General features: G+C 63.1%; 237 protein-coding genes, 1 tRNA gene, 1 other RNA gene and 2 pseudogenes (2 of these 241 cut by a window edge). 83 read left to right on the forward strand and 158 right to left on the reverse strand.

The window, feature by feature from the left end:
- From rpsB to mqnC, 10 genes are all read left to right on the forward strand, one after another.
- Positions 1-57: the 3' end of a 30S ribosomal protein S2 gene (gene rpsB / locus MRUB_RS09025; protein ID WP_013014042.1), read on the forward strand. It extends 675 nt beyond the left edge of the window; only the last 57 of its 732 coding nucleotides appear in the window; the start codon falls outside the window, past its left edge; it ends in the stop codon at positions 55-57.
- Positions 58-84: 27 nt separating this feature from the next.
- Complete coding sequence (gene tsf / locus MRUB_RS09030; RefSeq protein ID WP_013014043.1) at positions 85-675, forward strand: translation elongation factor Ts; 591 nt, start codon at positions 85-87, stop codon at positions 673-675.
- An 88-nt stretch (positions 676-763) separates the two neighbouring features.
- Positions 764-1,468: a UMP kinase gene (gene pyrH, locus MRUB_RS09035; RefSeq protein ID WP_013014044.1), complete on the forward strand. Its 705-nt coding sequence runs from the start codon at positions 764-766 to the stop codon at positions 1,466-1,468.
- 135 nt (positions 1,469-1,603) lie between these two features.
- Positions 1,604-2,161, forward strand: coding sequence for a ribosome recycling factor (frr, locus tag MRUB_RS09040; RefSeq protein WP_013014045.1), 558 nt, complete (start codon positions 1,604-1,606; stop codon positions 2,159-2,161).
- A 100-nt stretch (positions 2,162-2,261) separates the two neighbouring features.
- Positions 2,262-3,122 (forward strand): phosphatidate cytidylyltransferase, encoded by an 861-nt coding sequence (locus MRUB_RS09045; RefSeq protein ID WP_013014046.1) that lies wholly within the window; start codon positions 2,262-2,264, stop codon positions 3,120-3,122.
- Positions 3,123-3,173: 51 nt separating this feature from the next.
- The gene (gene dxr / locus MRUB_RS09050; RefSeq protein ID WP_013014047.1) at positions 3,174-4,301 is read left to right on the forward strand and encodes a 1-deoxy-D-xylulose-5-phosphate reductoisomerase; all 1,128 of its coding nucleotides are present in this window, start codon (positions 3,174-3,176) and stop codon (positions 4,299-4,301) included.
- Between the two features lie 20 nt (positions 4,302-4,321).
- Entirely contained in the window at positions 4,322-5,335 is a 1,014-nt protein-coding gene (locus MRUB_RS09055; RefSeq protein ID WP_013014048.1) for a M50 family metallopeptidase, read from the forward strand.
- Between the two features lie 46 nt (positions 5,336-5,381).
- Positions 5,382-6,014, forward strand: a complete 633-nt coding sequence (locus tag MRUB_RS09060) for a glycosyltransferase family 2 protein (protein ID WP_013014049.1) — start codon at positions 5,382-5,384, stop codon at positions 6,012-6,014.
- Positions 6,015-6,062: 48 nt separating this feature from the next.
- The gene (locus tag MRUB_RS09065) at positions 6,063-6,278 is read left to right on the forward strand and encodes a hypothetical protein (protein WP_013014050.1); all 216 of its coding nucleotides are present in this window, start codon (positions 6,063-6,065) and stop codon (positions 6,276-6,278) included.
- 151 nt (positions 6,279-6,429) lie between these two features.
- Positions 6,430-7,563 carry a cyclic dehypoxanthinyl futalosine synthase gene (gene mqnC, locus MRUB_RS09070; protein ID WP_013014051.1) on the forward strand — a complete coding sequence of 378 codons (1,134 nt, stop codon included), beginning with the start codon at positions 6,430-6,432 and terminating at the stop codon, positions 7,561-7,563.
- On the opposite strand, the gene MRUB_RS09075 is transcribed toward mqnC, so the two are convergent.
- From MRUB_RS09075 to MRUB_RS09090, 4 genes are read right to left on the reverse strand one after another with little or no spacing between them, the layout of a single operon-like run.
- Positions 7,560-8,747 carry an ABC transporter permease gene (locus MRUB_RS09075; protein ID WP_013014052.1) on the reverse strand — a complete coding sequence of 396 codons (1,188 nt, stop codon included), beginning with the start codon at positions 8,745-8,747 and terminating at the stop codon, positions 7,560-7,562. The genes mqnC and MRUB_RS09075 overlap by 4 nt on opposite strands.
- Before the next feature lie 14 nt (positions 8,748-8,761).
- Positions 8,762-9,484: an ABC transporter ATP-binding protein gene (locus MRUB_RS09080; RefSeq protein WP_013014053.1), complete on the reverse strand. Its 723-nt coding sequence runs from the start codon at positions 9,482-9,484 to the stop codon at positions 8,762-8,764.
- 16 nt (positions 9,485-9,500) lie between these two features.
- Positions 9,501-10,328, reverse strand: coding sequence for an ABC transporter permease (locus tag MRUB_RS09085; RefSeq protein WP_013014054.1), 828 nt, complete (start codon positions 10,326-10,328; stop codon positions 9,501-9,503).
- Between the two features lie 29 nt (positions 10,329-10,357).
- Positions 10,358-11,170, reverse strand: a complete 813-nt coding sequence (locus tag MRUB_RS09090) for an ABC transporter ATP-binding protein (protein ID WP_013014055.1) — start codon at positions 11,168-11,170, stop codon at positions 10,358-10,360.
- 359 nt (positions 11,171-11,529) lie between these two features.
- On the opposite strand from MRUB_RS09090, the gene MRUB_RS09095 reads away from it, so the two are divergent.
- Genes MRUB_RS09095 through ruvA form a run of 4 tightly spaced genes read left to right on the forward strand, consistent with a single transcriptional unit; the run spans position 11,530 to position 14,017 of the window.
- Positions 11,530-11,862 carry a cupin domain-containing protein gene (locus MRUB_RS09095; protein WP_013014056.1) on the forward strand — a complete coding sequence of 111 codons (333 nt, stop codon included), beginning with the start codon at positions 11,530-11,532 and terminating at the stop codon, positions 11,860-11,862.
- Between the two features lie 16 nt (positions 11,863-11,878).
- The gene (locus tag MRUB_RS09100; RefSeq protein ID WP_013014057.1) at positions 11,879-12,649 is read left to right on the forward strand and encodes an enoyl-CoA hydratase-related protein; all 771 of its coding nucleotides are present in this window, start codon (positions 11,879-11,881) and stop codon (positions 12,647-12,649) included.
- A 9-nt stretch (positions 12,650-12,658) separates the two neighbouring features.
- Entirely contained in the window at positions 12,659-13,426 is a 768-nt protein-coding gene (locus MRUB_RS09105) for an enoyl-CoA hydratase-related protein (protein WP_013014058.1), read from the forward strand.
- A gap of 9 nt (positions 13,427-13,435) precedes the next feature.
- Positions 13,436-14,017, forward strand: a complete 582-nt coding sequence (gene ruvA, locus MRUB_RS09110) for a Holliday junction branch migration protein RuvA (RefSeq protein ID WP_013014059.1) — start codon at positions 13,436-13,438, stop codon at positions 14,015-14,017.
- On the opposite strand, the gene MRUB_RS09115 is transcribed toward ruvA, so the two are convergent.
- The 5 genes from MRUB_RS09115 to MRUB_RS09135 all read right to left on the reverse strand — a co-directional run bounded on the left by MRUB_RS09115 (position 14,014) and on the right by MRUB_RS09135 (position 20,995).
- Positions 14,014-14,253: a hypothetical protein gene (locus MRUB_RS09115; protein ID WP_013014060.1), complete on the reverse strand. Its 240-nt coding sequence runs from the start codon at positions 14,251-14,253 to the stop codon at positions 14,014-14,016. The two genes, ruvA and MRUB_RS09115, sit on opposite strands and share 4 nt — an antisense overlap.
- A 134-nt stretch (positions 14,254-14,387) precedes the next feature.
- Positions 14,388-15,167 (reverse strand): HAD family hydrolase, encoded by a 780-nt coding sequence (locus tag MRUB_RS09120; protein ID WP_013014061.1) that lies wholly within the window; start codon positions 15,165-15,167, stop codon positions 14,388-14,390.
- A 38-nt stretch (positions 15,168-15,205) separates the two neighbouring features.
- Positions 15,206-15,757 (reverse strand): protoglobin domain-containing protein, encoded by a 552-nt coding sequence (locus tag MRUB_RS09125; RefSeq protein WP_013014062.1) that lies wholly within the window; start codon positions 15,755-15,757, stop codon positions 15,206-15,208.
- Positions 15,758-15,804: 47 nt separating this feature from the next.
- Entirely contained in the window at positions 15,805-16,362 is a 558-nt protein-coding gene (locus MRUB_RS09130) for a protoglobin domain-containing protein (RefSeq protein ID WP_013014063.1), read from the reverse strand.
- A gap of 136 nt (positions 16,363-16,498) precedes the next feature.
- The gene (locus tag MRUB_RS09135) at positions 16,499-20,995 is read right to left on the reverse strand and encodes a glutamate synthase-related protein (RefSeq protein ID WP_013014064.1); all 4,497 of its coding nucleotides are present in this window, start codon (positions 20,993-20,995) and stop codon (positions 16,499-16,501) included.
- A 393-nt stretch (positions 20,996-21,388) separates the two neighbouring features.
- Between MRUB_RS09135 and MRUB_RS09140 the strand changes: the two genes are divergently transcribed.
- Both MRUB_RS09140 and MRUB_RS09145 read left to right on the forward strand, forming a co-directional pair.
- Positions 21,389-21,661, forward strand: a complete 273-nt coding sequence (locus MRUB_RS09140) for a stage V sporulation protein S (protein WP_013014065.1) — start codon at positions 21,389-21,391, stop codon at positions 21,659-21,661.
- 129 nt (positions 21,662-21,790) lie between these two features.
- Positions 21,791-22,465, forward strand: coding sequence for a zinc metallopeptidase (locus MRUB_RS09145; protein WP_013014066.1), 675 nt, complete (start codon positions 21,791-21,793; stop codon positions 22,463-22,465).
- Between the two features lie 45 nt (positions 22,466-22,510).
- Here the strand turns inward: MRUB_RS09145 and cysS are convergent, their stop codons facing one another.
- Both cysS and MRUB_RS09155 read right to left on the reverse strand, forming a co-directional pair.
- Positions 22,511-23,956, reverse strand: a complete 1,446-nt coding sequence (gene cysS / locus MRUB_RS09150) for a cysteine--tRNA ligase (RefSeq protein ID WP_013014067.1) — start codon at positions 23,954-23,956, stop codon at positions 22,511-22,513.
- 138 nt (positions 23,957-24,094) lie between these two features.
- Positions 24,095-24,532, reverse strand: a complete 438-nt coding sequence (locus tag MRUB_RS09155) for a type II toxin-antitoxin system RatA family toxin (protein WP_013014068.1) — start codon at positions 24,530-24,532, stop codon at positions 24,095-24,097.
- Positions 24,533-24,580: 48 nt separating this feature from the next.
- Here MRUB_RS09155 and MRUB_RS15800 point away from each other — a divergent pair.
- Positions 24,581-25,422, forward strand: a protein-coding gene (locus MRUB_RS15800) for an IS5 family transposase (protein ID WP_425276999.1) whose coding sequence is annotated in 2 segments (ribosomal slippage) — positions 24,581-24,938 and positions 24,938-25,422 — 843 coding nt in all. Because the reading frame shifts where the segments join, the coding sequence is not laid out codon by codon here.
- A gap of 58 nt (positions 25,423-25,480) precedes the next feature.
- Here MRUB_RS15800 and MRUB_RS09170 read toward each other — a convergent pair.
- Together MRUB_RS09170 and MRUB_RS09175 are read right to left on the reverse strand one after the other, a co-directional pair.
- Positions 25,481-26,041, reverse strand: a complete 561-nt coding sequence (locus MRUB_RS09170; protein ID WP_013013302.1) for an IS630 family transposase — start codon at positions 26,039-26,041, stop codon at positions 25,481-25,483.
- On the reverse strand, positions 26,041-26,553 hold the full coding sequence (locus MRUB_RS09175) for a winged helix-turn-helix domain-containing protein (protein ID WP_013013301.1): 513 nt from the start codon (positions 26,551-26,553) through the stop codon (positions 26,041-26,043). Before MRUB_RS09175 ends, MRUB_RS09170 begins: the two co-directional genes overlap by 1 nt.
- Before the next feature lie 91 nt (positions 26,554-26,644).
- On the opposite strand from MRUB_RS09175, the gene MRUB_RS09180 reads away from it, so the two are divergent.
- A complete protein-coding gene (locus MRUB_RS09180; RefSeq protein ID WP_015586471.1) occupies positions 26,645-27,754 on the forward strand; it encodes a hypothetical protein in 1,110 nt (369 codons plus the stop codon).
- A 126-nt stretch (positions 27,755-27,880) separates the two neighbouring features.
- Here the strand turns inward: MRUB_RS09180 and MRUB_RS15585 are convergent.
- From MRUB_RS15585 to MRUB_RS09215, 8 genes and pseudogenes are all read right to left on the reverse strand, one after another.
- Positions 27,881-28,634: pseudogene (locus MRUB_RS15585) on the reverse strand (transposase).
- A 127-nt stretch (positions 28,635-28,761) separates the two neighbouring features.
- Positions 28,762-30,138: a hemolysin family protein gene (locus tag MRUB_RS09190; protein WP_013014069.1), complete on the reverse strand. Its 1,377-nt coding sequence runs from the start codon at positions 30,136-30,138 to the stop codon at positions 28,762-28,764.
- A gap of 106 nt (positions 30,139-30,244) precedes the next feature.
- A complete protein-coding gene (locus MRUB_RS09195; RefSeq protein ID WP_013014070.1) occupies positions 30,245-30,649 on the reverse strand; it encodes a diacylglycerol kinase in 405 nt (134 codons plus the stop codon).
- Between the two features lie 3 nt (positions 30,650-30,652).
- Positions 30,653-31,075 (reverse strand): rRNA maturation RNase YbeY, encoded by a 423-nt coding sequence (gene ybeY, locus MRUB_RS09200; RefSeq protein WP_013014071.1) that lies wholly within the window; start codon positions 31,073-31,075, stop codon positions 30,653-30,655.
- Between the two features lie 2 nt (positions 31,076-31,077).
- Positions 31,078-32,049 carry a PhoH family protein gene (locus tag MRUB_RS09205; RefSeq protein WP_013014072.1) on the reverse strand — a complete coding sequence of 324 codons (972 nt, stop codon included), beginning with the start codon at positions 32,047-32,049 and terminating at the stop codon, positions 31,078-31,080.
- Positions 32,019-32,525, reverse strand: coding sequence for a hypothetical protein (locus tag MRUB_RS15590; RefSeq protein ID WP_013014073.1), 507 nt, complete (start codon positions 32,523-32,525; stop codon positions 32,019-32,021). The genes MRUB_RS09205 and MRUB_RS15590 overlap by 31 nt, the downstream gene beginning before the upstream one ends.
- 42 nt (positions 32,526-32,567) lie before the next feature.
- On the reverse strand, positions 32,568-33,557 hold the full coding sequence (floA, locus tag MRUB_RS09210; RefSeq protein WP_013014074.1) for a flotillin-like protein FloA: 990 nt from the start codon (positions 33,555-33,557) through the stop codon (positions 32,568-32,570).
- A gap of 165 nt (positions 33,558-33,722) precedes the next feature.
- On the reverse strand, positions 33,723-34,997 hold the full coding sequence (locus MRUB_RS09215) for an NfeD family protein (RefSeq protein WP_013014075.1): 1,275 nt from the start codon (positions 34,995-34,997) through the stop codon (positions 33,723-33,725).
- A gap of 119 nt (positions 34,998-35,116) precedes the next feature.
- Between MRUB_RS09215 and MRUB_RS09220 the strand changes: the two genes are divergently transcribed.
- Entirely contained in the window at positions 35,117-35,932 is an 816-nt protein-coding gene (locus MRUB_RS09220) for a shikimate dehydrogenase (protein WP_013014076.1), read from the forward strand.
- Positions 35,929-36,525: an IMPACT family protein gene (locus MRUB_RS09225; RefSeq protein ID WP_013014077.1), complete on the forward strand. Its 597-nt coding sequence runs from the start codon at positions 35,929-35,931 to the stop codon at positions 36,523-36,525. The genes MRUB_RS09220 and MRUB_RS09225 overlap by 4 nt, the downstream gene beginning before the upstream one ends.
- Before the next feature lie 29 nt (positions 36,526-36,554).
- On the opposite strand, the gene MRUB_RS09230 is transcribed toward MRUB_RS09225, so the two are convergent.
- The 7 genes from MRUB_RS09230 to MRUB_RS09260 all read right to left on the reverse strand — a co-directional run bounded on the left by MRUB_RS09230 (position 36,555) and on the right by MRUB_RS09260 (position 44,776).
- The gene (locus tag MRUB_RS09230) at positions 36,555-38,285 is read right to left on the reverse strand and encodes a ribonuclease J (protein ID WP_013014078.1); all 1,731 of its coding nucleotides are present in this window, start codon (positions 38,283-38,285) and stop codon (positions 36,555-36,557) included.
- Between the two features lie 80 nt (positions 38,286-38,365).
- On the reverse strand, positions 38,366-40,510 hold the full coding sequence (gene pnp / locus MRUB_RS09235; RefSeq protein WP_013014079.1) for a polyribonucleotide nucleotidyltransferase: 2,145 nt from the start codon (positions 40,508-40,510) through the stop codon (positions 38,366-38,368).
- Between the two features lie 391 nt (positions 40,511-40,901).
- Positions 40,902-41,171: a 30S ribosomal protein S15 gene (gene rpsO, locus MRUB_RS09240; RefSeq protein WP_013014080.1), complete on the reverse strand. Its 270-nt coding sequence runs from the start codon at positions 41,169-41,171 to the stop codon at positions 40,902-40,904.
- Between the two features lie 70 nt (positions 41,172-41,241).
- A complete protein-coding gene (locus MRUB_RS09245) occupies positions 41,242-42,399 on the reverse strand; it encodes an MFS transporter (protein WP_013014081.1) in 1,158 nt (385 codons plus the stop codon).
- 82 nt (positions 42,400-42,481) lie between these two features.
- On the reverse strand, positions 42,482-44,164 hold the full coding sequence (locus tag MRUB_RS09250) for a cbb3-type cytochrome c oxidase subunit I (RefSeq protein ID WP_013014082.1): 1,683 nt from the start codon (positions 44,162-44,164) through the stop codon (positions 42,482-42,484).
- A 12-nt stretch (positions 44,165-44,176) separates the two neighbouring features.
- Positions 44,177-44,659 (reverse strand): cytochrome c oxidase subunit II, encoded by a 483-nt coding sequence (locus MRUB_RS09255; protein ID WP_013014083.1) that lies wholly within the window; start codon positions 44,657-44,659, stop codon positions 44,177-44,179.
- Positions 44,660-44,662: 3 nt separating this feature from the next.
- Positions 44,663-44,776 carry a cytochrome c oxidase subunit 2A gene (locus MRUB_RS09260; RefSeq protein WP_013014084.1) on the reverse strand — a complete coding sequence of 38 codons (114 nt, stop codon included), beginning with the start codon at positions 44,774-44,776 and terminating at the stop codon, positions 44,663-44,665.
- Between the two features lie 212 nt (positions 44,777-44,988).
- Between MRUB_RS09260 and tkt the strand changes: the two genes are divergently transcribed.
- From tkt to MRUB_RS09275, 3 genes are read left to right on the forward strand one after another with little or no spacing between them, the layout of a single operon-like run.
- Entirely contained in the window at positions 44,989-46,950 is a 1,962-nt protein-coding gene (gene tkt, locus MRUB_RS09265; RefSeq protein ID WP_013014085.1) for a transketolase, read from the forward strand.
- Positions 46,951-47,142: a hypothetical protein gene (locus tag MRUB_RS09270; protein WP_013014086.1), complete on the forward strand. Its 192-nt coding sequence runs from the start codon at positions 46,951-46,953 to the stop codon at positions 47,140-47,142.
- A 41-nt stretch (positions 47,143-47,183) separates the two neighbouring features.
- Positions 47,184-48,098 (forward strand): hypothetical protein, encoded by a 915-nt coding sequence (locus MRUB_RS09275; protein ID WP_013014087.1) that lies wholly within the window; start codon positions 47,184-47,186, stop codon positions 48,096-48,098.
- Here the strand turns inward: MRUB_RS09275 and MRUB_RS09280 are convergent.
- The 4 genes from MRUB_RS09280 to MRUB_RS15995 form a co-directional block, all read right to left on the reverse strand.
- The gene (locus MRUB_RS09280; RefSeq protein WP_013014088.1) at positions 48,078-51,839 is read right to left on the reverse strand and encodes an alpha-amylase family glycosyl hydrolase; all 3,762 of its coding nucleotides are present in this window, start codon (positions 51,837-51,839) and stop codon (positions 48,078-48,080) included. The genes MRUB_RS09275 and MRUB_RS09280 overlap by 21 nt on opposite strands.
- Before the next feature lie 46 nt (positions 51,840-51,885).
- Positions 51,886-53,121, reverse strand: coding sequence for an aminopeptidase (locus MRUB_RS09285; protein ID WP_013014089.1), 1,236 nt, complete (start codon positions 53,119-53,121; stop codon positions 51,886-51,888).
- A 189-nt stretch (positions 53,122-53,310) separates the two neighbouring features.
- Entirely contained in the window at positions 53,311-53,751 is a 441-nt protein-coding gene (locus MRUB_RS15990; protein WP_336470130.1) for a transposase, read from the reverse strand.
- Positions 53,745-54,122 carry an IS5 family transposase gene (locus tag MRUB_RS15995; protein WP_015586853.1) on the reverse strand — a complete coding sequence of 126 codons (378 nt, stop codon included), beginning with the start codon at positions 54,120-54,122 and terminating at the stop codon, positions 53,745-53,747. Before MRUB_RS15995 ends, MRUB_RS15990 begins: the two co-directional genes overlap by 7 nt.
- An 83-nt stretch (positions 54,123-54,205) precedes the next feature.
- Between MRUB_RS15995 and cdd the strand changes: the two genes are divergently transcribed.
- Complete coding sequence (cdd, locus tag MRUB_RS09300) at positions 54,206-54,619, forward strand: cytidine deaminase (RefSeq protein WP_013014091.1); 414 nt, start codon at positions 54,206-54,208, stop codon at positions 54,617-54,619.
- Between the two features lies 1 nt (position 54,620).
- Here the strand turns inward: cdd and MRUB_RS09305 are convergent, their stop codons facing one another.
- The 5 genes from MRUB_RS09305 to MRUB_RS09325 form a co-directional block, all read right to left on the reverse strand.
- Complete coding sequence (locus MRUB_RS09305; RefSeq protein ID WP_013014092.1) at positions 54,621-55,316, reverse strand: endo alpha-1,4 polygalactosaminidase; 696 nt, start codon at positions 55,314-55,316, stop codon at positions 54,621-54,623.
- A gap of 8 nt (positions 55,317-55,324) precedes the next feature.
- A complete protein-coding gene (locus tag MRUB_RS09310) occupies positions 55,325-56,755 on the reverse strand; it encodes a hypothetical protein (protein ID WP_013014093.1) in 1,431 nt (476 codons plus the stop codon).
- A gap of 192 nt (positions 56,756-56,947) precedes the next feature.
- A complete protein-coding gene (gene pelF / locus MRUB_RS09315; protein WP_013014094.1) occupies positions 56,948-58,450 on the reverse strand; it encodes a GT4 family glycosyltransferase PelF in 1,503 nt (500 codons plus the stop codon).
- Positions 58,451-58,471: 21 nt separating this feature from the next.
- Positions 58,472-60,643 (reverse strand): Agd3-related carbohydrate-binding protein, encoded by a 2,172-nt coding sequence (locus tag MRUB_RS09320; RefSeq protein ID WP_013014095.1) that lies wholly within the window; start codon positions 60,641-60,643, stop codon positions 58,472-58,474.
- 459 nt (positions 60,644-61,102) lie between these two features.
- Complete coding sequence (locus MRUB_RS09325; RefSeq protein ID WP_152024890.1) at positions 61,103-61,924, reverse strand: endo alpha-1,4 polygalactosaminidase; 822 nt, start codon at positions 61,922-61,924, stop codon at positions 61,103-61,105.
- 153 nt (positions 61,925-62,077) lie between these two features.
- Between MRUB_RS09325 and MRUB_RS09330 the strand changes: the two genes are divergently transcribed.
- On the forward strand, positions 62,078-64,468 hold the full coding sequence (locus MRUB_RS09330) for a COG1470 family protein (protein ID WP_013014097.1): 2,391 nt from the start codon (positions 62,078-62,080) through the stop codon (positions 64,466-64,468).
- Positions 64,469-64,470: 2 nt separating this feature from the next.
- On the opposite strand, the gene MRUB_RS09335 is transcribed toward MRUB_RS09330, so the two are convergent.
- From MRUB_RS09335 to leuC, 9 genes are all read right to left on the reverse strand, one after another.
- Entirely contained in the window at positions 64,471-66,060 is a 1,590-nt protein-coding gene (locus MRUB_RS09335) for a sensor histidine kinase (protein ID WP_013014098.1), read from the reverse strand.
- A gap of 48 nt (positions 66,061-66,108) precedes the next feature.
- The gene (locus MRUB_RS09340; protein WP_013014099.1) at positions 66,109-66,882 is read right to left on the reverse strand and encodes an RNA methyltransferase; all 774 of its coding nucleotides are present in this window, start codon (positions 66,880-66,882) and stop codon (positions 66,109-66,111) included.
- A gap of 65 nt (positions 66,883-66,947) precedes the next feature.
- Entirely contained in the window at positions 66,948-68,612 is a 1,665-nt protein-coding gene (gene ilvD, locus MRUB_RS09345) for a dihydroxy-acid dehydratase (protein WP_013014100.1), read from the reverse strand.
- A gap of 42 nt (positions 68,613-68,654) precedes the next feature.
- Entirely contained in the window at positions 68,655-69,404 is a 750-nt protein-coding gene (locus MRUB_RS09350) for an SDR family NAD(P)-dependent oxidoreductase (RefSeq protein WP_013014101.1), read from the reverse strand.
- 90 nt (positions 69,405-69,494) lie between these two features.
- Complete coding sequence (leuB, locus tag MRUB_RS09355; protein ID WP_013014102.1) at positions 69,495-70,547, reverse strand: 3-isopropylmalate dehydrogenase; 1,053 nt, start codon at positions 70,545-70,547, stop codon at positions 69,495-69,497.
- A 13-nt stretch (positions 70,548-70,560) separates the two neighbouring features.
- The gene (leuD, locus tag MRUB_RS09360) at positions 70,561-71,166 is read right to left on the reverse strand and encodes a 3-isopropylmalate dehydratase small subunit (protein WP_013014103.1); all 606 of its coding nucleotides are present in this window, start codon (positions 71,164-71,166) and stop codon (positions 70,561-70,563) included.
- Positions 71,167-71,379, reverse strand: coding sequence for a hypothetical protein (locus MRUB_RS09365; protein WP_013014104.1), 213 nt, complete (start codon positions 71,377-71,379; stop codon positions 71,167-71,169). It abuts the gene before it with no gap.
- A gap of 15 nt (positions 71,380-71,394) precedes the next feature.
- Positions 71,395-71,961, reverse strand: coding sequence for a Uma2 family endonuclease (locus MRUB_RS09370; RefSeq protein ID WP_013014105.1), 567 nt, complete (start codon positions 71,959-71,961; stop codon positions 71,395-71,397).
- Between the two features lie 50 nt (positions 71,962-72,011).
- Positions 72,012-73,436 carry a 3-isopropylmalate dehydratase large subunit gene (gene leuC / locus MRUB_RS09375; RefSeq protein WP_013014106.1) on the reverse strand — a complete coding sequence of 475 codons (1,425 nt, stop codon included), beginning with the start codon at positions 73,434-73,436 and terminating at the stop codon, positions 72,012-72,014.
- Between the two features lie 208 nt (positions 73,437-73,644).
- Between leuC and MRUB_RS09380 the strand changes: the two genes are divergently transcribed.
- The 5 genes from MRUB_RS09380 (at position 73,645) to MRUB_RS09400 (ending at position 78,088) form a co-directional block, all read left to right on the forward strand.
- Positions 73,645-74,448 carry a phosphotransferase family protein gene (locus MRUB_RS09380; RefSeq protein WP_013014107.1) on the forward strand — a complete coding sequence of 268 codons (804 nt, stop codon included), beginning with the start codon at positions 73,645-73,647 and terminating at the stop codon, positions 74,446-74,448.
- A gap of 105 nt (positions 74,449-74,553) precedes the next feature.
- Complete coding sequence (miaB, locus tag MRUB_RS09385; protein ID WP_013014108.1) at positions 74,554-75,876, forward strand: tRNA (N6-isopentenyl adenosine(37)-C2)-methylthiotransferase MiaB; 1,323 nt, start codon at positions 74,554-74,556, stop codon at positions 75,874-75,876.
- Positions 75,873-76,763, forward strand: a complete 891-nt coding sequence (locus MRUB_RS09390) for an FAD-dependent oxidoreductase (protein ID WP_013014109.1) — start codon at positions 75,873-75,875, stop codon at positions 76,761-76,763. The genes miaB and MRUB_RS09390 overlap by 4 nt, the downstream gene beginning before the upstream one ends.
- 13 nt (positions 76,764-76,776) lie before the next feature.
- Positions 76,777-77,571, forward strand: coding sequence for a thymidylate synthase (locus MRUB_RS09395; RefSeq protein WP_013014110.1), 795 nt, complete (start codon positions 76,777-76,779; stop codon positions 77,569-77,571).
- A 1-nt stretch (position 77,572) separates the two neighbouring features.
- A complete protein-coding gene (locus MRUB_RS09400) occupies positions 77,573-78,088 on the forward strand; it encodes a dihydrofolate reductase (RefSeq protein WP_013014111.1) in 516 nt (171 codons plus the stop codon).
- On the opposite strand, the gene MRUB_RS09405 is transcribed toward MRUB_RS09400, so the two are convergent.
- The 5 genes from MRUB_RS09405 to MRUB_RS09425 form a co-directional block, all read right to left on the reverse strand.
- Positions 78,030-78,830, reverse strand: coding sequence for a GPP34 family phosphoprotein (locus MRUB_RS09405; protein ID WP_235438203.1), 801 nt, complete (start codon positions 78,828-78,830; stop codon positions 78,030-78,032). The two genes, MRUB_RS09400 and MRUB_RS09405, sit on opposite strands and share 59 nt — an antisense overlap.
- 81 nt (positions 78,831-78,911) lie before the next feature.
- On the reverse strand, positions 78,912-81,122 hold the full coding sequence (locus tag MRUB_RS09410; protein ID WP_013014113.1) for an ATP-dependent Clp protease ATP-binding subunit: 2,211 nt from the start codon (positions 81,120-81,122) through the stop codon (positions 78,912-78,914).
- 167 nt (positions 81,123-81,289) lie between these two features.
- A complete protein-coding gene (locus MRUB_RS09415; RefSeq protein WP_013014114.1) occupies positions 81,290-81,880 on the reverse strand; it encodes a MarR family winged helix-turn-helix transcriptional regulator in 591 nt (196 codons plus the stop codon).
- Between the two features lie 35 nt (positions 81,881-81,915).
- Positions 81,916-82,320: a cytochrome P460 family protein gene (locus MRUB_RS09420; RefSeq protein ID WP_015586849.1), complete on the reverse strand. Its 405-nt coding sequence runs from the start codon at positions 82,318-82,320 to the stop codon at positions 81,916-81,918.
- A 232-nt stretch (positions 82,321-82,552) separates the two neighbouring features.
- Complete coding sequence (locus MRUB_RS09425; protein WP_013014116.1) at positions 82,553-83,107, reverse strand: Uma2 family endonuclease; 555 nt, start codon at positions 83,105-83,107, stop codon at positions 82,553-82,555.
- 328 nt (positions 83,108-83,435) lie between these two features.
- Here MRUB_RS09425 and MRUB_RS09430 point away from each other — a divergent pair, with 328 nt between their 5' ends.
- From MRUB_RS09430 to MRUB_RS09440, 3 genes are all read left to right on the forward strand, one after another.
- A complete protein-coding gene (locus MRUB_RS09430) occupies positions 83,436-84,962 on the forward strand; it encodes a glycine--tRNA ligase (RefSeq protein ID WP_013014117.1) in 1,527 nt (508 codons plus the stop codon).
- Complete coding sequence (locus MRUB_RS09435) at positions 84,962-85,225, forward strand: hypothetical protein (protein ID WP_013014118.1); 264 nt, start codon at positions 84,962-84,964, stop codon at positions 85,223-85,225. Before MRUB_RS09430 ends, MRUB_RS09435 begins: the two co-directional genes overlap by 1 nt.
- A gap of 89 nt (positions 85,226-85,314) precedes the next feature.
- Positions 85,315-87,096, forward strand: a complete 1,782-nt coding sequence (locus MRUB_RS09440) for an RCC1 domain-containing protein (RefSeq protein ID WP_013014119.1) — start codon at positions 85,315-85,317, stop codon at positions 87,094-87,096.
- Between the two features lie 176 nt (positions 87,097-87,272).
- Here the strand turns inward: MRUB_RS09440 and MRUB_RS09445 are convergent, their stop codons facing one another.
- The 27 genes from MRUB_RS09445 to MRUB_RS09570 form a co-directional block, all read right to left on the reverse strand.
- Positions 87,273-89,516, reverse strand: a complete 2,244-nt coding sequence (locus tag MRUB_RS09445; RefSeq protein ID WP_013014120.1) for a proton-conducting transporter transmembrane domain-containing protein — start codon at positions 89,514-89,516, stop codon at positions 87,273-87,275.
- 52 nt (positions 89,517-89,568) lie between these two features.
- On the reverse strand, positions 89,569-90,990 hold the full coding sequence (locus MRUB_RS09450; RefSeq protein ID WP_013014121.1) for a complex I subunit 4 family protein: 1,422 nt from the start codon (positions 90,988-90,990) through the stop codon (positions 89,569-89,571).
- The gene (nuoL, locus tag MRUB_RS09455; RefSeq protein WP_013014122.1) at positions 90,987-92,819 is read right to left on the reverse strand and encodes an NADH-quinone oxidoreductase subunit L; all 1,833 of its coding nucleotides are present in this window, start codon (positions 92,817-92,819) and stop codon (positions 90,987-90,989) included. The genes MRUB_RS09450 and nuoL overlap by 4 nt, the downstream gene beginning before the upstream one ends.
- A 3-nt stretch (positions 92,820-92,822) precedes the next feature.
- Positions 92,823-93,113 (reverse strand): NADH-quinone oxidoreductase subunit NuoK, encoded by a 291-nt coding sequence (gene nuoK / locus MRUB_RS09460; RefSeq protein WP_013014123.1) that lies wholly within the window; start codon positions 93,111-93,113, stop codon positions 92,823-92,825.
- Complete coding sequence (locus MRUB_RS09465; protein WP_013014124.1) at positions 93,110-93,709, reverse strand: NADH-quinone oxidoreductase subunit J family protein; 600 nt, start codon at positions 93,707-93,709, stop codon at positions 93,110-93,112. Before MRUB_RS09465 ends, nuoK begins: the two co-directional genes overlap by 4 nt.
- Positions 93,710-93,833: 124 nt before the next feature.
- Complete coding sequence (nuoI, locus tag MRUB_RS09470) at positions 93,834-94,367, reverse strand: NADH-quinone oxidoreductase subunit NuoI (protein ID WP_013014125.1); 534 nt, start codon at positions 94,365-94,367, stop codon at positions 93,834-93,836.
- Between the two features lie 23 nt (positions 94,368-94,390).
- Positions 94,391-95,503: an NADH-quinone oxidoreductase subunit NuoH gene (gene nuoH / locus MRUB_RS09475; protein ID WP_036198637.1), complete on the reverse strand. Its 1,113-nt coding sequence runs from the start codon at positions 95,501-95,503 to the stop codon at positions 94,391-94,393.
- A 137-nt stretch (positions 95,504-95,640) separates the two neighbouring features.
- On the reverse strand, positions 95,641-98,007 hold the full coding sequence (locus MRUB_RS09480; RefSeq protein ID WP_013014127.1) for a molybdopterin-dependent oxidoreductase: 2,367 nt from the start codon (positions 98,005-98,007) through the stop codon (positions 95,641-95,643).
- An 8-nt stretch (positions 98,008-98,015) separates the two neighbouring features.
- Positions 98,016-99,332, reverse strand: coding sequence for an NADH-quinone oxidoreductase subunit NuoF (gene nuoF, locus MRUB_RS09485; RefSeq protein WP_013014128.1), 1,317 nt, complete (start codon positions 99,330-99,332; stop codon positions 98,016-98,018).
- Positions 99,329-99,880, reverse strand: a complete 552-nt coding sequence (locus MRUB_RS09490; RefSeq protein ID WP_015586847.1) for an NADH-quinone oxidoreductase subunit NuoE family protein — start codon at positions 99,878-99,880, stop codon at positions 99,329-99,331. Before MRUB_RS09490 ends, nuoF begins: the two co-directional genes overlap by 4 nt.
- A gap of 50 nt (positions 99,881-99,930) precedes the next feature.
- Entirely contained in the window at positions 99,931-101,178 is a 1,248-nt protein-coding gene (gene nuoD / locus MRUB_RS09495; RefSeq protein ID WP_013014130.1) for an NADH dehydrogenase (quinone) subunit D, read from the reverse strand.
- Entirely contained in the window at positions 101,178-101,801 is a 624-nt protein-coding gene (locus MRUB_RS09500) for an NADH-quinone oxidoreductase subunit C (RefSeq protein WP_013014131.1), read from the reverse strand. Before MRUB_RS09500 ends, nuoD begins: the two co-directional genes overlap by 1 nt.
- Before the next feature lie 16 nt (positions 101,802-101,817).
- The gene (locus MRUB_RS09505; protein WP_013014132.1) at positions 101,818-102,357 is read right to left on the reverse strand and encodes a NuoB/complex I 20 kDa subunit family protein; all 540 of its coding nucleotides are present in this window, start codon (positions 102,355-102,357) and stop codon (positions 101,818-101,820) included.
- A 32-nt stretch (positions 102,358-102,389) separates the two neighbouring features.
- Positions 102,390-102,749 carry an NADH-quinone oxidoreductase subunit A gene (locus MRUB_RS09510; RefSeq protein ID WP_013014133.1) on the reverse strand — a complete coding sequence of 120 codons (360 nt, stop codon included), beginning with the start codon at positions 102,747-102,749 and terminating at the stop codon, positions 102,390-102,392.
- Positions 102,750-103,002: 253 nt separating this feature from the next.
- On the reverse strand, positions 103,003-104,142 hold the full coding sequence (locus MRUB_RS09515) for a phenylacetate--CoA ligase family protein (RefSeq protein WP_013014134.1): 1,140 nt from the start codon (positions 104,140-104,142) through the stop codon (positions 103,003-103,005).
- Between the two features lie 81 nt (positions 104,143-104,223).
- Positions 104,224-104,529: a TFIIB-type zinc ribbon-containing protein gene (locus tag MRUB_RS09520; protein WP_013014135.1), complete on the reverse strand. Its 306-nt coding sequence runs from the start codon at positions 104,527-104,529 to the stop codon at positions 104,224-104,226.
- A 131-nt stretch (positions 104,530-104,660) separates the two neighbouring features.
- Positions 104,661-105,368, reverse strand: coding sequence for a PucR family transcriptional regulator (locus MRUB_RS09525; protein ID WP_013014136.1), 708 nt, complete (start codon positions 105,366-105,368; stop codon positions 104,661-104,663).
- Between the two features lie 3 nt (positions 105,369-105,371).
- On the reverse strand, positions 105,372-106,610 hold the full coding sequence (locus MRUB_RS09530; RefSeq protein ID WP_013014137.1) for a Zn-dependent hydrolase: 1,239 nt from the start codon (positions 106,608-106,610) through the stop codon (positions 105,372-105,374).
- Positions 106,611-106,712: 102 nt separating this feature from the next.
- Positions 106,713-107,798 (reverse strand): ABC transporter substrate-binding protein, encoded by a 1,086-nt coding sequence (locus MRUB_RS09535; protein WP_013014138.1) that lies wholly within the window; start codon positions 107,796-107,798, stop codon positions 106,713-106,715.
- Between the two features lie 134 nt (positions 107,799-107,932).
- Positions 107,933-108,901 (reverse strand): ABC transporter permease, encoded by a 969-nt coding sequence (locus MRUB_RS09540; protein WP_013014139.1) that lies wholly within the window; start codon positions 108,899-108,901, stop codon positions 107,933-107,935.
- 2 nt (positions 108,902-108,903) lie between these two features.
- Positions 108,904-109,827 carry an ABC transporter permease gene (locus MRUB_RS09545; protein ID WP_013014140.1) on the reverse strand — a complete coding sequence of 308 codons (924 nt, stop codon included), beginning with the start codon at positions 109,825-109,827 and terminating at the stop codon, positions 108,904-108,906.
- The gene (locus MRUB_RS09550; RefSeq protein ID WP_241476970.1) at positions 109,827-110,591 is read right to left on the reverse strand and encodes an ABC transporter ATP-binding protein; all 765 of its coding nucleotides are present in this window, start codon (positions 110,589-110,591) and stop codon (positions 109,827-109,829) included. The genes MRUB_RS09545 and MRUB_RS09550 overlap by 1 nt, the downstream gene beginning before the upstream one ends.
- Positions 110,592-110,659: 68 nt before the next feature.
- Positions 110,660-111,304, reverse strand: a complete 645-nt coding sequence (locus tag MRUB_RS09555) for a LysE family translocator (protein ID WP_013014142.1) — start codon at positions 111,302-111,304, stop codon at positions 110,660-110,662.
- Positions 111,305-111,362: 58 nt separating this feature from the next.
- Positions 111,363-111,515 (reverse strand): hypothetical protein, encoded by a 153-nt coding sequence (locus MRUB_RS15935; protein WP_013014143.1) that lies wholly within the window; start codon positions 111,513-111,515, stop codon positions 111,363-111,365.
- Complete coding sequence (hydA, locus tag MRUB_RS09560; RefSeq protein WP_013014144.1) at positions 111,516-112,895, reverse strand: dihydropyrimidinase; 1,380 nt, start codon at positions 112,893-112,895, stop codon at positions 111,516-111,518.
- Positions 112,896-113,031: 136 nt separating this feature from the next.
- Positions 113,032-114,417 (reverse strand): NAD-dependent dihydropyrimidine dehydrogenase subunit PreA, encoded by a 1,386-nt coding sequence (gene preA / locus MRUB_RS09565; protein WP_013014145.1) that lies wholly within the window; start codon positions 114,415-114,417, stop codon positions 113,032-113,034.
- 17 nt (positions 114,418-114,434) lie between these two features.
- Complete coding sequence (locus MRUB_RS09570; RefSeq protein ID WP_013014146.1) at positions 114,435-115,757, reverse strand: NAD(P)-dependent oxidoreductase; 1,323 nt, start codon at positions 115,755-115,757, stop codon at positions 114,435-114,437.
- A gap of 284 nt (positions 115,758-116,041) precedes the next feature.
- Between MRUB_RS09570 and MRUB_RS16230 the strand changes: the two genes are divergently transcribed.
- The 3 genes from MRUB_RS16230 (at position 116,042) to lon (ending at position 118,978) form a co-directional block, all read left to right on the forward strand.
- Positions 116,042-116,164 (forward strand): hypothetical protein, encoded by a 123-nt coding sequence (locus tag MRUB_RS16230; RefSeq protein WP_024050280.1) that lies wholly within the window; start codon positions 116,042-116,044, stop codon positions 116,162-116,164.
- Between the two features lie 29 nt (positions 116,165-116,193).
- Complete coding sequence (locus MRUB_RS09575) at positions 116,194-116,409, forward strand: hypothetical protein (RefSeq protein ID WP_013014147.1); 216 nt, start codon at positions 116,194-116,196, stop codon at positions 116,407-116,409.
- A gap of 187 nt (positions 116,410-116,596) precedes the next feature.
- Complete coding sequence (gene lon / locus MRUB_RS09580) at positions 116,597-118,978, forward strand: endopeptidase La (protein WP_013014148.1); 2,382 nt, start codon at positions 116,597-116,599, stop codon at positions 118,976-118,978.
- 101 nt (positions 118,979-119,079) lie between these two features.
- On the opposite strand, the gene MRUB_RS09585 is transcribed toward lon, so the two are convergent.
- The 4 genes from MRUB_RS09585 to MRUB_RS09600 are packed head-to-tail and all read right to left on the reverse strand — an operon-like array spanning position 119,080 to position 122,190.
- Positions 119,080-119,346: a hypothetical protein gene (locus tag MRUB_RS09585; RefSeq protein WP_013014149.1), complete on the reverse strand. Its 267-nt coding sequence runs from the start codon at positions 119,344-119,346 to the stop codon at positions 119,080-119,082.
- Between the two features lie 10 nt (positions 119,347-119,356).
- Positions 119,357-120,715 carry an NAD(P)(+) transhydrogenase (Re/Si-specific) subunit beta gene (locus tag MRUB_RS09590; RefSeq protein ID WP_013014150.1) on the reverse strand — a complete coding sequence of 453 codons (1,359 nt, stop codon included), beginning with the start codon at positions 120,713-120,715 and terminating at the stop codon, positions 119,357-119,359.
- Between the two features lie 54 nt (positions 120,716-120,769).
- Positions 120,770-121,063 carry an NAD(P) transhydrogenase subunit alpha part 2 gene (locus MRUB_RS09595; RefSeq protein WP_013014151.1) on the reverse strand — a complete coding sequence of 98 codons (294 nt, stop codon included), beginning with the start codon at positions 121,061-121,063 and terminating at the stop codon, positions 120,770-120,772.
- Entirely contained in the window at positions 121,063-122,190 is a 1,128-nt protein-coding gene (locus MRUB_RS09600) for a Re/Si-specific NAD(P)(+) transhydrogenase subunit alpha (protein ID WP_013014152.1), read from the reverse strand. The genes MRUB_RS09595 and MRUB_RS09600 overlap by 1 nt, the downstream gene beginning before the upstream one ends.
- Positions 122,191-122,330: 140 nt before the next feature.
- Here MRUB_RS09600 and MRUB_RS09605 point away from each other — a divergent pair, with 140 nt between their 5' ends.
- The 8 genes from MRUB_RS09605 (at position 122,331) to MRUB_RS09640 (ending at position 129,044) form a co-directional block, all read left to right on the forward strand.
- The gene (locus MRUB_RS09605) at positions 122,331-123,074 is read left to right on the forward strand and encodes an SDR family NAD(P)-dependent oxidoreductase (protein ID WP_013014153.1); all 744 of its coding nucleotides are present in this window, start codon (positions 122,331-122,333) and stop codon (positions 123,072-123,074) included.
- 32 nt (positions 123,075-123,106) lie between these two features.
- Positions 123,107-124,105, forward strand: coding sequence for an aldo/keto reductase (locus MRUB_RS09610; RefSeq protein ID WP_013014154.1), 999 nt, complete (start codon positions 123,107-123,109; stop codon positions 124,103-124,105).
- Between the two features lie 40 nt (positions 124,106-124,145).
- Positions 124,146-125,567 carry a phosphohexomutase domain-containing protein gene (locus MRUB_RS09615; protein ID WP_013014155.1) on the forward strand — a complete coding sequence of 474 codons (1,422 nt, stop codon included), beginning with the start codon at positions 124,146-124,148 and terminating at the stop codon, positions 125,565-125,567.
- Positions 125,568-125,738: 171 nt separating this feature from the next.
- Positions 125,739-126,314, forward strand: a complete 576-nt coding sequence (locus MRUB_RS09620) for a hypothetical protein (RefSeq protein ID WP_013014156.1) — start codon at positions 125,739-125,741, stop codon at positions 126,312-126,314.
- Between the two features lie 57 nt (positions 126,315-126,371).
- On the forward strand, positions 126,372-126,653 hold the full coding sequence (locus MRUB_RS09625; RefSeq protein WP_013014157.1) for a hypothetical protein: 282 nt from the start codon (positions 126,372-126,374) through the stop codon (positions 126,651-126,653).
- A 1-nt stretch (position 126,654) separates the two neighbouring features.
- Entirely contained in the window at positions 126,655-127,440 is a 786-nt protein-coding gene (locus MRUB_RS09630; RefSeq protein WP_013014158.1) for a nitroreductase family protein, read from the forward strand.
- Positions 127,441-127,443: 3 nt separating this feature from the next.
- Positions 127,444-128,496 carry a type III polyketide synthase gene (locus tag MRUB_RS09635; protein WP_013014159.1) on the forward strand — a complete coding sequence of 351 codons (1,053 nt, stop codon included), beginning with the start codon at positions 127,444-127,446 and terminating at the stop codon, positions 128,494-128,496.
- Positions 128,490-129,044, forward strand: a complete 555-nt coding sequence (locus tag MRUB_RS09640; protein ID WP_013014160.1) for an isoprenylcysteine carboxyl methyltransferase family protein — start codon at positions 128,490-128,492, stop codon at positions 129,042-129,044. The genes MRUB_RS09635 and MRUB_RS09640 overlap by 7 nt, the downstream gene beginning before the upstream one ends.
- Here the strand turns inward: MRUB_RS09640 and cimA are convergent.
- The 6 genes from cimA to MRUB_RS09670 form a co-directional block, all read right to left on the reverse strand.
- Positions 129,041-130,627, reverse strand: coding sequence for a citramalate synthase (gene cimA, locus MRUB_RS09645; RefSeq protein ID WP_013014161.1), 1,587 nt, complete (start codon positions 130,625-130,627; stop codon positions 129,041-129,043). The two genes, MRUB_RS09640 and cimA, sit on opposite strands and share 4 nt — an antisense overlap.
- Positions 130,628-130,629: 2 nt before the next feature.
- Positions 130,630-132,189: a 2-isopropylmalate synthase gene (locus MRUB_RS09650; protein ID WP_013014162.1), complete on the reverse strand. Its 1,560-nt coding sequence runs from the start codon at positions 132,187-132,189 to the stop codon at positions 130,630-130,632.
- Between the two features lie 26 nt (positions 132,190-132,215).
- A complete protein-coding gene (gene ilvC, locus MRUB_RS09655) occupies positions 132,216-133,235 on the reverse strand; it encodes a ketol-acid reductoisomerase (RefSeq protein ID WP_013014163.1) in 1,020 nt (339 codons plus the stop codon).
- 78 nt (positions 133,236-133,313) lie between these two features.
- A complete protein-coding gene (gene ilvN, locus MRUB_RS09660; RefSeq protein ID WP_013014164.1) occupies positions 133,314-133,823 on the reverse strand; it encodes an acetolactate synthase small subunit in 510 nt (169 codons plus the stop codon).
- Positions 133,824-133,843: 20 nt separating this feature from the next.
- Positions 133,844-135,529, reverse strand: a complete 1,686-nt coding sequence (gene ilvB / locus MRUB_RS09665; RefSeq protein ID WP_013014165.1) for a biosynthetic-type acetolactate synthase large subunit — start codon at positions 135,527-135,529, stop codon at positions 133,844-133,846.
- A 186-nt stretch (positions 135,530-135,715) separates the two neighbouring features.
- Entirely contained in the window at positions 135,716-136,705 is a 990-nt protein-coding gene (locus MRUB_RS09670; protein WP_013014166.1) for a YpdA family putative bacillithiol disulfide reductase, read from the reverse strand.
- Positions 136,706-136,820: 115 nt separating this feature from the next.
- On the opposite strand from MRUB_RS09670, the gene MRUB_RS09675 reads away from it, so the two are divergent.
- The 5 genes from MRUB_RS09675 to MRUB_RS09695 are packed head-to-tail and all read left to right on the forward strand — an operon-like array spanning position 136,821 to position 142,059.
- On the forward strand, positions 136,821-137,885 hold the full coding sequence (locus MRUB_RS09675) for an alpha/beta hydrolase (RefSeq protein WP_013014167.1): 1,065 nt from the start codon (positions 136,821-136,823) through the stop codon (positions 137,883-137,885).
- Positions 137,886-137,925: 40 nt separating this feature from the next.
- Positions 137,926-138,609, forward strand: a complete 684-nt coding sequence (locus MRUB_RS09680) for a GNAT family N-acetyltransferase (RefSeq protein ID WP_013014168.1) — start codon at positions 137,926-137,928, stop codon at positions 138,607-138,609.
- A gap of 22 nt (positions 138,610-138,631) precedes the next feature.
- Positions 138,632-140,896: an FdhF/YdeP family oxidoreductase gene (locus MRUB_RS09685; RefSeq protein WP_013014169.1), complete on the forward strand. Its 2,265-nt coding sequence runs from the start codon at positions 138,632-138,634 to the stop codon at positions 140,894-140,896.
- Entirely contained in the window at positions 140,832-141,689 is an 858-nt protein-coding gene (gene fdhD / locus MRUB_RS09690) for a formate dehydrogenase accessory sulfurtransferase FdhD (RefSeq protein ID WP_013014170.1), read from the forward strand. Before MRUB_RS09685 ends, fdhD begins: the two co-directional genes overlap by 65 nt.
- A gap of 43 nt (positions 141,690-141,732) precedes the next feature.
- Complete coding sequence (locus MRUB_RS09695) at positions 141,733-142,059, forward strand: DUF503 domain-containing protein (protein WP_013014171.1); 327 nt, start codon at positions 141,733-141,735, stop codon at positions 142,057-142,059.
- An 89-nt stretch (positions 142,060-142,148) separates the two neighbouring features.
- On the opposite strand, the pseudogene MRUB_RS09700 reads toward MRUB_RS09695, so the two are convergent.
- Both MRUB_RS09700 and MRUB_RS09705 read right to left on the reverse strand, forming a co-directional pair.
- Positions 142,149-142,349 (reverse strand): annotated as a pseudogene (locus MRUB_RS09700) (DUF4342 domain-containing protein); the annotation flags it as partial.
- 124 nt (positions 142,350-142,473) lie between these two features.
- Positions 142,474-143,667 carry a thiolase family protein gene (locus MRUB_RS09705; protein ID WP_013014173.1) on the reverse strand — a complete coding sequence of 398 codons (1,194 nt, stop codon included), beginning with the start codon at positions 143,665-143,667 and terminating at the stop codon, positions 142,474-142,476.
- A 332-nt stretch (positions 143,668-143,999) separates the two neighbouring features.
- Between MRUB_RS09705 and rodA the strand changes: the two genes are divergently transcribed.
- Both rodA and MRUB_RS09715 read left to right on the forward strand, forming a co-directional pair.
- Complete coding sequence (gene rodA, locus MRUB_RS09710) at positions 144,000-145,082, forward strand: rod shape-determining protein RodA (protein ID WP_013014175.1); 1,083 nt, start codon at positions 144,000-144,002, stop codon at positions 145,080-145,082.
- 83 nt (positions 145,083-145,165) lie between these two features.
- Positions 145,166-145,345, forward strand: a complete 180-nt coding sequence (locus MRUB_RS09715; protein WP_013014176.1) for a twin-arginine translocase TatA/TatE family subunit — start codon at positions 145,166-145,168, stop codon at positions 145,343-145,345.
- Here MRUB_RS09715 and MRUB_RS09720 read toward each other — a convergent pair.
- The 10 genes from MRUB_RS09720 to MRUB_RS09765 all read right to left on the reverse strand — a co-directional run bounded on the left by MRUB_RS09720 (position 145,342) and on the right by MRUB_RS09765 (position 153,356).
- Positions 145,342-146,349, reverse strand: coding sequence for an ABC transporter ATP-binding protein (locus tag MRUB_RS09720; RefSeq protein WP_013014177.1), 1,008 nt, complete (start codon positions 146,347-146,349; stop codon positions 145,342-145,344). The two genes, MRUB_RS09715 and MRUB_RS09720, sit on opposite strands and share 4 nt — an antisense overlap.
- The gene (gene modB, locus MRUB_RS09725) at positions 146,316-146,996 is read right to left on the reverse strand and encodes a molybdate ABC transporter permease subunit (protein WP_013014178.1); all 681 of its coding nucleotides are present in this window, start codon (positions 146,994-146,996) and stop codon (positions 146,316-146,318) included. Before modB ends, MRUB_RS09720 begins: the two co-directional genes overlap by 34 nt.
- Positions 146,993-147,847 (reverse strand): molybdate ABC transporter substrate-binding protein, encoded by an 855-nt coding sequence (gene modA, locus MRUB_RS09730; protein WP_013014179.1) that lies wholly within the window; start codon positions 147,845-147,847, stop codon positions 146,993-146,995. Before modA ends, modB begins: the two co-directional genes overlap by 4 nt.
- A gap of 44 nt (positions 147,848-147,891) precedes the next feature.
- Positions 147,892-148,440 carry a PadR family transcriptional regulator gene (locus MRUB_RS09735; RefSeq protein WP_013014180.1) on the reverse strand — a complete coding sequence of 183 codons (549 nt, stop codon included), beginning with the start codon at positions 148,438-148,440 and terminating at the stop codon, positions 147,892-147,894.
- 68 nt (positions 148,441-148,508) lie between these two features.
- Complete coding sequence (locus MRUB_RS09740; RefSeq protein WP_013014181.1) at positions 148,509-148,949, reverse strand: c-type cytochrome; 441 nt, start codon at positions 148,947-148,949, stop codon at positions 148,509-148,511.
- Between the two features lie 33 nt (positions 148,950-148,982).
- Positions 148,983-149,435, reverse strand: a complete 453-nt coding sequence (locus tag MRUB_RS09745; RefSeq protein WP_013014182.1) for a c-type cytochrome — start codon at positions 149,433-149,435, stop codon at positions 148,983-148,985.
- A 101-nt stretch (positions 149,436-149,536) separates the two neighbouring features.
- Positions 149,537-150,562 carry a polyamine ABC transporter substrate-binding protein gene (locus MRUB_RS09750; RefSeq protein ID WP_013014183.1) on the reverse strand — a complete coding sequence of 342 codons (1,026 nt, stop codon included), beginning with the start codon at positions 150,560-150,562 and terminating at the stop codon, positions 149,537-149,539.
- 19 nt (positions 150,563-150,581) lie between these two features.
- Entirely contained in the window at positions 150,582-151,361 is a 780-nt protein-coding gene (locus MRUB_RS09755) for an ABC transporter permease (protein ID WP_013014184.1), read from the reverse strand.
- A complete protein-coding gene (locus MRUB_RS09760) occupies positions 151,358-152,221 on the reverse strand; it encodes an ABC transporter permease (RefSeq protein WP_013014185.1) in 864 nt (287 codons plus the stop codon). The genes MRUB_RS09755 and MRUB_RS09760 overlap by 4 nt, the downstream gene beginning before the upstream one ends.
- Positions 152,214-153,356, reverse strand: coding sequence for an ABC transporter ATP-binding protein (locus tag MRUB_RS09765; RefSeq protein WP_013014186.1), 1,143 nt, complete (start codon positions 153,354-153,356; stop codon positions 152,214-152,216). Before MRUB_RS09765 ends, MRUB_RS09760 begins: the two co-directional genes overlap by 8 nt.
- A 95-nt stretch (positions 153,357-153,451) precedes the next feature.
- Here MRUB_RS09765 and MRUB_RS09770 point away from each other — a divergent pair.
- The 7 genes from MRUB_RS09770 to secD all read left to right on the forward strand — a co-directional run bounded on the left by MRUB_RS09770 (position 153,452) and on the right by secD (position 160,312).
- A tRNA-Leu gene (locus MRUB_RS09770) sits at positions 153,452-153,538 on the forward strand.
- Between the two features lie 197 nt (positions 153,539-153,735).
- Complete coding sequence (gene rimP, locus MRUB_RS09775) at positions 153,736-154,215, forward strand: ribosome maturation factor RimP (protein ID WP_013014187.1); 480 nt, start codon at positions 153,736-153,738, stop codon at positions 154,213-154,215.
- Positions 154,216-154,254: 39 nt separating this feature from the next.
- Complete coding sequence (gene nusA / locus MRUB_RS09780; protein WP_013014188.1) at positions 154,255-155,433, forward strand: transcription termination factor NusA; 1,179 nt, start codon at positions 154,255-154,257, stop codon at positions 155,431-155,433.
- A gap of 24 nt (positions 155,434-155,457) precedes the next feature.
- A complete protein-coding gene (locus MRUB_RS15595) occupies positions 155,458-155,751 on the forward strand; it encodes a YlxR family protein (RefSeq protein ID WP_024050290.1) in 294 nt (97 codons plus the stop codon).
- A gap of 28 nt (positions 155,752-155,779) precedes the next feature.
- On the forward strand, positions 155,780-157,495 hold the full coding sequence (infB, locus tag MRUB_RS09785; protein ID WP_013014189.1) for a translation initiation factor IF-2: 1,716 nt from the start codon (positions 155,780-155,782) through the stop codon (positions 157,493-157,495).
- An 89-nt stretch (positions 157,496-157,584) separates the two neighbouring features.
- The gene (locus MRUB_RS09790) at positions 157,585-157,905 is read left to right on the forward strand and encodes a hypothetical protein (RefSeq protein WP_013014190.1); all 321 of its coding nucleotides are present in this window, start codon (positions 157,585-157,587) and stop codon (positions 157,903-157,905) included.
- Between the two features lie 127 nt (positions 157,906-158,032).
- Positions 158,033-160,312 (forward strand): protein translocase subunit SecD, encoded by a 2,280-nt coding sequence (gene secD / locus MRUB_RS09795; protein ID WP_013014191.1) that lies wholly within the window; start codon positions 158,033-158,035, stop codon positions 160,310-160,312.
- Positions 160,313-160,394: 82 nt separating this feature from the next.
- Here secD and guaA read toward each other — a convergent pair whose 3' ends face one another.
- Together guaA and MRUB_RS09805 are read right to left on the reverse strand one after the other, a co-directional pair.
- A complete protein-coding gene (gene guaA / locus MRUB_RS09800) occupies positions 160,395-161,921 on the reverse strand; it encodes a glutamine-hydrolyzing GMP synthase (RefSeq protein ID WP_013014192.1) in 1,527 nt (508 codons plus the stop codon).
- A gap of 59 nt (positions 161,922-161,980) precedes the next feature.
- Positions 161,981-163,393: a hypothetical protein gene (locus MRUB_RS09805; RefSeq protein ID WP_013014193.1), complete on the reverse strand. Its 1,413-nt coding sequence runs from the start codon at positions 163,391-163,393 to the stop codon at positions 161,981-161,983.
- Positions 163,394-163,588: 195 nt separating this feature from the next.
- Here MRUB_RS09805 and MRUB_RS09810 point away from each other — a divergent pair, with 195 nt between their 5' ends.
- The 3 genes from MRUB_RS09810 (at position 163,589) to MRUB_RS09820 (ending at position 165,572) form a co-directional block, all read left to right on the forward strand.
- Positions 163,589-163,957, forward strand: coding sequence for a hypothetical protein (locus MRUB_RS09810; protein WP_013014194.1), 369 nt, complete (start codon positions 163,589-163,591; stop codon positions 163,955-163,957).
- 67 nt (positions 163,958-164,024) lie between these two features.
- Positions 164,025-164,642: a uracil-DNA glycosylase gene (locus tag MRUB_RS09815; RefSeq protein WP_013014195.1), complete on the forward strand. Its 618-nt coding sequence runs from the start codon at positions 164,025-164,027 to the stop codon at positions 164,640-164,642.
- A gap of 30 nt (positions 164,643-164,672) precedes the next feature.
- A complete protein-coding gene (locus MRUB_RS09820; RefSeq protein WP_013014196.1) occupies positions 164,673-165,572 on the forward strand; it encodes an EamA family transporter in 900 nt (299 codons plus the stop codon).
- 187 nt (positions 165,573-165,759) lie between these two features.
- Here the strand turns inward: MRUB_RS09820 and purH are convergent, their stop codons facing one another.
- Positions 165,760-167,265 carry a bifunctional phosphoribosylaminoimidazolecarboxamide formyltransferase/IMP cyclohydrolase gene (purH, locus tag MRUB_RS09825; protein ID WP_013014197.1) on the reverse strand — a complete coding sequence of 502 codons (1,506 nt, stop codon included), beginning with the start codon at positions 167,263-167,265 and terminating at the stop codon, positions 165,760-165,762.
- A 101-nt stretch (positions 167,266-167,366) separates the two neighbouring features.
- On the opposite strand from purH, the gene MRUB_RS09830 reads away from it, so the two are divergent.
- Positions 167,367-167,765, forward strand: coding sequence for a GatB/YqeY domain-containing protein (locus MRUB_RS09830; protein WP_013014198.1), 399 nt, complete (start codon positions 167,367-167,369; stop codon positions 167,763-167,765).
- A 25-nt stretch (positions 167,766-167,790) separates the two neighbouring features.
- An RNA gene (rnpB, locus tag MRUB_RS15435) (RNase P RNA component class A) lies at positions 167,791-168,161 on the forward strand.
- Between the two features lie 335 nt (positions 168,162-168,496).
- Here the strand turns inward: rnpB and MRUB_RS09835 are convergent.
- From MRUB_RS09835 to MRUB_RS15600, 50 genes are all read right to left on the reverse strand, one after another.
- The gene (locus MRUB_RS09835; RefSeq protein ID WP_013014199.1) at positions 168,497-168,862 is read right to left on the reverse strand and encodes a hypothetical protein; all 366 of its coding nucleotides are present in this window, start codon (positions 168,860-168,862) and stop codon (positions 168,497-168,499) included.
- Between the two features lie 11 nt (positions 168,863-168,873).
- Positions 168,874-170,241, reverse strand: coding sequence for a hypothetical protein (locus MRUB_RS09840; protein WP_013014200.1), 1,368 nt, complete (start codon positions 170,239-170,241; stop codon positions 168,874-168,876).
- A gap of 9 nt (positions 170,242-170,250) precedes the next feature.
- A complete protein-coding gene (locus MRUB_RS09845) occupies positions 170,251-170,865 on the reverse strand; it encodes a phage tail protein (RefSeq protein ID WP_013014201.1) in 615 nt (204 codons plus the stop codon).
- Complete coding sequence (locus MRUB_RS09850; protein WP_013014202.1) at positions 170,866-171,948, reverse strand: baseplate J/gp47 family protein; 1,083 nt, start codon at positions 171,946-171,948, stop codon at positions 170,866-170,868. It lies immediately after the preceding gene.
- Positions 171,941-172,315, reverse strand: coding sequence for a GPW/gp25 family protein (locus tag MRUB_RS09855; protein WP_013014203.1), 375 nt, complete (start codon positions 172,313-172,315; stop codon positions 171,941-171,943). Before MRUB_RS09855 ends, MRUB_RS09850 begins: the two co-directional genes overlap by 8 nt.
- Positions 172,315-172,791, reverse strand: coding sequence for a hypothetical protein (locus MRUB_RS09860; protein ID WP_013014204.1), 477 nt, complete (start codon positions 172,789-172,791; stop codon positions 172,315-172,317). The genes MRUB_RS09855 and MRUB_RS09860 overlap by 1 nt, the downstream gene beginning before the upstream one ends.
- Positions 172,792-173,457, reverse strand: a complete 666-nt coding sequence (locus tag MRUB_RS09865) for a hypothetical protein (protein WP_013014205.1) — start codon at positions 173,455-173,457, stop codon at positions 172,792-172,794. It abuts the gene before it with no gap.
- Positions 173,454-174,035 (reverse strand): hypothetical protein, encoded by a 582-nt coding sequence (locus MRUB_RS09870; RefSeq protein WP_013014206.1) that lies wholly within the window; start codon positions 174,033-174,035, stop codon positions 173,454-173,456. Before MRUB_RS09870 ends, MRUB_RS09865 begins: the two co-directional genes overlap by 4 nt.
- On the reverse strand, positions 174,035-176,128 hold the full coding sequence (locus tag MRUB_RS09875) for a phage tail tape measure protein (RefSeq protein ID WP_013014207.1): 2,094 nt from the start codon (positions 176,126-176,128) through the stop codon (positions 174,035-174,037). The genes MRUB_RS09870 and MRUB_RS09875 overlap by 1 nt, the downstream gene beginning before the upstream one ends.
- The gene (locus MRUB_RS09880; RefSeq protein ID WP_013014208.1) at positions 176,125-176,655 is read right to left on the reverse strand and encodes a hypothetical protein; all 531 of its coding nucleotides are present in this window, start codon (positions 176,653-176,655) and stop codon (positions 176,125-176,127) included. The genes MRUB_RS09875 and MRUB_RS09880 overlap by 4 nt, the downstream gene beginning before the upstream one ends.
- Positions 176,656-176,711: 56 nt before the next feature.
- Complete coding sequence (locus tag MRUB_RS09885) at positions 176,712-177,143, reverse strand: hypothetical protein (RefSeq protein ID WP_013014209.1); 432 nt, start codon at positions 177,141-177,143, stop codon at positions 176,712-176,714.
- A gap of 10 nt (positions 177,144-177,153) precedes the next feature.
- Positions 177,154-178,581 (reverse strand): DUF2586 family protein, encoded by a 1,428-nt coding sequence (locus tag MRUB_RS09890; RefSeq protein ID WP_013014210.1) that lies wholly within the window; start codon positions 178,579-178,581, stop codon positions 177,154-177,156.
- Complete coding sequence (locus MRUB_RS09895) at positions 178,578-178,784, reverse strand: hypothetical protein (protein WP_013014211.1); 207 nt, start codon at positions 178,782-178,784, stop codon at positions 178,578-178,580. Before MRUB_RS09895 ends, MRUB_RS09890 begins: the two co-directional genes overlap by 4 nt.
- A gap of 10 nt (positions 178,785-178,794) precedes the next feature.
- Entirely contained in the window at positions 178,795-179,292 is a 498-nt protein-coding gene (locus tag MRUB_RS09900; RefSeq protein WP_013014212.1) for a hypothetical protein, read from the reverse strand.
- Positions 179,289-179,792 (reverse strand): phage virion morphogenesis family protein, encoded by a 504-nt coding sequence (locus MRUB_RS09905; protein ID WP_013014213.1) that lies wholly within the window; start codon positions 179,790-179,792, stop codon positions 179,289-179,291. Before MRUB_RS09905 ends, MRUB_RS09900 begins: the two co-directional genes overlap by 4 nt.
- Positions 179,792-180,334: a hypothetical protein gene (locus MRUB_RS09910; protein ID WP_013014214.1), complete on the reverse strand. Its 543-nt coding sequence runs from the start codon at positions 180,332-180,334 to the stop codon at positions 179,792-179,794. Before MRUB_RS09910 ends, MRUB_RS09905 begins: the two co-directional genes overlap by 1 nt.
- Positions 180,335-180,461: 127 nt before the next feature.
- A complete protein-coding gene (locus MRUB_RS09915; RefSeq protein ID WP_013014215.1) occupies positions 180,462-180,929 on the reverse strand; it encodes a DUF1320 domain-containing protein in 468 nt (155 codons plus the stop codon).
- Positions 180,929-181,138 carry a hypothetical protein gene (locus MRUB_RS09920; RefSeq protein WP_013014216.1) on the reverse strand — a complete coding sequence of 70 codons (210 nt, stop codon included), beginning with the start codon at positions 181,136-181,138 and terminating at the stop codon, positions 180,929-180,931. Before MRUB_RS09920 ends, MRUB_RS09915 begins: the two co-directional genes overlap by 1 nt.
- 13 nt (positions 181,139-181,151) lie before the next feature.
- Positions 181,152-182,051 carry a Mu-like prophage major head subunit gpT family protein gene (locus MRUB_RS09925; RefSeq protein ID WP_013014217.1) on the reverse strand — a complete coding sequence of 300 codons (900 nt, stop codon included), beginning with the start codon at positions 182,049-182,051 and terminating at the stop codon, positions 181,152-181,154.
- A 9-nt stretch (positions 182,052-182,060) separates the two neighbouring features.
- The gene (locus tag MRUB_RS09930; RefSeq protein WP_013014218.1) at positions 182,061-182,471 is read right to left on the reverse strand and encodes a hypothetical protein; all 411 of its coding nucleotides are present in this window, start codon (positions 182,469-182,471) and stop codon (positions 182,061-182,063) included.
- Positions 182,464-183,468: a phage protease gene (locus tag MRUB_RS09935; protein ID WP_013014219.1), complete on the reverse strand. Its 1,005-nt coding sequence runs from the start codon at positions 183,466-183,468 to the stop codon at positions 182,464-182,466. Before MRUB_RS09935 ends, MRUB_RS09930 begins: the two co-directional genes overlap by 8 nt.
- Before the next feature lie 33 nt (positions 183,469-183,501).
- Positions 183,502-183,804, reverse strand: coding sequence for a hypothetical protein (locus MRUB_RS09940; protein ID WP_013014220.1), 303 nt, complete (start codon positions 183,802-183,804; stop codon positions 183,502-183,504).
- Between the two features lie 434 nt (positions 183,805-184,238).
- Positions 184,239-185,465, reverse strand: a complete 1,227-nt coding sequence (locus MRUB_RS09950) for a phage head morphogenesis protein (protein WP_244403971.1) — start codon at positions 185,463-185,465, stop codon at positions 184,239-184,241.
- Positions 185,437-187,008 carry a DUF935 domain-containing protein gene (locus MRUB_RS09955; RefSeq protein WP_013014223.1) on the reverse strand — a complete coding sequence of 524 codons (1,572 nt, stop codon included), beginning with the start codon at positions 187,006-187,008 and terminating at the stop codon, positions 185,437-185,439. The genes MRUB_RS09950 and MRUB_RS09955 overlap by 29 nt, the downstream gene beginning before the upstream one ends.
- On the reverse strand, positions 187,008-188,288 hold the full coding sequence (locus tag MRUB_RS09960) for a terminase large subunit domain-containing protein (protein WP_013014224.1): 1,281 nt from the start codon (positions 188,286-188,288) through the stop codon (positions 187,008-187,010). Before MRUB_RS09960 ends, MRUB_RS09955 begins: the two co-directional genes overlap by 1 nt.
- Positions 188,275-188,811 (reverse strand): DUF3486 family protein, encoded by a 537-nt coding sequence (locus MRUB_RS09965; RefSeq protein WP_013014225.1) that lies wholly within the window; start codon positions 188,809-188,811, stop codon positions 188,275-188,277. The genes MRUB_RS09960 and MRUB_RS09965 overlap by 14 nt, the downstream gene beginning before the upstream one ends.
- Entirely contained in the window at positions 188,747-189,064 is a 318-nt protein-coding gene (locus tag MRUB_RS09970; protein WP_015586831.1) for a hypothetical protein, read from the reverse strand. Before MRUB_RS09970 ends, MRUB_RS09965 begins: the two co-directional genes overlap by 65 nt.
- Entirely contained in the window at positions 189,064-189,408 is a 345-nt protein-coding gene (locus MRUB_RS09975; RefSeq protein ID WP_013014226.1) for a hypothetical protein, read from the reverse strand. Before MRUB_RS09975 ends, MRUB_RS09970 begins: the two co-directional genes overlap by 1 nt.
- Before the next feature lie 9 nt (positions 189,409-189,417).
- On the reverse strand, positions 189,418-189,657 hold the full coding sequence (locus MRUB_RS09980) for a hypothetical protein (protein WP_013014227.1): 240 nt from the start codon (positions 189,655-189,657) through the stop codon (positions 189,418-189,420).
- 71 nt (positions 189,658-189,728) lie between these two features.
- The gene (locus MRUB_RS09985) at positions 189,729-190,148 is read right to left on the reverse strand and encodes a hypothetical protein (protein WP_013014228.1); all 420 of its coding nucleotides are present in this window, start codon (positions 190,146-190,148) and stop codon (positions 189,729-189,731) included.
- On the reverse strand, positions 190,141-191,019 hold the full coding sequence (locus MRUB_RS09990) for a helix-turn-helix domain-containing protein (protein WP_013014229.1): 879 nt from the start codon (positions 191,017-191,019) through the stop codon (positions 190,141-190,143). Before MRUB_RS09990 ends, MRUB_RS09985 begins: the two co-directional genes overlap by 8 nt.
- Positions 191,016-191,360 carry a hypothetical protein gene (locus tag MRUB_RS09995; protein WP_013014230.1) on the reverse strand — a complete coding sequence of 115 codons (345 nt, stop codon included), beginning with the start codon at positions 191,358-191,360 and terminating at the stop codon, positions 191,016-191,018. Before MRUB_RS09995 ends, MRUB_RS09990 begins: the two co-directional genes overlap by 4 nt.
- A complete protein-coding gene (locus tag MRUB_RS10000) occupies positions 191,360-191,686 on the reverse strand; it encodes a hypothetical protein (protein WP_013014231.1) in 327 nt (108 codons plus the stop codon). The genes MRUB_RS09995 and MRUB_RS10000 overlap by 1 nt, the downstream gene beginning before the upstream one ends.
- Positions 191,674-192,081, reverse strand: coding sequence for a hypothetical protein (locus MRUB_RS10005; protein ID WP_013014232.1), 408 nt, complete (start codon positions 192,079-192,081; stop codon positions 191,674-191,676). Before MRUB_RS10005 ends, MRUB_RS10000 begins: the two co-directional genes overlap by 13 nt.
- A complete protein-coding gene (locus tag MRUB_RS10010; protein WP_013014233.1) occupies positions 192,074-192,313 on the reverse strand; it encodes a hypothetical protein in 240 nt (79 codons plus the stop codon). Before MRUB_RS10010 ends, MRUB_RS10005 begins: the two co-directional genes overlap by 8 nt.
- On the reverse strand, positions 192,306-192,605 hold the full coding sequence (locus MRUB_RS10015) for a hypothetical protein (RefSeq protein ID WP_013014234.1): 300 nt from the start codon (positions 192,603-192,605) through the stop codon (positions 192,306-192,308). The genes MRUB_RS10010 and MRUB_RS10015 overlap by 8 nt, the downstream gene beginning before the upstream one ends.
- On the reverse strand, positions 192,598-192,882 hold the full coding sequence (locus MRUB_RS10020) for a hypothetical protein (protein WP_013014235.1): 285 nt from the start codon (positions 192,880-192,882) through the stop codon (positions 192,598-192,600). Before MRUB_RS10020 ends, MRUB_RS10015 begins: the two co-directional genes overlap by 8 nt.
- Positions 192,869-193,177 (reverse strand): hypothetical protein, encoded by a 309-nt coding sequence (locus tag MRUB_RS10025; RefSeq protein WP_244403972.1) that lies wholly within the window; start codon positions 193,175-193,177, stop codon positions 192,869-192,871. The genes MRUB_RS10020 and MRUB_RS10025 overlap by 14 nt, the downstream gene beginning before the upstream one ends.
- Complete coding sequence (locus tag MRUB_RS10030) at positions 193,167-193,406, reverse strand: hypothetical protein (RefSeq protein WP_013014237.1); 240 nt, start codon at positions 193,404-193,406, stop codon at positions 193,167-193,169. The genes MRUB_RS10025 and MRUB_RS10030 overlap by 11 nt, the downstream gene beginning before the upstream one ends.
- Positions 193,393-193,518 carry a hypothetical protein gene (locus MRUB_RS16235; protein WP_013014238.1) on the reverse strand — a complete coding sequence of 42 codons (126 nt, stop codon included), beginning with the start codon at positions 193,516-193,518 and terminating at the stop codon, positions 193,393-193,395. Before MRUB_RS16235 ends, MRUB_RS10030 begins: the two co-directional genes overlap by 14 nt.
- Positions 193,515-193,688 carry a hypothetical protein gene (locus MRUB_RS16000; protein ID WP_013014239.1) on the reverse strand — a complete coding sequence of 58 codons (174 nt, stop codon included), beginning with the start codon at positions 193,686-193,688 and terminating at the stop codon, positions 193,515-193,517. Before MRUB_RS16000 ends, MRUB_RS16235 begins: the two co-directional genes overlap by 4 nt.
- Entirely contained in the window at positions 193,685-194,005 is a 321-nt protein-coding gene (locus tag MRUB_RS10035; protein WP_013014240.1) for a hypothetical protein, read from the reverse strand. Before MRUB_RS10035 ends, MRUB_RS16000 begins: the two co-directional genes overlap by 4 nt.
- Positions 194,006-194,120: 115 nt before the next feature.
- A complete protein-coding gene (locus MRUB_RS10040) occupies positions 194,121-194,354 on the reverse strand; it encodes a hypothetical protein (protein ID WP_013014241.1) in 234 nt (77 codons plus the stop codon).
- 13 nt (positions 194,355-194,367) lie between these two features.
- Positions 194,368-194,802: a hypothetical protein gene (locus MRUB_RS10045; protein WP_013014242.1), complete on the reverse strand. Its 435-nt coding sequence runs from the start codon at positions 194,800-194,802 to the stop codon at positions 194,368-194,370.
- Positions 194,795-195,100 (reverse strand): hypothetical protein, encoded by a 306-nt coding sequence (locus MRUB_RS10050; protein WP_244403973.1) that lies wholly within the window; start codon positions 195,098-195,100, stop codon positions 194,795-194,797. Before MRUB_RS10050 ends, MRUB_RS10045 begins: the two co-directional genes overlap by 8 nt.
- A 184-nt stretch (positions 195,101-195,284) precedes the next feature.
- Complete coding sequence (locus MRUB_RS10055; RefSeq protein ID WP_013014244.1) at positions 195,285-196,091, reverse strand: AAA family ATPase; 807 nt, start codon at positions 196,089-196,091, stop codon at positions 195,285-195,287.
- Positions 196,092-196,121: 30 nt separating this feature from the next.
- Positions 196,122-197,567, reverse strand: a complete 1,446-nt coding sequence (locus MRUB_RS10060; protein ID WP_013014245.1) for an integrase catalytic domain-containing protein — start codon at positions 197,565-197,567, stop codon at positions 196,122-196,124.
- Positions 197,568-198,395: an IS982 family transposase gene (locus MRUB_RS10065; RefSeq protein WP_013012997.1), complete on the reverse strand. Its 828-nt coding sequence runs from the start codon at positions 198,393-198,395 to the stop codon at positions 197,568-197,570.
- Between the two features lie 23 nt (positions 198,396-198,418).
- The gene (locus tag MRUB_RS10070; RefSeq protein WP_244403974.1) at positions 198,419-199,015 is read right to left on the reverse strand and encodes a hypothetical protein; all 597 of its coding nucleotides are present in this window, start codon (positions 199,013-199,015) and stop codon (positions 198,419-198,421) included.
- A 64-nt stretch (positions 199,016-199,079) separates the two neighbouring features.
- On the reverse strand, positions 199,080-199,340 hold the full coding sequence (locus MRUB_RS15600) for a helix-turn-helix domain-containing protein (RefSeq protein ID WP_081439956.1): 261 nt from the start codon (positions 199,338-199,340) through the stop codon (positions 199,080-199,082).
- 21 nt (positions 199,341-199,361) lie between these two features.
- Between MRUB_RS15600 and MRUB_RS15605 the strand changes: the two genes are divergently transcribed.
- Positions 199,362-200,087 carry a S24 family peptidase gene (locus tag MRUB_RS15605; RefSeq protein ID WP_013014247.1) on the forward strand — a complete coding sequence of 242 codons (726 nt, stop codon included), beginning with the start codon at positions 199,362-199,364 and terminating at the stop codon, positions 200,085-200,087.
- Positions 200,088-200,432: 345 nt separating this feature from the next.
- On the opposite strand, the gene MRUB_RS10080 is transcribed toward MRUB_RS15605, so the two are convergent.
- Positions 200,433-200,810, reverse strand: coding sequence for a transposase (locus tag MRUB_RS10080; protein WP_157413597.1), 378 nt, complete (start codon positions 200,808-200,810; stop codon positions 200,433-200,435).
- Positions 200,811-201,542: 732 nt separating this feature from the next.
- Here MRUB_RS10080 and mraZ point away from each other — a divergent pair.
- The 18 genes from mraZ to MRUB_RS10170 all read left to right on the forward strand — a co-directional run bounded on the left by mraZ (position 201,543) and on the right by MRUB_RS10170 (position 218,944).
- Entirely contained in the window at positions 201,543-201,977 is a 435-nt protein-coding gene (gene mraZ / locus MRUB_RS10085) for a division/cell wall cluster transcriptional repressor MraZ (protein WP_013014250.1), read from the forward strand.
- A gap of 66 nt (positions 201,978-202,043) precedes the next feature.
- On the forward strand, positions 202,044-202,895 hold the full coding sequence (gene rsmH, locus MRUB_RS10090) for a 16S rRNA (cytosine(1402)-N(4))-methyltransferase RsmH (protein ID WP_013014251.1): 852 nt from the start codon (positions 202,044-202,046) through the stop codon (positions 202,893-202,895).
- Positions 202,892-203,155 (forward strand): hypothetical protein, encoded by a 264-nt coding sequence (locus MRUB_RS10095; protein ID WP_013014252.1) that lies wholly within the window; start codon positions 202,892-202,894, stop codon positions 203,153-203,155. The genes rsmH and MRUB_RS10095 overlap by 4 nt, the downstream gene beginning before the upstream one ends.
- Positions 203,152-204,567, forward strand: a complete 1,416-nt coding sequence (locus MRUB_RS10100) for a peptidoglycan D,D-transpeptidase FtsI family protein (RefSeq protein WP_013014253.1) — start codon at positions 203,152-203,154, stop codon at positions 204,565-204,567. The genes MRUB_RS10095 and MRUB_RS10100 overlap by 4 nt, the downstream gene beginning before the upstream one ends.
- A 42-nt stretch (positions 204,568-204,609) precedes the next feature.
- Positions 204,610-205,929, forward strand: a complete 1,320-nt coding sequence (locus tag MRUB_RS10105; protein ID WP_013014254.1) for a UDP-N-acetylmuramoyl-tripeptide--D-alanyl-D-alanine ligase — start codon at positions 204,610-204,612, stop codon at positions 205,927-205,929.
- Positions 205,926-206,723: a hypothetical protein gene (locus tag MRUB_RS10110; RefSeq protein WP_013014255.1), complete on the forward strand. Its 798-nt coding sequence runs from the start codon at positions 205,926-205,928 to the stop codon at positions 206,721-206,723. The genes MRUB_RS10105 and MRUB_RS10110 overlap by 4 nt, the downstream gene beginning before the upstream one ends.
- On the forward strand, positions 206,720-207,589 hold the full coding sequence (locus tag MRUB_RS10115; protein ID WP_013014256.1) for a phospho-N-acetylmuramoyl-pentapeptide-transferase: 870 nt from the start codon (positions 206,720-206,722) through the stop codon (positions 207,587-207,589). The genes MRUB_RS10110 and MRUB_RS10115 overlap by 4 nt, the downstream gene beginning before the upstream one ends.
- Positions 207,586-208,860, forward strand: coding sequence for a UDP-N-acetylmuramoyl-L-alanine--D-glutamate ligase (gene murD, locus MRUB_RS10120; RefSeq protein WP_013014257.1), 1,275 nt, complete (start codon positions 207,586-207,588; stop codon positions 208,858-208,860). The genes MRUB_RS10115 and murD overlap by 4 nt, the downstream gene beginning before the upstream one ends.
- Positions 208,853-209,965, forward strand: coding sequence for an FtsW/RodA/SpoVE family cell cycle protein (locus tag MRUB_RS10125; RefSeq protein ID WP_013014258.1), 1,113 nt, complete (start codon positions 208,853-208,855; stop codon positions 209,963-209,965). Before murD ends, MRUB_RS10125 begins: the two co-directional genes overlap by 8 nt.
- A 40-nt stretch (positions 209,966-210,005) precedes the next feature.
- On the forward strand, positions 210,006-211,040 hold the full coding sequence (locus MRUB_RS10130) for a UDP-N-acetylglucosamine--N-acetylmuramyl-(pentapeptide) pyrophosphoryl-undecaprenol N-acetylglucosamine transferase (protein WP_013014259.1): 1,035 nt from the start codon (positions 210,006-210,008) through the stop codon (positions 211,038-211,040).
- A complete protein-coding gene (gene murC / locus MRUB_RS10135; protein WP_013014260.1) occupies positions 211,037-212,410 on the forward strand; it encodes a UDP-N-acetylmuramate--L-alanine ligase in 1,374 nt (457 codons plus the stop codon). Before MRUB_RS10130 ends, murC begins: the two co-directional genes overlap by 4 nt.
- A 37-nt stretch (positions 212,411-212,447) precedes the next feature.
- Positions 212,448-213,284, forward strand: coding sequence for a UDP-N-acetylmuramate dehydrogenase (locus tag MRUB_RS10140; RefSeq protein ID WP_013014261.1), 837 nt, complete (start codon positions 212,448-212,450; stop codon positions 213,282-213,284).
- Between the two features lie 121 nt (positions 213,285-213,405).
- On the forward strand, positions 213,406-214,035 hold the full coding sequence (locus tag MRUB_RS10145) for an FtsQ-type POTRA domain-containing protein (RefSeq protein WP_013014262.1): 630 nt from the start codon (positions 213,406-213,408) through the stop codon (positions 214,033-214,035).
- A complete protein-coding gene (gene ftsA / locus MRUB_RS10150; RefSeq protein WP_013014263.1) occupies positions 214,032-215,309 on the forward strand; it encodes a cell division protein FtsA in 1,278 nt (425 codons plus the stop codon). The genes MRUB_RS10145 and ftsA overlap by 4 nt, the downstream gene beginning before the upstream one ends.
- 49 nt (positions 215,310-215,358) lie before the next feature.
- Positions 215,359-216,423, forward strand: coding sequence for a cell division protein FtsZ (gene ftsZ / locus MRUB_RS10155; protein WP_013014264.1), 1,065 nt, complete (start codon positions 215,359-215,361; stop codon positions 216,421-216,423).
- 33 nt (positions 216,424-216,456) lie between these two features.
- Positions 216,457-216,951, forward strand: coding sequence for a crossover junction endodeoxyribonuclease RuvC (gene ruvC, locus MRUB_RS10160; protein WP_013014265.1), 495 nt, complete (start codon positions 216,457-216,459; stop codon positions 216,949-216,951).
- Positions 216,952-217,004: 53 nt separating this feature from the next.
- Positions 217,005-218,384, forward strand: a complete 1,380-nt coding sequence (locus tag MRUB_RS10165; RefSeq protein WP_157413595.1) for a TetR family transcriptional regulator — start codon at positions 217,005-217,007, stop codon at positions 218,382-218,384.
- Between the two features lie 8 nt (positions 218,385-218,392).
- Complete coding sequence (locus tag MRUB_RS10170; RefSeq protein WP_013014267.1) at positions 218,393-218,944, forward strand: hypothetical protein; 552 nt, start codon at positions 218,393-218,395, stop codon at positions 218,942-218,944.
- Positions 218,945-219,012: 68 nt separating this feature from the next.
- Here MRUB_RS10170 and MRUB_RS10175 read toward each other — a convergent pair whose 3' ends face one another.
- Entirely contained in the window at positions 219,013-219,429 is a 417-nt protein-coding gene (locus tag MRUB_RS10175) for a YbaN family protein (RefSeq protein WP_013014268.1), read from the reverse strand.
- Positions 219,430-219,548: 119 nt separating this feature from the next.
- Positions 219,549-220,535 (reverse strand): iron ABC transporter substrate-binding protein, encoded by a 987-nt coding sequence (locus tag MRUB_RS10180; protein ID WP_013014269.1) that lies wholly within the window; start codon positions 220,533-220,535, stop codon positions 219,549-219,551.
- 171 nt (positions 220,536-220,706) lie between these two features.
- Between MRUB_RS10180 and MRUB_RS10185 the strand changes: the two genes are divergently transcribed.
- On the forward strand, positions 220,707-221,150 hold the full coding sequence (locus MRUB_RS10185) for a hypothetical protein (RefSeq protein WP_013014270.1): 444 nt from the start codon (positions 220,707-220,709) through the stop codon (positions 221,148-221,150).
- A 3-nt stretch (positions 221,151-221,153) separates the two neighbouring features.
- On the opposite strand, the gene MRUB_RS10190 is transcribed toward MRUB_RS10185, so the two are convergent.
- Both MRUB_RS10190 and MRUB_RS16345 read right to left on the reverse strand, forming a co-directional pair.
- A complete protein-coding gene (locus MRUB_RS10190; protein WP_015586822.1) occupies positions 221,154-221,984 on the reverse strand; it encodes a lipopolysaccharide biosynthesis protein in 831 nt (276 codons plus the stop codon).
- A 104-nt stretch (positions 221,985-222,088) separates the two neighbouring features.
- Positions 222,089-222,223 carry the end of an O-antigen ligase family protein gene (locus tag MRUB_RS16345; protein WP_277188396.1) on the reverse strand. Its footprint extends 447 nt past the window's final position, so only the last 135 of its 582 coding nucleotides appear in the window; its start codon lies beyond the right edge, outside the window — the gene reads right to left on this strand; the stop codon is at positions 222,089-222,091.

Here is a 222,223-nt window from a genome sequence, read left to right on the forward strand (position 1 = left end):
GGCGGCGGGCGTGAAGTGCCTGCTCAGGCCGTCGAAGCCGAAGTAGCAGAGGCATAAGCGGGAGCCCGCCTCGAGGTGAAAACAATGACCCAACTTGAGCAGATCAAAAAACTACGCGAGCAAACCGGCGCCGGCATGAGCGACGTTAAAAAAGCGCTGGAAGACGCCGGCTGGGATATGGAAAAAGCCACCACCCTGCTGCGCGAGCGGGGGGCCCTCAAGGCCGCCAAGAAAGCCGACCGCGAGGCCCGCGAGGGCATTATCGGCTCGTACATCCATCACAACCTGCGGGTGGGGGTGCTGGTGGAGCTGAACTCCGAAACCGACTTTGTGGCCCGCAACGAGGAGTTCCAGCGCCTGGCCAAGGACATCGCCATGCACATCGCCATGGCCAACCCCCGGTACGTGAGCGTTGAGGAGGTCTCGCCGGAAGACCTCGAAAAAGAAAAAGCCATCTACATTCAGCAGCTTCTGAACGAAGGCAAGCCGCAAAACATTGCCGAGAAAGCCGCCGAAGGCCGCCTCAAGAAGTTCTATGAGGAGATGGTGCTCCTGGAGCAGCCTTTTGTGAAGGATGAAAAGGTCAAGGTCGGCGATCTGATCAAGGCCGCCATTGCCAAGATTGGCGAGAACATCCAGGTCAAGCGCTTCTGCCGATTTGAAGTAGGGGCGTAAGCGATGCGCAGTCAGGGTCGAGAGTCGAGAGGCTTTCGACCCTTTCCTTTTTGGGGCGAGGAAATTTAAGAGCAGTAAAGGGGGCTAGATGAAATACAAACGGGTTCTGCTCAAACTGTCGGGTGAATTCATGAGCGGCAATGGGTTTGGTATCCAGCCTGAGGCCACCAAAGCCCTGGCCCAGGAGGTGGCCAAGGCTCACCAGCTAGGGGTGCAGGTCGCAATTGTGGTAGGGGGCGGCAACTTCTGGCGTGGGGCTCGACAGGGGGTGGGTATGGATCGGGCCAGTGCGGATTACATCGGTATGCTGGCCACCATCATGAACGCCCTGGCGCTGCAGGATGCCCTCGAGTTCATCGGGGTACCAACCCGCGTTCAAACAGCCCTCACCATCCAGCAAGTAGCCGAACCCTACATCCGCCGCCGGGCCATACGACACCTAGAAAAAGGGCGGGTGGTCATTTTTGGCGGGGGCACCGGCAACCCGTTTGTGACCACCGATACCGCCGCGGCTTTGCGCGGGCTGGAAATGAACGTGGATGCGGTTTTGATGGCTAAAAACAAGGTGGATGGGGTTTACAACGACGATCCGCGCAAAAACCCAGAGGCCAAGAAGTTCGACATCCTCACCTACCACCAGGCCCTCGTCCAGGGCTTGCAGGTGATGGATGCCACCGCCATGGCCCTGTGCCAGGAACAAAACATGCCCATCGTAGTCTTCGACATGTTTACCGAAGGCAACCTGGAAAAAATCATAAAAGGCGAACGGGTAGGCACCCTGGTACACAGCTAGTTGGGGTGCTGGGAGCTATCTGGCCCAATCAGAAACAGTCTGTTTTTGAATCCTAGAGGGCTCTCTTCTGTAGAGTTAGAGAGCGCTCAACTCATCCAAATCTGGTATAAGCTATCACAAATATAGGAGGGAACTATGCTCAAAGAGCTCTACAACGAGACCAGACAGCACATGCAAAAATCCCTGGAGGCCCTCGAGCACCACCTCACCACCATGCGCACTGGAAGGGCCAACCCTGCCATCCTCAACAACATCAAGGTTGAATACTACGGTTCAACCATGCCGCTCAACCAAGTGGGGACGGTCTCCTCTCCCGACCCCCGCACGCTGGTGGTACAGTCGTGGGATCCCAACATGCTCAAGGAGATCGAGAAGGCCATCCGCGACTCCGACCTGGGCCTGAACCCCACCAACAAGGGCGATGCGCTGTACATCAGCATTCCCCCGCTTACCGAAGAACGCCGCCGCGACCTGGTCAAATCGGTGAAGCAGTACGCGGAAGAGGCCCGCATTGCGGTGCGAAACATCCGACGTGAAGCTTTGGACAAGGCCAAAAAACTAGAAAAAGAAAAGCACCTCTCCGAAGACGATATCAAGCGCGCCGAGGCCGAAATTCAGAAGATTACCGACGAGTTTGTGCACAAAATAGACGAGGCCCTGCACAAAAAGGAGCAGGAAATCCTGAAGGGCTAAGGATTTCAAGCACCCCCACCCATAAGCCGCCCAGCCGGTGGGCTGCTGGTTTGAGCCTCGCTGCCGGGCGGCTTTTTATGCCCGCTGCTATGCTTTAATCGTGATACCCAACGCCCGACCCGACCCTTCATTGCCGACCCGCATCATCTCTTCGCTGATCGGGGTGCTGGTCTTATTCGTGGTGCTGTGGGAAGGCCGCATCTTCATGCTGCTGGCCCTGATGTTGATTCTGGTGGTGGGCTCCTTTGAGCTGCGCTACATGCTGCGCAACAAAGGCATCGAGCTGAACATGGCCTTTTTGATTGGGGGAGGGCTGGTGATGCTTTTGTTCAGCCTACCCCAGCTCCACGACGTTTACCCAGGCGTGCCCTGGCGGGAAATTGCCCTGGGGTTGGTGCTTATTGGCGCGTTCAGTTCGGAGCTAATCGTGGGCGCCAACATCCAGCGGTTTGCCTATAGCCTGATGGCCTTTTTGTACCTGCCCTGGACGCTGGGGTTCTTTCTGCTGCTGCGCCACTCACCCGACGGCAACGTGGGGCTCTGGATCCTGGCACTGCCGCTCATCACCAGCTTTGCTAACGACATCGGGGGCTATTTTGTGGGGCGCTACTTTGGAAAACACAAGCTGGCCCCCACCATCAGCCCCGGCAAGACCGTGGAGGGCTCGATTGGTGGGATTGCCACCAGCTTACTGCTGCTTTTTCTTTTTACTACCATCGTGCGCTCGGCCTATCCCGAGAGCCCTTTTGCCCTATTCAGGCCGGTGGAGCTGTTTGTGGTCAACCTGGTGCTCTCGTTTGCTGCCCAGCTCGGCGACCTGACCGAGTCCATGCTCAAGCGCTACTGCGGGGTCAAAGACTCGGGCTACTTCCTACCCGGCCACGGGGGGCTCCTGGATCGGCTGGACTCGCACCTGTTCACGGTTCCACTTACGTACTACCTGCTCACCATCTTTATCTGAGGCCGCAGGATAGCCAGACTGACCTGCACAAACCAGTACACTAGCAGGAAGATGAACGATAATCCCAAACGCGTTGTGGTGCTGGGCTCAACCGGTTCTATTGGCACCCAGACCCTGGATGTCTGCCGCTGGCGGGGCTACCGGGTGGTGGGGTTGGTGGCCGGTAAGAACCTGGAGCTTTTGACCCAGCAGATTGCTGAGTTTCGACCCGAGGTAGTGGCCGCCGACCCTTCCATCCTCCCCGAACTCGAGTCCCGCTTTCCCGGTTTGCGCACCGCCGACGCCCTCGAGGTGGCCGCCTGGCCGGCCGAGGTGGTGGTGGGAGCCATACCGGGCCTGGCGGGCCTGCCGGGGGTGCGGGCAGCCGTACAGCAAGGCCGCCGCCTGGCCCTCGCCAACAAAGAGAGCATGGTGGCCGCCGGGCCGCTGCTGTGGCAGGAGGCCGAGCAGAGCGGGGCCGAAATTATCCCGGTGGACTCAGAGCACTCGGCCCTGTTCCAGAGTCTTTTGGGCGAGCCGTTGGACGACGTAGCCGAGCTGATTCTCACAGCTTCTGGCGGGCCTTTTTTGCGGGAACCGGCCGACCTTTCCAGCGTTACCCCCCAGATGGCCCTCCAGCACCCCCGCTGGAAGATGGGGCCCAAGGTGACCATTGACTCTTCGACGCTTTTCAACAAGGGCCTCGAGGTGCTGGAAGCCGTGCAGTTGTTCAAAGTGCCCATCGAGAAGGTCAAGGTGCAGATTCACCCCCAATCGTATGTGCACTCCATGGTGCGCTTCCAGGACGGCAACCTCAAGGCCCAGCTCGGCCCCACCGATATGCGGCTGGCTATCCAGTACGCCCTCACCCACCCCCAGAGGCCCCCTTCCCCGCTGCGCGAGGCCCCCATCCCCGAGCGGCTGGAGTTTTACCCACCGGATACCAGGCGCTTCCCAGCCCTGGCCCTGGCCTATGAGGCCGGACGGATGGGGGGGCTGGCCCCGGTGGTGCTCAACGCTGCCGACGAAATCGCGGTGGAGGCCTTTTTACAAGGGCAGATTGGTTACCTGGAAATCCCAAGGGTGCTGGAAAAAGTGTTACAGCAGACTCCTGCAGGCGCACTAACCTGGGACAATATCGCTTATGCCGACCTCGAGGCCCGCCGGTGGGCCCGTGAGTACCTGAAGGTAAAGGTCTGAGCATAATTGCGGAGCAAAGCATGAGCATCCTCTGGTTTCTACTGATTATCTCCATCAGCATCTTCGTACACGAGCTGGGCCACTACCTGGCCGCCCGTGTGCAGGGAGTGGGGGTCAAGAACTTTGGGGTGGGTTTTGGCCCTACCCTGCTCAAGTTTGAGCGCTGGGGCACCACCTGGCGGCTCAATGCCATCCCGCTGGGCGGCTACGCCGAGATCGAGGGCATGATGCCCGGCGACACCCACGGCTACGCGCGGCTCTCGAGCTGGGGCAAATTTCTGATTCTGGTGGCCGGCGTGGTCATGAACCTGCTCCTGGCCTGGGGGGTGCTGGCCGCCCTCGCCTCTATTCAGGGCATCCCTCAGACCCGCGCCGAGGTCACCGAGGTGCTGCCCGGCAGTCTGGCCGAGCAGGCGGGTTTTAGGGTGGGCGACCGCATCCTCAGTTTGAATGGGGAGAAGCTCACCGCCTACGACCAGGTCACCCGCTTCCGCCAGAGCACGGGCGAGAAGGTGTTCGTGGTGCTGCGCGATGGCGCCGAGGTGACCCTACGTTTCAACTGGGACAACACCCAGGCCCGGCTGGGCATCGTCTACCGGCCCGAGCTGGTGGGCTACACCCGCATCAACTTCTTCCAGGGGTTCGCTCGAGCCATCGGCGAGACGGTGGTGGCGGTTCCGCGCTTCGTGCAGGAGTTCGCGGGCAGCATCGCCCGCATCCTCTCAGGGCAGCAGGCCCAGGGGGTGGCGGGGCCAGTGGGCATCGTTAACATCACCGGGCAGGCTGCCGAGCAGGGGCTGGGCACGCTGGTAGGACTGCTGGCGGCCATCAACCTCTCGCTGGCCGTGTTCAACCTCCTGCCCATCCCTGGGCTGGATGGGGGGCGCATCCTGGTGCTCGTAGCCAACGTAATTAGCGGCGGCCGCATCAAGCCCGAGACCGAGGCCCGGCTCTCGTACGGAGGGTTCATCTTTTTGATTCTCCTGATTGTGCTGGTGACCATCAACGATATTCGCAACCTGGTGGGCGGCTAGCATCGGGCGCTACCTTGCAGGCAAAACCGCGATAGAATAGCCGCCAATGGACGCCACGGTGCTCATTCCGGCCTACAACGAAGCAGCCCATATCGGGGCGGTGGTGGCGGCTGCACGGGAGGCCGGTTTTCCGGTGCTGGTGGTGGACGACGGTTCAAGCGACGCAACCGCCCAGGCCGCCGAAGCCGCCGGGGCCAGGGTGCTGCGCTTGCCTGAGAACCGCGGTAAAAGCGAGGCCCTGGCCTTCGGACTGGCCCACGTGCAAACCCCCTATGTGCTGCTCTTGGACGCCGATCTGGTGGGGCTAAAATCCCAGCACCTGCTGAACCTGCTCGAGCCGGTGCGAAGCGGCCAGCTGGACATGGCCATTGGGGTCTTCAAGTCCGGGGGCCTGATGACCGACTTCGGCAACCGCGCCACCCCGTTTCTCTCGGGGCAGCGGGCCTGCACCACCCAGTGGCTCCGCAGCGTGCCCAACCTGACCGAGCGGCGCTGGCCCGAGCCCGCCATCACCGACCACCTGGCCCGCACCCAGGCCCGCTGGGCCTACGTTGAACTCCACGGGGCCGGCCAGGTCATGAAAGAGCAAAAACGCGGTTTCTGGAAGGGGCTGAGCATGCGCCTCAAGATGTACGCCGAGCTGCTCAAGTACCGCTTTGGGCGAAAGACTCGAGCTTGAATTTCCCTGACCATAGAAGCATAGCTTTGAGGCCACATGGAGGTGGCTATGCGAATCGAAGTGGCGGTGGTGATGCAGGTGCGCGTTCCCGAAGACACCGACCTCGAGGATCTGAGCCTGGAGATTGACGAGGAGGGCCTGCGCTTCGTGAGCAAGGGTCAGGTGGTGGCCGGGGCCAGCCAGATCGAGGACTACTACATCGACGGCATCGGGTCGGAAGAAGACGACAAGGACAACTGGGAAGAGGAAGAAGACGAGCAGTGAGCCTTCAAACACCTGCCATCGCATTTTCCTCATCCAGGGGCCCCGGGGGAAATTGGCTTTGTCAGACACAGAGCTGTTCGCGGGGTTCACAACGATAGGCAGGGGTTATTTGTCCTACTTTTTCCAAAAAGCCAGTGGGTAGAATAAGCGCATGGACGTTTTGAGCCGTGCAGCGGCGGGCGAACGACTTTCGGCCAGTGAAATACTCGAGCTCTACCAGCTTCCCCTCCCGGAAGTAGCGGCCGTAGCCCACGAACTGCGGCTCCGCCGTAGCAACCCCCAGGTGGTCACCTACCTGATCGACCGCAACATCAACTACACCAACATCTGCAACGTGGCCTGCAACTTCTGCGCCTTCTACCGCACCCGGCGCCAGAGCGACGCCTACGTGCTCTCCTTTGAGGAGATCGGGCACAAGATTGAAGAACTCATGCAGATCGGCGGGCGGCGCATCCTGATGCAAGGCGGGGTCAACCCCGACCTGCCCTTCGAGTGGTACCTCGAGCTTTTGCGCTACCTGAAGAGGCACTACCCCGAGGTGCGCATTGATGCCTTCAGCCCCGAGGAAATTCTGGGCCTGGAAAAGATCACCGGGCGCGACTGCCGCGAGCTGCTGGTAGCGCTCAAGGAAGCCGGCCTCGATGGTCTACCGGGCGCAGGCGGCGAGATTCTGGTGGACGAAGTGCGGGCCAAAGCGGCCCCGGCCCGCATCAAAAGCGGCGACTGGTTCCGCATCCTGGATACCGCCCAGAGCCTGGGGCTATACACCATCGCCACCATGGTGATTGGCTTTGGCGAGACCTACGAGCAGCGCGTGGCCCACCTGCTCCAGATTCGCGAACAGCAAGATAAAGCCCTGCGCGCCTATGGACAGGGCTTTGCGGCTTTCGCCATGTGGACGCTGCAAACCGAGCACACCCGCCTGAAGGGCAAGGCCCCGGGGGCCACCGCGCACGAGTACCTGCAGCAGCTTGCCATCGCCCGCATTGCCCTGGACAACCTCCCCAACCTGCAGGCCAGCTGGCCCAGCATGGGCTTCAAGGTGGCCCAGGCCGCCCTCTACTACGGCGCCAACGACTTTGGCTCCACCATGCTGGAAGAAAACGTGGTCAGCGTGGCTGCTGGGCACAACCGCACCCACGCCACCGTGCGACAGATTGTGCGCCATATTGCCGACGCGGGCTTTATCCCCGCCGAGCGCGACCCCTACTACAACATCAAGCAGTACCCCGACGTGCAGGCCATTTTGAACGAGAAGCCCCCGGTGGCCCTGCCGCTGGCCTAGTTTCTGAAAACCACGTCTTCCCGCTGGAAATTGCGATAGGCCAGGTGCAGGGCCAGCGCGCCATAGGCCAGGGTAGAGGCCCAGGTAATAAGTAGTTGGGTGGCAGTGGCCGCACCTTTGACAATCGCGTCCAGCGCCAGCATTACGTTTACAAGGGGCAGGGCGAAATACCAGTCTTGCAGCTTTAGAAAATCGGAGAACTGCAGGAAGAGCAAAGGGATAAGCATCACCAGCGATAAGGGGCTCAAATAACTCTGGGCCTCCTTGAAACTGCGGGCGTAAAGGCCCAGGGAAATCATGATGGCAATGATGAGCAGGGCAAACAATACTGCCGTTACCAAGATGGCCAGGTAGCCCAGCGGGTCGAGGGCCAGGGCACCCCCTAACTGGGCCTGATTCTCTCCGTTCTGCACGGCTTGAAGCTGGGCGGCAAAAAGGTTGCGGAACACCCCGCCGCCCAGCAAGAGCCCGGCCACGGCCGCAAAGGTCGAGAGCAGCGACATCACAAACACCGCCAGCCCTTTGCCCAGCAGAACCTGGATGAGCGGGACGGGGGCGGCCAGAAGGGCCTCGAGCGTCCCCTTTTCTTTCTCCCCTGCCGTGGCGTCTACCGCAACCGGCATACCGCCCGCCTGAATGAACGAAACCAAAAAGAAAGGGATCAGGAAGGCAAAGAGGCCGGCGGCCCGCTCCTGCTCGCGCGAGGCGTCCTGGGTCTCGACGCTGAAGGGCTCCAGAATATCGGTTCCAATCCCCCGGGCTCGCAGTTGCTCGGCCACCACCTGGTCTTTGTAAGCGCGCAGCGCAGCCTGCACCTTCTCCACCACCAGCGCACTCTGGGTGGCCCCGCTCGAGAGCCGGCCATAGATAATGTAGCGCCCATTCTCGAAGACCAGGGCCGCCTGCACCTCGCGGTTCTGCACGGCCTCCTGGGGGTTGGCTACCTCGATGGGCTCGACCCTGGCTTTGCGGAGTTCCTCCAGTACCACCGTCGGAACCCCCACCACCCCCACCTTCTGCACCGACTCCTGGGTCTGGCGGGCGGCGTTGCCGAAGAGCAGGATGGGCCCGAACATCAATAGCGGCATGATCAGGATGGGCAGCACCAGGGTGGTAAAGAGCACCCGGCGCTCGCGCACCACGCTAAGCAGCTCTTTTCGGGCGATGATCAGGATTTCGTTCATGGGGCACCCAACCTTTAGGCGGCCTCTTCCAGGCGACGGATAAAGGCCCGCTCGAGGTTGCCCGAGCCAAGCTCGAGGGCCTCCTGCAAGCTGCCCTCAAAAACCAGCAAGCCATGGTCAATAAAGCCCACCCGGTCGCAGACCTCCTCGGCCTCGCTCATCACGTGGGTGGAGTAGACAAGGGTCTTGCCCAGCCCGGCGTACTGCTTGACGAAATCCAGCAAAGCCCGGCGGGCGAACACATCCAGACCGGCGGTGGCCTCGTCCAGCAGCAAGACCTGGGGCTGGTGCAGGATGGCCCGCGCGATGACGATTTTCTGCTGCATACCGGTGGACATCTGCCTGACCTGCTTGGAGAGCACAGACGGCTCGATGTGCAAAAGTTCGGCGGCCCAGGCGATGCGTTCCTTGAGTTTGGGCCCCCACAGGTCGTAGAAGCTCCCGAAGAAGTCCAGCACCTCGTAGCCGGTGAGCTTGTCGTAGACCTTCATCCCACCGTTGACGATGCCCAGGTTGCGGCGCACCTCGAGGGGTTGCCTTAGCACATCAAAACCTGCCACTTTAGCGCTGCCCCCGGTGGGCTTGAGCAGGGTGGCCAGCATCCGCAGGGTGGTGGTTTTGCCGGCCCCATTGGGGCCCAAAAGGCCATACACCTCACCCGGCTGCACCCTGAAGGAGATGCCCCTGACCGCTTGCGTCTTCTGGTAGCTTTTTTGTAGGTTGATAGCTTCGATCATGTAACCTCCGGCAGTGCTAGCCCGTCCGCTTGAGCTTGCCGGTGCGCTTGGCCCACATCTCGGCGGTGTGGAAAACCCACAGGCCCAGCGGTATCAGCACCACCCCCATCAGCAACAGGATACCCAGTTCCGGCAGCACCGAGGAAAGCGGGGCCCCCACCAGCCGCTCCGGGGTGGAGTCGGGGTGGTTGATGCCCATCAGCTTGCGGCAGGCCTCGAGGGCATAGGTGGCCGGGCTCAGGTAGGCCAGGGGCTGCACCCAGCTCGGCAGCACGCTAACTGGATAGTAGATGCCCGAGACCAGAAGCAGAATGCCCTGGAAGATGTTGGTGGCCTGGGCCCCGTTCTCCGGCGACATCACCGGCAGAATGGCGGCCATCAGGCCCAGCCCCATGAAGGCCAGGCTGGCTACCAGCAACACCACCAAGACCCCCAGCAGGTTGGCCCCGTTCACCGAGACCTGGATAAAAAGCACCAGGCCCACCAGGATCACGATGGTGCGGATCACGCTGAACATGACCGCAAAGAGCGAGACCCCCGAGAGGTGGATGAGCCTCGAGACCGGAGCCATAAAGGTGTACTCTAGCGTCCCTTCCCAGCGCTCGTAGGAGATGGAGTTGGCGATCTCGTTGTACATGGCCGATAAAAAAGACCACAAGAGCACGCCCAGCAACAGCGTCAGGGTCAGGCGGAAGTCGTCCTGGGCCTTGCCAATCAGGGCAATGGTGGCCGAGTTGACGATGGCGTAAAACACGAACACCACCACCCAGCTCATGTAGCGCCGGGTCAGGTGCCAGTCGCGGAAGACAAAAGCCCACATGGGGCGGATGTAGCGTTCAAACATAGGGTTCCCTTAGGTTCTGCGAACAACAATTATCTTTCGAGCTCTTCCTCATCGAAGGCCTCGCCGGTGAGGGCGATGAAGGCCTCCTCGAGGCTCTCGGTTCCGGCTTTTTGCTTGAGTTCGTTGGCGGTGCCCTCGGCCACCAGGCGGCCATGGGCCAGGAAGCCGATGCGGTGCGAGAGGCGCTCGGCCTCGGCCATGTCGTGGGTGGTGAGCAGGATGGTGGTGCCCTCGCGGGCCCGCAGATCTTCCAGGAAGGCCTGCACGTCGCGGCGGCTTTTGGGGTCGAGGCCGGTGGTGGGCTCGTCCAGTAGCAGGAGGGGCGGGTTGATGAGGAGGGCCCGGGCAATGGCAATCTTCTGCTGCATGCCGCGGCTCATCTCCTCGATGGGGTCGCCGAAGCGGCGCGACTCCAGGCCGAGTTGCTCCAGAATCTGCATGGCCCGCTTTTCGGCTGTGCGGGGCTCGAGGCCATAAAGCTGCGCGGCGTAGAGCAGGTTCTCGCGCGGCGAAAGCTTCTTGTAAAAGGCCGCGTCCACGCTCACCCGGCCCATCTTGCGCCGCAGCTCGCGCTCACCCTCGGGCAGGGTATGGCCCAGCATCCGCACCGTGCCGCCATCGGGGGTGAGCAGGGTGGATAAAATGCGGATCAGGGTGGACTTGCCCGAGCCGTTGGGGCCCAGTAGGCCGTAGGTCTCCCCTTCCCGCACCTGGAAAGACACCCCCTTGAGGGCCCATTCCTCCCTGAGGGGCGCGCGCAGTCCGTCGCGCTTGCGGAAGACCTTTTTAAGGTTGGAGACCTCGATGGCGAGTTGGGTTTTGGTGGGCTCGAGGGTCAGCATAACAGGCTCTGCCTTTCAAAAAAGTTGAGGGTTAGGGCTGTGGGGACGTTCACGCTTGGTAAAAGCATCTCTGGTTCTCCAAACAAACCGGCGGCCCGAAGGCCGCCGAGGAACGCAAAAAGCGCGACAAATGCGGTTCGGGAGAGGTTTGGGTTCAGGCGCAAGGCCTGGCCATACGAATGATCGCGCGGCTGCTCATGGCTCACCTACCAGGCCTAAGTGTACGCTCTGGTCAGCCCAGCGCGCAAGCCTGCGAACGGTCGGTGCGGCGCTTCAAAAGCGGGCTGCGTGGGTCTGCGAACGGAGCATCGGTTCTCAACCCGAGTCCAACACGTTAAGCTACTACATGAGGTCAAAGCATGGACGTCTTCCCCGCTTGGTTCAAGGCCTTCAAACAGGTGGAAATCTGGCCCGGCATGGATATGGCGGTGCTCTCCGGCCACAAGGGGCAGGTAGGGTTTGCCCAGGTTGCCGAAGAAACCTTTGTACCCGAACACGCCCACGACGGCCAGTGGGGGGTGGTGCTGGAAGGCCAGGTCGAGTTCGTAATCGGCGGCGAGACCCGGGTCTTCCGCAAGGGCGACTACTACCACATTCCCGCCGGCGTTCCGCACAGCGCCCGGCTGGCAGCGGGCACCGCCTTTATTGACGTCTGGGAAAACGAGCGCTTCCCAGCCGACCGCCTTAAATAGGGCTCGAGGGGGTTTTATGTACGAGAACATTCTGGTGGAGACCCAGGGGGCAGTCGGGCTGGTGCGGCTCAACCGCCCCAAACAACTCAACGCCCTCAACAGCGCCACCCTGCGCGAGCTGGCTACCGCCATTGCTGCGTTTGAGCAGGATGCCGCCATCGGGGCCATGGTCATTACCGGCAACGAGCGGGCCTTTGCCGCCGGGGCCGATATCGCCGAGTTCCAGCAAACCAGCCTGGCCGAGCTGATGAAGGGCCTGCGGGCCGACCAGTACGAGACGCTGCGCAAGGTGCGCAAGCCGCTGGTGGCCGCGGTCTCGGGCTTTGCCTACGGGGGTGGCTGTGAGCTGGCCATGCTCTGCGACCTGATTGTGGCTTCCGATACCGCCAAGTTCGCCCAGCCGGAAATCAACCTGGGCATCATCCCCGGCGGCGGGGGCACCCAGCGCCTCACCCGGCAGGTGGGCAAGTACCTGGCCATGGAGGTGATTCTGGCCGGGCGGGTGCTCTCGGCCTGGGAAGCCTTGCAGCACGGCCTGGTGAACCGCGTGGTGCCGGTGGAGCTGTATCTGGAAGAGGCCCTCGAGCTCGCCCAGACCCTCGCCGAAAGGGCCCCCCTGGCCGCGCGGCTGGCCAAGGATGCCGTCAACCGGGCCCAGGATATGAGCCTGGAGCACGGGCTGGGCCTCGAGCGCAGCAATTTTCTGATTGCCTTTGGCAGCGAGGACAAGCAAGAAGGCACCACCGCCTTTTTGGAAAAACGCAAGCCCCAGTGGAAAGGGCGCTAGGGAGGAAGCATGGAGGTACTTCTACGCGAACAAAGCAATGGCATTCTAACCCTCACCCTGAACCGGCCCGAGGCCATCAACGCCCTTACCACCGAGATGCTGCGGGAGCTTAGCCAAGCCCTCAAAGAGGCCGCCGCCCCGGAGGTGCGGGTGGTGGTGCTGCGAGGAGCAGGGCGCGGATTTTGCTCGGGTCAGGATCTGCGCGAGTTTGCGGGGCAGCGCATCTCGTACAAAAACCACCTGCGCAACTACCGCGCGGTGGTGGAGGGTCTGGCCGGTCTGGAAAAGCCGGTAATCGCCGCCATTCACGGGGCCGCCGCCGGGGCCGGCCTGTCGCTGGCCCTAGCCTGCGACCTGCGTATTGCTTCTTCCGATGCGGTGCTGACCACCGGCTTCAGCAGGATTGGCCTGATTCCCGATGCCGGCATGAACTACCACCTGCCGCGCATGGTGGGCTACGCCAAGGCCTTCGAGCTCGAGGTGCTCTCGGAGCGCCTCAAGGCCGAGGAGGCCCTGGCCCTGGGCCTGGTGAACCGGGTGGTGCCCGCCGAAAGCTTTGCCGAGGAGGTGGCCCGGCTGGCGGGTGAGCTGGCCCAGGGGCCCACCAAAACCTACGGCCTGATTAAGCGGGCCCTGCGGCGCAGCGCGGGGGCCAGCCTCGAGGAGATGCTCGAGTACGAGGCCCTGCTGCAGGAGGTGGCGGGCCGCACCGAGGACCACCAGGAGGGCGTGCAGGCTTTTTATGAGAAGCGCCCCCCGCGCTTCCAGGGCAGGTAGACTAGCGGCGTGGTTCGCTACCTCAAGGGAACGGTACTGAAGAAAAGCCCCAGCAGTGTGGTCTTGCTGGTGGGGGGGGTGGGCCTCGAGGCGAGCTGTCCGGCCTCGACGCTGGCCCAGCTCAGCGAGGGCCAGGAAGCCGCTTTGCACACCAAGCTGGTGGTGCGCGAGGACGACCTGTCGCTTTTTGGCTTTGCCGATGAGAGAAGCCTCGAGCTATTCGAACTGTTGCTCTCGGTCTCGGGGGTGGGGCCCAAAGTGGCCCTGAACCTGCTTTCCTCTCAGACCCCCGCCCTGCTGGCGCGGGCCCTGGCCGAAGGCGACCTGCGCCTGCTCACAGCGGCCCAGGGGGTGGGTAAGAAGCTGGCCGAACGCATCGCGCTCGAGCTGCGCGGCAAGGTGCCGGCCCACCTGATGGGCGAAGGGGGCCGCCTGGTGCACAGCAGCCAGACCGAGGAGGCCGAGTTGGCCCTCATCACCCTGGGTTTCCGCGAGGGCCAGGTGCGCAGCATCGTGGCCGAGATCGCCCAGAAGAACCCCGGGGCCGGCACCCAGGAGCTCATCAAGCTGGCCCTGAAAGCCCTGCGCTAGAAATAGCGCTCGCGCATCTGGCCCAAAAAATCCTCGGTGATCTGGGCGCCCGAGGCCGAGCCCAGCACCGCATCGAGGCCACAGTAAGGGCAGAGGGCGGTCTGGCCCTCGTCTATCCACTCTTCAATCCCGCTTGGTGGGAAGATGCGCAGATAGTAAAAGCAGCCGCACTGCTCGCTTTGCAGTATCTCGGCGCGGTGGCGGCTGGCGTGCTGGTGGGCCTCGTGGTAGGTCATACCCTTTTCGCTTGAATCCTTCACCGTTGGACGCAGTCAGAGGTGAAGGATTCAAGCCGACCGAAGGGAGTAGAAAAGCATTTCGGTAGTATCGTTTAGGCTTGCCGAAGTGAACGATACTGCCGAAATGCGTATCATAACGCCTCCAGCCAGGGGAGCATCTGGAGCAGGTTGGTGACCTCGAGGTCGGCGGGGTACCGGGGGTCTTTGGCTTTGAAACCGCGCTCGACCCAGACCGCTTTCATCCCGGCGGCCGCGGCCCCCGCCACATCGCGTTCGGGGTTGTCGCCCACCATCACGCAGGCCGAGGGTTCGACTTCCAGGGTTTTGCAGATGTGGTCGAAGATGCCCCGCTCGGGCTTGCCAATATCGAGCTCGCCCGAGATCACCACAGCCTGGAAGCGATCCAGCAGGCAGGAGCCTTCGAGCTTCTCCCGCTGCAAGTCGGGCACCCCATTGGTGACGATACCCAGCTTATAGCCCGCGAGGGCCCCCAGCAGTTCGTCAATCTCCGGATAGCGCGGATACAGCCGCCGCTCGCCCGGGTAGCGGTGGGCCAGGGCCTCGCTGAGGGCGTCGTCGTGAATGTTTTGCCGGGCCAGGGCCTCGTCCCACACGGCCACACGAAAGGAAGGAGCCCAGTCGTGCAGAATTTGCAGGGCCGGGTGGGTCTGCACCGTGTAGCGCGCCCACAACCCCTCCCCGGCGCTGTGGCCGATGCGCTGGGTGTAGTCAAACACCGGCGAGGCCTTCCACAGCCGCACCGCGGCTTCCTCGGCATCCTGAATGAGCCGTGGGATGTCCAGGCTGTACCAGGAGGCCGCATAAAAGGCGCAGCTTCGCAGGGCGTGCAGCGAGACCGGGTGATCCAGAATCAAGGTTTCGTCAAGGTCGAAGAGGATCGCTTGAATCACCCTACAATCTTACGGGAAGTTCGGCTCTGGTACTGGCTTCAGCGGGCTTTCTCCAGCAGCACCCGCGCCCCTTCCACCAGGGCCGCCCGCTCGTCGCGGGTGTACTTGAGCCCCTCCGTCAAAGCATTCAGATAGCTTTCTTGCATGAGGGCAATCTCGATGGCCATGATCTTCTCAAAGGCGGTCATGGCCGCCAGAATCTCGGGCCCCCGCAGGGCGTTGCGCAGGTGCTCGAGGGTCAGTTCCTGCACGATGCCCACCGCTGGAATGTAGTGGCTGGGACGCACCCCCACCCGGGCGTGCACCAGTCCGATGTGCATCCGCCGCTCGGCGTAGCGTTCGTCGTACTGCCCCGAAAAAAGCTCGCGGTACCAGGCTGCAAACGACCGGTACAGCCGCTCCACCCGGCCCGGCACGCTCCAGAGAATTTCGTGCATCTCGGGGTCGCGGCCCAGGTAGTCGTAGAAGGCCAGGGCCACCTCGGGCGCCAGTGGGCTGGCGATGGGCTCGAGGCTCCGCAGAGCTTGCTGGTACGGCTCGCTCAGGCCCGTGCGGCGCATCAGAACTTGCAGCAGCTCACCGGCTTTCACTCAAGTGATTGTACTGTAGACAACCAAGGCCGGCCAAACCACCGGGTTCAGTTGGCTTTTTCCAGAATGGCCCGCGCCCCCACCACCAGGGCCTGTTCTTGGTCGGCGGCTGCGCCCAGGCGGTAGCCGCAGGCCATGGCCTGCATGTAGCTGTCCTGCATGATGGCGGCCTCAATGGCCATGATTTTTTCGAAGGCTTCCACCGCGCTTAATACCTCCGGCGAACGCAGGGTGTTGCGCAGGTGCTCGAGCGAGAGCTCTTGCACGATGCCAAAAGCCGGCATGATAAAACTAGGCTTAACCCCCACCGCCGCGTGCACCAGGCCAATGCGGGCGCGCTTTTCTGCATATTCTGCGTCGTATCGCCCACAAAAAAGGCCCCGGTACCAGTCGGCAAAACTTTGATACAGACGCTCGACCCTTCCCGGAACCTCCCACAAAATGGCCCGCATCTCCTCATCCCGGCCCAGGTAATCGTAAAAAGCCAGGGCAATTTCCGAAGCCATGGGGGCCATCAGGGGCTCGAGCTTGCGCAGTGTTTGGATATGCAGCTCGAGCAGGCCGGTACGGCGTAGCAATTTGTCCAACAACACCCCTGCTTCCATGAGGGGCCATTGTACCCCAGCGTTCAGGCATCCCAGCCCCAAAGGGGGTGTGCTAGCCGAAAAACCTCGTCGCGAAGCTCATATCTACCAGCAAAAAAACGGGTGGCGCTTAAGCCACCCGTGCTGGAAAGCGCCGTTACTCGGTGCTGACCTCCTGGGCCACCTGCTGGTTGACGGGCAGCACCATGCGGAAGTGGGCCGCGGGGTCGGCCAAGAGCCGGAGCAGCCGCTCAGCTTTGTCCTCCCGCTCCGCCGCCCGCAAAGCGTCGAGGTAGGCGCTCATCAGTTCGCGCACATCGGCAATACCCCGCTCATCCAGCTTCTGGATGACCACCCTGGCCCCTTTGGCCAGCCGGCGTTGCATGGCCTCTTCGTTCAGGCCCATCTCAGGCCAGTAGCGCAGGTAGACCCGCCCGCCGGTCATACCCGAGCAGATCCAGGGGCCGGGGTCGCCCAGCACCACCGCCCGACCGCGGGTCATGTACTCGAAGGCGAAACCCTTGGCCTGGGCCCGGGCCGCGATATTACCCAGCTCGTCCTGCACCGGACGGTCGGGCTCGCCGGCCAGCACCACATCGGCCCCGGAAAGGCGGATGCAGAAGCGGCTGTCGGCCTGCCCTTCCACAATCAGCAGGCCGCCGATGGCCCCATAGGCAAAGGATTTGCCCACCGAGCCGTCCACGTACTGCCCAAAGGGGTTGCGGCCCTTCAGGATGGCCACCTTGCCGCCGTAGGCGTTCTTGGCGATGCCGTCCTGGGCGCCCCCTTCCACCACAATCTCGATCCCCTCCACATTGAACGCGGCCACCCCGTTGCCGGCCACACTACCAGCATCGAAGCGAATCTCCACCTTGGCGTCCCAGCCCTTGCCATACAGGCGGCGGCGGGCAATTTCCCCGGCCAGGTGGGTGCCCAGGGCCCGGTCGGTGGAGCCCACCGGCCCTTCCTGGAACAACAGCTCACGCCCACCCTCGGCATAGGCCTGGGTGATCACCTCGGTAATCGAGCGGGTGAGCTGGTTCAGGGGCTTGCGCAGCACATGGGCCGAACGCTCGCCCAGCCACTCCGGGGCCGAGACCGGCTCAAAGAAGTAGCCCAGGTCGAGTTCGTCAGTATGGCTTTCCTGCAAAAGCAGGTCGCTGCGACCCACCAGCTCGCGCAGGCTGCCGGCCCCCAGGGCTGCCACCAGCCGCCGCAGCTCCTGGCCCTTGGCCCCAAAAAAGGTGGTGAGCTGCTCCACGGCCCGCTCGAGCTCTTGCGGCACAAAGCGCTTGAGCCCGTGGGCCTGGGCCTGTTCCACGGTTTCAATCTGGGTGGCGATGCCCACGTGGCAGGTGTCCATCTGGCACTGGCGGCAGATGGTACAGCCAATCGCCACCATGGCCATGGTCGCCATGCCCACCCGGTCGGCGCCCAGCAGCACCATGCGGAGGGTGTCGTAGGCGGTTTTGAGGCCGCCATCGGCCCAGATTTCGACCCGGTCGCGCATACCCGCCCGCACCAGCGCCCGATGGGCCCGGCGCACCCCAATCTCCACCGGCAGACCGGCGTACTTGAGGGCGTGCCAGCGGGCCGCCCCGGTGCCCCCTTCGAAGCCCGACAAGGCGATGACATCGGCCCCGGCCTTGGCGATACCCACCGCAATGGTACCGATACCCGGGATCACCGGCACCTTGACCGAGACCTTGGCCTTGGGGTTGACGGTTTTGAGCTCCTCGATGAGCTGGGCCAGGTCTTCGATGGAGTAGAGGTCGTGGTTGTTGGAGGGTGAGATGAGGTCTACGCCCGGTACCGCGTTGCGGGCTGCGGCCACCTTAGCGGTAACTTTTTTGCCGGGCAGGTGGCCCCCTTCACCGGGCTTAGCCCCCTGGCCGATCTTGATCTCGATGAAGCCCGCCGAGTTGAGCATGTAGGCGTGCGCCCCAAAACGGCCCGAGGCCACCTGCTGGCCGCGCCAGTGGGTGTACTTGCCCAGCATATCGGGGATTTCGCCACCCTCGCCGTTGATGCAGACCATATTGAGCTTTTTGGCGGCCTCGATGTAGGCCCGGAAGCTGGCCTCACCCTGGGAGCCGAAGCTCATGGCGGTGATCACAAAGGGCAGCGAGTGTCCACCCACGCTCAGGTCTACTTCTTCGGGGTTGACCCCAGACTTGCCCGGGAACTTAATCCCCAGCAGCTGCCGGGCCGCCACCGGTGATTCGCGCTCGAGCCCCCGTACTTTTTCCTGGAAGTGCTCGTAGGGCGACTGGCCCGAGGAGACATCCATGGCCGCCTTGAAGATGCGGGAGTTGAAGCGGAAGTCCTTGGCCGGAACTACTTTCTCGGCGTTGAGCAGGTTGAGCCGCTCCAGCAGGGTGCGCTCGAGCTCCAGCAGGCCATAGCCCGCCCGCTCGGAACCCAAAAAGTTGCGGATGCCAAAGTACTCGGCCAGCTCGGGCTTGAGACCAATGGCGCTGAAGATGCGCCCATAGCCCCGCACCTCGTGGATGCCCATGGTGGAGATCACCTTCTCCAGGCCCTTCTTGAGGCCCTCGAGCAGGTTCTGCAAACCCAGCGTACCCTTGGACGCCTGGGCTTTGTGCTGCATCAGCCAGGGGGCCACCGCATCAGCCCCCAGCCCCAGACAGACCGCCAGGTCGTGCAGGTTGCGCACCCCGCCCGAGTGCACCAGCACCGAGGTGCGCCGGCGCAATGAGATTCCTTCCTCGTCGCGGGTCTCCTCCAGGGCCCGGCCCACCGCTGCTAAAGCCAGGTACACGTCCAGCCAGACGCCCCCTTCAAAAGCCCCCCGATCCGAGAGCACCAGGAGCTCCGCACCGCCGCGAACCGCTTCAATCGCTGCCTCCTGGAGGCGCTTAAGCCCGGCGGCGATTCCTTCCTCTACCGAAAACTGCAACGGCAAAACAGCGTGCTGGAAGCGGCGCAGGGCCTCCTCGTAGGTCAGGGTACCGTGCTTCTGGGCGATGGCCCCCAGCGAGGGCGCGGTCTCCTCGAGCAGCAGCGGCACCACCAGCTCTTCCACGTGGCCCGCCCCGCGCCCATCGGGCAACGGGCGGCGGCCCAGGATGCTGCGGGTGGAGAAGTGCTCGATCTCGCGCTCGCGGTCAATGGCCGGGTTGGTCACCACCGCCACGGTTTCCTTGAAGAACTCCGAGAGGTTGGGTTTCTCGGGGTTCAAGGCGGCGATGGGGCCGTCGTAGCCCAGCGAGCCGATGGGCTCGTTGCCGTTTTCGGCCAGGGCCTCGAGGTAGCCCGCATCCCAGCGATCCCAGCCGTAGGCCCGCTCGAGGTTCAGCGAGGGCGGGGCAGGCCTGTCCTCCACCTGGGCCTCGCCACCCCCTGCCAGCGGGGGCACCGCGGTGTAGCGGGGCCCGGCCAGGTGGGCGGCGTAACCCTCGAGGTGGTGGGACTTGGTCAGGATGCGCTCGAGCACCAGCCGCTGGTGGCGGTCGAAGGGGAAGAGCCGGGCCCCGTCGGGGGTCAGGCGCAGGTACATCTTCTCGCCAGGAGCAAAAGGGCGCGGCTCCGAGACAAACTCCTCTACGGTAAACACCCCCCGCTCCGAACTAAAAACGTACTCCGACTCGGTCTCAACAAACCACAAAGGACGCAACCCCATGGCATCGGTGGCAAACACCGCCTCCTCGCGGTGGCGGGTCACCAGGGCCGCGGGGCCCTGGGCCAGCGGACCAAAACGCTGGCGCAGGTTCATGTACAGATCCTGCAAGGCCGGGGAGTAGTTCTTAATCTCACCCAGGATGGGAGGGAAAGCCACATCCATGGCTTCCGGCAAGGAAAGGCCAAAGCGGTAAAGCAAGCCCTCCAGAATCCGGTTCAGATCCTGCGAGTCGGAGCCGCCGGTGAGCGGGATGCCCAGAAAGCGCCCCTCGCGCCGCAGACGCTCGATGGTGTTGATCTCGCCGTTGTGGCCCAGGAGGCCAAAGGGCTGCACCGCCTCGAAGGTGGACATGGTGTTGGTGGAGTAGCGGTTGTGGCCCAGGGTGATGGTGGACTTGTACTCGGCCCGGGAGAGCTCCGGAAAGTAGCGCTTGAGAATCTCGGCCGAGCCGCGCACCTTGTAAACCACGGTGGCGGTGGAGAGGGAGACCACGTGCACCGGGAAGCGCTGCTCGAGCAAGAGGCCCAGCTCCCACAGGGGGCCGTCACCGTCGGTGGAGAGGCCTGCCACCTGGTAGAAAAGCGGCTCGGTGCGCCTGCCCACCGGCCCCAGCACCCGGCTGTTGGTCTCCCCTTTGCGCTCCAGAAGGAGCTTGATGCCCCGCTTGGAGCCCTCTACCCGGAACAGGTCGAACAGCTCCTGAATGCGCGCCCCCTCGGACTTGGGGATAAACAGGTGTCCCACAAAAAAGCGGGGGTTCTGCGCCAGGTTGCTGTCCAGACCCGCCTCATAGAGGTAGCCGGCCCAGAGCTCACGCGGTAGGTCGGTCTGGATACCTGTGCCATCGCCTTCCCCCCGAATCAAACCGGCCCGGTGCGCCATCCTGTAGAGGCTTTCGATGGTGCGTTGCACGTTGGCGTGACTTGGACGTGCACTTTTCTCGACGATGGCGATAATTCCGCAAGCGTCGTGACCATTTGGTATACCAGGGTATGCCTCACTAAATCTCATCCAACAGACCTCCGGGTTCGCACATGATGTAGGGGGAAGTCTTCGCAAACTTATGCGAAGATTTGAAGCAGTATACGAATCCCTCTTGCTTGCGTCAATACAATAGGCGCTGCGGAAATCTACAATATAGAGGTTCAAAAACCCAGACGTCGACAGCCTGGTACATAGGCCCTGGCGGGCTGCAGCAAACCCCTCAACAATCCCAACAAGGACGCATTTTCTTGACACTGCCTTACCTTTACTTCTACAATGCAAGCAGGCCGATAGCGCCCGTGGTGTAGTCGAACCCCCTTGGGGTAAAAGTGGGGCCGAGCATGGAACACAGCCAGCAGCTTTCGTATATTTGAGTAAAGGTTCCTACCCGAATCCGTGGACGGTGTACTAGGAGGTTTTGTGGAAACGCTGCGTGTATCCGGCAAGTCACGTCCCAACTCAGTGGCCGGCGCGATCGCTGCGCTATTGCGCTCCCAGAGTGAGGTTGAGGTGCAGGCCATCGGCCCCGAGGCGGTTAACCAGGCGGTCAAGGCCATCGCAATTGCCAGGGGTTACATCGCCCCTGACAACCTCGATTTGATAGTAAAACCGGCTTTTGTTAAGCTAGAGCTCGAGAGCGAAGAGCGCACTGCACTTCGCTTCACCGTACGCAGTCAACCCTTGCAACCGTAGCCCTCAACTCGATGAACCCAGCCTTCCAACCGATGCTTGGGTGGGTTGCGGTAGCAGACCGTTAGCAAGTAACCCAAGTCTCAGAGAGCCCATAGGGAATCTGATACCTTGTACGTATAGGAGGGAGGAATGACCATAACGTTCGTACTGATGATTGCGGTTTTTGTAGCCACGCTGTTCATACAGTTCTGGCTCCAGCGCACCTATGCCCGTTATAGCCGGGTCGCCAACAGCCGGGGGGTGACGGGAGAACAGGTTGCCCGCGCCATCCTGGATGCTTACGGCTTGCATAACGTTCGGGTCGAGATGGTACCAGGGGCCCTGACCGACCACTACGACCCCATCGCCAAGGCTGTGCGTCTGTCGGAGCCTAACTTTCACTCGCCTTCAGCGGCGGCGCTGGCCGTGGCCGCCCACGAGGTGGGGCATGCTATCCAGGACGCCAAAAGCTACGCCTGGTTGCGGGTGCGGCACAGCATCCTGCCGGTTGCCAATATCGGCAGCATGTTTGGCCCCTGGATTTTCATTCTGGGTATGTTCATGGGCGCAACTGGGCTGATGAACATTGGTATCTGGCTCTTTGCAGCGGCCGCGCTGTTCCAGCTCGTAACCCTGCCGGTGGAGTTCGACGCCTCCAACCGGGCCCTGAACATCCTCAAAAAGATGAACTTCCTCGACAAAAGCGAGATGGATGGCGCCCGGGCCGTTCTGACGGCGGCGGCCATGACCTACGTGGCGGCTCTAGCCAACTCGCTGGCTACCATTTTGCACTATGTAGCGATCATGACCTCGCAGCGCGAGTAGGCTGCTCCAGGCGAAAAGGCCCCGCGTACGCGGGGCCTTTTCGCTTTAGGTTCCCACTTTCCACTTGGGGCCTTCGCGGGTATCCTCGACCACTACCCCCAGTTCGATCAGGCGCTCACGAATGCGATCTGAAAGGGCAAAATTGCGGTTCCGGCGGGCCTCTTCACGTATCTCGAGCAGCAGGTTGACCAGTCCATCCAGCAAGGCACCGCCCAGTTGATGCTCCAACACCCGCGCAGGAAACAGCCCCAGCACCCCCTCGCCCAATTCGGCAAAGACCTGTTCCGCTGCCTGCAGGCTCTCCCGGCCTGGCCGCTCGGTTAGGGCTTTATTAAGCTCGGTGACGAAGTTGAAGAAAGCGGCAATGGCCTGGGCGGTGTTCAGGTCGTCGTTCAGGGCGTTGGCAAAGTCTTTACGAAGATTCTCGATGGCCCGATCCAGCCCCGCGTGCCGGCCTGCAGGGGCGTTGTGCAGCAAGCGGCGCACCTCGCGGTAGGCGTTCAGCAGGCGCAGGTAGCCGTTCTTGGCGGCCTCGAGGCCCTCGTCGGTAAAATCCAGCACGCTGCGGTAGTGGCTATTCAGCAGGTAAAAGCGGATGTACATGGGCTCGTAGCGGGCCCGGAGCTCGGCCAGGGTAATCAGATTGCCGGTGCTCTTGGCCATTTTCTGCCCGTTCAAGAGCACGTGGTAGTGGTGCATCCAGTAGCGGGCAAAAGGATGCCCGGCGGCCTCGGCCTGGGCAATTTCGGCCTCGTGGTGGGGGAACTGCAAGTCCACGCCGCCGGCGTGAATATCGAAGCCGTCGCCCAGGTACTTGAGGCTCATGGCCGAGCATTCGATGTGCCAGCCCGGAAAGCCCTCCCCCCAGGGCGAGTTCCAGCGCATGATGTGCTCGGGCTCGGCCCGCTTCCACAGGGCAAAGTCGCGGGGGTCTTCCTTCTCTTCGCGCACCTCGACCCGCGCCCCGGCCTCCTGTTCTTCGATATCGCGGTTGGAGAGTTTGCCGAAGGCGGGCCAGCTTTTCACCCGAAAGTAGACCGAGCCGTTGACCACATAGGCGTGCCCCCGCTCGAGCAGGGCCTCGGTCAGCTCGATTTGCTCGGGGATGTGCCCGGCCGCCCGGGGGGTGATGTCGGGGCGGAGTACGTTCAGGGCCTGCATCTCGTCGAAGTAGCTCCACATGTATTTTTCAGCCACTTCCATGGGCTCGAGGCGCTCGAGCTTGGCGCGCCGCAGGATTTTGTCTTCGCCCTGGTCGGCGTCGTCGGTCAGGTGGCCCACATCGGTGATGTTGGAGACGAAGCGCACCTTATAGCCCTGGTAGCGCAACCAGCGGCGCAGCACGTCGTAGACGATGGGGCCGCGGGCGTGCCCCAGGTGCGGGTCGGAGTAGACTGTGGGGCCGCAGACATAAATGCCCACGTAGCCCGGCGTGGCGGGCACAAAGGGCTCTTTTTGGCGTTTGAGGGTGTTGTAGATTTGCAAGGGCATCCGGATCTCCTAAGCGACAAACAGCTTGCAGGCAGCAGGCCTAAGAAAAACGCCGGGCTGGTGGCACACGGCACACCATGACCCCGGCGGGATCGTCTGCTTAACATCGGAGAGCAAACATAGCTGGAGTATAGCACCTCAAGCCGCGGTGCAGCGCTCCTTGAGGCCGCGCAGTAGATCGTCGACGTTTTCTTGCATGAGCTTTTTGACCAGTTTTTGCAGCAAGCCGCCAAAGATGGGGATGTTGAGTTCGTACTCGAGCTTCAGCACCGCCCGGGTGCCCTCCCCCTCGGGCAGGAAGGTCCAGGAGCCCCGGTAGACATCAAAGTCGCCCTCTTTGCTGTCGAACTCGTTGCGCAGCTCGGCGTCGAACCAGCGCTCCTCCTCGATCCAGTGCACCTTTTTGCCCATCGCCACGGCCACGAAGCGGGTGCGCGAGGTGCTGCCGTGGTCTTCCAGCACCTCGAGGGTCTCCACGTCCTTGAGGTAGGGCTTAAGGCCGGCCAGGTCGCGCGCGGCGGCATAGACTTCCTTGGGAGGTTTGGGGATGTAGAGTTCGGAGATCACTTCTGGCATAGCGCTAGTTTAGAAACTGTTGTAAAAGTCCGCAATACTGGAAGGGTGATGCCTACACGTAGATTTTACCCCAGCGACCTCTCGGACGCAGAGTGGGCCTTGCTGGAACCCTTGATCCCCGCCCCCAAGCCCGGCGGCCGACCCGCCAAGGTGCCCAGAAGGGAAATAGTGAACGCCATACTCTACGTCCTGGAAAACGGCATCAAGTGGCGGGCTATGCCCCATGACCTGCCCCACTGGTCTACGGTCTACCACTACTTCCGCAAGTGGCAGAAGGAGGGGGTATGGGAGAGAGCCGTCCAAACCCTGGCCCGCCGGGACCGGGAACGAGAAGGGAGGTATGCTTCCCCCAGCGCCTTGGTCCTAGACAGCCAGTCCGTCAAGACCACGGAAAAAGGGGGCCCCGGGGAAACGACGGGGCAAAGAAAGTAAAAGGGAGGAAACGGCAGATTCTGACGGACACCGGGGGGCGTCTTTTGAAGGCCTTTGTCCATCCGGCTAACGAGCACGACAAGAGGGGTGGGCAGGCCTTGCTTTTGGGGATGGACCTTTCCTTGTGGCCCCGGGTGCGCAAGCTTTTCGTGGACTGGGGGTACCGGGGTCTTGCGGGACTGGCTTCCTCCCTGGGGTTGGAGATGGAGGTGGTGGCTCGTCCCTACGCGGGGGTGCGAGGGGTCTGGGTGCGGGAAGGAGAGGAGACGCCGGAGATTCCGCGGGAGAGTGGGTTCAAGCCTTTGCCCAAGCGGTGGGTGGTGGAGCGGACCTTTGCCTGGCTGGGGCGGAACCGACGGTTGGGGAAGGATTACGAGTACCATCCTGAGGCAACGGAGGCCTGGATGTACTTGGGCATGATACGCTTACTGGTGAAGCGGCTGGCCAGGGCCGCGTAGCCTCTCGTGGAGGGCTTTTACGACAGCCTCTTATATGAAATCCTTTTGATTCATTCCCCTAACATCCCCCCGGCCACCAGTGAAATAGGGTGTAGCTCTGGATAAGCGCGGGCTGGGTTTGTAGGTAAGCGCACCGGGCTTCCACCTTGGCCCACAGCTCCTCTTCATCCTGCACCTGCCCATTGGCCACGACCGCGTCGATGAGCCCCCAGACTCGTTCTACCGGCTGCAACTCGGGCGAGTAGGATGGCAGATAACACAGCCCCAAGCCCCTGGCTGGCTCCACCCGCCCCGAGGTGTGCCAGCCAGCCTGATCCAGCACCACCAGTACCAGCTTGCCCGCCCCCGCCCCCCGTAGCCGGGCAAAGGCCTCCAACACCAACTGGAACCCCTCCACCGAGACCGAGGGCAGCAGCCAGTACTCGCTTTCCCCCGTACCCGGCCTTATGAAGGCGTACACATACAGCCAGCGATAGCGGGGCCGCTCCTGCGCTAGCGGCGTCCTCCCTCGCAAGGCCCATACCCGTCGGCGGATGGGCTTCAGCCCTATTCGGTGCTCATCAAAGCCCCACACCTCCAACTCCAGTTCAGGAAAGAGCAGCCTGAACAGGAAAACCATCAGAAAGAGCTTTTTTTGAAAGCCTCCTGCCGCTTCGCATCCGCCTCCCGGTGGCGCGGCCGGGGGCGCAGCGGGGCCAGGCCCAGGCGACGCATCCAGTACCAGGCCCGCCGCCCATCCACCGGACGTCCCAGCCTTTCAGCCAGCCACTCCGCCGCGTGGCGTATGCTCCAAAGCCCGTCCCTGGGATGGGGCTGGAGGAGGGCCTGGCGGAAGGGTTCCTGGAGTTCGGGCGGTACGAGGGGGGCCCGGCCTTTGTTCTCGTGCCGCAGATTCTTCATAGGCAGGCCCTGATTGTAGCGGTGGATCACCTGACGCACCCAGCGATCGGTATAGCCCAGATTCCTGGCTACCTCGGGGATGCTCTGACCCCTGGCCAGCAGCCAGAGAGCGTGCCAGCGGGCGCGTTCGGTCTGGTCTTGGGACTCCCGGTAGAGGGCGTGGAGGTGATCCGGATGGTGTCGCAGTTGGAGTTCCAACCGGGGGCGGCGCTGATGTTGGGCCAGTTGCATGGCTCCATTTTAGTAGAAAGAGTCTTGGAGATTTCTTATGAGTTCTCATTGATGAGGAACGGGCGGTATGCGGGAGGCTACAATAAAGCTGATGAAACGATTGCTGCTTCTCACCATGGCCGCTTTACTGCTCGGTACCAGCTGCAACAACCGCCCCGCTGCCCCGCCGCCCCCGCCGGTGATCGATCCGCCCACGGACGGGCCGCTGGTCTTCAAGTACGACGCGGCGGAGGGGTATCTGGACTACTGGTATAAGGACAATGCGTTCGGCATTGGGCTCCATACCTACGTGGAGGGCCTGGATGGCAGCTGGCGGGTCATGACCCTGCCCACCCTGCCTTACGATAACAAGGTCGCCCCCGCCTTCTACCGCGTGCAGGGCCTGGTCACCACCGAGGGCTACCTGGTGCACTACGGGCTGGACCAGACGCTCAACAAGATCTACGGCGGGCGCAAGTTCCGCTGGAAGTACCGCTTCAAGCTGCACACCCAGGAGAACCCCTGGCGCTTCGAGGCCCCCATCGGGCCGGTGGAGTTCGAGGTGCTGGAGCGGTTTCCGTGGGAGCCGGGGGTGCAGGCCGCTATCATTGATACCAGAAACCTTTTTCTTCACAACGCGATCGCCACCTCCCCCATCGGCGCGCCCCCCTTCATCGGCTGCTTGCAGGAGGACGTACCCGGCATCTTCAACGCTAAGAAGGGCATCTACATCGCTTCCTGGCACCGGGGGGTGATCCAGTGGCGGGACGAGGATGTGGACGTGACCTGGCCGGGGCCGGGGAATCCGCCGTGGAGCTATACCCGCAACTGGTACTGGATTGACGGGGAGTACGAGGCCTACGTGGCCACCAGCAACTCCAATCCGATATACATCACCAACGGCATCCAGTACAACCCCCGCTTCCCCTCCCTCTCCAACCGCACCCACGAGGTGATCCTGCTCTCCTACGCCGACGGGGTGGGGCCCTACCCCAAGTCCTGGGAGAAGCGCTACTTCCGCCTGGCCGGGCGGGGGGCGGGGGCCTTCCTGAACCCCGACGGGAGCGTGCGCTGCGAGTTCGGGGAGTGGCGGCTGGACGAGATCACCGACCCGGCGGCCATCGCCTGGTTTGATGCCTTCCGCACCAGCAGGCGCGAGCAGCCCCCCGACGGCCCCATGACCCCGCAGCAACGGGCCTGGCTCTGGCCGGCGGGGTGGTAGGAGGGGGGTTCTGAGCCCGGGCGCGGCCCGGGCTTTTGCCGGGGCGGTTCTTGCCCCCCTGTGTTCTAGGCGCCCCCTCCTTTCGCTGCGCGCCAGGGGGCTTCTTAGAGACTGTCTTAATACTTTCTAGGAGGCCAATCTTCTGACCATAAGCCGGATCATTGCCGTGTAGATGAAGGTCTCTGAGCTCTCGGGTAGAAGCTCATAGTCCCGGTTCAGCCGGCGGCTGAAACTGAGCCAGGCAGGGCCAAGCAGACGTGCCTCCGTGTGCGGAGGCACGCTTGTCTGCGTAAGGTGCGCTCCACCACCCATCTGCGGGGAATCACCACAAACCCCCGATGCCCCCGCGTCCACTTCCGAGGCTGGTCTTGAAGTTGGCATCCGGCCTGCGCACCACCTCCACCGTCCAGCCCAAGGTGCGCCGAACCCATTCCTCGAACCTGCGCTTGTAGCCCCCATCCACAAACAGACGCGATAACCGCTTCGACAGCCCCTGGGTATCCACCAGCAGATGCCGTTTGCGCCCCTTTACCTTCTTGCCCGCGTCATACCCCTGACCCCCCTTTTCCCAAGGTCTTCACGCGCTGGCTGTCCAGAATCCCCGCACTGGGTTCAGGCAGGCGTCCTGCTTTACGGCGGGTTTTCTCGCGCAGGGTGGTGTGTATCTGTTGCAGGAAACCAGATTTGCGCCACCAACGGAAGGGGCAGGTCGCAGGGCATCATGCGCCAGGCGCAACCGGCGCGGGTGATGTAGAAGAGGCCGTTCAGGATTTCCCGCCAGGGATGCCCCCGGGGGCGATGGGGGGCGGCATCAGGGGTGCCAGGATGGCCATTCCTGGTCGGTCAGATCGCTGGGGTAGCGGCTTTGTCTGAGTTCCATGCGCGACTATAGCATGAGGGAGGGTATTAAGACAGTCTCTTACTTATCGTGGTTCTCTCTATTTTGTGCCGCCAGGACTGTAACAACAAACCAACCCGTTGCGCTTTTTTGATTTTTGCGAAGCGCCCTAGGCTTCTTCCGAGGTGACCGACTCGCTGGGGGTCTCGTCGTCGAGGGGCTCTGGGATTTTGTTCTGGGCCCGCACCCGCTCGATGCCCCGGGGGTCGGCGGTTTCGACGATAAACTCATAACCACCGTACTCGAGCTTTTCCCCTACCTCGGGGATGTGCCCAAACTCGTTCATCAGAAAGCCCGAGAGGGTATCGTACTCGCCTTCGGGCAGCTCGATGCCCAGCTTTTTAGAGGCCTCCTCGAGCGGAACCGAGGCATCCAGCAGATACACCCCCTCGGCGATTTGCTGCACCGGGGCCACCTCTTCTTCGTCCGACTCGTCGTAGATTTCGCCGATGATCTCCTCGATGATGTCCTCGAGGGTGACCAGACCCGCAGTGCCCTTGAACTCGTCCACCACGATGGCCATATGGGTTTTGCGCCGGCGCATCTCGCGCAGCAGCTCCCGGGCCCCCATGGTTTCGGGGACAAAATAAGCCGGGTGGCAGATGCTACCCACCTTGATGCTATCTAACTCCGGGCCGCTGTACTCCAGCAGGTCTTTGATATAGGCCACCCCGATGATGTTGTCGATGGTCTCCTGGTACACCGGCACCCGGGAGTAGCGGTGCTCGCGGGCCATCGCCCAAAAATCGCGCAGGCTGGCCTCGGCGGATATGGTAACCATTTCTACCCTTGGCACCATAATCGAGCGCACCAGGGTTTCCTCGAGGTCGAGGATCTGGCTGATGATCTCCCCCTCGCTCTCGTCCAAGACCCCTTCTTTGGATGAAGCCTCCACGATCAACTTGAGCTCCTCGGCGCTGCCGACCATGGAGTGCGAGGGCGCTTCTTTGAGGCCCATCAGCCGGAGGAAAAAATTACCGCTTCGGTTGAACAGCCAGACCAGCGGTGTGGTGAGCCGCTGGAAAATGTTGAGCGGCAGAATGGTGAAGACCGCGACCTGCTCGGTGCGCTGGAGGGCGATGCCTTTGGGAATAAGCTCGCCAAAGAGCACCGTAACGAAGGTGATGAAAACCACCGAAAGCACAAAGCCCGCGCTGGAAAGCAGGCTGCTTTCAGTAGCAGCGGCGGCCTCGGGCTGGCCGAACAACACCCCGATGCCCGTCACAATCAGCCGGGTGACGTACGGTTCTCCAAAAGCCCCCAGAACCAGGTTGGTGGCGGTGATGCCAAGCTGGGTGGTGGCAATGTAGGCGTCAAGCCGGGCCATGGCATCTTTGAGCAGCCGGCCCTGCCAGGCCCCGCTTTCCGCCAGGTGCTCGACCCGGCTGCGCCGGATGGCTACCAGAGAAAATTCAGCGGTAACAAAAAAAGCGTTGATCAGGATGAGCAAAGCGATGATACCAAGACTACCAGGGATGCTTTCCATAAGGTTCGCGTCAGGCCCAACCAAAAGCTAACTCGCCCCGGAGCGTCCCAGGGCAAGGCCAGGGCCAGGTTTTGGGTGGGGAGTCCATACGCTACTAGCCGAGAGTTTACCACAGCCCCAGCCGGCTCACAAGCGGCGGAAAAAACAGCAAAAAGCCGATCAGGGCTGCAATTGTGCTCACTATCAGTACGCTGGCCGCGGCGATGTCTTTGGCGGCTTTGGCCAGCGGGTGGTAGTTGGGGGAGACCAGATCCACCACGGCCTCGAGGGCGGTGTTGATGAGCTCGAGGCCCAGCACCAGGGCTACCAACAGGAGCACCGGTACCGGGTTGACCTTCAGCCACCAGGCCAGGCCCAGGGCCAGGGCGGCCACATAGACCTCGAGGCGGAAATTGCGCTGGCTTTTCCAGGCATAACGAACCCCGGCCCAGGCATAGCCAAACGAAGCCCGCAGGCCTCGCAGGGGCAGGGGATCGGTTCCGGGTTTGGGTGGTGGGGGACGGGTTGGCATGGTTCAGAGCTCGAGGATGCGGGCCTGCACGCGCCTAAACCCTTCCCATTCGGTCTCGGAGCGGTGGTCGTGTCCCAGCAGGTGCCAAAGCGAATGGGCGGCCAGTACCTTAACCTCGTGCTGAAGACTGTGCCCAAGCTGCTCGGCCTGGCGGCGGGCGGTATCCAGGCTGATCACGATATCGCCCAGGTGCGGCGGGATAAAGGGGTCGCCCGGTTCGTAGGTGGGAAACGATAAAACATCGGTAGGGGCATCCTCGCCCCAGTGCTGCTGCTTGAGGGCCCGTATCTCGTTATCGTTGGTAAGGATCAGGGTTAGAGACTTGTCCCCGTGCCCAAGCTCCGCCAGTAGAAGCCCAAGCGCCCTGCGCACCGCAGGGCCCAGACCTCGAGGTACTCGAGTGTGCGCAACCAGATCTACCCCCATGGCTAGCTCTCGTGCTCATGGGCCTCGTAGGCCTTGATGATGCGCGCTACCAGCGGGTGGCGTACCACATCGGACTCCAAAAAGCGCTGCTGGGCAATGCCCTGGATGCCCTTTAGAATGCGCAGGGCCTCTACCAGGCCGCTTTTTTGGGCCTTGGGTAGGTCGATCTGGGTAATGTCGCCGGTGATCACCACCCGGCTATTGAAGCCCATGCGGGTCAGGAACATCTTCATCTGCTCGGGGGTGGTGTTCTGGGCTTCATCCAAGATGATAAAGGCGTCGTTCAGGGTACGGCCCCGCATGAAGGCCAGCGGGGCCACCTCGATCACCCCCGACTGGATGTACTGTTCGAAGCGCTCGGCATCGATCATGTCGAACAGGGCATCGTAGAGCGGGCGCAGATAGGGGTCGATTTTGGCCTGGAGGTCACCCGGCAAAAAGCCCAGGCGCTCCCCAGCCTCCACCGCCGGGCGGGTCAGGATGATGCGCTTAATTTTCTTGGCCTTGAGAAAAGCCACCGCCATGGCGACGGCCAGGTAGGTTTTGCCAGTGCCGGCCGGGCCGATGCCAAAGGTGATGTCGTGGGTGCTGATGGCCTCCACATACTTTCGCTGGCCGGGGGTTTTGGGCTTCAAGCGGCCGGGCAGGGTAATCTCGCCGCCGAGGGCGGGTGTGGTGGTTTCGACCGGCAGCGACTGACCATTTTCCGCCACCAGGATGACCTGCTCGAGGGTGCCCGAGTCAATTTCCGCGCCCTGGCGTACCAGGGTGACCAGGTCGCGGATGACCCGTTCGGCCAACCACACCGCGTCCGGGTCGCCCGAGATTTGAACCTCCTGCCCCCGCACCACAAGCTGGGCCGGCAAAAGCTTGCGAAGGGTTTTTAGATGTTTATCCCCGTGGCCCAGCAAGGACAGGGCTTCCTGGGGCGAACGCAGGGGAACTACCGCTTTGCTTTGCGTACTCTTCTCCAATATTGGCTCCTGGGTTCGGCCAGTATCTGGTGCCAAACCACACCGTTCAGAATAGCACGGGTTGAGGTTGAAAACGCCCACTGATCGGTGGTTTTCTTGCTTTTGGGTTGCGGCTTGCTGGAGGCTTTTTGAGGGGGTTCTGAGGAGGGGCGCGGGCTGGGGCGGCTTTGACGCTCACGCTCGACCTCCTCGAGGCTCCGGGGTCGTCTGGGCGGTGTTTTGGGTTTTGGGGATGGGGCCGGCTGGCTTACCACAGGCCGGGCGGGGGGGCTTGGGGGAGGGCTGCTGGGGGTTGGGGTGCTCGAGCGGGTGGGCGGGGCGCTCGAGGCCGGGCGACGCTCCTCACCGGGTAAGAGGATCTCGTCGGGTTCGAAGTCGGGGGGAACTTGCTGGCCCCGCCGCAGCAGCCCTTGCAGGGCCGGCAGCACGATAAAGAAGAACAGGAACAGCAGACCTAAAAGATCGTCTAAGCCCATGGGGCCCTCCAGATGGGGGCGAGCGCCGCGCCCCCAGAGCGCTTAGCGTTGCGAACCATCATCGGAAGTGCTGCCGCCGCTGGCTTTGCTGATGGAATCGCGCATCTCGGTGTCGGCCTCAATGTTTTTAAGCTGATAGTAGTCCATAACGCCTATGCGACCGTTGCGCAGGGCCTCGGCCAGGGCCAAAGGTACGGCCGCTTGGGCCTCCACCAGCTTGGCCCGCATGGCCTCTACCAGGGCCGCGTTTTCTTGCTCCAGGGCCACCGCCATCGCGCGGCGCTCCTCGGCCTTGGCCTGGGCAATTTTCTTGTCGGCCTCGGCTTGGTCGGTGCGAAGCTGGGCCCCGATGTTTTTACCCACGTCCACCTCGGCGATATCCACCGATAGGATTTCAAAAGCCGTGCCGGCGTCCAGGCCTTTGGCTAGCACGGTTTTGGAGATACGGTCAGGCTGCTCGAGCACCTGCTTGTGATCCTCCGACTGGCCGATGGAGGCCACGATGCCCTCGCCCACCCGGGCCACGATGGTTTCTTCGCCGGCCCCACCCACCAGGCGGTCAATGTTGGCCCGCACGGTGATGCGGGCGGTTGCCAGCAGCTGGATGCCGTCCTTGGCCATACCCGCTACCATCGGGCTGGTAATTACCTTGGGATTCACCGAGAGCCGCACGGCCTCGAGCACATCCCGCCCCGCCAGGTCAATGGCGGCGGCGCGGTCGAAGTTCAGCTTGATGCCGGCCTTGTCGGCGGCAATCAGGGCATCCACCACCCGGTCTACGTTGCCCCCGGCCAGGTACTGGGCCTCGAGCTTGGCGGTCTCGACCGGAATGCCTGCTTTAAAGGCCTTAATCATGGGATTCACAATTTTGGCCGGGGGGATTCGTCGGAAACGCATGCCGACCAGGGAGGTTAGCGGTACGTTAACCCCCGAAAACAACGCGGTAATCCATAGGGGCACCGGTACCAGGTAAAAGAATAAGAAAACGGCCAGTAAAACGATGCCAGCGATGATTAACACTCCAAACTCCATGCGATCCTCCTCAAAGATCAAACCGCCTTGTTTTTTACAGGCGCCAACTGCTTTCTAGCGTAGATGCAGATGCCGGGCTGGGCCGGGTGCTCCCTAAGGGTACACCATGGGCCAAAAGGTGTGGGCTTTCCCAGCTTTCTTTGTAGGCAAAAGCGCATAGCCAGACTAACTGTCCACCTTCCGAACCACCACCCGAGGGCCTTCCACCTGGATCACCCGGACGGTCTGCCCCCGGTCGATGAACTCGCCCAGGGTGACCACATCCACCCGTCGGTCGCCGAACTGGGCCGTGCCCGCGGGGCGCAGGTCGGTGATGGCTTTGCCGATGGCTCCCAGCAGCGATTCCAGCTCGTTTTTGGGCGGTGCCACCTCTTCAACTGCGCTGCTCAGTACGAAAGGACGGGCCACCCGCCCCTTTGGTAGGTAGCGGAATATAAAGAACAGCCCCAAGGCCAGCCCGATAATGGCGAAGGAGCCGACCTGCAGGGCCTCGTCCCCAAAGGTGAAGTAGATTGAAGCCCCGATCAGACCCAGGCCAACCAGACCGGGGATGCCAAAACCGGGGGTCACAAACAGCTCGAACACCACCAGCAACAAGCCCCCGAAGAGCAGGATGATAGACAGGGCGCTGGAAAGGCCCGCCAGGTAGCCCCCCAGGAAGAACAGGCCCAGCGAGGTCAGGCCGATGATGGCGGGGATAAAGGTGCCTGGGGTGAAAAATTCCAAGATGAGCCCCAGCACCCCCACCGCCAGCAGAATGGCCGCGATGGTGGGGTCGGTCAGAAAACGGGCCACCCGCACCTGGGGGCCCGGCTGCAGTTCCTGGGTGTCGGTGTTAAAGCCGGCTTTCTCGAGGGCGGCGCGCAGGCTGGCGACCTCGGCATCGGCCACCTTGAGCTCCACGGCCCGCCTGGCCGAGAGGGTCAGGGGTTCCCCTCGGGTGGTGATGCCGCGCACCTCGACCTCGGGATCCACCATGGCTTCTGCGATGTTGGCAGGGCGGTTGCGGGCCTCGGCGACCGCCCGGAACTTGCCTTTCAGGGCCGATATGACCTTGCGGTCGGCGGCATTGGTGTTGCCCACGATGGGGGTGATGGTAACCGGCAGGGCCGCTCCGATGTTGGAGCCGGGCAGCATCATGATCTGCTGAGCCGCCAGTGAGATGAGGGCCCCGGCCGAGAAGGCGTTTTCCACCACGGCCAGCGTGGGTACGGTGGAGGACAGGATGCGGTCGGTGATGCGGATGGCCGCATCCACCCGGCCCCCGGGGGTGTTGACCCGGAACACCACCCCGCTGGCCCCCTCGCGTTCGGCCTGGTCGAGGGACTGTTCAACGAAGGTGGCTAGAGGCCCATCGATGGTTCCTTCAATGGGGATGATGTAGGTTCGGGCCTGCGCAAAAGAGGCAACCAGCAGTAAAATAACCAGTAGCTTTCTCACCAAGATTATCTTAGCAAGCCAGGCTAGCGGGAGTGTAATGCCGAGGGCTCGAGCTGTTTGTGGGTTGGGTTTTCGCTTCGACCATCGCAAACCGCCGCGCAAAAGCGTAAAATCCAGGCGTGCAACTGGGTCTGATAGGATTTCCGGTCGGACACTCGCTTTCCCCGGCCATGCACCAGGCGGCGCTGAGGGCGGCGGGGCTCGAGGGCTCATATCGGGCCCTGGAGACCCCGCCTTCGTTTTTACGGGCCCGGCTGCAAGAAGTCCGGCGGGCGTTCACAGGGGTTAACGTGACCATCCCTCACAAAGAAAGCGTGCTGGCATACCTGGACGAACTAAGTCCCGAAGCGGCGGCCATCGGCGCGGTTAACACCATTGTGTGCGAGCAGGGTCGGCTGATTGGCTACAACACCGACGCCATGGGTTTTATCGCGGGGCTGGATGAGGCCGGCATCGCTTACCGCAACAAGAAAGCCCTGCTGCTGGGGGCAGGGGGGGCTGCCCGGGCCGTTGCGTACGCCCTGAAGGAAGAGGGCGCGCATGTGGCGGTGTATAACCGCACCACCGAGCGGGCCAGGGCCCTGTGCGCGGCCATGGGGCTGCACCTGGTGACGGAGCCGCTGCTGGAGGCGGCGGTGCGAAGCTGTGACCTGCTGGTCAACACCACCAGTGTGGGGCTCAACGACCCTACCCGCTCACCCCTGCCGCCGGGGTTGCTGCCTCGAGCGGGGGTGGTGGTGGATATCATCTATCATCCCCAGACCACCCGTCTGCTGCTCGAGGCCCAGCAGGCTGGGCTGGTCACCCTGGGCGGGCTTCCCATGCTGGTCTGGCAAGGAGCGCTGGCTTTCGAGCTCTGGACGGGTGTAAAGCCGGATGTGCGGGTGATGTATGCAGCGGCCCAGGCTGGGCTTGGTCACACTCCTTCTGCATGAACTCTTTTACCCTGCAAGCATCCCATCGCTACGAGCTCGAGGTCAAACGCTCGCGCTTTGTTGCCCATGCGGTGCCGCTGCCCAGCCCCGAGGCCGCACCCGTCCTTTTGCAGACCCTTCAGGACTTGCAGGCCGCCCACAACTGCTGGGCCTATAAGGTGGGCGCGCAGTACCGTTTTTCTGACGACGGCGAGCCTGCTGGCACGGCGGGCCGCCCCATCTTAAGTGCCATTGAAGCGCAGCACCTGGATAGGGTGATGGTGGTGGTAACCCGCTACTTTGGCGGGATAAAGCTGGGCGTGGGAGGTCTGGTGCGGGCCTACGGGGGGGTGGCTGCGGAATGCCTGCGGCAAGCCCCCAGGCGAGCAATTGCGCCCCGGGTGCGTTGCGAACTCCAGGCCCCGTTCGAGTTTGGCAACGCTTTATATCGCTTGCTGGAAGGCCTCGAGCGCGAAAGCGAAACCTACCACGCAGCCGGGGTGTGCTGGGTGCTCAGCCTGGAGGAAGCGCGGCTGCCCCAGTTTCAAGAACGGGTGCGCGACCTGACTCGAGGTCGCGCCAGCTTGCAAGTTCTAGAACGCTTCGAGGCCTAGGGTTCCAGGCCTGAACACGCTTGCGCGCGTCAACCTTCGATTACGATGGGCAGGATGACCGGATTGCGCCCCGTGTTCTTAGCGATGAACTTCTTGACAGGGTAGTAGATGTCGTCACGGATCTCTTCGAGGCGCTTCTTCTCGCGCACACCCCTATACAGCGCGTCCATGGCCATTTTACGCACCTCGCCCAACAGGCGCTCGCCGGCCTTGACAAAGCCTTTGGAGATCACCTCCACCAGCGGGTCGCGGCTGACCAGGGCGGTGATGATCACCACCCCCTCGGCGGCCATGTGGTGGCGGTCTTCCAGAATCTCATCGGTGATGTCGCCCACCCCCAAACCATCCACATAAAGCTGGCCGTGGGGTACGGTTCCGTTGAACTCAATGTTGTTGGCGGTAAGCCGGATCAGGCGCCCGTTCTCGGGAATCAGGATTTTTTCCGGCGGGTGCGGGATGCTCTGGGCCAGCCACTTAAAGTTGACCTGATGGCGAATCTCGCCGTGCCAGGGCATCAGGAATTTGGGGCGGGCCAGGTTGAGCACGGTTTTGAGCTCCTCGTGGCTGGCGTGGCCGGAGGCGTGCACGCGGTAGCGGGGCGGATAGAACACATAGGCCCCCAGGGCGTATAGCTGGTTGATGACGGTGTTGACGGCCTCTTCGTTGCCGGGAATGGGGCTGCTGCTCAGGATGACGGTATCGCCCTCCTTGATGGCCATTTTGCTGTGAGCGCCAGCAGCCAGGCGCGCCAGAACCGCCTCAGGCTGGCCCTGCGAACCGGTGGTAATTACCAGCACCTGCTCATCGGGCAGGTCTTTGATCTCGTCCAGGGTGTAGAAGCGGTCTTTTTGCTTGAAGTAGCCGAGCTCGAGGGCGATACGGGCATACTTGAGCATGGAGCGCCCTTCCACAGCGATTTTTCGCCCGTACTTTTCGCCCGCCGTGACCACCGACTGGATGCGGTGAATGTGCGAGGCGAAGGTGGTTACAAAGATGCGCCCCTTGGCCGCACCGATGACTTTGTCGAGCTCTTCGGCCACCTCGCTTTCGCTGGGCGTGACCCCGGGGCGCTCGCCGTTGGTGGAATCGGCGATCAGGCAAAGCACCCCCTCGGCCCCGGCCTGGGCGATTTTTTCCAGGTGGGAGGTCTGGCCGTCAATGGGTCGCTCGTCGAGCTTGAAGTCGCCGGTGTGCACGATCCTGCCGATGGGCGTGTGAATAATCATTCCGAAGTTGTCGGGAATGGAATGGGTCATGCGGAAGAGGTCGAGCTGGAAGTAGCGCCCGATGGAGATGCGGTCATCGGGGGAGACCTCTTTGAAGTTGTAATCCCCCACGGGAAGCCCGAACTCCTCGAGCTTGCCCTTGACCAGCCCCAGGGTCAGCTTGGCCCCGTACACCGGAACCCGCGGTAGTTGTGGGAAAAGGTAGGGCAGGGCCCCGATGTGATCCTCGTGGCCGTGGGTCAGCACCCAGCCCCGGATGAGGTCTTTGTTCTGAACCAGATAATCGATGCGTGGAATCACGATGTCCACGCCGAGCATCCTGGCGTCCGGGAAAGCCAGGCCACCGTCGATGATGAACATCTCGTCTTCATAGCGGACGGCGGTGATGTTCTTGCCAATTTCGCCGGTTCCGCCCAGAAACACAATTTCGACGGCGCCGTCGGGCTTGCCCAGCAGGATGGGCCCCCTGGGTTTGGGACGTTCCTGCCGTCGCCGGGGGGCCCTGGGACGGCTAAATGGTGGGTTGTTGTTCATGTTCACTCCAAAAGCAGCACCCTAGGATGGGGAAAAGGGCCTGGCTTTACCCCTGAGCCCATGTCCTACACAGCCGCGATTTATCGTCGAACAGGGGGTTTGCGTGGGGCGATCAGGCCCTCGAGCTCCGGACGAATCAGATCCACCCGCCCCTGCTCGTCGATGCTGTTGACCTTGACCTTAATCTTCTGGCCCAGCGAAAGCACATCCTCGACCTTTTGCACCCGCCCTTGAGCCAGTTGGCTGATGTGCAGCAGACCGTCCTTACCCGGCAAAATTTCAATGAAAGCCCCGAAATTGGTAATCCGGGTGACGGTGCCCTCGTAGATCTCACCCACCTTGGCCTCGGCGGTCTGGCCCAGGATGCGGGCTTTGGCCTCTTCGGCTGCGGCTGCGCTGGCACTGTAGAGCCGGATGGTGCCGTCCTGCTCGATGTCGATTTCCACCCCCAGCTCCTCGAGCTGGCGAATGTTTTTGCCACCAGGCCCGATAATCCCCCCAATTTTATCGGGGTTGACCTTGAGGGTGAGGATGCGGGGCACATGGGGCTTCATCTCGGCGCGGTGGGTGGGCACGGCGCGTTCCATCAGGCTCAGGATGTGCAAACGGGCCTCGCGGGCCTGGTACAGCGCTGCCCGCATGATCTCGGGGGTCAGGCCCTTGATCTTGATGTCCATCTGGAGCGCGGTCACGCCGTCGCGGGTGCCCGTGACCTTGAAGTCCATGTCGCCCAGGGCGTCCTCCAGGCCCAGGATATCGGTGAGCACCACCGCCTGCTCACCTTCCTTGACCAGGCCCATGGCCACCCCCGCCACGTGCTTCTTGAGGGGAACCCCAGCATCCAGCAAGGCCAGACAACCGGCGCACACCGTGGCCATACTGGAAGAGCCGTTGGACTCCAGCACGTCGCCCACCACCCGGATGGTGTAAGGAAACTCCTCCCTGGAGGGCAGCACGGCCCGCAAGCCGCGCTTGGCCAGGTTGCCGTGACCCACCTCGCGGCGGCTCACCCCGCGCAGGCGCCTGACCTCGCCGGTGGAGTAGGGCGGGAAGTTGTAGTGCACCAGGAAGGGGTCTTCGGTCTCGATGCCGAGGTCGTCCACAAGCTGGGCATCGCGCCCGGTGCCCAGCGTGACCACGCCCAGCACCTGGGTCTCGCCCCGGCTGAAGATGGCCGAGCCGTGCGTTTTAGGCAGCACGTTGCTTTCAATCCAGATGGGGCGCACCTGCGTTGGGGTGCGACCATCGGCCCGCTTGTTTTCTTGTAGGATCAGCCGGCGCAGCTCCTGTTTGACCACCTCATCAAAACCCTCGGCCACCAGTTTGCGCCGCTCCTGGTCTACCGAGCCATCCTCGGCGGGGGGAACCAGCTCTTCCAGCAAGGTCTGCCGGAAGGCCTCGAGGGCCGCCGAACGCTCACCCTTGGAGGCGGTTTGCAGCACGCTGGAAAGCCCTTTTTCCACGGCCCTTTGGTACAGGGTGGCCTGGGTATCGGCGTCCAGTTTGGCCGGGGGCTCGTAAGCAAACTTGGGCTTGCCCAGCTCGGCCCGCATCTGCTCTTGCAGCTCCAGGATGGGCTGCATAGCCCGGTGGGCGAACTCGAGGGCCTCCACCAGGCGGTCTTCCGAGACCTCTTGCGCGCCAGCCTCCACCATGATGATGGCCTCTTTGGAGCCGGCCACCACCAAATCGAGCTGGCTATCCTCCTGGGCCACCGGGTTCAAAACCAGACGCCCATTCTGCAGGCCTACCCGCACCGAGGCGATGGGGCCCTCCCAGGGGATGTCCGATAGCATCAGGGCCGCGCTGGCTGCGATGGGCCCCAGGATGTCCGGGGTGTTTTCCTGGTCGGCGGAAAGCACCGTCAGCAGCACCTGCACCTCGTGCCGGAAGCCCTTGGGGAAGAGGGGCCGGATGGGTCGGTCGGTCAGGCGGGCTGAGAGAATGGCTTTTTCACCTGGCCGCCCCTCCCGCCGCATAAAGCTACCCGGAATGCGCCCGACGGCGTAGTGCCGCTCTTCAAACTCCACCGTCAGAGGTAAAAAATCGGCCTGAATGGGCGCGTCGGAGGCCTGGGCGGTCGCCATCACCACGGTTTCGCCATAGGTTACCCAGACCGAGCCGGACACGTGCTTGGCGTATTTGCCGGTCTCGATGGTGAGTGTGCGCCCCCCGACGTCCACGCTGTAGCGTCGTGCCTGGGGTATTGGATTTTCCTCGTTCATATCTACTCCTAAGAACCCAGTTATAGCGCTGGGTGCGCTCAAAGACAGTTTCAACTCGCGCCGCTAGGGCCTGCTAAAAATGCCAGGGGCCGCTGGCGGCTGCGTGCGGGTTTGCACTCAATGCACCCTGCAAAGGCCGTTACCACATTGAAAACCGCTCCCATGACCGGAGCACACTGCCGCAAGAAAGGGGTGGGGCACCGCATGGTTTGGGGATGGCGTCGGCAGGGTGCGGGTTGGGACATATACGAAACACTGGGCTGGTAATTACGCCTGAACACAAAACAAAGCGTGTTTTAAGGTTTTGGCGGAGCCAAACCCCCGGCCCCGCCTACCGAGTCACACCTATTGTACACGATAGAGAACGTCCGGGGTTGCCCCCGGAAGTTTTTTACTTGCGCAGCCCAAGCTTTTCGATCAGTGCTTTGTAGCGGGCCTTGTCTTTACTTTCCAGATAGCTCAAGAGCCGCTTGCGCTGACCTACCAAGCCCAGCAGACCCCGCTTGGCCGCCATGTCCTTCTTATTGACTGTGAGATGGGCCGACAGGCGGTTGATACGTTCGGTGAGCAGGGCTACCTGCACCTCGGTCGAACCGGTATCGCCAGGCTTGTGGGCGTGTTTTTCGATAACGCTAGCTTTTTCTTCTCTGGTAAATGGCATCTGTATCTCCTCGTCGGGTGAGCCGCAGTCTGCTGACCGGGGCTTCCTCATGGCCCATGAGAGGGGCCAGCTAAGAAGTATAGCGGCGCCTGGACGTAGGGTCAAGCCAAAATAGCACCAGGGCGGCGGCGGAGAGGGTGGCCGCGGTAAAAAAAGCCACACTGGAACCGAAATGCTGCCACAGCGCACCAAACAGGGCGCTGGCCGGCAGCAGGAGCAGGCCTACCAGGGTATGGTAAAGCCCAATGGCGCTGGCTTTTTCGGCTGCGGGGATGATCTGGGCCAGATAGGCCCGGCTGCTCCCTTCGAAAGCCGCGCTGTACAGCGCGTACAGCAGGAACAGGAGGACGCCCTGCCAGGTGGTGTTGCTGAGTCCAAATCCCAGGTAGACCAGGGCATAGGTCATAAAGCCCAGCATTACCAGGGCTTTAGCCCCCACCCGGTCGGCCAGCGAACCCAAGGGATAGGCCATAAGGGCATAGAGCAGGTTATAGGCGGTGTAGACCAGGGTGGTCTGGCTTGCGCTTAACCCCAGGTCATTCAGGCGTAGAATCAGAAACGCATTGGAAGAAAGCCCCAGTGTGGCCACCCCAGTAACCAGCAAAAACCAGCGATATTGAAGGGAGAAAGCCGATAGCTGAAGGGGTGGCAGGGGCCTGGCCTGGCTTCTCTTCTCTCGTAAAAAAAGCACAATGACCAGGGTGGCTAAAAGAGCCGGTATGGCCGAAACCCAGAACACCCCCCGAAAGCCCAACAGGGGTAGCAGTAAAAAAGCCAGCAGCGGCCCGATGGTTGCGCCCAGGCTGTCCATGGCGCGGTGAAACCCGTAGGCCCGCCCGTAGCTATCCTGGCTGGCTGCCTCGGCAATCAGGGCGTCCCTGGGTGCGGTGCGCAACCCTTTTCCTACCCGATCCAAAAAGCGGTAGGCCAGCACCTGCCAGGGGGCCATTGCCAGGGCCAGCAGGGGCCGCAGCAGGGCTGGGAAGCCGTAGCCCAGCAGAATAAGCGGCTTCCTGGCGGCCATGCGATCGGAGATGCGCCCCCCAACCACCTTGAACAGGCTGGCGGTGGCCTCAGCAACGCCCTCTACCAGCCCCACCACCGTAGTAGAAGCCCCCAGCACCCCGGTTAGAAACAGCGGGAGCAGCGGATAGACCATCTCGGAGGCGATGTCCGTAAAAAAACTGACAGCACCCAGAACATATACTGCGGGGGGTAGTTTATTCACCAGCTCCACTCTATGCCCAACTTGTGGATAACTGAAGAATGCCCCTGGGTTTATCCAGGGACATTCTTCTGAGAGGGGGAAGCTACCAGAGCCGCTGACCCGGAACGGGGTTCATGTTGGTGAACATCTGGAAGAGCACCGGGCCATAGGCCAGCACCACCAGCACCACCGCAAGGCCAAACCAGAACCAGACCCGTTCGGTGAGCTGCACCAGCCCGCTGCCCTCGGGCTTGGACATTACCTCGGTGAAGGGCACCTCGGGGAGTACCCGGCTGGGTTCCCGGCGGTTTTGCAGGGCTGTGGCGAAAATCACGTAGAAGAACAGCAGGGCCGCGATGAACAGGATAACCCCTGAGACGATGTTCAGCGCCATCCAGGCCGCGCTTTCTTTGTAGGCCTCCATGGCGATGGGGCTGCCGGAAATGTGCGCGCGGCGGGGAATGGCATAGAGGAAGCCCATCCAGTGCAGGGCGAAGGTCATAATGAACATGCCCAGGAACCACAGCCACTGTGAGGCCACCGCCATTCCGCGGGCGACGAGGGGTTTGCCGGTGAGGTGGGGAATCAGCCAGAAGGCCGTGCCCATGGCGGCCATGGTCACCAGGGTGCCCACTTGCAGGTGGAAGTGGCCTGGAATCCAGACGGTGTTGTGCACGTTCTGGTTGAGGTTGAAGCTGGCATTGACCATACCACCGGCCCCGCCCGGAATGAAGGCCAGGAAGCCCAGCAAGAAGGCCAGCACGGTGGGGTTGTTCCAGGGTAGGGCTCCAATCCAGCCCAGCAGGCCCTTACCGCCGTTGGCCCGGCCTGCGACCTCGAGCGAAGCCGCGATGGTAAAGGCGGTAATCAGGCTGGGCACCGCCACCAGCATGGTCAAGACGGTGTGGATCATCTTCCAGTAGGGGGCGATGCCGGGGTCGGCGAACTGGTGGTGGAAGCCCACCGGCACCGAGAACAGCAGGAAGAGGATAAAAACCAATCTCGCTAAAGGGTCGGAGACCAGCTTGCCCCCGGCCAGCCTGGGCAGGGTTACGTAGGCCAGGGTGTAGGCCGGCAGCAGCCAGAAATAGACGATGGGGTGGCCGGTGTACCAGAACAGGGTGCGCATCAAGAGCGGGTCTACCCCCGCTACCAGCCCAAACGACCAGGCAATCAGAAACAGCGCCTCCACTACCAGCCCCAGGCTGGCCAGGAACCACATCAGCCAGAAGGTAACCGCCATGAAGGTGGCCAGGGGGGTGATTTTGCCCGGGTTGGCCTTGCGCCAGCGAGCCCACATATCCAGCACCAGGTAGATGCTCAGGTAGCTCGAGAGCACAAAGATGGCCGCGCCCAGGTAGAAGGCCCAGTGCGCCTGGAGGGGCGCATAAAAGGTATAAAGCACCGAGGCTTCGTTGAGCAGCAAGGGCACAGCGGCCAGGAGCAGCCCGCCCAGCGCCATCCAGAACGAGACCCAGGCCAGGGTCATGTTGGGCCGCAGGCCCAGTTCCCGCGCTGGCAGATAGACCATGATGGTCTGGGCGAAAAGCTGGGTGAACACGATGGCATTGAGCACCCCGTGGAGGGTCAGCCCCTGGTAGTAGCTCTGAAACACCGGTTTGAGCAGCGGATACAGATCGAGGCCACCGTAGTTCATGGCCTGGAGGGGGCCAAAAAACGTGCCCAAGGCCAGGGCCGCAAAGCCCAGCATCATCATGTACAGGGCGTACTTCTTTTCGGGTGCAGATGCGTAGGCATCGTAGTTGAACAGGGTTTTGACCGCCATTGAGCACTCCTTTTACGGTTCCACAATGAGTTTGCTGATCATGTTGGCGTGGCCGATGCCGCAGTATTCGTTGCAGATGATGGGATACTCACCGGGTTTGCTGAAGGTGTAGCTGACCTTGGCAATTTCCCCCGGTATCACCTGTACGTTGATGTTGGTGTTGTGTACGTGGAAGCTGTGCTGCACATCGGGTGAGGTGATATAGAAGGTTACCTTCCTGCCCACCTTGAACCGCATCTCCGCTGGCAGGTAGCCAAAGGCAAAGGCCTGCACATAGGCCACGTACTCGTTGCCGACCTGCTCAACCCGTGGGTTGGCAAAGTCTCCCTCGGTGCGCACCTTGGTGGCGTCGATGCGGCCTGCCCCCACCGGGTTGGTGTTGCCCATGGTGAGCATCAGATAGCCCACCAGGATGATGAAAACTGCAATCATGGCCAGGCCGAAGAAGATCCAGGCCCGTTCGTAGCGCTCGATGATGTGCTCCTGGTGTTCCATGCCCTACCCCCTTGCAAGATGCATAAAGAAGTGGAAAAACCAAAAGGCCAGGATAAAAACCGTGACCACGCCAACTACCAGCAAGGCGCCAATGGGTCGTTGTTCTTTTTCTTCCATGGCATGCTTCCCCCTTGGGGGGGAGTCTAAGAACTTGGTTAGAGGACATGTGTCCCAGGGAAAAATGTCCCCCTGACCGGATTCAAAAAGACCAAGAGGTTGTCCTTTTTGAAACGTCTTTCGACGGGTTGTTTCGCTCGAATCAACGTGTGGCAGCAAACGTCCCGCGCATACTTCGGTAAAAAGACCTCAAAACGGTATGATTGCGGGGTATGACCCAGATACCCCCCATTGCAAAAGCTTCCATTGATGCCATCCGCATGCTGGCCCTGGACGCGGTTGAGCAGGCCAAGTCCGGCCACCCTGGGATGCCGATGGGCATGGCCCCAGCGGCGTATGTGCTGTGGACGGAGTTTCTGAAGCACAACCCCAAAGACCCCCACTGGCCGGCTCGAGACCGCTTTGTGCTCTCGGCGGGGCATGGTTCGATGCTGCTCTATGCCCTGCTGCACCTGACCGGCTACGACCTGTCCTTAGAGGAGCTCAAGCGCTTCCGCCAATGGGGTTCCAAGACCCCCGGGCATCCCGAGTACGGCCACACCCCCGGCGTCGAGGTGACCACCGGGCCCCTGGGGCAGGGTATTTCGACTGCCGTCGGGATGGCCATTGCCGAGCGCAAGCTGGTGGCTGAGTTTGGCGAAATTGCCGAACACTACACCTACGTCATCGCCTCGGACGGCGACCTGATGGAGGGGGTGAGCGCCGAGGCCTCCTCGCTGGCCGGGCACCTGCGGCTGGGCAAGCTGATTGTGCTCTACGACGACAACGAGATCTCCATTGACGGCAGCACCGCGCTGGCTTTCACCGAAGACCGCCTGAAGCGCTACGAGGCCTACGGCTGGCACGTGGTGCCGGGGGTGCACGGGGAAGACCTCGAGGCCATCCGGGCCGCCCTGCGCGAAGCCCAGGCCGACCCCCGCCCCAGCCTGATCTCGGTGCGCTCGATCATCGGCTTTGGCTCGCCCCTGGCCGGCCACCACAAAGCCCACTCCGACGCCATGGGGCCCGAGAAGGTGGCGGCCACCCGGCAGGCCCTGGGCTGGCCGTATGCGCCTTTTGAAATCCCGGAGGAGGTGTACGCCCACTACCGGCAGGCCATCGCGCGGGGCCAGCAAGCCCAGGCCGAGTGGCAGAGGAAATTTGAGGCTTTTGCCAAGTCCCACCCCGAAAAAGCCGCCGAGTTCCAGCGCCGCCTGGGCCGTGCGCTCCCCCTGGGCTGGGAAAGCCACCTCCCCCGCTTTAGCGCCGGGGAGAAGCTAGCCACCCGCGCGGCCTCGGGTAAGGTGCTGGAAAAGCTGGTTCCGGTGCTGCCCGAGTTGATGGGCGGTTCCGCCGACCTCACCCCCTCCAACAACACCCGCACCCCCGATATGACCGATTTTGGCCCCGAAAACCCCGGCGGGCGGTACATCCGCTACGGGGTGCGGGAGCATGCCATGGGCGCGGCCATGAACGGCATCGCCCTGAGCGGCGCGCTGCGCCCGTATGGGGGTACTTTTCTGGTCTTTTCGGACTACATGCGCCCGGCCATCCGTATGGCGGCCCTGATGGGCACCCCCACGGTTTTTGTCTTCACCCACGACTCGATAGCGGTTGGGGAGGACGGCCCCACCCACCAGCCCATCGAGCACCTCATGAGCCTGCGGGCCATCCCCAACCTGTGGGTGGTACGCCCCGCCGACGCCAACGAGACCGCGGCGGCCTGGAAGCTGGCCCTGGCGCGCACCGACGGCCCCACCGCCCTGATCCTGACCCGCCAGGCGTTGCCGGTGCTGGCGGGGGTGCGCCTCGAGGGGGTGGAGCGCGGGGGTTACATCCTCTCCGAGGTGCCAAACCCCCAGGCGGCCATTGTGGCGACCGGCTCGGAAGTGGCCCTGGCGCTGGAAGCCCAGCAACTGCTGGCCGAAGAGGGGGTTGCGGTGCGGGTGGTCTCGCTGCCCTGCTGGGAGGCCTTCGAGGCCCAGCCCGAGGACTACCGCCAGGCCATCCTGCCCAAAAGCCTGCCCACCCTGGCCCTCGAGGCCGGTACGACGCTGGGCTGGGAACGCTACGCCCACAAAGCGGTGGGGCTCGATCGCTTTGGCGCCAGCGCTCCTTATGCTGATGTGTACAGCAAGCTGGGCTTCACCAAAGAGCGGGTGGCCGCCGAGGTGAAGTCCCTGTTGGGGGTTTGAATGGTTCAGACGGTTCTTTCGAACCTGCCCGCGCTGCTTTTTACCCTGGCCCTGGGGGCCGCGCTGCTGGGTTTGCTGGTCTGGGCGCTGGCCGCCCAGGGCGCGGCCAGCAAGCGTACAGCGCAGGTTTTATGGGCCCTGGCGGCGGGCTTGGGGCTGGTAGGCCTGATTCGGCTGGTGGTTGCACCATGAACAGCGGATGCGTTTTGAACTGTAATAGTAGGGTGTGAGCCATGCCCAAGCACGTGGTCAGTGTTTCGATAGGTTCCTCCAGGCGCAACTCCAAAGCCGAGGTGTATGTGGAGAGCCTGGGGGAGACCTTTGTACTCGAGCGCATCGGCACCGATGGGAGCTGGGAGAAGGCCATCGAGCTGGTAAAGGAACTGGATGGAAAGGTAGACGCCTTTGGGCTGGGCGGGGCCGACCTCTACGTGTACGCGGGTAACCGCCGCTATACCTTCCGCGACGCCGCGCGCATGGCCCGGGCCGCCCGGAAGACCCCCATGCTGGACGGCTCGGGGCTGAAGCACACCCTCGAGCGCAACGCCATCCGGCTGCTCGAGCCGCAGATTGGCTGGAAAGACAAAAAGGTGCTGGTGCCCAGCGCGGTAGACCGCTTTGGGCTGGCCGAAGCACTGGATGCCGCGGGGGCCCGGACGCTCTTTGGCGACCTGATTTTTGGCCTGGGGGTGCCCATCCCGCTTTACCGCCTCTCGCTGCTGCAAAAAATCGCCTACATTTTGCTGCCCATCATCACCCAGCTTCCCTTCCAGTGGCTCTATCCCACCGGTGAAAAACAGGAAAAAGAGGTGCAAGACTGGCGCCAGCGCTACTTCGAATGGGCCGATGTGGTGGCCGGGGACTGGCACTTTATGCGCCGCTTCATGCCGCCCAACATGCAGGGCAAGGTCATCCTGACCAACACCACCACCCCGGAGGACTTGGAGTTCATGCGCGCGCGGGGCATTGCCCGGCTGATCACCACCACCCCCCGCCTGGCGGGTCGCAGCTTCGGCACCAACGTGATGGAGGCGTTCATTGTGGCGGTGGCCGGCAAATATCCCCTGAGTGAAGCCGATTACCTCGAGTACATCGAAAAGCTCAACCTGCGGCCCGAGGTCACCGAATTACAGCCCACGCTTGGATGACCGTTGGCGCCGCAGGTAGTTGGCCAGACCCTGCTCATCACCCTTGGCCAGGTAGGATGCCTGTTTGGCCCAGGTGCCCAGGCTGGGGGCCAGCCTTATGCCGGCCTGGGCCAGCACCGCGCGAAGGGTGCTTTCTCTGGCTTTGGCAAGCTGGGCGTAGGTGGAGATGCCTGCAGCCTGTAGTGCTGCTGCGATTTTGGGGCCGATGCCCTTGATGCGCTCGAGGTCGTCCTGGGGGCTTGAGGTTCTGGGCGCCTCGACCGTTTTGGGTGAGCTTTTTGTGGGTTGGGTCTCCGCGGTCGAGGAACCCCGACTGGAGGCCTTGCGGGGGGATCGGGTTTTTGGAGGCGTGGGTTTTTGCGCAATGGCTCGCAGATACCCGTCCACCGTAAAACCCGAGTCCAGGGCGGCCTGCTCGAGCTTGTACTGAAGGGTTTGCCAGGTCGTGCGCAGCTTCTCGTGCTGGGCCGCAGGTTTTCTCTGTGCTAGGTACAGGGCCTGCCCCAGCTTCCCCAGGCCCTCGAGCCAGGCCTGATGGGCCTCGCGGTTGAAGTAGACCCGTCCCTCGAAGCGGTTGACCCCTAAAAAACTTTGCACGGCGGGGTCTTGCAGTAGCCTGGGCATCTGCTGGGGTAGGCGGCCTGGCTTCAGCGCCAGCTCACTCTGGGCCAGCAGCAGCCGGGTGAGGCCCACCGCACGCCGGGCGGCGGCCTCCTCCAGGCCCAGCTCAGCCAGGGTCTGCTCCAGCACCCGCCCCAGGCGCCACTCCTCCAGGCGGGCCGGGCTCCCCAGGCCGCGGGTGAAGGCCCAGCCCAAAAGCGCGCCGCCGGTCACTAGATCGTCGTGCAGGCCGGCCTCGAGCACCCCCGCCAGGCCATCCAGCACCTGCTGTACCGGCAGCAAGGCCAGGTTGCCCTCGACGTGCGCCTCGATGCCCCTGTACAGCGCCAGAAGTTTCTCCTGTACCTCTTCCCGCAAAGCCCCGTCCAGCCCGCCCCGAGCGGCCAGCAGCCTGCGGAAGAGGGCCGGGCTCACCAGCGCGCGGAAAGGTTGCAGGATGGGCCCCAGCCAGAGCTCCTGCCGGGCCTCGTCCACGCTGGGAACGCCGCGCCCGGAGAGCATCTGGGCCAGGCGGGCGTAGGTGCCGTCGGCGTCGTAGACCTCGCGCCAGTCCAGGAACACCTTGCGCTGGTAGGGGCCCAGCTCCAGGTAGAGCCCCTGCTCGTGCAGGGCCTGATTGCTGTGCAGGTGCTCGAGGCCCGTCACCAGGTCGCGGAAGATGCTAAAGGTGCGGGCGTCGTAGCTGAGCTGCAGACCCTGCCCCAGCCCCACCCGCCGGGTCTCGCGGCCCTGTGCGGTTTTGAAGGGCTGGGCCACCGACTGCCGCACCCAGACCTGGGTCTCGGCGTTTTTGTTGTGGTACACCACCAAAGCCCGCTCGCTGCCCGCGCGGTTTGAATAAACAAACACATCCTCGTTGACTGCGTCGCCGGTCTGGGCGTCGTAGAACACGAAATTCTCTACTTCAGCAAACAGGTGGCGCTTTTTGAGCAAGGGAAAGATCTGCTGCTGGTGGTAGGCGATCAGGCCCTCGTCGGGGGCCTCGTCGTAGTAGGCCCGGCGGTACTCCATGCCGTAGCGTTCGGTGAGCCCCTCCACCTGCCCGTGGCCCAGCATGGGCAGGCCCGGCAGGGTGGCGCACAGGGTCATCACCCCGAAGTACTTGTCGCCCTTGCCAAACTGCTCGATGGCGGTTTTTTCGTCGGGGTTGTTGAGGAAGTTGACGAAGCGCTTGAGGATTTCCGGCTCGAACTCGAGCGTATTTTTCACAATCTGCCGGTACTCGGCGTTTTTCTCGTCGCGCAGCATGTTCATGAAGGCCGAGTTGTAGACCCGGTGCATACCCAGGGTGCGCACGAAATAGCCCTCCATCATCCAGAAAGCCTCGGCCAGCAGCAGGGTGTTGGGGGCCTCCACCGCGACCCGATCCACCACCTCGCGCCAGAACTCCCTGGGCATGGCCCGGTCGAAGTCTTCTTTGCTCATGGCGAAGGCGGCCCGGCTGGGCACCGAGGCCCCCCAGGGCGAGCCCCCCGGCTCGGGCCACCATAGCCGCTGGACGTGGCGCTTGGCCAGGGTCATGGCCGCGTCGAAGCGGATGATGGGAAACTGCCGGGCCACGTGCAGGATGGCCTGGATCACCGCCTCGCGCACCTCGGGCAGCAGGTAGTTGAGCTGGGCGGTGTCGTTCCAGGGCATGGCGGTGCCGTCGTTGCCGTGGTAGATGTAGCGCACCTCGCCGGTCTGCCGATTAACCCATTTGAACACCACCGCCGCGTCGGTCTTGTCGTAGTAGTGGTCTTCCAGGAAGATGCCCACCCGCTCGTCGGACGACAGATCCGGCCCGTTGAAGGTGTAGCTGGGGTAGGGCGGGTAGGGAAGCTGGATAAACCAGTCGGGGTGCTCCATCACCCAGCGCCCGTCGATGCCCACATGGTTGGGCACCATGTCCGAGGCCAGGCGGAGGCCGTGACGGGCGGCTTTTTGCCGGAGCACCTCGAGGGCCTCCTCACCCCCCAGCTCTCTGGCAATCACATAGTCGTACAGCGCGTAGGCCGAGGCGATGGCCTCGGGGTTGCCCATTCGCTGCTTGATGCGCGCTGAGGCTTTGCTGCGCTCCCAAAGCCCAATGAGCCACAGGCCCGTCACCCCCCAGCTTTGCAGTTGGGCCAGCTCCTCCTCGGGAATCTGGTCGAGGGTTCTGATCTCGCGGCGGTATTTTTTGGAGAGCTGATCCAGCCAGACATAGGTGTTCTTGGCGATCAGGACGCAGCGCGGCATCCAGTCCAGGTCGGGGCTGAAGGCCTCGGGTTCGGGCTCGGAGAGGAGCCGCCGGATGTCCAGCATCTCACTTTCGCCCCCACCCCCACCGCCCGGCCCGTCAAAGTGAACCGGCGCGGCAAACGAGCGCCCTTCCTCGCGGATCACGTCGAGGCCAACCAGCATCCGGTAGTAGAAGCGCCCCAGGCTGCCGCCAAAGCGCTGTAGCAGAAACTCGAGCTGGGCTTCCAGCGAATGGGGGTGCTGCAGGGCCGGCAGCCGCAGGGTTTTGAAAAGGGAAAGCCCGCTCTGGCCGAAGGCCGGCTGGCCCTCGAAGAAGGTCTCCAGGTTCTGGATGATGGGCAGGTAGGCGGTGGTGCGCTCGAGGGTTTCATCATCGAACAGCTCGGCGAATGGGGCGAAGGCCGGGTTGGCGTTGGCCATCCACAACAGGAGCATCTCCTCCAACTGAATCTCCCGGTTGGAGCGGCCCTCGGTGGTATCCGCCAGGTATTCGTCCAGGCTGATCTCGCCCCGGTAAACCCGGATGGGGGGGAAGAGGGCGGCAAAGGCGCGCAGGGCCTGTTCTACCGCATCGGGGCCCAGGTTGCGCTTCAGGGCCGCCAGGGCCTCCTGCATGGCGTGGGGGTGCGCTTCCAGGTACTGCCGCACGATGAGGTGCAGCAGCTCGTCAATCAGGCCCATGGCGTTGATCTGGCTGGGGTGCACGGCCTGCTCGGGGTGCCGCAGCAGGTCGCGCTTGGCATTCATGGCCTCGGCGAAGCGTCGGGCCGCCTCAAAGTCGGCCAGGATGACGTTGCCGCTCAGCGAGAACAGCGACAGATCAAACTGATAGAAATCCCGCGCCTCTTTGGAAACGTGGAATTCGCGGGCCCCCGGCCAGGTCTGACGGTAGCTCACACAACCCCTCCCTTCTGCCCCAAGTCTATCGCATGAGCTCAGGTACTCAGTCCACCCATTCCCCCCGGCGCATCAAGGGTTCGACCCCGCCGCTTGGGGTGATGCCGTCCACGTCCACCTGCTCGGAGCCAATCATCCAGTCGATGTGAATCAGGCTGTGGTTGGCACCGGCGGCCCGTTTTTGTTCGGGGGTGAGGTGGTGGCCGTTCTGCAGGCACTCGTCGTAGCTGGCGCCTAGGGCCAGGTGGCTGGCGGCGTTTTCGTCGTAGAGGGCTTCGTAAAAAAGCAACCCCGACTGCGCGATGGGCGAGCTATGGGGCACCAGCGCCACCTCCCCCAGCCGCCGGGCTCCCTCGTCGGTCTGGAGCAGGTGGTGCAGGATCTCCTGGCCCCGCTCGGCGTGGGCCTCGACCACCTGGCCCTGCTCGAAGCGCATCCGGAGGCCCTCGAGCAGGTGGCCGTGCAGGCTCAGGGGCTTGGTGCTCTGCACCCAGCCCTCCACCCGTTCGCGGTGGGGGGTAGTGAACACCTCCTCGGTGGGCAGGTTGGGTACGCAGCGGGCCCCGTTCTGGGCCCGGCCCGCCCCGCCCGCCCAGAGGTGGCCGTCGGCCAGCCCTACCCGCAGGTCGGTGCCGGGCCCCCGGAAGTGCAGGGCGGCGTAGCGCTTGGCGTTGAGCTGCTGCACGCGGCGCTCGAGGCCGTCCAGATGGGCCTGCCAGGCCGCCAGGGGGTCGGTCTGGTCTACCCGATTCACCTTAAAGATGGCCTCCCACAGCAACTCCATCTGCCGTTGAGGCGGCTCGTCCGGGAAGACCATCTGGGCCCAGCGCGGGGAGGCGGCCCCAATGATGCACCAGTTGGTGGCAAACCCGCTAATCCGATCCGAGAAGGGCTTGCTGTACCGGGCCGCCGTTTGCGAAGCCTGACGGATTAGCTCGGGGTCCTGTCCCTGCAGTATTTCGGGGTCGTCGGCCAGGATACTGAGCCAGGCGTAGCCCTCATCCAGTGCCTTGAGCCGGGCCTCCACCATAAAAGTAGCGTACTCTTCGAAAGAATCCCGTGGGGCATAGCGGTAGCGCGCCAGGCTGAGCTGTTCGTCGTAGAACTGGGTGACCACCAGCCTCGAGCCTGCCTTATAGGCTTCCTCCACCACCCGCCGGGTGAGCGGTCGGGCCTCGAGGTTGGCGTTGATGAAGAGCTTCTGACCCGGTTGCAGGCCCACCCCCACCCTGACCGTTACCTCGGCCAGGCGCCGCAGTTGTTCTTCAAAGCTCTGGGACATGGCCCACAGCCTACCCTATGGCCCCCTATGGCCGGGTGGTTTGCCTGGTTTGCAAGCCTAAACGCCACTGCGGGAATGCACGCCCACCCCTTTGGTCGGCTTGAACTTCTCACCTTTGATTACGCCCAAAGATGAAGGATTCAAGCGGAACCGGTATAAGAAACTGTTGTAAAAGTCTCCCATCAGGCCTCAGACGGCCCTAGCCAGCCGCTTCACCAACAAGCGTATCATGCCTAAATACATCCAGGCCTCCGTTACCTCGGGATAGTACTCGTAATCCTTCCCCAACCGCCGGCTCCGCCCCATCCAGGCAAACGTCCTTTCCACCACCCACCGCTTGGGCAACGGTTTGAACCCCTCCACCCGCACAATCTCCGGGGGAGGGGAAGCCTCCTTCACCCACACCCCACGCACCCCCGCATAGGGATGGGCTACCACCTCCAGCTCCAACCCTAGGGAGGCAGCTAGCCCCTTGAGACCCCGGTACCCCCAGTCCACGAAGACCTTCCGTGCCCTCGACCAATAGACGAGGTCCATCCCCTCCAGAAGGACCTTCCCACCCCACTTGTCGTGTTCGTTGGCCGGGTGCACGTAGACCTTGAGCAAACGACCTCCCGTGTCCGTCAGGATCTGCCGCTTTCTCCCTTTGACCTTTTTCGCCCCGTCGTTCCCCCGGGGCCCCCCTTTTCACTCGTCTTCACCGACTGGCTGTCCATGACCAGGGCACTCGGGGAGGCATACCGTCCTTCCCGCTCCCGGTCACGACGGGCCAGAACCTGAGCTACCTTCTCCCAAACCCCTTCCTTCTGCCACTTGCGGAAGTAGTGGTAGACCGTGGACCAGTGGGGTAAGTCATGGGGCATGGCCCGCCACTTGATGCCGTTTTCCAGGACGTAGAGTATGGCGTTTACGATCTCCCTTCTAGGCACTTTTGCAGGGCGGCCTCCCGGCTTGGGGGCGGGGATCAAGGGCTCCAGGATGGCCCACTCCTCGTCCGTCAAATCGCTGGGGTAAAATCTACGTGTAGAAGCCACCCTTCAAGCATAGCAGACTTTTACGACAGTCTCTAAGGTATGCTAGGGCCGTGTCCAAAACGCCTCAAGAGATAGTCGAACTGCTCTACCAGCTCCTGGAACGCTCCTACTCACCCTACTCAGGCTTCGCTGTGGCAGCGGTGATTAAGTCGGGGTCGGGCCGGCTGTACGGTGGGGTTAATGTCGAAAACGCCGCCTACCCCCTCTCGCGCTGCGCTGAGCAGTCGGCCACCTTACAGATGGTTTCGGCCGGAGAACGCGAGATCGCCGAGGTCTGGGTGCTCAGCCGGGGGGCACAGCCGGCCACCCCTTGCGGCGGCTGCCGGCAGGTGCTAAGCGAGTTCGCCCATCCCGGTGTGCCCGTGCACTGCCTGAGCGCCGACGGCCCCGAGCTACACACCACCGTGGGCGCCCTGCTACCCCACGCCTTTGGCAAGCAGTACCTCCAGCCAGACCAGGATTAATCTATAGCCGGGTTAGGTCGCGGTTGCTAACAAAGGTCGGCAACCCGTAGTACATCGCCCGGGCTCGAGCAAAACCCTCGAGCCAGAAACGATCGGTGTAGTCCAGCGCATAGAGCTCGAGGCCCAACCCCTGCAAACGAAATAGGCAGCTCAGGTTGTACTCGAGTTCGTAGGCGGGCAGCACCCGGTAGCCCCTGGGCGTCCAGGTGGTGGAAAACGACTCCAGAACCACCCCGTCAACCAGGCTCGAAAGCTCGGGCAGAAGATAAAACCCACGGTTGGCGTACAGCCGCCTGGAGCCCACCAGGGCGCGCAACTGGGCTATGAGCTGGAGCATGGCGCCCCGATCCTGGGGGTTGAGGGTTACGGTATCTAGGGTATCTAAAAACAAACCCTCAAATCCCATATCAATGGCCTTCTGGGCCTCATCCAGTCGGCTTCTAATCCAGTCGGGGTGGGCCGGGTCTACATAAACCGTGTTCCAGTCCGGGTTGCGGGTCTTGCGGTGCCATGGCGCCGGGGTGGGCTGATCCTCGCCCAGGCTCAAGTAGGCCAGTGGCCGGGTGCCCTGGCGGCGCAGCCACTGAAGCTCTATAGGGGTATAGGCCCAGGTTTGCAAGACCACCTGGGCATAGCGGCGCAGTTGTTGTAGGCGTCCTTTGCCGTAGTAAAAAGCCAAGGCTTCCTTGCGGTACATCCTTCGCCTCACTGGTAGTTGCGCAATTCACGTAAAACTGGCAAAGCCACCAGCAGCAGGTAACTGGTAAAAACCCCACACCCGATCAGATAGCTCACCGACTCATCCAGGGGGAGCAGGCCCTGGATGGACAGGGCAAACGCCACGGCATAAACCAGCAACGCCAGCAGCATGCCCAGCAAAACCCTCAAGGTACGGTTCATGGAGGTGAGGGTAAAAGCCACGAAAAACCCAATGCCCAGTAAAAAGTTTGCGAGCAAAAAGACCTCCGACGCCGGGCTGTTGAGGCCGAAAAATACCTTGGTCAGCAGGCTTAGGACTAGCAACAGCGCGGCATACGAAGCCAGCGCAGATAGAAAAATGCGATTGATGTTACGGGCAAACACCCTCAGGTCGCTGGTGCTGGCCAGCAGCAAGCTCACCCGCTCCAAAAAAACCCGCAACTGCCATTCCAGCCCGCCCATGCTCAGCACCAGCGGCACCACCGCCAGGCCCAGCACAATGGAGGTGCCGGTAACCCAGTGCCAGAAGGGGTTGATGAAAACAAAGATCGCACTAAAGAGCCCATACAGCACCAGCGGGATCGCATCCAGCCAGTCGGCTTTTTGCAGCACCTTCCAGGGCGAGTGGCCGGCCCTGGTTCGAAGCTCCAGCAGCGCGGCCGCCACGCTCAGCAGGACGGAGCCCATCATGACCGTAACCGTGCCGGTGGCGCCCAGCAGCTCGGGAAACCACAAAAACAGCACCCCAGCCAGCACCGCCGGTAGAGCGGCCAGCAGCAGCCACAGCTCGCGTTTATACAAAAGCAGGATGCTCGAGGCCATATGATAAGCCGTCTGTAAAACCACCAAGACCGCGAGGGCCAGGTCGGCCTGTAGAAGCAATGAAACTAGTAAAGCCGGCCCCAGGCCCAGAAAAAACATGGTTTGCAAGAGCTTACGGGCCTCAGCAGCAAACCCACGGCCCATCAACACATAGGCCAGGCGAATCATGCCCTGGCTCCAAGCCCAGCCCAGAATCGCCGATAAAATCAGGCCGAGGGTGGCTTCCCGGGCACCCACCCAGGCAAAAATCGCCGGAAAAAACAGGCCGGGCATCCCGTAAAAAAGCCCATGCGAAAGCTCTCGTAAAGTTTCGGGCAGGCGATTGGCTTTACGTCTGGAAGCAGCCGCTCGACGCGGCGCTATCCGATAGAGCGCTTCCGCCAGCTCAAACACATTGGGGTATCCGTAGCGTTCCAGCACCATTCGGTCGTTGTAGCCGTGAGCCTCGAGCACCGCAGCCACCTGCTGGGCATCCACTGCGGTTTCAATCAACGGCCCGAGGTGTTGCAACAGCGGCGTTAGGCGATCCGTGGCACCCACCGGGTAACCAGTGCGGGTGTAGCTGGCTAAGACCGCCACCCCCCGCTCGCTATAAAACTCTGTACGCTGGCTCATGCCGACTGCCACTCCTCGAGGTGTCCCACCGGCCTTCCGCCAACGGTTCAAATTTGCATGCGCTCCTGCGAAGTTGTGACAGGAGGGTGCATCCTACCATCCATTGCCTTGCCCACCTTCTCAATGAGGCTCCACGATACCCCACCACACAGATATATGCATCGTAACAGACCCTGTCGGGGGTAAGGAATCTCATGTAACAGCCTCACCACTACCTACCAGCATCAGATCAGCCCTATCTTTCGCTTCTTCTTGGACAGGAACTCGCCCGGCTTGAGCCGCGAAAACCACGTCCTGGTACATTTTCCGGTAGTCGTTCAGAAAACGCTCGAGGGTAAAGTATTTGAGCACCCGGGCCCGCGCCGCTTTACCCAAAGCAATTCGACGTTCATCATCGAGCAAGAGCTCAACGCATGCCTTGCCCATAGCCACAGGGTCGCGGGCCGGCACCAGAATGCCTGCATCCCCTACCGCCTCCGCCACCCCCCCCACATCGGTGGAAACTGTAGCCCGCTCACACGACATAGCCTCAATCACCGCGTAAGGGAAACTCTCCGAGATGCTGCTCAGCACCACCACATGGCCGGCCTGATAGCCCTTTGCGACTGGTGAAACACGGCCTTCGAAGCTCGCTGCCCCCTGCAGTCCCAACCTAACGATAAGCTCTTCGCAGCTCGCTCGATAAGGCTCGTTGCCCTTTGGAGTAGGACCAAAAATGCGCAAGCGAGCATTGGGAACCTGCTCTTTGGTGTATGCAAATGCTTCAATCAAGGTATGCAGGTCTTTAAGGGGGTCGATACGGCCTACAAAAACGAGTGTTGGCAGATCGGGTTCTACTGCGGGTGGCGGAAACTGCGTTGGGTCGATGCCGTTGTGTATCGGTCGAATAGAGGAAGGAAAAGCCCCGTTGCGTTCCTCCCAGCGGCGGTTGTACTCCGAGACCGGCACGATCAGATCGGCCATGCGGTAGGCCGCGCTCGAGAGCAAGCGGAAAAAGTTCAGAATTAGGATTCGTACCGAAGAGCTATAGGGCGCCTGAAGGTAGCTTAGATAGCGCTCCCGAAGGTACACCCCATGCTCGGTAAGCACAAAAGGAGCCTGGTGATACCATTTGCCCACCATTCCAACCAAGGCTGCAGGCCCGTTAGAAACAGCGTGATAGACCGCGGCTCTGGGCGGAATAAACTGCAAAGGACGGAGCAGGTGCTCGAGCAGGTCTGTAGCCAGCAAGGCGTCCTGTAGGGTTAATTCTGGTAGTCCTGCGCTGGAGGTATCCTGGGACTGGCACTCCTTCCAGGCTTTAATCAGGCGCCCAATCGAGGCTTCGCTCAGCAAAGCCTCTCCAAGGTCGGCCTGCCGGGCGTAGCCAGCCATCGCCTTTAAGGCCCAAAGAAAATAGGTGGTGCCCCAGTTGGGCCTTACCAGGGCGTTTACAAAGCTGTGGTGTACCTGGTTAAACCAGTGGGAAGCCCGGTTCCTGGAGCGACCCCGGCGCACCGAGCTCCACAAGGGAAAATTCACCACGCCTTTTAGATTGGCAGGTGCAGGATAAACGGCTTTTTCCAGGCCGTTGCTGGTAAGGGCGATTACTTCGAACTCGAGCTCCTGGAGCCCGCGGATAAGCTGATCGCACCATACACTCACCCCTCCTTCCACAAAGGGGTAGGTTCCTTCGGTAACCAGGGCAATCCTCATAGAATCTGTCCCGCCCCTCTCCTACTCCCCAGGGTAGTAGGAAAAACGCAGTTCCTGCCCGGCCGACAGGCTCACTTTTGAAACGGTATCCCCACCGTACACCCAGCTCACCCCCTGCGCAGCCCCTGTAAAAAACAGCACCCCGGAAGTTCCGGCAGGCGCAGAGATTGTGACCCGACCCTGGCCGCGATCCCAAAAAGCGGTGATGCCTGCCCGGAGCAGAGCTGTGTGTTGAGTACGCTCAGCCACATACGCGCCAATCTCGTCCCAGGAAGGATTGAGCACCGGGATGCTGTAATAGCTGGTGTATTTCTGCATTAAGCGCTCGAGGTAATCGAAAACCAGGCTGCGCCCCGGCGCATACTCCCGCAGGTTGGCCTGGTGGAAGTAGTGGGAGCTGGCGCTAGTTTGCAGGTGGTGGAGGGCCAGGTTGGTCTCCTGCTCGAGGATTTCCTCGTAAGTAAGCGCCCTGGGCCAGTATGGGAAGCGCCCACCGGGCGCATAGATGTAGTTGTAAAAGGAGGCGGCCTCAGCCGGGGTGGTCACGGTGTAGGCAATGTTGGTGGGCCAGACCGGAATCATCAGCAGGTTTGGGCGCAGCGCCACGCCGCAGATGGGACAGGGGGGTTTGTGGCTACCCACCGAGTAGTTGCCGTGGATGTAGCGAATGCCCAGCTCAACCGCGCGATCCAGCATGGCCTGGTTGGCGCAAATCAAACCAAAGTCCTTGCGCGGCTCATCCGCACCGGGGCCGGTGGGCCCCGAAACCGCCGGGCAGTCCGAAGGCAAGGCCGGGGGAACCACCGGCGCTGGGGCAGGGCTCCGGTACCAGCCCAGGCCCGAAAGTTCGCCGGTTTTGAGGGTTTTGGGGCTGTACCAAAGGCCCATCTGGTTGGCTAAGCGGGTGTTCTCGGCAATTTGGAAGCGCAGCGCCGCTGGGTCGGTGATGTTGTCCATGGAGGGGTGATCGCGGGTATGGTTGACCCAGCGCATCCGGCTGGCCAGGCACTTGGTCAGGCTGGACAGAGGGTCGCCGCTGGACACCCCTGGGTTGCAACTGGCCGCCACGCCGAGGTTCACCCCGCGACCGTTGAAGACCAGATTGAGCATGAAGCCATTGCTGAGCGGGTAGCTGGCATTGAGCCGGCGCTGTTGCTGGTACACCGACCACGCATCCTGCGCCGATATCCGGAAAGGCTCGCTTCGGTAGCGCAGGGGGTCGCCGGGCTGGAGGGCCTCATCCCACCAGTCGGACTCGAGGCCCCAGTCGTCCACGTCGACCGCCAGAATATGCCGCCGCTCCCCGATGAACAGCCCCCGCGTGGCCCAGCGAACGAGGCCATAGCCCAGCAGTTGGGTGTGCAGCAGGTAGGGGTTGCTGGCAAAGGTCAGGGCGATGCGCTCCCGTCCATCAGAAGACCTGCTCAACACCCCCAGCACATTGCCGCTCGAGTCCTGCAAAAGCGGCTGTGCCGAACAGCCGGGTGACTCCTCGGGCGTCGCCAGACGAGCCGGGTAAAGATAGGCGTTTTGAATGGGGATTTCTGCACTTGGATTGAGGTAGCTAAACACGCCCCGTCCTTCGGGAGTAAGGGTCATCCGCACCGGCGGGTAAAGGGGTGGATCGCCCGGCGGATTGGTGGCCGGGTTATCGGTGCGCACACCCTCATCACCAGCGGGCCGCACAGCGCGCATGCAGTAGTCCTCGGGTTCGGCGTAATTGAAAACCGGATCGCCTGTTCCAAGGAAGGTGTAAAGCGAAACCAAACGAACCGCATAACGGCGCTGGTAGTCCCAGAGCCGATTCCACTCATCCGCATCAAAAGCGCTGGCAAAAACCCCCGGTGATACTTCGTAAGCCAGGTTGTTGCTGGCCAGCAAGACGGCCTGGAAGCGCCCACCAGCGCTATCTTCCAGCACGCTTGGGGTCAGGGCCTGTGTAGAGGCGATCAGAACCTCATAGTTGGCCCCTAGTTGGTCAAGCAAAGCCCGCCAGGCCTGCAGACCGGGGTCTTCGGGGGTTGGGCCAATCACCAGGATGCGCAGGGCCACACGGTTTGCCGGCAGCCCCTGCGCCTGCACGCTCCCTGGACGAGACCGGCTCGAGCTGGGAATCTGCACCCTGGGAAGGGGACGGTTGGCGTCTGGCTGCTGCAGCGGCAGGGCCACCGGGGCCCCCTCAAAACGGGGCATGGAGGGTGTCTGGGCCGAACCATCCGATACCTGGCCCGAATTGTTTTTCTGCAGGCTGCATCCGGATAGCAACAGTACAAGCAGAGCTAAAAGAGGCGCAATCTGTGTCCTATTCATCCGCTAGTGAACCCTTAATCTAAAATGAGATGGACTTAAACCCCTGAGGCCGCCTTACCAAGTCTAAGGGTAGAAGAAGATGGTCAAACGCAGTAGTAGATTCCTTGAGTTACCGCACGTTACATTAATGCACCTTTTCACTTAGAACTCAATAACATTTCATGGGCCTAAAAAACCCCACATACTTTTCAAAGATAGGCTTTTGGCCCTGTCAAAGCCGTGCCCAATAGTTCAGACCCGCCCTTACGCTCCCGCTCATGGCATGTGCAAAACGCACTCGAGCCCCCAGGGCTCGGTGAGATTTTTGCGTCTAGGGCTTTTTATCCTGACTTAACGGGGGAGTTACCTGCACTCCTCTACCCAGCCATCCAGTTCACGCCGCTTCAAGATGGAGAAAATGCCCAGGCTAACGCTGCTAGCACAAAACTGAGAGGCGCTCTTGATGCGGGTGTCGGTGTATTCGATGTTCAGCACCGGCTTGCCAGCCTGCACCATGGGCCGGGTCTGGTTGCACCAACCCTGGGCAAAACATTCCTCGGTGACCAGAAAATCGAAGTCGTTGATGAGCTGTGGGAGCAGCTCGGTGGTGTTTTTGAGTCCGATAGCCAGGCCGCGCTGGTGGGCTTCGCCAGCTAACCAACGGTTGAAGCGAAGCTGATCCTGGGCCGTAAGGGGAAAACCGGTGTTGTTCTGGTAGCCGTTCACGTTGTCAGGGTCTACACCCACAAAGCCCTTTTGCTTACAGAGATCGAGCCGGGCCCGCAGAATGGGGGCCAGCTTGTCAATCTGTCGGATATCCAGCCAGCGCTCCCCAGGCCAGCCGTCGTAGTTGCGGCCCAGCACCTCAGGTGGAAACAGGTTCCTGTCAGGCCGCCAGTTTTCCCAGGAACCCGCACTCAGGTAGCAGACAGCCTTTACCCCACGCGCCGCCAGCTCCTGTACCACACTGGCCGGGGTATCGAACAGATCGAGGTTGTAGGCCGTTACTTGACGGTTTTTATCGAGCGTACCGGTGTATTGGATGTGCCAGGTGGTATCCACCCCAGGCTTCCACCATCCACCCGGGGCGGGGCTGGATGGTGGGGTGGGATTTGGAGCGGTGAACTCAAGAGTGCCGCCACAGGCCGTCATCGCAACGGCCAGCACCCATAGATAGCGGAGCATATGCAGTAGCATTACAAACCCACCGCATCAGATGCTCATGGGGAGTGGATTGAACCCCCTTGAGCAACTTCTCATATCCTACCCCACCACGTAACGCCCCGTTGCTTGACAGCTTTTTCAGGAATGCTAGCCTCAAAAGCATAAAGGTGGATTATGCGCTTATTGCTGGGGTTGTTTAGATTTTGGCTTCACCTGTCCACTCTACTTTTACTGGCACTGGCAGGCTGCACCCGCCCTGCGCTGGAACCCGCCCTACAGATCAACTTTTCCCCAGACCGCCTGCGCCTTGTGCCGGGCGGGGCCGGAGAGGTCAACATTACCCTTGTGCGCCAGAATCTGCCTGGAGTGGTAGCACTGGATCTGCCTGACCCTTTACCAGAAGGCGTAACCGCCTCTTTTACCCCTTCCAGCACAACCGGCGACACCGCCACCCTACGGGTTCAGACCTCGAGCAGTGCAGCCGTGGGCAGCTTTAACTTGCGGGTAAGGGCTGCCCAGGGATCCATAAGCGCCACCAACGACCTACCCTTGCAGATAGAACCCAGCCAGCAACCCGACTTGCAGTTATTCCTGGACAACCCCACCCCCTCCATCCGCCAGGGGCAGCATGCAGATCTTTTAGTTGACGTGCGGCGCATCAACCTCGAGGGCGTGGTGGTACTGACCCTCGAGCAGCAGGACGGCCGCCCCCTGCCGCCCGGCCTGAGCGCGACCTTCAGCCCCGGCCAGCCCAGCACCACCGTCTCGATTCTGCGGCTTGCAGCGGCCCCCACCGCTACCACAGGCCCCTACCCCCTGCGCATCAAGGCCACCTGGGGCAGCCTCGAGCGCACCCTGGACTTCACCCTCACAGTCCTGGAAGCCCTGCCAGAGCCCGACTTCCAGCTCAACCTGACCCAGAATCTCAGCCTTCAGCGGGGCGGAACCAGCAGCGAGACCATCACAATTACTCGTGTCAATTTGTCCGGCCCCATCGCCCTGAGCCTCGAGCGCTTCGACGGCACCCCGCTACCCCCTGGCATCAGCGCAACCTTTGCACCAGCAGAACCAGAGGGCCCCCATTCCACCCTTACCATCTCCGCTGCCCCCGACCTGCCCCTGGGAGACTATGTGCTACGGGTGCGGGGCGTGCAAGGCACGCTCGAGCGCACCGCTCTGGTACTGCTAAATGTGTTTGATCAGGCCGGGCTTACCGCTACCGGAGCCGTCTGGGTTGCCGCCCAGGACGATAGTGGAGCCTGGCAGGTAGTACAACCCACCGCCGGCAGCTACCGCCTGCGCGTCAGCAACGCCGCAGAACGCTATGGCTGGGCGGTGGTGTGCAGCAAAACCGAGGCCGGCCTCACCACCCATCAGGTGAGCGTCTATCAGCTCACCCTAAGCGAGGTGCGCACGCTGAGCCTGTCCTGCCCCCCGGCTGCCAGCAGCGGCGCCTTCTCAGACCTCAGTGGACAGCTCACCAACCTGGATGGCCGTCATGCCCAGGTGGCCTTTGGCACGGCCAGCGACTTTGTGGATCCGGCCCGAACAGCCGACTTCCCCCCCACCCCAGCCTACCCCGGTTACCTGCTGCAAGGCGTGCGGCAGGGCACCGCCGATCTGATGGCCGTGCGCTACCTACCACCCACCCCACCAGGAACCTACTTCCAGGCCGACCGGGCCCTGTTCCAGCGCAGCTACACCCTGAGCGGTCGGCAGAGCCTCGACCTGGATATGCAAGGTTCTGCCTCCTTCGCGCTCGAGGGCACCTACACCGCCACCCTGACCAACCCCAACCCCGCCGCCCAGGGCCTGAGCTACCTGGCCTACCTGACCCCCACCACCCAGACCCTTTACCTGGCGGACAGCCAGCAACAGGCCGCCGATCTATCCTACGGCGCCATCCCCACCAGCCGGCGGCTGGCCAACGAGTTCTATGTTTTCTATGCCCGCGAGACCACCTTCAGCAACCTGAGCCTGCGTTCCCGGCAGGCGCTGCGGGGCTTTGCCAACCCCCAGAACCTGAGCGCCAGCTTCCTGAGCCTGCCGGAAGCCCATCTGAACCTGCAAAACAACCGCTTCCAGACCACCTGGAGCCCGTATTCGTGGTCGGGCAGCGGCAGCCAACTGTTCAGCCTGAAGCTCGAGCAGTTGGCGGTGGCCCCCAGCACCAACCTGGTGTGGCACCTCCACCTTTCGCGCCGCTGGGTGGGTGGTACCACCAGCTACCCCATTCCCAACCTCGCCCAGAGCTGTGCGGCCGCCCAATCCCCTTGTGTTCCGGCTCCTTCCAACACCGCCACCAACGGCTGGCAGAGTGACTGGAGTTTGCGCGATAACCTCGAGCTTGACTGGTCGTTTAGCGCGGTGCAGGTGAGCCTTCCCCTAACCGACTGGCTGCCCCTGGCCCCGAGCCCCTTCCCACCCACCAGCCTCAACCTGGAGGGCTTCAGCTTTGATGCTGCCAGCGCTGGGGGCCTTTACAACGCCAGCAGGCTCTCGGCGCAGCACCAGGTAAAAGCCAGGGAGCCGCGCTTACTGCCCTTCTGGCTTGCACCCCGCTGAGGTCAGAAGGGCAGCTCGGCCCGCACGGTGGTGCCCTGGTTTTCTACCGATACCACCTCAAAACGCCCCCCCCGGGCCTCCACCCGTTCGCGCATCTGGGTCAGGCCAAACCCACCCAGGCCGTTCGCTGAGGTGCCAGCTTTGAACCCCCGCCCGTTGTCGCTGATCTCCAGCACGCCGCCCCGTTCGCCCAGCGGGGTGAGCTTGACCTGCACCAAACCGGGCCGGGCGTGCTTGGCCGCGTTGGTGAGGGCTTCCTGCAGCACCCGGAAAAAAACCAGCTCGGAAGCCTGGGAGAGTTCGATTTTTTCGGGCAGGCTGAGGCGCACCCGGAAACCTGCCTGCTCGGCAAAGGCGGTGGCGTAGCGCCGCACCGATTCCAGAAAGCCGTAGCGCTCGAGGTCGATGGGCCGCAGGGCAAAAATGCTGCGGCGCACCTCGCGAATCTGGGCGCGCAAGGTCTCTTTGACCTGGTGCAACTCCTCCAGAGCCCGTTCAGGGTCGGTTTGTAGCAGGCGCTCGGAGAGGTCGAGCTTGAGGGCCATGAAGGCCAGGGCCTGGGCGATGCCATCGTGGATTTCGCGGGCGATGCGGTTGCGCTCCTCGGTGAGGGCCAGCTCCTCGGCCCGCAGATAAGCCTGGGCATTGCGCACCGCCAGGGTAACCTGCGCGGCCAGGAAGCGTAAGAAGGGCAGGCGCTGGCGCAGGTTTTCGGCCTCGCCCTGCACCAGCAACAGCCCGATGGCCGACTGCTCGCGCAGGGGTACGGCCAGCAGGTTCTCGCGCACAAACACCGGCGATTCCAGGGCCTCCTTCCAGCGGTGATCGGGCATGAAGGCGTGGGGGGGTAGCTCGAGGTTGCGCAACACCTGGGGTTGCAAAAAGTTTTCCTCGTCCAGCAAAAGCACCCCGCCCCCGGTGGCCCCCGCCCAGGCCAGGATGCGATCCATTAGGCGCTCGAGCAACCGGCCCAGGTTGGCCTCGGCCCGCAGAGCCTGGTCTACCTCGTAAAGGGTGAGCAGATCGCGGCTGCGGGCTCGCGCCGACTCCAGCGCCCCAGCCACCTCAGCCGCCAACACCTCCAGAAAGGCCCGCTCCTCGTTTGAGAGGGGGCGGGGCGGGGCCACCTCGAGCTTCCCTTCCAGGCCCGGTAACGGCAAGGTGTAGAGCGCGTCCGAGCCCGGCTCAAAACCGGGTGAGGTGGCCCGCACCCCCTCGAGGGTCAGGGCGGCCCCCATACCCAGCGCTTTGGCTACCTCCTGCACCACCGCGGCCAGGGCCTGCTCGAGGTTGTCGGCAGCCGAGGCCCGCTTAAGCATCTTGCCCACGGCCTCCAACCGCTGGTTGGCTACTTCCAGCGCGCGCTGGGCCCGCTCGCGGTCTTGCACCTGCTGGGCGATCCACTCCAGGGTCATCCAGGTGACCAGGGGCCCCACCAGGCCGTAAAAGCCCAGGCGCAGCCAGAAGGCCACCGGCTGCCCCTGGTAGGGCTCGAGGGAAATCTCAAACAGCACCACCACCAGCACAATCGCCAGCGGCAGAACCAGCCGGTACAGCCGGATCAGGCGGTATAGGCTGGGAACAGGCTCCACGCCAAACGATTATAGAGCGGCTTCAAGGGGCGGATGGCCCTATTCGCCCTATTCCTGTGGGTCGGTCTTGCGCCTGCCGTGCTGGGCATACCAGCGGCTTTGGTGCAGGAAACCCCGCAAAAGCTGCACCTCGCCGGGGGTCAGACGGGCCTTGTGCAAGAGCCGCCTAAAGCGCCGAACGGCATAAGGCAACCGTTTTTCGTCGGTGAAGCCGATGCGTAGGATGTACTCCTTCAGATCGTCAAAAAGTTGCTGCAAGGCCGCCTGGCTGGCAAGCTGAAGCGGTTCGGGTGGAGGGGGGGCCTGGGCGACCCCGAAAATTTCGTAGCACAGGAGCAGCACCGCCTGGGCCAGGTTCAGGCTGGGCTGCCTAGGCGAGGTGGGGATGCGCACAATAAGCTGGGACAGGTCAATTTCATCGGTGGTCAGGCCCGAGGTCTCGCGCCCAAACACCACCGCCACCCGGCCCCGTGGGGCCACCTGGGCAACCCGCAGGGCCATCGGCCGGGGCCCCACCACCGGCCCGGTGTAAATCTCCCGCTCGCGCACCGTGGTGCCCACCACCAGCCGGGCATCGGCCACGGCCTCGGGCAGGGTGTCCACCACCCTCATCCTGTCCAGCACGTCCTCAGCGTGCACCGCCAGGCGGTAGGCCAGCGAACCCCCAGGGTGCCGGGCCAAGTCCTCGCGCACCCGCGGCTCGGGCGCCACCAGCCACAGATCTGAAATGCCAAAGTTCTGCATGGCGCGGGCTGCAGCCCCGATGTTCATAGGTTCCTGGCTGCCTACCAGCACGATGCGGATGTTCTCGAGCCAATCCATCGGCTATAGCCTAAGGGCTTGGGCCGGATGCGTCGAGGCATGAATAGACTGGGTGCCCATCCCAATTACTCGGGCTTCAATAAGACCGCCCCCTCCCGTGCACTGCTCACCAGCGCTGCGTAGCGCGCAAACAGCCCGCTTTTGTAGTGGGGCTTGGGGGGCTTCCAGGCTTTGGCCCGCCGGGCCAGCTCCTTTTCCGAGACCTCCAGGTTCAGGATACCCCGGTCGCAGTCAATCGAGATGATGTCGCCCTCCTCGACCAGCGCGATGGGCCCGCCCACCTGGGCCTCAGGGGCCACATGCCCGATCATCAGGCCCTTGGTGCCACCGCTGAAACGCCCATCGGTCACCAGGGCCACATACGGCCCCAGTCCCTCGCCCACCAGGGCCGAGGTCACCGAGAGCATCTCGGGCATCCCGGGGGCCCCCTTGGGGCCTTCGTAGCGGATCACCACCACATCACCGGGCTTGATCTGTTTTTTGAGGACGGCCTTCATGGCGCTCTGTTCGCCGTCGAAAACCCGGGCCGGCCCCCGGTGTACCTTGGTCTCGGTGCCGGCCAGCTTGAGCACCGCGCCGTCCGGGGCCAGCGAACCCTTGAGCACCCGCAGGCCCCCTTCGGGTTTGAAGGGTTTTTTGACGCTGGTAACCACCTGCTGGCCCTTGGTCTCTCTGGCGTTTTTAACCTCCTGCCAGAGGGTTTTCCCGCTCACGGTCATCTGGTCGCCGTCAATCAGGCCGCCTTCAATCAGGCGGCGAATCACCAGCGGGATGCCCCCAGCCTCCCAGAGCTCCCAGGCGGTGTACTGACCCCAGGGGCGCATATCGGCAATCACCGGGGTTTTACGCGAGATTTTATCGAACTCCTCGAGCGTCAGTTTAATCCCGGCCTCCCTGGCGATGGCCAGCAGGTGCAGCACCGCATTGGTCGAGCCGCCGGTGGCCGCCACCGCGGTAATCGCATTGGTGAAGCTCTTTTTGGTCAGGAAGCTCTTGGGGGTGCGGCCCGCCTGGATGGCCTCGGCCAGGATGCGCATGGCCCGCCGCCCGGCCTCTTTTTTCTCGGGGGCGACGGCCGGGATGGCGTTGTAGCCGATGGGCGAGAAGCCCATCACCTCGAGGATCATGGCCATGGTGTTGGCGGTGTACTGCCCGCCGCAAGCACCGGGGCCGGGAATGGCGGTGCGCTCGATCTCGGCCAGCTCTTCCTCGGTAATCTGGCCGGCCGCGTACTGCCCCACCGCCTCAAAGACCGAGACCACGGTCTGCTTTTTGCCGCGCAGGAGGCCGGGGGCAATGGAGCCGCCGTACAGCACCAGGCTGGGCACGTTGGCCCGGATCACCCCCATCATGGCCCCAGGGTTGGTCTTGTCGCAGGCCACCAGGGCCACCATGCCGTCGTAGAGGTAGCCCTGGGCAATCAGTTCAATCGAGTCGGCGATCACCTCGCGGCTCACCAGCGAGGCCCGCATACCCACCGTGCCCATGCTGATGCCGTCGGAGATGGCCGGGGCCCCAAACTCAAAGGTCTGGAAGCCAGCCTCCCTGGCCCCAATCTTCAGGTCGGCGGCCAGGTCGCGCAGGTGAAAGTTGCAGGGCATCCCCTCGGTCCAGGTGTTCACGATGCCCACCCAGGGAATCTTGAACTCTTCGTCGCCGATGCCCACCGCGCGCAGCATAGCCCGGGCGGGGGCTTGTTGAGGGCCTTTTTTGATGATGTCCGAACGCATAGAAAAACCTCGCCAGCAGCCGGTGATGAAAGGGTTTATTTGTTATGAGCCGTCTGCAACCGTTGCTATCTTACCGTGGAAACGCCGGGGATCGCCCTCGAGGAGGCGCACCAGGGCCCTGGCCGACTGCTCGGGGGTGAGCACCCGACCCTGGCTCTGGTAGCCCCGGAACAGGGGCCGCAGGGTCTCACTGGCGCTCCCCTGGGCCTCCCGTAGCTGGCGCTGCATCTCAGTCTCCACGATGCCCGGTCGGAAGGTGAAGCAGGTAACCTCGGGGGCCTCCACCGCAAGCTGCCGCACCAGGTGCTCTTCTGCCGCCTTGGCGATGGCATAGATGCCCATGCCAGGGATGTTGTGCTCGGCCACCCCCGAGCCCAGAAACACCGCCACGCTGCCCGGCTGGCGGATCAGATGGGGGTAGGCAAAGCGGGCTAGCTGGTAGCCGCCCTTAACGTTGGAGTCCATGATCTCGTCGTACTGGGCCTCGATCAGTTCGTAGGCCAGCGGGCCAGCGTTGAGCACACCGGCGTTGTGGATAAAGCCCACAAAGTTTCCGATCTCGAGCGCGGCCTTGACCATCGCCTCGGCCACCGCGGCGCTGGCTACGCTACCGGCCACCACCAAGCAGCGCACGCCCAGGCCCTGCACCTCGTCGCGCACGAACTCGAGGGCCTTCTGGTTGCGGGCCCCGATCACCAGGTGGGCCCCGGCGCGGGCCAGTTCCAGGGCCAGGGCCTCGCCAATGCCCCGACTGGCCCCGGTGACGATGAAGGTCTGTCCTTTCAGTTTCATGCTCTTTGTATACGACCTATTGTTGCAAAAGGCCAGGGGGTATCCGACCGGTTCACCCGGCCACGGTAGAGGGGTTGCCCAGGTTGGCAGTCAGGCGGCCACTCTGTGCAAGGCCGCAATCACCTGCTGGGTAAAGGACTGGGTGCTGGCCTGGCCGCCCAGATCGGGGGTGGGGTTGGTGGTCAGGGCCGCGGCCACCGCCCCCTCGATCTGCCGGGCCACCTCGGGCCGGTTCAGCGCATGGGTGAGCAGCATGGCCGCCGAAAGGATGGCCGCGGTGGGGTTGGCGATGCCCTTGCCGGCAATATCGGGCGCGGAACCATGCACGGGCTCGAACAGGGGGGTTTTTTCGCCCAGGCTGGCCGAGGGCAGGAGGCCCAGGGAGCCGGGCAGCACGCTGGCCAGGTCGGACAAAATGTCGCCAAAAATGTTGCCGGTCACCACCACGTCAAACCGGCTGGGCCGGGTGACCAGGTGCATGGCCATGGCGTCCACGTACTGGTGCTCGAGGGCCACCTCGGGGTAGTGCTGGTGCACCTCGTCCACGGTCTTACGCCAGAACTCGCCAACCTCGAGCACGTTGGCTTTGTCCACGCTGCACACCTGGTTGCGCCGCTTGCGGGCCGCCTCGAAGGCCACCCGGGCGATGCGCTCCACCTCGGGCTTGCTGTAGCGCTCGGTGTTCCAGCCCTCGGCCTCGCTCATGCCGCGCGGCTCGCCGAAGTAGATGCCGCCGGTCAGCTCACGGATGACCAGCACATCCACCCCTCGAGCGATCTCGGGCTTGAGGGGCGAGAGGCCTTCCAGCCCCGGCAGCACCTTGGCCGGGCGCAGGTTGGCATACAGACCGTGGGCCTTGCGCAAAGCCAGCAGGCCAGTCTCGGCCCGCAGGTGGCGGGGCACGCCATCCCACTTGGGCCCGCCGATGGCCCCCAGCAGGATGGCGTCGGCCTCCAGACAGCCCTTCTGGGTGATCTCGGGGAAGGGCTCGCCGTGGGCGTCTATGGCGTTGCCGCCAAAGGGAAAAGCCTCGAACTCGAGGTTCAGACCATACACCTGATCGGCGGCTTTGAGCACCTCCACCGCCGCATAGGTTACTTCGGGGCCAATGCCGTCACCGGGAAGCAGTGCGATTTTGGGCATGGGGTTCCTTTCTCTACTGGCGGGTGGCCTTGGGCAGCCGGGCCGCGGCCTGCTCGATCAGCTCGCCCGCTTCCAGTAAGTCGGCAATGGGATCCCAGCGGCCTTCCACCAGGGCTTTTTGCGCGGTGGCGGGCAGGTTTACCTTAAAAGCGGTGTCTGCGTAGCGTACCTCGAGCCTTTCCACATCCACCGTCACCAGCAGGCTGGGGTCTTGCTCAATGGCCTGGGCCAGCCGCTCGATATCGGCCTTGGAAGCGGTCACGCAGGGCATGGAGAGGGCGGTGGCGTTGCCAAAGAAAATCTCGGCAAAACTCTCCCCCACCAGCGCCCGGAAACCGGCGCGGTAGATGGCCTGGGGCGAGTGCTCGCGGCTGCTGCCACAGCCGAAATTGGCCCCTACCAGCATAATGCTGGCCCCTTTGAAGCGGGGATCGTTCAGGGGGTGCGGCTTTTCAGAGCCGTCGGGGTTGAAGCGCTCGTCGTAGAAAAGGGCCTCGCCCAGCCCGTCAAAGGTGACCACCTTCAGGTAGCGCGCCGGCGTGATGCGGTCGGTATCAATGTCGTTGCCGGGAACGTGCACAGCCCGGCCCTGCACCTGCTTGATTGGTTCTAAAGCCATTTACTTACCCTCCTTGTCTCTAAAAAAGCCCATAATGCTCCAAATCCCGACGATGGCCGCCGCAGCGCAAAGGGCAAAGCCCACCCCAAACACTATCCAACTGAAAAGCGGGTTGGTCTCCAGGTTGCCCAGCCACAGCCCCAGGGTGGCCAGCGAGAGCAGCACCGAGGCCGCTACCAGCGTCACCCCGCGGATCAGATTCTTGGTCGCCAAAGCTCAACCTCACCATCAAAACCAGGTCTTTCCCAGAATTTCATCCACCTCGAGTTCGACACCCTCGAGCCCCACGAGCCGGATAACATCCCCGCGCCCGTAGGCTTGTATGTGCGTATAAACCCCTCCCTGGGGGTGGCGGTACACCCAGACGCGGTCGCCGCCAAGATCCACCACCCAAACCTCCGGTACGCCGTGCTGGGCATACTTGGGCACTTTGACTTCCTGATCGGTCTTGAGGGTAGACTCGGCCACCTCGATTAGCAACAACACATCGCCTACGTTGAAATGGCGGCCCTCGTAGAAGTCCGGCGATGGTCGCAGCAGGAAAACGTCCGGCACCGGCTCATCGCCCCCCACCACCAACGGCTGCTGGCTCTCGAGCTGGGCCACCCCAGCCGTACGTGGGCCCAGAACCCGCATCAGCCTGCTTACGCAGTCCTTGTGGCGAATGCCCACCAGGCTCATCTCAACGATCTCCCCATTCAAAAGCTCGTAACGCCCGTCTTGCAACAGCCCCGCCTCACCCAGCCGGTGGTATTCCTGCAGGCTCCACTTTTTGGTACTGCGGTCGGTGGTCATACACAACAGCCTAGCACCGAACAAACAGCGGCGCGCCAAGCCCGCTCGAGCTAGGCCCCTACCAGGGCCTCAACCCCAAACACTTCCCGCGCGTCGCTGATCCGGCCGGTCACCGCCGCCGCCACCACCATCACCGGCGACATCAACACGGTGCGGCCCGTGGCGCTGCCCTGGCGGCCCTTGAAGTTGCGGTTGGAGCTGCTGGCGCACAGCTCGTCCCCCACCAGCTTGTCGGGGTTCATAGCCAGGCACATCGAGCAGCCCGCCCCGCGCCACTCGAATCCGGCCTGGCGGAAGATCTCGGCGATGCCCTCCTCCTCGCACTGCTTAGCCACCTGCTGCGAGCCCGGTACTGCAATGGCCCGCACCCCCGGGGCCACCTTGCGGCCTTTGAGGTACTTAGCAGCCTCGCGGAAGTCGGAGATGCGCCCGTTGGTGCAGCTTCCCAAAAAGGCCACATCTACCTTAACGCCCTTGATGGGCTGGCCGGGCTTCAGCTTCATGTGCTTGAGGGCCTCTTCCAGCGCGGGCCGCTCGGCCTCGGGGTAGAGGGCCGGGTCGGGCACCCGGTCGGTGATGGCGCAGCCCTGGCCGGGGTTGATACCCCAGGTCACGGTGGGGGCGATGTCCTCGGCCCGGATGTTCACCACGTCGTCGTAGTGGGCGTCGGGGTCGGAGGCCAGGGCCTTCCAGCGGGCCACGGCTTTTTCCCACTCCTCGCCCTTGGGGGCGTAGGGGCGGCCCTTGAGGTAGTCGAAGGTGGTCTGGTCGGGGTTGACGTAGCCGATGCGGGCCCCGCCCTCGATGCTCATGTTGCAGACGGTCATGCGCTCTTCCATGCTGAAGTTGTCGAAGACGCTGCCGCCGTACTCGTAGGCGTAGCCGATGCCGCCGTTGACCCCCAGCACCTTGATAATGTGCAGGATGACGTCTTTGGCATAGACCCCCGGCTGCAACCTACCCTCTACGTTGATGCGGCGCACCTTGAGCTTGCTGACGGCCATGGTCTGGGTGGCCAGCACATCGCGCACCTGGGTGGTGCCAATCCCGAAGGCGATGGCCCCGAACGCCCCGTGGGTCGAGGTGTGGGAGTCGCCGCAGGCGATGGTCATGCCGGGCTGGGTGATGCCATTCTCGGGGCCAATCACGTGCACGATGCCCTGAAGCCCCGAGGTCACGTCGAAAAAGGTAATCCCGAAGTCCTGCACGTTCTTGCGCAGTTGCCGGATCATCTCGTCGGCCTGGGGGTCTTCGAAGGGCTCGAGCAGGGAGTGGGTGGGGACGATGTGATCCACGGTGGCGAAGGTGCGATCAGGAAAGCGCACCTTGAGGCCCAGGTCGCGCAGCATGCCGAAGGCCTGGGGGCTGGTGACCTCGTGGATCAGGTGGGTATCGATGAACAACTGGGTCTGCCCGTTGGGCAGGGTTCGGATGGCGTGGCTCTCCCAGACTTTCTCGTACAAACTTTTGCCCATGGAAGTTCACTCCTTTGACAACCTCAAAAGCCCCAGCGGCTACAGGCCCTGGGGTCACGTGCAAAGCAGCTAGACCCCTCGAGCGGGGCTTAGTAGGGGCTGCTTCACCCATGTCGGCATCAGGTAGAGTATAAAGTTTGGTATACCAAAGCGTCAAGCCATCTGGTTTTTTTGAGTACGCCATCGCCAGCCGGTATGCTGTGAATGTATGTCGCTCGCACGGCTGGGACAGGGGCGCGAGGCCGAGGTGTTTGCCTGGGCCGACGGCTATGTGCTTAAGCTGTTCTGGCCGGAGTTCTCCCGGGCCGACGCTGAGCTCGAGGCCCAGCTCACCCAGCAGGTCTGGCTGCTGGGGGTGCCTTCACCCAGGGTGGAGGACGTGCTCGAGGTCGAGGGGCGCTGGGGGCTGGTGCTCGAATGGATCCAGGGTGTGTCGCTTACCGACTACATCCAGTCCAACCCCGAGCGTTTGCGTTTCGCCGCCCAGACACTGGGGGCCCTGCACCGCCAGCTCCATCAGAAAGCCGCCGGACACCTACCCTCCCAGCGAGAACACCTTATCCAGCGCATCCAGGCCTGCCGGCTTCCGGAAAACCTGCGGGCTGTTTTGTTGCAACACATGGAGCGCCTACCCGATGGAACCGCCCTGTGTCACGGCGATTTTCACCCCGAGAATGTGCTGGTAAGCGCAAAGGGCCCGTTTGTGGTGGACTGGCCCAATGCCACGCGGGGCAACCCCCTGGCCGACATTGCCCGTACCACCCTGCTGATCTTGCACAGCGAGTTTCCGCAAGACCTGCCCGCGCGCGAGGAAATTTTGCGCCAGCGCCAGATGTTTTACCAAACCTACCTCGAGCACTACCAGACCTTCTCGGGCCTGGATATGGCCCAGCTCCAGGCCTGGATGCCCATCGTGGCTGCGGCCCGCCTGCGGGAGAATATCCCCGGTGAGGAACCCAGGTTGATGCAGCTCATCCAGGAAGGTTTGCAGGCATACGGCACCTCGGCCTGAACCCGACCACAACTGCCAACCGGCTATCTCGTAGACACCCCCCCATTTTGCTACACTTAGTATCCGCGCGGCCCCGGAATCCCTCCGGTAGGCCCAGGGGTTTACATGAAAACAAACATCATCACCTATGGCTGCCAGATGAACGAGTACGACACCCACCTCGTGCGAAGCGAGCTGGTGTCGCTCGGTGCAGAGTTCGTGGATCACTGGCGGGAAGCCGACTTCGTGCTGGTCAACACCTGCGCGGTGCGGGGCAAGCCCGTGGAGAAGGTGCGCTCGCTTTTGGGCGAGCTGCGCAAGGAAAAGGAAAAGCGCCCCCTCCTGGTGGGCATGATGGGCTGCCTGGCCCAGCTCGAGGAGGGCCAGCAGATGGCCCGTAAGTTCGAGGTGGATGTGCTCCTGGGGCCGGGGGCGCTCACCGAGATTGGCAAGGCCCTCGAGGCCAAAAGCCGCTTCTGGGATCTGAGCTTCCGCGAAGAGCTCACCCACCACCTGCCCCCCGCCCCCCAGGGGGCCCTATCGGCCTTTGTGAGCATCATCCGGGGCTGCAACCACCACTGCACCTACTGCATCGTGCCCACCACCCGTGGCCCCGAGGTAAGCCGCCACCCCGACCTGATCCTGCGCGAGGTGGAGCAGCTCAAGGCCGCGGGGGTGCTCGAGGTCACCCTGCTGGGCCAGAACGTCAACTCCTACGGCAAAGACCAGCCGGGCTTCCCCAGCTTCGCCGAGCTGCTGCGCCTGGTCGCCCAGGTGGGGATTCCCCGCATCAAGTTCACCACCAGCCACCCGGTCAACTTCACCGACGACGTGATCGCCGCCATGGCCGAGACCCCCCAGATCTGCCGCTACATCCACCTGCCGGTGCAGTCCGGCTCCAACCGGGTGCTGCGCCGCATGGGGCGGGAGTACCGGCGGGAATGGTACCTGGATCGCATCCGGGCCATCCGCGAGGCCATGCCGGACGTGGTGCTCTCCACCGACATCATCGTGGGCTTCCCCGGCGAGACCGAGGAAGATTTCCAGGCCACCCTCTCGCTCTACGACGAGGTGCGCTACGACAGCGCCTACATGTTCATCTACTCCCCGCGCCCCGGCACCCCCAGCTACAAGCACTTCCAGGATCTGCCGCGCGAAGTTAAGGTCGAACGGCTCCAGCGCCTGATTGAGAAGCAAAAAGAGTGGAGCTACCGGCAAAACCAGCGCTGGGTAGGCCAGACCGTCGAGGTGCTGGTGCGCGGTGCCGCCAAGGACGACAGCTTCGTGGAGGGCCACACCCGCGGCAACCACCCCACCCTGCTGCCCGCGGCCCAGGCCCCCCGCCCCGGCCTGTACCAGGCGGTCATCCAGCAGGCCACCCCCCACATGCTTCTGGGCGAGGTGGTGGGGGCGCAGGAGCCGGCCACGATTCCGCTGATGATGGCGTGAAAACCCAGGCTGAAATCGTGGTACTCGGGGCCGGCATCGCCGGGTTGTGTGCGGCCCGGGTGCTGCACGAGGCTGGCAAGGAGGTGCTGGTGTTGGCCCGCGAACTCGGCGAGGCCAGCCGGGTGCCGGACGCCCTGCTGAATCCGGTGCGGGGCAAGCGCGGGACGGTGGCACCCGAGGCCGAGGAGGCCCTGGAAGCCCTGTGGGATTTCTATCCCCGGTTTGGGGCAGTGCGACAGGGCATCCTGCGGCCCGTGCCCCAAAGCGATAAGCCGGTCTGGCAGCAAAAGCTACAGGGCCGCCGGATTCCACACCTGTGGCTCGAGGAAGGTTTGTACCTGGAAAACGCGGGGTGGCTGGAGACCACCCCCCTGCTGCACCGCCTGGCCGAGGGGCTGAATATCCAGTACGCCAGCGTGGAACGACTTGAATCGGGTGTAGCGTGGCTCGAGGGCGGACGCAGGATATCGGGCAAGGTGCTGGTCTACGCCGGCGGGGCCAGTGGCGCACACCTGGTGGGACTGGGCGGGCGCTTCACCCCCGGCTCGGTGCTGCGAACCCAGCAACACTTCCAGCAGGCCCGCTCGTACGGGGTGTATGTGGCCGGGCATAGCCTGGGGGGGAGCTACCTGCCCCACCAGGACAGGTATGCCCCCCACCAGACCCAGCCGCACGAGGTGGAGTGGCTGCTGGCCGAAGCGCAAAAGCTGCTGGGCTACCGGCCCGCGTTCAGTGCGTCCTGGGCCGGGGTGCGCTACCGGCTGGACAGCCACTACCTCAAGGAGATTCCGGGCGGCTTCGCCCTCACCGGCTTTGGCTCGGCGGCGTATTTTTATGCACCTCTGTATGCCTGGCGCCTTCTCAAACGTCTCACCGGCCAATCCTGATAGACTATGCGCCATGCAGCAGTACCACGACCTGATGCGCCATGTGCTCGAGCACGGGGTAGATAAGTCCGACCGCACCGGCGTGGGCACCCGCTCGGTTTTTGGCTATCAGATGCGCTTCGACCTGCGCCAGGGTTTTCCGCTGGTAACCACCAAAAAAGTCCACTGGAAAAGCGTGGTCTACGAGCTTTTGTGGTTCTTGCGGGGCGAGACCAACATCGGCTTTTTACGGGAAAACGGGGTCACCATCTGGGATGAGTGGGCCGACGAGGCGGGCGAGCTGGGGCCGGTGTACGGCAAGCAGTGGCGGAGCTGGGCCGGCCCGGACGGCCAGACCATCGACCAACTGGCCTGGGTGTTGGAAGAGATTCGGCGCAACCCCGACTCCCGCCGCTTGGTGGTGAGCGCCTGGAACGTGGCCGACCTGCCCCAGATGGCCCTGGCCCCCTGCCACATCCTGTTCCAGTTCTATGTGGCCCAGGGGCGGCTTTCCTGCCAGCTTTATCAGCGCAGCGCCGACATCTTTCTGGGGGTGCCCTTCAACATCGCCTCCTACGCCCTGCTGACGCACATGGTAGCCCAGGTCACAGGCCTGGAGCCGGGCGAGTTGATCCACACCCTGGGCGATGCGCATCTGTATCGGAACCACTTCGAGCAGGCCCGCTTGCAGCTTTCCCGCGAGCCCCGGCCCCTGCCCACGCTGCGCCTCAACCCCGCTGTGAAGGATTTGTTTGCCTTCACCTACGACGACATCGAGCTGCTAAACTATAATCCCCATCCCCGCATCCCCGCCCCGGTGGCGGTCTAGTATGGCCCGGAAGATTGCTTTTGTGGTGGCGATGGATCAGAACCGCGCCATTGGCCGGGCTGGGACGCTACCCTGGCACCTGCCCGACGACCTCAAGCGGTTCCGCGCGCTGACCCTGGGCAAGACCGTGCTGATGGGCCGCAAGACTTTTGAGAGCATCGGGCGGCCCCTCCCCAAACGCCGCAACGTGGTGCTCACCCGCGACCCGGCCTTTGCCGCCGAGGGCGTGGAGGTGGTGCACACCCTCGAGGACGCCCTGAAGCTGGACGACGAGCTGATGGTGATTGGGGGGGGTGAGATTTATACCCTGTTCCTGCCCCTGGTCACCCACCTGCACCTGACCCTGGTCGAGACGGTCGTCCCCGATGCCGACGCCTTTTTCCCCCCGTGGAACCCGACCGGGTGGCGCGAGACCTACCGGGAGCACCACCCCGCCGACGAACGCCACCCCTGGGCCTTCACCTACCTCGACCTGGAGCGCACCCGCCCGCAAGAGGCATCCCAGGGTGAAGGGTAATCTGGTAATGGGATATTGGGTTACTCACCGCCCCCGCCGTCGCCCCCCCATCCCCAGCATCGAGGGCCACACCGACCTGCTGAAAGGCGCGCTCGAGGTCGTGGTGATCGGACTCATCCACCACAAAAATGGGTACATACCCATCCGAGCTGTTGCCGCCCATGAGGGTTCTGAGCTGCTGTAGCTGCGACTCGATCCCCGGAAGCAGCAAAAGGCCGGCCCCCAGGCCCCCCAGCAAGGCGACCGCCTCGGCTTTGCCGTCGGCGAGCGACGGAACCAGCCGGCGGGCTTCAAGCAAGCCTTGCTTCAAGCGGCTCTTCAAGTCCGCCCCATCTGGGGTGAGTCGGTGGTTGGTATAGGGAAACAGGCCTAGAAATTTGCCAGATTCCTTATGAAGAAGCCCCCGCTCTACCAGGCTGGGTAGGACGGTTTTAGCCTTAAAGCCGCCATAGCCCAGACCATACTCTCTTTGCAGGTGCTGCAAGACCCGGTTGATCTCGAGCCCTTGCCGGCTGGCGCTGCGAAGATGGGCCCACAAACTTTGCAAGACCGGGTTTTGCGGCTGGTTGTCCAAGTCGAGGACAAAATGCGATTCACCGCCAGGAGTAGCGTTGTCCACCCGCAGCAGCCCCCTGGCAATCAGCTCCTTGAGCGCGACCTTCAGCACTTCGTCGGCTGCTACCTCGGGCTCGAGCAGCACCAGAATTTCAGGCGCACTCAGGTCTTGGGCTTGCACTTGCACGCCTTTATGGTAAGCCTCGAATGTCAGCGCAAACCCAGAAAAACCCCCCCGCGGGCGGGGAGGTGTGGGGCCTGGGCTTTGCTAAGCCAAGCCCAGGCTCAGCGCCTCTTCTTCGATGGCAACCGCGCCGTCCTTGAGGGTCACAAAGAGGGTGCGGCCCGGACGGGAGAGGAGCTCGAGGGAGAGCGGGTCTTCGATCTTCTCCCGGATCAGGTTGCGCAGGATGCGGGTGCTGCCCTGCTTGGGGGCCTGGCTGACCAGCCAGGAGGCCAGCGAGGGGTCGAAACGCACCACCTTCTCGCGGGACTCGAGCTCTTTGGCGATGTCCTCGAGCATAATCTGCGCGACCTGCACCAGCTCGGGCTCGCTCAGGTTGCGGAAGCGGATGACCTCGTCCAGGCGGTCGAGGAACTCCGGGGTAAAGATGGCCTTGAGGGGGCTCTCGGTGTCCACCTCGCGGTTGGTGAAGCCGATGGCCGGCCCCACGTTGAAGCCGGTGTTGGAGGTCATAATCAGGATCACCCGGCGGAAGTCCACCGTGCGGCCCAGGCCGTCGGTCAGGCGGCCTTCGTCCAGCACCTGCAAGAAGGTGTTGTAGATGTCGGGGTGGGCTTTCTCGATCTCGTCCAGCAGCACCACGCTGAAGGGCTGGCGACGCACCGCCTCGGTCAGGCGCCCCCCCTGCTCATAGCCCACGTAGCCCGGCGGGGCCCCAATCAGCTTGGAGATGGAGTGGGGCTCCTGGAACTCGCTCATGTCGAAGCGGATGAGCGCCCGCTCCGAGCCGAAGAGCACCTCGGCCAGGGCTTTAGCCAGGTGGGTCTTGCCCACACCCGAGGAACCCACAAACAGGAAGCTGGCCGAGACCCGCGTCCGCCCGCCCAGCCCCACCCGGCTGCGGCGCAGCGCGGCGGCCAGGGCCTCGACAGCCTCTTTCTGACCAATTACCCGCTTGTTGAGTTCTTCCTCGAGGCCAAAGAGCTTGCTGTCGTCCTTGTCGTCTACGTAGATACCGCCCCAGGAGTCCACCACGCTCTCGATGTCCTCGCGGGCTACCAGTGGGGTGCCGTCTTCGTCCACCGCCACCGGCAGGCCCAGCGAGTCGTTAAGGCGCACCCGGCTGGCGGCTTCGTCGATCAGGTCAATGGCCTTGTCGGGGAAGTTGCGCCCCGGCAGGCTGCGGATGCCAATCTTGACCGAGAGGCCCAGAATCTCGTCGGGGATGACCACCCCGTGGTGGGCCTCGTAGCGGGGGCGCAGCCCTTTGAGGATTTCCAGGGTCTCCTCGGGGGTGGGCTCCAGCACGATTACCGGCTGGAAGCGGCGCTCCAGGGCCGCGTCTTTCTCGATATAGCGATGGTACTCGCCGGTGGTGGTGGCCCCGATCACCTGAATCTCACCCCGGCTCAGGGGGGGCTTGAGGATGTTGGCGGCGTCCAGGGTGCCCTCGGCCCCGCCCGCCCCAATCAGGGTGTGCAGCTCATCAATAAAGGCCACCACCTTGGCATTCTTGAGCTCCTCGATAATCTGGCGCAGGCGCTCTTCGAACTCGCCCCGGTACTTGGTACCAGCCACCACCCCGGCCAGATCCACCGAGACGATGCGGGCCCCGCGCAGCACCGGCGGCACCCGGCCTTCCACGATGGCCTGGGCCAGCCCCTCCACAATGGCAGTCTTGCCCACACCGGGGTCGCCCACCAGCACGGGGTTGTTCTTGGTGCGGCGGGCCAGAATCTGAATGACCCGGTTGATCTCCTCGGTGCGGCCAATCACCGGATCGAGCTTGCCTTCGCGGGCCTCGCGGGTCAGGTCGCGGCCATACTCGTCCAGGAATGGCGTGGCAACGGCCTTCTCTTTGGTCTGCTCACCAGCCTGCGAGAGCACCCGCCAGCGGATGGTATCCACATCCTTGGCGTAATGGGTCATGATGCGGTAGGCGATGCCGTCGCCCTCCCGGATGATGCCCAGCAGGATGTGCTCGGTGCCAATCACCTGGCTGGACATGTTGCGGGCCTCGGCCCCGGCCAGCTCCATTACCCGACGGGCGCGCGGGGTGATGGCCGGCGGCTCACCGGTGCGGCTGCCCTCGCCCCGCCCGACCAACTCCTCGACCATCCGGCGCATGGCCTCCAAGCTGGCCCCGTACTCCATCAGGATGCGCGCGGCCGTACCCCCCTCGCGCATCAGGCCCAGTAGCAGGTGCTCGGGCCCGATCATGCTATGGCCCAGTCGGCTCCCTTCCTCCCTGGCGTAATGAAAAACCAACCTGGCGCGATCGTCGTACCTGTTCAAGCGCGAACCTCCTGGTGTGTCGTACAAGTATTCATAGCGCCGCTTTCTACCTACCTCAATATTACAGTATGACCGGCCCTTGCTTGGTGTTTGCGCCACACGTTACGAAGCGTTTAATAATGCCATGTGCGCTGTAACAGACAGCCCCAAGAAGCCTTTGTGGGGATCTAGCACCGACCATCGGGTTGTGCGCCCGGGCTAAACTCAGGACAGTCCACCCGCAGTTGGGGCGCGAGCAAAGGTTTTTGCAATAGGGTGCAGTGATATTTACCGCTTTGGCTGTGCAAATGCCGGCATAGCAAGCACATACGCACCACGGTGATGACGGAATCCTCTACCAGCCGAGCTAGCAGCGCCAGCAGCAGATCGTACAGGGCTTCTTTCTGTGTGGTCTGAAGAGCTCTTAGGGCATGCTGTATGGGGTAATCCCAGTCTTTTAGCTTGTCCACGTACTCGAGACCAGCGGGGGTAAGCTCTAGGGTATGGGTTCGGCGATCGCGCCCAGGATGGCGTATCAGCAACCCTTTGGTCACCAAAGCGCTGACCGCATCGCTAATGGTAGCAGGGGTCAGGTCAAAGTACTGCGCCAGCACCCCCACCCTGCGCGTGCTCGGCTCGCGGAGATGGAGGTGTAGCAGAATTAGAGCCTGGATAGGACTGAGGCCCAGGGGCTCCGCTGTTTGCCATAGCAAAACCCGCTGGGCCTGAGCCAGGCGTTCGAGGGCCGAGGTGAGTTTTTTTTCCAGAGGTGCTTCCATGGCGCGGTGCAGATAGCCGCACCGCCAATTTTACTCTAGGGGCGGAAGCTGCTAAAAACAAAATCGGTGTTGGCAGCGCCCCTGTGGCACTCGTAGCAGCTATTGGCGTTTATTTCGACGGGCCTGCGGCTATCGCCTTCAAATACTGCGTATCCCCAGTTGCCCGTAGCAGCAAAGCGGCGCGTGTCTTTTTCCATCACGATCACGGCTTTTCGTTTACCTTCAACAACCGCGTTTTCCGCCTTTACGGGCTCGAGCAGATCAAACACTATTACAGCCCCTTCAGGAAAAACCCGTGGGTTGGCCTGGTAGCCTTGCATGGCTTTGCTATTGGCATAGATGTGGTGCAGGCCCCCCACCAGCTCGAACAGAGGATGGCCTTTTTCCACAATCATGCTCTTGACGTGAGTCCAGGTGCGGTAACCCTCGGGAAAGGCCACGCCTTCTACAGTTTGTCCAGATACACCGACCACCAAGCCAAAAGACCCTATCAACAAAAGGAGACCAAGCCAGGGCTTTTTCATAGCAGAACCCCCATTTATTTAGGACTCCTAAATATATCATCCAACAGCGCCCCCGTCAAGCCATCCACCTGATACCGTTTTTTGAGTGGACAACCGCTATACGAGAAAGAATGCTAAAAGCGGAGGCCTCGGAAAACCAGCCCAGAGACTACCCCAGCCGGGCATAGATGTCCTCGAGGGCAATCTCCAGGTTTACGCAGGGCAGCTTGAGCGAGCCGCTCTCAATGCGTTCGTAGAACCAGCCCCCCTCCATCCGCCGGAACACCTCGGCCCGCATGGTGTCTTGCTCGAGCAAGACGTACATTTGCAGACTGGGTAGGGTCTGGTAGTTGAGCCACTTTTCGCCCCGATCGATGTCGAGTGTGCTATCTGACAAAACTTCCACAATCAGACAGGGTGAGCGCTTGATGTATGGATGGTCGTCGGAGGCATCGCATACCACCATGACGTCGGGGTAGTAGATAGCGCCCGTGGGCGTCTGGACTTTGACATCGCTCATCAAAACCCGACAGCCAGTGTCTCTGCTGTTTTGAGCGATAGCCATGGCTAGCTCAAAGGCCAGGCGGTTGTGGCGTTCGCTGCTACCGGCCATGGCAAAAACCTGTCCATGGGCATACTCGTGCCGCTCAGAGGAGGTGGCCTCAAAGGCGAGAAACTCCTCTACCGACACCTCGGTTTTGACAGGGGGTTTCGACCTGGGCATCCCCTACAGGATAGCAAAATCCTTGATGGGAAAGGGCCGCTGTGTTACCTTGTAGCTTGCGTTGAACCGCAGGAGTAACCCGGCGTTCCGCTACAGCGAGCCTGGGAGGGTGTGAGCCGGGCAGCCAAGAACCGGGTGAAGGGCGGCGGGGCAAACCTCAACGCAGCTCAAAGGGCCTCGAGCGACCTCGAGGAACTGGGGTGGAACCGCGGATGTCCGCGCCTTTCCCGGCGCGTATTCGTCCCCAGGCATGCGTGCCGGGGGTTTCTTTTTTCCCGGCATAAGCTGGTGAGGGGCCCCAATCCTGCCCAGCCAAAAGGAGCAAGCTATGCCTGCTGAAACGATGGAAGAACTGGTAAGCCTGTGCAAGCGCCGGGGGTTTATCTTCCCTGGGTCGGATATCTATGGGGGTTTGCAGGGAACCTACGACTACGGCCCCCTGGGGGTTGAACTCAAAAACAACCTCAAGGCCGCCTGGTGGCGGGCCAACGTCTACGAGCGCGACGATATAGAAGGCCTGGATGCCAGCATCCTGACCCACCGGCTGGTGCTTTTTTACTCGGGCCACGAGGCCACCTTCTCGGATCCCCTGGTGGATAACCGCATCTCCAAAAAGCGCTACCGCCTGGATCACCTCCTCAAGGAGCAAAAACCCAGCGTGCTACAGGCTTTATCACAAGCCATGGGGCTACAGCAGGACGAGAGCCTGGCGGCCCTGGTCTCGCGCCTGCTGGCTGAACCCGAGAAGGCCGCCCTGGCCATGAACACCGCCCGGGTCATAGACCCTGCCGACGGCGCGCCCGGCGACTGGACACCCCCGCGGCCTTTCAACATGATGTTCAAAACCCAGATTGGCCCCGTGGCCGACGAAGACTCCTACGGCTACCTGCGTCCCGAGACGGCCCAGGGCATCTTTATCAACTTCAAAAACGTGCTCGATGCCACCAGCCGCCGCCTACCCTTTGGGGTGGCCCAGATTGGCAAGGCTTTCCGCAACGAGATTACCCCGCGCAACTTCATCTTCCGGGTGCGCGAGTTCGAGCAGATGGAGATCGAGTACTTTGTGAAGCCCGGCACCGACGAAGAATGGCACCAGCGCTGGCTCGAGGCGCGCCTGGCTTGGTGGGAGGCGCAGGGCATCCCCCGCGAGCAAATCCGGGTGCTGGACGTGCCCAAGGAAGACCTCTCGCACTACTCCAAGCGCACCTTCGACCTGATGTACAACTTCCCCACCCTGGGCTTCGAGGAGATTGAGGGCATCGCCAACCGCAGCGACTACGACCTGGGCAGCCACACCAAGGGCCAGGCCGAGCTGAAGATTCAGGCCCGGGTGCTGGAAAACCACGACTCCACCGCCAAGCTGGCAGTGCAAGACCCCGAGACCAAAGAGTGGTTCGTACCTTTTGTGATCGAGCCCTCGGCGGGGGTTGATCGGGGGGTGCTGGCGGTTTTGTCCCAGGCCTACACTCGGGAAAAGCTGGAAAACGGCGAGGAGCGCATCGTGCTTAAACTCAAGCCGCACCTGGCCCCCATCAAGGTGGCGGTCATCCCGCTGGCTAAAAACAAAGAGGAGATCACCAGCTACGCCCGCCGCCTCAAGGCCGATTTGCAGGCCCTGGGCTTTGGCCGGGTGCTCTACGAGGACACCGGCAACATCGGCAAAGCCTATCGCCGCCACGACGAGGTGGGCACGCCCTTTTGCGTTACGGTGGACTACGACACCATCGGCAAAAGCCAGGACGGCAGCACCGCCCTGCAAGACACCGTGACGGTGCGCGACCGCGACACCATGCAGCAGGAGCGGGTAGCGGTAAAGGAACTGCCCCAGTACCTGCTCGAGCGCCTTAAAAGCTGATGCGCCTGGCTATCTGTACCGGCTGTCACGCCCGGGAGGACGAAAAGCACTTTGCGGGCTGGATCGAGCTTCTTCAGTCCCGCCTGGGGGTGGGCTACTTTGGCGGGGAGGGCCAGGGGATTGAGGTAGATTTTGTATCGTGTCTATCGCATTGCGAACAAGGCTTCGCGCTGACGGTAGAGGACGAGGTGCTGGTGCTGGAAAATGCAGAAGATTTTGCGGCTTTTTTAGAGCGGCTGAAGCGGGTGGCTTCAACCAGGTAACTGAAACTTAGTAAACCCAGTGCCACATTTGTCACCGACTTCGAATTGCTCAAGCTCTATGATGAAATCGAATTTAGCAAGGAGGTACTGTGAAGAAGTTATTCTTACCTCTCGCAGTGGCTGGTCTGATGTTGACTGGTTGTAGCACGCAATCGCAGTCTCAGCCCAACTTCACACTATCCCTCAACCCCAGCAGCGCTTTGGTCAGCCCTGGTGATTCGGCCTCGAGTACCCTCACCATCACCCCTCAGAACGGCTTTAGCGGCACTGTGAACCTGAGCCTGCAAAACCCCCCGGCGGGCATCACGGTCTCACCCAGCACCATCGAGGTAAGCGGGCCAAACCCACAGGACTTCACCATCACCTTCAACACCACTTCCAGCACCCCCACCGGCCCCAGCACCCTCGCGCTGGTGGCTGCCCAGGGCAGCCTGAGCAAAACCGTCAGCTTTGAACTAACCGTAACCTCGTTCAACATTGCCCTGACCCGCTCGAGCACCCTGCGGGCCCAGGGTCAGAGCTTCTCAGACTTCAGCCTCACCCTCACCCCCGAGGCCGGGTTTAGCGGTTCGGTGAGCCTGAGCCTGCAATCACCCCTCAGCGGTATCAGCCTCAGCCCGGCCAGCCTGAGCGCCTCCGGGCCAGTAACCCTTTCAGTAGACCGCACGGTTCCAGAAGGTGTTTACAACCTCATCGTACAGGCCAGCAGCGGCAACCTGACCCGCACCGCCCCCCTTACCCTGCGGGTGCTGCGGGCCAACACCCTGGCCGCCGGGGGCTACTTTAGCGCGGCCATCAAACCCAACGGCCAGGTCTGGTCGTGGGGCGACAACACCTACGGGCAGCTAGGCCGGGCAACCACCAGCCCCAGCGATAGCACCCCCACCCAGGCTTCTCTCATCAACGATGCAGTCTCGATTTCCCTGGGCGAGTACCACGCCATTGCCCTCACCAACGATGGCCGGGTGGTTACGCTGGGACGAGACGACTACGGGCAGTTGGGGGATGGGCCGGGGGACTCGAGCGGCACCCACACCGCCCCCAACCTGCGCGACAACATCCTGCCGGCTGGGATCAAGGCTGTGGCTGTTCAGGCAGGCCGCTACCACTCCCTGGCTTTGACCTCCGAAGGCACCGTCTACGCCTGGGGGCGCAACGATGTGGGCCAGCTCGGCCTTGGCACAATCACTGCCCCACAGGAATCGCCCGCGCTTATTCCTGGCTTGAGCGACGTAATTGCCCTGGCCGCCGGCGACGACCACACCCTAGCCCTCAAAGCCGATGGCAGCGTCTGGGCCTGGGGCGACAACCCCAACGGCGAGCTGGGAACCGGAGACATCACGCCCTACAGCGTACCGACCGCTGTATCAAACCTACCAGGTGTAAAGGCCATCGCTGCCGGGGGCAACCACTCGGTCGCGCTGCTGGCTGACGGAACGGTGCGTACCTGGGGCTATAACAACCACGGTCAGCTTGGCAATGGCAGCAACACAAACAGCAACGTACCGGTTCCGGTCACGGGCCTAACGGACGTGGTGGGCATTGCGGCGGGCTACGAGTTCACCCTGGCCGTTCTGAGCAATGGTTCGGTCAAGGCCTGGGGGCACGACGACAGCTTCCAGCTTGGCAACGGTGCCACCACGGGCGACCAGACCACCCCGGTGGATGTTCAGGGCATACCCACAGGTCGAAGCGTGCGGGGCTTAACGGCGGGCATCTTCCACGCCCTGGCCCTGCTGGACGATGGCTCGATGGTGGCCTGGGGCAGCAACGTTCAGGGTCAGCTAGGTGATGGGACTCCTAACTCCTCTGATACCGCCAAGCCGGTGTCCATTACCGGCGTACAGGTGCCCCCCACCGCTGCGCCCTAGCCCGGATGGCACGAGCGCCCTAGGCTGGGCGCTTTTTATTTGGTGGGCTCTGGTATCCGCCGATGGCAGCTTATAAAGCCAACCATTGCAGGTCTTCTGCGGGGTGGGCCAATCGGCCCCTCGAGGGTTAAACAGCCTGGGGGCCCACCTGCGCGAGCCCCCAGACCAAAAAAAGCCTACTGGACATTGAGCGAGATGGTGGCGAGGGGCGGCTCGCTCTCGGGCGCCCCGGTGGGGCGCACCTCGTAGGTGATCTGGCCGGGGCCGGGGTCGGAGAAGTAGCTCCAGCCGCAGGCGGCGCTCAAGGGTAGGTCGCGCCGCCCGATCACGCGGTCGCCGCGCTTGACCAGCACGGTATAGCTTCTGGCCGAGCCCACCCCACCGAAGCGGAATGGACGGGAGACCGTACCCCCGGCCTGAAGGTTCGAGAGGGCAAACTGCAGGTTGCAGGCAGCCCCGGCCTGGGCCTCGGCCACCACCAGGGCAATCTTGCTTCCCGAGGTTGCGCCTTCGGCGCGCACCTCATAGGTGCGGGTGCCGCTCGAGGGCGGTGGAACGTTCAAGCTCCACAACCCGTTGGCATCGGCGCTGACCCGCCCCAGGCTGGCCCCGTCCTCAAAAACCTCCACGGTCTGGCCCGGCTGGGCCGTACCCTGGAGGGTAAAACCGGTGGCCGAAACCGTGGCCCCATCCACAGGCGCGATAAAGGTGGGTTCGACCGGGGGCGTGGCGGTCACGCGGACGCTGGCCCCGGTCATCTGCCCGGGGCGGCGGGCCTCGTAGGTGTGTGCACCGGCGGTCAGGGCCGAGACCGGGAGCGCAAAGCTCCAGCGCCCATCGGAGCCTACCGTTACAGCGCCAAGGGCCGCGCCGTTGTCGAAGAGCTCGAGGGTCTCCCCTGGCTGGCCAGCCCCCTGCAGGGTATAGCTGCCCACTGCCAGGGTCGAACCGTCCGCCGGTGCGGTGATGGTTACAGCCGCTGCCGCCGGGGGCAGGCCCGCGCTGAAGGCCCGCAGGCCCAGTCCAGGCAGAACCGAGAGCAGGCCCAGCAGGGCCATCGCCCCCACCAGCATCCCCGCCGCAGGCAGGCCCGTTCGCGTCGCGGGGGCCATCAGGGCCTGGGTGAGGCCCATCGGGGCCGCCGCTACCGGAACCCCCGGCGCTTCCGAGCTGCCATACTGGGCCAGGGCCGCCTCGGCCTCGCGGTCTTCGGCTTCCTGGGCCGGCGTGGGCTGGCTGAAAATCAGGAAGAAGACCCGGAGGTAGTAGTAAGCGCCAATGGCCGAGGTGACCAGGGCCAGCACCACCAGTCCGTAGAACCCGGCCCGGGCCGCCTCCTGGAAGACCAGGTACTTGGCCCAGAACCCGGCCAGCGGGGGCAGCCCCAGCACCGAAAGAATGCCCAGCCCCAGGGCCCCGCCCAGCAGGGGCTTGCGGTACCACAGGCCCCGCAGGCGCTCGAGCGGTACATCCTGGTTGGAGAGCATCGAGAGCACCGCAAAGATCAGGCCCGTAGCCAGGCCGTAGGTCAGCAGATAGAACGGGATGGTGGCCTGCCCGGTGGGGCCAAACAGCCCCAGGCCGATGTAGCCCGCATTGGCGATGGAGGAGTAAGCAAAAAGCCGCTTGGCTTCAGTCTGAGACAGAGCTCCCAGATTCCCAAACAGGGTGCTGAGGGCAATCAGGGCAGCCATCCCGACCCCCCAGGCTTCCAGGCCTTCAGGGGTAAAGATGCGCAGCATGGCCGCAAAAGCCGCCGCCTTGACCGCCGTGGCCATAAAGAGGGTGACCACCGTAGGGCTCCCCTGGTAAACGTCCGGCGACCACCACTGGAAGGGCACCATGGCGGTCTTGAAGGCAAACGCCGCCATAATCAGCAACAACCCAGCCACGTAGAGCGGCCCCGAGCCGGTCGCACCCACCATAAAGCTGCCGGTTGCCCCAAAGTACAGGGCGATGCCATAGAGAAAGATGGCCGCCCCCAGCGCCCCCAGCAGGAAGTATTTCAGGCCCGCTTCAAAACCTTTCTCATCGCGCTGCCAGGTGGCCAGTACGTACAGCGGCAGCGAGAAAACCTCCAAGGCAATCACCAGCACCACCAGGTTGGGGCTGCTGGCCATGACGTGCATACCGGTCACCGCAAACAGCACCAGCAAGGGGTATTCAAATTTCTTAGCAGGCCCCAGCAAAAGCGCCCACAACCCACCCAGAATGGCTACCAGGGTCAGGCCCCGGGCCAGGGTATCGAAGCGGTAGAGGCCCCCAAAGGCCTCCACGGTCTGGCCCCAGCCCACCAGAGAGAACAAACCCGCCAACAGCAGCGCCGCCACGGTCACGATGCGGTTGGCCTCGCGGGAGATGAGGAAGGCCAGCAGCGACAGCACGGTGGCGAAGCCTGCCAGCAAGTACAAAGTCAGCATCGCGCACCTCCCATCCGCGCAAAAGAGCTAAAAACCTGGCGCTTGCGGTCGGTCATGAAGCACCTCCAAAGAGCGCCGCAAGGGCCTTACCGAGAGGCTCGAGGTAGACCGTAAAAAGCTTTGGATAAAGGCCCATCAGAAGCAGCACCCCCACCGTAACAGCCGCAAAACCCCACTCACGGGTGTCCATATCGGGCACAGCCTGGGCCTGGGGGGTTTCCTGGAAAAGCTTCTGAAAGGCCGTGAGCGCATAGGCCGCCGCCGCAATCACCGCCAGGAACGCCAGGAAGGTCAGCCAGGGCGAGACCTTGTAGGCCCCCAGCAACACCATCAGCTCGCCGGGGAAGCCCGAGAGCCCCGGTAGCCCGATCATGGCCATCAGCAAGAACATGCCCAGCACATAGAGCGCCGGGGTGTGCCTGGCCAGACCACGCACCGGAAGGATGTCCAGGCTGCCGGTGCGCTTGTACACCAGACCCACAAACAGGAACATAGCGGAACCATAAATCATTGAAGCGCCCAGCAGGTACAGCGCCCCTACAGTGCCCTCCATGTTGCCGCTAAAGAGCCCCAGGGCTGCAACGCCCATGTGGGAAACCCCGGCATAGGCCAGCAAGGTTTTCCAGTCGGGCGCGCTGAAGGCCAGCCAGGCGGCGTACAACGCCCCAAAAGCGGCCAGGAAGAGCAGCAAGCCCTGCCACTCCTTGAAGCCCTCGGGCATCAGGGGAATGGCCCACTTGAACAGGGCAAAGACACCCACCTTGTACAGGGTGCCCATAGCATCGGCCAGGCCGGAGGGGTGGTTTTGTTGGTGGAAGCTAGGCAGCCAGGCATGCAGCGGGAAGAGCGGCGTTTTGACAGCCAGGGCAACTAAAAAGCCCAGAAAGGCCAGGACCGCGGCCTGCCCGGTCAGGGGATGGGCCACCAGGTCGGTATAGAGGAAGCTTTCGGCCCCGCCCAGGTAGCGCACCGCGAAGATGGCAGCCAGCATGGGCAGCGAGCCCACCAGGGTAAACAGCGCAAAGATGTAGATGGCTTTTAGGCGCTCCGCCCCCCCGTAAAACCACAGCATCAAGAGCGCCGGGATCAGCGTGGCCTCGAAGAAGGCATAGAAAAAGATCAGATCCTGGGCTGCAAAAATGCCCAACAAACCGGTCTGCATCATCAGAGCCAGGGCCAGGAAGCGCACCGGTACCTCGGCAATCCATACACCCAAAAGCACCACCAGGCCCACTGCAATCCACAACAGCAAACCGGCCCCATCCAGCCCCACCGCATAGTAGACCCCCACCTCGGGCAGGAAGGGGGTCTGGCTGGCATAGGCCACCCCCTGGCCCCCGTAGCCGGCAAACAGCGCCACCGCGATCGCCAGGCTCACCGCCGCCGAGACGATAGCGAAGGTGCGGCCCAGGCTCGGCAACATAAAGAGCGACAAACCTGCCAGGAGGGGTAACCACAGTCCCACATGAATCATCGCAACACCCCCCAGCCCACCAACAGCACCAGGGCTACCAGAAGCCCGGCCAGATAAAAGCGTAAAGACCCGGTCTCGAGCCTCGCCAGCAGGCTCCCCAGCCCGCCTACCAGGTTACCCAGGCCAGCAAAACCCGCCAGCAGACCCTTATCACCCCCGAATAAAAGCTCCGCTAGCCCTTTGGCCGGATTCACCAAGAGGGTGTTGTACAGGGCATCGGCATAGAAGCCTTGCAAAGCCGCCGCCTGGAAGCGCTCGTACCAGGCCGGCATCTTCTGCTGGAAAAAGCGGAAGCCCCACCACAAAGCGGCAATCGCCACCACCGCCGAGGTGAGGATGAGTACCCACTCGGTGAGCACCGGCAGCTTCTCGTGGGGAAACTCTCCGATGGCTTTGGTCAGGAAAGGTTCGATAAAGTTCTTGTAATCAATCACATACGGCAACCCCATAAAGCCCACACCAATGGCACCACCCATCAGGATGTGGTTGGGCCAGAGCATCACCGCCGGGCTTTCGTGGGGGTGTTCTTTGCCCCGGTACTCGCCCCAGAAGACCAGCACATACCAGCGAATCGAGTAGAGGGCAGCCAACACCGAGGCCAGCAGCATCAGGAACCACAGCCAGGGGCCATACTCGAAGGAGTAGGCCAGGATGGCGTCTTTCGACCAGAAGCCTGCCAGCGGCACCAGACCGCCCGAGGCGAAGGTGGCGATTAGGCCGTGCAGATGGGTGGCGGGCAGGTACTTGCGCATACCGCCCATCTTGCGCACGTCCTGCTCGCCCCCCAGGGCGTGAATCACCGAGCCCGAGGTCATGAACATCAGGGCTTTGAAGAAAGCATGGGTCACGATGTGGAAGATGGCCACCCAGTAGGCCCCCACCCCCACCGCCACGAACATGAAGCCGAGCTGCGAAAGGGTCGTGTAGGCCACGATGCGCTTGATGTCCCACTGGCCCAGCGAGCACAGCGCCCCGTAAAAGGCCGTCAAGAGGCCGATGAAAACGATCAGACCCGACAGGTAAGCGTCGTCGTGCAGCATGAAGGCGTGCCGCACCAGCAGGTAAACCCCCGCCGTGACCATGGTGGCCGCGTGAATCAGGGCCGATACCGGGGTGGGGCCGGCCATGGCGTCGGGCAGCCAGACCATCAGGGGCACCTGGGCGCTCTTGCCCATGGCCCCTACCAGCAGGAAGAAGCCGGCCAGCGTAAGGGTGGTAAAGCTATACCCCCCAGCCTCCACCTTCTCGGCCAGCTCGCTGATCGAGAGGGTGCCGAACATGCTCCAGAGCAGGCCCATGGCCAGCAGGAAGCCCAGGTCACCGATGCGGTTGACGATAAAGGCTTTACGGGCCGAGTCGACGTTAATCCGTTCGTGGTACCAGAAGCCGATCAGCAGGTACGAGGCCAGCCCCACCCCCTCCCAGCCGATGAAGACCACCGGCAGGCTGTCGCCCAGGATGAGCACCAGCATGGCCGCAATGAACAGGTTGAAGTAGCTAAAGAAGCGGCTGTAACCGGGGTCGCCGTGCATGTAGCCGATGGCCCAGACGTGGATTAGGAAACCCACCCCAGTCACCACCATCAGCATCACGCCCGAGAGGTTGTCGAGGTTGAGGCTGAAAGGGATGCCTGGCAGCCAGTCCGGGAGCGCCCAGCGCCCCCCCCCCTGCAGCAGCAAGACCAGGCCCAAAAGGAAGCTGCCCAGCACCAGCAAGGAGGCCAGCCAGCCCGCTGCCGGCTCGCCAATTCGCTTACCAAAAAGTCCCAGAAGCACGAACCCCAGGAGGGGCAGTGCGATAATCAGGGGTAGAAGAAAGGTCTCTTGCACGTTTTACCCCCTCAGTTGCCTTAGCTCATCTACGCTGGTGGTCTCGCGGCGGCGGAAGATGGCCACAATCAGACCAAGGCCCACCGCCACCTCGGCGGCGGCAATGGCGATGATGAAAAGCACCACCACCTGGGCCTCCAGGCTCCCGGTGAGCTTGGAGAAACTGATGAGCGAGAGCGCAGCGGCGTTGAGCATCAGTTCGATGGACAAAAACATCAGGATGGCGGTGCGCCGGGTCAAGGCACCGTAAGCACCAATTGAAAACAGCAGGGCCGAAGCCACAAGCCAGATCATCGCTTGACCACCGCCTTCTCATCTTTTTGCTGCCCGGCGGAAGGGCTGGGCTTTTGATCCTGTCGGAGGTGGGCCGGGTGACTGGTGGCCGCGACAATCCGCTCGGGTTCAATCAGCACCACCGCTGCCACCGTGGCCACCAGCAGCAAGAAGCCCACCACCAGCAAAGCATAGAGCCACTTCTCGGGATCGTAGAGCAGGGGCCCCAGGGCCTGGGGCAGGCCGCCCCCCAGGGCCGGCGTGCCGGCAGGCGGCTGAAAGCGGGTTACAGCGTAGGTCAGCACGCCGGCCAGACCCAGCGCCCCAAGCGCGGCCACCCAGCCCAGCCGGGGCAGCAAGTCCTGGCCCACGTTGGCGCTGGCCGCCGAGAGCAGCATGATGACGAACAGAAAGAGCACTACGATGGCCCCGGCGTAGACAATGATCTGGATCATAGCCACAAAGCGGGCCTCGAGCGCCACGTACACACCCGCCACCACCAGGAAATTGGCGATGAGCGCCAGGGCGGCGTGCACGGCGTTTTGCAGCCGCACCACGGCCAGGCCGGTACCGACCAGCACAAGCAGCGCAAGGACTTCCCAAAATCCGATACTCATTGATTCCTCCAGAGAGCCAGGGGTGGGCTCGAGCCTTTAGGGTCGCACATAATCCGAGCGATTTTACCCCCAACAATGTGTGTTGGGGAACACCTGCCTTTTGGACTCGAGCCTCCGGTCTGCCCTACTTGGGCGGCTTAAAGCCCTCGAGTTCGGGTCGCACGTAGGGCAGGCTGTAACCCCGCTTGACCGGCTTGCCCGTGTAGGCCGCCTCACGGCGCTGGGGCTTGGTGCCCTCCACCTCGACCAGCATGTCCTCCTTGCCGTAGACAAAGTCGGAGTAGCGGTAGTCGGCCATCTCGAAGTCGTAGCCCATCACCACCGCGCCGGTGGGGCAGGCCTCCTCGCACATCCCGCAGAAGATGCAGCGCAGCATGTTGATCTCGTAGACCCTGGCGTACCGCTCCCCTGCGCTGACGGGGTTATTGGGGTCGTTCTCGGCGGCTTCTACGTAGATGGCGTAGGCCGGGCAGGCCGCCGCACAGAGCGAGCAGCCGATGCACTTCTCAAGGCCGTTGGGATGCCGGGTCAGCACGTGTCGCCCGTGGAAACGGGGCTTCAGGGGCACCGGGGCATCCGGATAGGGAATGGTCACCGGTTTGGAAAACAGCGCCTTCAGGGTTATCCCCATGCTTTGCGCCAGTGCAGCAATGCTCACAGGTTCACTCCTTTCAATCGAGACTAATCGCCCGCACCCATGCGCGGCATGGCCCGGGGCTTGGGTTTGGCCGTCAGAATCACATAGGCCGAGAAGACCACCAGGCTGAGCAAGGAAAGCCAGCCCAGCACCGCAACCGGCCACTTGAAGGCCACCACCAGCGCCGACAGCAGGAACCAGGCCAGGGCCAGCGGGAAGAGGCGGCCCCAGCTAAAGACCATGAGCTGGTCGTAGCGCAGGCGGAAGAGCGTACCCCGCACCCAGATAAAGAAGAACAGGAACAGCGCGATTTTGACGAACATCCAGAGGTACGGGAGGGCGAACAGGCCCCCGATGAGGGGGATCTGCTCCATGAAGCCGGGCATCCGCCAGCCTCCCAAAAAGATCGTGGGAATCAGGGCCGAGGCGGTAATCAGGTGGATGTACTCGGCCATCTGGAACAGGGCCCACTTGATGGAGCTGTACTCGGTGTTATACCCCCCCACCAGTTCCTGCTCGGCCTCGGGCAGGTCGAAGGGCGTGCGGGCCGCTTCGGCCATGCTGGTCAGCAGGAAGATGGCGAAAGCCGGGAGCATGTAGAGAATCAGCCAGCCGTTTTGGTGTTGCCACTCGACAATTTCTCGCAGGTTCAGGGAGCCCACCAGCAGGACCGGGGCCAGCAGGCTGATGCCCAGGGCCAGCTCGTAGGAGATGAGCGAGGCCGAAGAGCGCAGCGAGCCCAGCAGGGAGTACTTGGAGTTGGAGGCCCAGCCCGCCAGAAAGATACCGTAGATGGCGATCTCCGAGACCGCGAAGACGTAGAGCAGGCCCACATCCAGGTCAATCACCCAGGGGTCGTAGCCAAAGAAGGCGTCCTTGGGGCCAAAGGGAATCAGGCCGAAGGTGAGCACCGCGAAGGTGACGGAGATCATGGGGGCCAGGACGAAGACCACTTTGTCAGCCCTGGCCACCACCAGGTCTTCCTTGAAGATGGACTTGATGGCATCGGCCAGGGGTTGCAGCAGGCCCGTGGGCCCCACCCGGTTGGGCCCCTGGCGGATCTGGATACGGGCCAGCAGGCGGCGCTCAATCAGGGTCATGTAGGCAAAGGCGGTCAGCAGTCCGAAGATGACCAGAAAGGCCTTGATCCCCACCATCCACAAGGGATCGGTGGCGCTCGAGCTGGCCGCGGGGGTGGCCTCGGCGGCCACGGCCAGGCCAGCCAGGAGCGGTGCACCAAAAGCCAGGCGCGTCTGGAGGCACCCCAGGCGCGGGTGCTTCTGTTGGGTCTGGTTCATGCGGCACCTCCTACCAGAATTTTGGCCTCCAGGCTGCGGCCCGCCCAGGCCCCCAGCGCCGGCACGTACATCACACCATCGGGCAACCCTACCACGGTTCTGACCTCGAGGCGCTCCCTTCCACCGGGCAGCTCGATCTCTACCCAGTACCCATCGGCCAGGCCCTGGGCGCGGGCCGTGGCCGGACTCATCTCCAGCCTGAGTTCGATCGCCTGGGCCACCGCCCCCACCACCTGCTCCCGCCGCCACATGGTGGGGCGCAGGTAGAGGGCTCCCTGGGTGGCATCGGCCTCGGAGGCGGCCCAGCCGGTACCTTTGGGCAGCCAGCGCTCGAGCGCCGCCGGCAGTTTGTGCTTTTCGACCAACAGGCGGGTGGCCTGGCGCACCAGCCGCACCGGGGTTTTGACCCCCAAAGCCTCGGCCAGCACCGCCAGCGCCGCCACCGCCCCGTCGGCTTCGCCGTTGTTGATGGCCACGGGCTCCAAAGGCAGCACCCGGCCTTCGAGGTTCAGGGTATGGCCGCGCTTTTCGTAGGGCGTCTGGTTGGGCAAAATCACGTCGGCGTACCGCTCAGCCAGCGGGTGCCGGTGCGTGAGGTGCAGGATGCGGAAAGAAGCCGCCTTGAGCTGGGCCTCGGTGGGCAGGTAGGCATAGTAAACCGCCCTGGGCCCGGCCTCCGTCCAGCCCGCACCCCCTTTGCCGGGGAAGAAGCCCAGGGCCTCCAAGCCCCGCGCGTTGGCCGCCGGGGTCATGCACATCACCTTGGCGCCGGTGCGCTCGGCGAGCTGCCGGGCCTTGAGGGCCGCCTGGGGCTGGTTGAGCACCCCCGCCCCCAGCACCAGCACCACCCGCTGGCTCTTCGCCAGGCGCTCCTTGACCCAGTCCACCGCCTCGGCCAGGCCCGCTGGGGCCTCGCCCTGGTTCAGCAAGGCCGCCAGCAGGGCCGCCTCGGCCCCTGGGGCATGCACGCCGCTGGCCCCGGCCCACTTGGCAGTGTTGCTGGGGTAGGCGCTGAAGAGGGCCAGCTTATGGGTCAGGCGGGGCATCCGCTCCTTGATGTTGAGGTCGGCAAAGGGGGTGCCGTGGTTCAGCCGGGCCGCCGGTTTGAGGCCGCGGCTGTACTCCGAAAGCCTGAGGTGCAGGGTGGGGGCCTCCTCGGTGGGCTCGCCCAGGATCAGCACGAACTCGGCATCCAGCAGCTCGTCGAAGCTGGCCGGGGTGAACCCCGTCACCGGGTAGGCGGTGCGGCCCTGGAAGTCGCGGTGCGGCGTGCCCAGGGCCTGGGTGAGCTCGAGGGCCGCCAGGCCCTCCTCGAGGGTGCTGCTGCCCGCCAGGTACACGCCGATGTCCGCTTTGGCCACGCCGCTCAAGCCCTTGCGGATGGCCTCGAGGGCCTCCTCCCAGTTGGTCTCAACCAGTTGGCCGTTCTTGCGTACCAAAGGAACGCGCACCCGGTTCTCGTTCACCCATTCGTGGCCGAAGCGGGCCGCATCGGAGATCCAGACCTCGTTCACCTCGCGGCGCTCGGCAGCCCGGATGCGCTCGAGGAGACCGCTGCGGGTGTCCACCGTGATGGCCGCCCCGCAGGCGTCGTCCATCGAGGTGGTCTCGGTGGCGTCGTACTCCCAGTTGCGGGCCCTGAAGCGCGCGGTTCGGTCGAGCAGGGCCCCCACCGGGCAGATATCCACGATGTTGCCGGTGAAGTTGGAGGGCAGGCCGTCGTCCTCGCTGTTGATGAAGGTGTGCACCCCCCGCTCGATAAAGTCCAGCACTTCGTCGCCCGGAATCTCCTCGAAGTAGCGCACGCAGCGCTTGCAGTGGATGCAGCGCTCGCGGTCGAGCACGATGAAGGGCGAGAGCGGATGGTGCTTGTCCACGTGCCGCCGGGTCATCTCGAAGCGGGTGTACATGGGCAGCTCCATGGGGTCGGGCTGGTAGAACTTCTCCACCAGGCCGTACTCGTAGCTGCGATCCTGTAGCTCACAGGCCCCGCCCTTGTCGCAGGTGGGGCAGTCGAGCGGGTGGTTGAGCAGGGTCAGCTCCACCATGCCCGACTGGGCGTGCTTCACCTCGTCGGAGAGGGTGTCCACCACCATCCCGTCGGTTACCGCGGTGATGCAGGCCGCCGCCAGCTTGGGCATCCAGAAAATTTTGGGCTGCCCATCCTCCATGATGAAGTTGCCGTCCGGCCCTTTGCGCGGGCTGCCGGTCCTAACCAGGCACATCCGGCAGGCCCCGATGGGCGACAGGTGCTTCTCAGCGCAGAACAGCGGCACATCGTAGCCAGCGTGGAAGATGGCATCCATCACCGAGGTGCCGTTCGGTACCTCTATGGTTCTGTCGTTAATGGTTACCTTGGCCATTCCCTACCTCACCCCCAGCGGCTCCCCAGGCGCTCGACCGGCCTGCCCTGTTCTACAGCTTCCACAAACTGGTGGCGGAAGTGCTTGAGGCTGCCACGCACCGGCCAGCAGGCCGCATCGGCCAGCGCACAGAAGCTGCGGCCCTCGATCTGGTCGAGCATGCTCTCCAAAAGCTCCACATCGCCTTTCTGGCCCTGTCCGGTTCCGATCTTCTCGAACAGGCTCACCATCCAGCCCGAAACCCCCTCGCGGCAGGGGGTGCATTTGCCGCAGGACTCGTGGCCGTAGAAGCGGGTTATGTTCCACATAGCATCCACCATGCTCATGCTGGCCGGGATGCCGATCACCCCCCCGGTGCCCAGCAGCGAGCCCTTGGCGCTGATGGACTCGTAGTCCATGGGGGTATCGAGGATTTCGTCGTTCCAGGGCAAAGGCGGGCAGGAAGAGCCCCCCGGAATAATGGCCTGGATGGGCTCGGTGGGGCCCCCGGCCCAGTCGAAGAGCAGCTCGCGGAAGGTGGTGCCCAGGGGCAGCTCGTACACGCCGGGGCGCTTGAAGGGGCCCGAGACCTGGAAGAGCTTGTGGCCCTTGGACTTTTCGGTGCCCATGCTGGCGAACCAGTCGGCCCCGCGCTCGATGATGTGCACCACCGAGCAGAGCGACTCCACGTTGTTGATGGTGGTGGGCATCCCCCACAGGCCGGCCTGGGCCGGGAAGGGGGGCTTCATGCGGGGGTTGGCCCGCAGGCCCTCGAGGGAGTTCATCAGGGCGGTCTCCTCACCGCAGATGTAGGCCCCGGCCCCCCGGTGCACATACAGGTCGAAGCTAAAGCCGGTGCCCATCACATTCTGACCCAGGTAACCCGCCGCATAGGCCTCGCGAATCGCCGCGATAAGCCGGTCGTAGGCCCGGCGGTACTCGCCGCGGATGTAGATGTAGCCCTTGCTGGCCTGGATCGCCACCCCCGCAATCATCATGCCCTCGATAAGCTGATGGGGGTCGTCTTCCATCAGGTAGCGGTCTTTGAAGGAGCCCGGCTCCGACTCGTCGGCGTTGCAGACGATGTAGTGCTGCTTGCCGGTGTTTCTGGGCATGAAGCTCCACTTGAGCCCGGTGGGGAAGCCCGCCCCACCGCGCCCGCGCAAGCCGGACTTCTTGACCTCCTCGATCACCCAGTCCTGGCCCTGGGCGATGGCCTTGCGGATGGCCTGGTAGCCGCCGTGGGCCAGGTAATAGCTGAGCGTCCAGGAGTTGGGCTGGCCCACGTGTTTGTAGAGGGTCTTCTCGAAACGGGGGTCTTTCCCGCTCACGATGGGGCCGGTCATGCGCCCACCTCCTCCCCACGCACGTGCACCTCGTGCCCCACCTTGCCGGGTAGGGCGATCTCCTCGAGCTTCTTCCCTTCCCGCAGGCCCTGCAAAAGCGCGTGCAGCCGGGCCTTGGTCACGCACTCCACATAGGGCTCGTCGTTGACCTGGATCACCGGCGCGGTGTGGCAGGAGCCCAGGCACTCCACCTTCTGAATGCTGAAGAGCCCGTCAGGGGTCACCTCCCCGCGCAGGATGCCCAGCGTCTCGACCAGCTCATCCCACAGCTCGTCGGCCCCGCCAATGGCGCAGCTCAGGGTGGCGCACACCTGCAGGTGGTACTTGCCGGTGGGCAGGGCCTGGTAGTAGCTGTAAAAGCTCATCACGCCCGCAACCTCGGTCGCGGTGATGCCTAAGATTCGGGCGATCTCCTCCTGGCGCTCAGGGGAGATCCAGCCCTCGTCCTGCTGTACCCGCCGCAGCATGGGCATGAGGGCCGCCCGTCGGTCGGGGTACTGCGCGAATACCTCGTTTAACCAGTCTTGCTTATCGTCGAAAAATCCCATACGCCTCCGCATCATCGGGGGCCTAGACTCGCCAGACCCCCGCGAAAAACTCACCGATCCACGTCCCCCATCACCGGGTCCAAGGATGCGATTACCACCACCATGTCGGCCATCTGCACGCCCTTGCAAGCATAGGGCAGGCTTTGCAGGTTCACAAAGCTGGGCGCCCGCACCTTGACCCGGTAGGGCATGGAACCCCCGTCGGAAACGATGTAGTAACCGAGCTCACCCCGCGCGCTCTCGGTGGGCACGTAGACCTCACCCAGGGCCGGGTGGAAGCCCTCGGTGACCAGCTTGAAGTGGTAGATTACCGCCTCCATCGAGGTCTCCAGCAGGTGGCGTGGTGGCAGCGAGATCTGCGGGTTGGGGTCGCGGATGGGGCCTGGCCCGAGGGCCTCGAGCCGCTCCACGGCCTGCCGGATGATCTTGACCGACTCGCGCATCTCGAGGATGCGGATCACCATCCGGTCAAAGACATCGCCCCCGGTCAGCACCGGGACGTCGAAGTCGTAGGTCTCGTAGCCCGCGTAGGGATAAGCCTTGCGCACATCGTAGTTGACCCCCGAGGCCCGCAGGCTGCCCCCGGTAAGGGAAAGGTTGATGGCCACCTCGGGGGGGATCACCGCCACACCGCGGGCGCGCTCGTAAAAGATGGGGCTTTCCCGGAACAAAGCCTCGTACTCGTCGATCCGGGCCGGCATCTGCGCGATGAACTTCTTCACCTCGCCCAGAAACTCCGGCGGCAGGTCTTCCTTGAGGCCGCCAATCCGGATGTAGTTATGGTGGAAGCGCTGCCCCGAGACCCATTCGAAGAGGTCGAGCACCGCCTCGCGCTCGCGGAAGGCGTAGAAGAACGGCGTCAGCGCACCAAAGTCCAGCAGGCCCGTCCCCAGGAAGACCAGGTGCGAGGCGATGCGGGACAGCTCGTTGAGCATCACCCGGATGGCCTGGGCCCTGGGGGGCACCTGGGCCCCCACCAGCTTTTCCACGCTCAGGGCGTAGGCCAGGTCGTGGCTAAAGCTGTGCAGGTAGTCCATGCGGGGGGTGTAGGTGATGCACTGCGTGTAGGTGCGGTGCTCCATGTTCTTCTCGAAGCCGGTGTGAAGGTAGCCGATGTGGGGGGTCAGGCGCAGAATCTGCTCCCCTGAGAGATCCACCACCACCCGCAGCACCCCGTGGGTTGAGGGGTGCTGGGGCCCCACGTTGAGGGTCATGACCTCGGATTTCAGCTCCGGCGCATCGGCGATATCGTAGGCCTCCACCGAGGGGCTGTGTAGCTTTTGCGGGTCGCGCACCATCAGTTGCCTCCCTTCACAACCTTCTGCACCTCAGCGGCCACATCCTGGTAACCCTTGCGGGTACCCCCCCGCCAGCCGGTCATGCCGCCTTTATCGCCGGACAGGCCGGCCCGGAAAGCGTCGGGATCAATGAAGCGGCCCTCCTTGAACAAAGTGGGGGTCTCGCCCAGGGGGAAGTCCTTGCGCAGGGGGTGGCCTTCCAGGTCTTCGGGGGTCAGGATTTTGCGCAGGTCGGGGTGGCCCTCGAAGCGGATGCCCAGCAGGTCGAAGACCTCGCGCTCGAGGTAGTCAGCCCCCATCCATAGATCGGTCAGACTGGGCAGGCTGGGGTTGGCCTCGGGCACATACACCCGGATGAAGACCCGGCTGCCATCGCCCCCCTGGTAGCCCGGCAACGAAACCAGCTCATAAACCACGCAGAAACGCTCCGGTTTGGGTTGGGGGTATTTCAGGTAGTCAATGCCCACCACGTCGGCCAGGTAGTTCCAACCCTGGCTTTTGAGCTGGGTCAGCAAGGCCTTGAACTCGCCGCGGGGCACCACCACCCAGGTGTTGCCGTGGGCCTCCTCGATGGCCCAACCGTTGGCTTGAGCCTGTTTTTTTAGCTCGGTCAGCTTTTGCATGTCCACCTCGAGCGCCCTAGCGCTTCCAGGCCTCCACCTTGGGCAGCTTGCGACCCTGGTCGTCGCGGGCCTTGCCCTGGATTTTTTTCTGAAGCTGCATCACCGCATAGATGAGGGCCTCGGGCCGGGGCGGGCAGCCCGGCACAAACACATCCACCGGCACCACGCTGTCCACGTTCTGCACGATGGCGTAGTTATTGAACATCCCCCCCGAGGAAGCGCAGGCCCCCATCGAGATGACCCATTTGGGGTCGGGCATCTGGTCGTAGACCCGGCGCATCACCGGGGCCATTTTCTTGGAGAGCCGCCCGGCCACGATCATCACATCGGCCTGACGGGGTGAGGCCCGGAAGACCTCGGAGCCAAAACGGGATAGGTCGTTGCGGGCGTCGGTCGAGGCCATCATTTCGATGGCACAGCAGGCCAGGCCAAAGGTCGCCGGCCACAGGCTGTTCGAGCGCCCCCAGGCAATGAGCTTCTCGAGGGTGGTAAACAAAACCCCCTCGTTTTCCAGTTCCTGCACGTCTTTTGTAAATAAGTCTGCAATGGTTGCCATTCAAAACCCCCTTTGTCTTCGGGCTGGGCCCACTAGTGCCATTTCATCACGCCCTTGTACCACTCGTACAAAAACCCCACGAACAACAAAAGCGTGAAGGCCAGCAGGCCGAAAAAGCCCACCACACCCACGGTACCGGCGCTCACCGCGTAGGGCCACAAAAAGGCCACCTCCACATCGAAGATGATGAACAGCATCGCCACCGCGTAGAAGTGCACCGGGAAGCGCTTGACCTCCCCGGCGGGGTCGTTGCCCGACTCGTAGGGCATCAACTTGAAACGACCGCCCTTTTTAGGGCCCAGCAGGGCCCCCACCACGGTTGCCAGCACGGCAATGCCGACGGCAACAGCCAAGTACACCAGCAGAGCCTGATACTCACTAATCGGTGACATGCGCCTCCTCTTAACTTAGGGTGGTCGAGCTTGTGCCCATCTTCACGAGGCCTGGTAAAGCCCGCACTGCCCGACCGACTGTCGCCAACATCTTACACTTCCACCTTCCCGACGCAACCAGGTTGTTACTTAGAAGATAGTTTGGAACAAGGGCAAACATTGTAGAAAAATCTACCGTGCCCCGGCCAGCCAATGGCCCAAAGCATTGCCCTCCCAGGCTCATTGCGCTGGGAGGGGTTCGCAGAAGAGATTTTTAGTAGCGCTTATCCACCAGCGGCGGCCCTTCCAGGGCGGGGTCGGCCTGAATCTCGTCCAGGCGGATGCCGGTGGCCTGCTGCAAGGCCGGGCCAAGCTGGGGCGGCACCGCCTCGGCCTTGATGCGCAGGGTGAGCTTGTCGGTGCCCCCTTCTTTGGTTTCCACCACCAGTTGGGCACCGCCGCGGGGGTCAATGCCAAAGGCCATCAGCAGGGGAGCCAGTTCGGTGGGGTAGAGCTTGACCCCCTTCACCTTGACCATCAGGTCGGTGCGCCCAATCACCCCCCTGGGCAGGCAGAGCCGCCCCTCAGGGCGCAATACCACCGCCAGATCGCCGGTGCGGAAGCGGATCATGGGCATCAGGGTGCGCGAGAGCGAGGTCACCACCATCTCCCCTTTTTCGCCCTCCGGGGTGGGCTCGAGGGTCTCGGGGTCGAGCACCTCGATAATGGCCATCTCGGGGATTTCCCACAGCCCGTTTTTTTCCAGCCCCTCCCCGGCCACCACCCCCAGCTCCGAGGTGCCGTAGGCGTCAACCGCAACCCCGCCAATGGCCTGCTCGAGCTTCTCGCGGTAGCCCGGCACCGAGGTAAAGGGTTCGCCACCGGCCATCAAAAGCTCAAACCGGCCCCCGGCCTGGGCAATCTTCATGGCAAAGCTGGGGTTAGCGACCAGAATCTCGAAACCGTACTGCTGCTGTAGCTGCACGATGCGCTCGGCCTCGCCGGGGCCATGCGGCAAAACCATCGCACCGGCCCGTTGCAGGGCCTCGTGAAACAGCCAGCCGCCGGCAAAAATGTGGTAGCCAAAAGCCACCAGGGCTTTCTTGCCGGCCACCCCCAGGCGCTGCATCTGGGCCGATAAAGCCTGGGCCTGGTACTCCACATCCTCGGCGGAGAGGTACTCGGGCATCCAGCCGATGGCCGGGCTCGGGGTCAGGTGCATCAGGGCTGCGCCTTTGGGGGGCTGGGGGTTCGACTGGATATAGGCCAGCCACTCCTGCCGGGTGGTGAGGGGCAGGCTGGCAATACGCTCAGGGGTCAGGCTCTGGACGTCTACATTGCTGAGTTTTTGGGCGTAAACGGGGTGCTTTTGCGCAGCAGCAACCACGGTGCGAAGGCGTTGGACTCGATCCATAGCAGGGCTCCTTTTCTGTACGCACCGATTATACGGCTTACCACACCCTGCAGTCGGCCCCAGCTAAGGTTGTCGGGAAATTTAGTCGAACAGGTCAAAAAGCCGGCCCAGCTTGCTTTTCTTCTTACCGTGGCGCTTGTAGTACTCGTCGTCGTCGGTGTCGTAGGGGTTGCGGTGATGGGTGGGCGGGGGGGCGTACTGCTGGCGGTAGCGCTCGATCTCGGCCTCGTATTCCTGTTCGTACTGGCGCACCTGGCCCAGCAGTTTTTCCATCTCACCGCCATCGAGCCAGACACCCCGGCACTTGGGGCAGACGTCTATGTGCACACCGTTGCGCTGGATTTCGTTCATTCCGGTCTGGCAGTTTGGGCAGATCAGCAGGGGCATAGATTCCTCCATCTCCAGCCTGCCAGAAATTGCGCCCAGCGATGGGGGTGGGGCGGCTATTCAAGCGGCGGACTTTACCCTACAGTGGTGAAGTAAAAACGCCCGATAAGCACTCATAAAACTCATACGGCTTAGCGCTTGAGCAGCTCCAGCGCCACCCACAAGCCCAGCCGCCGTTCGGGGCTCTCGAGGTCGCCCAGCATGCCCCTGAGCTGCTCGAGGCGGTAGTAGATGCTCTGCCGGCGCACCCCCAGCCGGCGGGCGGTCTCAGCGATGTTGAACTGCGAGGCCAGCAGGGCTTCCAGGGTAGCCAGCAGGGTGCTGCGGGGCCGGCTGGGCAGGTTCAGAATGGCCCCTAGCTGGCGCTGCAGAAAGCTGCGGTCGCGGCCGGTCTCGACCAGGGCCTCCAGGAGCGAGTCCAGCAGCGGCTCTTCCCTATCCACCGCCGGGCGCAGAATGCGCTCGTGGGCCGCGCGGGTCAGGTCGGCAAAGCGCACCTCGCTGCGAAAAACCAGGATGGGGAATTGCAGCATTCGGGCGGTTTGCAGCATCTCCGGGGGCACCTCGGTGAGCCACTGCACCAGCTCGAGGCCGAGCCCCCCCACCCCGGCCTCGGCCAGCGAGCGCACATAGGCCACCTGGGCCTCGGGCGTGCTGCGGGAGAGCTCGAGGCCAGTGGAAAGCACCAGCTCACCCCCCGACAGCAGCCGGGCCACGTCCAGCACCTCGGCCACGTGCACCCAGGTGATGGGGGCCTCGAGCCGAGCCTGCCCCGAGAGCAGTTCCGCCCCGGCAAAGGCGGGAAGCTCGAGAATCTGGCGCAGGGTGGGCAGGTGCATACCCTACTGCTTGGCAATCCAGTGCATGGTCTTCTCGGCCAGCCGATCCAGGGCCTGCACCGCGAGCTCGAGGTGTTCTTCTTTGGTGTCCTCGATTTTGTTGTGGCTGATACCGTGCAGGCTCTGCACGAACATCATCACCGTGGGAATGCCAGCGCGGGCCACCTCGGCGGCGTCGTGCAGGGGCCCCGAGGGCAGGCGGTGCGAGACCCCGGCCACCTCGCGGATGGCCTGGTCGCAGAACTCGATCAGGTCGGGGTGGAACAGGATGGGGTGAATCCGCCAGATGGTGCTCCACTCCGGCTCCGGCAGTCCCCCCTCGCGGGCGAAGCGCTGGCTGGCTTTTTCGGCTTCGAACTTGAGCCGGGCCAGGGCCTCGGCGTCGAGGTGGCGCTGGTCGAGGGTGATGGTGCATTCCGCCACCACGCTGGTCACAATCCCCGGTTTGGTAACGCAGCTCCCGATGGTGCTAACCCCTCCGTTGCGGTCGGTAATGTTGTAGATCTCGGAGGCCATTTTGCCTGCGGCCAGAAAGGCATCCTTGCGCTTATGCATGGGCGTGGAGCCGGAGTGGGCGGCCTGGCCCCTAAAGGTGATGGCGTGGCGCTCGACTCCAAAGGTTCCCAGCACCACCCCCAGGGGCAGGCCCATATCCAGCAGCACCGGGCCCTGTTCGATGTGGAGCTCGAGGTAGGCTGCGGCGTTTTTCTGCTCACTCTGGGCCTCGAGCATCCTATCCATCTCCACCCCGCAGCGCCGCAGGGCCTCCTCCAGGCGGATGCCGTCCTTGTCGGTGCGGTCTTTTTCCAACTCGGGCTCGAGGGTGCCCGAGAAGGCCGAGGAACCCAGCAGGCTGCGGCCAAAGCGGGCCCCCTCCTCGTCGGCCCAGTCCACCAGCCGCACCGTGACCGGGGGGTTCCCCTGGTACTCCTCGGCGATGCGGCGCAGAACCTCGAGGCCCGCCAGTACGTTCAAGCAGCCATCCAGCCAGCCCCCGCCCGGCACCGAGTCCAGGTGGCCGCCAATCAGCAGGGCCTTTTCGCTTTTGCCTTTGAGCGTCACCCAGTTGTTGCCGGCGGCGTCGTAGTGCTGCTCCACCGGTAGGCCCTCCAGCTTGCGGTTAAACCATTCGCGCGCCTTGAGCCAGGTATCGCTCCAGGCCACCCGCCAGGCGCCGTTTTCGTCGGCGGTCAGTTCGCGCAGCTCCTTAAGTTCGGCGATGGTTCGTTGGGGGTTTAGCATGGTTGTCTCCAGGAAAGCGATCTGTTTGGATAGCCTTGGGGTGAAATAGGGGCGACGCGCTGGCCGCCCCTCTGGCACGATTGTCTTTGGCTCAGGTACGGGTTATTTCCAGTCTCGAGCCCGCTTACCGGTGGCGGCTTCCCAGGGGCCGTAGTCCACGGTGGCCGCCGGGGGGTCTTTGGTCAGGATGCCCTGCTCGCGCAGCAGGCGCACCGAGGCCTGGTAGTCGGCAGGCACCAGGAAGCCGGCCCAGCCTTTGGTGGTGGCCCCGGCGTTGTAGAGCTTGGCGATCTCGGCCATCTGCCAGGTCTGGTGGCCCTTGGCGTCGGCGCGGGTGCCGGAGCCTTTGCAGGTGTTGCCGCAGAAGGGCAGCACATACTTTTCGACGGTCTCGGCCTGGTTGGCCACCGCCCAGTTCCAGCCCTGGATGGAGGCCCGAATCAGGCGCGCGGCCACCTGACGGCCCGTGAGGCCCGAACCCTTGAAGTTGCGGTCATTCAAAACCCGTTCGGTGGTAAAAATCAGGTCTTCAAGCAGGTTGATACCCTCATCGGCCAGCTTGAACACATCCACCTTGGTCTCGTCGTAGCCCAGCCCGGCGATCTGGTTGACCTCGTTATAGGTCATGGCCGAGACCAACTGCACCTTGTCGGGGAAGACCAGGGCCGGGTCGAAGGGGTAGCTCACCGCGGTGACATCGGGGTTGGTTACCCGGGGGTCCAGCGAGCTGGTCAGGCCGCACTTGCGGAACAGGGCCACCGCCGGGTACTCGTTGCCGGAAGGCCAGACCCCCACGCTCTTACCCTTGAGGTCTTTGCACAGGTCCTTGATGCCGGTGGATTTCAGCGCCACCAGCGTAAAGCCCGAGCGCTGGAAAATCTGGGCCAGGTGCACCACCGGAATGCCGCGCTCCCGAGCGGTGAGCAGGTCGGCAATCCAGGTGGTGCCGAAGTCGGCCGCGCCGGACTGCACCACCTGAATGGGGGACTGGTCGCCCGCCGGTAGCAGGGTTACATCCAGCCCCTGGGCCCGGAAAAAGCCCCGTTCTTTAGCCACAAAGAAACCAGCAAACTGGGCCTGCGGAAACCACTTGAGCTGCAGGTTTACCTTCACCAGGTTTTGCTGGGCGCTCGCCAACGACGCCAGCAAGAAAACTGCCAGTACCCAAACGACCGACCACTTCTTCATCCTTGCCTCCTTTTGTGCCAGAACGACTTCAGATGGTAGCCTACTGCACCTTACAACCCTTTCGTCAAGCGCGCTCTTGTCACCCCCTCACTGGATAAGTTGCAGGTAGAGCTGCGGTTCATCCAGCACCCCTGCTAGCGGAAAGATACGTGCCATCCCGTAAACCTACGCTCGAGCCACGCCACCAGGCCATACCAGGCGATGCCAATCACCGAGGCCACAATGATGGCCGACCAGACGATGTCGAAGCCAAAACGCCCGGCCTCGATCTGGATGCGAAAGCCCAGCCCCTGGCCGTTGGCCCCAAAGAACTCGCCCACGATGGCCCCGATCATGGCCAGGGTCGTACCCAGCTTGAGGGCGTTGAAGATGAAGGGCAGGGCGTTGGGCAGGCGCAGCCAGCGGTACTGCTGCACTTCCCCGGCGGCGTACGAGCGCATCAGGTCGAGTGAGAGCGGGCTGACCTCGGTCAGACCCCGGAAAGTGTTCACCACCATGGGAAAAAACACCGTAATAGCCACGATAACCGCCTTGGAGGGCCAGTCAATCCCGATCATCTTGACCAGCACCGGGGCCAGGGCCACTATCGGGATGCTGCTAAAAAGCGCAGCGTACGGCAGAAGTCCCCGCTCCAAAAACACATACCGGCTTACCAGCAAGGCCGTAACCAGACCCAGGCTACAGCCGACCAGATAGCCCACCAGGGCCTCCAGCACCACGGTTTGAAACGCGTCCTGCAAAAGCACATCCCGCACCTCCAGCAAGGTGGAGAGCACCCGGCTGGGTGTAGGAATCAGGCCGGGGGGCACCTGGTAGGCCCGCAGCAGGGCCTCGGCGGTCACCACCAGGGCCAGCAGGGTGAGGGCCGCGGGGGTGAAGCCGATGACCGGGTTGGGGGTGTCCACAAACTGCCGGGCCACCCTGGCAATACCCCACACCACCCCCAAAAAGCCGAGGACAATCAGCAGCTTTTGGGAGCCGGAGGCCGGTTCGGTCTGGTGCCACCAGGCCACGATAAACCACAGCAATAGCCCAAACCCCAGCCCCAGCAAAAGCCACCCCAGCCAGTAGCCGCCCAAGACTGCCCGGTATGCTGGGGCCATGTTCAACCCACCCCCTCCCGCCCAGGCAGCCGGGCCTGTTTGGCGTTAGCGGATACCGCTGTGCCTCCAGCGGGGCGCCGCCAGGGCGTAAGCAGGCGCTCGAGCCAGTTCACCAGGGCCACCAGCAAGATTCCCAGCACCGCCGAGGAGAGCATGATCACCCACATCGCCACCACATCCGAGGCCCTCGAGTTCTCCGCTAGCATCTTGCCGATGCCCTGAAAGCTGATGGTGGAGATCTCGGCCACAATGGCCCCAATCAGGGCCGCCGTCATGGCGACCTTGAAGGCCGTAAACAGATAGGGCACCGAGGCCGGGAAGCGCAGCTTAAGGTAGGTCTGCCAGTGGCTGGCGTTGTAGGTTTTCATCAGGTCAAGGGCCATGGGGTCGGGGCTTTTGAGACCCTTGGCCACCCCGATGGTGATGGGGAAAAAGGCGATATAGGCTGCGATGATGGCCTTGGGCAGCCAGCCCTGCACCCCATACTGCCCCAGCAGCACCACCAGCATGGGCGCAATGGCGATAATGGGGACGGTCTGGGAGGCCACAATCCAGGGCAGCAAAGCCCGTTCAAAGGCCCTCGAGGCCACCATCCCTATCGCAAAAAAGAAGCCCACCACCGCCGCCAGCAGCAAACCCACCACCGTCTCGAAGGCCGTCACGGCGGCGTTGACGGGAATGGCGTTGGGTGAGTTGAGGGGAAACATCAGGTTGCCAAAGCCGTTCCAGAGCTGCTGGGGTGAGGGCAGCACCGGGCTCCTGAGCTGGGTTGCACACTCGAAAGCAGTCTGGCAGGGCAGGGCCGCGCCCGTATCCAAGGCCCGCTGCGCTACCGGGATGTTGGCTAGGTACATTAGCGGCCAGTACAGCGCCAGCACCACCAGGGCCACCACCAGCATGGGTACCAGGTTGGGCGAGGTTCGCATCACTCGGTCACCTCGTAGCTGTGGCCTTTGCGCAAAGCCTCACGCACCAGGGTGGCCAGCTCGAAAAAGCGCGTGGTCTCGCGGGTCTCGAAGGTGCGGGGCTGGGGCAGGTCTACCGGTATGACCGTCTCGATCTTGCCGGGGCGCGGGGTCATCACCACGATCCGGGTGGAGAGGAAGACCGCCTCGGGGATGGAGTGGGTCACAAAGATGATGGTCTTACCGGTCTCGCGCCACAGGCGCAAAAGCTCCAGGTTCAGGTTCTCGCGGGTAATCTCGTCCAGGGCGCCAAAGGGCTCATCCATGAACAAAAGCTGCGGGTCGAAAGCCAGGGCCCGGGCGATGGAGACCCGCTGCTGCATCCCGCCCGAAAGCTGCCAGGGGTAGTGCCTGGCGAACTTCTCCAGCCCCACCAAAGCCAGCATCCGCTCGGCCCTGGCCCTGCGCTCCTGCACGGGAAAGTTCATCACCTCCAAGGGCAGCATTACGTTCGAGAGCACATTGCGCCACTCCATCAGGGTGGGGGCCTGGAACACATAGCCGTAGGCCCGGGCCTTGCGGGCCTGCTCGGGGCTTTTACCCCCGATGCGGATGGTGCCCGAAGAGGGCTGGATCAGGTCGGCCAGCAGGCGCAGCAGGGTGGTTTTACCGCAACCCGAGGGCCCAATCAGGCTGATGAACTCCCCCTGGGCGATCTCGAGGTTGGCATCCTTCAGGGCCACGGTTCCGTTTGGAAACACCATCGAGACACCCTGCACCGACACGATGGCCTCTGCCTTAGAACCTTTGGCGGATGACTCTGGAGAGGTATTGGCTTGCATCATGGTCTTCCCTATTTATGCCGGCTGCCGGTCAGGGCTGCGGTCAGGCCCAGCCCAATGTAGATGCCCCCAGTGATCCAACGCTGGCCCTGGGCAAAGCGCACTTCCCTGGTTTTTTGACGCAGCCATGCCCCTAACGAACTCGACAGAAAGGCATACGTACCATCGCTAAAGGTAGCCAGGGCTATGAAAACCAGGCCGAGCAGCAAAAATTGCAGCCAGGCCGCCCCCCGCGCCGGGTCGACAAACTGGGGCAGGAAGGCAAAAAAGAACAGTGCGGTTTTGGGGTTCAGGGCGTTGACCACCAACCCTTGCAGGAAAATTTGCCCTAGAGGCTGGCGTGCTGCTACCGCAAGCTCGAGGGGCTCTCTAGCCAGCCAGGTTCGCAGGCCCAGGTAGACCAGATAGGCCGCTCCTGCATACTTAACCAGGTTGAAAGCCAGGGCGCTCGAGAGCAGGATGGCCGAAAGACCCAGGCTAGCCATCAGCACATGCACCAGGCCCCCGCACTGGATACCCAGCACGCTGGCCACACCCGCCGCGCGCCCTTGCGAAGCGCTGCGGGTAACGATGTAAAGCACCGCCGGGCCTGGAATCAGAAGCAGGGCCAGGCTGGCCAGGGCAAACACCAGCAATTGGTCGGGGGGTATCAGCATCGCATCACCCTCTTGGGAGGGGATTGTACCCGGTTTTGCATAAACATGCATCCACCTCTTATCCCCGCTTGAAGCCTCTTCGGGCCAGCAGCAACAGGAGCCCGCCGACCACCGCAAAAAGCGCCCAGGCCGAACTACCTCCCAGCACCAGCACCACCGCGATCCACAGGCAGATCCCCCCCAGCAAATTCAAGACCCATCTCGGCTTCATCTAGAAGTACATGGGCTCGCGCCGCAGGAGCTTACCGCGCCCCTTCTCCCCTACAAACTGCCCGTCCCGCACCGCCACCTTGCCCCGCACCGTCACCACGCTGGGCCGGCCGTCAATCTCAAAGCCCTCGAAGCCGTTGTAGTCGTTGTTGACGTGCTGGGTCTTGACCGAGATGGTGCCCCGGTACTGGGGGTCGTAGACCACCAGGTCGGCGTCACTGCCCACCGCGATGGTGCCCTTGCGCGGGAACAACCCAAACAGCTTGGCAGCCTTGGTGCTAGCCGCGTCCACAAAGCGGTGAATGTCGAGGTGGCCACGGCTCACCCCGTAGGTGTAGAGCAGGTTCACCCGGTCTTCGATGGCCGGGATGCCGTTGGGAATGGCGGTAAAGGCATCCTTGCCCAGCAGCTTCTGCTCGGTGTCGAAGGGGCAGTGATCGGTGCCCACCGTATCAATGAAGCCCTGGGCCAGCGCATCCCACAGGACTTTGTGGTTGCGCTTGTCGCGCAAGGGGGGCGACATGATGTACTTCATGGCCTCCACCCCACCCCGCTCGGCGTAGGTTTTATCCAGCAGGAAATGAGGTATGACCGATTCGATATAGATGGGCACGCCCCTCGATTTAGCGGCCATGGCCGCATCCAGGGCCGGTTTGCAGGAGAGGTGCACCACGTAGCCGGTGGCCCCGGTGTTCTCGAGGAAGGTCGCAAACCGCGCGGTACCCTCGGCCTCCACCGACTCAGGCCGGCTGGGCTCGTGCCACTCCGGGCCGGTTTTCCCCTCCGACAGCAGTTTTTGCTGCAACTGCCCCACCAGCTCGGCGTTCTCGCAGTGGGCGGTCACAATCACCCCCAGCTCCTTGGCCAGGCGCAGGGTCTGGTACATCTCTCCGTCATCCACGCCAAAGAAGTTTTTGTAGGAGAGGAAAATTTTGAAGGAGCTAATGCCATCGGCCACAATTTCCCGCAGCTGCCCCTCGGTTTTTTCGTCGAACTTGGAGACCGCCATGTGGAAGGTGTAGTCGCAGTAGCTGTTGCCCTCGGCCTTGCTCTTCCAGAGCTGGTAGCCCTCCAAAGTATCGTCGTTGCGGCTGGGGCAGCACATCTCGATGTAGGTGGTGGTGCCCCCCATCAGGGCCGCCTTGGAGCCGGTCTCGTGGGTGTCCTTGGCAAAGGTCGCCATGAAGGGCAGGTAGATGTGCACGTGGGGGTCTATGAAGCCGGGGAACACATACTTGCCGGTGGCGTCTATCACCTCGGTGCCGGGCGGGGCCTCGAGGTTCTGCCCGATGCGGGTGATGGTCTCGCCCTCGGCGTAGATGTCGGCCTTGTACCGGCTGTCCGCGGTTATGATCTCGCCGTTTTTTATGAGCAGTCCCATGGTATAGAGTCCCCCTTTTTACGTCTGGCTATTCCATTATGGGTATCTGAGCCTCGAGAGAGCAAAACAAGCCAAATTTGCTCGCTCCAAACGCTTCGCTTTACTCAAACCCGTGGGTTGTTAGGCTGCCCCCTGTTTAGTGGATCTCAATCCCCACCTCTTCCCGGTACCGCTGCATGGCCTCCCAGTCGGTGCCCACCTCGGGGCGAACCCTGGTCAGCTCGTCCCAGGTGATGGGGGGCCGGCCCGAGGGCAGCTCGACCATCTCGATGCAGCCATCCACCGGGCAGACGTTGTGGCACAGCCGGCAACCCACGCAGTCATCCTCACGCACCACAGGTTGCGGGCGGGTGCTCACCGCCTGGTGCTTCCCGTTGGAACGCGGGTCGTAGCGGTAGGGTTCGACGCGGTTGCCCGCGGCGTCTACCAGGTCAATGCACTGGTGGGCGGTGTCGTTGCAGGCCACATAGCAAAGGTTGCAACGGATGCACTTGTCCGGGTTGATGCGGGCCACCGCCCGGAAGGAGAGGTCGAAGTCCTTGAAGTCGGAGATGCGGGGTAGGCTCTTGCCCACCACATCGGCGATGGTCTTGAAGCCTTTGGCGTCCATCCAGGCATTAAGGCCGTCGATGAGGTCTTCGATGATCCGGTAACCGTAGTGCATGACGGCGGTGCAAACCTGCAAACTGGTTGCGCCCAGCAATAAAAACTCCGCCGCGTCCCGCCAGGTGGAGATGCCGCCCATGCCGCTGATGGGCACCCCGGACTGCTTCACCACCGGGTCCACACCCAGCGAAGACAGCAGGTTAAGGGCGATGGGCTTGACCGCCGGCCCGGCATAGCCCCCGTGCCCACCTTTACCGCCGATGTTGGGGGTGATTTCCAAGGTATCCAGATCCACCCCAATGATGGAGTTGATGGTGTTGATGAGGCTCAGGGCGTTGGCCCCGGCCGCCAGGGCCGCCCGCGCCGGGGGCACCACCGAGGCCACGTTGGGTGTGAGCTTCACGATAACCGGTATTTTGGCTACATCCATCACCCACTGGGTGATCTGCTGGCAGTACTCGGGCACCTGCCCCACCGCACTGCCCATCCCCCGCTCGCTCATACCGTGAGGGCAGCCATAGTTGAGTTCGATGCCGTCGGCCCCGGTATCCTCGATTTTGAGGATGATGTCCCGCCAGGCCTCCGGCGTAGACTCCACCATGGCCGAGACGATTACCGCCCGGTCGGGCCAGTGGCGCTTGACATCGCGAATCTCCCGCAGGTTGACCTCCAGGGGCCGGTCGGAGATCAGCTCCACGTTGTTGATGGCGAGCATCTTCTGGCCCCCATAGTGCCAGGCCCCGTAGCGGTTAGACACGTTCAGCACCGGTGCGCCGATGGTTTTCCAGACCGCACCACCCCAGCCGTACTCAAAAGCCCGGTGGATCTGGGCCCCCGAGTTGGTGGGGGGCGCCGAGGCCAGCCAGAAGGGGTTGGGCGATTTGATGCCTGCGAAGTTAATGCTCAAGTCCGCCATCTGCTTCTCCTTTCAGCTCAGTCGGCGGCAGCCTCGAGGCTGCCAGCAAGCCGCCGATGAATAGCAAAAGCCGCCAGCTTGCCATCCTGCACGGCCATTACCGTCGAGGCCGAGCCCTGCGCCCGGATGCAGTCGCCGCCCGCATACACCCCCGGCAGGCTGGTCTCGAACTCGTGGTTGACTTTGATAAAACCTTTTTCGGTCTCGAGGCCCAGTAGCTTCGCCACAGCCGGCTTCTCCTGCCCGATGGCCTTGACCACCTGGTCGCAGGGCAGCACAAACTCCGAGCCCGGCACCGGCTCCGGTGCCGGCCGCCCGCTGGCGTCCGGCGCTCCAAGCCGCATCCGCACACACTTCAGGCCCGTAACCCGGCCCCCCTCGCTCATCACCTCAACCGGCTGGGTGAGGAAGCGAAACTCGATGCCTTCTTTTTTAGCAAACTCGTACTCGTGGGGGTAGGCCGTCATCTCTTTCTCGCTGCGGCGGTAGACCATGGTGACCCGTTCGGCCCCCAGTCGCTTGGCGATGGTGGCACAGTCCACCGCGGTGTTGCCCGCACCAATTACCACCACCTCCCGGCCCACCTGCAGAGCAGACGGGTTCATTTTGGAGGTCTCAATATAGCTGAGGCCATCCACAATCAGCTCCTCGCCCGGTATGCCCAGTTGAGGCACCGAGCCCAGCCCCACACTCAGGAAGACCGCGTCGTAGGTGTTGCGCACCTCCTCCCAGCTCAAGTTCCGCCCCAGCTCCATCTGGGTTTTGATCTCGACCCCCAGCCGCTTGATCATCTCGGCCTCGGCCAGGGCCACCTCCACCGGCTCGCGCAGCACGATGATGCCGTAGGTGGATAGGCCGTTGGGTAGCGCCCGCTTCTCGAACACCGTTACGCTGTGGCCCAGCTTGGCCAGCTCACCCGCGCAGGTAAGACCCGCCGGCCCGGCCCCAATCACCGCCACTTTTTTGCCGGTGGGCGCCCCAGGCTTGAAGACATCAATCCCCCGCTCATAGACGTAGTCGGTGGCGTAGCGTTGAAGCCGGCCAATCATGATGGGCCTGTGCTCAGCCCCCAGCACACAAGCCCCTTCGCATAGCTCCTCCACCGGACAGACCCGGGCACAGCTAGCCCCCATCAGGTTGGCTTCCAGGATGGTGCGGGCCGAGCCCACCAGGTTTCCGGTTGCGATTTTTTTGATGAATTTGGGGATATCGATATGGGTTGGGCAGGCCTGGGTACAGGGTGCATCAAAGCAGTAAAGGCATCGGTTGGCTTCTACCATCGCCTCGTGATCGGTGAGGGGCGGATGGTACTCGCTCAGAACTTCCTCGGGTTTGATCATCTGCACCTGCCTCCTTTGCCCTTGCGGCGTTAAAAAGCCAAGAACCTTCTCGGTGAAATGTTCACTAAGAAGGTTCGAGCCCTCGCGGGAGCCGATTTAACCTGGAGCCTGGATTGTTAAACGCGAATATACGAGCTAGCCCAGCGCGTTGTCAAGCGTATCAACCTTGTGGTGGATGGGATTTTGAGCTGGGAATAAGCCCAACCCCCCGATTGTGTTTTCAGTTAATCCAAGCTCCGATTTTATGTATTGACTTAAATAGCGATATGCTATATACATATTCCATGTCCATAAAGCGAACTTCCCATAAAAAAGGCCTGGCCAAGGAACTGCTGCTGGACATTGCCACCGGGGTTGTTGCAGCCCTGCTGCTGGTGTGGTTCGTTCGCCTGGCACCCGCCTTTTGAGGCCCACCGGTCGGCTTTAGAATTGCAGCATGTACGAGACGCTCGAGGGCCCGGTCTTGCAGGTTCAGACCATCAGCATCCATGGGGCTGTGTTCTATGAAGTGGTTTTGCAAACCCCCCACGCCCCGCGTCGCCTGCGCTTTCAGGACACTTTTTTACACCCGGGCCCAATCGCTGGAGAGCACCTGCGCATTGAGCTCATTTTAGGCAACGTGCACGATGTGCAGCGCATTGCAGCCCCGTAAAGCCTTGTGTAAGGGCTTGCTTTTGGGCGGAGGCAGGCCAAACTTGAGTGAACTTTGCTCAAGTTCGCTAAGTGTAAGATTTGACCCTATCGGTGAAGCATCACCGTTTAGAATCTGAGTTATATATCGCTCCCATACCGCCGCGAGAGCGACGAATCATAGGCGGAACATAGGAGATAGATACCATATGCGTTTAGAACTACCGGTCATTCCATTGCGAAACACGGTCATCCTTCCCCACACCACCACCCCGGTGGACGTGGGCCGCGCCAAAAGCAAGCGTGCGGTTGAAGAAGCCATGGGGGCCGACCGGTTGATCTTCCTGGTCGCGCAGCGCGACCCGGAGGTTGACGACCCCACCCCCGACGACCTCTATACCTGGGGTGTGCAGGCGGTGGTCAAACAGGCCATGCGCCTTCCCGACGGCACCCTGCAGGTAATGGTGGAAGCCCGGGCCCGGGCCCAGGTCACGGAGTATATTCCCGGCGCTTATCTGCGAGCCCGCGGTGAGGTCTTCAGCGAAATTTTCCCCATCGACGAAGCGGTGGTGCGCGTGCTGGTGGAAGAGCTCAAGGAAGCATTCGACAAGTATGTAGCCAACCACAAATCGCTACGGCTTGACCGCTACCAGCTTGAAGCCGTCAAAGGTACCAGCGACCCGGCCATGCTGGCCGATACCATTGCCTATCACGCCACCTGGACGGTGGCCGAGAAGCAGGAAATCCTCGAGCTCACCGATCTTGAAGCCCGCCTCAAAAAGGTGTTGGGGTTGCTCAGCCGCGACCTCGAGCGCTTCGAGCTTGATAAACGGGTCGCTCAGCGGGTCAAAGAACAGATGGACACCAACCAGCGCGAGTACTACCTGCGCGAACAGATGAAGGCCATCCAGAAGGAGCTCGGTGGCGAGGATGGGCTCAGCGACCTCGAGGCCCTGCGCAAGAAGATCGAAGAAGTGGGCATGCCCGAGGCGGTCAAGACCAAGGCCCTCAAGGAGCTCGACCGGCTGGAGCGCATGCAGCAGGGCAGCCCCGAGGCCACCGTGGCCCGCACCTACCTGGACTGGCTCACCGAGGTGCCCTGGAGCAAGGCCGACCCTGAGGTGCTGGACATCAACCACACCCGGCAGATTCTGGACGAGGATCACTACGGCCTGAAGGACGTCAAAGAACGCATCCTGGAGTACCTGGCGGTGCGCCAGCTTACCCAGGGACTGGATGTGCGCAACAAAGCCCCCATCCTGGTGCTGGTGGGGCCGCCGGGGGTGGGCAAGACCTCGCTGGGCCGCTCCATCGCCCGCAGCATGAACCGCAAGTTCCACCGCATCAGCCTGGGGGGCGTGCGCGACGAGGCCGAGATTCGCGGCCACCGCCGCACCTACATCGGGGCCATGCCCGGCAAGCTGATCCATGCCATGAAGCAGGTGGGCGTGGTCAACCCCGTCATCTTGCTGGACGAAATTGACAAGATGAGCTCGGACTGGCGCGGCGACCCCGCCAGCGCCATGCTCGAGGTGCTCGACCCCGAACAGAACAACACCTTCACCGATCACTACCTCGATGTGCCCTACGACCTCTCGAAGGTCTTCTTCATCACCACCGCCAACACCCTGCAGACCATCCCCCGGCCCTTGCTCGACCGCATGGAGGTCATCGAGATACCGGGCTACACCAACATGGAAAAGCAGGCCATCGCCCGTCAGTACCTCTGGCCCAAGCAGCTCAGGGAATCGGGTATGGAAGGCCGGATCGAGGTGACCGATGCCGCCATTCTGCGGGTGATCTCCGAGTACACCCGCGAGGCCGGGGTGCGGGGTCTCGAGCGCGAGCTGGGCAAAATTGCCCGTAAAGGGGCCAAGTTCTGGCTCGAGGGGGCCTGGGAGGGGCTGCGTACCATCGATGCTGCCGACGTACCCGCTTATCTGGGTATCCCCCGCTACCGCCCCGACAAAGCCGAGACCGAACCCCAGGTCGGCACCGCCCAGGGGCTGGCCTGGACGCCGGTGGGCGGCACCCTTCTGACCATTGAGGTGGCCGCTGTGCCCGGCAGCGGCAAGCTCAGCCTGACCGGCCAGTTGGGTGAGGTTATGAAGGAGTCGGCCCAGGCCGCGCTAACCTATCTGCGGGCCCATACGCAGACCTACGGCCTTCCCGAAGACTTTCATAACAAAGTAGACCTGCACGTCCACGTGCCCGACGGGGCCACCCCCAAAGACGGCCCCAGCGCTGGCATCACCATGACCACCGCCATCGCCAGCGCCCTCAGCCGTCGCCCGGTTCGTATGGACATCGCCATGACCGGCGAGGTTAGCCTGCGCGGCAAGGTGATGCCCATTGGCGGGGTAAAGGAAAAACTGCTGGCCGCCCACCAGGCAGGGATCCACAAAATTGTGCTGCCCAAGGACAACGAGGCCCAGCTCGAGGAGCTGCCCAAAGAGGTGTTGGAGGGGTTGGAGATCAAGCTGGTCGAGGACGTAGGGGAGGTGCTGGAATACCTGCTGCTGCCCGAACCTGCCATGCCCCCCGTGGTGCAGCCTAGCGACAACCGCCAGCAGCCCGGCGCTGGGGCCTAACACCGCTTCCGCTTGAATCCTCCACCTTTAGTAAAAAAGCCCCCACCGGTGGGGGCTTTTTTGGGTTGTTCCAGCCAGAAAGCACCGCAGACAGGTTCTGCTCAAGAACCCAGGGCCTTCCAGAAACGCTCCTGCAACCCGGGCTCCACGCGCAGCCCGCTGCCCTGCTTGCGGCGCACTCGAGGCCGCCCTTGCATGCCCTCGTCGGCCAGCAGGTGGGCCACCTCCTCCAGGGCCTGCCCTAAATCGCGCGTAGGGCGGTGGAAGGTCTCGCGCCGTAACCTGCCCAGGGCATCAAAGTACTCTACCTGCACCGCCGCCCGGCCCTGCTCGAGCCAGACCAGCACCTGATCCAGCCGCGGCTTCACAGCCCTTATCCTAAAGCTTCTTGAGCGACTGCACCAACTGCCCCAGCACACCCTGGGCATCGCCATACAGCATCCTGGTGTTGTCGGCGTAGAACAGCTCGTTTTCAACCCCGGCAAAACCTTTGCCCTGCCCGCGCTTGATAACGATAGCATTCTTGGCCTTGTCTACCTCCAGAATCGGCATGCCATACAGGGGCGAGCCCTTGCGCCGAGCGGCCGGGTTGACCACGTCGTTGGCCCCAATCACCACCGCCACATCGGCCTGGGGGAACTCGGGGTTGATGTCTTCCAGGTCGTAGAGCTTTTCGTAAGCCACCCCGGCCTCAGCCAACAGCACGTTCATGTGGCCGGGCATGCGGCCCGCCACCGGGTGAATGGCGAACTTGACCTCCACCCCCTTGGCCTCGAGCACGTCTGCCAGCTCGCGCAGTTTGTGCTGGGCCTGGGCCACCGCCATCCCGTAGCCGGGCACGAAGATAACCTTGGAAGCGTAGGCCAGCATCACCGCGGCGTCCTCGAGGTCAATGGGCTTGAGGCTGCCCTTGACTTCGCCGCTGTCCTGCTCCACGCCAAAGCCGCCCACCAACACGCTCCAGAGACTGCGGTTCATGGCCTTGGCCATCAAGAGGGTGAGCAAGGTACCGGCAGCCCCCACCACCGTACCCGCCACAATCAGCGCGGCGTTGCCAATGGCAAAGCCTTCAAAACCCACCGCCAGCCCGGTGAAGGCGTTGTAGAGGGAGATCACCACCGGCATATCCCCGCCCCCGATGGGCAAGGTCATCAATACCCCAAAAGCCAGAGCCAGCAGGAAGAAAACCAGAATAAGCGGCCCCGATTCCGTAAAGAGCACCAGCAGGGCCAGCAGCAAGGCCCCCACCCCCACCGCTGTGTTGACCAGCTTTTGGGTCGGGAACTGGATGGGCCGGCTCGACATCAGGCCCTGAAGCTTGGCAAAGGCAATCAGGCTGCCGGTAAAGGAGACCGAGCCGATCAAGGCCCCCAGGATGGCCAGGAGTTTGAGCCCCTGGGCCTCGCCGAACTCCCCGCGCAAAAGCTCAACCGCCGCGATGGCCCCGGCCGCTCCACCGCCCATGCCGTTGTAGATGGCTACCATCTGCGGCATATCGGTCATCTGCACACGCTTGGCGGCAATCCAGGCCACCACCGTACCGATCACGATGGCCAGAATCATCAGACCCTGGTTGTGCAGGCCGGGTACAAAAAACGTCACCAATGTGGCCGCCACCATGGCCACCCCGGCCCAGACCACCCCGCTGCGGGCGGTGTTGGGCGAGGACATGCGCTTCAGTCCCAGAATGAACAGGAAGGCCGTGAGGAAGTAGATAAGCTGAACGAAGTTTTCCATAACCGCGTCGCGCAAGCTGATAGCCGGGCAAGTCCAGGGCTATCGGCCTAAGAGCTACTGACCCCCCTTCGGCTTCCGCTCAAACATCTCCAGCATCCGCTCGGTTACAGCGTAGCCCCCCGCAGCGTTGGCCGCCCCCAGAATCACCCCAAAAAAGCCGATGGCCTGTTCCAAAGGGGTCTCGGCGTGGCCCAGCACCACCATGGCCCCCACCACCACAATCCCGTGGATGAAGTTGGAGCCGGACATCAGGGGGGTGTGCAGAATCACCGGCACCCGGCTGATCACTTCGTATCCGGTAAAAGCCGCCAACAAAAAGATATACAGCGCAGCCCAGGTTGAGTCCATCACGCACCTCCTACCAGCGCCTTGGTGGGCGCATGGGTAATCTCACCTTGATGGGTTAAAAGAGCCCCCGCCAGAATCTCGTCGCTCCAGTCGGGCGCGAGCTGCCCGTCTTTGATGAGGAGCTTGGACAGGTTGTAAAGGTTTTTAGCGTACATCTCGCTGGCATGCACCGAGAGCGCGCTGGGCAGGTTCAGGGGCCCCACAATCTTCACGCCGTTTACCTCGAGGGTCTCCCCAGGCTTTGTGAGCTCGCAGTTGCCCCCCGACTCGGCAGCCAGATCCACGATGACGGCGCCAGGGCTCATGCCTTCCACCATGTCTTGGGTAATCAGGATGGGCGCCCTACGGCCCGGAATCTGGGCGGTGGTGATGACCGCGTCCATGCTGCCGACCTCTTTGGCCAGGGCCTCGTGCTGGATTTTCTTTTCCTCCTCGGTGAGCTCGCGGGCGTAGCCCCCCTCGCCCTCGGCGCTGATGGGCAGTTCAATGACCTTGGCCCCCAGCGACAAGGCCTGCTCGGCGGCGGCTTTGCGCACATCGTAGGCCCAGACGTTGGCCCCCAGGCGGCGCGCGGTGGCGATGGCCTGCAAGCCCGCCACCCCCACCCCCATCACCATCACTTTGGCCGGGCGGATGGTGCCGGCGGCGGTGGTCAGCATGGGGAAGAAGCGGCTGCTCTCGCGGGCCGCGATCAGGGCCGCCACATACCCCGCCACGGTGGCCTGGGAGGAGAGCACGTCCATGCTCTGGGCCCGGGTGATGCGGGGAACGAGTTCCATCGCCAGGGCGGAAAGCTGCCTCGAGGCCATGGCCTGCACCCGCGCCGGATCGCGGTGGGGGTACATCAGACCGGCCACTATGGCGCCGGGCTCGAGCCTCTCCAGATCGGCCGGTTCTAGAGGCTGTACGGTAAAGACCACCTGCGCTCCCTGGAAAAGCTGGTCGCGCGACACCACCTCGGCCCCTGCGTTGCGATACGCTTCATCGCTGAAATAGGCCTGGGCTCCAGCGCCGGCCTCGAGGCGCACCCTCCAGCCTTCTTTGTGCAAGCGGCCCACCACATCCGGGGTGAGCGCCACCCGACGTTCGCCTGAAGCAGTCTCTTTGGGCACTGCGATTAAGACCATTGAACCTCCCGTAAACAACCTGCCACAGCTTGGTATACCATCTACGCAGGGAAGTATACCAGTGTGGGGCTCCTTCGCCCAAACATTGACCCCGGCCATCCACCTCAATACAATCGCTGCTGTCTGGATAAGGAGCACCCGTGGATTTCCAGGGAAAAGCGGTGATCGTAACCGGAGGCGCCTCGGGCATGGGCGAGGCCACGGCCAGGGAGTTTGCCAGGGCCGGGGCCCACATAACGATTGTGGATCGCAACGAGGCGCGGGCCCGCCAGGTGGCCGCCGAGATCGGCGCCCAGGTACGGGTTGGGGATGTCAGCGAATCGGCCTTCTGCGACCGGGTGGTCGCCGATACCCTCGCCCAGCACGGACGGCTCGACGTGCTGGTCAACGCGGCCGGCATCATCGTGCGGGCCAGCGGCGAGGAGACCAGCGACGAGCAGTGGCAACGGGTCATGGCGGTGAACGTGAGCGGCACCTTTTTTATGTGCCGGGCCGCTATCCGGGCCATGAAGCCCCAGGGCCGCGGGGCCATCGTCAACTTTGGCTCAATCTGGGGCGACCTGGGGGCAGCAGGGGTGGCGGCCTACTGTGCAAGCAAGGGGGCCGTGCACAACCTGACCCGCGCCCTGGCCCTCGAGCACGCCAAAGACGGCCTCCGCATCAACGCGGTCTGCCCCGGCGAGGTCAACACCCCCATGCTCCAGTCCGAACGCAAGGAACCCGTTACCCCCGAACTGCTGCAACGCCTGGCTGAGACCGTGCCCATGGGCCGCCTGGCCGACCCCGCCGAAATCGCCCAGGTGGTGCTGTTTCTGGCCTCCGACAAGGCCAGCTACATGACCGGCTCGCTGGTGCTGGTGGATGCGGGGTATGCCGCCCGATGAACACACCTGTTCTACCCTGAAGGGAGCCACCTATGGAATACCGCCATCTGGGCCGAACCGGCGTTAAAGTAGCACCCTTGGCCCTGGGAACCGATAACATCCTGAACCCCACCCCCGAGGCCGAGGCCAAAAAGATGATTCTGCGGGGCATTGAGGCCGGCATCAACCTGATTGATACCGCCAACAGCTATATGCGAGGCGAGGCCGAGCGGGTGATTGGAGAAACCCTTAAAGAAAGCGGCCTGCGCGACCAGGTGCTCATTGCCACCAAGGCCCACTACCCCACCGGCCCCGGCCCCAACGACCGGGGGAACTCGAGGCTCCACCTCTTACGGGCCTGCGAAGACTCGCTCAAGCGCCTGCAAACCGACTATATCGACCTATACCAGCTTCATCGCCCGGTTTTCGACATGCCCATCGACGAGACGCTCGCGGCCCTGACCGACCTGGTGCGGCAGGGCAAGGTGCGCTACATCGGCAGCTCCACCGCCCCGGCCTGGAAGGTGCTGGAGGGCATTCTGGTGAGCGAGCTGAAGGGCTATGTGCGCTTTGTCTCGGAGCAGCCGCCCTACAACCTGCTGGATCGGCGCATCGAGAACGAGCTGGTTCCCATGGCCCAGGCCTACAACCTGGCCCTGCTGCCCTGGTCGCCGCTGGCCATGGGCATGCTGGCCGGACGCTACGCTGAGGACAACATCCGCCCCGAGGGTTCCCGCGCCCGCCTGCGGGGTGGGATTTACGCCGAGCGGGTCACGCCCAGAGCGGTGGAGGTGGGCAACCGCTTTGTCAAACTGGCCCGCGAGGCCGGTTACGACCCCGCCCAACTGGCCCTTCTGTGGGTCAAAGACCAGCCCGGCATTACCGCACCCATCATCGGGCCCAAAAGCGTGGAGCAGCTCGAGCACCTACTACCTGTACTGGACATGAAGCTCCCGGAAGACATCCGAATAGCCTGCGATGGGCTGGTTCCGCCCGGCAGCGCCGTGGCCAACTTTCATAACTCCGCCCCGTGGATGAAGATGCAGATTTGAAGCGGCTGGCTTACGCCTACCCTGTATAGTGTTTCCTGGTATGGAAAAGGCAACAGAAGCCGTCAGCACCCCATCAAAAACCATCATCAAGTTCGGCACCGACGGCTGGCGGGCCATTATTGGCGACCAATTCACCTTCGATAATGTGGCTCGCGTAGCCCAGGCCTACGCTGAATACCTCCTGGAGCACCAGGGCAAGAAAGTGGTGGTAGGCTACGATACCCGCTTTATGGCCCATCGCTTTGCTCAAAGAGCTGCCGAGGTTCTGGCCGCCAATGGGCTCGAGGTCTACCTTTCCAAATCGTACCTTCCTACCCCAGTGCTGTCTTTTGCCGTTAAGCACTTGCAGGCCGATGGCGGGGTCATGATTACGGCGAGCCACAACCCGGCCGAGTATCTCGGATTCAAAATCAAGGGCAGCTACGGCGGTGCGGCCACCCCAGCACTGGTAGCCGAAGTGGAAAAGCACCTGGGGGCAGCGCCCAAAACAACCAGCGCAACCGTGCACAGCCTGGATGTGCGGAAAGCCTACTACGACTTTATCGCGCAGCAGCTAGACCTGGAGGCCCTGCGCAGCTACACCGGGGTGATGTACCACGACAGCCTGGGCGGGGCGGGGGCGGGCTGGCTGGCCGGTTTTGTTAAGCACGCGGGGTTGCCGCTCGAGCTGCGTGAACTGCACGCCGTGCCCGACCCCATGTTCTATGGTGTGAACCCCGAGCCCATCCCGCAAAACCTGTTCACCGTCATGACCGTGCTAAAGGCCGAGCAAGACCCTGTCTTTGCCGTGGTCAACGACGGGGACGCCGACCAGATCGGGGCCGTGCTGGCAGGCGGCATCCACTTCAACAGCCATCAAATCTTCGCGGTCTTGCTCAAACACCTGCACCGCAAAGGGCGCACCGGCCGGGTGGTCAAAACCTTCTCGACCTCCAAAGTGATAGATAAGCTCGCTCACCGGCTGGGTCTGGAGCTGCTGGTTACGCCCATCGGCTTTAAGTACATCACCGATGAGATGCTAAAAGGCGATGTGCTGATTGGGGGCGAGGAGTCGGGCGGTATTGGTGTGGCCGGGCATCTTCCCGAGCGCGACGGCCTCCTGAACGCGCTGTTGCTCCTGGAATCCGTTGTGCATACCGGGAAAAGCCTGGGAGAGCAGTTTGCCGAAATTGAGGTCGAGCTGGGTTTCAAACACGCCTATGACCGCATCGACTTACACCTACCCTCGATGGAGCAACTCAAGGAAGTCATGGCCAAGGTACAAACCCCAAAGCCCATTGCCGGTCAGCAGGTGAGCGGTACCGAGAGTCTGGACGGCATAAAGTGGCTTTTTGGTGATGCCGGTTGGCTGTTGTTCAGGGCCTCCGGTACCGAGCCTGTATTGCGCATTTATTGCGAGGCCCAGGAAGAAAAAACTGTAAAAGCCGTTCTTGCCGAAGCCAAAAAACTGGTAGGTTTATAGCCGATAAGCCATACCTACCCAAATTGGGAGTTTTTTGCAGTGCCGGCTGCCGCCAAAGCATCACCTTGGCTTTCTTTTATCGTCGGTTGGTGACATTCTTAGCTTGTGCAGTGTGGACATGGATTTTCTCAGAAATTCGTGGGTTAATCTGAGCCCAGGGGTGGACAAGCTATGATGCGGCTATTATTGCTATTTAGTCTGCTGGCAACTGCAGGATGGGGGCTGAGTGCTCAAGTGGTTGAGCGCCGGATTGATGCCCAGGGGGGGGCCCTAACGCTACCCGGCATTCAGGTTCTGATTCCACCCGGTGCCCTGGTTTCTTCGGTTCGATTCCGCCTCGAGCGCCTCCAGGCCGTCCCCACTTCCCCACCTCAAAACGAGGTTTTTTTTATCCAGACCCTACCCGAGCGCGAAGTGGTGGGCATCTACCGGTTTTCCTCCGGCACAACCAGCTTTCTCAAGCCCATCGAAGTTGAGCTACAGGTCAACCCGCCCTATCGTCCCAGCAGCCGTATCATCAAGAGCGTGGTTTACACCTGGGATGGGCAGGGTTACGTGAGCACCCAGGTGCCCAGCACCCGCGAGCGCCTGGTTATAACCCGGTTGAACATGGGCCTGGGGGCTGGCGCCGGGGGTTACCCGGCCGGTCTGGTGCTGGTGGTGTTGCGGGCCCCTGAGGAGAACCTGTGGCGCGAATGCCAGGCACGGGGAGGGCGCTGGACGGGCTCGAGCTGCGAGAAAAGATAAAAAAGACCCCCAGGCCCACAAACCATTCATCGACCCAGTGCCGTATGCTAAATTTGGATGTCCCCATTCCTGGCTGTGGGCTTAGGTTTGTACGTGCTCAATTTGTTGGTGGGGCTGGCCGCGCAACTGCGGCTGGCCCACTTCGGCCTCTGGCATCACGCGCTTTACCTGGTGGTGCTGGTTAGTGCGGTGCTGGCCCTGGTGTTCACGCGCGAGTGGTGGTTGTTGCTAACCATCGCTTGCCTAGCCCTGTTTCCCAAGGCCCGCCCCCACACCTGGCCCCATCCCACACTGGGTGCGGTGGGGTTGGTGGGATACTTGTTGTCAATCGGGGGTTGATGTGGAATTTCTAGAGGTAATCCGGAAGCGTAAAACCACCAATGGCCCCTTTCTGGACAGGCCCGTATCCAGGGAACACCAGCACCTGCTGATGGAGGCGGCCAGCCGGGCCCCCAGTCACTTCAACTCTCAACCCTGGCGCTTTATTTTGATTGAGGACAGGGCCAAGCGGGAGAAAATCGCCGAGATTGGGGGGCGAACCATGCAACAGCTCATCGCCGATGGCCGGTTTTTTGAGCGCTACCGCCCTTACTTTCGCTTCAGCGAAAAGGAGATGGCCGAGCGGCGCGACGGGATTCTAATTGACCAGTTGCCGGGCCCCTTACGCCCTTTTACCCGCCAGGTCATGAGCCCCTCGGCCCTGGGGCTTTTGCGGGCCTTGCGGGTGCCGCAAATTCTGGGTGAGGACAACCGCAAGCTGGTTGCAAGCTCGCCTTTGTTGCTGGCAGCGCTGCTGGATAAGCAGGAGTACCGCCCGGGAGAACTCTCCGGATTTTACAGCGTGCTGGGGCTGGGCATGGCCATCGAGAACATCTGGCTCACCACGGTGGAGCTGGGCATGGGCATTCAGTTTGTCTCCACACCCATGGAAATTCCCGAGGCCTGGGAGGAAATCAAGCGGCTGCTGGAAGTACCTGAGCACCTGGAACTCATGGCCATCTACCGGCTGGGCTACCTGCCCCCCGATAACCCCCGACCCCGCATTGACTGGAAGTCCGACCAGCGCAAGCGCATCTCGCAGTTTGTGTTTCGCGACTCCTGCGCCACCCCCGAAAGCGATACCTGAGGTATGAGTGTGCAAGCCAGGGTTCTAAGCGTCGCCACCGCCCACCCGCCCTACAAAGTAAGCCAGCCAGAGGTTCGCGCGCTGGTAGAGGTTTTGTTCGAGGGGCTGGCGGGCCTGGAGCGCCTGCTGAACATCTTCGAAAACACCGGCATCGAGTCGCGTTACCTGGCCGCGCCGCTCGAGTGGTTCGCAGCGCCGCGCAGCTTTAGTGAGAAAAATCAGCGCTGGTTCGATACCGCCCTCGAGCTCTGTGAACAGGCCAGCCGCAAAGCCCTAGGCCTGGCCGGCCTGAAGCCCCAGCAGGTTGGGGCAGTGGTACTGGTGACCAGCACCGGCCTTGCGACCCCCAGCCTCGAGGCCTACCTGGCCCAGCGCCTGGGTCTTCCGCTCTCGGTGCTCCGCCTGCCCCTGTGGGGCCTGGGCTGCGCCGGCGGGGCCGCCGGGCTGGCCCGGGCCGCCGAGCTGGCCCAGCAAAACCCAGGGCGCTACGTTCTACTGGTGGCGGTTGAGCTTTGCAGCCTTACTTTTGTACGGGGTGACAAAAGCAAGAGCAACCTGGTTGCTACCAGCCTGTTTGCCGATGGCGTGGCCGCAGCGGTGCTGGGGCAAGGTGCTGGCGGCCCGGCGGTGCTGGGGGGCTTCAGCCGGTTGTTGCCCGATAGCTACGCGGTGATGGGCTGGGATCTGGGCCTCGAGGGCTTGCAGGTACGCTTTGCTCAGAGCATCCCGGCCCTGGTCGAGGGGGCGCTGGGGCCCCTGATCGAGGACGGTCTGGCCGGCTACGGGTTATCGAGCCAGGATGTTCAAACCTGGACGCTCCACCCCGGCGGGGCCAAGGTGCTGGCCGCCTACCGCAACGGCCTGGGGGTGGATGAAAAGAGCCTCGAGGCCGCCTTCTGCGTGCTCAAAAAGTATGGCAATATGTCGAGCCCCACCGTGCTTTTTGTGCTGGAGCGACAAATGTACCAGCTCGAGCGGCCCGCACCCGGCAGCAAAGGGTTGTTGCTGGCCCTGGGGCCTGGCTTTGCCGCCGAAGGGGTGGTTTTGCAGTGGTAGGGCTTTGGGTCGCGCTGATCTGGGTGGTACTCCAGCGGCTGCTGGAGCTTCGCCTGGCCCAGGCCAACCTGCGCTGGGCTTTGGCGCAGGGGGCCAAAGAGTACGGACGAGAGCACTACCCGCTGTTTTTTCTGCTGCACATCGGCTGGATGCTGGGCTGGCTGCTGGAAGGGCTTGCCCGCAACCAGCCCTCCCCCATCTGGGGATTCTGGCTGCTGGTCTTCTTGCTGGCCCAGGGTCTGCGCTACTGGGCCATTGGCAGCCTGGGCCAGTACTGGAATACCCGGATTGTGATCGTTCCTGGGGGCCAGCGAATCACTCGAGGACCCTACCGCTACCTGCGCCACCCCAACTACCTGGCAGTGGCCCTGGAGCTGCTGTCCCTGCCCCTCATCTTTAACGCCTGGATTACAGCCCTGGCGGCCACCGTCCTCAACGCCTGGCTGTTGCTGTGTGTGCGCATCCCCGCTGAGGAAAAAGCCCTCGCGGCCTATAGCCAAACCCAGCCCCAAACCCCCAGCCTCGAGGAGGCCAGCCAGCGGCCCTAGTCCTGCGGTATGGGCTGGCTCTTCACCAAGGCATAGGCGTAGCCATCGGTGAGGGCTTTGAGGGAGGCCTCGAGGTTGTTTTTACTGGCCCCCACAGTGCTCCAGCGCTCCCCGGCCCGGTGCATCTCGATCATGACCCGCACCCCGGAGGCCGTACCAGCCTCCTGGCCCGAGAGAATGCGCACCTTGTAGTCGGAAAGCTCGATCTCGGCAATCTCGGGGTAAAAGGACTCAATGGCCTTGCGGAAGGCTTTGTCCAACGCCGAGACCGGCCCATGCTGGCTTTCGGCGGCGGTGTGCTGGAGGGTCTCGCCCACCTTAACCCGCACCGTGGCCTCGGCCCAGGTGGGGGTCTCGGGGTTGGCGTCGTTGACGTGCACAAACACCGTGAAGCCCTCCACGCTGAAGGGCATGCGGCCGCCGCGCAGCTTATGGGCCAGCAGGTAAAAGCTGGCCTCGGCCCCTTCAAACGAGTAGCCGGCGTGCTCGAGCTGCTTGACCTCTTCCAGCAAGGCCCCGGCCATCTCCTTGGGCACATTCACACCCGATTCGGACAGCTTGGCCAGCAGGTTGCTTCGGCCCGAGAGGTCGGAGACCAGCACCCGGCGGCTGTTGCCTACCATCTCGGGCGGCACGTGTTCGTAGGTGCGGGGGTCTTTGAGCACCGCCGAGACGTGGATGCCCCCCTTGTGGGCAAAGGCTGCATCCCCCACGTAGGGCGCGCGGATGTTGGGGGCCAGGTTGGCCCGCTCGTCCACAAAGTGCGAGACCTCGCGCAACTCAGCGAGTTTTTCGAGGGTGAGCCCTTTGAGCGACAGGCCGTACTTCAGCATCAGGTTGGGGATGGCGCTGGTCAGGTTCAGGTTGCCGCAGCGCTCGCCGTAGCCGTTAATGGTGCCCTGCACGTGGGTGGCCCCGGCCCGCACCGCGGCCAGGGCGTTGGCCACCGCCAGCTCCGCGTCGTTGTGGGGGTGAATCCCAATGGTCACCCCGGGGAAAGCCTGGCGCACGGCCTGGGTGATCTCGAAGACCTCTTCGGGCAGGCTGCCCCCGTTGGTATCGCACAGGCATAGGGTGTCGGCCCCACCCCGCACGGCAGCCTCGAGCGTAGCCAGGGCATAACCCCGGTTGGCCTTGAAGCCATCGAAGAAGTGCTCGGCGTCGTGGATCACCCGCCTGCCTTCGGAGACCAGGTAGCGGTAGGTCTCCTCGATCATGCGCAGGTTTTCTTCCAGGGAGACCTCGAGCGCGTGGGTCACGTGAAAGTCCCAGCTTTTGGCCACCACCGTAACCACCGGGGTGGCCGCCGCCAGCATGGCCTGCACCGAGGGGTCGTCCTCGGGCCGCACCCCCTTGCGCCGGGTGGAGCCAAAGGCGCAGAGCTGGCTATTCCCCAGGTCTACCCCCTTCATGCGGGCGAAGAACTCGGCATCCTTGGGGTTGCTGCCCGGCCAGCCCCCCTCGATGAGGGGAATCCCGAAAGCCGCCAGGCGCTTGGCGATGGCGATCTTGTCGTCCGAGGACAGGTTGACTGCTTCGCCCTGGGTGCCGTCGCGGAGGGTGGTGTCGAGGATTTCGATCATGGTTATTTGCCCAAACCCGAGCGCTGCACTTCCTCGAGCGACTTCGGATGCCGCGCCGACTGCCCCGCGGCCAGCTTGTTGGCGGCATCCAGGTAGGCCCGCGCTGAAGCCTCGATGATGTCCGGGGAGATGCCGTGCCCGGTGGCCATCACCTCGCCCAACTTGAGCTTGACCGTGACCTCACCCAAAGCCTCGGTGCTCCCGGTTACCGACTCCACCCGGTACAGCTCGAGCTCGGGCTTGAACCCGATGGCCTCGGACAGGGCCTTATACACCGCGTCCACCGGCCCGTCCCCAATCGCGGTGGTGGTGACCACGCCTTTGGGGGTCTCGAGGCTTATCGTAGCGGTGGGCAGCATGCCGTAGCCGGAGAAGAACTGGAGCTTCTCGAGGTTGAACAGGTGCGGGGTCGAGACCGACTCGCTCTCCACCAGGGCCCGCAGTTCCTCAGTCTCGATGGGGCCTTTGCGCTCCACAATCTCCCGGAAGCGGGCAAAAATCGCGCCAATCTGGGTGTCGTCCAGCTTGTAACCCAGGTCGGCCAGGGCTTTCTTGACCGCGGCCCGCCCGGAGTGCTTGCCCAGCACCAGCACCGCGGCCTGGCGGCCCACCAGCTCGGCGTTCATAATCTCGTAGGTCTCTTTGTTCTTGATGACCCCGTCCTGGTGGATGCCCGACTCGTGGGCGAAGGCGTTGTCCCCCACGATGGCCTTGTTGGGCTGCACCACCATGCCGGTGTAGCGCTCCACCATCCGGCTCATGCGGTACAGCTCGCGGGTGTTGATCTGGGTATGGGCCTTGTAGTGGTCGCGGCGCACGTACAAAGCCATTACCACCTCTTCCAGCGCGGTGTTGCCCGCCCGCTCCCCGATGCCGTTGATGGTGCACTCGATCTGGGTGGCCCCGTTCTCCACCGCGGCCAGGCTGTTGGCGGTGGCCATGCCCAGGTCGTCGTGGCAGTGGGCCGAGATGTGCACATCCCGTCCCCGCACCACCTCGTCGTAGATGCGCTTGATGAGGGCCCCGTACTCCTGCGGGGTGCCGTAGCCGGTGGTGTCGGGGATGTTGATGGTGGTGGCCCCGGCGTTGATGGCGGTCTCGTAGAGCTTCATGACGAAGTCGAAGTCGGCCCGCATTACGTCCTGGGCGCTAAACTCCACGTCGTCGGTGAACTGCCGGGCGTAGCGCACCATGGCGTCGGAAATTTCCAATATCTCCTCCGGGGTCTTGCGCAGCATGTACTGCAGGTGCACCTTGGAGGCGCTGGTAAACACGTGGATGCGCTTTTTCTCGGCCTTCTCGAGGGCCGCCGCAGCCCGCTCGATGTCGAGCTTGTGGGTGCGGGCCAGGGCGCAGATCACCGGCCCCTTGACCTCGGCGGCGATGCGCGAGACACACTCGAACTCGCTGGCCCCATTCACCGGGAAGCCCGCCTCGATGATGTCCACGTTGAGCCGGGCCAGCCCATGGGCGATTTCCAGCTTCTGCTGGAGGGAAAGGGCTACACCAGGGCTCTGCTCGCCGTCCCGCAGGGTGGTATCGAAAATTCGGATGTGCCGCATACAACCTCCCATTCTGCCGACATGGGTCAGCTACCGACCTCTTCCTTCGTGAACCTGGACTTGAGGAAGGGCATCATGGCCCGCAGCTTGGGGCCCACCTGCTCGATGGGGTGGTCTTTCCAGTAGTTGCGGTTGGCGTTCAGGGTGGGCTGGCCCACCACGTTTTCCAGCATCCACTCGCGGGCAAACTCGCCCTGCTGAATCTGGCGCAGCACCTCGCGCATGCGGGCCTTGGTCTCCTCGCGGTTGATCACCATGGGGCCGCGGGTGTAGTCGCCGTACTCGGCGGTGTTGGAGATGGAGTAGCGCATCCCGGCGAAGCCTGACTCGTAGATCAGGTCCACGATCAGCTTCACCTCGTGCAGGCACTCAAAGTAGGCCATCTCGGGGGGATAGCCGGCCTCCACCAGGGTCTCGAAACCGGCGGCGATGAGCTGGGTCAGGCCCCCGCACAGCACGGTCTGCTCGCCGAACAGGTCGGTCTCGGTCTCGTCCTTGAAGGTGGTGGCGATGGTGCCGGCGCGGGTGCCGCCGTTGGCCTTGGCGTAGGCCAGCGCCGTGGGGAAGGCCGACCCGGAGGCGTCCTGGTAGACCGCCACCAGCGAGGGCACGCCCGAGCCTTTCTCGTACTCCGAGCGCACCAGGTGGCCGGGGCCTTTGGGGGCCACCATCCAGACGTCCAGGTCGCGGCGCGGCTTGATCTGGCCGAAATGGATGTTGAAGCCGTGGGCGAAGGCAAGGGCAGCCCCTTCCTTCAGGTTGGGTTCCACCTCGGCCTTGTAAACGGCCCCCTGGGTCTCGTCCGGGAGCAGGATCATCACCACATCGGCCCTGCGCACCGCCTCCCCTACCGGAAGCACCTCGAGCCCCGCTTTACGGGCCTTCTCCTCGTTGCGGCTGCCGGGGCGCAGCCCCACCACCACCTTGATGCCGGAGTCCCGCAGGTTAAGGGCGTGGGCATGGCCCTGCGAGCCAAAGCCCAGAATGGCCACAGTCTTGTCTTTGATAAAGCCGATGTCTGCGTCCTGGTCGTAGTAAATCTTCATTCTTTTCTCCTCATCGAAGGTCGAAGGGCCGCCCCTCCGACGTCTTCACAAAAAACAAAAGATGGGCCGTCGCCCATCCTAGACCGCCTTCTTCTCGCGTACCTTGAGCACCTGCTCGCCGCGGGACATCCCCACCGCGCCGGTGCGCATGACCTCGAGCAAGCCGTAAGGCCGCATGGCCTCGACAAAGTTGTTGACCTTGGTGGAGTCGCCGGTGAGCTCGAAGATGATGGACTTTTTGGCCACATCCACGATGCGGGCCCGGAAGGCCTCGGCAATGTCCTTGACCTCGAGGCGCTCCTCCATGCCGGCGATGCTCACCTTGACCAGCGCCAGCTCGCGCTCCACGTGGGGCTCGGAGTGATCGGTTACCTTAATAACTTCAATCAGGCGGTTGAGCTGCTTCTCCACCTGCTCCAAGACCGCATCGTCGCCCGAAACCACCAGCGAGATGCGCGACAGACCCGGCTGATGGGTGCGCCCCACCGCCAGCGACTCGATGTTGAAGCCCCGACGGGCAATCAGCCCAGCCACACGCTGCAAAACGCCCGGGTTGTCCTGTACCAGTACCGAAACCAAGTGCCTCATGAACAGTCTCCATTCAGGGCTTAGTCGCCCGCCACGGTCTCCCGCGGGTTCTCGATAATCATGTCCTCTGCCGCACCCCCCGAGGGAATCATGGGGAAAACCCCTTCCTCGTGGTAGACCCGCGCTTCCAGTAGCACCGGGCCGGGGTGGGCCAGCACCTCCTTGACGGTCTCATGCAGCTTGGCCTTGTCGGTCAGGGTGATGCCCCGGATGCCGTAGGCCTCGGCCAGCTTGGCGAAGTCGGGGTTGGAGTCGGCCAGGTAGACCTCGCTGTAGCGCTTGGCATGGAACAGGTCTTGCCACTGCCGCACCATACCCAAAAAGCCGTTGTTCAGAATCACGATTTTGACGTTCAGGTTGTGTTTCTTGAGGGTGGCCAGCTCCTGCAGGGTCATCTGGAAACTGCCATCGCCATCAAAGTCGATCACCAGCTCGCCCGGTCGGGCCAGCGCCGCCCCAATGGCAAAGGGCAGGCCCACCCCCATGGTGCCCAGGCCCCCGGAGTTGATCCAGGAGCGCGGGGCGTCGAACTTATAAAACTGCGCGGTAAACATCTGGTGCTGGCCCACCCCCGCGGTTACCACGGCTTTGCCCTTGGTGGCCTCCCAGAAGGCCTGGATCACCTCCTGGCTTTGCAGGTGGGGCTTGGGCTTCCAGGCAAAGGGGTATTTGGTCTTCCAGTCCTCGAGCTGGGCCCACCACTTGCTCAGGTGAAGCTTTTTGGCCCCCTTAACCAGCTCCGCCGCCACCCATTTGGCATCCCCCACCACCGGAATGGTGGTCTTGACCAGCTTGCCGATCTCGGCGGGGTCAATGTCCACATGAATAACGGTATGGGCGTGGGGTGCAAAGCGCGAGACTTTGCCGGTCACCCGGTCGTCGAAGCGGAGGCCAATGGCCAGAATGGTATCGGCGTGGTGGATGGCCCGGTTGGCCGCCACCGAGCCGTGCATCCCCGGCATCCCCAGGCACTGCGGGTGGGTTCCGGGGAACACCCCCAGCCCCATCAGGGTCGGGATCACCGGCATGCCGGTTTTCTCGGCCAGGGCCACAATCTCCGGCGCCGCATTCAGCGCCCCACCGCCTACCATCAGCACGGGTCTTTCGGCTTTTTGCAGGGCCTCGAGGGCCCGCTCGATCTGCCGGGGATGGCCCTTGTAGGTGGGTTTGTAGCCCGGCAGATTAATCTCCACATCGAAGCTGCCGGTAAACTCGGCTTGCTGTACATCCTTAGGGAAATCGATCAAGACCGGGCCGGGCCGTCCGGTCGAGGCGATGTAGAAAGCCTCGGCAATTATCCGCGGAATGTCGTTGACGTTGCGCACCTGGAAATTGTGCTTGGTGACCGGCTGGGTAATGCCCACCACGTCGGCCTCCTGAAAGGCATCGGTGCCAATCAGGTGCTGGGGCACGTTGCCGGTCAGGGCCACCACCGGCGTGGAGTCCATCAGGGCATCCTGTAAACCCGTGACCAGGTTCAGGGCCCCCGGCCCCGAGGTGGCCATGCACACCCCCACCCGGCCCGAGGCCCGGGCATAGGCGGTTGCGGCGTGTACACCGGCCTGCTCGTGGCGCACCAGGATGTGGCGGATGGGCGAGTCGTAGAGGGCGTCGTAGGTGGGCATAATGGTGCCCCCCGGATGCCCAAAAATGGTGTCCACTCCCTGCATCTCCAGGGCTTTCAGAATGGCGGCGGCTCCGTTCATACCTCTCTCCTCAAAGAACCGCCCCCCGAGGCTTCGGGGGGCTTTAGGATGCGCTTATAGGCTCTTCGCTAGACCAAATCCCCCCTAGGCCCGGTAATTACTAGGCCTACCACGGTTAGGATTAGGCTGCTCGGCAGTAGCATCTTGTGAAAGAGTTTACGGGTGTTTGGTATACCGTGTCAAGGCTCACACCGCAGAGCCGCTCACTGTCTGCAAGCGCGCAGCCATGGCCTGCACAGCCCTTCTGGCGTGCTCCCGGCCGTTCTCAATAAATACCGTGCGGGTATCAGCCCCGTACCCCGCGCTTCCGGCCACAAAGAGGCCCTCGAGGCTGGTCTCGTAAGCCTCGCTGAGCACCGGCGCGTCGCCCTGGTAGGCCACCCCGGCCCGGCGCAATAGCCCATCCACGGCTCTGTAACCGATGTGAATAAGCACGAAATCACAGGGAATGCTCTGGAAGCCTTGCCCGCTCGAGGTCTCCACCCACACCGCCCGCGGGGCAATCTCCCGCACCTTGGTATTGAGCAAAAGCTGGATGGAACCCTCCCGCACCCGGTTCTCGAAGTCGGGTTTGAGCCAGTACTTGACCCTGGGCCGAATCTCAGGCCCGTGGTGAACCACCGTGACCCTGGCCCCGCCGCGGTAGAGCTCGAGGGCCGCCTCCACCGCGCTGTTGGAACCCCCTACCACCACCACCCGCTGGTTCCAGTAGGGCAGGGTCTCGTCCAGGCCGTAGCGCACGTGGGGTAGATCCTCCCCTGGCACCCCCAGGCGGTTGGGGTTGTCGTAGTAGCCCGTCGCCACCAGCACAAAGCGGCTCTTCAGCTCCCCCTCCCCATCGCGGTCGCGGTAGCTCACCCTGAAATGCCCCAGCTCGGGGTACAGGTCGGTCACCTCGGTGTAGGTGCGGATGTCCAGCCCTTCGTTTTCGGCCACCCGGCGGTAATACTGCAAGGCCTCGCGGCGGGTGGGCTTGGCCGAGAGCGAGGGGAAAGGGTGCCCCCCGATTTCGATGTTCCTGGCCTCACTAAAAAAGACCGTCTCCCTGGGCCAGCGGTACAGGGTGTGCACGATGGTGCCCTTTTCCAGTACCACCGCTCGCAGCCCCACCCGCTTGGCCTCGATGGCAGCAGCCAGCCCCACTGGCCCAGCCCCCACAATCACCAGATCCCACATACCCCAAAGGATACCCAGTTTCACCGGACTCGATTGTTCCATCTCACCATGGGTAACAGGTTTGTAACAGCAACCGGGTAACATGGCGGCATATCTAACTCTGAAGGAGTGTGCTATGGGTTCCATCCCAACCTTGCCAGGCCTGGTTTCCACCATGATCGAGACCCCTCGCCTCAAGATGCACGTGCTGCTGCGGGGCCCCTCCGACGGGGTGCCGGTGCTCCTGATTCACGGCAACGCCAGCAGCAGCACCTTCTGGGAAGAAACCATGCTGGCCCTGCCCCTTGGCTACCGTGCCATCGCGCCCGACCTGCGCGGCTATGGCGACACCGAGGACAAGCTGATTGACGCCACCCGCGGCTGCATGGACTGGGTGAACGACCTGCTCGACCTGATGGATGTAATGGGCTATGCCCGCTTTCACGTGGCCGGGCATTCGCTGGGGGGTAGTGTGGTCTGGGCCATGCTGGCAGCCGCCCCCGAGCGCATCCTCACCGCCACCGTCATCGCGCCCGGCTCCCCTTTTGGCTTTGGCGGCACCAAGGATATCCAGGGAACCCCCTGCGCCCCGGACTTTGCCGGCTCGGGAGCGGGCATCGTCAACCCCGAGTTCGCCCGGCTGATTGCCGAGGGCTACCGGGGCAGCGAGTTTCAGGCCGCCCCCCGCAACGTTATGAACAGCTTCTACTGGAAGCCGCCCTTCCGGCATCCCCGCGAGGAGGCCCTGCTCTCGGGCGTGCTCTCGGAGAAAATCGGACCCAACAAGTATCCCGGCGACGCTGTGCCTTCACCCCACTGGCCGGGGGTTGCCCCTGGAAAGTGGGGGCCGGCCAACGCCATCTCGCCCAAGTACGTGGGGGATAGCGTGCAAAGAATGCTCACGGCCCCCACCAAGCCGCCCATCCTCTGGGTGCGCGGTTCCGACGACCCGATTGTGGGGGATATGAGCCTCTTCAACATGGGCACCCTGGGCAAGCTGGGGGTGGTGCCCGGCTGGCCGGGCGACGAGGTGCACCCCCCGCAGCCGATGGTGGGGCAGACCCGTTATGTGCTCGAGCAGTACCGGGCCAACGGCGGCTCCTTCCGCGAAGAGGTGATCCCGGACACCGGCCACTCGCCCCACATGGAAAAGCCCCACATCTTCGACCCGCTGTTTCATGCCCACCTCCAGTCGGTGTAGGGCCCTCGGAAGCATACCTGAATGGTAGGCTCATCCAGCGATGGTGCCTTACCTGAATGAGTATTTTCTGGCCGCTGAGGTCGAGCCCAAGACCATGGATCGGCTCTGGGCCGAGGGCTGGCGCCACTTCGGGGAGTACTTTTTTCGTTACAGTCAAACTGGAAGCCACACCGTGCTGCCCCTGCGGGTGCGGCTGGCCGGGTTTGTCCTGCGTCGAAGCCAGCAGCGGGTGCTCAAGAAGAACCAGGACATCCAGGTAAAGCTACAGCCGGCCTTTGTGAACGCCCAGGTGGAGGCGCTTTTTGCCCGGCACAAAACCCGCTTTTCCCACAGCATCCCCAAAAGCATTTACAACTTCATCTCGCGGCATCCGGCCCATATCCCCTGCCGCTGCCACAGCCTGACCCTGCACCACCAGGGCCGTCTGGTGGGCATCAGCTATCTGGACGAGGGGGCCCAGGCCACCTCGAGCGTCTACCAGTGCTTCGACCCCGACCTCTCCAGGCGCAGCCTGGGCATCCTGATGATCCTGCACTCGATTCTGCTCTCGAGGGCCTGGGGCAAGGCCTACTACTACCCCGGCTACGCCTACCTGGAACCTTCCGAGTACGACTACAAAAAACGGCTGGGGGCGCTGGAGTATTTCGATTGGCAGGGCAATTGGCTAAGTTTTGAGGACAACCCCGCGCTCACACACCCGCGCCCCGATCTGGCCTTAGAATAGGGGCGTTCAGCGGAGGTAAGCGGTGGCACTCAAGCCGGTGAAAAAAGGGTGGAGCCCCGAAACCTGGGTGAGCCTGCGGCCGTTTGGGCTGGGGCTGCAAAAGCCCAACAACTTCCTCGAGGTCTTCCGGGCCATCGGCGAGAACGCCGACAACCTCGAGTACGCCTGGCGCATCCTGCGCGATGGGGTCTGCGACGGCTGCGCCCTGGGCACCAGCGGCCTGAGGGACTGGACGATTAAGGGCATCCACCTCTGCAACATCCGGCTGCGCCTGCTGCGGCTCAACACCATGGGGCCTCTGAAGGCGGAAGTTTTGCGGAATGTGGAAGACCTCAAGTCCAGAAGCTCCGCCGAGCTGCGGGCACTGGGCCGCCTCCCCTACCCCATGCGCCGCCGCCGGGGGGAAGCGGGGTTCACCCGGATCAGCTGGGACGAGGCCCTCGACCGCATCGCCTGGAGGCTCTGCAAAACCCCTCCCGAGAAGATGGGCTTTTACCTCACCAGCCGGGGCACCCCCAACGAGACCTACTACGTGGTGCAGAAAGCGGTGCGGGCCCTGGGCAGCAACAACATCGACAACGCGGCCCGCATCTGCCACAGTCCCAGCACCGTGGCCCTCAAGGCCGCGCTGGGGGTGGCCGCCACCACCTGCAGCTACCGCGACCTGATCGGCACCGATCTAGTGGTGTTTTTCGGTTCCAACCCGGCGGTTAATCAGCCGGTGATGATGAAGTACCTGTACTACGCCAAAAAAGCCGGAACCCAGGTGGTCTGCGTCAACCCCTACCTGGAACCGGCCATGCGGCACTACTGGATTCCCTCCGACCCCGAGAGTGCGCTCTTTGGCACCAAGATCACCGACCGCTTCTTCCAGGTACAGCCGGGGGGTGACAGCGCCTTTATCACCGGAACCCTCAAGCACCTGATAGAGCAGGGCTGGCTCAACCAGGCCTTTATTGCCGAGCACACCGAGGGCTTTGAGGCGCTGGCCGATCAGCTCAAACAAACCCCCTGGGAGACGCTCGAGGGCCTGAGCGGGCTCTCCAGAGCCGAGATACTCGAGTTCGCCCTGCTGCTTGCCAAGGCCGAAAGGGCCGTGCTGGTCTGGAGCATGGGCATCACCCAGCACCGCTCGGGCGAGGAGAGCGTGCAGAGCATCATCAACCTGGGCCTGGCGCGGGGCTACCTGGGGCGCGAAGGTTGCGGCCTGATGCCCATCCGCGGGCATTCGGGCGTGCAGGGCGGGGCCGAGATGGGGGCCTATGCCACGGTATTTCCCGGGGGCCTGCCGATTAATCCCGAAACCGCCGCGGCCCTGGAAAAAGCCTGGGGCTTTGCGGTGCCCAGCCAGCCGGGCCTGACCGTGACGGAGATGCTCGAGGGGGGCCTCGAGGTGCTGTGGAGCGTGGGGGGCAACTTCCTCGAGACCCTGCCCAGCCCGGCCCAGGCCGAGGCCCACCTGGCCCAGGTGCCGCTGCGGGTGCACCAGGACATCGTGCTTTCCTCACAGATGCTGGTCGAGCCCGCCGAGGAGGTGATTCTGCTCCCCGCCACCACCCGCTACGAGATTCCGGGCGGCTGCACCGAGACCACCACCGAACGCCGGGTGGTCTTCAGCCCCGAGATCCCCGGCCCCCGCCTGCCCGAGGCCCGCTGGGAGGGGCAGGTCTTCCAGGAGGTGGTGGCCCGCATGTGCAGGCCCGAGCTGGCCGAAAAGGTGCGCTTTGCCGATACCGCCGCGGTGCGGGCCGAGATTGCCCGGGTCGTCCCCCTCTACGACGGCATCCAGCACCTAAAGGCCCGGGGCGACGCCTTCCAGTACGGAGGCCCCCACCTCTGCCCCGGCGGGGTCTGCCCCACCCCCAGCGGGCGGGCCCGCTTCCTGCCGGTGGCCCTACCCCAAAGCAGCGTGCCCGAGGGCGCTTTTCGCCTGGTTACCCGACGCGGCAAGCAGTTCAACAGCATGGTGCACGAGGCCACCGACCCCATCAACGGCGCCCCCCGCGAGGCCGTTTTTATGAACCCGAGTGACCTGGAAAGGCTGGGGTTGAAGCCCGGCCAGCCGGTCTGGTTGCACAACCCTTTTGGCACCCTGGCGGGCCGGGTCTTCGCGGCCGAGGTGCGGCCCGGCAGCCTCCAGGTGCACTGGCCTGAGGGCAACGCCTTGATTGACCCCAGGCTGCGCTCGAGCCAGGCCAAAATTCCGGCCTACAAAGAGGCGTATGTCTATATCCACACCCAACCACCGCCCCAAAGCCCGCATCCGAACCCGGCTGCTGCGGATTGAGCAGGGCCAGGCCTCGGCCCGGTTTGACCTGGTCGCCACCGAGGAGCCGCTGGAAATCCGGCTGCTGGCTGCGCAAACCCACGGGAAAACCGTCGCCATCACCATGCGCACTCCCGGCCACGACTTCGAGCTGGCCGCAGGGTTCCTGCTCTCCGAAGGGCTGGTTCGCCGCCGGGAGGAAATTCGGCGCATCGCCTACTGCACCGACCCCAGCGAGCCCCAGCAGTACAACATCGTGAACGTCGAGCTGAACGCGGCCACCCTGCCCGATCTGGCCCCACTGGAGCGCCACTTCTACACCAACTCGGCCTGTGGGGTGTGCGGAAAAGCCAGCCTGGAGAACTTACAGCGCCGCTACGCACCGCTGGACTCGAGCGGGCGGGTCTCGAGCCAGGTAATTACCCAGCTACCCAAGCAGCTCCGCGCCCAGCAAACCCTCTTTGCTCAGACCGGGGGGCTGCACGCCGCCGCTTTGTTCGATCGAGCAGGCCACCTTCTGGCCCTGCGCGAGGACGTGGGCCGCCACAACGCCCTGGACAAACTGCTGGGCTGGGCCCTGCTGGAAAACCGCCTGCCCCTCTCCGAGCAGATGGTGCTGGTCAGCGGGCGGGCCAGCTACGAACTGGTGCAAAAAGCCCTGGCCGCGGGCGTTCCCGTACTGTGCGCCATCTCGGCCCCCAGCAGCCTGGCGGTGGAGCTGGCCCAGGCCTTCAACCTCACCCTGATTGGCTTCTTGCGGGATAGCTTCAACGTGTACAGCGGTGCGGAGCGTCTGGCACTGGATGCCTCGTGAAGAAATTTAGCCCGCCGGCTCGAGGGTGTGGCAGAATCTGGATATGAAAGCCTACCTGGGCCTCTACACCGCGCGCCTGGAAATGCCCTGGGTCAAAAGCCTCAAAGAGAAGCGGGCCCTGGTCAAACCCACCATCGAGCGGCTGCGCGCGCGCTTTCCGGTCTCGGCGGCCCGCCTGGCCGGGCAGGACGAGCATGGCTGGGAGGTGGTGGGTTTCAGCCTGATCGGCTACGACAGCGTCTGGGTCGAGACCGTGCTGCGCGAGGCCGCCGACTTCATCGCGGCCCAGGCCGAGTACCGGGTGACCGACTCGAGCTGGAGCATCGAGGAGGTGAGCCTGGAAGACCTGCTCCCGGCCTGGGTTTCTTGAAGGCACCGTTCTAGGTCGGTTGATCGGGGAAGCCGGTCTTGGCTTCTTGTTCAAGCGTCCACACCTCGAGCTGCCCCTCGGCGTTGCGCTCAACCTTGAGCTTGAACTGGGCAATCAGGCCGCGGGGCGGCCAGGGTCAGCAAACCGCCCACCAGCACGCCCACGGTGAGCAGCAGCGATAAGAGTTCCTCGCCGTTGGGCTTGCAGATGGTCACCCGCGTGGCGGTAGCATCGCGCAATAGCTCCTGAATTTTGCTTACGAGCTCGCTGCCCTGCACCTGAATTTCCTCGACCCAGGTTTTTGGGTCGGGTTTGGGGGTGTCTTCCTCCCTGGCTCGAGCCGGCTTCTCTTAGATGCTGGGCTCACCAATGCGCGATGGCTTCAATGGGCTCGAGTCACTCTGATGATAACGCCTAGCCCACAGCCTCCACCGCCATGGCCGTGGAGCCGCCGGTGCCGTGGCAGATGGCCGCCAGGCCGCGCTCCTGGCGGTGGGTGTGCAGGGCGTGAATCAGGGTGGTCAGGATGCGCGCCCCCGAGGCCCCGATGGGGTGGCCCAGGGCGATGGCCCCGCCGTGCACGTTCAGGCGATCCATGGGCACCCCCAGCAAGCGGTTGAAGAGCAGGTTGTTGAGGGCAAAGGCCTCGTTGTTTTCGAACAGGTGGAAGTCGGCAATGCTCATATGAAGCTTCTCCAGCAGTTTTTTGACCGCCGGAATGGGGGCTTCGGGGAAACGCCAGGGCTCGCCGGCGGCCCAACTGCTGCCCAGGATGCGGGCGATGGGCTTCAGGCCGTGCTTCTGTACGGCTTCGGGGCTGGCCAGGAGCAGCGCCGAGGCCCCGTCGGAAATCTGCGAGGCGTTGCCCGCGGTCAGCACCCCATCTTTCTTGAAGGCCGGGCGCAGGGCCGCCAGCGACTCGAGGGTGGTCTCGGGCCGCACCCCTTCGTCCTTCTCGACCCGCTCGAGCCCCTTGCGGGTCTTGACCTCGAGGGGCACCATCTCCCGGCTAAAGTAGCAGGCCTCCTGGGCCCTGGCGGCCCGTCGGTGCGACTCCAGGGCCACCTCGTCCAGCTCGGGTCGGGTCACCCCAAACTCCGCCGCCAGGCGCTCGGTCTGGTCGCCCATGGCCTCACCGGTGAAGGGGTCGGAGAGCCCGTCGCGCTGCAAAATGTCCTGCAGTTGCTCGGGCGCCCCGGCCAGGTACTTGTAGCCCCAGCGGGCCCGGCTCGAGAGGTAAAAACCGGTCTGGGTCATGGACTCCATCCCGCCGGCCAGCACCAGCTCGGCATCGCCATTTTTGATAGCCAGCGCACCGTTGGCCACAGCCTGCATCCCCGAAGCGCACACCATGTCCACCGCGTAGCCGTCCACGGTGTTGGGAATGCCGGCCTTAAAGGCCGCCTGGCGGGGCGGTAGCTGGCCGTGTCCGGCCCGCAACACCTGACCAAACACAAATAGGTCGAGTTCGGCCCCGCTCAGTCCGGCCTGCTCGAGCGCCGCCTTCATCACGTGCCCCCCCAGGTCTACCGGCGAAAAGTCTTTGAGCGCGCCGCCAAACCGCCCAATCGGGGTGCGCACCGCCGAAACCACCCACACCTCACGCATAACTGCCTCCTGCCGATATATTACGGCATTTTGACCCACTAACGTAAATCCGTAAGGTACTGAACCCCAGCAAAAACAGCCCCCCGCGCAAAACATAAACCACCCCCACGGGGGTGGCCTCGCAAAGCGCCCACGGCCTAGTGGTCCTTGTTGGGCAGGCCCTTGTCCTTGACCAAAAATATGAACATCAAGAGCAGCAGCACGATAACCACAGCCGCACCCACCGTGATGATCTCGTCCATGGTTCAATATCCTCCGTTACGAAGTTTAGCACGGTTTGTGGACACCTGGCCGGACTGACAAATCTCACCCTGGCTTTATAGACTGTTGGGGTGACGCTGCGCAGGGTGCCGGTTTTCGCTTACGACTGGGTGCTGGTTGGCCTGGTTTTGCTGATTAATCTGATTGGCCTGGTCACCCTCTACAGCGCAGCGCCCAGCCGCGGGGTCTGGCTACAGCAGATGCTGGCCTTCCCCATCGCCCTATCGGTGGGCCTGCTGGTGCAGTTGTTTTCCCGCCGCCAGGTGCTTTCCTGGGCCTTTCCACTGTATGCGACGTCGTTGGTTTTGCTGGTGCTGGTTTTGCTGGTTGGGCGCGAGATTAACGGGGCCAAGGCCTGGTTCGACCTGGGCCCGGTCAGTTTTCAACCGCTCGAGCTGGCCAAAATTGGCCTGATCCTGGTATTGGCTAAAGTGCTGGCGGCCCGCCCGCTGGAGCGCTGGCTGGATTATGCGCTACCGGCTTTGCTAGCAGCCCCCATTCTGGGTCTGGTATTCATCCAGCCCGACCTGGGGGGCACCCTGGTGCTCATCGCGGGGCTGCTGGGGATGCTGTTTGTGCGGGGCATGCCCACCATCCATATCGTGCTGGGGCTCCTGACGGTGGCGGTGCTGGTGCCCACAGTGATCTGGCCCAACCTTAACCAGTACCAGCGGGATCGGGTGGAAATTCTGTTCGACCTGTCCAAAGACCCCAAGGGCAAGGGCTTCCAGCAGATCCAGTCCACCATCGCCATCGGCTCGGGGGGCCTGATGGGCAAGGGCTTTGGGGCCGGCACCCAGACCCAGTTGGGGTTCGTGCCCGAGCGCCAGACCGACTTCATCTACGCTGTGCTGGCCGAGGAGTGGGGCTTTGTGGGTGCGTCCACCCTCATGGTGCTGTACGCTTTGCTCTTTTTCCGGCTGGGCCGCATGGCGCTGGAGTGCGTGCGCCTGGAGGATCGCCTCATCATCGTGGGGGTGCTCTCCATGCTGGCTTTCCAGGTGGTGGTCAACATCGCGGTCACGCTGGGCCTGGCCCCGGTCACCGGCCTGACCCTGCCGCTCATTTCCAAAGGTGGCAGCAGCCTGATTATGGTGTATCTGGGGCTGGGGCTGGCCCTGCTCATCCACCGCGACCGCTACAGCGAGGTATAAGCGGTTTTCACACTCCTGTTACCTCTTGGCTTTACAGTTAGGCCAGTAGCGGTCGGCGTATACTGGAACCAAGGAGGAAGACCATGCCTTTAGGCCCCACCGAACTCATCATCATCCTGTTGATCGTGGTTTTGTTGTTTGGCGCACGCAAGCTGCCCGAGCTGGCTCGAGGTCTGGGCCAGTCGGCCCGGGAGTTCCGCAAAGGGTTGAGCGAGGACGAGAAAAAACCCGAAGAGAGCAAACCCGAGCAAAAACAGTCTTAGGCAAGAGGTATCAGGTGCAAAAAGCGGGGCTCGAGGGCCACCTCGAGCCACTGGCCTTCGGCAAGCTCGAGCTGGGCCTGTTTGTAGCGCGGCAGGAAGAAGTCCAGGCCCACCGCGCCCACCATCAGCTCGCCCCGCACCCGCAAACCCTGCGCGCGCAGGTTCCGTACCTGGCCTCGGATGCGGTTTTCAGGGCCGTCCTGGGTAAAAACTTCCTCCGGGCGAACCCCCAGCATCACCCGCTGCCCAACTGAAATGCCGTTTCGGCAGGGGGCTTTGAGGATGCCCAGGGGGGTTTGCACCTGCACCCATGCGCCATCCACAGCCAGAACCGTGCCCTCCAGAAGGTTACGAAAGCCCACCAGCCGGGCCACCTCGAGGCTCGCAGGACGGGCAAATATCTCTTCGGAGGTTCCCTGCTGGGCCAGCCCTGCTTTGGTCAACACGGCCACCCAGTCGGCCCGCTGGGCCAGCCAGTGGTCGTGCGAGGCCGCCAGGGTGGGTATCTGCAGCGATCTAAGGCGCTCCAGCACCCCTGCAAAAACCTCCTCCCGGGTCGCCGCATCCAGGGCACTGGTGGGCTCATCCAGCAATAGAATCTGGGGCTCGCGGGCCAGGGCCCGGGCCAGGGCCACCCGCTGCTGCTGCCCACCGGACATCTGGCGGGGGAAGCGCTCGGCCAGTTCGGCCATGCCCATCAGCTCGAGGTAGGCCAGGGCCTTCTTTTTGCGGGCCGGAGGGGGCAGGTGGGCCAGCGGAAAGGCCACGTTCTGCCAGGCCCGCAGGTGGGGAAACAGGGCCAGATGCTGGGGCAGGTAGCCCACCCTTCGCGCCTCGGCCCGCAGCCCGGCAAAGGGCTGGCCCCTGGCCGGAATCAGGCCGGCGATGGCCTTGAGCAGGCTGGTCTTCCCCACCCCGCTCTCGCCCAGCAGTACCGTAAAGCCCCGCACCTGCAGGCTGAGCTCGAGCTTTACCGGGTGCTCGAGGGCATACGCGATCTCCACACGTCCTCCAGGGTTCGCACCAGGTACACCAGGGCAAAGCTCACCAAAAGCAAGACCCCCGAGGCCTCGGCGGCCCGCCCAAACTGCAGGGCCTGTACCTGATCGTAGATGTAAATGCTCACCATCTGGGTTTTGCCGGGAAGGCTGCCCCCCACCATCAGCACCACCCCAAACTCGCCCAGGATGTGGGCAAAAGCCAGAATGGAGCCCGACAGGATTCCCGGCCAGGTGATGGGCAGGATAACCTCGAGCCAGACCCGCCGCCAGCCCGCCCCCAGCGTTCGCGCGGTCTGAACCAAGTCCAGATCCAGGCTGCGAAAAGCCTCGCGGTAGCCGTTCAGGGCAAAGGGCAGGCTAAACAGCACCGAGCCCACCACCAGCCCCTCGAAGCGAAAAGCCCAGCTCACGCCCAAAAACTGCGCCAAAGGGCCGTTCTGCCCCAGGAGCAACAGCAGGTAAAACCCCAGCACCGTGGGCGGCAGGGTGAGGGGCAGCAGCACGATCGATTCCAGCACCCGCTTACCCCAGAAGCGCTTGTGGGCCAGCACCCAGCCCAGCGGCAGCCCTACAAAAAGCAGAATCAGGGTGCTGACCAGGCCGACCTCGAGGGTTAATCGCAGGGTCTGCCAGAACACAGGGTCGTTCATGGGGCTGGCTTCTCTCCTGGCAGCAAAAACCCATATTTGCGCAACACCTGGTGGGCCTCGGCCGTGCCCATGTACTCGTAAAAACGCTGAACCTCCGGGCGGTTCTGGCCGCGCAGAATTACGTAGGTTTGGTTAAGGCGTAGATGGCTGCTCAAAGGGGCCAGCCAGTACACACCTGCACGCTCCATGGCCTCGCTCTTGGCGAGGGACAGGGCCACCAGGCCAATGTTGGTGCTGGTCAGGGCCAGCTGGGCGGTCTGGGAGATGTTCTCGCCGTAAACAAATTCAAAGCCGGCCTTGCCCCGCCGCAAAAAGCCCAGGTCGTAGTAGGCCGCAATGCCGCCAGTCATCTCCTCCCACCTTACCGGGCGGGTTGAACGCAGCAGGCCAAAGTGCTCCAGAAGCGTCACCCCCGCGCGGCCATACGGGGCGTGCATCGGGTTGGCGATGGCCAGTTGGGTAATCCGAGGGTCGAGCAGTATACGCGGCCCAAGCCGCCGAGGATCCAGCCCTTGCTGAACCAGAGCATTGGAGGCCCAAATTACCAGACGACCCACCGCGTACAGGCGCAAAGTGCCCGGCTCCACACGCCCGGCCTGCTGTAGCTGCATCGGGAAGGCTTCATCCGCCGAGAAAAACATATCGGCCGGCAACCCCTGCATCAATTGGGTATAGAGTTTGCCCGAGGAACCAAAGGTAAGCTCGACCCGCAGACCCGAATTCCTGAGTTCAAAGCGCTGCGCGATCTCGGTCAAGGCATACTGGAGGTCAGCCGCCGCCACCACCCGCACCGTGTTTTGCGCCAGGCCAAGCCCCAGCAACCACAACCCCAAGCACAGCCAACGAATCATCTGGGCCTCCTTATTAGTTACAGTGTAACTATATGGGCCCCGGCTTATTTAGACAAGGCCTGTCGTTGTGCCAGGAGTTGCTGGATAAACCCCAGGCTGGCCCTGGCCATCTCTATGCGCCACAGGATGGCTACCAGTTGGATGCGTTGGGCCGTTTGAAGGCGCTGCTGCAAATCCTCGAGGATGGCTTCAAAAACCCCTTCCTGGGCCCTCAACAGCGGCTCGAGGTCGTGCTCCAAGCGCAGCAAAAAAGCGATCTTCAACCGCAGATCCGAGCGGCCATGGCGCAGGCGCGTTACCGGGGTGTGCAGCCACCAGCGCGCGGCTTCCTGGCCCGCAAGGGTGGCCCTGTAGAGCGTTCGGGGTGGCCCGGCCTCGCCCTCCTCCTGCCGGATGGCCTCAATCAGCCCGCGGGCCTCGAGGTGCGCTAAAGCCCTGTAAACCTGCGTGCGCTGGATACGCCAGATCTCCCCCAGCTCACCGTTGGGAGCAAACAGCGCCGCAATGCGGAAGCCATGCGCTGGCTGCTCCAGCAAAGCAGCCAAAACCGCCCAGTCGGAGGTTGAGAGCCTGTGGACTGCTGCCGCACTCACCCCTACAGCCTACGCAAGGCCATACCGGGGCTGTCAAACCCGGGGTTTCCGATGCAGCCACAATCGGGTCATTGCAAGCCCAGGGCTTTGCGGGCTTGGTGAACCTGGGCCGAGGTCAGGGTTTTGGCCCGCTGGGCCTTCACTTCGTCGGCGGTGAATGGTCTCTGGCCCGGCGGCAGCTTGTTGCCCCACTGGGTAGAGATGTGGTTAAGCAAGGCTGCCAGCTCAGCGTCGCTTAGCTGTCGGTAACCCGGCATGACCCCGTTGTACTTGCGCCCTTTTACGCTGATCTCACCACTCATGCCCCAGAGCAGGAGCTGGATAAGCCAGGTTCGGCCCCCTTTGGCCGCTAAAATCTCCGGAACATGCCCGGCCAACGGGGGAAACACCCCGGGGATGCCCGCGCCATTGGGTTGGTGGCAGCCCTGGCACTGCTGGTACAAAGCCGCGCCATTTTGCGCAAAAACCGGCAATAGCATCAGCATCAACACCGCTAACAATCGTTGCATTCAACACCTCCTCGGCCCAGACCTCGAGCTTTTTTACGGAACATTGATACGTGAGCGCAGGTCACCTATTTGTTGAGGGGTTGGGCGGCTGGTCGCATTGCGGGCGCTGCGCACCTCCGCTGCGGTGATAGGCCGGTGGTCGCGCGGCAGCAGTTTGTCGTTCCCCCAGGCGTTCAGGATGTAGTTGAGTATGCTGGCAATTTGCTCGTCGGATAGCTGGCCAAAAGCTGGCATCACACCGTTGTAGGTACTGCCTCTGACCCGCACCGGGCCCTGCATGCCAAACAGCATCACATTAATCAGGTGGGCCCGGCCCTCGGGGGTTTTTGCCAGCTCGGTGGCGTGGGCCGCCAGGGGCGGGAAGGCGCCCGGGCGCCCCTGCCCGTTGTCACCGTGGCAAAACGCACAGTTCTGCTGGTAAAGCTGGGGGCCCGACTGGGCCAGCGCCAGGCTGAGGACGGCTAGAAGCCCAAAGAGGTATCTCACACCTCGAGTATAGCCCCACGCTGCCCAGCAAAAGTAAGTTTGCGTCCTGGCGGCCCTTAGGTTAAGCCAAGCTCAAGGCAATCCAGTGCTCAGCCCCACCGCTAACGGGATTTCACCTCGGCCCACACCTTGTTGAAGGCATCGGCCTGATCGCCCAGGTCGGCGAGCAGCTCGAGGCGGGCCCTTATCTCCTCGCTGGGGTAGATGATGGGGTTGTCCTTTTCTTCAATCTGATCCATCGCCGCTGCCACCGGTGTGGCATAGCCAATCGAGTTGGAGATCTGCGCGGCGATCTCGGGTTCCAGCAGGAAGTTGATGAACTTATAGGCCAGCTCGTGGTTGGGGCTCTTCTTGAGCACCACCAGGTTGTCCGTCCAGAGGGTGGCCCCTTCAACGGGAATCACATATTTGAGCTGGGGGTTCTCGGCCTGGGCCGCCAGAATATCCCCCGAGTAGGCAGGCCCCACGGCAATGTCACCCGCAATCAGGCGGTCGCGGATGCTGGTTCCACCGGCAAAGCCCTGCGAGCGCCGCTTGGCCTCGAGCAGAAGCTCCTGCACCTTGGCGAGCTTCTCCGGGTCGGTGGTGTTAACCGACTCCCCCTGGTATTTGAGAGCCGCCCCCATCATCTCGCGCATCTCGTCCAGCAGTAGGAAAGACCCCACTTGCTTGGCCGGATCAAAGATAACCGCCCAGCTTTCCACCGGCCCGCTCACCAGATCTTCGCGGTAGGCCAGCCCGGTGGTGCCCCACTGGTACACCACGCTGTACCGGGCCCCCGGATCGAAGGCTGGATTGGCGAATTGGGGGTCGAGGTTCTGCAGGTTGGGAATTTTGCTCTTGTCGAGTTCCTGTAGGCTACCGGCTCGAGCCAGCGATCCCACCGTGTAGTCGGCGGTAATCAGCACATCGTACTCGGCATCGCCCCCTGCTTGCAGCTTGGAAAGCATGGCCTCGGGGGAGTCGTAGGTGTCCTCCACCACCTTGATGCCCTCACGCTTTTCGAACTCTTCAAGCACCTCCTTGGGCATGTAATCCGACCAGTTCAACAGGCGCAGCTCTTGCTTCTGCTGCCCACAACCGGCGATCAACAATCCCAGCAAAGCAATTACCCACACTCTGTTCACGCTCAACCTCCCTCTACCATTATGCGCGTTGTTTCCAGAACAGTGTCCCCAGCAACAGCACCAGAATTGTAATCCCTACCATCAAGGTAGAGAGCGCATGAATTTCTGGGCTTATCCCCAGCTTAACCGAGGAGTAAATGTACAGCGGCAGGGTGGTGGAACCCGGGCCAGCAGTGAAAAAGGTTACCACAAAGTCGTCAAGGGACAGGCTGAACGCCAGCAAAGCCCCGGAGATCACCCCCGGCATGATCAGGGGCAGTGTGACCTCGCGAAAGGTCAGCCAGGGGGTGGCCCCCAGGTCTTTAGCGGCTTCCTCCAGGGTGGGGTCAAGCAGCATCAACCGCGCCCGTACCACCAGGGTCACGTAGGCGATCTGAAAACTGATGTGCGCCAGGATGATGGTAAACAAGGACAAGCGGGGCCAGCCAATGGCATCGCGCACCACATCAAACAGCAAAAGCAGCGAGATACCCATCACCACATCCGGCACCACCACCGGCACATACAGCAAGTAGCGCAGGGCGTTTTGCCAGCGGAACCGGTAGCGCACCAACCCCACCGCCAGCAAGGTTCCCAGGATGGTCGAGACCGCGGTGGAGACCACCGCCACAATCAGGGTGTTGGTGAGGTACTCGAGGATTCTTTCGTTGTTGAACAGGCGGATATACCAGTCGAAGGTAAAGCCAGTAAAGCGCACCCCAAAACGGCTTTGGTTGAAGGAAAGCGCCACAATCACCGCTATGGGCAGGTACAAAAAGGCGAAAACCAACCAGGCGTGCACAGCCAGCCAGCGTTTCATACCAGCTTGTCCAGTCCTTTCTCGCCCTGGGTTCGCGCGTAAAGCCACAAACCCAGCAGCACCATGGCCATAAGCACCATACTGACCGCGCTACCAAAAGCCCAGTTCTGCGCGGAACCAAACTGGAGCTGAATCAGGTTGCCCACCAGGGTCACCTTGCCCCCGCCCAGCAGGTCGGCAATGACGAAGGTGCCCACCGCCGGGATGAACACCAGCAAGAAGCCGGCAAACAAACCCGGCACCGTCTGGGGGAAGACGGCCTCCCAAAAGGCCCGGATGGGCCGGGCCCCCAGGTCGTAGGCAGCCTCGAGCTGGCTCCAATCGATGCGCTCAACAGCCGCATAGAGCGGTAGCACGAAAAAGGGCAGGTAGGTGTACACAGTGGCTACATACACCGCAAAGGTAGAGGGCAGCAGCTCGGCAGGCGGCAGACCCAAAGCCGTGATAACCCCGTTCAAAAGGCCTTCTTTCTGAAATATCACAATCCAGGCGTAAACCCGGATCAGAAAGTTGGTGAAGAAGGGGATAACCACCAGCAGCAGCAGCACCTCTTTGTAGCGGCTTTGGGCAATGTAAAAGGCCAGCGGGTAGCCCAGCAGCATGATCAAGACGGTTGACCAGAAGCCGATCCAGAGGCTACGCCCGATGATCTCGATGAAAAGCGGGTCAGAAAAAAAGCGCACGTAATTGTGAAGGCCCAGGGGCGGCACCAACTGGCCCAGGCTTCCCCGGCTCATCAGCGAGGCCACCAGCATGACCAGGGTTGGGATCAAAACAAACAGCACCAACCACAGGCCCCCCGGCCCCACCGTCACCAGCACCTGGCGCAGGCGTTCCCAGGGTGTGGCGGCTTCACGCATAGGGATCGCTCCCTTCACTCCCCCCCTGAATAACCACCAGTTTTTCCGGGGTAAGGGCCACCCAGACCTCTTCGTCGTAGGCAAACTCCTCGTGGCCGGGCTCCTGGATGTCCTGGTTGAGGGTCTCGCACATCAAGCGCTGACCACCCGCCACCAGCACATACTGGTTCTCCGAGCCGGTGTAGATGATGTCGTCCACTTTGGCTCGGAATACGTTGGGCAGGCTCGGCCTCTCACGGAAAAGGCGGATCTTTTCGGGGCGAATCGAGAGCAACACCTCCTGGCCAGGGGTCAGGGCATCCTCGTCGTCGAGCACGAACTCACCCAGCGCCGTTTTAACCTTGCGCGGCTCGATGGCCTGGGCCGGAATCAGGTTGGAGTCGCCGATGAATCTGGCTACAAAAGCGGTTCGCGGCAGCTCGTAAATCTCCTCGGTGGGGCCCAACTGCTCGATGCGGCCTTTGTTCATGACGGCGATGCGATCCGACATCACCAGGGCTTCTTCCTGGTCGTGGGTCACGAAAATGAAGGTGATGCCCAGCCGCTCCTGCAGGTTCATCAGGTCTACCCGCAGCTCCTGACGCAGCTTGAGGTCGAGGGCCGAGAGCGGCTCGTCGAGCAGCAACACCTCCGGTTCGTTGACCAGGGCCCGGGCCAGGGCGATCCGCTGCCGCTGCCCCCCGGACATCTGATCCGGGCGGCGCTTCTCGTAGCCTGGCAGGTTGATAAGCTCGAGCGCCCACTGCACCCGCCGGGCGATCTCATCGCGGGGCATTTTTTTCATTCTGAGCCCAAAAGCGATGTTCTGCTCCACGGTCATGTGTGGGAAGAGGGCGTAGTTCTGGAAAACCGTGTTGACCGGGCGCAGGTAGGGCGGCACCTGGGTCATGTCCTTGCCCCCGATGATGACCCGGCCTTCGTCCGGGGTCTCAAACCCTGCAATCATGCGCAGCAGCGTGGTCTTGCCGCAGCCCGAGGGCCCCAGCAGGCTAAAAAACTCGCCGTCGCGAACCTCGAGGTTGACCTTTTCAACCGCCTTCTGGTCGCCAAAGCGCTTGGTGACCCCCTCGAGGCGTACCGCAATGTGCTCACCTAGCTTTCGCTCGCGCCGGCTGCGAAAAAGTGTCGGCTCCACAAGGCAGAGTCTAATCTTTGGTGGAGCCCAGCGACAACCGCCCCGACCCCCCTTGACGAAAATCTCCAAACTGGCTACTATTTTGCTTGCCCTGAGCCGGGATGGCGGAATTGGTAGACGCACATGATTCAGGGTCATGCGCCCGCAAGGGTGTGCAGGTTCAAGTCCTGTTCCCGGCACCAGGCACCCCCCTCACCGAGGGGGTCATGCTTTTTGAGGGCATTCCCGCCCACGAGCACCGCTGACGCCGTCGCATGGCGGCCCGCCTCACATTGCCTTCCTGGCAATAGGTGCTAAAGTATAGTGTAGAAGTTCTCCCGAGATTCCGAGGGGGTGGGTTGATAGCCCACCCTTCTTGCTTGGGGGAGGAGGTGAAGGAGTGGAGCCAGAACATCCCTTGCAGGCAGGCGGCGCCCCCCAATGGAGCCAGGTGGCCGAAAGTGTGCTGGCACCGCTGGGTTACGAGGTGCTCGAGGCGGGCCTCAAGAGCGGTAAAAACCCCGTGCTCCTGGTGCGCATCGAGCGGAAAGACGAAGTGCCCATCTCGATCGCCGACCTCGAGCGGGCCAACCGCGCGCTCAGCGCCCACCTGGACACCCTCGAGGCCCTGCTGCCAGCGCGCTACCTGCTCCAGGTGGAGTCGCCAGGCGCCGACCGTCCGCTCTTCACGGCCCGGCATTTTGAGCGCTTTGCCGGGCTGAAAGTACGGGTGCGCAGCCCACAGGGCAACTTTACCGGGCGAATCGGGGCGGTTAGGGGTGATATGGTCGAGTTTCTGCTGGAAAAAGACGAAACGCGCAGCCTGCAGCTCGGCACCTTCAAGGCCACCCTGGCGGAGTGGCCGGATAAGCCCAGGTAGAGCGGGCCACCGAAGCATCAGCCCAGAGGAGGAATATCTGTGAACAAAGATTTTGTAGACGCCCTATCCCAGGTAGCCCACGAGCGTGGGGTCACGGCAGAGGAACTGATCTCCAACTTTGAGGAGGCCTTGAGGCTGGCCTACCTCAGGCAAAAAGGCTTCCGCCCTAAGGATGTGGAAGAAGAGGGCAAAGGGCCCATCATCGAGGTGCACCTAGACCCCCAGGAGGGCCACCTCGAGGTGCTGGAGATACGGCGGGTGGTCGAGGAGGTCAAAGACCCCGATAAAGAGATCGACCTCGAGACTGCCAAAAAGTACGACCCGGAGGTTGAAGTTGGCGAAGAAATGGAGTTCCCCGTAGACCCCGAGGAATTCAGCCGCATCGCCGTGCAGATTGCCAAGCAGGTGCTCACCCAGCGCCTCAAAGAGGCTGAGCGCACCCGCGTGCACAACGAGTACAAAGACAAAGAAGGCGAGGTCGTGACCGGCAGCGTGGCCCGGGTGGATAACCGGGGCAACGTCTACGTGGAGCTCGGACGCGGCGAAGCCCTGATGCCACAAAAGGAACAAATCCCTACCGAGCGTTATCATCCCGGCCAGCGCATCAAAGTTTATCTGAAGCAGGTGCAGCGCTCGAGCAAAGGGCCCAGCCTGGTGGTGTCCCGCGCTCACGAAGAGCTGCTGCGCTATCTGTTGCGCCAGGAAGTACCCGAGATTGCCGAGGGCATTGTGGAGGTCAAGGCGGTCGCCCGTGAACCCGGTAGCCGCTCCAAGGTGGCTGTGGTAAGCCACAACCCCAACGTGGATCCCATCGGGGCCTGCATTGGGCATAAGGGCCAGCGCATCCAGGCCGTTTCTGCCGAGCTGGGCCGGGAGCGGATCGATATCATTCAGTGGAGCCCCAATCCCAAAGAGTTCATCCGCAACGCGCTCTCGCCCGCTACCGTTGGCGAAATCACCATAGAAAACAGCGAGAACGGGCAGAACCGCGCCAGCGTGGTGGTTGCAAAAGACCAGCACTCTCTGGCCATCGGCAAGGCCGGGCAAAACGTGCGCCTGGCCTCCAAGCTGACCGGCTACGAGATCAATTTCGAGGAAGCCGAAGAAATTACCGATCTCGACGCAGCCATCTTGAAAGCTGCCGAAAGGGACGAGTCGTCCAGGGTCTCCAGCGATGCCAAGAGCCGCTTTGAGAGCCTGTTCAAGGACGACGAATAACCTACAGTCCAGCACGGAGTGGTAATGTCCAGGGCCAAGCACATCCCCATCCGCCAGTGCATTGCCTGCCGAGAACGCAGGCCCAAACGTGAATTGTTGCGGATTGTGATGACCGAGGGAGGCCCCGTACTCGATCCTACCGGCCGCAGACCAGGGCGCGGTGCTTACGTCTGCCCCGATCGCCCTGAATGCTGGGCTGAGAAAAAACTGCGCCGCCTCGCCGGAGCAAAAGCAGCAGAACTTGCCTTGGCACTACAGATGGTTTTGGGAAACGTGGCGTGTCCGGCTTCGCAGAACGAACAGCCATCGCCGCAGTGACTCTAGGCATATACAACCGGAGGTCAGCATGGCAAAAATCAGAATCTATCAGCTCGCTAAAGAACTTGAGATGTCCAACGACGAGCTGCTGAAAATCCTCGACGATATGGGGGTCACCTACAAGTCCCATGCCAGCACCCTCGAGGAAGACACCGCGCTCGCAGTCAAGGAGCTCATCGGCGAGCAGAAGGTAGCCGAGGCTGCCCGAAAAGCCGAAGAAGCCCGTAAGTCCATCCCCCACCGCCCTCCGGTGGTGGTGATTATGGGCCACGTGGACCACGGCAAGACCAGCTTGCTGGACTATCTTCGCAAAAGCCGCATTGCAGAAAAAGAGGCTGGGGGCATCACCCAGCACGTGGGGGCCTTTGAGGTAAAAACCCCTGGCGGCACCGTGGTCTTCATCGATACCCCAGGGCACGAGGCCTTCACCACCATCCGCCAGCGCGGCGCCAAGGTCGCCGATATCGCCGTAATCGTGATTGCAGCCACCGAAGGGGTGATGCCCCAGACCAAGGAAGCCATCGCCCACGCCAAGGCTTCCGGGGCCAAGATCATCTTTGCAGCCAACAAAATGGATCTACCCGGCGCTGACATCAACAAGGTCTACCAGGATTTGATGCAGCTTGGCCTGGTGCCGGTGGCTTACGGGGGCGATGTCGAGGTGCTACCCATCTCGGCCAAGACCGGCCAGGGCGTGGCCGATCTGCTCGAGACCATCCTGCTAATGGCCGAGCTGGAAGACCTGCGGGCCGACCCCAAAGCCGAGGCCCAGGGGGTGATTCTGGAGGCTCGAGTAGATAAGCAGGCGGGGGTTCTGGCAAGCCTGCTGGTGCAGCAGGGCACCCTTAGAATCGGTGACTATGTGGTGGCGGGCGAGTGCTGGGGCAAGATCAAGGCCATGTCTGATGCCGAGGGCAACCGCCGCACCGAGGCCGGCCCCGGAAGCGCCGTGCAGGTGCTGGGTTTCTCGGAGCTACCCTCCGCCGGCGATACCTTTACCTGGGTTCCCGACCAGGTAGCCGCCAAGGAAATTACCGAGGAACGCATCGAAGAGCGCAAAGCCTCTGAGGCTCGAGGCGATCTCCAGCGTGCCCGCAGCCTGGCCGACCTGATGCGCAAGGCACAGCAAGACGAGCAAAAAGAAATCAACCTGATTCTGCGGGCCGACACCCAGGGCTCCCTCGAGGCCATTCAAAACATCCTGGCCAAAGAAGCCACCGAGGAGGTCAAAATCAACGTTCTCCTGGCCGCAGTAGGGGCGCCCACCGAATCAGACGTGCTGCTGGCCTCCACCGCCCATGGGGCCATTCTGGCCTTCAGCGTCAACCCCAGCGGCTCGGTCAAGAAGGCCGCCGAACAGAAAGGCGTGCCCTTACAGAGCTTCCGCATCATCTACGAGCTGATCGACGAGATCCGCAAGATGGTCAAAGGGCAGCGTGAACCGGTTTACAAGGAAGAAATCCTGGGAACCGCCGAAGTCCGGGCCATCTTCAGGCTAAGCCGCGGGGTTATTGCGGGTTGCATGGTCACCTCGGGTAAGGTTACCCGCAGCGCCGATATCCGGGTGCTGCGCAAGGGCAAGGAGATCTGGAAGGGCAAAATTGGGGGACTTAAGCGCCTCAAGGACGACGTGCGCGAGGTGACCCAGGGCTTTGAATGCGGCATTCTGCTGGATGGCTTCACCGATTTTCAGGAAGGAGATGTCCTCGAGGCCAGCCAGCAGGTCGAGGTGGCTACAGACTGACGCCAAGCTGTATGGGGCGCGGGGCCTGCATCCACCCCCGCGCTGGCCAAACCAGGCGCCTGGGGTATACATTGATTGGGCAATAAGTTATGCAACGCTGGCAACGCTGGATCACCCTGGCTACCCTGGCCTTGATCGCCTTGGGGCCAGGGCTCTTCTGGTCGCCCAGCAAGGCCAAAGCTGGCAGTGGGCTGAGCCAGGGTTGGATGGCCGTCCCCCTGCCCCAGCCGCTGCTCGAAGCCAAGGCCAAGTGCAATCCCTTGGGGCCAGGGCTGGTGGCAAACGCCCTGGAACCGATCCTGCGCAGCCACACCCCCACACTGACCCAGGCGCCCCTTTCCCACCCAGCCCCACCCCCCCAAAAACGGCTCTACCTGGCCTATGCCCGCCTGCAAACCGACGGCGGATAGTCCACCAGCACGCATCCCTGCGCCAGCCAAACCATACGACCCTCCGCTCTCCTCACTGAGCCTGGACATCGGTTAGCCGCCAAAGCACCGCTGGGCTCACCTGGGCAAAGTACAAACAGGAACGGATATGACCAACCGCACGTGGAAAGCTGTTCTTCTCATCGGGCTACTCCTAGCCGCTATTGTGGGGCTGTTCCGCCCCTGGGAAGCCCGCAACCCACAAAAACCCTTGCTGCCCGCCGATGGCCTGATCCGGCTGGGCCTCGACCTACAAGGGGGCTTGCGCATCACCCTCAAGGTGGCCGAGCCCAACCCCGACCCCTCTGTGGCTAAAACCGAGCTGGATGTGGCCCGCACCGTTATCGAGAACCGGGTCAACGCCATCGGGGTGGCTGAGCCCCTGGTGCAGGTACAGGGCAACGATCGCATCATCGTGGAATTGCCGGGCCTGAAGCAGGATCAGCAGGAACGCGCCCTGGGCCTGATCGGCCAGACCGCTAAGCTGGAGTTCCGCATCGTCAATCAGGGGGCCACCGGTACCACCGTGGCACAGATCAACGAGCAGCTACGCAGCTCTGGCCTCAGCGGGGCCGCCCTGGCCGCCCGCCGGGCCGAACTTGAGAAAAACCTATACAAGCTCGAGGACCTGGGCCCTCCCCTGCTCACCGGTAGCGACCTGCGTACCGCCAATGCCTCTTTCGACCAGTTTGGACGTCCTCAGGTGGATATGGAGTTCACCCCCGAGGGGGCCAAAAAGTTCGAGGAGGTCACCCGGGCCAACGTGGGCCGCCAGCTCGCCGTGGTGCTCGACGGTAAGGTCTACACCGCACCCAGCATCCGCCAGGCCATTGCCGGCGGGCGGGCTGTAATCGAAGGACTTTCCGGTGTGCAGGAAGCCTCTGACATCGCCCTGGTGCTGCGCTCGGGCTCGCTGCCGGTCAAGCTGGAGGTAGCCGAGACCCGCGCCATCGGCCCCACCCTCGGCCAGGATGCCATCAACGCGGGTATCCAGGCAGGCATTATCGGCACAGTCTTGTTGTTTATCCTGATTTTCGCCTACTACGGCTTCTGGATGGGCCTGGTGGCCGCCCTGGGCCTCATCTACACCGCCATTCTGCTGCTGGCCTCCATCTCGCTGCTGGGGGCCACCCTCACCCTGCCGGGCATCGCCGGCCTGATTCTCACCCTGGGCGCTGCGGTAGACGGCAACGTGCTCTCCTTCGAGCGCATCAAGGAAGAGCTCAAAATGGGCAAGAAGTTCCGTCAGGCCATACCGGGCGGCTTCTCCCATTCCATCATTACCATCCTCGACGTCAACATGTGCCACCTGCTGGCCGCGGCCGCCCTCTACCAGTACAGCACCGGGCCGGTGCGGGGTTTTGCAGTCATGCTGGCGCTGGGCGTGGTGACCTCGGTCTTCTCCAACCTGGTCTTCAGCCGCTGGCTTCTGGAGCTCATCGGCGACCGCTGCGAGGTCAGGCCCCCCTACTGGCTGTGGGGTACCAAAATCGACTTCCTGGGCATCTCGCGCTATGTTACCGCGGCCTCCCTCACACTAGCTGTCATCGCGGCCGGTATCGTGTTTGTCAAAGGCTTCAACTTCGGCATCGACTTCACCGGCGGTACGGCCTTTACCATCCGCGTACCCGAGGGAACCCGGGCCGAGCAAATCCGCAGTTTTCTCGATAATGCCGGGATCGCCGAGCTCCGCGGGGCCGAATCGGTGATCACCTCGCTTTCCAGCGTGAACGGCAACGAATTCTCGGTACGGGTGCGGCAAATCAGCGAGGAACAGCGCATCGAGCTGGAGAAAAAGTTCCAGGAAAGCCTGCAGGCCACCATCCTTCAGTCCGAAACGGTAGGCCCGGCCATTGGTTCGGAGCTGCGCCGGAATACCATTTTTGCGGTACTGGTGGGCCTGGCGCTGATTCTAATCTACGTGGCCTTCCGCTTTGACTGGGTGTTTGGCGTCGCCAGCGTGATTGCGGTGGGGCACGACGTGGCGATTGTGGCGGGCATGTACAGCTTGTTGGGGCTGGAGTTCTCCATCCCGACCGTAGCGGTTCTGCTCACCATCGTTGGTTTCTCGATTAACGACTCGGTGATTATCTCGGATCGCATCCGCGAAAACCTCAAAATCATGCGGGGCAGGAGTTACTACGAGATTGTGAACGCCTCCATCAACCAGACCCTCTCCCGCACCCTCATGACCTCCCTCTCCACCATGCTGCCCATCCTGGCCCTGCTCTTCTTGGGTGGGCCGGTGCTGCGCGACTTCTCGCTGGCTATCTTCGTGGGCTTTGTGGTGGGTACGTACTCCTCCATCTACGTGGTTTCGGCCCTGGTGGTCTGGTACAAGACCCTCGAGCAGCGTCGCAAAGCCACCGCGAAAGCCCGCTCAGCCTGAGCCAACCACCAAAACGCCCCCACCTCTGGGTGGGGGTTTTTTCTGCCCGGTGGTGGGCTGGCTCCAGGATCAGCAACGGGATTCATTCCCACTCAATGGTAGCCGGTGGCTTGCTGGTGATGTCGTAAACCACCCGCCCAATCTCCGGCACCTGGCGGGTGATTTTGCGGGCCACCTCATCTAAGAATTCCAGGGGAAGCCGGGCCCAGTCGGCGGTCATAAAGTCCACGGTGGAGACCGCCCGCAAACCCAGCACATAGCCATAGCTCCGTTCGTCCCCCACCACCCCCACGCTTTGCATAGGGGTCAGGATGGCAGCCGCCTGTGAGACCTGGTCGTACAGGTTCCAGTCGCGCAGGCTGGAGATAAAAATGTCGTCGGCCCGGCGTAGAATCTCCAGTTTTTGTGGGGTCACCTCCCCCAGTATGCGAATTGCCAGGCCTGGCCCGGGGAAAGGGTGGCGCATCCGAATGGGCTCGGGCAAGCCCAGCAGCAAGGCCAGCTCCCGCACCTCGTCTTTGAACAGATAGCGGAAAGGCTCGAGCAGCTCAAACTGCAAATCCTCGGGCAGGCCCCCCACGTTGTGGTGGCTCTTGATGTTGGCGCTGCCCTCGCCGCTACCCGCTGACTCGATTACATCGGGGTACAGGGTGCCCTGGGCCAGCCATCTATAGCCCTGGGCCGACAATTGCCGGGCTTCCCGCTCAAAGACCCGGATAAACTCGCGCCCCACAATCTTGCGTTTCTGTTCGGGATCGGTCACCCCTCGCAAGGCCGAGAGAAACTGCCCGGAAGCCTCTACAACCCGCAGGGCTTTCCCCAGGGGGCGCAGGGCCTGCTCGACCTCCTGGCGCTCACCCAGGCGCAGCAGGCCATGGTCTACAAACACCGCGGTCATCCGGTCGCCAATGGCTCGAGCCAGAAGCAGGGCCAGGGTCGATGAGTCCACCCCGCCTGAAACAGCCAGCAGCACTTTTTCGTCCCCAACCTTCGCCCGGATATCGGCGATCAGGTGCTCCAGGGTGTGCTGGGCCGTCCAGTCGCGGACCACCCCCGCCAGCTCGAGGAAATTCTCCAGCACCTGCATCCCTTTGGGGCTGTGCACCACCTCGGGGTGAAACTGCACCCCAAAAGTTCGGCCATCGGGCGCGGCAATAGCGGCCACCGGGTTCTCTTCGGTGCTGGCAATCACCTGCCAGCCTGGGGGTAGTTCGGTAACGGCATCGGAGTGGGACATCCACATCTGTAGCTCCCCCTCGAGGCCAGCAAATAAAGGGCCGGTGTGGTGCACCAGGTTGGCCTTGCCGTACTCGCGCCGCCCAGCCCGCTCAACCCTGCCTCCAAAGTACTGGGCCAGGTACTGCATTCCGTAACAGATGCCCAGGACGGGCCAGCCCTGCTCGAGCACCCCTGGCGCGGGGCGCGGACTGTTGGGTTCGAACACCGAGGCTGGCCCCCCTGAAAGAATAAGGGCCTGCGGACGTTCGGCCTGAATGCGCTCCAGGCTAGCCGTTCCCGGCAAAATAACCGAATAAGCCCGTAGCTCACGGATGCGCCGGGCGATCAAACGGGTGTACTGAGAGCCATAATCGAGGATAACGACGCTCATACAAAGAGCATATCGCCCAAGGCGGTATGCTCCAAACCGTGCGCCTTGCAGCGGGTCTGCTATTGCAGGCTGATGGTGACCCCGCCGGGGTTGGGCACTTCGATGAGCGATTCCACCGGCGCCCGTCCCTGCACCCGAACACGAATGCGGTAGATACCGGGCCGGTCGAAGTCCACGCGCCCGGGCAGTTGGGCTATCTCGGTATTCAACGGCATCTGGGAACCCTCTGGGGCCTCCAAGATAGCCAAGCTTGCACCCGGCCCCGGTGGCTGAAGGCGGAATTCCACCGGATAAACCGCGGTGGCTCCTGGAGAAGGCGTCCTCGAGCGCATCCACCAGCCCAGGCCGGCCAATAGCAGCACCAGTGGGATCAACCATATCCAGAGCGCAACGGTGCGACGGCTGGGCAAGGGGGGCTCCAGCACCTCGAAGGGGGGCTCGAGCCGCTCCTCAATGCGGATGCGGCGCGGCGGCGTGCTGGCTGCAGCCGGCTGGGCCGGCTCGTTCACCTCGACATTGAGGCTTTTGCTATGGGTTTGCTTCTCAGCGTCCGGCGCGTCTTGCGAAGTGGCTTTTGCAGGTCTTTTATCGGGGGTCATTTCGTCTTGCGCCCTCTCACCACACACCGCATCCCCCACCCCCTCACCGCCAGCTCGCGCCCTGCGGGCCTCGAGCGAAGACGAGGCCCCCTCACCACGCACCGCATCCCCCACCCCCTCACCACCAGCTCGCGCCCTGCGGGCCTCGAGCGAAGACGAGGCCCCCTCACCACGCACCGCATCCCCCACCCCCTCACCACCAGCTCGCGCCCTGCGGGCCTCGAGGGGATCAGCATGGGGGCGGCTGGGGTCTTGTGCAGGTGGGCTGGTGCGCACCGCGGCCTGCGGATCAGACGAACTCGACTTCGATGCCGGGGTCTCGCCCTCGAACTCGAGGCGCTCCAGCAGGGCCGTGTAATCGCGGTGACCGGCCACATAGTCTTCAAGGGCTTCCCGCCAGGGCAGGGCCGGATAAGCCTCACCCGCAAACACCTTTATGGTGTTGAGCAGGCCAGAAAAATCGCGAGCATGCTCAGGGTTAGGCACCCCCACCCCACCCAGCCAGATCCGGCTGCCCCTGGCCCAAATCAGCTCAGGAATCACATACCCTACCGGAATATCCCGCTCTTGCGCCCAGTGGAGTACCGTTACCAACTGTTTACACCACTGCGTCAGGCGGGCTATATCGAGCCGCCCAGCCAGCCAGGCAGTCTTGACCGCCCCCACCGGAATCTCGGCAATCCAGGCATCCCCCTCCTGGTCTATCCAGGGAAGGGTGTGCGGTATGGATAGTTCTGGGAGCGGCTTTGCGATGGGTCTAAAGGCCAGCACATCAATGCCGGTTCGCACATCCTGGCCTTCGAAGGCCTCCATCGCACCTACCCCCGGCAGCACAATGCGCTCCCGTAACAAGTAGTGCCCCAGGCTTTCCATAGATCGCAGTATAACTTGCCTGCCAACCGGGTCACCCGGCCTGGTGTGCTGGACTGGCATCGGATATGTCAGTACGCCAAGCGTGGATTTTAATCCAACAACCTCGCGTTGACACCATATTTTTTTGAATCCTATAATCATGGAGGAAAAATCAACCGTTACCCCCTCAAGGGTTCTGTGTTGAAAGGAGCTAGGATGGAGTACAAGGTGACCCTCTCCACCGAAGAAATTGTGCGCGGTCTGAAACACTACCGTCGAATTGCCAAGCAGGATGTTCTTCGGGCCCCGGAGACACCGAACCCCGATATCTTCCGTTTACACGCTGAAGCCCGGCGCGAAATCTATGCCAAACTGGCCGAGGTGGCCGAAAACGAAGGCCCGGATGCGGTTGTAAGTCAGGCCCTCGAGCTGTACCAGCAGCTTCCTTTTGTCACCGGCACGGCTGAAGACATGCACCCGGAGATCAAAGGTCAGGAAAATGCCCTCGAGAACTTCTTTCTGATGATCGGCCTGGATCCCAAAATTCGCCGGGAAGCCCGCAAGGCACGCAAACCCTTACAATAACGGCTCCGGATAGGGGTGCGGGGAATACCTGTGCCCCGGTTTTCTATTCTCTGTTTTTCTTCCTGCCATGAACCTCGAACTGCTCGCTGCTCAAGCCAAAGCCTGTACAGCCTGTGGTCTGGCCCGGCAACGCACGCATGTGGTGTTTGGGGAGGGCAACCCCGACGCCAAGCTCATGATTGTGGGTGAGGGCCCCGGCGAGGACGAAGACTTGCAGGGGCGGCCTTTTGTGGGGCGCAGCGGACAACTGCTCGACAAAATCCTCGAGGCCGCCGGTATCCCTCGAGCCAGCGTCTACATCGCCAACATCGTCAAGTGCCGGCCACCCGGGAACCGCGCGCCCGAGCCCTTAGAGGCCAAAACCTGCACCTCGCTCTGGCTGGTCAAGCAAATCCAGCTCGTCAAACCCCAGATCATCATCCCGCTGGGCGCTACCGCGCTGGAGTTCTTCGCAGGGGAAAAACTCTCCATCACCAAAGCCCGTGGCAAGTTTTTTGAATGGCAGGGCATCCGGATTTTTCCCATGTTTCACCCGGCTTATCTACTGCGCAACCCATCCCGCGAAGCCGGCAGCCCCAAACACCTCACCTGGCAGGACATCCAGCTGGTCAAAAAAACCCTGGATGAGCTCGGGCCAAAACAAGGGATCGAGATCAAAACCGTGAGCCAGGAATCGCTTTTTTAAGAGCACCCAGCCTCCCACCCCCCTTTCCCAATGCCTTTTTCACGAGCTGGCCTCCTTCACCTCCTGGTGGTCTATCTGGTTTGGAGCAGCACCTACCTGGCCTTCAAAATTGGTCTCCTGAACGGCTTCGAGCCCTTCTGGATGGGCGCCGCCCGGTTTATCCCGGCGGCTTTGCTACTGCTCCTGTATGCCCGCTGGCGCGGCTGGCAAATACACCCCAGCCGCCAAATGCTGGGCAAGCTGGCGCTTTCGGGCAGCCTGCTCTGGCTGGGCGGCACCGGCTTGATTCTCGTGGCAACGCAGTATGTGCCTTCGGGTTATGTGGCCCTGATGATCGCCACCACCCCCATCTGGGCCGCCGCGCTCGAGGGTTTGCTGGACCGCAAACCGCCCTCGAGGCTGCTGGTGTTGGGCCTGCTCACCGGTCTCCTGGGCATCCTGGCGCTCAACGTCCCCAAGCTAAGCACAGGCACTTCCACCAACCTGCTGGCCTTCTTGCTGCTCTTGATTTCTCCGCTAATGTGGTCCAGCGGAACCATCCTCACCCAGCGCCAGATTGCTAACCTGGAGCCGGTGGTGGTCTCGAGCTACCAGCAACTCTTTGGCGGACTGGGCTTCCTGATTCTTTCTATCGCCCTTGGCGAACCCTGGCACACCCCCACCCTTTTGGGCTGGGCCAGCAACCTGTATCTGATCGTCTTTGGCTCTCTGATTGCCTACACCTCGTACATCCTGGCGGTGCGCCTGCTGCCTCTAAGCCTGGTCACCACCTACGCCTATGTGAACCCCGTGATCGCCCTGCTTTTGGGCTGGCTTTTCCTGCGGGAGCCCCTGGGCATCTGGACCTGGGTTGGCGGCGCCCTGGTGCTGCTGGGGGTAGGGCTGGTCTTCCGCAGCCGCCTACAACCCGCTGCTCAACCCACCCTTTGAACACTGGGCGGCCTGATGAGGGCTTGATACGCATTTCGGTAGTATCGTTCACTTTGACAAGCCTAAACGATACTACCGAAATGCTTTTCTACTCCCTTCGGTCGGCTTGAATCCTTCACCTCTGACTGCGTCCTATAGTGAAGGATTCAAGCGGAAACGGTATGATTGCGCAAAAAACCTCGGCGGGCTAATGCTTAAAGTGGCGCGAGCCGGTAAAAATCATGGCGACGCCCAGCTCATTGCAGGCGGCGATCACCTCTTCATCGCGCTTAGCACCCCCCGGCTGCACGATGGCGGTAACCCCGGCGGCAGCAGCAGCCCGCACCACATCGTCGAAGGGGAAGAAGGCCTCGGAGGCCAGCACCGCCCCCCGGGCCCGCTCACCTGCGTTCTGGATGGCACGCTCGGCGGCCCAGATACGGCTCACCGCCCCCGTACCCAGCCCCACCGTGACCCCATCCTTGGCCAGCACCACATTGTTGGAGCGGGTGTGCTTGCCCACATACCAGGCGAACTTGAGATCTAAGAGTTCCTGGGCCGTGGGGATGCGCTCGGTCACATAGTGCAGGCTGAGCTCCTCCCAGCGCCGCTTGTCCCGATCCTGCACCAGGAAACCCCCCACCAGCGGGCGGACTTCCCTTTGGTCGGCGTCTTGTGAGGCCGCGACCAGCACCCGCAGGTCGGGCTTTTTGCTGCGGAACCACTCCAGGGCCTCCGGGCTTACCTCGGGGGCAATCAGCACCTCGAGGAAGGTTCCACGGGTGGCCATGGCGGTCTCGAGATCCACCGGGCGGTTGAAGGCCACCACCCCCCCAAACACCGAGAGGGTATCGGCATCACGGGCACGCTCCCAGGCGGTTTTGGGATCGTCGGCCAGGGCCACCCCACAGGGGTTGGCGTGTTTGACGGCCACACAGGCCGGCAGCTCGAACTCGCTCACCAGGGCCCAGGCCGCATCGGCGTCGGCATAGTTGTTGAAGCCCATGGGCTTGCCGGCCAGCACCCGGGCGTGGAGCACCGGGCCCCGCTGGCCCTCGAGGGCATACAAGGCCGCTTCCTGGTGGGGGTTCTCCCCATAGCGCAGCTCCACCGGCAGGCGCTCGAGGCTCAGAAGCTGGGTCTGGGGAAACTTCTCGTAAGCCAAGAACTCGGCGATGGCCGCGTCGTAGGCAGCGGTATGAGCAAAGGCTTTATACGCCAGCCTGCGGCGAAACTCACTGCTGACGCCGGTGCGCAAGGCCTGCAGCACCTCGGGGTAGTCGGCCGGGTCACACACCGGCAACACCGCCTGGTGGTTCTTGGCCGCGGCCCGTAGCATGGCCGGCCCCCCGATGTCGATGTTCTCGAGGCACTCCTCAAATGAAGCCCCACGCGCCAGGGTCTCCCGGAACGGATACAGGTTGACGCAGAGCAGGTCAATCCGGGGAATGCCCTGGGCCTGCAACTGGGCCTCGTGCGCGGGGCGCTTGGTCGCTAGCAAACCGGCGTGGATGCGGGGGTGCAGGGTCTTGACCCGCCCGTCCAGAATCTCGGGAAAGCCCGTCACCTCGGAGACATACACCACCTCCAGCCCCGCCGCCTGTAGGGTTTTGTGGGTTCCGCCGGTAGAGACCAGCTCAAAGCCCAGCTCCAGCAAACCCTGTGCAAACTCCACCAGACCTGCCTTGTTCGACACCGACAAAAGCGCGCGCATACGGCAGAATCATACCCTTCAAAAAGCCCCCTTTTGAAATCCGCCGGGGTAATGGCACCTTTACAACGGTTTACTGGCCCAGATGGGGCTAAACTGAATCCATGAGCGCATCCATTTATGAAGCCATCAAGAAGGAGATTGTCGAGGCCATGAAGCGCGGCGACACCGCCACCCGCGACTACGCCCGGGTGGTCAAGGCCGAGCTCGACCGCAAGGGCGATGGCAGACCCCTGCCCGATGCCGACGCGGTTAAAATTCTCAAAGCCCTGCGGGTTACCGCCGAGGAAAACCAGAACCCTTTCGAGGTGGCCTTTCTGGACAAGTTCCTACCAAAGGAGCTGAGCGAGGCCGAGATCGAAGCCTGGATCAGGGCCAACGTAGACTTCGCCTCGCTCAAGTCGCCCATGGCCGCCATCGGAATCGTGACCAAAGCCCTGGGCCCCGCCGCCCCGGGGGATCGGGTGAAAAAAGTGGTGGAGAAACTGGTATCCCGGTCGTAGCCGCCCATCTGCTACAATAAGGGCTTGGGAAGAGGGCGCAGCCGCTGGTGGCAACACCAGAGGAAAGTCCGGGCAGCACAGGGCATGATGCCAGCTAACGGCTGGGCGGGGTAACCCGACGGAATAGTGCAACAGAAAGCAGACGGCCCTCGCCCCAAAGCGAGCGGTCAAGGTGAAACGGTGCGGTAAGAGCGCACCAGTGCCCCTGGTAACAGGGGCAGCTAGGCAAACCCCATCTGCTGCAAGTCCCACGTCCCGCTTAGGCGGGGCGACACGCTAGGGAGAACTGACCCGGTTCGCTACGACCTGCGGTAGGGACGCTTGAGGTGAGCGGCGACGCTCATCCCAGAGAGATGGCTGCGGAAACAGAACCCGGCTTACTCCTCTTCCCAACCTCGACCTTTCTGGCCGACCCCTGACCTTGATAGGTTGGGGGTCGGCTTTTGCACATCCAGCCCAGTCCTTCTTACGGTTCCTCGAGTATTAAGACAACACCCCAAATGTCACGCAACGACATAAACTTCAAAATGAGAAACGACATAAAGGTAAATTTCTCATGAATAACTATTCAATAATATCTAGGTTTTTTGCATAGTAATACATTTTTGGCGTGAATCATTAATGGTTCGATTTTGAGTACCGCTACCCGGCTGCCGGCGAGCTGCTGCTCAAAATCAACGGCTTCTCCGGTATCCTCTCCCAGCGCACCCACTCCGGCCACTCGTGAGCATTTAGCTGCTCCACCTTCTTGGCAAGGGCAACCGTAGCTTGTAGAGAGTCTCTGACGCCTTCGAGAGAATCCAGGGCATCGAAGTATTTGTTGAGTTCGGCCCCCCCAACCTACCAAGTTGCAACTTCGCCATCAACTCGTCGAAGTCGGCAGGTTTGAGGGCCTTCCCCCTCTCCAGAATCCCATCACGTATTTTCAAAATGGCCTCCTGTTTGGCCATCCCCAACCATTCACTCTCTATCTCGCCCCGGAGAGCCTCCAAATCAACATCCTCTTTCAGGCCGCTGAGATAAATGGAATCCCCATCAATCCGCATGGAGAGCCCCCCCTGAGTGAGGGGGAGAAGTTTATTGAGCAGTGGACGCATTTCCAATCCTCCTAAGCGATTTCAAACTCTAACCAGTAGGAATCATATGAGTAAAAAGTTTGATTATTGCTGCCGCTGTTATATACAGCCACGGTTATTGGTCTCAGTCCAGAGTTGGGGTCTATCAGCGCGTCCGGGGTAACATCATCAGCAGTATTGCTAGAGGTGAATGTATTTTCACCGATTACTCTCAATCTTATCGCTGGGTTCGTCATCCTATATCTAGCTCGACGCAAATATAACGATTTGCCATTGGGAATGTGTACCATAAACTGCGCCACAAACGTATAGCTTCCACCGGGCAGGGTGTAATCGAACCCCACGTTGGAGCTAAACACGAAGCGGTCCCGGTGGTCGTAGCGGGCTTTGAGAACTCCGTCTTTCAGCTTTATTGTGTGGGGGTGGGTGTTGTTGTTGTAATCATCAAGCAAATCATAAAACTGTATGCCGCCAGGTGCGGTAGTGGAGGAACTAGCGTTATACGTTATTTCCGCTCCCCCGGTGGAGGAAAGCTCTAGATTGACAAGGGCAAATATCCCGGTTCTTAACCAAACATAAGTCCAACCATCCCCCCCATCCTTAGCAAGGATACTCGCATGGCCAGCGGTACCCAAAATATACCCGTCAACACGAAACTGACCTCTACGTGAGATTTGCAAATCTATATTTGCACGCCCCTGTGAGGGTTCGTGCCCGCCCAAAGTGCCCTGTATTTTCAAAATGCCAGCGTGGTTAGTTACCCTACCTAGTGGGTAGTAGCGATCGGTATCGTCAGAGCCCTGATCAACGTAAACATTGAACAAACGGTGTCCCTCAATGGACAGCCGTCCAGTCATGTTGTCACCGGCTTTGTTGAGTGGAGTATAGCCAAGATGCCCTACAACAGCCCCGGATGCCAGTTTAGCGCTGGTCACCGACCCATTCACTATATGCGCGCTGAAAATGCTGTTATCGCGCACATCCTGGGCCAGGCGGCCAGACCCATCAAGTGTCGCCAGCCCAAGGTTGGCCCCTTTTAGGTCTCTCTCGAGATGAATCCAGCGCCCACCGCCTGAAGCCGTTAGCACCCACAGGCCGTCAACCGTGGCGCTGGACGAGACGAATAGCCTATAAAGACCATATCCATCCACGCTCACGATGTCACCATCGGCAAACCCAGAGGCCGCCGAGAGCGCGGAGCGAGAAGCGAACTGGCGGATGCGCTTGGTTCCAATGCCCTCTAAAGTCACCCGCGACTGATGAAGGTTCTCCGTTCGGTCCAGCACGGCTTGGATGGCCGCCTCGAGTGGCTCAATGGCGATGGGTTCGTTGTTCCCAGAGATCGGGAAATTGGTGATGCTGGTGGGGAAATTATTGTTGGGATTGAGGGTTTTAGGCATAGGTTTCTCCTATGGGTACAACACGATTGGGGGTTGCCCCCAAACCTGTCCGGCGGGGTTCCAGTTCAGCCCCGCCGGGTTCCAGTTCAATGGGCCATTAGGCACGTAGCGCACGCTGCCTATGCGTGTGTGAGCCGGTTTTATCTGGTTGATAATCCCCAGGATGCGGCTTTTCTCTTCCTGGGAGCCGTCATAGCTGCGGGTGCTAGCGTAGAGGTACACGTCAAACTCGCTCCACCGGTTATTGTCGTAGTTGCGCACCGGCACGATCGCGCTGTTGTAGCCCAGCTGCGCCAGAGCGAGCTGTATACCATACTCGGTGCCCGCCCATTGCCAAAACTCCCAGGCTCCCAGCACTCGGGTACGCCAGGCCTCGAGGCTTTCCCCCGGATATCGCGTAAGCCCGCGCTCGGCGCCCAGGCGATTCAGGGCATCTTCCGGCGCCAGGGCGGCCCAGCGGGCCAGTACGCCGGTTGCGGCAAGCGAGGCAAACTCATCCAGCCCCTGGCCCCAGCCGGCGAGTAGGGCTTTGCCTTTGGGGCCCTGCAGCCAGGGTGGGGCCAGCTCGGGCAGCCATTCCTCGTAGAGGCGCACTGGAACCAGATCAATCTCCGAGCCCGGCATTTATACCTCCAGGTAGGTGGCCGTGAGGCTAATGTTGGCCGTCTGCACCGCGGTCAGGGTCTGATCGCTGGATGGGCTGGTAAGGGCTACATCCAGGACGTTGCCCACGAATAGCGCCTCGATCAGCGCCGACCGGTACACAGTCGCACCAATCGGCAAACCCCGCTGAAATGCGGCGAGGCTGGCGGCAACGTCCGCCTGTACCTGCGCAAGCTGTCCGGCACGCAGGCGGATGGTAGCGTTCAGGGCAATATTTATCTGACTGGCAGCGTAAACCTGCACGTTGGCGGTTAGCGGCTTCCGCGCCTGGATATACGCATCTGCCGCAGCGATCGCCCCCGCGCCCAGGCCGCCCTCGCCCCAGATCACCACGTCCACGGTGCCTTGCCCCCGTGGGTTGTTGTCCAAAACCCTTGCCTTGGTTATCGATGGGTCGCTGGATAGCGCCCAGCTCTCGTATGCGGCTCGAGTGGCGCCAAAGCCCAGCTCCCCCCAGCGCAACCTGCAGCGCGCACGATAGGCAGAATCGGTTTCTGTGTCAATCGCGGCCTCCAGGATTTCCGTATTGCTCACGCTTACGCCGGGCAGTGGGGTAAACATTACTGTTGCCGAGCCGAGGGGCAGATTGTACGCTGCGCCCGGACGTTCGGCTCTAAATTCCAATTCGAGCGTCCCCCCCAGCGGCAACGTGCCGCCGCTGAGATTATTGAATCGCAGGCCCTGCGCATCGCCCACCCAGAGCTGACCCGGCTGGATGCTATATGGACCAAAGCCGGTCTGGGCAGTCAGCGTAAATTTTTGTCGCGCAAATGTGGCCTGCTTGCGGCTCAGGCCGTAGGCGCTCTGGCCCAGCAAGTCCAGGTAATCGCCCTCGGCAAAATCCAAAAACCCCGATTTGGCGATTTGCAACCGCAGCGCCTCGAGGTCGGCAATCCCGGCAGCCTGCAACTCCACCAGGGTTCGCTGGACGCTTCCTTCTACCCAGTCGGTGGGGGGGTAGCCCTTGGCCTGCAGGAAGGCAATCAGCGCGGCCAGCACCTGGTCGCGGCTGCGGGGCTGCAGCAGTTGGTTCAGGTTAGGCACGCAGCACCTCCACGCTCAGATCGCTGATGCGCACCACCAGGCTGAAGGGGCCTGCCTCGGCCTGCACCACGATGTCCAGATCGAGCTGGTTCAACTGCGGCTGGCTGGCGCTCACCTCGGCGCTCAGGATGCGCGGGTCAGCCTCGAGGGCATTTGTTGCCCGCACCTCGATCTCAAATAGCGTCTCGGGGGTGATTTCCCGGTTCAGGAACTGCTTGAGGTCAAGCCGGTACTCGGGGGCATAAAACAGGCTCCCGGGCGGGGTAATGAGGCAGCGGGCCGCCGCCTCGGCCAGATTATCCAGTCCGCTTTTGATCGTCCAGGATAGGTCGGGAAATACCGATAGATCGGTGCCAAAATCCGCCATTACTGCACCCCTTTCACTTTGCTGGAGCCGCCAGATTGCACGGTGCCGGTGGTGGGCACATTTGCAACCGGGGTGGTGTTAAAAACAAATGTCAGCGGCTGACCCTGGAGCAGCACGCTGGAGCCCCCAGAGCCCCCCAATTCCACCAGCGGCGCGTTCACCGTTATCTTGACGCTGGCGGTCAGTTGTACCTCCCGGAGCCCCTCGCCCCGCCACAGGTCGCAGTAGCGCAGCTCGGGATCGCCCTGGTGAAAGCCCACCAGCACCCGGGCCCCCGGCGAGACCTTAACGCTGACCCCGGGCAGGCCCAGCCAGATGGGCACCCGGGTCAGGGCGCCCAGGCGGGGATCGTCCACCTGCACATCCACGTGCATGTCGCCATAATCCTTCAGTACGCTCCCCGGATACAAAGCCAGGTAGTCCAGGTGGGCGGGGCGGGCCAGTTGTTTGATGGCTTTGGTGAGTCGTTCTTGCATCTAGCCTCCCACATACACTGCCGTTCGCAGTTTAGCCCCGATCTGGTGAATCACCCGCTCCACCCGGCCCAACTCCCGGACCTGGCCGTCCCAGAGGCCCTTGAGCACGACTCCGGGCCGGAGCGCAGGCATCGGTAGTAGTGAAAACCAGCCCCGCTGGGGGGCGGCATCAGCCACCACCGCCCCCTCCGGCCCCTGCGGCCAGGCCTCGGCCCCGGCCCAGGTTGTGCCGTCGGGCAGCACCCGCCAGACTCGGTCAGGCAGGCGCGCCATCACCGCCTTAAGGGCCTCTGCAGCAGTACCGCCGCGACGAGCCCAGCGCACGAATACGGTGGGCAGATCCAGTTCCCCCGGCTGCTCCCCTGCTTCGGTTAGCAGATCCCGCACCACCAGTGCGGCCGGCACGCCTTCGTAATCCTTAGGGGGCAGGATTTTGGATAGCCCATCGTAGCCGCCGACCAAAAACACCTCGGTTATACCTGCGCTGGGACCGCCCCGCCGCACCGTGGTGCGGTAGGTGGTGCCGTCCTCAAATCTCAGGGTTACCGCCTCGCCAATTTCCAGGGCTTCCTCCCCCAGCCTCAGCTCGGCCAGCGGCCGGCCTATGCGGGGGATTGTGATAATCCCGCTGCTGACGGGAATGTCGTTTGCAAAAAGAAAGCTCAAGGCCGCACCCCCTTTGCGCTGGGCGGATTGGCCAATGCCCGCTGCTGGGGGATGGGCGTCCCGTCCCGGTCGGCCCCGCCGGTGTCGCCATCGGTTCTCTGCCCCCCGCCCTGCCTGCCCACCTGGGTGGCTTCGGCCTTCACCTTCTTGTAGCTGGGCCGCCACTCCCGCATCTGCAGGGTGGCCGTCCAGCCCTTCACGGGATCATACGGCGGCTCCTCGATGCCGAAGATGTACAGGTGGGTGATCCCGTGCCGCCGCAGGGTGGGGTGCACCGGCTGGTACACGTCGGGGGCTTTCTGCTCCTTGCCTTTGGGGCGGAAGAGCTGGATCAGCTTCTGGAGCTTGTTGAACTCGCTCTCCTTCCAGACCCGGATTTCCACCGTGACCTCGGCATAGTCGTAGCCCAGGTAGGTGTACTCAACCCCCTTCTTCGGAATTTCGGTGCTCTCCTCCTTGAGCGTTCGGCGCACCGATACCTGCACCACACCCTCGATCTCGTTCTGGCCCCGGGCCCGGGGCCTGACAGCGATGCGCTTACCTGCCGGACCCACAAAAACAATCTGGTCGCGCTCCATCAGGCGCCCTCCTCAATGGCGGCCCGCTCGAGGGCCTCCAGGATGGCCTCCACCACCAGGGTTCTGGCCTCGCTGGGGGTCTGGGCCTGCTGCAGCACGATATTGCCGATATGAACGTGCACCTCGCGGGTAACGGTGGCAGCCGAAGCCCCTGCACCCGCGGCGATAACGGCCGCCGGCATCTGGGGGGCGGCCGGAATGGCCGCCGTGGCCAGGGCCAGCCCCGCGCCGGCTACCACCCCGCGCATGGCCAGCAGGCCCCGCTCGAGGCCCAGGCCGCTCTGCTCGCCGATACGGGCCAGGGCCCGACTGGGGGAGCGCACCTCGAGGCCCGCCCGCGCCCCGCCTACTGCCTGCACAGCCAGCCCCTTGGCTGCCTCCCAGATTTTGCCGGGCGCGGCCTTGAGGCCGTTCCACAGGCCGGTAATGGCGTTGCGGCCAATCTCCAGCATCAGCCCCGGCAGGTTGGCCAGGGCGCTGCGGATGGTCTCGGGCAAGGTGCTGATCCAGGCAATCAGCTCCCCGCCTTTGGTGATGATGGCCTGCCACACCCCGTTTACCCCGTCGCGGAACCAGCCCAGGCGCTTGTAGGCCAGCACCACCGCAGCCACCAGGCCCCCCACCAGGGCAATGACCCAGCCCACCGGCCCCATCGCCAGCAGCCAACCGCCTGCCATCCGGGCTGCGGTGGCTACCCAGACCAGGCCCAGGCGCAGCAGGGTGCCGGCCAGGCCGAAGGTCAGGGTGTTGAGCAGGCGGAGCCCGGTGGTGAGCACCAGGAGGGTGCCCATCAGGGCCAGGCCCCCGGCGTTGGTTCCGGCCAGGCCGGCCTGATTGGCCGAGAACCCCCTGGCCAGATGGCCCAGCAGCGCAATGCCCGGCTCCAGCGCCTTCCACACCCCCTGCAGCGCACCCAGTCCGGTCTGCACCCCCGCCCAGAACTGCCGGGCATACCCCAGGGCCAGGGGGAAATACTGCCGGGCCTTCTGCGCCAGCAGGGCGGTCCGATCAAGGAAGCCCAGGATGGCCTCCCCGGCCTTTTTCGGTTCGGTAGCGCTGGCCAGCGGCCCGAACGTTGCTTGCATCAGCCTGCCCAGGCTGTCCTGGAAGCGCCTGGAGATGGCGGCCCCGGGGCCCTGGCTGAAGTCGGTCAGGGCGGCCAGGTTGCTGAGCATCTGCTTGAAGGGCTTTAGCGGGCCGCCATCGCCCACGTCCATCTGGCTGAAGAGTTCGAAGGGGCGGCTTTTGAGGGTAGACATCAGGCCAAAGATGCTGGTGCTCTGCTCCTCCATCAGCCCGCCAAATCGCTTCTGGATGATCTGGCGCACCGCCAGCATGGCCTTGTTCACTGAGCCGACGTAGCTCCCGCCCTTATCAAACTTGAGGCCCTGGGCCTCCAGCAGCTCCCGGCTAATGCCCAGCTCCCGCAGCCGCTCAAAGGCCTCGCCGAAGTTCCCTGAGCGCAGGCGGGTCAGGGGGCTGATGGCGTCCTCCAGCCGCACCCCCATCGCCGAGGCCAGGTCGCCGGCGTCCTTGAGCAGCCCCTGCAGGTTCTTGACATTCACCCCGGCGGCCAGCAGTTGCTTGCCGCCGGCCAGGACTTCCTGGGTCTCGAAGGGCGTCTGGGCGGCAAACCGGGCCAGCATGGCATAGGTTTCCTGGGCCATGCGCCCGGCGTCCGCACCGAACTGGGGCCGCAGCATCACCCGGAGGCTGATGAGTTGCTGCTCCTTGAAGCCCAGGGCATCGAATATGGCCTTGGTGGTCAGCCCAGCCGCCCCAGCCAGTAGGAGGTTGGGCAGGCTGGTCAGGCGGCCAATCAGCCCGCTTAGCGATGAATAGGCATTCTGGGCGTAGGCGCGGATGCTGGCCAGGTGGCGGCTGGCCGCCCCTACCGCCACCAGGGCCCCCACCAGGCGGCGCGCGGCAGCGGTCGATACCCCGAAGCTGCCGGCGATGGCCCGAGCTGCAGCCGCACTGTCCCGCCCGGAGCCCTGCAGCTGGGTGCGGATGCGGCCCAGGCCCGCCGACATGGCCCGCGACTGGGTGACGAAGTTGTTTCGCAGCCCGAAAAACCAGGTCAGACGCCTCATGGTTTCTCCTCAAAGTGGCCCAGCAGCACCGCCGCCTCCAGCGCGGCCCCGGCCAGGGCCTCGGGGGAGTCTTCCCCCTGCCGGTAGGCCAGCAGGAGCTGGCCCGCGAACAGGGGCCGGTCGCGGTGCTTCAGGGCCTCATTCAGCAGGTCGGCGGATTTTTGAAGGAACTCCGTCTCGGCCATCTGGGCAATGGCCGCCAAGTCCTGGCTGATAACGTCGGCCAGGCCGGGGTAGTCCTCCAACATCTGCTCAAACTCGGTCTTTTCGGGGTACACCAGCGCCGCCTTGGCGTACTTCTCGCCGATGGCGTAGGTGTCCAGGGCCAGCTTCTGGCCGCTGGCGGCCTTGTCCAGGTCGGCCCGCATGAGCCGGTATTCGCCCTTGGATAGAGGACGAAAAACCAGCACCCGGCCCTGGCGCACCAGGGCAAACAGCCGGTCACCGTGGATTTCAATCAGCTTGGAGAGGGTGGTGGGGGGCAAAAGGCCCTCGAGGTCATCCGTCAAAAGCTCGGGTTTTCCCATGTTGTTCCTCAAAAATGCCGGCCCCGCCAGGGGCAGGGCCGGTACAAAACGTTAAATCAGAAAGTGGCCAGGTCGCCGGGCACCACGTCCAGCGCCTTGCAGGTCAGCTCGGCCATCAGGGCCTCGGCCCCGGGGGAGGCCGAGAGCGCGTCGTTGAGGATGCGGAGATCATTGAGTTTGTCGATCACGACGTTCTCCTCCGCATCTACAAACGTGACCACCGCGTTGAACGATTTGCGCTTGTATTTGGCCCCCAGTTTGGCGCGGAACTGGTGCCACTGATCCACCGGCATCTTGATGGTTACGTCGGCCGGGGCCATCTGGCCGGGGGTACGCCCCACCGGCTTGCCCCCGGCGTAGATGTACTCCTCCGAGACCTCGCCGGTGTTGTACTCCAGCTCGACATTCACGGGGATGCGTTCGCCGTCAAGGTCGAGCTGGATGCTCGAGTTATCGTACACCTTACCGTTGCGTACAGTAATCGCCACGCGCCACCTCCTAGGCCGCTACCGGCTGCAGTTGCGGGTTGAAGAACCGCACCTTGCCGGTGATCCGCTCGGCGTAGCCCAGCGGGACGATGCTGATGTCGTAGGGGATGGTCTTGGTGCTGAGGATGTTTTCGGCCCGGTCAATGCGCACATATACCGCCGGCTGGTCGGTGGTCTCGTCAATCGAGACCTTGCCGCGCAGGGCGGTCCGTACCAGCCCCTCCACGTAGGCCTCGATGCGCAGGGCCTCCCGCTCCAGAATCCGCCCGGTCGAGGCGGAGACCTGAATCTGCTCGTTGAGCCAGCGCAGCCAGGCCCGGTAGGCCGTCTCGCAGGCCACGTCCATCACCTCGCGGAGCTGAACCTGCTCGTAGTCGCTGCCGGGCGGGGCAAACAGACGGCCCCGGGTGATGTAGAAGCCGCCCTGGATGGTGCGCAACGTGGCAAAGCGAGCGGCGTCCAGGGCCGGTGTGACCGACTCGTCCCCGTGCAACTTGACCACCGTTTTCAGCGCCCCGGAGGCGTAGCGCCCGGGATGCTGCTCCACCGGTCGGCCGCTGTACCGGCCGGCAATGACCCAGGTCGAGGGACGCTTCATCACCAGGCCGGTGATGGGGCTCACCACATCGGCGTAGCGCCCACCGGCGCCCACCCGCACGCTGGTGAAGCTGGCAAATGCCGCAATCAGGGCACTGTCGGTATCGTCGGCGGTGTCCAGGATGGCGTGAATCCAGCGGGGGTTGTTGGGGTCGTTGGCCCGGGTTTCCAGAGCCGCGTTGACCCCTGCGGCCACGGTGGCGCTGGCAACCCCCACCACGTGGATGAAGCGGTAGGAGAGTTCGGTGCGGGCAAATAGCGCGTTGAGAGCATCGTTGAGATCCGCCAGGGTGTAGCCGGGCGCGGTGCAGGTGGCGGTATAGGTATCTCCCACCACAAACGTGCCGTCGGCCCAGGTCAGGGTCAGGCCCGTGTCCGCAATGACGTAAATCCCGGAGACCGGCACGGCCGTCTCGGGGCTGTAGGTGTTGCCGCCGTCCAGCGAGTATTCAAAGGCCGCCTGGGCGGCGGCCAGGTTGGCCGCAGCCCGGGTGATGCGGACGCGCAGCTTGTAGTCATCCCTGGGGGTACTGCCGGTCAGGGCCAGCGTGGCCGTGCCGGCACCGGTTTTGGTCACGGTCCCGGCCACCCCGGCCACGCTGGGGTTGGCCGCCAGGCAGATCACCGCCTGGGTGCCTTCCCCAAAAGCCAGGGCAGCCGCTTCGGCCAGCTTACCGCCCACACGTTCTTTAGCCCCCTGGGGGCTGGTCACGGTCACGATCTCGTTGGGGCTCAGGAGGGTGGCCACGCCGATCTTGACGTGGACGCCCTCGCCGCTGCCGGGAATGGAGCCGATGCCGAAATCCTGAGGTACAACTTCAACCCGCGGCAGCCCGGTCATCGCCCACCCCCAGTCCCGATGGGCTCATTGGCCGCCTCGGCAATACCCCGATCAAAGGCCGCTTTGGTCAGTTCCTGCCCCACCACCCAGCGGTGCTTGACCCGGGCCGCCGCCAGCAGCCAGTCGGGGGTCCCGGCCTCGGCGGCCAGCTCCTCTACGGTTTGCAGTTTGCGGAGTTCCGCAGTCGTGTCGTTTTTCGCCATGTGTTTCCTCCTAGGGGAGCACCTCGGTCTGGTCGAGCAGGGCCCGCTCGAGCCGCACATACACCCCAGGCTCCGCCGCCCCTACCTCTACCAGTACCCGGAAGCGCAGCTGATAGCGCCGCTTGTCGGCCGGCAGGGCTGCGGCCTGGCCGGTCTCGTCTTCATCCCAGCCGCTGGGGAACAGCTCGAGGCTGCTCCCGCAGATGCGCCGCAAGGCCGCCACGCAATCGGATAAAACATCCTCCACCGCGGGGTAGTTTTTGCCCCAGATGTGCAGCGTGTAGCCGGCCAGCCGGGTGTAGGGGGGTCGGGGGCGGGGCTCGGCGGGCGGGGATCCGGCCAGCGCCTCGGGCGCGACCGCCCGGCTATCCGGCGCCGTGAAGGTGTCCTGCCCGGGCACCAGAACCAGTTTGAGCGGTACGTCCAGTTGGTTGAGCGCTTCCGGGCCCAGCTCGATTTTTGCCGGTGCTAGCTCTGTTTTGAGTCGTTCGAATAGGGCTTGGGTCAAGGCACCTCCTGCTGAAAATACGCTTCGGCAGCCTCCTCAAAGGCCCGCTCCCAGCGGGGGGAGAGTTCGGGCTCGGGGATGAAGGGCCGGGCGGGGATCTGCACCTTTTGCGCCTGCACCCACCGCTGGCCCATTTTGAAGCGCAGGGCCTTTTTCTGCTGCGGAGTGATGGTGGCGCCGTACTGGTGGGTAGCCGCATACACCACGTTGGTGCCCACCTCAAAGCCCTCGGGCTCGGTCTGGAGGGCTGATTTGGAGGTCATGGAACGTTGCAGCCGGGCGGTCTTGCGCAGGGTCTGGCCGCCGGTAGCCTCGGCCCGGGCGGAAGGCTTCCAGGGGCGATCCCAGGGGTCTTTCTGTCCTGCGAAGGACTCGTCGATCTGGTTCAGCGCCGCCTGGCCCAGGTTCTTCGCCAGGCCCTCGGCAAACTGCGGCTGGCGCAGTCTGTCTGTGAAGCGGATCAGCCGATCCAGTTTGCGGAAAGCGCCGGTGAGCGCCATCAGGGCCTCCAGTTTCGGGGAATGCGGCCCTGCGTGGTGACGGTGTCCCACTGCTCCAGCGGGGTCAGGCGCAGGGCCGATTTACGCCCCCACCAGCGGCCCCGGTCGGCCCGGGTGTTCTCCGCAATAGAGGGTACCCCGTCCACTTCCCCCACATAAAGGCCGATATGCCCTTCCCGATCCGGCGCGGTCCGGCGGGATCGGGGGGGCTCGTCGAAGGGCGCGCTGCTGAAGAGCAGGTCGCCGGGTTTGAGCTGCCGGAGCAGGGCCGCCCGGTCGGCGGGGCTGGCCGGGTCACGGTCCAGGGCGGAGACGTCCCAGTCCAGCCGGTCGATGGCCCGCTCCACTGCCACCGCCCAGCGGCTGCGGTCGGGGTCGGCCCGCACGCTGTCGAGCATCCGGCTGTAGAGCTTCCAGCGGTTGGTCTCGTAGGCCCGGGCAATGACCTCGAATACGAACGCCACGCACCATCCGGGGGTGCTGACGAAGCCGGGCAGCTCCCGCCGCACGGCCTGCAGGGCAATCTGGACAATCGGGTTCATCTTGTGAGTTTTTTCACTCCTTGCCGCTAAAAGCGTTTTTAGGGCGGGTCTGACCCCGCCCCTATGTGGGGGTAGGGTTAGGGGTTTCCCGCCGCATTCCGGCCCCCCTGGTTCGGCCAGGCGGGGCTTACCAGTTCTTGAGCTTGTCCCGGCCAAAGACCCGGGGAGCAGCCTTTATCTCGGGTTTGGCCTCCGCGGAAACTACCCCCCCAGCCGCCTCGCCTGGAGGGATAGGCGCGCCATCGTCCGCCGGGATCTGCGCCTTGCCCTCCGCCACCAGCCGCAGCCATTTCAGGGCCTCCTCATAGTCCCGCACTACCACGTCGTCGGCTGTGCCCTCCTGGAAACCCCGCCGGGCCAGGATGAGATAAAAGGCGATATCGGCATTGACGCGCTTGAGGGCCCGCACCGGGGGCAGGGGCAGGGTGTAGCGCTGCCCCACGAAGCTATCGATGATGTCGGCGGCGTCCTGGAGGGCCGCCTGTGCGCGGGCCTCGACCAGGGTCGTCCAGGTGCTGGCTTCCGGGTCGAGGGCGTAGCGCATGGCCTCCTCCCGCTTGCGGGTTTTCAGCTCGGCGGTGTCGAGGTAGGGCATTATTTCCTCCGCTTGGGCCGGGCTGCCTTCGGCTCGGGCGCCTCTTCGGGCGCCTCGGACGCCAGTATCTCCACCCGGAGCAGGGAATCGGCCTGCAGGCGGGCCAGCTCCTCGGCCGAGACCAGGGCCTCCTGGGGTTCGGGCCACCACTGCCGCCCGATGCGCCAGCGGCCCCGGCGCTGCGGGGTGCTAACCTTAACGCGGTACATTCAGGCCCCCGCGCTATCCCACACATTTGTAGGCCAGGAAGGGCAGGGTGAAGCCGGCGTTGCCGCGCGCATCCACCCCGTAAACGAACTGCCGGCGCATGAAGACGTTGTCGTCGGTAGGGTCATCTTTGGCTATGAACTCCGGGCTCTGGCGGTTCTGGAAGACCAGCGGTCGGATGGGCCGGCTCACGTCGAGCAGGTACCAGGCGGTAGGCTGGCTGGCCAGTTTGGGCACCACCAGCAGATCGGCCGAGCCCCGCCAGATGTTGGTATCGCCGCCGGCCACGAAGTCGGCGTTGAGGATGCGGCGAGCCGTCCCTTCCAGCTGCGGGGGCACCACCAGCAGGTTGGGCATGACCTCCAGGGGCTGGCCATCGTCTCCCCGGAAGGCCATCATCTCCGCCCGCGTGGCCTCGTAGTTGGCGGTGGTCAGGGCCCGGCTGGTGGCGTAGTTGCTGTATACGCCCAGGCTGCTGTCCACGGTGGAGACCGGGTGGTCGGTGTCAAAGAAGTTCTGCCCGTCAAAGCACAGGCTGTTTTCCCCGTTGCGCAGCAGGGAGAAGACCAGATCGTCGGGGTACATCCGGGCGGCCTGGCCCATCTGGTCGAACTGCATGTTGTAAATCCCCAGGTTGTCGTCCTGGATATCGTTGCGATCTACCGCGACGGTGGCCTCGAAGTTGCGGTTCTGGATGGTGTAGGAGGCCTCGGCCAGGTTCTGAAAGACCCGCTCGCCCAGCCACTCCCGCATCCGCAGCATTTTGAGCAGCCAGCCGTAGGTGTTCTCCTTGGTGGTGCTGGGCACCTCGGTGGCCACCCGGTTCCACAGGGGGGTCGCGGCCTGGTAGGCCTCGTTGTAGCGGGTTTCAAACGAGACCCGCAGGGCTTGTAGTGCAGCAGTCGTGATTCGCATGAGCTCTCCTTAATAGGTCTCGACCCAGACCCCGTCGGCCTCCACGCCGACCACCCTTCCGGCGCGGCTGCGGGTATTGCTGCCGTTGGTCTTGGCCACGGTCGTCGAGTTGACGATGAAGCAGTCGTTGAGCAGGTCGGCCTGGGTGATCTGATCGGCCGCCGAGGAGTTCTGCCACTTGAAAGCCCCCCGGCTCACCCGCACCAGGCGGGCCCCCTGGGCCCCACCCTGGTTGTTGACGGTCTGCTCGGCGCGGCCTGCGGCCCGCAGGTTGGTGGCGGTGCTGCCGTGCACGGCGTAGCCAGCCGCGTTCAGCACCACCAGGTTGCCGGCTTCAATCAGGGTGTTGGCCTCCACCGGCAGGTCGAGGTACTCCAGTATGGGGCCCAGGCCCCGTTGAGGGGTGTTGCGTTCAGGCATGGTGTTCCTCCCGTCGGCGTTTGGTGGCCAGATAGGCCTCGGCGCTCACGCCGGTTTGCGCGATGATGGCGCGTTCGAGCTCGCTGAGGACATCGCTCGGCCCCTGCGGGGGGGCAAAGGGCCCGGTCGGTACGGCCGCCCCCGCCCGCAGGCTGGCCAGGTGGGCCCGAACGGCCTGGGGATTTTTGCGAAATTTCTCCAGCCAGTAGTCCCGGCTGGCGGCGTGGATGCGGCCTTCCGTCAAGGCCGCGTCCACCACGCGCGCGGCCTCGGCGTCCGTCGTCTGGGCCCGCAGGGTGGACAGTTCGGCCTCGAGTTCGCCGACCCGGGCGGCTAGCAGGGCGTTCGCAGCCGCTGCCATCGCCTGGCCGTGGGCCTCGTCGCTGCCGATGGGGGCGTGGATGCCCGCCTCGGCCAGCAGGGCCTCGGCCTGCTCGAGCTGCCCCACCCGGTTTTGTAACTCAGTCAGAGCATTTTCGATTTGCTCGTCGCTGGCATCGGCCGCCAGTCCAAGCAGGGTGATCAGTTTTTCTCGCATGGGATCTCCGTGGGCTGAGGCCACCAGCGGCGCCTGGTTTACCGTGGCCGGCTGGTTGGTCAGCCCGATCATGTCCAGTTGTCGAATATGGCCGTCCTCGTCCCAGAACACCGGCGACCAGTGGCGGTACTCCCCGGCCCTCAGCAGGTTGGCCGCGGTCTCGGTCCAGCGCACATTGGTCGCCCAGAGCCCATCGGGGCGGGCCTCCAGCTGGAACCAGCCGGCGGCCGGTACCGGCCCGTTGTCCACCGGGTTCTGGTTGCGGTGCTCGTAGTCGATGGGCAGCTCGGGCATCTGGGCCCGCCGGATCACCTCCTGGGCGTCCTCCGGGGTAAACAGCAGGTCGATCTGGGTGCCATCTGCCCAGCGGAAGGTCACTGGGCCGTAGGGCCAGATCAGAAACTCCCCGGGCGGCTCCTGGGATGGGAATACGTTGAATCCGGTGTATCTTCGTCTCACACGGTGCTCCCTCCTCGGGGTGGATTTTCGGATCTATTCGAGCGGCTCCGGCCGCTCGGGGTGGGCCAGCCGCTCGGCCAGGGGCTTGCTGACAAACTCGTAGGTCGCCACCGAGCCGGCGATGCCGGCGGCCATCTGGAGCAGCAGGTTTTCAATCCCCAGTCCGCACAGGGTCAGCCCCGTGGTCAGGGCCGCCACCGCGTTCAGAATCACCACCGCCTTGCGGGGATTGGCCTGCACCCAGGCGATGCGCTTGAGGGCGTCTACCAGAAAGGAAACCACCGGCCCCTGCCCCAGCAGCCAGACGCCGAAGCCCAGAACTTTACACGTGTCCATATGCACCTCCTTTCGGGGCAAAGCAAATCCCCCGACCGGGGTCGGGGGGTAGTTTGCCGAGATTACTGCGATTATACGGAATTTTTTGCTAAGGTGCTGCAAGCCCTCGGGCTGCCTTGCGTTCGACGACCGGGCTGGGCCCGGAAGCGATTGGGCCACCAGAATTGCTCCTGGGCACCGTTTTTAACGCTCTCGGGGTGGGAGCGCGTTTTTCAAGCTAAGTTCCTCTAGTGCGCGGCGCTTCTCTTCCCACCAATCCTTTGGAGACAAAATCCATACCGTCTCAAGGGCCTCGAGGTCATCCCCCGCTGCCTCAACCAGTTGGGGCCAGAGCCGCTCGAAATCCTCTCGCGTATACCGGCCTTCACGGTGCAGGATGTAAATCTCGTCGTTCAGGTCTCCGACGGTGGGTTTATGTTCCATAGGCGCTCCCCTCAACGCAGACGAGCCAACACATCCTGAATAATAGCAGATGTGGCCGGGTCAAACTTGCGAAAATCCCTCCGAAAGAACCGGTGGGCAGCCAGAGACTCCGAAAACCACTCAAGCACTCCGTCTCTTGCCCGAAGCGAGACAAATCGGCCCTCCTTTTTGACTTGAATGTACCTGGCAAAAAGTCGGTTCTCCGTCTCTTCTCGCATCGCTTCGTACAGGTGATGCCCGAACTCGTGTACCAGAGTAATTGCTGCGGCCTGGAGGGCCGAGCTACCTTTGGTCGAAACCGCCCGCAGTTGGCCCAACGGCTTTTCGTCGGCCCAACTTCCGTCGGGTCTGGGATATAGCAGCCGGATGGTCTGCGTAAGTCGGTCGTAGTCACCCATACGGTTTGTAAGGTTTGCGGTAATCTCGAGCGTCCGGATAGGATTTTGTTCCATCCAGCGGTTTAATCTCAGCCCTTCCAGACCCCGCAAAATTCGGTCTCTCTCCCGGACGCTTACCTGCCCCCGCAGCTCCAGAATCTCCCGGCCAATCTCAATCCGCTCGGCTAGCTTGCCTTGCAGGGCTTCCCAAAGCTCAGGTGAGTATTTGGCTGGGTCCGGCTCCCATCTTGCTGTGGGGGGCCGGGCGAACCCTGGCGGCACCTCCAGCCCGGGAGGCAGTGGGCTTACCCCTCCCCTGGCCTCCGCTTCCCGCGCGGTCAGGCTCCGCACCCCTGCCCTGCAGCCGAAGTGGTTGGGGGGATATATGCGCTCCCATATGGGGTCATCTGCTGGTCGAATCACGCCGTTCAGGCCCCGGCAGATGGGGGTGGTGCCCGAGTCCAGCACCGCATCGTACATCCAGTAGGGACGAGCCGAACGCACCTGAGGATCGGTCTGTTGCTCGTAGCGCCCAGCAGCGTATGCTCCCAGAATGTTTTGTCGAAAGATCAACTCCAGCCGCCAGGGTTTGGTCCCTCCCCATGCCGCCGAAAGCCGGGGCCCGATGGAACGGGCCCACTCCTCGTAGGGGGTGCCTGCCTCTATCGCGGTCTGAAGGGACTGCAGGATTTCGTGAATCAGGTCAAGCTGGGCCACCCCCGCCACGGTGAAGGCCTGCTGCGCCTCTTGCAGTGTTAGAGAGCGGTATTCCTCCTGGGTGAGGGGCACCTTCTGGCGAAGAAAGGCCTCGGCCTCTTCAAAGCGCAGCGGGTCAGCCCGCACCTTCCAAGCCATCGACATCCTCCCTCACCGCCACACGGCCAGCCAGGTTTGCCAGCACCAGGGCATTTTCCAGCAACTCGGCCAACGCCCCGGGTTCCAGGTCGGCGTACAGGGCTTCCAGCTTCCGTCGTAATGTGGGGTAATCCGGCGATTGCTCAATCACTTGCAAAATCTGCTCCAGGTCGGCCTGCATGATCGCGGCGGCCTGTTTGGTGGCGGATGGAATCAGTTCGTCCACAAATAGCATGCCGTTGACGAAACCTCGAGCCTGCTCCAGCGGCTCCCCCGAGGCCAGCTTCACCCGCCGCCCCCTCGAGGCCATCCTCAACTGATTCCGCATGGGATCCAGAATCTCGTCCTCGGGCTGGGGCGCTGGGATCTGAAACCGCTTCTGGATGTAGCTCACCGGGATGGGTGCCCCCGCTTCCACCAACGTTTTGACGGTCTCGGCGGCGGTGCGCAGATCCTCCGGTTCCCGAATAATCGGCTCCACCACCGGCGTTAGGTCAGCCCGGTCGAAGTTGTAGTGGCAGAAGGGCACCAGCAAATCGCGGCGCAGGGTGGCATAGACCGCCTTGGCGTCGGAGCGGGTCAATCTCTGCGAGATTTTATCCAGGGTAAGAGCCATCGCGTTGGAGCCCCCGGCGCCGTCGAAGCTGCTCAGGGGACTCCCGGTCACGGCCACCGCCATCTCCCGCTCCATGAGCTCGATGAACTTACTGTAGGCGTCGGCGCTGCCGAAGCGCTGGGCCTCCTTGAACTCGATCTCGGCGTTCTTCGAGATCACCCCGCGCCCCTCGGGCCCCAGGGCTGCTACGGCCTCCTTGAGGGCGTTCAGCTCGTCCTTGCTGGCCGTGGGGTCGTATTTGCCCAGCACCAGCGGCTGCCCGTACATCTCCAGAAAGGTCGCCCAGTCCTTTACCGCGTAGTTTTTGAACAGGTACAGCCAGGCCAGGCTGCGCATCAGGCCCGCCCGGTTCAACGATCCCGATTTGGCCCGGTAGTGGTGCACCAGCGCCGCGCCGTAGGGGATGGGGACGGCCCCGTCGTTCGTGCGCATCCGGAGGGTTCCGGTATCTGCGTCATAGGTCAGGTTGCGCTGGTGCACCCAGGTGAACCCCGCCGGCACCTGCATCCGGGCAATACGCTGATACTCCCAGCGCACCGCCACCACGCTGACCCCCTTGGCGATGGCGTCGAGCAGGTCGAGCAGAAGGTACTCGAGGTCGATATTGGCCAGCAGGGCGGCTACCTGGTCCGCGATCTGCTTCGCCTCCGCCGAGTCGTCGGCGGGAAGCACCGCGTAGTCCAGGGCCAGCACCGCCTGCTTCCGCGTTTGTAATAGACTGGCCAGGTAGGCATCCTTCTCCTCAATCTCCTCAAATAGCTCCATCTGCTTGGTCAGGTCGCCCTGCTCGGCCTGGCGCAGGATGGCGGCCAGGCCCGCCGGCTCCAGCCCCCGGGAAATCCCGCTACCGACCCGCCCGCTGGGGGTCTGGGGGGTGGGGGCTGATGGGGGCTTTGTCCCCAGCAATTTTGCGATCTGTTCAGTCAGCCACATTACCAGGCTCCTCTCTCCAGCCGGGGGCCCCCCACCCGTTCAAAGGCAATGGGGCCGCTGGGCCGGGCGGCTGCATGCACGGCCAGGGCAGCCGCCCAGAACTCATCGGCGTGGCCAGCATCATCGCGTTCGGCGTCAAAGCGGAAGTTGCCCGCGCTGGTGGTGATGCGCCGCACCGCGTGCAGGCTCTCGCGGATGCGCTCGTGGGGGGGGACGCGGATCCGGCGATCCTCAAAGCGGCGGCGCAGGGTGATGGCCAGGTCTTCCTTGCACGCGTTGGTAAACAGCACCGGCTCCACCTTGCTGCCAAAGCGCTGGCGGGCCTCCTCCGCCAGCTGCATCCCCAGGCCGGTGGCATCGATGGCGGCCCGGCGCACCTGCGGGAGCAGCCCGTACAGCACCTCCCGCTGGGCGCTGAAGGGGGTGCGCTCGAGCCAGATTACCCGCCGCGTCCACAGCACGTCCCCCACCTGCTCGATCACCCAGATCACGCTCAGGTCGCGCTGCCGTCCGATGTCCATGCCCAGGTACAGCTCGCCCTCCCGCTCCAGCTCGCCGTCGGTGCGGGCTAGTTCGCTCTCGCAGGTGGCCAGTAGATCGTAGGGCAGCCAGGCGGTGTTCTCCTCCACAAACTCCAGCAAGTACTCCTGCTGCCACTTGAGCGGGTCGCGGATGCCCTGACGCAACACCTCCGGGTCAATGGCCAGGCCCTCTTTGACCGCATCGTAGATATCCACCCGGTGCCGGCTCCACACGTCACCGGGTCCGCCCTGCCACAGCTCCCAGAACTTCCCGCTCTGGCCGTTGGGGGTGGATATGACCCGGATCCTGTAGCGCTCGTTGCGGGTGATGGTGGGGTAGATGGCCCCCCAGATCTCGCGGGAGTCCTGGTGAAAGCCGAACTCGTCGAGGAGCACGCTCCCCGAGTAGCCCCGGGCGGTGTCAGGGTTGGCCGGCAGGCTGATGATGCGGCTGCCGTTAGGGAACTGGATCACGTACTGCTTGGTGGCGACATCAAACTGCTCCTGGTGCAGCTCGGCTACCGCCCGGATGGCCTCGCAGTGCCGCTTGGCTTTTTCGGCCAGCTCCAGGCTCTGCCGCTCGCCCCGGGAGAGGAAGATCCACAGCTGGCCCCGGTGCTCGAGGCAGTCCAGGACGGCCTCAAGGGAGGCCGCGAAGCTCTTGCCGGTCTGGCGGGACCAGAGGCCGATCTTGAAGCGGCTCTTATCGGCCACCCAGCGCTGCTGGTAGGGCAACAGGATTACGTCAGTCGAGGCCATAAACCTCCCGCACCCGCCGGATGATCTCGGCGCTGGCCCCGGCCTCGGACAGGGTGGCCTCTACCTTGGCGGCCACCTCCAGGCGCACGTCGGCCCGCTCCAAGCGGCTCAGCACCTCCCCGGCCCGCAGGCCCCGGTCGATCGCCCGCAGCCGCTGGTTGTCGTCCAGGCTCTGCCAGTCCAGGTCGTCCAGCACCCGGAGGGTTTTGGCCAGTACGGCGTTGGCATAGGCCCGGGCCACCGAGAGCTTCCGCCCCGTGGCCTGGCTGATGGCCTCCACCATGCGCTCGGTCTCCAGTGCCGCCTGCATCGCCGGGTGAAGATGGTTGTTTTTATGGCGAGACAGGGCTGCAATGCTGGTCTCGAGTCCCCGCTGCTGTGCCCAGGCCGCAATCTCCTCCATGCGCCAGCGTCGGCCGTCCGGCGTGAGCTCGTTGCCCAGCAGCATCTGGTCGATCTCATCGCGCAGCGGGCTGTTGCAAATCTTGCAGCGGGGCTCGCGGGGATAGAACAGGTCTGACATGGCTCACCTCCTCCTGCGAAATCCGCCAGTGGGCCGTGAATCCCAGCCCGAATCCAATCGCCGCCAGCGTCAGTGCCAGCCAGACCCGCTTTCGAGGCGGCCTCAGCCCTATCTGCAGATGGGCCAGCGCCTCCCGCACGTCCTGCAGCGTGCGGCTCAGGTCGTCGTGCGCAATGGTATGGGCCAGTCGGAGGCCCCGCAGCTCTTCCCGCAGGCTTTCGATCTGGGCTTCGATCCGATCCAGGCGTTCCATCAGCGCCTCGAGGTAAAAAAGACCGCTCTGTCGTGCAGCGTGCCCTCGTACAGGTCGATCCCGGCGGTGGTCAGCCGCACGCTATCGAAGGTGCCGGTGCCGTCTTTGCGCCAGGCCACCTCGAGGTAGCCCTTCTCGGCGCAGTAGCGCAGGGCAGCGTGCAGGTCTGCCTCGCTGGGCAGCTCGTTCAGCTGTTCCAGGGCCGCCACCAGCACCCCTCGGCTCATGGTGTAGGGGTCGTCCGGGTTGAGCGCATCGCCCATCGCGGCGAAGTAGACCACCTCGAGGATGCGGCCCCGGATCAGGGCAGCCCGGCGCGGATTGTTCTTGTTGAAGATGCTCAAGTTGTCCTCCTATGGTTTCCAGTTGATGCCCAGCGCGGCCAGCGCGGCGCCGATCAGGCTGGCGAGCAGCCTGAAGAACCATTCGTTCTGCCACCAGGCGGGGGCTCTGGGCTTGGGAATCTGCAAGATGACCTTGCGCGCTTGCAGCAGGGTCTCGGCCTCCCGCAGTTCCGCCTCCCGCTCGGCCCGCCGAGGCGCTCGGACAGCCCGGATCAGATGCTCCAGCAAGCGGTTCTCATTTTCGTCCATGTCCCTCCAAAACGTGAACCCCGCCGCAGGATGCGACGGGGTAGGCTATAGAAATCCTAGCAAAATTTTTGCTATACGTCTGTTCGCACCACCTCAGCCCGCCGGGCCAGTTCCAGGGTCCACGCGGTCAGGCCCCGGTGCTCGTTGGCGGCCCGAACCCGCCGGTGGTGGGAATCGTAGTACCACAGGCTGGACCACCGGGCCCGGTGCAGGAAGGCCGCCCATTCGTCCTTGATGGCCGGGTCGGTCTGTTCCAGTAGGCTCTTGTAGTCCGACCGCCAGAGGCGCAGGGTGTGCCTGGGAATGTTGATGGCGGGCAGTTCCATCACCCGTACCAGCAGGTAGCCGGGCCGTTCAATCCGCCCCACCGACCGTTCCACCTCCGGGGCGTGGCCGGTACCGTCAACCTGCCAGGTCTTCAGTCCGGTGGCCACCCACCAGAGGTATTTGGCCAGGTGTTCCGCGCGCCAGCGTTCCAGGTTGCTATCCATGCCCCGCCTCCCTGCGGATCAGACCGTCCGGGGTTTCCAGTACCAGCCCGGCCTCCACCAGCCGGGCCGTCAGGCGGTACACCGTGGTCTTGGGAATTCCGGTTAGGCGGGCCAGGGTGGACGGACGAAGTGGTACCGAGGACACGGCATCCAGAATCTGGGCCATTCGGTCGTCCCACTGGACGCTCTGTTCCATTCCCATTCCCGCCTGGGCGGTCTGGATCTGGGCCATTCGGTCGTCCCACTGGACGCTCTGTTCCATTCCCATTCCCGCCTGGGCGGTCTGGATCTGGGCCATTCGGTCGTCCCACTGGACGCTCTGTTCCATTCCCATTCCCGCCTGGGCGGTCTGGATCTGGGCCATTCGGTCGTCCCACTGGACGCTCTGTTCCATTCCCATTCCCGCCTGGGCGGTCTGGATCTGGGTGGTGTGGACGTGGGTCTGCAGATGGATGGTCGGCGTAGGCTCCTTGGCCGCAGCGCTGGGGAGCGGCGGGGTCAGTCGGAGCAGTTCGCCAATGGCCTTCCCGGCCACCAGGGGGCCCAGGGCAAACAGGCTCTGGGCCAGCACCTCCCAGCCGGGGGCCTCCGCCACCCGGGCCATCGCCAGCAGGTTGCCCAGCCAGACCAGCAGAAGGAAGAAAATCCCCCCCGCCAGGCTCCAGCGCAGCCGGGGCTCGAGGGTGGAGGCCAGGCTGAGGGTGAACGCCAGCAGCTCGAGGCCCACCGCCAGGCCGATGGAGAAGTACGCAGGCAGGTCGCCCAGGCTCAGGTCAAACCACTTGGTCAGGTGGCCCGCCGACATGACCAGAGTGGCAAGGTAGGCCAGGGCCAGCAGGCCGATCAGGCTATTGCGCAGGCTGGGGTTCATGCCCCCTCCTGGATTCCCTGCTGCTTCCGCCGGGCCCGGTAGGCCCGGTTGCTGCAGACCTTGGAGCAGTACCTGGAGTCCTTGCGCACGGCCACAAACGTCTGGCCGCACCATAGGCATTCCCGTTCCGCCCCGTGGTGCTCGTGGGGTTCCTCCATCGGTTCGTGGGTCTGTTCATCCCCTTCGGGCTGGGGGTCGGGCTCGGGGTTGACCAGCCAGTCGCTATAGGGCCCGACCAGCCGGGCGATGATCCGCTCGGCGTGTTGCGCGTCCACGGCATGCAGCGCGTGCATCTCGGTCACGGCGGCCACCAGGCGCACCTTGATCTCGCTCGTGTCCATCAGTTCAGCTCCTCTCTGCCCAGTTCCTCGATGGGCGCTCGATCTCCCTGGGCTTTTTGCCAGTTGGGGCCCATCAGCACGATGGCCCCGTTTTTCAGTTCGCAGCGGTACTCGTCCACGTGACCCCCCTGGGTATAGCGCACGAAAAGGCGTTTGCAGGTCTCCATCGCGGCGGGGGTCAGATCCAGGCTGATCTGTGCGGGCCGCCGGGCCTTCAGCTGGGCGACCTCGCCCTCCAGCCGCTTGAACTCGGTATAGGCAGTCGCAATCAGCCAGCCCAGTCCGCTCAGCAGGAGCGCGGCTGCCAAGTATCTCAGCGCCGCCATCGCCCGGCCACCTCCTCGGCCTCGAAGAGGGCCTGCTGGATGGCCTGGGGCAGTTCGGTATCGCCCCAGCGCAGGGTGCGGGCCTCCTGGTAGGCCAGAATGCGCTCCAGGCCGCTGCGCACGTAGCTCAGGGCGTAGGCGATGATGCGGTCGGCCTGCTCCGCACTGTTGGCGATGTGATACCGCCGGGTCATGGGGTCAAAGCCCACCACCTCCGGCTTGGCCCCGGGCAGGGCGGGGCGGGCCGAGAGCTTGGCGCAGAGTTCGACCGCTTCCCGCATCTCCCGGTCGGGCAGCTGGACGGCGTGGGCCAGGGCGTCGCGATCCAAGCCGGCGGGCCCCGCCTCCCAGAGCGCGCGGAAGACCTGGCGGGCCAGTTCGATTTTGTCAGCCATGCTGCACCTCAAAGGCTTGAAAGAGGCGCTCGAGCTCGGAGGCTGTGTCCCAGTGTTCAGTCGAGATGCCAAGCTCGGCCAGGGCCTCGCGGATTTCCCGAATCTGCGACCACGAGACCCGGGCCTCCGCGGCGTAACGGCCGGGCTGTTTGGGAGCGTACTGGGCAATCCGGTACGCCGCTCTGAGCAGCCGGTGGCGCGGGTCAGCCGAATCGGGGGCGGGCCTAAGCATGCGTGGCCTCCCAGGTGTAGGGCCCGTACAGCTTCAAGTAGCCCTCCAGGCTCGGCCGGCCCACGGTCAGCCACTCACCGGTGCTCGGCAGATGGATGCCATATAGGGGCTCCGCCCCGCCCTCGGCGGTCGGGCCCAGCCCCTCGTAGCGCACCAGCACCTCAATGCTGGCGCTGCGCAGCCGCACCGGGGTCAGCTCGTGGTCGTGCAGGAAGGCCAGCACCTGGGCGGTGTTGTCCTGTTTTTGTGCCTGCGCCTGGCGCAGGCGGGCCAGGGCCTGGGCGCTAGGCATCGAGGTCCTCCCGGCGCATGCGCTTCAGAATCAGCTCGATGCCCGCCTGTCCGATGCCCCGCAGGGGCAGCCCGGTCAGATACTGCTTCATCCAGCGCCAGACCGTATCCTCGCTGGGGTAGGTGGCCTCGAGGGTGGGCTCGAGGTCGTAGGTTTTGATGTATCCATCGCCGTTTTTCCAGACCGCAAAGTGTACGCCCTTGAGTACCAGTCGTGGATGCTCGTATATCGTGACGCCTTTGCGTTTCAGCCGTTCGGTAAGTTCAGTGGCAGTCATGTTCCAGCTCCAGGTGGTGCACCTGGCGGCGGGACAGCACCACCGCCAGGGTGTTTGCAGTAACTTCGAGCCAGTCGTCCAGGGTGGGCGAGTAGATCCCGAACAGATCCACCAGTTCCCCAGGGCGGTAGCCCATCGGATGACCGGCGTCGTCCTGGTCGGGCAGCGCGGTGCGGCCCAGGTAGCGCAGGCGCAGAGCAGTGTCGTGCGCGTAGAAGAGCAGCACGGGCCGCCCGGCTTGCCGGATCGCGTCCAGAATCTCCGCAGGGGTGCGCATGGTCGGTTCAGGCAGCACAGTGGAAGCAGGGGATGTCGTCCAACCGGCCGGTGTTGCCGCAGGTGGGGCAGATATAGCCCTGGAGTTGCATAATGGCGCGGATGCGTTGGGCGGCCTCCAGGGCTTCGGCCACATCGGCGTAGAGCTGAGCCCCGTAGTAGTTTCCGTTCATCTCGCACAGGCGGCCGTAGTGCCGGGCCTGCAGGGGTGTCAGGTTTTTGGCGTAGATACGGTCAAGGCTGGTCATGGGTATCCTCCTCGCGGCTGTGGCGACCCGACGCGCAGAGCAGGGCCATGAGCAACGCGCCCATCAGGCCGCCGGCCGTATATGCCAGCAACAGCCAGATCCAGTCGGTCATGAGATCCTCGCTTCCAGCAGGCGGTGTAGCGCTTCCCGGCGCTGGCTGGTCCGCTCCTGCAGGGCCCAGCGCCAGCGGGTATACGCCCGCTCTTCCTCGGTTGCCCCGGCAGCCCGATCAAGAAAGCGCTGTCGGGCCTCTATTTCCCGGTGCAGCTCGTTGCCCGTCACGGGGTCTCGACCCCCTTCATGCGGTGAGGGTTGCGCAGGATGTCCCGCACCGCATCCTCGTTTTCCGGCCCGGTGACCCCGAACAGTTCCAGGCTGGCCACGTAGGCCGCCATCGCCCGGCGGGCAATGCGGCGCAGCTCGGCCGGTTCCAGCTCGTTGTGCTCCTTGAGCTGCCGGGCCGCGTAGATCAGGTCGGTGGCCAGGTCATGCAGGAAAAAGTAGAGCTGCTGGTGCGGTTCGACGTGCAGATTGCTGGTGATTGCCTCGAGGGCGTCCTGGCTCTGCTCGAAGGTCTGGCGCTTGGTGGGCTTTTCCATAGATTTCCTCCCGAGTTGGGCTATTTTGGCGAGGGTGGCGCTTTTGTCCGTTCGGGTGCGGCTCCGACTGCGTGCCGGCTCTGCCTCGCCCCAGAGGGCCCGCAGGTCGGGGTCGCTATGGCTGGTCAGTCTTGTAAAGGCCAACGGCGTTTTCTTCGGCATCGGGCATCTCGACGAACTCGTGGGGGTGCGCTGCCACAATGCGGCGGGCCGCCAGCATCCGCAGGTAGTGCTGCTCGGCGTCGGAATAGTGCATCTTTCCTTTGCGGACGAGCTGGTTGTACACGCGGCGGCGTAGGGCCAGTTCCCGGTCGATTTCCTGTAGAACCTGAGCGAGTGAGAATTCCATAGACCTACCCCGTCTATGCCAGCGGGCGGCCGGTGGTGAGCTGGTTGGCCAGCTTCACCTCGGTCAGCACGCGCTCCAGCAGTTCGGCGTATTTGCCCTCCAGGGCGGCCCGCAGGCTTTGGTGCTCGTCCTGAAGTTCGTCTTTCTCCACCTGGAGCTTGTCGATGGCCGCTTGTAGTTGTTTCAGTCGTTTGTTGTCCTCCTCCCACTGGACGTCTTCAAACACCGCCACCGTCAGGAAGTCCTCCTGTGCGGCTGCTTTGGTCAGCGCGGCAAATTCCGGTGTCTTGCGGGCCAGCAGCCGGGCCTGCGCCGCCCGTTTCTTCAGGTCGTCTTCCAGGTCGCGCTTTTCGGCTCGCAACGCGGTGAGCTGCCGCCCTACCCGGGCGATCTCCCGGGGTAGGGCCAGCAGACGGGTGATGTGTTGTTGGGTTTGGGGGTCAAGCATGATTAATTCCCTCCTGAACAGCATTTATGTATTCGTCATCTGTTTCCGCTGGCACAGCCAGTACGTTCCGACGAATCTGTCCCCACTTACCGGAATGAATCAGGATCTCAATCTGTATCTCAACTAATCTCACAGGAGATAACGTTCCCATAAAAAAACTGGGCCTGAGGTCCTTAACTTGAAGAACATCGCCGACCTGCAACCACGCCAAGTCCAGCGGCAGGCCTACCAGCGGTTTTTTGGGCCAGGATTCACCGTCCTCGCTCAGGTAGATAAACGTTCCGGCGTCTTTGGTCACGGGAATCTCCTCGCCCCTATCGTCGGTAACGCTCTTGGGGAGTTGTTGTTTGTTGCGTCCACTCAGGTGTCGGCGTGCCATTAGCGCCCCCAGTAAATGATTGCAATGATGATGCCTGCTCCAAAGGCACCGGTGGCGATATCGCGGGCCAGGTCTATCCAGCTATAGGGTCGTTTCAGTCGTTTCATTTGCTTCCTCCTGTCAGGTTGAGAAGTGCCGCCGCCTCATCCACGTTCTGTGGTTCGATATGTGCCCGAGTGAACCTGGGCTGGTTTTCGTCTATCTCGGCATTCAAGGTCTCCAGCGCGTCGTCCAGGCTCCGTATGAGGTTCTCGATGTCCCGCATCACCCCGCCGGTGTGGGCGTAGATGGATTTGAGGGTGGCGGGGCTAAACCCGCTCTGGGCGTACAGCCGGGCGAACTCAGGCTGTTTGAGCGGCATGGCCTGGGCCACGATGCCGATGCGGCTCTCGATATCCCGGTAACGGCGCACCAGGGGCACGTACTCGTCCATCGTGCACAGCACGATCGTGGATTTGGTCTCGTCGGCCAGGTATTTGGCGGTGCCCAGGGTACTGCGGGGGATGTTCTCGATGTCGTCCAGGATGATCAGCCGGGGGTTGCGGCGCAGGCTCTCCACCACGATGTTCAACAGCACGTGATAGCGCTCCACCTGCGTGATCTGGAGCCGCTCCGCTGCGGCCCGCACCAGAGCTGGTGCGGAGAAGTCGGGGTAGCAGCGGATGTAGGCCCCGCCCGTCTGTTCGGCCAGGTTTTTCAGAGTAGCGGTCTTCCCCACCCCTGCGGGCCCGTGTATCAGCACGAACTTAAACTGGCGCTTGAGTCCAAAGCGCACCCGTTCTGTAATGATGCGCGTCGCGGTGGTGTTGAGCAGGTCGGGCCGGTCCTCCGGCAGTAGGACGCCCTCCCCCACCGCCCGGGCGATGGCTTGACGAATCATCTCCAGGGATCCCAAAATAGGTTCTGTCATCTTTTCTTCTCCTTTCGGCACGGCCCTCGATTATTCCTCTCCGAATCCAAAGGGGTCGGGGGCCGATGTGCCCATGCCTAGGTTCGCCAGGGCGCGGCTCACGGGGTTGTCGCTCTGGCGCAGCTTCTCTATCAGTTCAGCCTGGCTTTCAGCGGCTTTAGCCGCGGCCTGGGCCGGGGTCTCGCGTTTCAGTTCGGCTTTAGGGCCTCGCAATTCCAGGGCGATGGGCTCAGCAGGAACGGCGGAACCTTTCGCCAGAACTGCGTCCTGCCGCCAGCTCGGGTTGAGGTACTGGTGACGGAATTTTTCGGCCTGGGCGAATAAGTCCTTGATGGCTGTTTTATTGGCCCGGCGCTGGGATCTGGCCTCCGGTGACAGGGCGTTCTCGGGCGCGGGAAAGGCCTGGCCTAGCTCAAGAAGGGTGCCGTTGGGCTGCTGTATATATAGGTTGACGATCGGCTCCCCGGTCATCGGGTGTTCGTACTCAGACACCACCACCGTGCGGTTTTGGTAGAGCATCAGGGTGCCGTCGGGCAAAGTGTAGCGCTGGTTTTTCCAGCGGATCTCGCCGTTGCCCGTCACGGTGCGTTCCTCGCTTTCGGCAAATATCTCCAGCAGGTCGCGCAGGTTGTATTGAATCTGGGTTTCGGGCGGGACTTCCCGCAAGAACAGTTCGGCTCGGGTACAGCCACCGGGCAAAATCCGCGCGTGGTAGTCGTTTTGCAGCCAGTTCAGCGCCTCCTGTTTGTATTCTTCCTCCAGCAGCAGCCGGTTGCCCCGCCCGGGGTCGGCCTCCCGAGGGCAGCCCTTCTCCCACCAGGTGCGGGTGTTTTGGATCAGCCGGGCCAGCTCCCAGTCGTTGCGCTGGCTGGCATCCTCCCCGGCGTAGCCAGGCAGGGTGCGCTCCCAGGCGTGAAAGAGTTTGTGGAAATTCTCAATTTTCCCCCGGGTATGGCTCACCCAGGCCGGTGAGGTGCTGGTCTCGATGCCCAGGGTGGCCAGGCCGCGCTGGGTGGCCTCGGCAATATAGGACGAACCGTTGTCGTGGTAGATGCGTTTGGGTTTCCCGTATATGTTCCACCCGCCCGGTTTGGGGAAGAGGCCCAGAATGAGCAGGCGGGTGGTCGGGCGGCGGCTTTCCTCTCTGCTAAAAACCAGGGCGGGAATGGCCCCGGTGTAGTGGTCAATGCAGTCGTGAATCCGCAGGCGGAATGCGCTGGGCTCGGTGTCTGTGGCGCGGGCATAGCCCCAGACCAGGGTGTCGCAGCGGGTCATATCCATCTGCCAGAGTTCGTTGGGATGGGTCGCCACCACCGCCCCCGACCAGGTGCGCATAAACTCCCGCCGCTGGTCTTCGTTCATCAGGGCCGCCCGGGTCACGGGGTGCGCCTCGAGGCGGCGGCGCACGTCCCGTACTCCCCGAACGCTGAAGGTGCGCACGTAGTTTTTGCGCCTATATATAACCCAAGTTGCCACCTACAAAATACTAGCCAGCCGCCTGAAGTTGTGGGCAAAGATGAAGCCCCACACCTTGAGCACAAAGCCCTGGAGGGTCGTGGCATGTATGCGCTTGGGGAATAGTTCCGTCAGGGCAGCACCCACCGACTCGATAATCTTCCTGCCCACGGTGGCTATGAACTGACCGGGTGGGTGGTAGCGCTTGGAGTTCCCCTTGCGGATGGCACGCAGCCGGATGCCCTCAGCCATGGCCAGGTCATCTTCGGCCTGATAGTCGGTGTACCCCCGATCCACGTACAGCTCGCTTCCCTGCGGCAAGTCCAGCGGCAGCCGATACAACCCCTCCACGTCCGCGGTAGCGCCAGGGGTGAGGAGAACTTCGCTGATCCACTGGTTATCCGTGCAGACCAGGTGGAGCTTGAGTCCGTGGAAGTAGCTGCGTTTGCTGGGAATGTAGCCCCGGTATACGCGGGCTGGGGCCAGGCGGCAACGGGGCGCGCGGATGTTTTCACAGACCGGCAGGGGTAAGGTGTCGAGGATGTAGTGCTCCACTGAGCTTAGCTGCTCCCATAAAGTCTTGCTCAGGGACAATAGCAGCGGTATCCAGTGGGCCAGGCTGTGCAGCCGTCGGCTGAAGCGGCTGGGGGAGGGGATGTAGCTGAAAAGACCCTGCTCTTTGGCATAGATCAGGGCGTGCTTGTGCTTTCCAGCGAAAGCCAGGGCGGCCAGAATCCAGAGGGTGAGGACGACGCTGGCGGGGGTCTTGCTCTGGGGGTCGTCCTTGTGTCCGAGGGTCTTGAGCAGATCGTCTATAATGCAGAAGGCCACTAGAACAGTCCAGTTCATAGTGGCCTTTATTTTCTGCGTAGTCAGGATAGGTGGCAACTTGAGTTATATATAAGGATGTCGGGATTCGCTACCTGCAGCCAGCGGTGAATCATCCAGGCGCTCGCTTGCGGATGATGCAGCCACAAGCTGATGACGGCCTCCAACAGCTCCGTGGGAATGTGCAGGGAGCCTGCATCTGCCCGGCGGGCAAAAAAATGTCTGGCCGACATTTTGAGCCAGTTGTATGCCGTTTTAGCAGATACCCCCTCAGCGCGCGCAAAGGCTGCGATGGTTTGTGTGCGTTCGCCCCGTGGGATCTGGGCCAGCCGCCGCCGCAACTGCTCAATGCGCTCCCACAGGGCCAGGTCGTCGGGGTCTGCCTGGCGTAGGTCTGGCAGCACGGGCCGGTCGGCGAGGGCACTGGGGATCACGCTGTCGCTGGTTGGTTCAGCTTGAAGAGCGGTCGTGGGTGTAGGCAGGATAATCTCGGGGGCGGGCTCGAGGTCGGGCTGTGGGAGTGGGTGTATGGGTGGGCCCCAGATTTGTTCGATGCTGGACGGGTCGAACAGTAATACTGGACGACCTTTCTCAATAACTCGCTCGCAGTAAACTCCCGGGGTGGATTGCAGGCGTCGCACAGCCCTCTCATTGCGCTCCCAGGCCGCTGCTATCTCGCTGGTGCTGTAAAGCCGTAGCGGAAACCTACTTTTTTCTGGCTGCATAGGTTTTCTCCGAAGAGATTTTTTCGATACGATGAACCAGGTAACTAGTTTTTACTCCCAGGGCCCGAGCAAGCCGCTGCAGAATATGCAATCCAATCTGCTCTCCCTTTTTTCCAGAAAGCAGTTCATAGATGTAACCATTCGCAACACCCGACTTTTTGCTCAATACGTTTGCACTCATTTTACGCCTATCCATAAGTTCGGATAGAGCTTGTGCAATTTCGTTTGGGTGTTCTCTCATAGGAGACTATGATATTCTCCTATGAGCCATTTGGTCAAGCGTCATCGAATCGGCACAATCGGTATGGGTAGACCTCGAAAGTACCCGATATTAAATGGGCCCGTCAACGATCTAATCTTCGCCGCAATGAGGCGTGATGGGATCTCAAAGCCCAATGAGTGGGCTGATAAGTGGGGCATAGGTCGAACTGCTCTACGCACCGCAATGGTTGGACGACAATCGGCAGCTGGCACCTGGGTTCGCCCTGATATTAGAACCCTATGGCGACTTGCTAAGGCATTAGACGTACCTCTTGTTTACCTAATTGAGCGGTTCTACGATGACCTGGAAGATGTCGAAGCTCTTTGGCCCCAGATTCCAATTATTGGTTGGGTAGGCGCTGGGAGCGGCAGTGAAGAGGATATCCGAGAAAAGTACGTCCCGGTAGATATGGATATTGCTTTGCGGGGGAGCGCAGTAGCGTTCAAGGTTCGCGGCAACTCTATGTGCGCAGGCCCAAAGCCCATCTGTGATGGCGATGTGATCATAGTAGATTGCCGAAATAAGGGCAGGGTTGGTTCAAGGGTTGTCGCTCGCCTTGCTGATGGCAACTATGTCTGCAAGTTGCTAAAGCATGGCCCTAATGGAAACTATTTGGTCAGCGCCAACCCATCATCAGATAATTCTTATCCTGATGTTATTCCAGCCTCCTCTGTTAAGGAGATAGTTGGAAAGGTGATTGAAGTTCGCTCATCTGATTCCCTTTAGAGATTCAACACGCCCACCTCCCGCCCTCGAGCCTCTTCCTTGAGGGCGAGATACGTTTCGGTTCATTCAACCCCAATTCGGAAAAACAACTCCACCCTATCTCTAGCGTGCGTCCATAAGAGATCAGGAGCTTCCAGGCAGGGTCGTGCTCCATCCGCATGCGCAGACCGTAGCCCAGCAATACCGCATAGATGTGAAAGATTAGCCCCCGGGTCTTGCGGTAGGGGCGTTCGCTCAGCCCCAGTCGATCCAGGCTGGAAAAGACGCTCTCGACGATCCGGTGTCCTTGCCACAGGCGCTTCTCCCGCTGACTGAAGGGCCTCATGTTTCGTCTAGGCTTGGCAATCAGATCCACCCCGCACCGGGCCGCTTCCGGCTCAGGTAGCCCTTGTCTCCTGTGACCACCACATACTTCAACCCCCGTAGCAGCCGCACGGCCACCACCACATCATGCTCCTGGGCTGGGCGCAACAGCACCCGGCGCAAATAGCCCCGGTCGTCCACCTGGGCGTGCAAGCGCAATCCGTAAAAGTACGTGCGGTTGGCATGATCCCGCCCTATACGGCCGGGGAGTCTAACCCGCTTAGCCCGCGCCAGGGCGGCGGTGGGCAACTTCTTGGAATCCATGCGCAGGCGCGATGGGGGATTCAGGAGACCGGCCAGGGCCTTGACGGCCAGCACCACCTGCCCCAGCAGCTGGCTTGCATATTTATTTGTCCGCACAAATGTCCGCACCTGTCCGTGCGGACATTTGTGGGATGAACTGCATTTGTTCATTTTTACGATGCGGATCGATGTCCGCATAACCTCATTGGACTACAGGTTTTTGTCCGCACCCCCTTTAGTTACATTAAGATGGAATCAGTTCATGGTATACCAAACTCGAATAAAAATTGTTTCACGCTGGCTTGTGGAATGCTCCGAGACCGGCCTGGGCTATATAGTCAAGTAATGTTTTTATAGGCCCAGCAAAGCATTATTTTGAACAACCCAGTTCCCGCGCCCAGGTTCATCTCAGCGTGTTTGTACTCAGTATAGTTTCACATCCCGCACTCTCATCGTTTTCAAATTTGAAATTTATGTCGTTCCATTTTGAAATCGTCTCGTTTTTCACAAAGTTCCGGATGGCCTCACTTTTTTCCACCCAGCACCCGCTTATTTTCGCGTCCCTATCGCACGTTTCCGCACGCTTCCGGTTGTTTCGGTTTCGCAACCCTTCTTTGAAATTTATATCGTAGCAATACAGCGTCTGTGAGCCATGGCCGTGGCAGGGTGTGCCGGGTGGGAATCTCGCCCATTTTGGACACCGAAGGTGGGAAAAAGTGGGAAGTAGGTGGGAGATAGTGGTAAAAAGTGGGGATAGCGTGGTACATTACAGTCTAGAACAGCACCTCCGGTGGGAAACGCTCGTGGGGAGACGGGCTCAACAATCGAAACAGCGCAGGAGAACGCGGAATGCCCTTCGGTGAATACCAGTATAGCCTCGATGACAAGGGTAGGGTGGTGATTCCACAGCCCTTCCGCTCGTTTATCGAGGATGGGGTGGTGATCACCCGGGGCCTCGAGGGCTGTCTCTACATGTACCCCCTGCTGGCCTGGAGCAATATCGAGCGCCAGCTACAGAACGTTCCGCTCATCGACCGGGAAGCCCAGGAGCTGGTGCGCTTCTTATACTCGGGGGCTCATAAAACCCAGATGGACAACGCCTCGAGGGTGACCATTCCTCCACCTTTGCGCAAGTTTGCCGGCCTCGAGGACACCAACGAAGCCGTGGTGGTGGGCGCACCCACCCGCTTAGAGCTTTGGAGCGAGCAGCGCTGGTGGGCCGCCATCACCAAGTTTGTAGAGAATCCCACCACCCCCGAAGCCCTGCGCGGCCTGATTGGATGAACCATGTATGCGAACCTTTGTCAGACCTTCTCTATCCGGCCCCGCACCCGGTCGGAGGGAGGCGGCATGAACCACACCCCGGTGCTCTACCACGAGGCCCTGGACTGGCTTTCGATTCGGCCGGGCGGCCTGTATGTGGACGCCACCCTGGGGGGGGCCGGCCATACCCGCGGCATTCTGGAGCGGGGGGGCCAGGTGGTGGCATTTGATCAAGATCCGGCCGCCATCGCCCGGGCACAGGCTTTGGGCTTACCCAACCTAACGCTCATTCAGGCCAATTTCCGCGAGCTGGTGCCCGAACTCGCCAAGCGCGGTACCCCGCAGGTGGACGGTCTGCTGGCCGACCTGGGGGTCTCGAGCTTCCACCTCGACGATGCCGGTCGGGGTTTCAGCTACCAACACGAAGGCCCCCTGGACATGCGCATGGGCCAGGGTGAGCTCACCGCCCACGAAGTGGTTAACACTTACCCGGAAGAAGCCCTGGCCGAAATTCTGTTCCGCTACGGCGAAGAGCCGCGCGCCCGCCGTATTGCCCGCTTTATTGTGGAGCACCGCCCCATCCACACCACCACCCAGCTAGCCGAGGTGATCCGCCGGGCCACCGGCTTCCGCTCGGCAGGCCATCCGGCCCGCAAAAGCTTCCAGGCACTGCGAATTTACATCAACGACGAGCTGGGCGCCCTGGAGCAACTCTTACGCAGCGCCGAGGCGGTGCTCAAGCCCGGCGGCAGGCTGGTGGTCATCAGCTTCCACTCACTCGAAGACCGCCTGGTCAAACATTTTCTGCGTGAGTCTACCGCGCTGCGTTCCCTTACCAAAAAACCCATCGTGCCCTCTGAGGCCGAGCAACGGGAAAACCCTCGAGCCCGAAGTGCCAAGATGCGCGTGGCCGAGCGCATAGACGGAGGCAACCCATGAAAACGGTATTGCGGTGGGGCATGGTGTATTTGCTGCTGCTGACCGGGCTGACCGCATTGGGGCATTACAATCAACAGCTCAACGCAAACCTGGCCGCTCTGGAACAGAAAGAAGCGGACTTACAGCAAAAGGAGACCCGGCTGCTATTGCAGCGCTACCAGCTCACCGCCCCCCTGGCCTTGCGGGCCTGGGCCGAGGCCAACGGCTTTATCCCCATGAGTCTGGGCCGCTGGGTGCGGCCAGAAAGGAGCACCCCTTGAACCAACTGGGCACCCACGAGCAGGCCACCCTTAACCGAGGCTGGGTGGTGCTATTGGCCATAGTGGCTTTTATGCTGGGGCTGGGGTATGGCTTTTATATCCTGTGGCACAACGCCCCAAGCCTGCTGCTACGCCCCCCTACTGCCCAAGCCGCACCAGCGGTTCGCGGCCGTCTGGAGGCCGCCGATGGAACCCCCCTAGCCCTGAGCACGCCCCAGGAGACCCGGCTGTATCCACTGGGACTCTCAGCAACCCAGTTGGTCGGTTTTGGCGAGCGCAGCGGGGGCAAGGGGCTTTCGGGCCTCGAGCTCGATCTGGAGCCCCTGCTGGCCCAGGGCCAGAACCTGCGCCTGACCATCGACCCCCAGGTGCAGGCCATCGCCGAGCAGGCCTTGTGGAAGGGCCTCGAGGCGGCCAAAGCCGACTGGGGTACGGCGGTGGTTATGGAAAGCCAGACCGGCCGACTTTTAGCGGTGGCCAATGGCCCAGCCTTCGACCCCACGGCCCCCCGGGGCGATATTCGCAAGGACATCGCCTGGCGCAACCACGCTTTTATGTATGCGCTCGAGCCGGGCTCAACCATCAAAGCCCTGACCGCTGCCGTGCTGCTGGAAGAAAACGTGGCCCGGCTGGACACCAAGGTCTATGCCCCCATGAGCCGGCGCGTGGCTGGCTGGACGATCAACGACGTGGTACGGCACCCCGAGACCCTCACCCTGAGCGAGGTGCTCAAGTACTCCTCGAATGTGGGCATCACCACCCTGGCCGAGCGAATTCCACCCAAGACCCTATTCGATTTCTTCAAGCAGCTACACTTTCTGGATGACCAGCTTCTTCCACCGTTGTCCTACCAGCCGCCAATTGCGGTGCAGATAGCCGCCCCCCAGGTGCGCCCTATACAGCGCTGGGGGCCTGCCGAGTACGCCAATGCCACCTTTGGGCAGGGTTTTCTGATTACCCCCCTGCACCTAACCGCTGCCTACAACGCCCTGGCCGCCGATGGTGTCTACCGCCAGCCCATCCTGTTCGAGGGCAACACCTCGCAAAGCAAGGCGGTCTTCCGACCGCAGGTGGCCCGTGCAATCCGCCAGGCCCTCACCCAGGGCATAACCGAGAACGCCAAGCTCCGCGGCTACACCCTGGGCGGCAAAACCGGTACCGCCCAGGTGGTGGTGAATGGCCGCTACAGCAGCAGTGTGTACACTGCCCTGTTCGCCGGCTTCATCCCCTCCGATACCCCACGCGTGACCGTGGTGGTCGCGCTGTACCATCCCAAGGGCAGCCGCATCCACGGAGCCCAGGTGGCCGCCCCCATCTACCGCGAGATTGCGGCCCGGCTCTTCGCGCTCTGGGGCGTTCCACCCCAGCCGCAGTTGGAAGCCTCGCCCAATACCAGTAAACTGGTTCATTGATGTGCATCTTGTGTATGTTGAGCAAAACACTCATATGGGCTTATGGTACCGTCCAACACTCCTAAGGAACTCCGCCCTGAATGGGTGGCCAGTCTGACCGGCGGCCAGGTGCACCCCGGTGCCTCGGTGGCCCACGACCTGCACTGGGACTCCCGCCAGGTTGGCCCGGGGGTGGCCTTTTTCGCCCTGCCGGGCGCCCGAACGCATGGGCGCGAGTTCGGTCAGCAGGCTGTGCAAGCCGGCGCCGCTTTCGTGGTCAGCGACCTGAACCACCCCGGTGCGGTGCAGGTGGCCAGGCCTGAGCGGGCCTTGCTGGCGGTTGGGCGGGCCTTGCGGGATCAGTTCAGGGGAAGCGTGCTGGCGGTAGGCGGCAGCTCGGGCAAGACCACCACCAAGGAATGCCTGGCCCAGGGGCTGGCCTGGCCGGCCCCGGAAGGCAATCTTAACAACGCCCCCGGCCTCACGCGCTTCTTTTTCCACCTGGAGCCGGCCGAAGGCTGTGTGGTGGAGCTGGGCATCGACCGGCTGCTGGAAATGGCCGAACTGACCTACCTGGCCCGACCCGATATCGGGGTGCTCACCGGCCTGGGCGTGGAGCATCTGGAAGGGCTGGGGAACCTCGAGAACGTCGTTCGGGAGGAAAGCTGGCTGTTGCAGGTCAGCCCCCTGCGGCTGGCCAGCGTGCAGGCCGCTGAGCTGCTGGACTTACCCAACCTGGTCACCTATGGCATCGAAGCCGGCGACTTCCGCGCCGAAGGGGTCGAGATGGGCCTCGAGGCCACCCGCTTCCGCTTCGAGGGAAAGGTTGTCCACCTCCCCTACCCCGGTGTGGGGCCGGTGATGGGGGCGCTGGCTGCGCTGGCCGTCGCCCGGATGCTGGACAAGCCCCTCGCCCAGACCATCGAGCGGCTGGCCGCCCTCCGGCTGCCCCCCGGCCGGATGCAGCGCCTGCGGCTGGGTGGTATCGACTTTATCCACGATGCCTACAACGCCAACCCCCTGTCGTTTAAGGCCGGAATGGCGTTTTTACAGGCGCAGCCTGGCCGCAAGTGGCTGGTGCTGGGGCGCATGGCCGAGCTGGGCCAGGAAGCCTTAAAGCACCACCTCGAGGCCGCCCGGCTGGCTGCTGCCGTCAGCCCAAACCTGGTTTTCGTCGGCCCGTTTGCAAAACAGCAGGCCGCCGAAGCCGGTGGAACCGCCGTAGAAACCATCGAGGAGGCGGTGCAGTTGCTTTTTGGCAAAGTTCAACCCGGCGACCTGGTCTACCTCAAAGCCTCGCGCAGCGTGGGCCTCGAGCGCCTCCTGGAACTCTGGCCCCGAGAAAACAACCCGTCGGCACCGGCCGGAAAGGAGGGGGCATGAGGGCCGGACTGGCAGCCTGTGGCCTCTGGCTGGTAGCCTGCGCACCCCAGCCAGTTACCCCACCCACCAGCACACCCATCCTGATTGAAGGGGGGGTGGTGGAAGGCCGGGTGGTGCGGGCCGGGGCGCTGCAACTGGCCCTGCCCAGTCCCACCCCCTGGGTGGCGCGCAGCGGCTCCACCCTCCTGGCCGCCTACCCCTTCCAGCTTTTGATCTATCAAGATGGCCTCATCCAGGAGAGCCAGCCGTTGCCGGGGGTTCCCGCTTTCGTGCGGGCCAAACCGCTCCCGCTGGTAGGCCTGGAAGACCGCCTCTTTGTGCCGGGGCTGGGCACCCTTCCCTACAAGGCCAAAGACGCGCTCTACACCAAAGAGGGCGTCTACTGGATCGACCAGCAGGGCCTCTACCTGGGGCGCCGCCTGCTGGCCGAAGGCCGGTTTAGCTTTCTGGCCGCCAGCGAGCGCTACGTGTACGCCTTTGGGCGTGAAGCCCTCCGCCTGCCCGATAACCTGCGGGTTCCTTTGCCCGCTGGCGTGCAGGCCGCCGTGGTGCAAGACGACCTCTACGTGCTTACCTCCGAGGGAATTTACCGGCTAAGCCCGGAGGGGCTTCAACTGGGCTTCCGGGCCGGGGTGTACAAGGGCCTCGAGACCGACGGCACCTACCTCTACACGCTCGAGGCGGGCCGCCTGCGCACCCTGCAGCTTAACCTGGATACCGCCAACCGGTCGGAACCCCAAGCGCTTACGGCCTCTCTTGGCGTCCGGCCCCTTCTCGGTCAGGAGGTACCATGAACACCCTCGCAGCGGCACTGCTCCTGAGCTGGTTCCTGGTGGGGCTTTGGATTACCCTCATGCAGTCGCTGCGGCTTGGCAAGCAGGTGCGGGCCGATGGGCCGCAAAGCCACCTGGCTAAGATGGGCACCCCCAGCATGGGCGGGGTGGCGTTTCTGCTGGCGGCTGGGGTTGTGTACGGCCTCTCGGGCGGCGATAAGTGGGCGGGGCTCTGGCTGCTGGTGCTGGGCATGGCCCTGCTGGGCTTAGCCGACGACCTGGCAGGTTCGCTGCGCCGCCCCCTGAGGGCCCGGGAGAAGCTGGTGGTGCAGGCGCTGATGAGCCTGATCTTCGCCGTATGGGCCGCGCGCCAGGTGCAGTACACCCCCTACCCCGTGCTGGATGTTCTGATCTTTACGCTGGTGGTGATAGCCGCCTGCAACGCCTTCAACTTTACCGACGGGGTGGACGGGCTGCTGGCCAGCGTCACCACGGTCATACTGCTGCCCTTCGTGGGCCTGCCCATCGCCCAGGCTATGGTGGGGGCGCTGCTGGGCTTTTTGTGGCACAACGCCCCCAAGGCCACGGTGTTTATGGGCGATACCGGCAGCATGGCCCTGGGCGCGCTGACCGCAGGGCTTTTCATCCTGGAGGGCAAGCTGTGGTGGCTGCCGCTGGCCGCGCTGATTCCGGTACTGGAGGTGCTCTCGGTGGTCATCCAGGTAAGCTATTTCCGCCGTACTGGAAAACGCTTCTTCCGCATGAGTCCGCTGCACCACCACTTCGAACTGTCCGGCTGGCCTGAGAGCAAGGTGGTCTTTCGCTTTGTCGTTGTCACCGCATTGTGCACAGCCCTGGCGGTGCACCTGTGGGGAGGATTGGGATGAGGCGGCTGGTATACGGGCTCGGTCGCAGTGGGCTGGGGGTGTTGGCCTACCTGCAGCGGCACGGCCTCTCCGCTTCTTTCTACGATGACAAGCTCAAGCCCGAGGAGGCTGAGCAGGCCTTAAGGCTGGGGTTTACCCTCGAGCCCAACCCCACCCCCGGCCTTTACGACCAGGTAATCGCCGCCCCTGGCGTCCCCATCCAGCACCCCCGGCTGGCCGCGCTCAGGGAGGGAGGGGCCGAGGTGATCGGCGAGGCCGAGCTGGTCTACCGGCATTCGCAAACCCCGCTCATCGGCATCACCGGCACCGCCGGCAAGACCAGTTGCACCCTATTCACCGGGCACTTTTTGCGGGCGCTGGGCTTCAAGGCGGTTGAAGGGGGTAACATCGATCCCCCCCTGGCCAGTGTGGTGGACGACGCCGAGGTGGTCGCGGCCGAGATGAGCAGTTTTCAGCTCGAGCGCGTCGTGCATTTCCGGCCCAGGGTGGCGGTACTCCTGCTGCTGGGGGTGGATCACCTGGATCGCCACGGCAGCCTCGAGGCCTACCACGCTGCCAAGCTCAATCTAATCAAGAACCTCACCGCTGAAGATGCCCTGGTCTACAACGCCAAAGACCCCAGAATTCTGGCAGGCATCGAGGGAAGCCCAGCCCGTCGCTACCCCTTTGAGCCGGCCAATAGCCCCCGCGAAACCAATCTGAACGCCGCCCTGCAAGCAGCCCTGGCCTATGCCCAGATCGTCCAGCGCGAACAGCCAGGCCGAACCTGGGCAGTCGAACCCAGCGCACAGGGCCTGGCCCCGTACCGGGCCACCGCCCCCCAGCCCGAGGCCCGCTACGAGGTGTTTGCTCACATAGGGGGTTTGCAGTTCATCGACGACTCCATCGCCACCCGCCTCGACTCGGTACGCATGGCCCTGGAAGCGGCCCCCGGGCCGGTGGCCTGGATCCTGGGGGGTGTGGACAAAGGGGCACCATCCGCCGAACTCCTGGAGGTGGTGGCGCGCAAGGTGCGGTTGATTCTGGCGGTGGGTCGGGATGGCCCCCACCTGGCCGCGCCGCTTCGGGGGCAGGTGGAGGTGGTGGAAATCAGCGAGCCCGACGGGCGCAAGGCCCTGCGCGAAGCGGTGCTCGAGGCCCGCCGGCGGCTCACCACTGGCAGCGTGCTGCTGGCCCCCCTGGCCACCTCCTTCGACCAGTTCAAAGACTACAAGGAGCGCTCCAAGGTATTCCGGGAAGTGGTCATGGAGCTGGGAGGAAGCCATGGATAGCATCCTGCTTCTGGCCCAGCTCCTGCTGTTTGCCCTCTCGGCCCTGGGGGTGGCCACCTCCGACTGGATGCGGGCCGCCCCTGAGCAGCACAGCCTGGAGAACCTGCGCAACATCGCCCTCTCGCTGGCCCTGATGCTACTGGTCTCGCGCCTGCGCCCCCAGTGGGCCCTCCAGACGGCTCGGCCCATCTTTCTGCTATCGCTGGGGCTTTTGCTCGCCAACCTGCTGATAGGCTTTGGGCCGGGCAGCGAGCGTCGCTTTATCGACCTGCCCTTCACCTCGTTCAACATCCAGGCCTCGGAGCTGGCCAAGCTGGCGGTGGTGCTTTACCTGGCTGCCTTTTTCCACAACAAACCCACCGACTACCCCATCATCGGCCCCATCCTGGCCATCAGCCTGGCGGCCGGGCTGATCATCGCCTCCCCCGACCTGGACACCGGCCTGTTCGTGTTGCTCCTATCAGGCTTCTTGCTGATCGTCATCGGCGTGCCCTGGCGGCGCCTGCTGGCCATTGGGCTGGCGGCCTGGGTGCTGGCACTCTCGGTCTCGGGGCTATACCTGCACCGCTTCGAGAAGGTGCGCGACCGCTTCGAGGGCTGGAGCACCTACATCAGCGGGCGGGTTGACGAGCTGAGCCCAGAGGTCATCCGGGGGCCGCTATACCAAATCACCCAGGCCCACAAAATCATCGTCAACGCCGGGCCGTTTGGGCAGGGGGTGGGTTCGCGCATGCCCAACCTGCCGGAGTCCCACAACGACTTTATCCTGGCCTCAATCATCTGGTCGGGGGGGTGGCTAGCGGGCTTTATGGTTTTGCTGGCCTGGTGGCTCATCCTGGCTCGAGGGCTGCAAATCGCCGCCAACCTGGAAGGCGCCCAAAGCGTGCTGGCCCTGGGTCTGACGCTGTACCTGGTGTTGCAAGCCGCCCTCAACATCGCCGCCGTGATCGGCACAGTACCCATCGGTGGCTCGCCGCTGCCCATGGTCAGCATGGGCGGCAACTCCATGCTGATGGCCGGGGTGGCTATGGGGCTCTTGCAGGCCCTCTCGAGGGAAGCCTTTGCCGGACAAAGCAAGACTCGCAAACAGGAGGCGCACCCATGAGGTTGCACAAGCCCTCTGTACCACCCACTCGAGGAGGCGCATGGTGATCGTTACCGGCGGCGGCACCGGCGGCCATCTCTATCCGGGGCTGGCGGCGGCGCGGGCCCTGCTGGCCGCCGGCGAACCGGTGACCTATGTGGGGGCCCTGGGGGGCCTCGAGGAGCGGGTGCTCCCGGAATCCAGGCTGCCGTATCGGCTCATCCCGGCCGGCAAACTCTCGCGCGAGGCGCTGCGTCCGGGTGAGGGGGTGAAGGTGCTGCGGGGCCTTTGGCAGGCCCGGCGGGTGGTGCGGGAGCTGCGGCCCCGGGCGGTGCTCTCTATGGGCGGTTACGCGGGCTTTCCGGTGGCTTTCGTGGCCGCACTGCTGGGCATTCCCATGGTAATTCACGAGCAAAACGCCAGGCTGGGACTGGCCAACCGCATCCTGGCCCGGCTGGCCCGGCGGGTCACCCTCTCCACGCCCATACCACTGGAGCCCCGGCTGGCCGCCAAAAGCCAGGTGGTGGGATACCCGGTGCGCGAGGAAAAACACAGCCCGGCCGAGGCTCGAGCCGCCCTGGGGCTAGATCCCACACGCCCCACCATCCTGATTCTTGGCGGCAGCCAGGGCAGCAAGGAGCTCAACGAACAACTGCCCCAGCGGCTCTATCCCCTCCTGGGCGCGTGGCAGGTTCTGCACCAGTGCGGGGTGCGTTGGGAGGGCGAGCTCAAGGCCCGGGAGCGGGCGCACTACTTTGTGCGCGGCTATGTGGATAGCGCGCTGGCCTGGAGCGCCGCCGATTTTGCCATCACCCGCGGGGGGGCTGGCACCTTATCGGAAGCGGCCTTCCACCAGGTACCGGTGCTGGGCGTACCGCTGCCACGCCACCTGGACGGGGGGGCGCAATGGGCCAACGTGGGCTTTTATGCCGAGCGGGGCGCGGCCCGGCTGCTTCACTCCTGGGATCAGTTCGAGGCCGAGCTTAATGCTTTGCTCGACCCCTCCACGCGGGCCCACATCCGCGATAGACTCAAGGGGTTGTCGCCAGCCGGAGCCGCCGAACGGCTGGCCCGGATTGTCTTGGAGGTAGCGTGAAGCATTATCACCTGATGGGCATTGGGGGAATAAGCATGAGCGGGCTGGCCCGCATCCTGCGCAAGGACGGGCATCTGGTGAGCGGCTGCGACAGCCAGCCCTCCGACCTGACCCGGCAGCTCGAGCGCGAGGGCATCCGGGTCTACCAGGGCCACAGCCCCGAACACCTGCACGCCGTGGACGTGCTGGTGGCCTCCACCGCCATCAAGGACAGCGAGCCCGAGCTGGTCACCGCCCACACCCTGGGCATCCCGGTCTGGCGGCGGATCCAGGTGGTAGCCGAGATTTTGCGCGGTGGCTTCAGCCTGGGCGTCACCGGCTCGCACGGCAAAACCACCACCACCTCGATGCTGGCTAGCATTTTTATCGCCGCTCAGACCGACCCCACCGTGCTGCTGGGGGCCGAGCTGGGCCTGATCGGTGGCAGCGCCAAGGTGGGCTCGGGCCGGTATCGGATTGCCGAGGTGGACGAGTCCGACCCCTTGTTCCGTTTTTTGGAGCTGGACGTGGCGGTGCTGACGAACCTCGAGGCCGACCATGTCTCGCCCGATGGGCAGGCCCGCCCCAACTACCACACCTCCTTCGAGGCCCTGCAGGAGGCCGTGGGTTCCTTCGCTGGTCGGGCCAAGCACGTCATCTACAACGGCGAGCCCCGCTGGCAGTTGCTGGACGCGCTCACCCAGGGCCGCCCCCGCAGCAGCTTCGGGCTTTTGACAGGCGACTGCCACGCTAAAGAAATTGCCCTCGAGCCCTTCGGCAGCCGCTTCGAGCTGGTCTGGCAGGGCCGGTCGCTGGGCCCGGTGCACCTGCAAGTCCCCGGTGAGCACAACATCACCAACGCCCTGGCCGCCTCCGCCGCAGCCCTGGTGGCCGGGATCCCCTTCGAGGCCATCCAGCAGGGCCTCTACCAGTACACCGGGGCCAGCCGTCGTTTTGAGAAGATTGGCGAACTCAACGGGGCCCTGATCGTGGACGACTACGCCCACAACGCCACCAAACTGTTCGCCCTGCTCAAAGCCGCCCGCAACACCGGCCTGCGGGTGCGGGCCGTCTTCCAACCCCACCGCTATGGCCGCAGTGAGCAGGAATGGCCCCTGTACGCCCAGGCCCTCGAGCAAGCCGACGAGACCCTGCTCCTCGATGTCTACGCCGCCGGGGAAGCCCCCCTCCAGCTCACCAGCGCCCAGATTGCCCAGCGCATACTCGAGCACCTCCGCGCCAAGGGCCGCTGGGCTTCCTATCAGAGCTGGGAAAGCGCCCTCGACTACCTGCGCCAGAGCGCCGCACCGGGTGAGCTGATTCTGACCATCGGGGCCGGCAACGTCTTCAGGCTGGGGCGGCTGCTGGTGACCGAAAAGGAGGCCGTGTGAGGGGTTTGGGAAAGGCCACCAATCTGAGGTAGGAATTATGAAAATTGCGCGCCTGCCACTCGCCAAGCTCACCACCATCGGGGTGGGGGGGGAGGCCGAGGTCTGGACGGTGGAGACGCTGCGTGATCTCAAAACGGCCACCCAGGCCCCCTACCGGGTGCTGGGCAACGGTTCCAACCTGCTGGTCTCGGACGCAGGTGTTCCAGAACGGGTCATCCGGCTCTCGGGGGAGTTCGCCGAATGGCGCCCCGACCTCTCGGGCTGGGTGGGGGCGGGCGTCCTGGTGCCCAGCCTCTTGCAGGCCGCGGCCCGGCTGGGTCTGAGCGGCCTCGAAGGCCTGCACGGGGTTCCGGCCCAGGTCGGCGGCGCGGTCAAGATGAACGCCGGCACCCGCTTCGGCGAGATGGCCGACGCCCTCGAGCTCGTCGAGCTCTACCACGACGGCAGACTGCACGTCTACCACCCTTCGGAGCTGGGCTTCCGCTACCGGCATTCCGAGCTGCCCGAGGGCAGCATCGTCACCCGCGTCAAGCTGCGCCTGACCCCTTCCACCGAAGAGGCCGTACGGGCCAAAATCGCCCTGGTGGACGCCGCCCGCAAGGGCCAGCCCAAAAAGAAGAGCGCGGGCTGCGCCTTCAAAAACCCCCCCGGCGACTCGGCGGGCCGCTTGATTGATGCAAACGGCCTCAAAGGCACCACCATAGGCCGGGCCATGATCAGCCTCGAGCACGGCAACTTCCTGGTCAACCTGGGTGGGGCCACGGCCGCCGAGATGTACGCCCTGATCCGCAAAGTACAGGCCGTCCTGCCCCTCGAGGTGGAGTGGGAAATCTGGGGTGAGATAGCGCCCGCCGAGGTGGAGGTGCACCAATGAGGAAAAGCATGCGCTCAAGACAACAGTGCAAGCCGCTCGCCTTATACGGCTCAGCGCAAAGGTTGCTGCCTCTCCGCACCTGCGCGGCGCTTATGGGCGCACTCGCTGAAGGAGGGCCGACGTGATCCGGGCGGTGCTGCTAACCTTGCTGCTGGCCTCCCTGGGGGTGGGTTCGCTGGTGGTGCTGCCCATCGAACGGGTCGAGGTGGTCGGCCACCGGCAGCTCTCCCCCACCCAGGTTCAGCAGATCACTGGCCTCGAGCCCGGTGCGCCGTGGCTGTGGGCCTGGCCTTACAGGCTAAAGCCCCTGCTGGACAACCCCTGGGTGCGTTCGGCCACCCTCGAGCGCCCCGCACCCGGGCAGATACGCATCGTCTTGCAGGAGCGCACCTCGATAGCCAACCTTCTGATTAATAAAACCCGAATGGGCCTGAGCCCAGATGGCCTGCTACTGTCCAACCCGCCCGTCCAAACCCCGGTGATTGAGGGTCGGGGCGAGGTACCCATTGGCGATCTGCTGCTCCTGATACAAACCTTCCCCAACGCAAAGCACATCCGCTACGATGTGGGCGGTTATCAGATCTTGGCCGATGGGCTTAATGTTTGGGGTAAGAACGTCAAAGAGTTGCAAGATTGGGCTAAACTCAGCAGAATAGGCAAAAGTGACGCAAGCGCGGTTCTTGCGCACCCCGCCGCGTGGTCAAACGGCCGTATATATGTGTATTCTTGGGGGGTGAGTGCTCGCCGATGATTCTCGTAGGCCTAGACGTTGGAACCACCAAAGTAACAGCAGTCATCGGTGAACTGTCCGCAGATGGCATCCTCGACATTATCGGGGAGGGCACCGTTCCTTCCCAGGGTCTCAGGCGCGGCGTGGTAACCAACCTCGAGCGCACCACCGAGTCCATCCGCCAGGCCATCTTCCAGGCCGAACGGGTGGCCGGGGTCAAGGCCGAACAGGTCTGGGTGGGGGTGGCCGGGGCCCACGTGCGCAGCGTAACCAGCCATGGCCTGGCCGCCATCCGGCGGGGCCAGCAGATCACCGCCACCGACGTAGAGCGGGCCATCGAACAGGCCAAGGCCTACCCCTTCGAGGGCGATTTCGAGCTTATCCACGCCCTCCCGCTGGAGTTCCGGGTGGACGGCCAGGAAGGCATCCGCGACCCCATCGGTATGGCTGGGGTGCGGCTGGAGGTTGACGTCCACCTGGTGGCAGGCAGCAAAGGCCCCCTCACCAACCTGCGCAAAGCCGTGGAGGATGCTGGCCTGGAGCTACAGGGTCTGGTGCTGCAGGCCTACGCCTCGGGGCTGGCGGTGCTCTCGCCCGAGGAACTCTCCATGACCGTCATGCTGGTAGACATCGGCGGGGGCACCACCGACGTGGCGGTCTTCCGCCAGGGCCGGCTGGCTCACTCGGCCGTCATCCCGCTGGGGGGTGACCATGTCTCGCAGGATATCGCCAAGCTGCTGCAAATCCCGGTGGAGGAGGCCGAGCGGGTCGCCAAAAAGTATGGCGCGGCCCTGCCCGAGCTGGCCGACCCCGAGCTGGTGCTCGAGGTCAGCCAGGAGGGCGCCGCCCAGATCTCTTACCAGGCCCCCGACCTGGCCCGCATCATCCGGCCCCGCCTGCGGGAAATTCTGCACCTGGCCCGTCAAAGCGTGGATGAAGCCCTGGGTCCCCTGGAAATCACCGTGGGCAAGGTCATCCTGACCGGCGGCACCAGCATGGTACGCGGCCTGGAGGAGCTGGCCCGCAAGCAGTTCAACCTGCCGGTGCGGCTAGGCAAGCCCATCGGTGTGCAGGGCCTTACCGACGTGGTGGCCTCCCCTACCCACGCCACCGCCGTGGGCCTGGTGCGCCACGCCGCCAGCCTGGCCGCTCAATCCCACCCTGTCCGCAGCCACCGGCCCAGCCGCAGCAAGGCCGGCCAGGCCAGCAAACCCCTGCTGAACAGCGAGAACGCGAGCAACGCGGCCAGCGGCCTCTGGGAGCGCATTAAAGGGATGTTCAAGAACTTCTTTTAGTTATTTTCGTGTTGGTGCGGTAATCTAGTGCAATAAACCAGGAGAGATTATGGGTGACGTGCAGATTAAAGTGATCGGGCTTGGCGGCGCAGGCAACAATGCGGTCAACCGCATGATCGAATCGGGTCTTACCGGCGTTGAGTTCATCGCAGCCAACACCGATGCACAGGTTCTGGCCAACAGTCTGGCCGAGGTACGCATCCAGTTGGGTGACAAGCTCACAAGGGGGCTGGGGGCCGGGGCCAACCCAGAAATTGGTGAAAAAGCAGCCCAGGAAGCCGAAGAGCTGATTAGCGAGTACCTCGAGGGCGCCGATATGGTCTTCATTACCGCCGGGATGGGCGGTGGCACCGGTACCGGCAGCGCCCCTGTGGTCGCACAAATCGCTAAAAACCTGGGCGCCCTTACTGTGGGGGTGGTGACCCGCCCATTCTCCTGGGAGGGCCCCCGCCGCCTGCGGGCGGCCGAGGAGGGCATCAAACGCCTGCGCGAACAGGTCGATGCCATGGTGGTCATCTCCAACGACCGCCTGCTGGGTGCACTGGACAAAAAGGTCTCGGCCAAGGATGCCTTCATGATCGCCGACCGGGTGCTCTACCACGGGGTCAAGGGTATCACCGACGTCATCAACCTGCCCGGCCAGATCAACCTCGACTTTGCCGACGTGCGCACCCTGCTCACCGGGGCCGGCCAGGTCTTGATGGGCATCGGGGCCGGCCGGGGTGAAAACAAGGTACAGGAAGCCGCCCAGTCGGCCATCCAGAGCCCTTTGCTCGACCGCTCGGTGGAGGGGGCTCGTAAACTGCTTGTCAACGTGGTGGGCGATGAAGATATCTCGCTGATGGAGGCCAGCAGCGTGGTCGAGCAGATTCGGGAAGCCACCGGCGTGGAGGACGTGGACGTGCTGTACGGTCTGACCTACGATAACCGGGCCCAGGACGAGATGCGCGTCATTCTGATCGCCGCGGGTTTTAACGAAAGCGCCGTGGTCGCCAAGCCCGGCGGGCGCCCCCTCATCGACTTTCCCACCAGCAATGTGGACATCAGCAACTTCGACATCCCTGCATTCATACGCTATGGCGATGGCGACTACCCACCCAAGCGGGGCAACTAGTCTGTAAAACCGATTCCCAAGCCTCCACGCCCAATGATCGTCTTAGGCATTGACCCTGGCATCACCAACCTGGGGATCGGTGTGGTAGAGCAGGCCGGAAAACAAACCCGGATGCTGCACGCCGAGGTGGTCAAAACCACCCACGGCGAAACAGCGCCCGAGCGGGTGGGCAAGCTTTACCGGGCGGTCTACCAGGTGGCTGCCGCCTACCGCCCCCAGGCCATTGCGGTAGAAGAGCAGTTCTTTTACCGGCAAAATGAGCTGGCCTACAAGGTGGGCTGGGCCATGGGAGCGGTGTTTTTGGTGGCCGACCAGCTCGAAATTCCGGTCTATGGCTATGGCCCCCCCAAGGTCAAACAAGCCCTGGTGGGAACTGGCCAGGCCGACAAGCACCAGGTGGCCTACATGGTACGAGCCCTGCTGGGCCTAAAGAGCTTGCCCAAACCCACCCACCTGGCCGATGCCCTGGCTATTGCCCTTACACACTGCTTCTATCAGCCGCTGGCCCCAGGCCAGCCGGTTAGCTAGGGTGCAGATATGAACCAGACTGAAAGCCCACGCGCTCTACAATGACTTCTGCTATGAATCGTCTAGTCGGCGTCATGGTCTTTATCTTGATGTGCAGTTTTTCCTGGTCGCAAGGCGTGCGCAGCCTGGGTATGGCCGGCCTGGTCTTGCCCGGCCCCGAGGCCGCGTACCTCAACCCTGCCTACGCCGCCTATCCCGCCGGGCGGTATGGCAGCGATCAGGGCTTCCGGTTACCAGTGGGACTGCTGGGCCTGTTGTTGCGGCCCGAAAGCAGCCCGCTGCCTGCCCTCTCGGGCCTTTCCAACCTTACCAACGAGAACAGCCCCTTTGACCTGCTGACTTTTTACGATCAGCTCACCCATCTGAACGAGTTTCTGATCAACCCCGCCTCCTCGAGGACCTTTATCAACCCCGATACCGGTTATCCCGAAATCCAGATCAATGTAGCGGCCAACGGCATCCAGGTCACCGATTACCAGGGCAACCGCATCCTGCACGACCTGGGGCTGGGAAGCCAAACCTCCATCAGCAGCACCAAAGCCCTCACGCCGGCCCCGCTTTTTCGGGTACCGCTGGCCCTGGAGAACAACCTCTACCTGGATTTCGGCGCGTATGCCGGGGGCTTCGGCCTGAGTCTCTCGCCCAACGCCAGCCTGCGGCAGGCCTTGCAAGGCAGCCAGCTTCAGCCCAACACCGAGTATGCCGTGATTACCAATGCCAGCGCCCAGGCCGGCCTCAGCCTGGGGTTTGGCTATGCCTCCCAGCTACCCGATCTACCCATCCCCGAGGTGGGTCTCACCAAGGTGTATGTGGGGGCGCGGGGTGAGGCTTTTTATGGGCTGACCTACCTCGAGGGCAACTTTAGCATTGGGGTGCAAACCGACGCCCAGGGACAGATTGACCCCAACCAGCCACCGGTGTACAGGGGCACCGCCTTTTACACCATCCCCGGCAACGGCAACGGCTTTGGAGCCCGGGCCGATCTGGGTGTGGTGATGGAAGCCCAGGGCACCACGGTGGGGCTGGGCATCCGCAACGCACTGGGCTTTGCCCGCTGGAGCGGCACCGAATTGCAGTGGAACGGCTCATCCGCAAGCCCCACCTCAACCCCCAGTGAACGCAGCAGCTTCGGCTTCGTGCCGGCCTTCTACCTGAACGCGGCCACCCAGGTACCCCTCGAGACCGGTACGCTGCTGGTAGGAGGAGACCTGGGCTACGAGGGTAGTCTGTTCGGCCGTATCGGCGGCGAGTACAGCCTGGGCCCGGCCCGCTTCCGCGCTGGACTGGGCTTCGACAATGGCTTCCGCTTTGGACTGGGCGCTGGCTTTGTGGCCCCCGGGTTCAGCCTGGACACCGCCCTGACCACCCACCGCGCCCCCATCGTAGGCCACACCGTCTTCGGCATCGCCCTGAGCCTTGGCTTTAACTTTTGAGGTAGACCATGCCCAGAATCGCCTTCGCTCTACTGCTTCTGCTCCTGACCGGGTGCAGCGCCAGCACCCGCTACAACTTCAAGTTTGATATCCTCAGCTTTATCCCACAGAACCAGCGCAGCCTGAACATTCCCAGCGGTTACTACCTGGCAGTGTACCCCAACCTCGAGGGTCAGCTAGTACCCCTACCGATTAGCCTGGACATCCTCGAGCGCGGCCAGATCGCCATCCAGGGCAGCCTTGTCAACACCGGGAGCATCCCCATGACCGGAAGCTACGAGATCCGCCTGGCCCCAGAAAGCGACACCAACCTTAACGACAACTCGGGCGGGGATGTGGGCCTGGGCCGCACCAGCTTCAACGTCGCCGCCGGGCAAAGCCAGTCGATCGCCAGCTCGGTCAATCTCGACGCCACCCAGAACAGCGCGGCGTTTAACATCATCAAATCGGGCTCGTTCCGGGTCGCCATCCGGGTGGAAGTTAACAGCAACGGTGGTCGCTTCGATCTCACCGCCGCCCAGGCCACCGTCATCGGGCGCCCATTTGCCCTCATCAAGTAGCCCGTTTCCCGCGCCTGGATGTGCGGCCTCCGTTCTGGAGGTCGCACAACTTCTTGCTTTAGACGTACCTACTTAACCTCAAGCTGGCGGCGGGCCAGCACAATCTCCTTGGTCGGAATGCGGCTATGAATAAACCAGAAGCCCACCACCCCCACCAGCAAGACCAGCACCTTAACCCAGAAAACCGGGATAAAGAAGATGGCGCTGGTTAGGGCAAAAAAACTCAACATGCAAAGCGCAAATATCTTGGCCCGGCGCGACATCCCCAGGCCGTTGCGGTAGTCTCGCACAATGGGCCCCACCTTGGGCAGGTTGAGTATCCAGTTGAGAAAGCGCTGGCTGCTTCTGGAGAAAAAATAAGCCGCCAGAATAAAAAAAACCGTCGAGGGCATCCCAGGCACCACCGTGCCAACAAAGCCCAGGCCAGCGAAGAAAAACCCAAGAAAAAGCCAGAGGGGCCGCAGAGGGTTGAGGGGCGATCGCATAACCTCTAAATAGTATGACAAAACCCCCGTCGGGATAAATGTACCCCGCGGGCTTTAAAAAGTAATCAGCCGATACTTGGCGTATCGGCTGACCCCTGAACGGTTGGAGGCTTGGAGGTTTAGAGCAACCCGGCCTCGCGCAGCAGCTTGAGCGCGGTGTCGAGGGGTAGCTTTTCAAAGTCCACTTTGGGGCTCTTGGCCACCGCCTGGTTGATGGGCAGCAGGCTCGAGCTGAGCACAACCCCCTGGGTCACCGGATACTCGATGATCTCGCTAGCGAAGAACTGCTGGCCCTTGGCCGAAAGCAGCCACAGCAAGAAACGGTTGGCCGCCGCCGGGTTTTTGCTGGTTTTGAGAATGCCAGCCCCGGTCACCAGGGCCAGGCCGCCCACATCACCATCAGCAAAGTAGTAAGTGGCAATGCGCTGCCCCGCCCGGGCCACGCGCTGAATGTAGTAGTGGTTGGTCGAGCCCAGGTCGATCTCGCCAGCCCGGATGGCCTCCATCATGGCCGGGTTGGAGGCGTAGGCTTTGGGCTCGAGGGCCTTCATATCGGCAATCCACTGCCGGGTGCGGGCCTCGCCATACTGCGCCACCATGGCCGCAATCATGTCCTGGAAGCTGCTGTAGGTCGGTGTCCAGCCAATCCGCCCTTTGTACTGGGTCAACTTGGGCAGATCCATAATGCTTTTGGGCAGGTCTTCGGGCTTGACCCGGCTGGGGTCATAGGCCAGCACCCGCAAGCGGACGGTCAAGGGCACCCACTGGCGGCTGGCCGGTACAAAATAGGCCGGCGTGCGGGTGATGGTATCACCCAGGCGCACCAGCAGCCCCCGTTCGGAAGCCACACCCAGGGCCCCCGCGGTGTTGGCCCAGAAGACATCGGCCGGGCTGCGGCTGCCCTCTTCCTGTAGCGCGGCCAGAATCTCGGCATCGCGCCCATAGCGCACGTTGACCTTAATACCGGTCTCGGCTTCAAACTGTCTGACCAGCGGCTCCACCAACCCTTGTCCGCGGCCCGTGTAAACAGTAAGGCTCTGTTGCTGGGCCTGCGCCAAACCTAGTACGGCCAGAAGGGTGGTTACGAGAACAGCTTTTTTACGCACAGTACTCCTCCTGCAGTCGTTGTCAAGCCGTTTTCGGCTCGAGGGTGAGTCTATGGGCGACCGGACAAAATGTCAAGTATTCCAGTCGGATTTATATACTTATAAATGGTATTCATTTTCAACAAGCTCGCTCTTCAGCGCATGCCCTCGAGCCCAAGGTAAACTGGAGCAATGCGCAGGTTCTTCACACCCCCTGTAATTCGGGCCATCGGTCAAATTCTGGCAGTTTCCTACCCTTTGCTGGCGCTTTCCGCCGGGGCTCGCTCAATCTACCAGCTATTCTTCAAGCCCGGTGTGACCGACTACCTACCCCCCATCCTCTCAGCCATCGCAGCGACGGTCTATCTGATAGCCACCGTCGCTTTTGTTATACGCAAGCCCTGGGCCTGGTGGGTTTCGGTCGCTGCCCTGAGCTTTGAGATGGCGGGGGTTTTGCTGGTAGGGACGCTGAGCCTGCTCATGCCAGAGGTAATAGGCCGCACCGTCTGGCACGACTTTGGCATCGACTACGGCTTCCTACCCCTTATCCAGCCGTTGCTCGGGCTCATCTGGTTGTTCTGGCCCGAGAACCGCAGGCTTTTTTTCGGTTCAGCCAGTCAGTCACCCGCACGGTAGGGGTTAGTGCGAACCACTGCTCGCTTCAGAACCGGCTGGCCGGATGGCCTCGGCGATAAAGGCCCACAACACGCCCAGCAGAAGACCCAATGCCCCAGCCACTACGGTAAAGAGCGCCGGTCTGGGAAAACTGGGCCGCAACGGCTCGGCTGGGGGAACCAGAACCTGTACCAACAAAGTCTGGCTCACCAGTTGGCTGGTTGATTGGGGCTGCATCAATAAGTCGTTCAGGGTGCTGATGCGAGCCTCAAGCTGGGCAATCTGTGAGCGCAGGCGCGACTCATCCAGGCTCAGGCTGGTGTAGGCGGGGTTGGTCGCCCGGGCGGTCTGGGGGTCGCTACCCCGGGCCTCGAGAGCAGCGGCGATGGTAGGGTTCGAGATCGCCCGGCCTGGCGCCTGGGCAAGCTCGGCCTGGATGCTCTTGAGCGCGTCGCGGGCGGCCTGGAGGTCGAGCCGGGTCTGGGCCAGGGCCGCCCGCAGATTGGCCTGGGCGCCCTCGAGCAGGTTGCGCTCGAGGTACTTGCGGGCCACATCAAGAATCCGCTCGGCACGCTCGTTGGCTTCAACAGCAGTACGGCCCTCAGCGGTCAGAAACAGCAGACCCCGTTTCTCGTCGAAGCGGGCCTTATAAAATCGGGTGGGGTCATCCACGTCAAGCTGATTGGCCAGCAACCTGGTCTGCTGCAAGTCCACAAACCCCTGGGCCAGACCAGCCAGAGAAGGCAGGTTGTTCAGTAAGCCCTGGTTGGACTGGTTGGCCAGGCTTAGGCTCACTACCACCTGGCTGGTGTAGGTTTTGGGCCAGAGGAGGCTAAAAATAAGCGTAGAAATCATCAGTCCTACGCTTAAAAAGAAAATAAAGCGACTCCATCGCTTAAGGATTAGGTATATATCTCGCAGAGAAACCTCGTCGCCTGATTGTGACGCATCTAAGTTCATCAAGGTATTTTATGCCTATCCTGGAGGAAACTGTCAAATCGGGAAATATAAAAACCCAAAGCCAGCAAAAGTGTGTAGTAAACACCTGCAAAGAAAAAACTAAAATCAAACAGACCCAGCACCAACGCCACAGC

Source organism: Meiothermus ruber DSM 1279, from assembly GCF_000024425.1.
GTDB classification, from domain to species: Bacteria; Deinococcota; Deinococci; order Deinococcales; family Thermaceae; genus Meiothermus; species Meiothermus ruber.

Excerpts from the sequence above, each read along its gene's own strand:
- tsf (WP_013014043.1), top strand. The coding sequence starts at position 85 with ATGACCCAACTTGAGCAGATCAAAAAACTACGCGAGCAAACCGGCGCC.
- pyrH (WP_013014044.1), top strand. The coding sequence starts at position 764 with ATGAAATACAAACGGGTTCTGCTCAAACTGTCGGGTGAATTCATGAGC.
- frr (WP_013014045.1), top strand. The coding sequence starts at position 1,604 with ATGCTCAAAGAGCTCTACAACGAGACCAGACAGCACATGCAAAAATCC.
- dxr (WP_013014047.1), top strand. The coding sequence starts at position 3,174 with ATGAACGATAATCCCAAACGCGTTGTGGTGCTGGGCTCAACCGGTTCT.
- MRUB_RS09055 (WP_013014048.1), top strand. The coding sequence starts at position 4,322 with ATGAGCATCCTCTGGTTTCTACTGATTATCTCCATCAGCATCTTCGTA.
- MRUB_RS09060 (WP_013014049.1), top strand. The coding sequence starts at position 5,382 with ATGGACGCCACGGTGCTCATTCCGGCCTACAACGAAGCAGCCCATATC.
- MRUB_RS09065 (WP_013014050.1), top strand. The coding sequence starts at position 6,063 with ATGCGAATCGAAGTGGCGGTGGTGATGCAGGTGCGCGTTCCCGAAGAC.
- mqnC (WP_013014051.1), top strand. The coding sequence starts at position 6,430 with ATGGACGTTTTGAGCCGTGCAGCGGCGGGCGAACGACTTTCGGCCAGT.
- MRUB_RS09075 (WP_013014052.1), bottom strand. The coding sequence starts at position 8,747 with ATGAACGAAATCCTGATCATCGCCCGAAAAGAGCTGCTTAGCGTGGTG.
- MRUB_RS09080 (WP_013014053.1), bottom strand. The coding sequence starts at position 9,484 with ATGATCGAAGCTATCAACCTACAAAAAAGCTACCAGAAGACGCAAGCG.
- MRUB_RS09085 (WP_013014054.1), bottom strand. The coding sequence starts at position 10,328 with ATGTTTGAACGCTACATCCGCCCCATGTGGGCTTTTGTCTTCCGCGAC.
- MRUB_RS09090 (WP_013014055.1), bottom strand. The coding sequence starts at position 11,170 with ATGCTGACCCTCGAGCCCACCAAAACCCAACTCGCCATCGAGGTCTCC.
- MRUB_RS09095 (WP_013014056.1), top strand. The coding sequence starts at position 11,530 with ATGGACGTCTTCCCCGCTTGGTTCAAGGCCTTCAAACAGGTGGAAATC.
- MRUB_RS09100 (WP_013014057.1), top strand. The coding sequence starts at position 11,879 with ATGTACGAGAACATTCTGGTGGAGACCCAGGGGGCAGTCGGGCTGGTG.
- MRUB_RS09105 (WP_013014058.1), top strand. The coding sequence starts at position 12,659 with ATGGAGGTACTTCTACGCGAACAAAGCAATGGCATTCTAACCCTCACC.
- MRUB_RS09115 (WP_013014060.1), bottom strand. The coding sequence starts at position 14,253 with ATGACCTACCACGAGGCCCACCAGCACGCCAGCCGCCACCGCGCCGAG.
- MRUB_RS09130 (WP_013014063.1), bottom strand. The coding sequence starts at position 16,362 with ATGGAAGCAGGGGTGTTGTTGGACAAATTGCTACGCCGTACCGGCCTG.
- MRUB_RS09135 (WP_013014064.1), bottom strand. The coding sequence starts at position 20,995 with ATGAGATTTAGTGAGGCATACCCTGGTATACCAAATGGTCACGACGCT.
- MRUB_RS09145 (WP_013014066.1), top strand. The coding sequence starts at position 21,791 with ATGACCATAACGTTCGTACTGATGATTGCGGTTTTTGTAGCCACGCTG.
- cysS (WP_013014067.1), bottom strand. The coding sequence starts at position 23,956 with ATGCCCTTGCAAATCTACAACACCCTCAAACGCCAAAAAGAGCCCTTT.
- MRUB_RS09155 (WP_013014068.1), bottom strand. The coding sequence starts at position 24,532 with ATGCCAGAAGTGATCTCCGAACTCTACATCCCCAAACCTCCCAAGGAA.
- MRUB_RS09170 (WP_013013302.1), bottom strand. The coding sequence starts at position 26,041 with ATGGTTTTCCTGTTCAGGCTGCTCTTTCCTGAACTGGAGTTGGAGGTG.
- MRUB_RS09175 (WP_013013301.1), bottom strand. The coding sequence starts at position 26,553 with ATGCAACTGGCCCAACATCAGCGCCGCCCCCGGTTGGAACTCCAACTG.
- MRUB_RS09180 (WP_015586471.1), top strand. The coding sequence starts at position 26,645 with ATGAAACGATTGCTGCTTCTCACCATGGCCGCTTTACTGCTCGGTACC.
- MRUB_RS09190 (WP_013014069.1), bottom strand. The coding sequence starts at position 30,138 with ATGGAAAGCATCCCTGGTAGTCTTGGTATCATCGCTTTGCTCATCCTG.
- MRUB_RS09195 (WP_013014070.1), bottom strand. The coding sequence starts at position 30,649 with ATGCCAACCCGTCCCCCACCACCCAAACCCGGAACCGATCCCCTGCCC.
- ybeY (WP_013014071.1), bottom strand. The coding sequence starts at position 31,075 with ATGGGGGTAGATCTGGTTGCGCACACTCGAGTACCTCGAGGTCTGGGC.
- MRUB_RS15590 (WP_013014073.1), bottom strand. The coding sequence starts at position 32,525 with ATGGGCTTAGACGATCTTTTAGGTCTGCTGTTCCTGTTCTTCTTTATC.
- floA (WP_013014074.1), bottom strand. The coding sequence starts at position 33,557 with ATGGAGTTTGGAGTGTTAATCATCGCTGGCATCGTTTTACTGGCCGTT.
- MRUB_RS09225 (WP_013014077.1), top strand. The coding sequence starts at position 35,929 with ATGAACTCTTTTACCCTGCAAGCATCCCATCGCTACGAGCTCGAGGTC.
- MRUB_RS09230 (WP_013014078.1), bottom strand. The coding sequence starts at position 38,285 with ATGAACAACAACCCACCATTTAGCCGTCCCAGGGCCCCCCGGCGACGG.
- pnp (WP_013014079.1), bottom strand. The coding sequence starts at position 40,510 with ATGAACGAGGAAAATCCAATACCCCAGGCACGACGCTACAGCGTGGAC.
- rpsO (WP_013014080.1), bottom strand. The coding sequence starts at position 41,171 with ATGCCATTTACCAGAGAAGAAAAAGCTAGCGTTATCGAAAAACACGCC.
- MRUB_RS09250 (WP_013014082.1), bottom strand. The coding sequence starts at position 44,164 with ATGGCGGTCAAAACCCTGTTCAACTACGATGCCTACGCATCTGCACCC.
- MRUB_RS09255 (WP_013014083.1), bottom strand. The coding sequence starts at position 44,659 with ATGGAACACCAGGAGCACATCATCGAGCGCTACGAACGGGCCTGGATC.
- MRUB_RS09260 (WP_013014084.1), bottom strand. The coding sequence starts at position 44,776 with ATGGAAGAAAAAGAACAACGACCCATTGGCGCCTTGCTGGTAGTTGGC.
- tkt (WP_013014085.1), top strand. The coding sequence starts at position 44,989 with ATGACCCAGATACCCCCCATTGCAAAAGCTTCCATTGATGCCATCCGC.
- MRUB_RS09270 (WP_013014086.1), top strand. The coding sequence starts at position 46,951 with ATGGTTCAGACGGTTCTTTCGAACCTGCCCGCGCTGCTTTTTACCCTG.
- MRUB_RS09275 (WP_013014087.1), top strand. The coding sequence starts at position 47,184 with ATGCCCAAGCACGTGGTCAGTGTTTCGATAGGTTCCTCCAGGCGCAAC.
- MRUB_RS09285 (WP_013014089.1), bottom strand. The coding sequence starts at position 53,121 with ATGTCCCAGAGCTTTGAAGAACAACTGCGGCGCCTGGCCGAGGTAACG.
- MRUB_RS09305 (WP_013014092.1), bottom strand. The coding sequence starts at position 55,316 with ATGTACCGCAAGGAAGCCTTGGCTTTTTACTACGGCAAAGGACGCCTA.
- MRUB_RS09310 (WP_013014093.1), bottom strand. The coding sequence starts at position 56,755 with ATGAGCCAGCGTACAGAGTTTTATAGCGAGCGGGGGGTGGCGGTCTTA.
- pelF (WP_013014094.1), bottom strand. The coding sequence starts at position 58,450 with ATGAGGATTGCCCTGGTTACCGAAGGAACCTACCCCTTTGTGGAAGGA.
- MRUB_RS09320 (WP_013014095.1), bottom strand. The coding sequence starts at position 60,643 with ATGCCCCGTTTTGAGGGGGCCCCGGTGGCCCTGCCGCTGCAGCAGCCA.
- MRUB_RS09325 (WP_152024890.1), bottom strand. The coding sequence starts at position 61,924 with ATGCTCCGCTATCTATGGGTGCTGGCCGTTGCGATGACGGCCTGTGGC.
- MRUB_RS09330 (WP_013014097.1), top strand. The coding sequence starts at position 62,078 with ATGCGCTTATTGCTGGGGTTGTTTAGATTTTGGCTTCACCTGTCCACT.
- MRUB_RS09340 (WP_013014099.1), bottom strand. The coding sequence starts at position 66,882 with ATGGATTGGCTCGAGAACATCCGCATCGTGCTGGTAGGCAGCCAGGAA.
- ilvD (WP_013014100.1), bottom strand. The coding sequence starts at position 68,612 with ATGCGTTCGGACATCATCAAAAAAGGCCCTCAACAAGCCCCCGCCCGG.
- MRUB_RS09350 (WP_013014101.1), bottom strand. The coding sequence starts at position 69,404 with ATGAAACTGAAAGGACAGACCTTCATCGTCACCGGGGCCAGTCGGGGC.
- leuB (WP_013014102.1), bottom strand. The coding sequence starts at position 70,547 with ATGCCCAAAATCGCACTGCTTCCCGGTGACGGCATTGGCCCCGAAGTA.
- leuD (WP_013014103.1), bottom strand. The coding sequence starts at position 71,166 with ATGGCTTTAGAACCAATCAAGCAGGTGCAGGGCCGGGCTGTGCACGTT.
- MRUB_RS09370 (WP_013014105.1), bottom strand. The coding sequence starts at position 71,961 with ATGACCACCGACCGCAGTACCAAAAAGTGGAGCCTGCAGGAATACCAC.
- leuC (WP_013014106.1), bottom strand. The coding sequence starts at position 73,436 with ATGGGCAAAAGTTTGTACGAGAAAGTCTGGGAGAGCCACGCCATCCGA.
- MRUB_RS09380 (WP_013014107.1), top strand. The coding sequence starts at position 73,645 with ATGTCGCTCGCACGGCTGGGACAGGGGCGCGAGGCCGAGGTGTTTGCC.
- miaB (WP_013014108.1), top strand. The coding sequence starts at position 74,554 with ATGAAAACAAACATCATCACCTATGGCTGCCAGATGAACGAGTACGAC.
- MRUB_RS09395 (WP_013014110.1), top strand. The coding sequence starts at position 76,777 with ATGCAGCAGTACCACGACCTGATGCGCCATGTGCTCGAGCACGGGGTA.
- MRUB_RS09400 (WP_013014111.1), top strand. The coding sequence starts at position 77,573 with ATGGCCCGGAAGATTGCTTTTGTGGTGGCGATGGATCAGAACCGCGCC.
- MRUB_RS09415 (WP_013014114.1), bottom strand. The coding sequence starts at position 81,880 with ATGGAAGCACCTCTGGAAAAAAAACTCACCTCGGCCCTCGAACGCCTG.
- MRUB_RS09425 (WP_013014116.1), bottom strand. The coding sequence starts at position 83,107 with ATGCCCAGGTCGAAACCCCCTGTCAAAACCGAGGTGTCGGTAGAGGAG.
- MRUB_RS09430 (WP_013014117.1), top strand. The coding sequence starts at position 83,436 with ATGCCTGCTGAAACGATGGAAGAACTGGTAAGCCTGTGCAAGCGCCGG.
- MRUB_RS09435 (WP_013014118.1), top strand. The coding sequence starts at position 84,962 with ATGCGCCTGGCTATCTGTACCGGCTGTCACGCCCGGGAGGACGAAAAG.
- MRUB_RS09445 (WP_013014120.1), bottom strand. The coding sequence starts at position 89,516 with ATGCTGACTTTGTACTTGCTGGCAGGCTTCGCCACCGTGCTGTCGCTG.
- MRUB_RS09450 (WP_013014121.1), bottom strand. The coding sequence starts at position 90,990 with ATGATTCATGTGGGACTGTGGTTACCCCTCCTGGCAGGTTTGTCGCTC.
- nuoK (WP_013014123.1), bottom strand. The coding sequence starts at position 93,113 with ATGATCTGGCTTGTGGCTTCGGCCCTGCTGTTTTCAATTGGTGCTTAC.
- MRUB_RS09465 (WP_013014124.1), bottom strand. The coding sequence starts at position 93,709 with ATGAGTATCGGATTTTGGGAAGTCCTTGCGCTGCTTGTGCTGGTCGGT.
- nuoH (WP_036198637.1), bottom strand. The coding sequence starts at position 95,503 with ATGGTGGGGATCAAGGCCTTTCTGGTCATCTTCGGACTGCTGACCGCC.
- MRUB_RS09480 (WP_013014127.1), bottom strand. The coding sequence starts at position 98,007 with ATGGCCAAGGTAACCATTAACGACAGAACCATAGAGGTACCGAACGGC.
- nuoF (WP_013014128.1), bottom strand. The coding sequence starts at position 99,332 with ATGACCGGCCCCATCGTGAGCGGGAAAGACCCCCGTTTCGAGAAGACC.
- MRUB_RS09490 (WP_015586847.1), bottom strand. The coding sequence starts at position 99,880 with ATGGGATTTTTCGACGATAAGCAAGACTGGTTAAACGAGGTATTCGCG.
- nuoD (WP_013014130.1), bottom strand. The coding sequence starts at position 101,178 with ATGGTGCGCGACCCGCAAAAGCTACACAGCCCCTCGGTGGAGGCCTAC.
- MRUB_RS09500 (WP_013014131.1), bottom strand. The coding sequence starts at position 101,801 with ATGCAAAAGCTGACCGAGCTAAAAAAACAGGCTCAAGCCAACGGTTGG.
- MRUB_RS09505 (WP_013014132.1), bottom strand. The coding sequence starts at position 102,357 with ATGGCAACCATTGCAGACTTATTTACAAAAGACGTGCAGGAACTGGAA.
- MRUB_RS09510 (WP_013014133.1), bottom strand. The coding sequence starts at position 102,749 with ATGTCACCGATTAGTGAGTATCAGGCTCTGCTGGTGTACTTGGCTGTT.
- MRUB_RS09515 (WP_013014134.1), bottom strand. The coding sequence starts at position 104,142 with ATGGATCGAGTCCAACGCCTTCGCACCGTGGTTGCTGCTGCGCAAAAG.
- MRUB_RS09520 (WP_013014135.1), bottom strand. The coding sequence starts at position 104,529 with ATGCCCCTGCTGATCTGCCCAAACTGCCAGACCGGAATGAACGAAATC.
- MRUB_RS09525 (WP_013014136.1), bottom strand. The coding sequence starts at position 105,368 with ATGCACCTGCCCACCCTGCGCCAGATTCTCGAGCTTCCCGCCTTTGCC.
- MRUB_RS09530 (WP_013014137.1), bottom strand. The coding sequence starts at position 106,610 with ATGCTAAACCCCCAACGAACCATCGCCGAACTTAAGGAGCTGCGCGAA.
- MRUB_RS09535 (WP_013014138.1), bottom strand. The coding sequence starts at position 107,798 with ATGAAGAAGTGGTCGGTCGTTTGGGTACTGGCAGTTTTCTTGCTGGCG.
- MRUB_RS09540 (WP_013014139.1), bottom strand. The coding sequence starts at position 108,901 with ATGGCCCCAGCATACCGGGCAGTCTTGGGCGGCTACTGGCTGGGGTGG.
- MRUB_RS09545 (WP_013014140.1), bottom strand. The coding sequence starts at position 109,827 with ATGCGAACCTCGCCCAACCTGGTACCCATGCTGGTGGTGGCCCTGGTG.
- MRUB_RS09555 (WP_013014142.1), bottom strand. The coding sequence starts at position 111,304 with ATGCTGATACCCCCCGACCAATTGCTGGTGTTTGCCCTGGCCAGCCTG.
- MRUB_RS15935 (WP_013014143.1), bottom strand. The coding sequence starts at position 111,515 with ATGAAGCCGAGATGGGTCTTGAATTTGCTGGGGGGGATCTGCCTGTGG.
- hydA (WP_013014144.1), bottom strand. The coding sequence starts at position 112,895 with ATGGGACTGCTCATAAAAAACGGCGAGATCATAACCGCGGACAGCCGG.
- preA (WP_013014145.1), bottom strand. The coding sequence starts at position 114,417 with ATGGCGGACTTGAGCATTAACTTCGCAGGCATCAAATCGCCCAACCCC.
- MRUB_RS09570 (WP_013014146.1), bottom strand. The coding sequence starts at position 115,757 with ATGATCAAACCCGAGGAAGTTCTGAGCGAGTACCATCCGCCCCTCACC.
- MRUB_RS16230 (WP_024050280.1), top strand. The coding sequence starts at position 116,042 with ATGTCCATAAAGCGAACTTCCCATAAAAAAGGCCTGGCCAAGGAACTG.
- MRUB_RS09575 (WP_013014147.1), top strand. The coding sequence starts at position 116,194 with ATGTACGAGACGCTCGAGGGCCCGGTCTTGCAGGTTCAGACCATCAGC.
- lon (WP_013014148.1), top strand. The coding sequence starts at position 116,597 with ATGCGTTTAGAACTACCGGTCATTCCATTGCGAAACACGGTCATCCTT.
- MRUB_RS09590 (WP_013014150.1), bottom strand. The coding sequence starts at position 120,715 with ATGGAAAACTTCGTTCAGCTTATCTACTTCCTCACGGCCTTCCTGTTC.
- MRUB_RS09595 (WP_013014151.1), bottom strand. The coding sequence starts at position 121,063 with ATGGACTCAACCTGGGCTGCGCTGTATATCTTTTTGTTGGCGGCTTTT.
- MRUB_RS09600 (WP_013014152.1), bottom strand. The coding sequence starts at position 122,190 with ATGGTCTTAATCGCAGTGCCCAAAGAGACTGCTTCAGGCGAACGTCGG.
- MRUB_RS09610 (WP_013014154.1), top strand. The coding sequence starts at position 123,107 with ATGGAATACCGCCATCTGGGCCGAACCGGCGTTAAAGTAGCACCCTTG.
- MRUB_RS09615 (WP_013014155.1), top strand. The coding sequence starts at position 124,146 with ATGGAAAAGGCAACAGAAGCCGTCAGCACCCCATCAAAAACCATCATC.
- MRUB_RS09620 (WP_013014156.1), top strand. The coding sequence starts at position 125,739 with ATGATGCGGCTATTATTGCTATTTAGTCTGCTGGCAACTGCAGGATGG.
- MRUB_RS09625 (WP_013014157.1), top strand. The coding sequence starts at position 126,372 with ATGTCCCCATTCCTGGCTGTGGGCTTAGGTTTGTACGTGCTCAATTTG.
- MRUB_RS09635 (WP_013014159.1), top strand. The coding sequence starts at position 127,444 with ATGAGTGTGCAAGCCAGGGTTCTAAGCGTCGCCACCGCCCACCCGCCC.
- cimA (WP_013014161.1), bottom strand. The coding sequence starts at position 130,627 with ATGATCGAAATCCTCGACACCACCCTCCGCGACGGCACCCAGGGCGAA.
- MRUB_RS09650 (WP_013014162.1), bottom strand. The coding sequence starts at position 132,189 with ATGCGGCACATCCGAATTTTCGATACCACCCTGCGGGACGGCGAGCAG.
- ilvC (WP_013014163.1), bottom strand. The coding sequence starts at position 133,235 with ATGAAGATTTACTACGACCAGGACGCAGACATCGGCTTTATCAAAGAC.
- ilvN (WP_013014164.1), bottom strand. The coding sequence starts at position 133,823 with ATGAGGCACTTGGTTTCGGTACTGGTACAGGACAACCCGGGCGTTTTG.
- ilvB (WP_013014165.1), bottom strand. The coding sequence starts at position 135,529 with ATGAACGGAGCCGCCGCCATTCTGAAAGCCCTGGAGATGCAGGGAGTG.
- MRUB_RS09670 (WP_013014166.1), bottom strand. The coding sequence starts at position 136,705 with ATGTGGGATCTGGTGATTGTGGGGGCTGGGCCAGTGGGGCTGGCTGCT.
- MRUB_RS09675 (WP_013014167.1), top strand. The coding sequence starts at position 136,821 with ATGGGTTCCATCCCAACCTTGCCAGGCCTGGTTTCCACCATGATCGAG.
- MRUB_RS09680 (WP_013014168.1), top strand. The coding sequence starts at position 137,926 with ATGGTGCCTTACCTGAATGAGTATTTTCTGGCCGCTGAGGTCGAGCCC.
- fdhD (WP_013014170.1), top strand. The coding sequence starts at position 140,832 with ATGTCTATATCCACACCCAACCACCGCCCCAAAGCCCGCATCCGAACC.
- MRUB_RS09695 (WP_013014171.1), top strand. The coding sequence starts at position 141,733 with ATGAAAGCCTACCTGGGCCTCTACACCGCGCGCCTGGAAATGCCCTGG.
- MRUB_RS09705 (WP_013014173.1), bottom strand. The coding sequence starts at position 143,667 with ATGCGTGAGGTGTGGGTGGTTTCGGCGGTGCGCACCCCGATTGGGCGG.
- MRUB_RS09715 (WP_013014176.1), top strand. The coding sequence starts at position 145,166 with ATGCCTTTAGGCCCCACCGAACTCATCATCATCCTGTTGATCGTGGTT.
- modB (WP_013014178.1), bottom strand. The coding sequence starts at position 146,996 with ATGAACGACCCTGTGTTCTGGCAGACCCTGCGATTAACCCTCGAGGTC.
- modA (WP_013014179.1), bottom strand. The coding sequence starts at position 147,847 with ATGATTCGTTGGCTGTGCTTGGGGTTGTGGTTGCTGGGGCTTGGCCTG.
- MRUB_RS09740 (WP_013014181.1), bottom strand. The coding sequence starts at position 148,949 with ATGCAACGATTGTTAGCGGTGTTGATGCTGATGCTATTGCCGGTTTTT.
- MRUB_RS09755 (WP_013014184.1), bottom strand. The coding sequence starts at position 151,361 with ATGAAACGCTGGCTGGCTGTGCACGCCTGGTTGGTTTTCGCCTTTTTG.
- MRUB_RS09760 (WP_013014185.1), bottom strand. The coding sequence starts at position 152,221 with ATGCGTGAAGCCGCCACACCCTGGGAACGCCTGCGCCAGGTGCTGGTG.
- MRUB_RS15595 (WP_024050290.1), top strand. The coding sequence starts at position 155,458 with ATGTCCAGGGCCAAGCACATCCCCATCCGCCAGTGCATTGCCTGCCGA.
- infB (WP_013014189.1), top strand. The coding sequence starts at position 155,780 with ATGGCAAAAATCAGAATCTATCAGCTCGCTAAAGAACTTGAGATGTCC.
- MRUB_RS09790 (WP_013014190.1), top strand. The coding sequence starts at position 157,585 with ATGCAACGCTGGCAACGCTGGATCACCCTGGCTACCCTGGCCTTGATC.
- secD (WP_013014191.1), top strand. The coding sequence starts at position 158,033 with ATGACCAACCGCACGTGGAAAGCTGTTCTTCTCATCGGGCTACTCCTA.
- guaA (WP_013014192.1), bottom strand. The coding sequence starts at position 161,921 with ATGAGCGTCGTTATCCTCGATTATGGCTCTCAGTACACCCGTTTGATC.
- MRUB_RS09805 (WP_013014193.1), bottom strand. The coding sequence starts at position 163,393 with ATGGAAAGCCTGGGGCACTACTTGTTACGGGAGCGCATTGTGCTGCCG.
- MRUB_RS09810 (WP_013014194.1), top strand. The coding sequence starts at position 163,589 with ATGGAGTACAAGGTGACCCTCTCCACCGAAGAAATTGTGCGCGGTCTG.
- MRUB_RS09815 (WP_013014195.1), top strand. The coding sequence starts at position 164,025 with ATGAACCTCGAACTGCTCGCTGCTCAAGCCAAAGCCTGTACAGCCTGT.
- MRUB_RS09820 (WP_013014196.1), top strand. The coding sequence starts at position 164,673 with ATGCCTTTTTCACGAGCTGGCCTCCTTCACCTCCTGGTGGTCTATCTG.
- purH (WP_013014197.1), bottom strand. The coding sequence starts at position 167,265 with ATGCGCGCGCTTTTGTCGGTGTCGAACAAGGCAGGTCTGGTGGAGTTT.
- MRUB_RS09830 (WP_013014198.1), top strand. The coding sequence starts at position 167,367 with ATGAGCGCATCCATTTATGAAGCCATCAAGAAGGAGATTGTCGAGGCC.
- MRUB_RS09835 (WP_013014199.1), bottom strand. The coding sequence starts at position 168,862 with ATGCGTCCACTGCTCAATAAACTTCTCCCCCTCACTCAGGGGGGGCTC.
- MRUB_RS09840 (WP_013014200.1), bottom strand. The coding sequence starts at position 170,241 with ATGCCTAAAACCCTCAATCCCAACAATAATTTCCCCACCAGCATCACC.
- MRUB_RS09845 (WP_013014201.1), bottom strand. The coding sequence starts at position 170,865 with ATGCCGGGCTCGGAGATTGATCTGGTTCCAGTGCGCCTCTACGAGGAA.
- MRUB_RS09855 (WP_013014203.1), bottom strand. The coding sequence starts at position 172,315 with ATGGCGGATTTTGGCACCGATCTATCGGTATTTCCCGACCTATCCTGG.
- MRUB_RS09860 (WP_013014204.1), bottom strand. The coding sequence starts at position 172,791 with ATGCAAGAACGACTCACCAAAGCCATCAAACAACTGGCCCGCCCCGCC.
- MRUB_RS09870 (WP_013014206.1), bottom strand. The coding sequence starts at position 174,035 with ATGGAGCGCGACCAGATTGTTTTTGTGGGTCCGGCAGGTAAGCGCATC.
- MRUB_RS09875 (WP_013014207.1), bottom strand. The coding sequence starts at position 176,128 with ATGAGGCGTCTGACCTGGTTTTTCGGGCTGCGAAACAACTTCGTCACC.
- MRUB_RS09880 (WP_013014208.1), bottom strand. The coding sequence starts at position 176,655 with ATGGGAAAACCCGAGCTTTTGACGGATGACCTCGAGGGCCTTTTGCCC.
- MRUB_RS09890 (WP_013014210.1), bottom strand. The coding sequence starts at position 178,581 with ATGACCGGGCTGCCGCGGGTTGAAGTTGTACCTCAGGATTTCGGCATC.
- MRUB_RS09895 (WP_013014211.1), bottom strand. The coding sequence starts at position 178,784 with ATGGCGAAAAACGACACGACTGCGGAACTCCGCAAACTGCAAACCGTA.
- MRUB_RS09905 (WP_013014213.1), bottom strand. The coding sequence starts at position 179,792 with ATGGCGCTCACCGGCGCTTTCCGCAAACTGGATCGGCTGATCCGCTTC.
- MRUB_RS09910 (WP_013014214.1), bottom strand. The coding sequence starts at position 180,334 with ATGAACCCGATTGTCCAGATTGCCCTGCAGGCCGTGCGGCGGGAGCTG.
- MRUB_RS09915 (WP_013014215.1), bottom strand. The coding sequence starts at position 180,929 with ATGCCCTACCTCGACACCGCCGAGCTGAAAACCCGCAAGCGGGAGGAG.
- MRUB_RS09920 (WP_013014216.1), bottom strand. The coding sequence starts at position 181,138 with ATGTACCGCGTTAAGGTTAGCACCCCGCAGCGCCGGGGCCGCTGGCGC.
- MRUB_RS09925 (WP_013014217.1), bottom strand. The coding sequence starts at position 182,051 with ATGCGAATCACGACTGCTGCACTACAAGCCCTGCGGGTCTCGTTTGAA.
- MRUB_RS09930 (WP_013014218.1), bottom strand. The coding sequence starts at position 182,471 with ATGCCTGAACGCAACACCCCTCAACGGGGCCTGGGCCCCATACTGGAG.
- MRUB_RS09940 (WP_013014220.1), bottom strand. The coding sequence starts at position 183,804 with ATGGACACGTGTAAAGTTCTGGGCTTCGGCGTCTGGCTGCTGGGGCAG.
- MRUB_RS09950 (WP_244403971.1), bottom strand. The coding sequence starts at position 185,465 with ATGTCGATGGCTTGGAAGGTGCGGGCTGACCCGCTGCGCTTTGAAGAG.
- MRUB_RS09955 (WP_013014223.1), bottom strand. The coding sequence starts at position 187,008 with ATGTGGCTGACTGAACAGATCGCAAAATTGCTGGGGACAAAGCCCCCA.
- MRUB_RS09960 (WP_013014224.1), bottom strand. The coding sequence starts at position 188,288 with ATGGCCTCGACTGACGTAATCCTGTTGCCCTACCAGCAGCGCTGGGTG.
- MRUB_RS09965 (WP_013014225.1), bottom strand. The coding sequence starts at position 188,811 with ATGTCAGACCTGTTCTATCCCCGCGAGCCCCGCTGCAAGATTTGCAAC.
- MRUB_RS09970 (WP_015586831.1), bottom strand. The coding sequence starts at position 189,064 with ATGGAACGCCTGGATCGGATCGAAGCCCAGATCGAAAGCCTGCGGGAA.
- MRUB_RS09980 (WP_013014227.1), bottom strand. The coding sequence starts at position 189,657 with ATGGACGAAAATGAGAACCGCTTGCTGGAGCATCTGATCCGGGCTGTC.
- MRUB_RS09985 (WP_013014228.1), bottom strand. The coding sequence starts at position 190,148 with ATGGATAGCAACCTGGAACGCTGGCGCGCGGAACACCTGGCCAAATAC.
- MRUB_RS09990 (WP_013014229.1), bottom strand. The coding sequence starts at position 191,019 with ATGAACCCCAGCCTGCGCAATAGCCTGATCGGCCTGCTGGCCCTGGCC.
- MRUB_RS09995 (WP_013014230.1), bottom strand. The coding sequence starts at position 191,360 with ATGGACACGAGCGAGATCAAGGTGCGCCTGGTGGCCGCCGTGACCGAG.
- MRUB_RS10000 (WP_013014231.1), bottom strand. The coding sequence starts at position 191,686 with ATGGCGGCGCTGAGATACTTGGCAGCCGCGCTCCTGCTGAGCGGACTG.
- MRUB_RS10005 (WP_013014232.1), bottom strand. The coding sequence starts at position 192,081 with ATGGCTGACAAAATCGAACTGGCCCGCCAGGTCTTCCGCGCGCTCTGG.
- MRUB_RS10010 (WP_013014233.1), bottom strand. The coding sequence starts at position 192,313 with ATGCTTAGGCCCGCCCCCGATTCGGCTGACCCGCGCCACCGGCTGCTC.
- MRUB_RS10015 (WP_013014234.1), bottom strand. The coding sequence starts at position 192,605 with ATGCCTAGCGCCCAGGCCCTGGCCCGCCTGCGCCAGGCGCAGGCACAA.
- MRUB_RS10020 (WP_013014235.1), bottom strand. The coding sequence starts at position 192,882 with ATGACTGCCACTGAACTTACCGAACGGCTGAAACGCAAAGGCGTCACG.
- MRUB_RS10030 (WP_013014237.1), bottom strand. The coding sequence starts at position 193,406 with ATGACCAGCCTTGACCGTATCTACGCCAAAAACCTGACACCCCTGCAG.
- MRUB_RS16235 (WP_013014238.1), bottom strand. The coding sequence starts at position 193,518 with ATGACCGACTGGATCTGGCTGTTGCTGGCATATACGGCCGGCGGCCTG.
- MRUB_RS10035 (WP_013014240.1), bottom strand. The coding sequence starts at position 194,005 with ATGGAAAAGCCCACCAAGCGCCAGACCTTCGAGCAGAGCCAGGACGCC.
- MRUB_RS10040 (WP_013014241.1), bottom strand. The coding sequence starts at position 194,354 with ATGGAATTCTCACTCGCTCAGGTTCTACAGGAAATCGACCGGGAACTG.
- MRUB_RS10045 (WP_013014242.1), bottom strand. The coding sequence starts at position 194,802 with ATGCTTGACCCCCAAACCCAACAACACATCACCCGTCTGCTGGCCCTA.
- MRUB_RS10055 (WP_013014244.1), bottom strand. The coding sequence starts at position 196,091 with ATGACAGAACCTATTTTGGGATCCCTGGAGATGATTCGTCAAGCCATC.
- MRUB_RS10065 (WP_013012997.1), bottom strand. The coding sequence starts at position 198,395 with ATGAACTGGACTGTTCTAGTGGCCTTCTGCATTATAGACGATCTGCTC.
- MRUB_RS15600 (WP_081439956.1), bottom strand. The coding sequence starts at position 199,340 with ATGAGAGAACACCCAAACGAAATTGCACAAGCTCTATCCGAACTTATG.
- MRUB_RS15605 (WP_013014247.1), top strand. The coding sequence starts at position 199,362 with ATGAGCCATTTGGTCAAGCGTCATCGAATCGGCACAATCGGTATGGGT.
- mraZ (WP_013014250.1), top strand. The coding sequence starts at position 201,543 with ATGCCCTTCGGTGAATACCAGTATAGCCTCGATGACAAGGGTAGGGTG.
- rsmH (WP_013014251.1), top strand. The coding sequence starts at position 202,044 with ATGAACCACACCCCGGTGCTCTACCACGAGGCCCTGGACTGGCTTTCG.
- MRUB_RS10095 (WP_013014252.1), top strand. The coding sequence starts at position 202,892 with ATGAAAACGGTATTGCGGTGGGGCATGGTGTATTTGCTGCTGCTGACC.
- MRUB_RS10105 (WP_013014254.1), top strand. The coding sequence starts at position 204,610 with ATGGTACCGTCCAACACTCCTAAGGAACTCCGCCCTGAATGGGTGGCC.
- MRUB_RS10110 (WP_013014255.1), top strand. The coding sequence starts at position 205,926 with ATGAGGGCCGGACTGGCAGCCTGTGGCCTCTGGCTGGTAGCCTGCGCA.
- MRUB_RS10115 (WP_013014256.1), top strand. The coding sequence starts at position 206,720 with ATGAACACCCTCGCAGCGGCACTGCTCCTGAGCTGGTTCCTGGTGGGG.
- murD (WP_013014257.1), top strand. The coding sequence starts at position 207,586 with ATGAGGCGGCTGGTATACGGGCTCGGTCGCAGTGGGCTGGGGGTGTTG.
- MRUB_RS10125 (WP_013014258.1), top strand. The coding sequence starts at position 208,853 with ATGGATAGCATCCTGCTTCTGGCCCAGCTCCTGCTGTTTGCCCTCTCG.
- MRUB_RS10130 (WP_013014259.1), top strand. The coding sequence starts at position 210,006 with ATGGTGATCGTTACCGGCGGCGGCACCGGCGGCCATCTCTATCCGGGG.
- MRUB_RS10140 (WP_013014261.1), top strand. The coding sequence starts at position 212,448 with ATGAAAATTGCGCGCCTGCCACTCGCCAAGCTCACCACCATCGGGGTG.
- ftsA (WP_013014263.1), top strand. The coding sequence starts at position 214,032 with ATGATTCTCGTAGGCCTAGACGTTGGAACCACCAAAGTAACAGCAGTC.
- ftsZ (WP_013014264.1), top strand. The coding sequence starts at position 215,359 with ATGGGTGACGTGCAGATTAAAGTGATCGGGCTTGGCGGCGCAGGCAAC.
- ruvC (WP_013014265.1), top strand. The coding sequence starts at position 216,457 with ATGATCGTCTTAGGCATTGACCCTGGCATCACCAACCTGGGGATCGGT.
- MRUB_RS10165 (WP_157413595.1), top strand. The coding sequence starts at position 217,005 with ATGAATCGTCTAGTCGGCGTCATGGTCTTTATCTTGATGTGCAGTTTT.
- MRUB_RS10170 (WP_013014267.1), top strand. The coding sequence starts at position 218,393 with ATGCCCAGAATCGCCTTCGCTCTACTGCTTCTGCTCCTGACCGGGTGC.
- MRUB_RS10175 (WP_013014268.1), bottom strand. The coding sequence starts at position 219,429 with ATGCGATCGCCCCTCAACCCTCTGCGGCCCCTCTGGCTTTTTCTTGGG.
- MRUB_RS10185 (WP_013014270.1), top strand. The coding sequence starts at position 220,707 with ATGCGCAGGTTCTTCACACCCCCTGTAATTCGGGCCATCGGTCAAATT.
- MRUB_RS10190 (WP_015586822.1), bottom strand. The coding sequence starts at position 221,984 with ATGATTTCTACGCTTATTTTTAGCCTCCTCTGGCCCAAAACCTACACC.